This is a genomic window from Paenibacillus melissococcoides (assembly GCA_944800085.1).
In the GTDB taxonomy this organism is placed as follows: domain Bacteria; phylum Bacillota; class Bacilli; order Paenibacillales; family Paenibacillaceae; genus Paenibacillus_B; species Paenibacillus_B melissococcoides.
On sequence record CALYLO010000001.1, the window covers coordinates 20001 to 250686 of the forward strand.

Annotated in this window: 157 protein-coding genes, 20 tRNA genes, 2 rRNA genes, 19 pseudogenes and 2 riboswitches (2 of these 200 only partly in view); of the genes and pseudogenes, 160 read left to right on the forward strand and 38 right to left on the reverse strand. The window is 53.5% G+C overall.

Translation table 11 applies throughout. The features are described from left to right. The 33 genes from OCY70_RS00145 to OCY70_RS00300 all read left to right on the forward strand — a co-directional run. Window positions 1-1421, forward strand: a 23S ribosomal RNA gene (locus OCY70_RS00145) (it extends 1505 nt beyond the left edge of the window). Between the two features lie 62 nt (window positions 1422-1483). Continuing rightward, a 5S ribosomal RNA gene (gene rrf / locus OCY70_RS00150) occupies window positions 1484-1600 on the forward strand. A gap of 64 nt (window positions 1601-1664) precedes the next feature. Then, a tRNA-Asn gene (locus OCY70_RS00155) sits at window positions 1665-1740 on the forward strand. A 4-nt stretch (window positions 1741-1744) separates the two neighbouring features. Further along, window positions 1745-1820, forward strand: a tRNA-Thr gene (locus tag OCY70_RS00160). Window positions 1821-1858: 38 nt separating this feature from the next. Then, window positions 1859-1933 (forward strand) — tRNA-Glu (locus OCY70_RS00165). A gap of 6 nt (window positions 1934-1939) precedes the next feature. Beyond that, window positions 1940-2015 (forward strand) — tRNA-Val (locus OCY70_RS00170). 9 nt (window positions 2016-2024) lie between these two features. Beyond that, window positions 2025-2100 (forward strand) — tRNA-Thr (locus tag OCY70_RS00175). Window positions 2101-2122: 22 nt separating this feature from the next. After that, a tRNA-Gln gene (locus OCY70_RS00180) sits at window positions 2123-2197 on the forward strand. Window positions 2198-2204: 7 nt separating this feature from the next. Next, a tRNA-Lys gene (locus OCY70_RS00185) sits at window positions 2205-2280 on the forward strand. A 15-nt stretch (window positions 2281-2295) separates the two neighbouring features. Then, window positions 2296-2378, forward strand: a tRNA-Leu gene (locus tag OCY70_RS00190). An 84-nt stretch (window positions 2379-2462) separates the two neighbouring features. Then, window positions 2463-2930 carry a hypothetical protein gene (locus OCY70_RS00195; protein ID WP_213430442.1) on the forward strand — a complete coding sequence of 156 codons (468 nt, stop codon included), beginning with the start codon at window positions 2463-2465 and terminating at the stop codon, window positions 2928-2930. Window positions 2931-3128: 198 nt separating this feature from the next. Continuing rightward, window positions 3129-3263, forward strand: a complete 135-nt coding sequence (locus OCY70_RS35950) for a (2Fe-2S)-binding protein (RefSeq protein WP_373871517.1) — start codon at window positions 3129-3131, stop codon at window positions 3261-3263. 79 nt (window positions 3264-3342) lie between these two features. After that, window positions 3343-3417: transfer RNA gene (locus tag OCY70_RS00200), tRNA-Gly, on the forward strand. Between the two features lie 8 nt (window positions 3418-3425). Continuing rightward, window positions 3426-3502: transfer RNA gene (locus tag OCY70_RS00205), tRNA-Arg, on the forward strand. Window positions 3503-3523: 21 nt separating this feature from the next. Beyond that, window positions 3524-3600 (forward strand) — tRNA-Pro (locus OCY70_RS00210). An 8-nt stretch (window positions 3601-3608) separates the two neighbouring features. Continuing rightward, window positions 3609-3682: transfer RNA gene (locus OCY70_RS00215), tRNA-Gly, on the forward strand. A 755-nt stretch (window positions 3683-4437) separates the two neighbouring features. Then, a tRNA-Gly gene (locus OCY70_RS00220) sits at window positions 4438-4512 on the forward strand. A gap of 8 nt (window positions 4513-4520) precedes the next feature. After that, window positions 4521-4597 (forward strand) — tRNA-Arg (locus tag OCY70_RS00225). 23 nt (window positions 4598-4620) lie between these two features. Further along, window positions 4621-4697 (forward strand) — tRNA-Pro (locus OCY70_RS00230). A gap of 7 nt (window positions 4698-4704) precedes the next feature. Next, a tRNA-Gly gene (locus tag OCY70_RS00235) sits at window positions 4705-4778 on the forward strand. Window positions 4779-5006: 228 nt separating this feature from the next. Further along, window positions 5007-5081 (forward strand) — tRNA-Gly (locus OCY70_RS00240). 8 nt (window positions 5082-5089) lie between these two features. Then, window positions 5090-5166 (forward strand) — tRNA-Arg (locus tag OCY70_RS00245). 24 nt (window positions 5167-5190) lie between these two features. Continuing rightward, window positions 5191-5267, forward strand: a tRNA-Pro gene (locus OCY70_RS00250). A 7-nt stretch (window positions 5268-5274) separates the two neighbouring features. Beyond that, a tRNA-Gly gene (locus OCY70_RS00255) sits at window positions 5275-5348 on the forward strand. Window positions 5349-5721: 373 nt separating this feature from the next. Continuing rightward, window positions 5722-8514: a phosphoenolpyruvate carboxylase gene (ppc, locus tag OCY70_RS00260; RefSeq protein ID WP_213430444.1), complete on the forward strand. Its 2793-nt coding sequence runs from the start codon at window positions 5722-5724 to the stop codon at window positions 8512-8514. A gap of 371 nt (window positions 8515-8885) precedes the next feature. Then, window positions 8886-9452, forward strand: a complete 567-nt coding sequence (gene sigW, locus OCY70_RS00265) for an RNA polymerase sigma factor SigW (protein ID WP_168182598.1) — start codon at window positions 8886-8888, stop codon at window positions 9450-9452. A gap of 150 nt (window positions 9453-9602) precedes the next feature. Beyond that, the gene (locus OCY70_RS00270) at window positions 9603-10220 is read left to right on the forward strand and encodes a zf-HC2 domain-containing protein (RefSeq protein ID WP_213430445.1); all 618 of its coding nucleotides are present in this window, start codon (window positions 9603-9605) and stop codon (window positions 10218-10220) included. 171 nt (window positions 10221-10391) lie between these two features. Next, the gene (gene cdaA, locus OCY70_RS00275; RefSeq protein WP_213430446.1) at window positions 10392-11216 is read left to right on the forward strand and encodes a diadenylate cyclase CdaA; all 825 of its coding nucleotides are present in this window, start codon (window positions 10392-10394) and stop codon (window positions 11214-11216) included. Further along, complete coding sequence (locus OCY70_RS00280; protein ID WP_213430447.1) at window positions 11209-12633, forward strand: CdaR family protein; 1425 nt, start codon at window positions 11209-11211, stop codon at window positions 12631-12633. Before cdaA ends, OCY70_RS00280 begins: the two co-directional genes overlap by 8 nt. A 117-nt stretch (window positions 12634-12750) precedes the next feature. Next, entirely contained in the window at window positions 12751-14103 is a 1353-nt protein-coding gene (glmM, locus tag OCY70_RS00285) for a phosphoglucosamine mutase (RefSeq protein ID WP_213430448.1), read from the forward strand. 420 nt (window positions 14104-14523) lie between these two features. Then, window positions 14524-14676 carry a hypothetical protein gene (locus OCY70_RS00290; protein ID WP_261944481.1) on the forward strand — a complete coding sequence of 51 codons (153 nt, stop codon included), beginning with the start codon at window positions 14524-14526 and terminating at the stop codon, window positions 14674-14676. Window positions 14677-14902: 226 nt separating this feature from the next. Continuing rightward, window positions 14903-16738, forward strand: coding sequence for a glutamine--fructose-6-phosphate transaminase (isomerizing) (gene glmS, locus OCY70_RS00295; protein ID WP_213430449.1), 1836 nt, complete (start codon window positions 14903-14905; stop codon window positions 16736-16738). A 184-nt stretch (window positions 16739-16922) separates the two neighbouring features. Continuing rightward, a complete protein-coding gene (locus OCY70_RS00300) occupies window positions 16923-17276 on the forward strand; it encodes a helix-turn-helix domain-containing protein (RefSeq protein WP_213430450.1) in 354 nt (117 codons plus the stop codon). A gap of 278 nt (window positions 17277-17554) precedes the next feature. Here the strand turns inward: OCY70_RS00300 and OCY70_RS00305 are convergent, their stop codons facing one another. Then, a complete protein-coding gene (locus OCY70_RS00305) occupies window positions 17555-19066 on the reverse strand; it encodes an IS5 family transposase (RefSeq protein ID WP_261944482.1) in 1512 nt (503 codons plus the stop codon). A gap of 520 nt (window positions 19067-19586) precedes the next feature. On the opposite strand from OCY70_RS00305, the gene OCY70_RS00310 reads away from it, so the two are divergent. From OCY70_RS00310 to OCY70_RS00370, 13 genes and pseudogenes are all read left to right on the forward strand, one after another. Then, window positions 19587-20039 carry a Wadjet anti-phage system protein JetD domain-containing protein gene (locus OCY70_RS00310; protein ID WP_213428302.1) on the forward strand — a complete coding sequence of 151 codons (453 nt, stop codon included), beginning with the start codon at window positions 19587-19589 and terminating at the stop codon, window positions 20037-20039. After that, window positions 20036-20464: a group II intron maturase-specific domain-containing protein gene (locus OCY70_RS00315; protein WP_249725093.1), complete on the forward strand. Its 429-nt coding sequence runs from the start codon at window positions 20036-20038 to the stop codon at window positions 20462-20464. The genes OCY70_RS00310 and OCY70_RS00315 overlap by 4 nt, the downstream gene beginning before the upstream one ends. Window positions 20465-20969: 505 nt before the next feature. Then, window positions 20970-22253, forward strand: coding sequence for a diaminobutyrate--2-oxoglutarate transaminase (ectB, locus tag OCY70_RS00320; protein ID WP_213428303.1), 1284 nt, complete (start codon window positions 20970-20972; stop codon window positions 22251-22253). A 691-nt stretch (window positions 22254-22944) separates the two neighbouring features. Further along, on the forward strand, window positions 22945-37977 hold the full coding sequence (locus OCY70_RS00325; RefSeq protein WP_213428304.1) for a non-ribosomal peptide synthetase: 15033 nt from the start codon (window positions 22945-22947) through the stop codon (window positions 37975-37977). A gap of 154 nt (window positions 37978-38131) precedes the next feature. Next, the gene (locus OCY70_RS00330; RefSeq protein ID WP_261944483.1) at window positions 38132-41440 is read left to right on the forward strand and encodes a non-ribosomal peptide synthetase; all 3309 of its coding nucleotides are present in this window, start codon (window positions 38132-38134) and stop codon (window positions 41438-41440) included. Further along, a complete protein-coding gene (locus OCY70_RS00335) occupies window positions 41430-43256 on the forward strand; it encodes an ABC transporter ATP-binding protein (protein ID WP_213428306.1) in 1827 nt (608 codons plus the stop codon). The genes OCY70_RS00330 and OCY70_RS00335 overlap by 11 nt, the downstream gene beginning before the upstream one ends. Beyond that, window positions 43253-44986, forward strand: coding sequence for an ABC transporter ATP-binding protein (locus OCY70_RS00340; protein WP_213428307.1), 1734 nt, complete (start codon window positions 43253-43255; stop codon window positions 44984-44986). The genes OCY70_RS00335 and OCY70_RS00340 overlap by 4 nt, the downstream gene beginning before the upstream one ends. 39 nt (window positions 44987-45025) lie before the next feature. Continuing rightward, window positions 45026-63901 carry a non-ribosomal peptide synthase/polyketide synthase gene (locus OCY70_RS00345; protein WP_261944484.1) on the forward strand — a complete coding sequence of 6292 codons (18876 nt, stop codon included), beginning with the start codon at window positions 45026-45028 and terminating at the stop codon, window positions 63899-63901. A 487-nt stretch (window positions 63902-64388) separates the two neighbouring features. Beyond that, a complete protein-coding gene (locus tag OCY70_RS00350; protein WP_213428309.1) occupies window positions 64389-64742 on the forward strand; it encodes a hypothetical protein in 354 nt (117 codons plus the stop codon). Between the two features lie 80 nt (window positions 64743-64822). Continuing rightward, window positions 64823-65185: pseudogene (locus OCY70_RS00355) on the forward strand (transposase); the annotation flags it as partial. A 752-nt stretch (window positions 65186-65937) separates the two neighbouring features. Continuing rightward, complete coding sequence (locus OCY70_RS00360) at window positions 65938-66159, forward strand: hypothetical protein (RefSeq protein ID WP_213428311.1); 222 nt, start codon at window positions 65938-65940, stop codon at window positions 66157-66159. Window positions 66160-66741: 582 nt separating this feature from the next. Then, entirely contained in the window at window positions 66742-67014 is a 273-nt protein-coding gene (locus tag OCY70_RS00365) for a hypothetical protein (protein WP_213428313.1), read from the forward strand. Window positions 67015-67368: 354 nt separating this feature from the next. After that, a protein-coding gene (locus OCY70_RS00370) for an IS5 family transposase (protein ID WP_390905201.1) occupies window positions 67369-68894 on the forward strand; the annotation gives its coding sequence in 2 pieces (ribosomal slippage) (window positions 67369-68680 and window positions 68680-68894; 1527 coding nt in all). A gap of 37 nt (window positions 68895-68931) precedes the next feature. On the opposite strand, the gene OCY70_RS00375 is transcribed toward OCY70_RS00370, so the two are convergent. Further along, entirely contained in the window at window positions 68932-70491 is a 1560-nt protein-coding gene (locus OCY70_RS00375; RefSeq protein WP_261944485.1) for an IS1182 family transposase, read from the reverse strand. Window positions 70492-70726: 235 nt separating this feature from the next. On the opposite strand from OCY70_RS00375, the gene OCY70_RS00380 reads away from it, so the two are divergent. Then, entirely contained in the window at window positions 70727-70855 is a 129-nt protein-coding gene (locus tag OCY70_RS00380) for a hypothetical protein (protein WP_261944486.1), read from the forward strand. A gap of 20 nt (window positions 70856-70875) precedes the next feature. Here the strand turns inward: OCY70_RS00380 and OCY70_RS00385 are convergent, their stop codons facing one another. Continuing rightward, window positions 70876-72048: an MBL fold metallo-hydrolase gene (locus tag OCY70_RS00385; protein WP_249725630.1), complete on the reverse strand. Its 1173-nt coding sequence runs from the start codon at window positions 72046-72048 to the stop codon at window positions 70876-70878. A 74-nt stretch (window positions 72049-72122) separates the two neighbouring features. After that, the gene (locus tag OCY70_RS35955) at window positions 72123-72416 is read right to left on the reverse strand and encodes an Rrf2 family transcriptional regulator (RefSeq protein ID WP_213431122.1); all 294 of its coding nucleotides are present in this window, start codon (window positions 72414-72416) and stop codon (window positions 72123-72125) included. 288 nt (window positions 72417-72704) lie between these two features. Between OCY70_RS35955 and OCY70_RS00395 the strand changes: the two genes are divergently transcribed. From OCY70_RS00395 to OCY70_RS00415, 5 genes are all read left to right on the forward strand, one after another. Further along, window positions 72705-73376 carry a response regulator transcription factor gene (locus OCY70_RS00395; protein ID WP_213431121.1) on the forward strand — a complete coding sequence of 224 codons (672 nt, stop codon included), beginning with the start codon at window positions 72705-72707 and terminating at the stop codon, window positions 73374-73376. Then, the gene (locus OCY70_RS00400) at window positions 73339-74802 is read left to right on the forward strand and encodes a sensor histidine kinase (protein WP_213431120.1); all 1464 of its coding nucleotides are present in this window, start codon (window positions 73339-73341) and stop codon (window positions 74800-74802) included. Before OCY70_RS00395 ends, OCY70_RS00400 begins: the two co-directional genes overlap by 38 nt. Before the next feature lie 140 nt (window positions 74803-74942). Next, window positions 74943-76376: an ABC transporter permease gene (locus OCY70_RS00405; RefSeq protein ID WP_213431119.1), complete on the forward strand. Its 1434-nt coding sequence runs from the start codon at window positions 74943-74945 to the stop codon at window positions 76374-76376. Window positions 76377-76385: 9 nt separating this feature from the next. Beyond that, window positions 76386-77060 carry an ABC transporter ATP-binding protein gene (locus OCY70_RS00410; RefSeq protein ID WP_213431118.1) on the forward strand — a complete coding sequence of 225 codons (675 nt, stop codon included), beginning with the start codon at window positions 76386-76388 and terminating at the stop codon, window positions 77058-77060. A gap of 50 nt (window positions 77061-77110) precedes the next feature. Then, window positions 77111-77473, forward strand: a complete 363-nt coding sequence (locus OCY70_RS00415) for a hypothetical protein (RefSeq protein ID WP_213431117.1) — start codon at window positions 77111-77113, stop codon at window positions 77471-77473. 56 nt (window positions 77474-77529) lie between these two features. On the opposite strand, the gene OCY70_RS00420 is transcribed toward OCY70_RS00415, so the two are convergent. Beyond that, entirely contained in the window at window positions 77530-77868 is a 339-nt protein-coding gene (locus OCY70_RS00420; RefSeq protein ID WP_213431116.1) for a helix-turn-helix domain-containing protein, read from the reverse strand. Between the two features lie 346 nt (window positions 77869-78214). On the opposite strand from OCY70_RS00420, the gene OCY70_RS00425 reads away from it, so the two are divergent. The 14 genes and pseudogenes from OCY70_RS00425 to OCY70_RS00480 all read left to right on the forward strand — a co-directional run bounded on the left by OCY70_RS00425 (window position 78215) and on the right by OCY70_RS00480 (window position 87138). Continuing rightward, window positions 78215-78406: an aspartyl-phosphate phosphatase Spo0E family protein gene (locus tag OCY70_RS00425; protein ID WP_213431115.1), complete on the forward strand. Its 192-nt coding sequence runs from the start codon at window positions 78215-78217 to the stop codon at window positions 78404-78406. A gap of 47 nt (window positions 78407-78453) precedes the next feature. Then, window positions 78454-78873: pseudogene (locus tag OCY70_RS35675) on the forward strand (reverse transcriptase domain-containing protein); the annotation flags it as partial. 96 nt (window positions 78874-78969) lie between these two features. Beyond that, a complete protein-coding gene (locus OCY70_RS35680) occupies window positions 78970-79248 on the forward strand; it encodes a group II intron maturase-specific domain-containing protein (protein WP_261948752.1) in 279 nt (92 codons plus the stop codon). Between the two features lie 370 nt (window positions 79249-79618). Continuing rightward, entirely contained in the window at window positions 79619-80248 is a 630-nt protein-coding gene (locus OCY70_RS00435) for a hypothetical protein (RefSeq protein ID WP_213431208.1), read from the forward strand. A gap of 66 nt (window positions 80249-80314) precedes the next feature. Further along, window positions 80315-80605 (forward strand): annotated as a pseudogene (locus tag OCY70_RS35960) (hypothetical protein); the annotation flags it as partial. Then, complete coding sequence (locus OCY70_RS00440; RefSeq protein WP_213431209.1) at window positions 80530-81273, forward strand: hypothetical protein; 744 nt, start codon at window positions 80530-80532, stop codon at window positions 81271-81273. The pseudogene OCY70_RS35960 and the gene OCY70_RS00440, both read left to right, overlap by 76 nt. A 234-nt stretch (window positions 81274-81507) precedes the next feature. Then, window positions 81508-81936 (forward strand): zinc-binding dehydrogenase, encoded by a 429-nt coding sequence (locus OCY70_RS00445; protein ID WP_261944487.1) that lies wholly within the window; start codon window positions 81508-81510, stop codon window positions 81934-81936. Window positions 81937-81951: 15 nt separating this feature from the next. Then, a complete protein-coding gene (locus tag OCY70_RS00450; protein ID WP_249725652.1) occupies window positions 81952-82107 on the forward strand; it encodes a hypothetical protein in 156 nt (51 codons plus the stop codon). Window positions 82108-82160: 53 nt separating this feature from the next. Continuing rightward, window positions 82161-82508, forward strand: a complete 348-nt coding sequence (locus OCY70_RS00455; protein ID WP_249725653.1) for a hypothetical protein — start codon at window positions 82161-82163, stop codon at window positions 82506-82508. 73 nt (window positions 82509-82581) lie between these two features. After that, on the forward strand, window positions 82582-83052 hold the full coding sequence (locus OCY70_RS00460) for a MurR/RpiR family transcriptional regulator (RefSeq protein WP_249725654.1): 471 nt from the start codon (window positions 82582-82584) through the stop codon (window positions 83050-83052). Between the two features lie 180 nt (window positions 83053-83232). Beyond that, complete coding sequence (locus OCY70_RS00465; RefSeq protein WP_213431210.1) at window positions 83233-84000, forward strand: hypothetical protein; 768 nt, start codon at window positions 83233-83235, stop codon at window positions 83998-84000. 94 nt (window positions 84001-84094) lie between these two features. Further along, complete coding sequence (locus OCY70_RS00470; protein ID WP_213431211.1) at window positions 84095-84379, forward strand: hypothetical protein; 285 nt, start codon at window positions 84095-84097, stop codon at window positions 84377-84379. A 9-nt stretch (window positions 84380-84388) separates the two neighbouring features. Beyond that, window positions 84389-85159, forward strand: a complete 771-nt coding sequence (locus tag OCY70_RS00475; protein ID WP_213431212.1) for a DUF4855 domain-containing protein — start codon at window positions 84389-84391, stop codon at window positions 85157-85159. A gap of 788 nt (window positions 85160-85947) precedes the next feature. Then, complete coding sequence (locus OCY70_RS00480) at window positions 85948-87138, forward strand: IS4 family transposase (RefSeq protein WP_261944488.1); 1191 nt, start codon at window positions 85948-85950, stop codon at window positions 87136-87138. Window positions 87139-87416: 278 nt separating this feature from the next. On the opposite strand, the gene OCY70_RS00485 is transcribed toward OCY70_RS00480, so the two are convergent. After that, window positions 87417-88004: a hypothetical protein gene (locus OCY70_RS00485; RefSeq protein ID WP_213431033.1), complete on the reverse strand. Its 588-nt coding sequence runs from the start codon at window positions 88002-88004 to the stop codon at window positions 87417-87419. Between the two features lie 356 nt (window positions 88005-88360). On the opposite strand from OCY70_RS00485, the gene OCY70_RS00490 reads away from it, so the two are divergent. Beyond that, entirely contained in the window at window positions 88361-89236 is an 876-nt protein-coding gene (locus tag OCY70_RS00490) for a radical SAM/SPASM domain-containing protein (RefSeq protein WP_213431032.1), read from the forward strand. Window positions 89237-89309: 73 nt separating this feature from the next. Here OCY70_RS00490 and OCY70_RS00495 read toward each other — a convergent pair whose 3' ends face one another. Continuing rightward, on the reverse strand, window positions 89310-89684 hold the full coding sequence (locus tag OCY70_RS00495) for a hypothetical protein (RefSeq protein WP_213431031.1): 375 nt from the start codon (window positions 89682-89684) through the stop codon (window positions 89310-89312). A gap of 288 nt (window positions 89685-89972) precedes the next feature. Here OCY70_RS00495 and OCY70_RS00500 point away from each other — a divergent pair. From OCY70_RS00500 to OCY70_RS00515, 4 genes and pseudogenes are all read left to right on the forward strand, one after another. Beyond that, a pseudogene (locus OCY70_RS00500) lies at window positions 89973-91054 on the forward strand (TerB N-terminal domain-containing protein). Further along, entirely contained in the window at window positions 91018-91806 is a 789-nt protein-coding gene (locus OCY70_RS00505; RefSeq protein WP_261944642.1) for a tellurite resistance TerB C-terminal domain-containing protein, read from the forward strand. Before OCY70_RS00500 ends, OCY70_RS00505 begins: the two are co-directional and overlap by 37 nt. A 6-nt stretch (window positions 91807-91812) precedes the next feature. After that, window positions 91813-93132 (forward strand): annotated as a pseudogene (locus OCY70_RS00510) (ATP-binding protein). After that, window positions 93129-93842, forward strand: a pseudogene (locus OCY70_RS00515) (DEAD/DEAH box helicase); the annotation flags it as partial. The pseudogenes OCY70_RS00510 and OCY70_RS00515, both read left to right, overlap by 4 nt. Here OCY70_RS00515 and OCY70_RS35965 read toward each other — a convergent pair. Next, a pseudogene (locus OCY70_RS35965) lies at window positions 93832-94740 on the reverse strand (ATP phosphoribosyltransferase regulatory subunit); the annotation flags it as partial. The pseudogenes OCY70_RS00515 and OCY70_RS35965 overlap by 11 nt on opposite strands. A 252-nt stretch (window positions 94741-94992) precedes the next feature. Next, entirely contained in the window at window positions 94993-95829 is an 837-nt protein-coding gene (locus tag OCY70_RS00530; RefSeq protein ID WP_213431028.1) for a hypothetical protein, read from the reverse strand. 584 nt (window positions 95830-96413) lie between these two features. Between OCY70_RS00530 and OCY70_RS00535 the strand changes: the two are divergent. Then, a pseudogene (locus OCY70_RS00535) lies at window positions 96414-97772 on the forward strand (IS1182 family transposase). A gap of 458 nt (window positions 97773-98230) precedes the next feature. On the opposite strand, the pseudogene OCY70_RS00540 reads toward OCY70_RS00535, so the two are convergent. Then, window positions 98231-98458, reverse strand: a pseudogene (locus OCY70_RS00540) (VOC family protein); the annotation flags it as partial. Between the two features lie 605 nt (window positions 98459-99063). On the opposite strand from OCY70_RS00540, the pseudogene OCY70_RS00545 reads away from it, so the two are divergent. The 5 genes and pseudogenes from OCY70_RS00545 to mtnA all read left to right on the forward strand — a co-directional run bounded on the left by OCY70_RS00545 (window position 99064) and on the right by mtnA (window position 105145). Further along, a pseudogene (locus tag OCY70_RS00545) lies at window positions 99064-100182 on the forward strand (sugar ABC transporter substrate-binding protein). Between the two features lie 90 nt (window positions 100183-100272). Continuing rightward, on the forward strand, window positions 100273-101787 hold the full coding sequence (locus tag OCY70_RS00550; protein ID WP_213431093.1) for a sugar ABC transporter ATP-binding protein: 1515 nt from the start codon (window positions 100273-100275) through the stop codon (window positions 101785-101787). Window position 101788: 1 nt separating this feature from the next. Continuing rightward, window positions 101789-102793, forward strand: a complete 1005-nt coding sequence (locus OCY70_RS00555) for an ABC transporter permease (RefSeq protein ID WP_213431092.1) — start codon at window positions 101789-101791, stop codon at window positions 102791-102793. Window positions 102794-102814: 21 nt separating this feature from the next. Continuing rightward, the gene (gene mtnK, locus OCY70_RS00560; protein ID WP_213431091.1) at window positions 102815-104041 is read left to right on the forward strand and encodes an S-methyl-5-thioribose kinase; all 1227 of its coding nucleotides are present in this window, start codon (window positions 102815-102817) and stop codon (window positions 104039-104041) included. A 30-nt stretch (window positions 104042-104071) separates the two neighbouring features. Beyond that, window positions 104072-105145, forward strand: coding sequence for an S-methyl-5-thioribose-1-phosphate isomerase (gene mtnA, locus OCY70_RS00565; RefSeq protein ID WP_261944489.1), 1074 nt, complete (start codon window positions 104072-104074; stop codon window positions 105143-105145). A gap of 368 nt (window positions 105146-105513) precedes the next feature. Here mtnA and OCY70_RS00570 read toward each other — a convergent pair whose 3' ends face one another. The 3 genes from OCY70_RS00570 to OCY70_RS00580 all read right to left on the reverse strand — a co-directional run bounded on the left by OCY70_RS00570 (window position 105514) and on the right by OCY70_RS00580 (window position 108859). After that, entirely contained in the window at window positions 105514-105963 is a 450-nt protein-coding gene (locus tag OCY70_RS00570; protein ID WP_213431090.1) for a hypothetical protein, read from the reverse strand. Window positions 105964-106191: 228 nt separating this feature from the next. Then, window positions 106192-107397, reverse strand: a complete 1206-nt coding sequence (locus OCY70_RS00575) for an IS4 family transposase (protein ID WP_261944490.1) — start codon at window positions 107395-107397, stop codon at window positions 106192-106194. Window positions 107398-108097: 700 nt separating this feature from the next. Continuing rightward, entirely contained in the window at window positions 108098-108859 is a 762-nt protein-coding gene (locus OCY70_RS00580) for a DeoR/GlpR family DNA-binding transcription regulator (RefSeq protein ID WP_213430199.1), read from the reverse strand. 378 nt (window positions 108860-109237) lie between these two features. Here OCY70_RS00580 and OCY70_RS00585 point away from each other — a divergent pair, with 378 nt between their 5' ends. The 14 genes from OCY70_RS00585 (at window position 109238) to OCY70_RS00650 (ending at window position 117810) form a co-directional block, all read left to right on the forward strand. After that, complete coding sequence (locus tag OCY70_RS00585) at window positions 109238-110008, forward strand: class II aldolase/adducin family protein (protein WP_213430203.1); 771 nt, start codon at window positions 109238-109240, stop codon at window positions 110006-110008. A gap of 14 nt (window positions 110009-110022) precedes the next feature. Beyond that, the gene (locus OCY70_RS00590; protein WP_261944491.1) at window positions 110023-111564 is read left to right on the forward strand and encodes an aldehyde dehydrogenase family protein; all 1542 of its coding nucleotides are present in this window, start codon (window positions 110023-110025) and stop codon (window positions 111562-111564) included. A gap of 51 nt (window positions 111565-111615) precedes the next feature. Next, window positions 111616-111942: a BMC domain-containing protein gene (locus tag OCY70_RS00595; protein ID WP_213430197.1), complete on the forward strand. Its 327-nt coding sequence runs from the start codon at window positions 111616-111618 to the stop codon at window positions 111940-111942. A gap of 76 nt (window positions 111943-112018) precedes the next feature. Continuing rightward, on the forward strand, window positions 112019-112324 hold the full coding sequence (locus tag OCY70_RS00600) for a BMC domain-containing protein (RefSeq protein WP_213430196.1): 306 nt from the start codon (window positions 112019-112021) through the stop codon (window positions 112322-112324). Beyond that, a complete protein-coding gene (locus tag OCY70_RS00605) occupies window positions 112321-112923 on the forward strand; it encodes a BMC domain-containing protein (protein ID WP_213430195.1) in 603 nt (200 codons plus the stop codon). Before OCY70_RS00600 ends, OCY70_RS00605 begins: the two co-directional genes overlap by 4 nt. After that, the gene (locus OCY70_RS00610; protein ID WP_087440595.1) at window positions 112871-113146 is read left to right on the forward strand and encodes a BMC domain-containing protein; all 276 of its coding nucleotides are present in this window, start codon (window positions 112871-112873) and stop codon (window positions 113144-113146) included. The genes OCY70_RS00605 and OCY70_RS00610 overlap by 53 nt, the downstream gene beginning before the upstream one ends. A gap of 58 nt (window positions 113147-113204) precedes the next feature. Continuing rightward, window positions 113205-113480: a BMC domain-containing protein gene (locus tag OCY70_RS00615; protein ID WP_087440596.1), complete on the forward strand. Its 276-nt coding sequence runs from the start codon at window positions 113205-113207 to the stop codon at window positions 113478-113480. Window positions 113481-113511: 31 nt separating this feature from the next. After that, entirely contained in the window at window positions 113512-113736 is a 225-nt protein-coding gene (locus OCY70_RS00620; RefSeq protein ID WP_213430194.1) for a hypothetical protein, read from the forward strand. Further along, window positions 113720-114385, forward strand: coding sequence for a phosphate propanoyltransferase (gene pduL / locus OCY70_RS00625; RefSeq protein WP_213430193.1), 666 nt, complete (start codon window positions 113720-113722; stop codon window positions 114383-114385). Before OCY70_RS00620 ends, pduL begins: the two co-directional genes overlap by 17 nt. Further along, window positions 114382-114681, forward strand: coding sequence for a EutN/CcmL family microcompartment protein (locus OCY70_RS00630; protein WP_249725475.1), 300 nt, complete (start codon window positions 114382-114384; stop codon window positions 114679-114681). The genes pduL and OCY70_RS00630 overlap by 4 nt, the downstream gene beginning before the upstream one ends. Before the next feature lie 12 nt (window positions 114682-114693). Then, window positions 114694-114879: a hypothetical protein gene (locus tag OCY70_RS00635; protein WP_213430192.1), complete on the forward strand. Its 186-nt coding sequence runs from the start codon at window positions 114694-114696 to the stop codon at window positions 114877-114879. 4 nt (window positions 114880-114883) lie between these two features. Further along, a complete protein-coding gene (locus OCY70_RS00640) occupies window positions 114884-116215 on the forward strand; it encodes a CoA-disulfide reductase (RefSeq protein ID WP_213430191.1) in 1332 nt (443 codons plus the stop codon). A 12-nt stretch (window positions 116216-116227) separates the two neighbouring features. After that, on the forward strand, window positions 116228-117064 hold the full coding sequence (locus OCY70_RS00645; RefSeq protein WP_213430190.1) for a CoA transferase subunit A: 837 nt from the start codon (window positions 116228-116230) through the stop codon (window positions 117062-117064). Next, window positions 117061-117810 (forward strand): CoA-transferase subunit beta, encoded by a 750-nt coding sequence (locus OCY70_RS00650; protein ID WP_249725474.1) that lies wholly within the window; start codon window positions 117061-117063, stop codon window positions 117808-117810. Before OCY70_RS00645 ends, OCY70_RS00650 begins: the two co-directional genes overlap by 4 nt. 99 nt (window positions 117811-117909) lie before the next feature. Here the strand turns inward: OCY70_RS00650 and OCY70_RS00655 are convergent, their stop codons facing one another. Further along, window positions 117910-118632 carry a glycosyltransferase family 2 protein gene (locus OCY70_RS00655; protein WP_213430189.1) on the reverse strand — a complete coding sequence of 241 codons (723 nt, stop codon included), beginning with the start codon at window positions 118630-118632 and terminating at the stop codon, window positions 117910-117912. Between the two features lie 491 nt (window positions 118633-119123). Here OCY70_RS00655 and OCY70_RS00660 point away from each other — a divergent pair, with 491 nt between their 5' ends. From OCY70_RS00660 to OCY70_RS00675, 4 genes are all read left to right on the forward strand, one after another. After that, complete coding sequence (locus tag OCY70_RS00660) at window positions 119124-120473, forward strand: glycosyltransferase (RefSeq protein WP_213430188.1); 1350 nt, start codon at window positions 119124-119126, stop codon at window positions 120471-120473. 18 nt (window positions 120474-120491) lie between these two features. After that, a complete protein-coding gene (locus OCY70_RS00665) occupies window positions 120492-121592 on the forward strand; it encodes an acyltransferase (protein ID WP_213430187.1) in 1101 nt (366 codons plus the stop codon). Between the two features lie 4 nt (window positions 121593-121596). After that, window positions 121597-122733, forward strand: coding sequence for a glycoside hydrolase family 18 protein (locus tag OCY70_RS00670; RefSeq protein ID WP_213430186.1), 1137 nt, complete (start codon window positions 121597-121599; stop codon window positions 122731-122733). A gap of 144 nt (window positions 122734-122877) precedes the next feature. Then, on the forward strand, window positions 122878-123372 hold the full coding sequence (locus OCY70_RS00675) for a restriction endonuclease (protein WP_249725473.1): 495 nt from the start codon (window positions 122878-122880) through the stop codon (window positions 123370-123372). A 35-nt stretch (window positions 123373-123407) separates the two neighbouring features. Here OCY70_RS00675 and OCY70_RS00680 read toward each other — a convergent pair whose 3' ends face one another. Then, window positions 123408-123623 carry a helix-turn-helix domain-containing protein gene (locus tag OCY70_RS00680; RefSeq protein ID WP_213430185.1) on the reverse strand — a complete coding sequence of 72 codons (216 nt, stop codon included), beginning with the start codon at window positions 123621-123623 and terminating at the stop codon, window positions 123408-123410. A gap of 120 nt (window positions 123624-123743) precedes the next feature. Here OCY70_RS00680 and OCY70_RS00685 point away from each other — a divergent pair, with 120 nt between their 5' ends. Both OCY70_RS00685 and OCY70_RS00690 read left to right on the forward strand, forming a co-directional pair. Then, a complete protein-coding gene (locus OCY70_RS00685; RefSeq protein WP_213430184.1) occupies window positions 123744-124037 on the forward strand; it encodes a hypothetical protein in 294 nt (97 codons plus the stop codon). Between the two features lie 831 nt (window positions 124038-124868). Next, window positions 124869-126779 (forward strand): annotated as a pseudogene (locus tag OCY70_RS00690) (DrmE family protein). Between the two features lie 101 nt (window positions 126780-126880). On the opposite strand, the gene OCY70_RS35685 reads toward OCY70_RS00690, so the two are convergent. The 3 genes from OCY70_RS35685 to OCY70_RS00700 all read right to left on the reverse strand — a co-directional run bounded on the left by OCY70_RS35685 (window position 126881) and on the right by OCY70_RS00700 (window position 130788). Continuing rightward, window positions 126881-127498: an HNH endonuclease signature motif containing protein gene (locus OCY70_RS35685; RefSeq protein WP_315973907.1), complete on the reverse strand. Its 618-nt coding sequence runs from the start codon at window positions 127496-127498 to the stop codon at window positions 126881-126883. A gap of 136 nt (window positions 127499-127634) precedes the next feature. Continuing rightward, entirely contained in the window at window positions 127635-128390 is a 756-nt protein-coding gene (locus tag OCY70_RS35690; protein ID WP_315973908.1) for a reverse transcriptase domain-containing protein, read from the reverse strand. Window positions 128391-129270: 880 nt separating this feature from the next. Then, the gene (locus tag OCY70_RS00700; protein ID WP_261944492.1) at window positions 129271-130788 is read right to left on the reverse strand and encodes an IS5 family transposase; all 1518 of its coding nucleotides are present in this window, start codon (window positions 130786-130788) and stop codon (window positions 129271-129273) included. A 101-nt stretch (window positions 130789-130889) separates the two neighbouring features. On the opposite strand from OCY70_RS00700, the gene OCY70_RS00705 reads away from it, so the two are divergent. The 13 genes from OCY70_RS00705 to OCY70_RS00765 all read left to right on the forward strand — a co-directional run bounded on the left by OCY70_RS00705 (window position 130890) and on the right by OCY70_RS00765 (window position 152340). Next, window positions 130890-131549, forward strand: a complete 660-nt coding sequence (locus OCY70_RS00705) for a DrmE family protein (RefSeq protein WP_213430990.1) — start codon at window positions 130890-130892, stop codon at window positions 131547-131549. Beyond that, window positions 131537-133297 carry a nuclease-related domain-containing DEAD/DEAH box helicase gene (locus OCY70_RS00710; protein ID WP_213430991.1) on the forward strand — a complete coding sequence of 587 codons (1761 nt, stop codon included), beginning with the start codon at window positions 131537-131539 and terminating at the stop codon, window positions 133295-133297. Before OCY70_RS00705 ends, OCY70_RS00710 begins: the two co-directional genes overlap by 13 nt. Continuing rightward, window positions 133294-136722 carry a helicase-related protein gene (locus OCY70_RS00715; protein WP_261944493.1) on the forward strand — a complete coding sequence of 1143 codons (3429 nt, stop codon included), beginning with the start codon at window positions 133294-133296 and terminating at the stop codon, window positions 136720-136722. The genes OCY70_RS00710 and OCY70_RS00715 overlap by 4 nt, the downstream gene beginning before the upstream one ends. A 2-nt stretch (window positions 136723-136724) precedes the next feature. Then, the gene (drmB, locus tag OCY70_RS00720) at window positions 136725-138578 is read left to right on the forward strand and encodes a DUF1998 domain-containing protein (RefSeq protein ID WP_213430993.1); all 1854 of its coding nucleotides are present in this window, start codon (window positions 136725-136727) and stop codon (window positions 138576-138578) included. A 79-nt stretch (window positions 138579-138657) separates the two neighbouring features. Then, window positions 138658-140595 (forward strand): hypothetical protein, encoded by a 1938-nt coding sequence (locus OCY70_RS00725; protein ID WP_213430994.1) that lies wholly within the window; start codon window positions 138658-138660, stop codon window positions 140593-140595. A 123-nt stretch (window positions 140596-140718) separates the two neighbouring features. After that, the gene (locus OCY70_RS00730; RefSeq protein ID WP_261944494.1) at window positions 140719-142200 is read left to right on the forward strand and encodes an IS5 family transposase; all 1482 of its coding nucleotides are present in this window, start codon (window positions 140719-140721) and stop codon (window positions 142198-142200) included. 235 nt (window positions 142201-142435) lie between these two features. Continuing rightward, window positions 142436-143686: a DNA cytosine methyltransferase gene (locus OCY70_RS00735; RefSeq protein WP_213429066.1), complete on the forward strand. Its 1251-nt coding sequence runs from the start codon at window positions 142436-142438 to the stop codon at window positions 143684-143686. A gap of 233 nt (window positions 143687-143919) precedes the next feature. Next, window positions 143920-145578 (forward strand): extracellular solute-binding protein, encoded by a 1659-nt coding sequence (locus OCY70_RS00740; RefSeq protein WP_213429065.1) that lies wholly within the window; start codon window positions 143920-143922, stop codon window positions 145576-145578. Between the two features lie 134 nt (window positions 145579-145712). Then, a complete protein-coding gene (locus OCY70_RS00745) occupies window positions 145713-146618 on the forward strand; it encodes an ABC transporter permease (protein ID WP_213429064.1) in 906 nt (301 codons plus the stop codon). A 21-nt stretch (window positions 146619-146639) separates the two neighbouring features. Further along, entirely contained in the window at window positions 146640-147518 is an 879-nt protein-coding gene (locus tag OCY70_RS00750; protein WP_213429063.1) for a carbohydrate ABC transporter permease, read from the forward strand. Between the two features lie 39 nt (window positions 147519-147557). Then, the gene (locus OCY70_RS00755; protein ID WP_261944495.1) at window positions 147558-149291 is read left to right on the forward strand and encodes a sensor histidine kinase; all 1734 of its coding nucleotides are present in this window, start codon (window positions 147558-147560) and stop codon (window positions 149289-149291) included. A gap of 14 nt (window positions 149292-149305) precedes the next feature. Further along, on the forward strand, window positions 149306-150973 hold the full coding sequence (locus OCY70_RS00760; protein WP_213429061.1) for a response regulator: 1668 nt from the start codon (window positions 149306-149308) through the stop codon (window positions 150971-150973). An 83-nt stretch (window positions 150974-151056) separates the two neighbouring features. Then, window positions 151057-152340: a Gfo/Idh/MocA family protein gene (locus OCY70_RS00765; protein ID WP_213429060.1), complete on the forward strand. Its 1284-nt coding sequence runs from the start codon at window positions 151057-151059 to the stop codon at window positions 152338-152340. Window positions 152341-152753: 413 nt separating this feature from the next. On the opposite strand, the gene OCY70_RS00770 is transcribed toward OCY70_RS00765, so the two are convergent. Continuing rightward, window positions 152754-153053 (reverse strand): hypothetical protein, encoded by a 300-nt coding sequence (locus OCY70_RS00770; protein ID WP_213429059.1) that lies wholly within the window; start codon window positions 153051-153053, stop codon window positions 152754-152756. Between the two features lie 59 nt (window positions 153054-153112). Further along, window positions 153113-153328 carry a hypothetical protein gene (locus OCY70_RS00775; protein ID WP_213429058.1) on the reverse strand — a complete coding sequence of 72 codons (216 nt, stop codon included), beginning with the start codon at window positions 153326-153328 and terminating at the stop codon, window positions 153113-153115. A 519-nt stretch (window positions 153329-153847) separates the two neighbouring features. Here OCY70_RS00775 and OCY70_RS00780 point away from each other — a divergent pair. The 13 genes from OCY70_RS00780 to OCY70_RS00840 all read left to right on the forward strand — a co-directional run bounded on the left by OCY70_RS00780 (window position 153848) and on the right by OCY70_RS00840 (window position 168873). Then, window positions 153848-160360 (forward strand): S8 family serine peptidase, encoded by a 6513-nt coding sequence (locus OCY70_RS00780; RefSeq protein WP_261944496.1) that lies wholly within the window; start codon window positions 153848-153850, stop codon window positions 160358-160360. A gap of 267 nt (window positions 160361-160627) precedes the next feature. Beyond that, window positions 160628-160891, forward strand: coding sequence for a phosphopantetheine-binding protein (locus tag OCY70_RS00785; protein WP_213429056.1), 264 nt, complete (start codon window positions 160628-160630; stop codon window positions 160889-160891). Further along, the gene (locus tag OCY70_RS00790; protein ID WP_213429055.1) at window positions 160884-162434 is read left to right on the forward strand and encodes a peptide ligase PGM1-related protein; all 1551 of its coding nucleotides are present in this window, start codon (window positions 160884-160886) and stop codon (window positions 162432-162434) included. Before OCY70_RS00785 ends, OCY70_RS00790 begins: the two co-directional genes overlap by 8 nt. Before the next feature lie 82 nt (window positions 162435-162516). Next, entirely contained in the window at window positions 162517-163611 is a 1095-nt protein-coding gene (locus tag OCY70_RS00795) for a hypothetical protein (protein WP_213429054.1), read from the forward strand. Then, window positions 163608-164792 carry a radical SAM protein gene (locus OCY70_RS00800; RefSeq protein WP_213429053.1) on the forward strand — a complete coding sequence of 395 codons (1185 nt, stop codon included), beginning with the start codon at window positions 163608-163610 and terminating at the stop codon, window positions 164790-164792. The genes OCY70_RS00795 and OCY70_RS00800 overlap by 4 nt, the downstream gene beginning before the upstream one ends. A 56-nt stretch (window positions 164793-164848) precedes the next feature. Beyond that, window positions 164849-165541, forward strand: coding sequence for an AAA family ATPase (locus tag OCY70_RS00805; RefSeq protein ID WP_213429052.1), 693 nt, complete (start codon window positions 164849-164851; stop codon window positions 165539-165541). Continuing rightward, on the forward strand, window positions 165504-166589 hold the full coding sequence (locus tag OCY70_RS00810; protein ID WP_213429051.1) for an ABC transporter permease: 1086 nt from the start codon (window positions 165504-165506) through the stop codon (window positions 166587-166589). The genes OCY70_RS00805 and OCY70_RS00810 overlap by 38 nt, the downstream gene beginning before the upstream one ends. Before the next feature lie 7 nt (window positions 166590-166596). Continuing rightward, window positions 166597-166809, forward strand: a complete 213-nt coding sequence (locus tag OCY70_RS00815; RefSeq protein ID WP_249725283.1) for a hypothetical protein — start codon at window positions 166597-166599, stop codon at window positions 166807-166809. Between the two features lie 43 nt (window positions 166810-166852). After that, complete coding sequence (locus OCY70_RS00820) at window positions 166853-167065, forward strand: ABC-2 family transporter protein (protein ID WP_249725281.1); 213 nt, start codon at window positions 166853-166855, stop codon at window positions 167063-167065. Next, window positions 167065-167952, forward strand: a complete 888-nt coding sequence (locus OCY70_RS00825; RefSeq protein WP_261944497.1) for a hypothetical protein — start codon at window positions 167065-167067, stop codon at window positions 167950-167952. The genes OCY70_RS00820 and OCY70_RS00825 overlap by 1 nt, the downstream gene beginning before the upstream one ends. Next, window positions 167910-168119, forward strand: a complete 210-nt coding sequence (locus tag OCY70_RS00830; RefSeq protein WP_213429049.1) for a hypothetical protein — start codon at window positions 167910-167912, stop codon at window positions 168117-168119. The genes OCY70_RS00825 and OCY70_RS00830 overlap by 43 nt, the downstream gene beginning before the upstream one ends. Before the next feature lie 72 nt (window positions 168120-168191). Continuing rightward, window positions 168192-168482 carry a sigma factor gene (locus tag OCY70_RS00835; protein ID WP_249725280.1) on the forward strand — a complete coding sequence of 97 codons (291 nt, stop codon included), beginning with the start codon at window positions 168192-168194 and terminating at the stop codon, window positions 168480-168482. 235 nt (window positions 168483-168717) lie between these two features. Next, window positions 168718-168873, forward strand: coding sequence for a hypothetical protein (locus OCY70_RS00840; RefSeq protein ID WP_261944498.1), 156 nt, complete (start codon window positions 168718-168720; stop codon window positions 168871-168873). 118 nt (window positions 168874-168991) lie between these two features. Here OCY70_RS00840 and OCY70_RS00845 read toward each other — a convergent pair whose 3' ends face one another. Continuing rightward, on the reverse strand, window positions 168992-169378 hold the full coding sequence (locus OCY70_RS00845; protein ID WP_213429047.1) for a helix-turn-helix domain-containing protein: 387 nt from the start codon (window positions 169376-169378) through the stop codon (window positions 168992-168994). A gap of 169 nt (window positions 169379-169547) precedes the next feature. Between OCY70_RS00845 and OCY70_RS00850 the strand changes: the two genes are divergently transcribed. Continuing rightward, the gene (locus OCY70_RS00850; protein ID WP_213429046.1) at window positions 169548-169856 is read left to right on the forward strand and encodes a hypothetical protein; all 309 of its coding nucleotides are present in this window, start codon (window positions 169548-169550) and stop codon (window positions 169854-169856) included. A 162-nt stretch (window positions 169857-170018) separates the two neighbouring features. Here the strand turns inward: OCY70_RS00850 and OCY70_RS00855 are convergent, their stop codons facing one another. Continuing rightward, the gene (locus tag OCY70_RS00855; protein ID WP_213429045.1) at window positions 170019-171224 is read right to left on the reverse strand and encodes an MFS transporter; all 1206 of its coding nucleotides are present in this window, start codon (window positions 171222-171224) and stop codon (window positions 170019-170021) included. Window positions 171225-171515: 291 nt separating this feature from the next. On the opposite strand from OCY70_RS00855, the gene OCY70_RS00860 reads away from it, so the two are divergent. The 5 genes and pseudogenes from OCY70_RS00860 to OCY70_RS00880 all read left to right on the forward strand — a co-directional run bounded on the left by OCY70_RS00860 (window position 171516) and on the right by OCY70_RS00880 (window position 175359). Continuing rightward, entirely contained in the window at window positions 171516-171956 is a 441-nt protein-coding gene (locus tag OCY70_RS00860; RefSeq protein WP_213429044.1) for an OsmC family protein, read from the forward strand. 62 nt (window positions 171957-172018) lie between these two features. After that, window positions 172019-172336, forward strand: a pseudogene (locus OCY70_RS00865) (DUF1349 domain-containing protein); the annotation flags it as partial. A 99-nt stretch (window positions 172337-172435) separates the two neighbouring features. Then, a pseudogene (locus tag OCY70_RS00870) lies at window positions 172436-172977 on the forward strand (TROVE domain-containing protein); the annotation flags it as partial. 29 nt (window positions 172978-173006) lie between these two features. Next, window positions 173007-173803: pseudogene (locus OCY70_RS00875) on the forward strand (nucleotidyltransferase domain-containing protein). A gap of 329 nt (window positions 173804-174132) precedes the next feature. After that, window positions 174133-175359 (forward strand): RtcB family protein, encoded by a 1227-nt coding sequence (locus tag OCY70_RS00880; RefSeq protein ID WP_213429043.1) that lies wholly within the window; start codon window positions 174133-174135, stop codon window positions 175357-175359. A gap of 474 nt (window positions 175360-175833) precedes the next feature. Here the strand turns inward: OCY70_RS00880 and OCY70_RS00885 are convergent, their stop codons facing one another. After that, complete coding sequence (locus OCY70_RS00885) at window positions 175834-176385, reverse strand: hypothetical protein (protein ID WP_249725278.1); 552 nt, start codon at window positions 176383-176385, stop codon at window positions 175834-175836. Window positions 176386-176474: 89 nt separating this feature from the next. After that, the gene (locus OCY70_RS00890; RefSeq protein ID WP_213429042.1) at window positions 176475-176939 is read right to left on the reverse strand and encodes a hypothetical protein; all 465 of its coding nucleotides are present in this window, start codon (window positions 176937-176939) and stop codon (window positions 176475-176477) included. 460 nt (window positions 176940-177399) lie between these two features. Here OCY70_RS00890 and OCY70_RS00895 point away from each other — a divergent pair, with 460 nt between their 5' ends. Beyond that, entirely contained in the window at window positions 177400-177963 is a 564-nt protein-coding gene (locus OCY70_RS00895; RefSeq protein WP_213429041.1) for an RNA polymerase sigma factor, read from the forward strand. 300 nt (window positions 177964-178263) lie between these two features. Here OCY70_RS00895 and OCY70_RS00900 read toward each other — a convergent pair whose 3' ends face one another. Next, window positions 178264-179313, reverse strand: coding sequence for a lytic polysaccharide monooxygenase (locus OCY70_RS00900; protein WP_213429040.1), 1050 nt, complete (start codon window positions 179311-179313; stop codon window positions 178264-178266). 407 nt (window positions 179314-179720) lie between these two features. Between OCY70_RS00900 and OCY70_RS00905 the strand changes: the two genes are divergently transcribed. The 3 genes and pseudogenes from OCY70_RS00905 to OCY70_RS00915 all read left to right on the forward strand — a co-directional run bounded on the left by OCY70_RS00905 (window position 179721) and on the right by OCY70_RS00915 (window position 182712). Then, the gene (locus OCY70_RS00905; protein WP_261944499.1) at window positions 179721-180965 is read left to right on the forward strand and encodes an IS110 family transposase; all 1245 of its coding nucleotides are present in this window, start codon (window positions 179721-179723) and stop codon (window positions 180963-180965) included. Window positions 180966-181824: 859 nt separating this feature from the next. Next, window positions 181825-182432 (forward strand): annotated as a pseudogene (locus OCY70_RS00910) (arylamine N-acetyltransferase family protein). A gap of 106 nt (window positions 182433-182538) precedes the next feature. Next, the gene (locus tag OCY70_RS00915) at window positions 182539-182712 is read left to right on the forward strand and encodes a hypothetical protein (RefSeq protein ID WP_213430922.1); all 174 of its coding nucleotides are present in this window, start codon (window positions 182539-182541) and stop codon (window positions 182710-182712) included. Window positions 182713-182929: 217 nt separating this feature from the next. Here OCY70_RS00915 and OCY70_RS00920 read toward each other — a convergent pair whose 3' ends face one another. The 3 genes from OCY70_RS00920 to OCY70_RS00930 form a co-directional block, all read right to left on the reverse strand. Next, window positions 182930-183763: a 1,4-dihydroxy-6-naphthoate synthase gene (locus OCY70_RS00920; RefSeq protein WP_213430921.1), complete on the reverse strand. Its 834-nt coding sequence runs from the start codon at window positions 183761-183763 to the stop codon at window positions 182930-182932. Window positions 183764-183765: 2 nt separating this feature from the next. Continuing rightward, the gene (locus OCY70_RS00925; RefSeq protein ID WP_249725599.1) at window positions 183766-184470 is read right to left on the reverse strand and encodes a futalosine hydrolase; all 705 of its coding nucleotides are present in this window, start codon (window positions 184468-184470) and stop codon (window positions 183766-183768) included. 189 nt (window positions 184471-184659) lie between these two features. Further along, window positions 184660-184992: a hypothetical protein gene (locus tag OCY70_RS00930; RefSeq protein ID WP_213430920.1), complete on the reverse strand. Its 333-nt coding sequence runs from the start codon at window positions 184990-184992 to the stop codon at window positions 184660-184662. Between the two features lie 364 nt (window positions 184993-185356). On the opposite strand from OCY70_RS00930, the gene OCY70_RS00935 reads away from it, so the two are divergent. The 3 genes and pseudogenes from OCY70_RS00935 to OCY70_RS36510 form a co-directional block, all read left to right on the forward strand. Next, complete coding sequence (locus tag OCY70_RS00935; RefSeq protein ID WP_213430919.1) at window positions 185357-186121, forward strand: acyl-[acyl-carrier-protein] thioesterase; 765 nt, start codon at window positions 185357-185359, stop codon at window positions 186119-186121. Between the two features lie 170 nt (window positions 186122-186291). After that, entirely contained in the window at window positions 186292-186885 is a 594-nt protein-coding gene (locus tag OCY70_RS00940) for a copper amine oxidase N-terminal domain-containing protein (RefSeq protein WP_249725598.1), read from the forward strand. A 23-nt stretch (window positions 186886-186908) separates the two neighbouring features. Then, window positions 186909-187305: pseudogene (locus OCY70_RS36510) on the forward strand (phosphodiester glycosidase family protein); the annotation flags it as partial. Between the two features lie 98 nt (window positions 187306-187403). On the opposite strand, the gene OCY70_RS00955 reads toward OCY70_RS36510, so the two are convergent. The 3 genes from OCY70_RS00955 to OCY70_RS00965 form a co-directional block, all read right to left on the reverse strand. Further along, window positions 187404-187697: a hypothetical protein gene (locus OCY70_RS00955; protein WP_213430918.1), complete on the reverse strand. Its 294-nt coding sequence runs from the start codon at window positions 187695-187697 to the stop codon at window positions 187404-187406. Then, window positions 187694-188500: a hypothetical protein gene (locus OCY70_RS00960; RefSeq protein WP_213430917.1), complete on the reverse strand. Its 807-nt coding sequence runs from the start codon at window positions 188498-188500 to the stop codon at window positions 187694-187696. Before OCY70_RS00960 ends, OCY70_RS00955 begins: the two co-directional genes overlap by 4 nt. Before the next feature lie 188 nt (window positions 188501-188688). After that, the gene (locus OCY70_RS00965; RefSeq protein WP_213430916.1) at window positions 188689-189525 is read right to left on the reverse strand and encodes a helix-turn-helix transcriptional regulator; all 837 of its coding nucleotides are present in this window, start codon (window positions 189523-189525) and stop codon (window positions 188689-188691) included. A 127-nt stretch (window positions 189526-189652) separates the two neighbouring features. Here OCY70_RS00965 and fabF point away from each other — a divergent pair, with 127 nt between their 5' ends. From fabF to OCY70_RS01000, 7 genes and pseudogenes are all read left to right on the forward strand, one after another. Further along, the gene (gene fabF / locus OCY70_RS00970) at window positions 189653-190894 is read left to right on the forward strand and encodes a beta-ketoacyl-ACP synthase II (protein ID WP_213430915.1); all 1242 of its coding nucleotides are present in this window, start codon (window positions 189653-189655) and stop codon (window positions 190892-190894) included. Between the two features lie 52 nt (window positions 190895-190946). After that, window positions 190947-191441, forward strand: a pseudogene (locus OCY70_RS00975) (ATP-binding cassette domain-containing protein); the annotation flags it as partial. Window positions 191442-191592: 151 nt separating this feature from the next. Next, window positions 191593-191705: riboswitch (TPP riboswitch) on the forward strand. Window positions 191706-192299: 594 nt separating this feature from the next. Next, window positions 192300-193592: a group II intron reverse transcriptase/maturase gene (gene ltrA / locus OCY70_RS00980; protein WP_261944500.1), complete on the forward strand. Its 1293-nt coding sequence runs from the start codon at window positions 192300-192302 to the stop codon at window positions 193590-193592. A gap of 128 nt (window positions 193593-193720) precedes the next feature. Then, on the forward strand, window positions 193721-194317 hold the full coding sequence (locus tag OCY70_RS00985) for an ECF transporter S component (protein ID WP_261944501.1): 597 nt from the start codon (window positions 193721-193723) through the stop codon (window positions 194315-194317). Window positions 194318-194380: 63 nt separating this feature from the next. After that, complete coding sequence (locus OCY70_RS00990) at window positions 194381-195922, forward strand: ABC transporter ATP-binding protein (protein ID WP_261944502.1); 1542 nt, start codon at window positions 194381-194383, stop codon at window positions 195920-195922. Continuing rightward, window positions 195919-196710 (forward strand): energy-coupling factor transporter transmembrane component T family protein, encoded by a 792-nt coding sequence (locus OCY70_RS00995; protein ID WP_213428055.1) that lies wholly within the window; start codon window positions 195919-195921, stop codon window positions 196708-196710. Before OCY70_RS00990 ends, OCY70_RS00995 begins: the two co-directional genes overlap by 4 nt. Before the next feature lie 182 nt (window positions 196711-196892). Next, the gene (locus tag OCY70_RS01000) at window positions 196893-197171 is read left to right on the forward strand and encodes a hypothetical protein (protein WP_213428054.1); all 279 of its coding nucleotides are present in this window, start codon (window positions 196893-196895) and stop codon (window positions 197169-197171) included. 440 nt (window positions 197172-197611) lie between these two features. Here the strand turns inward: OCY70_RS01000 and OCY70_RS01005 are convergent. After that, a pseudogene (locus tag OCY70_RS01005) lies at window positions 197612-198384 on the reverse strand (HAD-IIB family hydrolase). Between the two features lie 501 nt (window positions 198385-198885). Here OCY70_RS01005 and OCY70_RS01010 point away from each other — a divergent pair. After that, window positions 198886-200775 (forward strand): sensor histidine kinase, encoded by a 1890-nt coding sequence (locus OCY70_RS01010; protein ID WP_213428053.1) that lies wholly within the window; start codon window positions 198886-198888, stop codon window positions 200773-200775. Window positions 200776-200824: 49 nt separating this feature from the next. On the opposite strand, the gene OCY70_RS01015 is transcribed toward OCY70_RS01010, so the two are convergent. Both OCY70_RS01015 and OCY70_RS01020 read right to left on the reverse strand, forming a co-directional pair. Beyond that, window positions 200825-201067, reverse strand: a complete 243-nt coding sequence (locus OCY70_RS01015; protein ID WP_213428052.1) for an NHLP leader peptide family RiPP precursor — start codon at window positions 201065-201067, stop codon at window positions 200825-200827. Window positions 201068-201144: 77 nt separating this feature from the next. Further along, window positions 201145-202080 carry a methionine synthase I gene (locus tag OCY70_RS01020; RefSeq protein ID WP_213428051.1) on the reverse strand — a complete coding sequence of 312 codons (936 nt, stop codon included), beginning with the start codon at window positions 202078-202080 and terminating at the stop codon, window positions 201145-201147. A gap of 256 nt (window positions 202081-202336) precedes the next feature. Here OCY70_RS01020 and OCY70_RS01025 point away from each other — a divergent pair, with 256 nt between their 5' ends. Then, window positions 202337-204265: a sensor histidine kinase gene (locus OCY70_RS01025; protein ID WP_249725007.1), complete on the forward strand. Its 1929-nt coding sequence runs from the start codon at window positions 202337-202339 to the stop codon at window positions 204263-204265. Then, window positions 204225-204599, forward strand: a pseudogene (locus tag OCY70_RS01030) (Rpn family recombination-promoting nuclease/putative transposase); the annotation flags it as partial. The gene OCY70_RS01025 and the pseudogene OCY70_RS01030, both read left to right, overlap by 41 nt. 87 nt (window positions 204600-204686) lie before the next feature. On the opposite strand, the gene OCY70_RS01035 reads toward OCY70_RS01030, so the two are convergent. Then, window positions 204687-205388, reverse strand: coding sequence for an AIM24 family protein (locus OCY70_RS01035; RefSeq protein ID WP_213428050.1), 702 nt, complete (start codon window positions 205386-205388; stop codon window positions 204687-204689). A gap of 12 nt (window positions 205389-205400) precedes the next feature. Then, a complete protein-coding gene (locus tag OCY70_RS01040; protein WP_213428049.1) occupies window positions 205401-205817 on the reverse strand; it encodes a hypothetical protein in 417 nt (138 codons plus the stop codon). A 252-nt stretch (window positions 205818-206069) separates the two neighbouring features. Here OCY70_RS01040 and OCY70_RS01045 point away from each other — a divergent pair, with 252 nt between their 5' ends. Both OCY70_RS01045 and OCY70_RS01050 read left to right on the forward strand, forming a co-directional pair. After that, window positions 206070-207050 (forward strand): LacI family DNA-binding transcriptional regulator, encoded by a 981-nt coding sequence (locus OCY70_RS01045; protein ID WP_213428060.1) that lies wholly within the window; start codon window positions 206070-206072, stop codon window positions 207048-207050. A gap of 198 nt (window positions 207051-207248) precedes the next feature. Then, window positions 207249-208466: an acyltransferase gene (locus tag OCY70_RS01050; RefSeq protein ID WP_261944506.1), complete on the forward strand. Its 1218-nt coding sequence runs from the start codon at window positions 207249-207251 to the stop codon at window positions 208464-208466. A gap of 19 nt (window positions 208467-208485) precedes the next feature. Here the strand turns inward: OCY70_RS01050 and OCY70_RS01055 are convergent, their stop codons facing one another. After that, on the reverse strand, window positions 208486-208926 hold the full coding sequence (locus tag OCY70_RS01055) for an arylsulfatase regulator (RefSeq protein WP_213428047.1): 441 nt from the start codon (window positions 208924-208926) through the stop codon (window positions 208486-208488). A 139-nt stretch (window positions 208927-209065) separates the two neighbouring features. Between OCY70_RS01055 and OCY70_RS01060 the strand changes: the two genes are divergently transcribed. The 3 genes from OCY70_RS01060 (at window position 209066) to OCY70_RS01070 (ending at window position 211024) form a co-directional block, all read left to right on the forward strand. Continuing rightward, entirely contained in the window at window positions 209066-209431 is a 366-nt protein-coding gene (locus tag OCY70_RS01060; RefSeq protein WP_197254762.1) for a helix-turn-helix domain-containing protein, read from the forward strand. 250 nt (window positions 209432-209681) lie between these two features. Then, the gene (locus OCY70_RS01065) at window positions 209682-209993 is read left to right on the forward strand and encodes a hypothetical protein (protein ID WP_213428046.1); all 312 of its coding nucleotides are present in this window, start codon (window positions 209682-209684) and stop codon (window positions 209991-209993) included. 347 nt (window positions 209994-210340) lie between these two features. Then, on the forward strand, window positions 210341-211024 hold the full coding sequence (locus tag OCY70_RS01070; protein WP_213428045.1) for a hypothetical protein: 684 nt from the start codon (window positions 210341-210343) through the stop codon (window positions 211022-211024). Window positions 211025-211550: 526 nt separating this feature from the next. Here OCY70_RS01070 and OCY70_RS01075 read toward each other — a convergent pair. Next, a complete protein-coding gene (locus OCY70_RS01075) occupies window positions 211551-212021 on the reverse strand; it encodes a helix-turn-helix domain-containing protein (RefSeq protein WP_213428044.1) in 471 nt (156 codons plus the stop codon). Between the two features lie 144 nt (window positions 212022-212165). Continuing rightward, window positions 212166-212255, forward strand: a riboswitch (cyclic di-GMP riboswitch). Window positions 212256-212343: 88 nt separating this feature from the next. Here OCY70_RS01075 and OCY70_RS01080 point away from each other — a divergent pair. From OCY70_RS01080 to OCY70_RS01120, 9 genes are all read left to right on the forward strand, one after another. Beyond that, window positions 212344-213057, forward strand: a complete 714-nt coding sequence (locus tag OCY70_RS01080; protein WP_213428043.1) for a 4'-phosphopantetheinyl transferase family protein — start codon at window positions 212344-212346, stop codon at window positions 213055-213057. 6 nt (window positions 213058-213063) lie between these two features. Beyond that, window positions 213064-219819: a non-ribosomal peptide synthetase gene (locus tag OCY70_RS01085; protein ID WP_213428042.1), complete on the forward strand. Its 6756-nt coding sequence runs from the start codon at window positions 213064-213066 to the stop codon at window positions 219817-219819. Between the two features lie 406 nt (window positions 219820-220225). Next, window positions 220226-220588, forward strand: a complete 363-nt coding sequence (locus tag OCY70_RS01090; protein ID WP_213428041.1) for a protein kinase — start codon at window positions 220226-220228, stop codon at window positions 220586-220588. Window positions 220589-220717: 129 nt separating this feature from the next. Further along, window positions 220718-222376, forward strand: a complete 1659-nt coding sequence (locus tag OCY70_RS01095) for a methyl-accepting chemotaxis protein (protein WP_213428040.1) — start codon at window positions 220718-220720, stop codon at window positions 222374-222376. Between the two features lie 340 nt (window positions 222377-222716). Beyond that, window positions 222717-224462, forward strand: coding sequence for an ABC transporter ATP-binding protein (locus OCY70_RS01100; RefSeq protein ID WP_213428039.1), 1746 nt, complete (start codon window positions 222717-222719; stop codon window positions 224460-224462). Continuing rightward, window positions 224455-226278 carry an ABC transporter ATP-binding protein gene (locus OCY70_RS01105; RefSeq protein ID WP_213428038.1) on the forward strand — a complete coding sequence of 608 codons (1824 nt, stop codon included), beginning with the start codon at window positions 224455-224457 and terminating at the stop codon, window positions 226276-226278. Before OCY70_RS01100 ends, OCY70_RS01105 begins: the two co-directional genes overlap by 8 nt. Window positions 226279-226800: 522 nt before the next feature. Beyond that, a complete protein-coding gene (locus OCY70_RS01110) occupies window positions 226801-227865 on the forward strand; it encodes a DUF4198 domain-containing protein (protein WP_213428037.1) in 1065 nt (354 codons plus the stop codon). A gap of 88 nt (window positions 227866-227953) precedes the next feature. Continuing rightward, window positions 227954-229945, forward strand: coding sequence for a copper resistance protein CopC (locus OCY70_RS01115; RefSeq protein WP_213428036.1), 1992 nt, complete (start codon window positions 227954-227956; stop codon window positions 229943-229945). Window positions 229946-230140: 195 nt separating this feature from the next. Continuing rightward, window positions 230141-230686, forward strand: partial view of a catalase gene (locus OCY70_RS01120; RefSeq protein WP_213428035.1) — the 5' portion only. Its footprint extends 927 nt past the window's final position; the window shows 546 of its 1473 coding nt (coding positions 1-546); the start codon lies at window positions 230141-230143; the stop codon falls past the right edge of the window.

Genomic DNA, 230686 nt, shown 5'->3' on the forward strand with positions numbered 1-230686 from the left:
ATGCTCGTCCAAGCAGTGAGGCTGGTCAGTAGGCAAATCCGCTGACCGTAAGGCTGGGCTGTGACGGGGAGGGAAAATGACAGTACCGAAGGTCTTGATTTCATGCTGCCAAGAAAAGCCTCTAGCCAGGTGAAGGTGCCCGTACCGCAAACCGACACAGGTAGGCGAGAAGAGAATTCTAAGGCGCGCGGAAGAACTCTCGTTAAGGAACTCGGCAAAATGACCCCGTAACTTTGGGAGAAGGGGTGCCCCGGTAGGGTGAATAGCCCGAGGGGGCCGCAGTGAATAGGCCCGAGCGACTGTTTAGCAAAAACACAGGTCTGTGCGAAGCCGTAAGGCGAAGTATACGGGCTGACGCCTGCCCGGTGCTGGAAGGTTAAGGGGAGTGGTTAGCCGTAAGGCGAAGCTATGAACCGAAGCCCCAGTAAACGGCGGCCGTAACTATAACGGTCCTAAGGTAGCGAAATTCCTTGTCAGGTAAATTCTGACCCGCACGAATGGCGTAACGACTTGGGCGCTGTCTCAACGAGAGATCCGGTGAAATTTTAATACCTGTGAAGATGCAGGTTACCCGCGACAAGACGGAAAGACCCCATGGAGCTTTACTGCAGCTTGATATTGGACTTTGGTACGGTCTGTACAGGATAGGTGGGAGCCTGGGAAGCCGGAGCGCCAGCTTCGGTGGAGGCGCCGTTGGGATACCACCCTGATCGTATCGGAGTTCTAACCTGGGACCGTGAAGCCGGTTCGGGGACAGTGTCAGGCGGGCAGTTTGACTGGGGCGGTCGCCTCCTAAAGAGTAACGGAGGCGCCCCAAGGTTCCCTCAGAATGGTTGGAAATCATTCGAAGAGTGCAAAGGCAGAAGGGAGCTTGACTGCGAGACCTACAAGTCGAGCAGGGACGAAAGTCGGGCTTAGTGATCCGGTGGTACCGCATGGAAGGGCCATCGCTCAACGGATAAAAGCTACCCTGGGGATAACAGGCTTATCTCCCCCAAGAGTCCACATCGACGGGGAGGTTTGGCACCTCGATGTCGGCTCATCGCATCCTGGGGCTGAAGTAGGTCCCAAGGGTTGGGCTGTTCGCCCATTAAAGCGGTACGCGAGCTGGGTTCAGAACGTCGTGAGACAGTTCGGTCCCTATCTGTCGCGGGCGTAGGAAATTTGAGAGGAGCTGTCCTTAGTACGAGAGGACCGGGATGGACGTACCGCTGGTGTACCAGTTGTCTCGCCAGAGGCATAGCTGGGTAGCCAAGTACGGAAGGGATAAGCGCTGAAAGCATCTAAGCGTGAAGCCCCCCTCAAGATGAGATTTCCCGCATTGGTAAGACCCCTTGAAGACGACGAGGTAGATAGGTTGGAGGTGGAAGTGCAGCAATGCATGGAGCTGACCAATACTAATCGGTCGAGGGCTTATCCTAACTAAGATGATTTGATGATTTTTACTTTCGCATTCAGTTTTTAAGGTACAATACCTTATCTGTTTGGTGGCGATGGCGGAGGGGTTCCACGCGTACCCATCCCGAACACGACCGTTAAGCCCTCCAGCGCCGATGGTACTTGGACCGCAGGGTCCTGGGAGAGTAGGACGCTGCCAAGCAGACAGAGATGCGAGCGTGGATTTGTGCTGCAAGTCCACGCAGCGCGGAACTGTTCCTTACTGTTCCCTGATAGCTCAGTCGGTAGAGCACTCGGCTGTTAACCGAGTTGTCACAGGTTCGAGTCCTGTTCGGGGAGCCATCTTGCTCTCATAGCTCAGTAGGTAGAGTGCATCCATGGTAAGGATGAGGTCACCGGTTCGATCCCGGTTGAGAGCTCCAGTACTCTTTTTTTACAAATTATAGATAAGCTATCCTGAGGCCCGTTGGTCAAGCGGTTAAGACACCGCCCTTTCACGGCGGTAACACGGGTTCGAATCCCGTACGGGTCACCACTTTGTGGACGCTTAGCTCAGCTGGGAGAGCATCTGCCTTACAAGCAGAGGGTCGGCGGTTCGATCCCGTCAGCGTCCACCATTCATGTAAGCCGGTGTAGCTCAGTTGGTAGAGCGGCTGACTTGTAATCAGTAGGTCGTGGGTTTGACTCCTATCGCCGGCACCATGACACTACATTTGAACATCGTTGGGGATTAGCCAAGCGGTAAGGCAACGGACTTTGACTCCGTCATGCATAGGTTCGAATCCTATATCCCCAGCCATTTATGAGAGCCATTAGCTCAGTTGGTAGAGCACCTGACTTTTAATCAGGGTGTCGAAGGTTCGAGTCCTTCATGGCTCACCAGTAATTTATAGGAATGCGCGTGTGGCGGAATTGGCAGACGCACTAGACTTAGGATCTAGCGGGCAACCGTGGGGGTTCAAGTCCCTCCACGCGCACCAGTATCATGGAACCCTTGTCGGACAAGGGTTTTTTGCTGTTTAAGGAGAAAAGCCGGTCAAGATGGAATGTCAGGAGGGGAATGGATGTCTCGAGAACTGTGGCCATGCTGGGATACGTTCCGTATTCGCGCTCTCCCTGACTGGGAGCGTGCTGCTGACTCTGGACGAATCGCTTTATCGAAGGAGGAGCTGCTCACCGAAGCAGGAATCCGCCGTCTGTTGCCGGAGGCGAAGCGCCTGTACCGATGTTCGGACGACAAGGTGGCTGCTTCGCTCTTTATAAAGCGGTATGCGCATCCCTTAGCCGGGGGAGGAATGCATGCTTTCTCCAGATTGGGACGGCTGCTGAATCCCGACAAATGGTCCTTTGCCCTTATACTCGACGCATCTGGAGATATCCATATCATAGGAGAGCCAGAGCTTGAGCCCGATATGGGGGAAGGCAGACAGCTTGCCCGGGATCGGCAGATACAGCTTTTGTTCAAGGAACATATTAACCGATTATTTCACCTGATGAACCAGGTATGCGGCCTTTTAATAAAAGTGCTCTGAACCAATGTTGCGAACGTGCTTGAGTATTATTACGATCTTTGGGCTGCAGAGGCGCAGACAACGACGCAGGAGCGGCTTTTGCAGGAAGATAGGAATTGGGTATTGCACGAGGCTGCAGGCGCCTTGTACGGCCAATACGAGGCCAATCCGTTGGCATTCAGCTACACGGTTATCCCGCATCCTGCACAGAAGGGCAATATGTTAAGGATTCGCGAAGTCTGCTGCCTTAAGTTCCGAAGCGACCAAGGGGTTCATTGCACGACCTGTCCGCATGTTACAGAGCAGGAGCGGGCCGATATTTGCAAAATTGTATCTCTAAACAAAAAAATATAAATTTCATATTGCATTTATAATTGTTTTATGATATATTATTACTTGTCGCTTCTGATAAAACTTGATGAAGAGATAAGCTGCGGACATAGCTCAGTGGTAGAGTATCGCCTTGCCAAGGCGAGGGTCGCGGGTTCGAATCCCGTTGTCCGCTCCAGAATATATGCGCCCTTAGCTCAGCCGGATAGAGCGTTTGACTACGAATCAAAAGGTCGGGAGTTCGAATCTCTCAGGGCGCGCCACTTCAACAAATGGATACGCATCGGGACGTAGCTCAGCTTGGTAGAGCACCTGGTTTGGGACCAGGGGGTCGCATGTTCAAATCGTGTCGTCCCGACCATTTATTTTGCGGGTGTAGTTCAATGGTAGAACTCCAGCCTTCCAAGCTGGTAGCGTGGGTTCGATTCCCATCACCCGCTCCATAGTGACATCGATTAACCGCCGTAGGGCGGTTTTGTTTGCGTTTAAGGGCAGGTTGAACTGCTTAAGTAGCGGCTATGAATCCGTTTCGAGCCAAGGATGCTCCCTAAGCGAAGCAAAGCTGCAATTTTACAGTATTTATTTGGCTGCAGGCAGCTACTTAGGAGGGTTCCTGCAAATGTGCAGGATTTCACCCCGGTTAACCGCCATTATGAGCGAAATAACCCGAAAATGATGCAGGTTTGCAGGAATTTCTTTTGCGGAAAAGGCGGGCGCCGGGAATACTGTAATGTTGCAGGAAATGCTAAGCAGTGGAACGTAATGAGAGGTCCTCATATATGCGAACATGAGAGCAGCACCGGCAGCGGACGGCCTTAGGCAATTCGTTATGTCGCGGGAGCCAGGCGCAGTTGTTTGACCATCGTGACAAAACCCGAACAGAGGCATCATCGGATTCTGGAGGCGTATCCCGTCCTGAGGCGTCATCGTACCCTGAGGCATAGTCCCAACATGGAGCTCGATTCAGGTTTTATGTTGTCCACGCTCTGCGATGCTATTCGGGAGTTCGTGACTTCTTTAGCAGTATGGTGAACTCTAGCTCCAGAATATATTCCTTCTCCGCTTGTTAGTTTCTGCCATTAATACGTCCGTACGATCTGCACTCAATAATTGGCATCAACTTCTTGTTGATACCCTCTAAGAAATGTGTTATTATATTTACGTTGTGCAATAATATACAACATACAATGTACATCATGCGGACATAGCTCAGTGGTAGAGTATCGCCTTGCCAAGGCGAGGGTCGCGGGTTCGAATCCCGTTGTCCGCTCCAGAATATATGCGCCCTTAGCTCAGCCGGATAGAGCGTTTGACTACGAATCAAAAGGTCGGGAGTTCGAATCTCTCAGGGCGCGCCATTTCAACAATCGGATACATACATCGGGACGTAGCTCAGCTTGGTAGAGCACCTGGTTTGGGACCAGGGGGTCGCATGTTCAAATCGTGTCGTCCCGACCATTTCTTTGCGGGTGTAGTTCAATGGTAGAACTCCAGCCTTCCAAGCTGGTAGCGTGGGTTCGATTCCCATCACCCGCTCCAATAGCTTCTTGATGTGGGAAGTAACCCCAGGGTTCGACCGTTCGTGCATGCATCGGAGCGATGCGAATCAGGACGCGCGTCAACATGAACCGCCAGGCCTGCCGCAGGCAGACCGAATCGGAGCATGTTGAGTATTCCCATCACCCGCTCCATCATCTGCATTCTTGCGGGAAGCGATGTTGAAATTCAACGCAAGTTGTGGTATAATAATTAATGTTGAAAATTAATGCGGACATAGCTCAGTGGTAGAGTATCGCCTTGCCAAGGCGAGGGTCGCGGGTTCGAATCCCGTTGTCCGCTCCAGAATAAATGCGCCCTTAGCTCAGCCGGATAGAGCGTTTGACTACGAATCAAAAGGTCGGGAGTTCGAATCTCTCAGGGCGCGCCATTTCAAACAAACGGATACGTACATCGGGACGTAGCTCAGCTTGGTAGAGCACCTGGTTTGGGACCAGGGGGTCGCATGTTCAAATCGTGTCGTCCCGACCATTTCTTTGCGGGTGTAGTTCAATGGTAGAACTCCAGCCTTCCAAGCTGGTAGCGTGGGTTCGATTCCCATCACCCGCTCCAATAGCTTCTTGATGTGGGAAGCGAACCCCAGGGTTCGACCGTCCGTGCATGCATCGGAGCGATGCGAATCAGGACGCGCGTCAACATGAACCGCCAGGCCTGCCGCAGGCAGTCCGAATCGGAGCATGTTGAGTATTCCCTTCACCCGATCCATTTATAATCTCAAGACAGTACATATTTCGCACCGAACGGACCTTCGATGAGAAGGTCCTTTTTTTATTTCCAACTCCGAACTTCCGAACTAATGAGAAGATGCACATAGGTAACGTCCGATTTTTTCATAATAAAGTAAAGATTTTCGAGTTATTTTGTAGTATGATGTTAGGAAAGCCAAAATCCGTTGGAACAGGATTGGAGAGATAGGGGGAGACGAATGACAGACCTTACGTTAACCGCGAGCAAAGCGAACTCCAACAACTTGTTGCGGAGGGACGTTCGTTTTCTGGGTAATATCCTCGGTGAAGTGCTTGTCCATCAGGCCGGGAACGAGCTGCTTGACATTGTGGAGAAGATTCGGGAAATAAGCAAATCGTTGCGAGCTGTATTTCTGCCAGAATTATACGAAGAGTTCAAACAACTGATCAATACGTTGAACCCAGATATCCGGCATCAAGTGATACGTGCTTTTGCGATTTATTTTCAATTGGTGAATATCGCGGAACAGAATCACCGCATCCGGCGCAAGCGCGATTATGAACGTTCCGCCGGCGAGACGGTCCAGCCGGGCTCGATCGAGAGCGTCATTCTGGAATTGAAGGAGCGCAATTGTCCGGAAGAGGAATTGCGCGAGATTCTGGAGAGCATCTCGCTGGAGCTTGTCATGACCGCCCATCCGACCGAGGCGATGCGCCGCGCGATTCTCGATATTCATAAGCGGATTGCGGAAGACATGATGCTGCTTGACAATCCTACGCTGACGTATCGGGAGCGCGAGCAGCTGCGCGACAAGCTATTGAATGAAGTGATTACGCTGTGGCAGACGGATGAACTCCGGGATCGGAAGCCGACGGTATTGGATGAAGTCCGCAATGGACTGTATTACTTCAATGAGACGTTATTCGATGTTCTGCCTGAGGTATATCAGGAACTGGAACGTTGCCTTGACAAATATTATCCGACGCAGAGCTGGCATGTGCCGACTTATCTGCGGTTCGGTTCCTGGATCGGAGGAGACCGGGACGGCAATCCGTCCGTCACCGCGGAAGTAACGTGGAAGACGCTGCAGATGCACCGGAAGCTTGCGATTCGCAAATACGAAGAACGGCTGAAGGAATTGTTCCGCAGTCTGAGCTTCAGCACCAGCATTGTACAAGTATCCGATGAGCTGCTGCAATCGATTGCGGCCGATCGCGAGAATGTCCCGTTGAAGCGGGCCGAATTTTGGAATAATGAAAAAGAACCGTATCGCATCAAGTTAATCTATATGTTCGAGCGATTGAACAATATGATGGACGAGTCTACGCGAGACACTTCTGCGCGTTACCGCGATCCTGTGGAATTCGTAGAGGATCTGCGCATTATTGATCGCAGTCTTCGCCACCATTATGCGGATTATGTAGCCGATACGCTTGTCACGAAGCTGATTCGCCAAGTCGAATTGTTCGGCTTCTATATGGCCGCGCTTGATATTCGCCAGCACAGCAAAGAGCATGAGAGCGCCATGACCGAGATTTTGGCCAACATGAAGATTGTCGATAATTACGGCGCGCTCAGCGAGGAAGAAAAAATCGATTTGCTTCATAAGCTATTGCAGGACCCAAGACCATTGGTGTCGTCTTATATAGAGTACAGCGAGTCGACCCGGGAATGTCTGGACGTCTACCGTACGATCCAGCGCGCCCAGAAGGAGTTCGGCGAGAAATGCATCACCAGCTACTTGATTAGCATGGCGGAAGCGGCCAGCGATGTGCTGGAGGTCATGCTGCTTGCGAAGGAAGTCGGCCTGTTCCGTCAGGAAGCGAACGGCAAGGTTCACTGCACGCTTCAAGCCGTTCCGCTGTTCGAGACGATTGACGACCTCCATGCAGCGCCAGGCATCATGAAGCGGTTGTTCGACCTTCCGATTTACCGGAGCGCCGTCAGCGCGATGAACGAGGTCCAGGAGATTATGCTGGGGTACTCCGACAGCAACAAGGACGGAGGCGTATTTACGGCGAACTGGGAGCTGCGGATGGCGCTCAAGGAATTGACAGCAATGGCTCAAAACTATAATGTTAAAATTAAGTTCTTCCATGGACGGGGCGGAGCGCTCGGCCGCGGGGGAATGCCGCTGAACCGGAGCATTCTTGCCCAGCCGCCGCACACGATCGGGGGCGGCATCAAGATTACGGAGCAGGGCGAGGTTCTGTCCTCCCGTTATGCGATGCAGGGCATTGCCTACCGCAGTCTGGAGCAAGCGACCTCTGCGCTCATTCAAGCCGCTATGCTGGCACGGACAGACCATACGGATTTATACGAATCCAAGTGGAAAGAGCTGATGGAGAGCATTTCCCAGACGTCGTTGGAGAAATATCAGGATTTGATTTTCCGGGATCCGGATTTCCTGACTTACTTCAAGGAATCGACGCCGCTGCCTGAAGTCGGCGAGCTGAACATCGGTTCCCGGCCTTCGAAACGGAAGAACAGCGACCGGTTTGAGGATTTGCGTGCCATACCATGGGTGTTTGCGTGGACGCAGAGCCGATATCTGCTGCCGGCGTGGTACGCGGCAGGAACAGGCCTGCAGAGCTTCTATCAGGGCAAGGAAGAGAATCTGGCCGTGATGCGCGACATGTACCGCCATTATTCCTTCTTCCAGTCCATGATCGACAGTCTGCAGATGGCCTTGGCCAAGGCCGACTTGGTCATCGCCAAGGAGTATTCCGGCATGGTGAAGGATGACGCCGTGCGGGAACGCATCTTTAGCCTGATTGAAGAAGAGTACAAATTAACGTCGGATTTGATTCTGAAGATTACGGGACAGCAGGAGATTCTCGACAATGTCCCGGTCATTCAGGAATCGATCCGGCTCCGCAATCCGTATGTGGATCCGCTCAGCTATATGCAGGTTGGTCTCGTATCCGAATTGCGTGAACTGCGTGAAGCGGGCAATGACAATCCGATTCTGCTTCGTGAGGTGCTATTGACCATCAATGGCATTGCGGCAGGACTTCGGAATACAGGTTGATGGCTGACAAGTAGGAATTCACCGTATATAGGATTCGTCGATTCGACCAGCATAGGAAGCAAGCGGCGATGCAGTCGAGTCTTGAGTATTCAAGACTCGACTTTTCCTGTGTAGACGCAGGACAGGTTCAACGGGAGAGAAGGAATCGTGTGCCGGGGGGACGGGCCTTGAAGCGTGGAAGAGGGCATAATGCCTGTGAGCCACGCATAGATTCGACGGCCATCGTGCAGCGTGATAAGTGGACGGATGGACAGAGTACAGGGGACGGTGCTCCATAGGTTCGGATTCCTGCTTGCGATGTCCGGCATTGTCATTGTACCGCAATGATTGTAGACATCGGCATTAACGGGCAGTGAGGATGGAGGGAGACCGTGAATACATTGGAGAAACGGCTCGCGAGATTGGCCCGCAAAGGAGACACACGGGCTTTCGCCGAGATTGTCGAATTATATAAAGATAAGATCTATCACCTGGCCTACCGCATGCTGAATAACCGGCATGAGGCGGAGGACGTGGTGCAGGATACCTTTTTGCGCGTATACCGCAATCTGGACCGCTACGACGAGAATCAAAAGTTCTCGACGTGGATCTACCGTATCGGGACGAACTTGTGTATCGATCGGCTTCGCAAGCGGAAGCCGAATTACTCTCTCGACGCCGAGATGACGGAGCAAGAGGGCGTGGACGGATATGCCATGATTCCAAGCGACGACCGGACGCCGGAATCGTATCTGATTGTCAGCGAGACGCAGCGGATGGTGCAGGAAGCGATTAATAGCCTTCCGTCCAAATATAAATCGGTCATGGTGCTCCGGTATTTGCAGGATATGTCACTGCAGGAGATCAGCGATGTGCTGGATATGCCGGTCACGACCATCAAAACGCGCGTGCATCGGGGCAGGGAATTTTTGCGCAAAAAGCTGGAACGGAAATTATAGGAATAAATAACAGATTATTTGTTTGAAACTATTCGATTGCTGCAGCGTAACGTATAGGAGACCGGCAAATGTCCGACTTCTCTTCCGGCCGGATAGAGACTTTCGCATTTGCAGGTTATTTTATGAGACTTCAAGAAAGGACTGGCTCAAATGGATTGCAAAGAAGCCGTCTCATTGATGCATGATCTTCTGGATGACGATTTGGACCGAGAATGTGCGGTGGAACTGAAAATGCATATGCTTGGGTGCCCGGCTTGCCATGAGCGATTCCGTGAGTTGGAGCAGACGGATCGTCTGCTGTACGGGTTCAATCATCGTTTGCAGCCCGTATCCGAGGATCTCACCGACCGCATAATGAGTATCATTCCGAAGCCGAATCAGCGCAGCGCTTTTTCGGTATGGGTGAAGCGGCATCCCGCAATTACGGTGGCGGCCGTCTTTGTTTTGGTGATGATGACCAGTTGGCTCAGTATGTGGAATTCAGATAAACAGCTCGTCGTGAAAGGCTCGAATTTGAATGGCGTTGTCATTGAGAACAACGTCGTCATTGTGCCTCCAGACAAGGAGGTTGCCGGGGATCTGACGATTCGCAATGGCGCAGCCGAAGTGTACGGCAAGGTGAAGGGAGACGTCACCGTCATCGACGGGAAGCTGTTCCAGGCATCCACCGCGAATATTTCGGGCTCGGTTCACCAGATCGACGAAGCCATCAGCTGGATATGGTACCAAATTACTAGTTTGTTCGGTACAAGGCCGGACACCCCTTGAGGGGCAACGCCCGGCCTCTAGACCGATATTAAGCTCTCCTGCGATGTCTGTAGGAGAGTTTTTTTGGTTCAGACAGGAGTTTTGCGTCATGGCGGAGAAAAGTATATAGTTAAGTTCATGAGAGAACGCTGTAGATGAATGATTTTATCAGGGAATGTTGGGGGTACCAGCATGAATTATTTTGCGGACATGACGTGGCCGAACATGCTCAAGGATGTTATTGATATTTTGGTCGTAAGCTATATTATATACCAATTGCTTGTCCTTATCCGTGGCACTCGCGCCATCCAGCTTTTGAAGGGGATTTTTGTCCTCGTCATCATCTGGGCGGTTAGTACATGGTTCAATCTATATACGCTGAAATGGTTAATGAATCAGATGTTCACCTTCGGGGTGCTGGCGCTGGTCATCATTTTCCAGCCGGAGATGCGGCGCGCGCTGGAGCAGCTGGGCCGAGGGAAAATTTTGGGGCGCCGCACCGCCGTCGACGAGGACGAAACGGCTCGCATTATCGGGGAACTGATTAAGGCCGTAAATTATATGTCACGGCGGAAGATCGGGGCGCTCATCGTCTTTGAGCGCACAACGGGGCTCAATGAATATACCGAGTCGGGCATCGCTATGGAGTCGAGGCTTAGCTCCGAGCTGCTGATTAATATTTTCGTTCCGAATACGCCGCTGCATGACGGCGCGGTCATCGTGCGCGGCACCCAGATCGCCGCAGCGGCCTGTTATTTGCCATTATCGGAAAATCCGTTCATCAGCAAAGAACTCGGGACGAGACACCGCGCGGCGATTGGAATCAGTGAAGTGAGCGATGCCATCTCGGTGATCGTATCGGAAGAGACGGGGCAGGTGTCTCTGGCGATGAACGGGCAAGTGGTCCGGGACATCAAGGAAGAGTCGCTCATCTCGAAGCTGTTCGAGGAACTGAAGCCGCCTGCCAAAAAGGAACGCCGCTTGTTCTGGAAACGAAAAGGTGAGCATCATGGATAAATGGTTAATGAACAACACATCCGCCAAGATTATCGCGCTCCTCATCGGGGTGCTCCTGTTCATCGTCGTACACAAGGATGATCCGGCGAGTGTCTCGGTTCCTCCGCTTATGGAGACGCGATGGATTGACAATGTCCAGGTGCGGACCGTCGGCCTGGATACGAAGCAGGAGGTAATCAAGTCGATTGCGCCGGATTCGGTGCGGATTCAAGTGCGCGGGAAGCGAACGACGATCGCGGCTGCGCTGCCGGAAAACTATAAGGTGATTTTGGACTTGACGGGCTATGGACCGGGCAAGCACGTCGTTCAGCTGCAGCATGATTTCCCTCCGGGCATCGAGCTGCAGGAGATGCAGCCGTCGAGCGTTACGGTCGAGCTGGAGGATGTGCAGACGAAGGAATTCGAGGTTCAGGTTCGCACCGAGGGAGCCGCTGCCCAAGGATATAAGCCGGGCACGCCGATTATCTCCCCGTCGAACCGGGTTCATGTGACGCTGCCGGCGTCGCGGATGACGGAGGTGGCCGCTGTCTCTGCCGCCGTCAATATCGAAGGGGCTAACGAGTCGGTCATCGCCAAGCGCGTGAAGCTAACGGCCTATAATGAACGCGGGCAGGAAATTGAGGATGCGGTCATTACCCCATCGGTCGTCGAGATTGAAGTTCCGATCACGAAGCCGTTCAAGACCGTTCCGCTTCAATTGGATCTGGTCGGACAGCTTCCGGACGGGCTGGCCGTCTCTTCGCTGGTGCCAAGCGTCAACCAGATTACGCTGTATGGTCCTCAGGAAGTATTGAACAAGATTGAATTTTTCGACGGGGTTCAAGTGAATCTGAAGCAAATCGACCAGGCCGGACAATATAAGCTGAACGTAACATTGACGCCGCCGCCGAACATTGAGAAAATAGAACCGAGTGAGATCACGGTGGATGTCGTCGTATCCGCCGTGAAGCAAAAGGTGATTACCGGTGTTCCGATTACGCTCACCGGGGAGAATGACCGACTGGAGACATCGATTGTGGAACCGGCTACCCGCAAGCTCGATGTCGCCGTCGTCGGTGCGCCGAACCTGATCGATGACATGACCGCCGGCGATGTTCAGCTTATCGCGAACGTGAATGATTTGCCGGCAGGCACGCATACGATCAACGTTCAGGTGAATCTGCCCCGCTTCGTAAGGCGAGCGGAACAGACTCCGCTCACGGTAACTGTCGAGATTCGGGATAAGGGGGAGCCCGCCACGACAGATCCCGTTCCGGATGGCGGCGGCGAGCCGGATAACGGAACGCACGGCGGTACGGAAGGGAATCGCCCGGATACAGAACCAACCGAGCCGAACGGCTCGAGCCATGAGGAAGATCAGACGCCGGAAGAACAGACTTCTACCGATTCCGGCGATGACACGCTCACTCAGGAATGAACGCATATAATCAGCAGGTGAACCTATATAACAAGTAATCGAGGAGCTGCCAACCCCATCCGTCCCGCCTGGCGCGGGCGGATGTAGGCGGCAGAATGAAGGAGAGCAGGATTTTTTATGGGGAAATATTTCGGTACAGACGGCGTCCGCGGTATTGCCAATACGGAGCTTACTGCGGAGCTTGCTTATAAAATCGGCCGCTGCGGCGGTTATGTATTAACAGGGAAGGCTGCTACCAAGCCTAAGGTGGTTATCGGCATGGACACCCGGGTATCGGGACGCATGCTGGAGGCCTCGCTGACCGCCGGTCTGCTGTCCATTGGCGCGGACGTGGTCCAGCTCGGCGTCGTGACGACGCCGGCTGTCGCTTATCTGACCCGCGATCTGGGAGCGGATGCAGGCGTCATGATCTCCGCTTCCCATAATCCGGTGGAGGATAATGGAATCAAGTTCTTCGGCCGTGACGGCTTCAAGCTGCTGGATGAGACCGAGCTGGAGATCGAGCGCCTGATGGATGCGGAGAACGATAAGCTTCCTCGTCCGATTGGCCGCGATCTGGGAACGGTCACCACTGACACCGAAGCGAAGTGGCGTTATGTCGAATATTTGAAATCAACGGTGAAGCATCGGTTCGACGGTCTGAAAATCGTGCTGGACTGCGCGAATGGAGCGGCGTATGAATTGGCTCCCCGCCTGTTCCGCGATCTGGGCGCCGAGGTTATTGCGATCGGCGCCGAGCCGAATGGCCTCAATATCAATGCCGAATGCGGATCGACTCATCCGGAGCATTTGAAGCGGGAGGTCGTGAAGCAAGGAGCGGATCTCGGATTGGCCTTCGACGGAGATGCCGATCGGCTGATTGCCATTGATGGAGCGGGCGAAGAAGTGGACGGCGACTTCGTGCTGCTCATCTGCGGCGAGGCGATGAAGAAGGAAGGCCGCTTGAAGCAGGATACGATCGTGACGACCGTCATGAGCAATATCGGCTTCTTTAAGGCCGCAGACCGCCTTGGGCTCAACACGGCGAAAACGGCGGTCGGGGATCGCTACGTGATGGAAGAGATGTGCCGCGGGGACTATAACCTGGGCGGAGAGCAATCCGGCCACGTTATCTTCCTGGATTACAATACGACAGGCGACGGCATGCTGACCGGCATTCAATTGGTCGACACGCTGAAGGGCAGCGGCAAGAAGCTGGATGAAGCGCGGCAAGTGATGCGCAAGTTCCCGCAGGTGCTCGTGAACGTGCGGGTTGAGGATAAGAGCAAGTACAAAGACAATCCGGCTATCGAAGAAGCGATTGCTTCGGTGGAGCGGGAATTGGGGGACAACGGCCGCGTGCTGGTGCGTCCGTCGGGGACGGAATCACTCATTCGCGTCATGGCCGAAGGCCCGGAAGTGGACGTTGTCGAAGGATATGTCAAGCAGATTGCAGACGTCATCTCTCAGGAATTGAGCGTATTGAACTAGGGGAGCAAGCCGTCTGTCCGTGTCGCCGGATGGGCGGCTTTTGTCCTAACTTGCCGGGAGGCCGGTTGCCAACTGGATGCAACATGAATATAATTAAGAGCAGATTCCGCTGTGGCAGGATGGAAGGACAGCTTGCCGGGCTTCACGACATCACAGCAGTAGCCGGCTGACGCACGGAGTCGACAAGCATGCGCGGAATACAAAGGTAGATTGTGTTCCAGCCGGTAAGGCTCTGGAGAGCGCTCGCGCGATTCGAAGAGCTTGCCGAACGGGAAGCATGCACAGTATCATTTGCACGGTATACGATTCAATAAGGAAAGCGAGGGCAGCAGCATTTCGCAGGGAACTGCATCATAAGCGCCAGCACTTGGCACCAGCGTTCGGATGCTGGACAAGTGGACGAGGTGGAGGTGTTCGGAATTGTTCGGCGGGGACCTCCCGGTGCGCCAACGGCACCGCAAGAGCATGACGGAAAGCGGCAAGGCGACTTGCCGGACAACGCCTGCTTACGTTGACAGGATGATTATCGAATATACGGGAACGAAAAAATATACGAAATGGGCTGGCTCATGAATGGACGCGCACATCGGATTCGGAAGATCCTTCCGGACATGCTGCTGTGCATCGCTCATTCCTTGCACAACTGAATATCACGGCCTTCGGCTCTCCCTTGGCAGGAGGGAGTTCCTGGACGAGGGAGCCGGCCCTGAATGCCATGCATCGATGCATCGTTGCAGGCAGCATGGCTTCCGTGTGCGGCGTCCTTCGCGTACGCCGGCATAACGGAGGTTGGATTAGGATGTGTGGTATTGTCGGATATATCGGTGCAAGAAATTCTCAAGCTGTATTGTTGGATGGATTGAGCAAGCTGGAGTACCGGGGCTATGATTCGGCCGGCATTGCGGTATTTACCCCGGATGGCCTTCAGGTCAGCAAGGCCCAAGGCCGCCTGGCGGTGCTCGCTTCCCGGCTGGAAGCGAAGCCGCTGGAGGGGAACGTCGGCATCGGGCATACGCGTTGGGCGACGCACGGGAAGCCTTCGGATGAGAATTCTCATCCGCATACGGATGCTTCGCGGAAGTTCTCCGTCGTCCATAACGGGATCGTGGAGAACTATATGGAATTGAAGGAAGAGCTGATCGCGGAAGGCGTTCAGTTCGTGTCCGATACGGATACGGAAGTGATCTCCCACCTGATCGCCCGGGAGTACGATGGCGACATCGTCAAGGCGGTCCAGCGGGCGACTTCCCATATGCGCGGCGCCTTCGCGTTGGCTGTGCTGACGGAATACGAGCCGGATAAGCTGGTCGCGGTACGCTTTGCCAGCCCGCTTGTCATCGGCATCGGTAATGGCGAGAACTTTATCGGGTCGGATATACCGGCAATTTTACAGTATACGCGTCGAGTCTATATTTTGAATGACGGAGAGATGGCGGTCCTCACCCGGGACGCTGTCGAATTGATGACACTGGAAGGGAATTTTATTTCTCGGGAAATGATTGTTGTCGATTGGGACGCGGTCACTGCAGAAAAAGGCGGATATGACCATTTCATGCTCAAAGAAATTCATGAGCAGCCCAAGGCGTATCGGGATACGATGCGCGGAAGAATTACAGAGAACCGCAGCGGGATCAAGCTGCCGGAACTGAACGTGCTCAGCGCGGAGAAGCTGCGGAGCATTCGCAATATTCACATTGTCGCTTGCGGCACCGCTTATCATGCGGGACTGGTCGGACGGACGCTCATCGAGCAGTGCACAGGCATTCCGGTCGAGACGGATGTCGCGTCGGAGTACCGGTACCGCTCGCCGATTATTACCCCGGAGACGTTGGTCATCGTGGTAAGCCAGTCGGGAGAGACGGCCGATACGCTCGCCGCTCTGCGCGAAGCGAAGCGCTGCGGCGCCGCGGTGCTGGCCATTACGAACGCGGTCGGCAGCTCGGTCGCCCGCGAAGCGGATGACACGATTATTACGTGGGCCGGTCCGGAGATCGCGGTCGCTTCGACGAAGGCGTATACGTCGCAGCTGATTGCCTTCATGCTGTTCAGCTTGTACGCTGCCCAGACGCTGGGCACGAAGGACCAAGCCTGGATCCGCGAGCAGCTTGCCGCGATGCAGGCCTTGCCTGAGCAGGTCGAGCGGATCCTGCAGCAGGCTGGCGAGCTGAAGCGGGTGGCCGAGGAGATGGCCCGCCATGAGCATTTGTTCTTCATCGGACGCGGTCTCGATTATGCCGTCGCGCTCGAAGGCTCGCTCAAGCTAAAGGAGATCTCGTACATTCATTCCGAGGCCTATGCGGCCGGGGAATTGAAGCACGGTACGCTGGCCCTGATTGAAGAAGGCGTGCCTGTCATCGCGCTGGCGACCCAGTCTGCGCTCCTGGAGAAGACGGTGAGCAACATCAAGGAAGTGAAGGCGCGCGGCGGAGTCGTCTTCGCGGTCACCGACGAAGCGAACGCTCCGGCGCTGCAGAAGGCGGTCGACGGCACCTTTGTCGTCCCGGCTACGCTGCCTCTGCTCACGCCGGCCCTCGCGGTCGTGCCGCTGCAGCTTATCGCGTATTATGCGAGCCTGGCCCGCGGCAATGATGTTGACAAGCCGCGGAATCTGGCGAAGAGCGTGACGGTGGAGTAAGTTAGGTTGTTATTTGCACTGTAACTGTCCCAGTATAAAAAAGTCGTGAACCAGTAAAAGATGTCGTGAACCAAATGCAAGATGAATGATTTTCAGCATCTAAAAGGGAGCCCGAGGGATTGATTCGTGGCTCCTTTTTAAAATGCTAAAAAACATTATACATACTTCATAATTGGTGGTGAAAATGTTGAATGACATTGGCCATAAAATAAAATGTATCCGTAAAGAAAACAATTTAAACCAAGTTCAATTTGCAAAAAGCATAGGAATTTCTCAAGGGAACCTGAGTGAAATTGAGCTGGGAAATAGTAATCCATCTGCGGAAACATTAATATCTATTCGAACACAATATAATGTGAACTTAAATTGGCTATTAACCGGTGTGGCTGCAGAAGATGGGACGACATATGAAGATGAATTCGAGCGAAGGTTGATTGAAGTTTATAGAAATCTTGATGATTATGATAAGAACGAAATAATTGAGTTTATACGAGTAAAAATAAAATTGAAATCAATAAAGTTGTTCAATGGAAAGTAAGGTATTTCCTTATTGCTCAGTTTAAGATAAGGATCAAATGGAAGATAATGAAGAGGACGCAGCCAAGCGAAGAAGCGGGAGTTTCCTTTTTATTGATATAGTGGGCAGATTTGCCTAGTAAAATATATGAAAAATCAACGTCACAGTACCTCTAGCTTCTTCTAATGTTCACAGGCCGAAAGCTGTTTAAAATGATTGGTTTTCTCCGCAACTACTATCAGGTTCTAAATTGTGTAACAACGCACCATCATTATCTTGAAAAGCACGAATAACCATTACTAACTTAGGGCTTGCTGAACATATTGCCTTTTAGGCCACAGAGGCTGACGGCACAGATTCAGCAGCAGTCTGAAAATCGGCAAAAAGAGAACGCGCAGCTTGCGTTCGAGATTCATAACAAGCAGTTGCAGAGCAATGACCGTTTCGCTTGTCTCTCGAAGGCGTGCTCGAATACGCCCCAGTCCGTAGGAGCGTTTGCCTTCTCCGAATTTTCCTTCGATCGCGTTACGCGTTGAAGCATCCTGTCTGGCCTGGTTCCGATCGGGTTCCGCTTCTTTCTTCGGACGTCCTAAGTTTGGACCACTCAGACGAATGCCGTGCTCCTTACAATAGCGAAGGTTCTCCCGGTTTCGGTAGATTTGGTCGGCTAGAATGGCTTCCGGATAACACCCATATCGCTGGACGAACGACTCCACGGAAGCTTTCAGTGTCATGCTTTCGTTGAAGTTATCCCAGGACAGCTTCTCCATCCGAGCGTAACCATCCACCAGACTGATCGCCAGCTTTGCTCCAAACTCGACGGGAGCATTCACTTTCCCGCGGACAATCGGCCGTACATGCGGTTGGGAAAGACTGACGATTCGATCTTCCACCGAGTGTGTCCGTTTGTCGTACATCTCTTGCTGTTGACGATACAGCTCGGAAATGACGAGCAATTGCCGATACTGCTGCGAACCCAGTTGATTCAAGCTGCTTTTCGCTGCCAGCATTTCGATGATGCGAAGATTACGCGAAACATAACGAAGCTGTTTGCCAACCGCTTTCCGGATGGCTTTGGCACCCGTTCGCCGTTTCTTGGCGATCTCGAGGTAGCGTTTGCGGGCGGTTTGACGATACGTTCTCGGTTTCTTGGCCTTCCCGACGAAAGGCTCGTGCAGAACATCGATGATCGCTTCGAGTTTTTCCCGCGCCTCGTTCAATAATTTCAAATCGGTCGGATACGAGATGTCGGCCGGTGCGCAGGTCGCGTCGAGCATCAAGGTGCCTTTGTTGCATGGTTTCTCTTTGCTTTTGCCGTCTTCATTAACGGATGTTCCATCAGAGCCATGGCCGCTGCCTGGAGGATCTTGAGGATCGCTCTTGTTTTGTTCCTGCTTCTTTCGCTCTGCGTCCTCTTCCAAAATCCAATCGTTGATTCGTTCAATGACATCCGCACCCAATCGCTTGCGGAAATGGGTCAACAGCGAGTGATGGAACGGAGGCTTATCTTGGAACGCCGGCAGCCCAAGGAAGTACTGGTAGTACGGATTTTCGGCGATCTGCTGGACCGTCTCTCGATCATCGAGCTGCATACGTTCCTGAATGTACAGCGCTCCCAAAGCCATACGAACAGACAAAGGGATCTGACCGCGCATTGATTTCTTGAACGACTTCGCGTAGAGTTCTTCTGCCCGCCACCACGGGATGATAGCGGCCAGTTGCACCCAACGGTTCTCCTTATTTAATTTACCGCCAAACGGCAAGTAGAAATCTTCGAACAACTGAAGCTGGCTTTCGGTTCTACGATACATGTCGGCTCACTCCACGTGCACGATTTTTTGCAAGAAATTCGCATTCTCCTTGCATTTTATTTCGAGTTAGAGTCCAGAAATCCTTGTAAAACCTTTGAAAAATGATTGTTCAGCAAGCCCTAACTTAAAAGGGAGATGTCCCTTCAAATCGCCCCTAGTAACCTACGTTTTACTAAACGAGCATGTAAACGTCAACGTTTGCGCTCTCACGAATACCTCTTGCATTTTCCTACTAATCTAAAATATACATTCTCTAGCCACTTATTATCGAAATTCGGTGTAAGCAAAATAAGGTACTTAAGCAACTTTTTCTTGTTAGTCCGTAGTATGTACATAGTTAGAACGTTTGTTTGAGAGCAAGCTAGTTTCAAGATTTTTTGGTATGATAAGGTTAAGAGATACTATTTATCCTGAACTTTAAGTGGGTGTACAAATTTGCGAGATGCTCTTGAATCAATTATTACTAAGTACCGCCAACAATTTACGATTCGTCAACTTGAAAACGATATAATGTCCCATTTTGGAAGTATCGAACAATATGAAAAGGCGGGTAGATACCCAGCATTTTATCGTGCCGTTAGGAGCTTCAGAAGGATGGCGAGATCCTTCCGATCCGTTCTACCACATTGAACGCAGTTTGCCGTATGTGGAGGAAATATCTATCCCGACCACGATTTATTACGTAGGTGATTTGGATCCCCACGGCATCTCTATATACTTGCGCCTGCGGGAGAAGTACCCGCAGTATCCGATGATGCCCGCAGAAACACTTTACCGTGCAATGATTCGGAATCACATCCAAACTACAGATGCCCATGGGGAGTTTCGGAAAGAATACCTCGAACGTTTTCTTTCCGAGTTGAGTACGGACTGGGCAAACGAACAGAAGATTCGTGGGCTATGGGAAGAGAAACGGCGCATTCCTCAGGAAGCGGTGTCTTACGCAACAATTGTGAAGGAGCAAGAAATATGACGCCTATATACGATGAAATCTTCGACCGATACCACGAACGGAAACGGATGCTCAACCCTAAGGTGAAAAAGCAACCGATGATGAACATCTATGCTTTTCACAAGGACAAATCGATCCAGTCGTTTAAGGACACCATTCGAGCCCGAACGCACAGACGAATTCCGCCCACCGTCTTTGAACTCATTGACTCCATCAACCCTGTTATACGGGGATGGGGCAACTACTTCCGTAAAGCCCACGTAAGAAAGCTCTTCAATCGAATCCAACGCTGGATTATTCGGCGAATATGGAGTCACCGTTTTAAACGCTGGCGCAACATGGGATGGAAAAAGTTGCATGAATCCGTCTTCTACTCCAAGTACAAATTGGTAAACCTCCTGTCGTTATTACCAGACTTGAACCTACGGACGGCACCCGGAGGGTGACATGAAGGAAAGCGGATTGCGGGAAAACTGCATAATCCGTTTGAACGAGCGGACGGAGCGCAAGGATTCGGAGCACCGGCAGAGAATGTATACAGGTAATATCCCCCAAATTGGCCGCCCCCCTGAATGTCGACACGCGTCGAATTCCTCGATTGATGGCAAATCATTCCCAGCGTTTCTTCTTTATTCGCTCTTTTTAGGCAAAATATTTACACCTTATGTTGGAAAGACCAAATTTAACTAAAGCTTTACTGTACATTATTAGAAATATTGATATAATTATACTTGGCTCACCTTTCCTATTATGCTAGAACATAGAATTGTAGGGTCTTTATACCTATTCAAGCTGTGCGCGAGAGACCAGTCCACTGGCTACCCAGAAAGCCGGCATGCGGGGACCGACAATTGTGGAAAATGACAGCCGAGAATATGTTGCTCCATGACGTCAGAAGGTTCAGAAAGGATGAAGCCAACCTTATCCCAATTCCGATGGAGGATGAAGCGCGTGAGCATTTTTGAAAAGCTGGAATCCAACGTAAGATCTTACTGCAGAAGCTTTCCGGTGGTATTCGACCTGGCCAAGGGGGACCTGTTATATTCTGAGGACGGAAGAGCATATATTGATTTTTTTGCAGGTGCTGGGGCACTGAATTACGGTCATAACAACGATTATATCAAGGACCGGGTTCTCGATTACTTGACCTCCGACCGGATTATGCACGGTCTGGATATGTATACAATGGCCAAGCGCGAATTCATCCAGAGCTTCTCGGAGCGGATCCTGGAGCCGAAGAAGCTGAATTACAAGCTTCAATTCTGCGGTCCGACGGGGACGAACGCGGTGGAAGCGGCCCTGAAGCTCGCACGCAAGGCGAAGAAGAGAACCGGGATATTCGCATTCATGGGCGGCTTCCACGGCATGTCGCTCGGCAGCCTGTCGGCGACAAGCTCCAAGTCCATGAGGGAAGGGGCGGGGCTTCCTCTGGGCGGAGTTACGTTCATGCCGCACCCGAGTGGGGCTTTCGCAGAAATGGATACGCTCGGCTATATCGAGAATATCCTGACTGATTCGCACTCCGGAATCGACAAGCCGGCCGCCATCCTGCTTGAAACGGTACAAGCCGAAGGCGGAATTCACGTCGTCGACGCGCAGTGGCTGCGAGGGCTGCAGCAGCTTTGCCGCAGGCACGATATCCTGCTCATTACCGACGAGATTCAAGTCGGCTGCGGCCGGACAGGCGAATTCTTCTCCTTCGAACGTGCGGGGATCGAGCCGGATCTCATTACCCTGTCGAAGTCGATCAGCGGGTACGTCCTGCCAATGTCCCTCCTGCTGCTGAAGCCTGAACTGGATCTCTGGACGCCGGGCGAGCACAACGGCACCTTCCGCGGCAACCAGCTCGCTTTTGTGGCCGCCAAGGCCGCTCTCGAGTTCCGGGACAGAGCCGCCCTGGAAGCCGAGGTGAAGCAGAAGGAAGAGTTTGTGCGCTCGTTCCTTGACAAAGAAATCAAGCCTCTGCATCCGTCGATCGCGATCCGCGGACTCGGCCTGATCTGGGGCATTGACGTCTCGGGCTTCACGGATGAAGCCGGGGCGAAGCGGATGACGGAGATCAGCTTCGAGAACGGGCTCATCATTGAAAGAGCCGGCAGAGGAGACCGCGTGCTGAAGATCATGCCTCCGCTGACCGTCTCGATGGAGCATCTTGCCGCCGGCTGCGACATTATCAAGTCCAGTATACAGCAGGTGATCTCTCAGGAGACCCAGGATTTGCTGGTAACGACCTAAGCTCGGCCAAGCCGGTGACCGCCCCGGCAAGAGGCACGGAAGTGCCTTCCGGGGGCCGTGTGGCCCTGATGTTAAGATAACGTTTTTACCCCATTGGAAGATTTTCTCCCAATGCTGCCTGCGGTACCGTCAGTCAGCATGGAATTCACCGCTAATCCAAGGGATGTCCAGTTCATGCCATACGGAGCATTCTTTGAGCCTCATGCAGCGCCATCGTCACATCTAATCGTCAGGAAAAGCTCACTACCCCGCAGCCGGATCTTTACTTATCCACACCAGGGCTGCGGGGGAATACACAAATCGTACATAGAGTGTATCAATACCCCTTAAACATAGGCTTCGACAAAGGCAGCTCCGGTGCCGAATCCGGAGGTACGGCCGACTTCCTGCTGGCCGGCCGGAACCCTACAGCAAGCCTTACATCGATGGAAGGAACATCCCTTGTCCATCCCCAAATCCAATTCCGAACCCAATATTAAACCAAAGCCCGTCTTCGGGCGGCTCGTCCGCAGCAAGCATATGAAGCAGAGGAGCCGGAAGTAGCCGCATCTCTTGCGTAGAACGATGCTCTTTGTTGTCTTTCACGCATGGGAGCCGAGTGGGACACCTGCTAGGCAGAGGATTGCCGCATGCGATCAACTGGGCAAGCGAAGCGGTGACCTGGCGCGAAAGCCCTTGATATTGTAGTCACATGTTTGAAAAGGCGGGGAGCAAGGCTGTAGCGTTGCTGCGGCATATGCTCCGCCGGATTGCTTTTACCGATGTAGAGAGGGGGACGATCCAGGTGGCTTTTGAAAAAGAAACGTTGTTTTGGAACGAAAAATTCGGTAGCGACAATTATACCTTGACGCGGCTGCCTTACAGCAAAGCTCCAAGCTCCCAGGCGCCCATTATGACAACCGTCGGCGGTTCGCTTTCGGAGAAAGCGGCGCAGCGCGTCCTTCAAATGAGCAAGGGCGCTCCGCTGGCCGCTTTTATGATTTTGCTTGCCGGTGTTCAGTCACTCTTGCATAAATATACAGGCGCTTCTGACATTCTGGTCGGTATGCCGGTTGTACGGAAACCGACGGAGACGCGCCGATCCGTTAATCATACGGTCATTTTGAAAAACTTGCTTTCGGCGGGTGCGACTTTTAAAACGCTTCTGAGCGACCTGAGGACTTCCTTGCCGGAAACGATTCAGCATCAACATATTCCGTTCTTGAAAATGACGGAGAAGCTGGACCTGCAATATGCAGACGGGATACCCGTCATCCATACGCTAGTATCCCTTAAGGAGCTGCATCTGGACGAAATTGGGCAAAACGTGGTCACGGATTGTTCCTTTGAATTCAGCTTAACCGGCGGGACGATACAGCTAGCGCTGTCATATAACGAGCACTTATATGACTCCAAGTTCATGACTCGGGTCGTCGGCCATCTGAATCGCCTGCTGGCCGTGGGGCTTCACGAGTTGGAGCTGGACATCGTGCGGGTGGACATGCTGTCGGAGGACGAGAAATTTCAATTGCTGCAAAGCTTTAACGATACCGAGAAGGACTATCCCCGTGATCGGACGATTCATCAGCTCGTGGAGGAGCAGGTGAAGCGGGTGCCCGAAGCAACGGCGGTTGTCTTTGAGGGGCGGCGGCTTTCGTACGCGGAGCTGAACGAACGGGCGAACCGGCTGGCGCGGACGCTGCGATCGGTCGGCGTGCTGCCCAATCAACTGGTAGGCTTGATGGCCAGGAGATCGCTGGAGACGGTCGTTGGCATTCTGGCGGTTCTGAAAGCTGGCGGTGCCTACGTGCCGATCGACCCGGAATACCCGGAAGAACGCATCCGCTACATTCTGGAGAACTCGAACGCGCAGTTGCTGCTGACTCAAAGGGAGCTGCAGCAGCAGGTGCCGTTCGAAGGGACCGTGTTGACGCTGGATGACGAGCAGGCCTACAGCGACGATGGAACGAACCTGGAGCCGGCCAGCGGTCCGAATGATCTGGCTTATGTCATCTATACGTCAGGTACGACGGGCAAACCCAAAGGGGTCATGCTGGAGCATCGCGGTTTGGTCAGCTTGAAGCTGATGTTCGCGGACAGGCTGGGCATCACGGAGCATGACCGGATCGTTCAATTCGCCAGCCTGTCGTTCGACGCGTCCTGCTGGGAAGTGTTCAACGCGCTCTATTTTGGCGCGGCTTTGTACATCCCGATGGCCGAGACGATTCTCGACAACCGCCTGTTCGAGAGTTATATGAACGAGCATGCGATTACGGCGGCGATTTTGCCTCCGACGTACAGCGCTTATTTGAACCCGGACCGCCTTCCCAGCTTAACGAAGCTCGTAACGGGAGGCTCGGCGGTATCGGCCGAATTCGTGCAGCAGTGGAAACCGAAGGTCCACTATTTCAATGCTTACGGCCCTACCGAAGCTTCGATTGTTACGACGCTTTGGGATGCGGATGAGGAGCAGCCGGAGCGCAGAGTCATTCCGATCGGGCGCCCGCTGGCCAATCACCGGATTTTTATTTTGGATGCCCACCTGCAGCTTGTGCCTCCGGGAGTGGACGGCGAGCTGTGCGTGGCAGGCGTGGGGCTTGCGAGAGGTTACCTGAACCATCCGGAGCTGACGGCAGAGAAGTTCGTGGAACATCCGTTTGCGCCGGGAGAACGCCTTTACCGGACGGGAGATCTCGCCCGCTGGCTGCCGGACGGAAATATTGAGTACTTGGGCCGCATCGACCATCAGGTGAAAATCCGTGGATTTCGGATCGAGATCGGCGAGATTGAAGAGCAGCTTCTGAAGATCGAATCCGTGCAGGAGACGATGGTAATCGCGCGGGAAGGCAAAAGCGGGCAAGAATTGTGCGCTTACCTGGTCGCGGGCCGCCCGCTTACGCTCGGCGAGCTGAGAAGCGCGCTGGCGCAAAAATTGCCGAATTACATGATTCCGGCGCATTTTGTTCAGCTTCCGCGGATGCCGCTCACGCCGAACGACAAAATCGACCGCAAGGCTTTGCCCGCCCCAGAAGGAAACGCGCTGACCGGCGGCGCGTACGTAGCTCCCCGCAATGAAGCCGAGCGGACGCTTGCCGATGTGTGGCAGGCGGTATTGAACGCCGATCGCGTTGGGGTAACGGATCATTTCTTCGAGCTGGGCGGAGACTCGATCAAGTCCATTCAAGTATCTTCGCGGCTTCATCAAGCCGGGTACAAGCTGGAAATCCGGGATTTGTTCAAATATCCGACTATTTCACAGCTCAGCCTGCATGTGAAACCGATCGGACATACCATCGATCAAGGCGAAGTAACGGGTGAAACGGCGCTGACACCGATTCAGCATTGGTTTTTCGAGAGCTCCTTTGCGGACCCGCATCATTTCAACCAGTCGGTGATGCTGTACCGGAAGGAACGCTTCGACGAAGAGACGGTGCGTCAGGTGCTGCAAAAGCTGGCCGAGCATCATGACGCCTTGCGGATGGTGTTCCGCAAAACGGAACAAGGGTTTAGCCTACGGAACCGCGCGATTCAGGAAGGCGGGCTGTTCACGCTGGACGTGTTCGACTTCAAGGGGGCGGAGAATACCGCACAGGCTGTGGAAGCGAAGGCAACGGATATTCAAGCGGGCATCGATCTGGAGAAAGGGCCCCTCGTGAAGGCGGGACTGTTCCGGTGCGCGGACGGCGATCATTTACTGCTCGCGGTTCATCATGCCGTGGTGGACGGCGTGTCTTGGCGCATTTTGATGGAGGATTTCGCTCTGGGTTACGAGCAGGCCGGCAAAAGCGAGGAAATTCGTTTCCCGGCGAAAACGGATGCGTACCGCACTTGGTCCGAGCAGCTGGCCGCTTACGCGCAAAGCCCGGAGATGGCAAAGGAACGGGCTTATTGGCAGGCCGTGGAACAAATTGCGGTTCCGGCCTTGCCGAAGGATCTGGAGGCGGACGTTACGACGCAGCAGGACAGCGAATCGCTGTTCGTCCGTTTGACTCCCGAAGAAACGGAGCTGCTGCTGAAGCGGGTTCACCGGGCCTACAACACCGAAATGAACGATATTTTGGTAACGGCGCTCGGCATAGCCGTTCGCAAGTGGACGGGACACGAACGGGTGCGGATCAATCTCGAAGGACACGGACGCGAATCGATCGGAACGGATATCGACATCACGCGCACAGTCGGCTGGTTTACGACCAAGTTTCCGGTCGTCCTGGAGCCGGGAACCAACCGGGATTTGGCCTATCAGATTAAACACGTCAAGGAAAGCTTGCGCCGCATTCCGAATAAGGGGCTTGGGTACGGTGTATGCCGCTATCTCTCCAAATCGGAGGATGGCTTTGTTTGGGGCGCAGAGCCGGAAATTAATTTTAACTACCTCGGCCAGTTCGACGATGATGTCAATCAGGACGAGCTCGGCATATCTTCTTATTCCAACGGAAACCCGGCCAGCGACCGGCAGGCCCGCAGCTTTGTGCTGGATATCAACGGCATGGTGCTGGACGGCGCTCTATCGCTCGATCTCAGCTACAGCCGGAAGCAGTATCGCAAGGAAACGATGGAAGCCTTCGCTCAGCGGCTTGAGCAAAGTCTCCGAGAGCTCATTACCCACTGCGCAGGCAAAGAACACACCGAATTGACGCCGAGCGATGTGCAATTTAAAGGCTTGACCATCGCGGAATTGGAGCAAATCGGCCAGCGCTCGGGCCATGTCGGGGAAATCGAAAATATTTACTCGCTTACGCCGATGCAGAAGGGCATGTGGTTCCACAGCGCGCTTGACCGGCAAACGGCCGCTTACTTCGAGCAGACGCGGTTTACGATGCGGGGAGCGCTTGACGTCCAGCTTTTCGAGAGGAGCTGGATGGAGCTTGCGAAACGTCATCTGGTGCTGCGGGCGAATTTTGTGAAAGGACCGGCGGGCGAGCCGCTGCAAATCATATACCGCGACAAGCCGGTCGGCTTTGAATATGAAGAGCTGCTTCACTTGCAGTCGGACGAGAAACAAGCGTATTTGGATAAAAAGGCCGAGGATGACAAGCTTCGCGGCTTCGACATGGAACATGACGCGCTCGTTCGGGTTACGATCCTGCGCACCGAAGAGCAGAGCTATCATGTGCTGTGGAGTTTCCAGCATATTTTGATGGACGGCTGGTGCCTGCCGCAACTGACGCAGGAGCTGTTTGAGACGTACTCGGCCTTGGCATCCGGCAAGCAGCCAGCGGGAGATAAGGGATCGGATTATGGCGCCTATATCGAATGGTTGGAGAAACAGGACAATCAGGCGGCATCCGGCTATTGGACGGCGTTCCTGGCAGGTTATGAAGGGCAAACCGTACTCCCGGGACAAAAGGAACCGGCGCCGAACGGCAGATTTACGGCTGATCACGTCACCGCCGAGCTGGGCAATGACTTGAGCGAGCGGATGGACCGGGTGGCGAAAGAGCGTCTGGTTACGGTCAATACGCTGCTGCAAGCCGCTTGGGGCGTGATGCTCCAAAAATATAACGGAACAAACGATGCCGTATTCGGCAGCGTCGTGGCCGGAAGACCGGCGGAAATCCCGGGCATTGAGTCCATGATCGGGCTGTTCATCAATACGGTGCCGGTCCGCGTCACGAGCGAAGGGGACACCGTGTTCGTCGACCTGATGGCGAAGCTCCAAGAGCGGGCGCTGGAGTCCGGGCGTTATGATTACTATCCGCTGTATGAAATTCAAGCCCGCAGCGTGCAAAAGCAAAACCTGATCAACCATATCATCGCTTTCGAGAACTATCCGGTGGACGAGCAGATGGAGCAGGCGGGCGACCAGCAGCACGGCGACCTGACGATCACTGACTTTCAGATGGAGGAGCAGACGAACTATAACTTCAACGTGACCGTGGTGCCGGGAGCCGAGATCGAAATTCGGTTCGACTTTAACGCCGAAGTGTTCGATAAAGACAGCATCGAACGGCTCAAGGGGCATCTCGTCCATCTGCTGGAGCAGGTGACGGATAACCCGGAAATTACCGTGGGTGAGCTGGAACTTGTGACGGAGGCGGAAAAGGCCGACCTTCTCGGACGTTTTAACGACACCACCACGGAATTTCCCCGCGGGAAGACGCTCATTCAATTGTTCGAAGAGCAGGCGGAGCTTTACCCGGACAACGTGGCCGCCGTCATGAACGAGCGGCAGCTGACCTACCGCGAGCTGAACGAGCGATCCAACCGCCTTGCGCGGAAGCTGCGGGAGACGGGAGTAGAAGCGGACCAACTGGTAGCGATTCTGGCCGAACGCTCGCTCGATATGGTCGTCGGCATTCTGGCGATTCTCAAAGCGGGCGGAGCCTACGTGCCTGTCGATCCCGACTACCCGGAGGAGCGCATCCAGTTCATGATTGAGGATTCGGGCGCGCCGTTATTGCTGATTCAAAAGCATCTGCACGAGAAGACCGACTTCGCAGGAACGCGCCTCGAATTGGATGATTTCGTTTGGGGCGACAGAGGGGCGGACTCCGAAGGTGCGCTGGACGCTTTGAACCTGGAGCCGATTTCCGGGCCGGGCAACCTGGCTTATGTCATCTACACGTCGGGAACGACCGGCAGACCGAAGGGAACGCTGATCGAGCATAAGAACGTCGTGCGCCTTTTGTTCAACGACAAGAACCTGTTCGACTTCGGGCCGTCCGACACGTGGACGCTGTTCCACTCGTTCTGCTTCGATTTCTCCGTCTGGGAAATGTACGGAGCGCTGCTGTATGGAGGCAAGCTGGTCATCGTACCGCCGCTCACGGCGAAAAATCCGGCCGATTTCCTGGCGCTGCTGGGCCGCGAACAGGTCACGATTTTGAATCAGACGCCAACGTACTTCTACCAGCTGCTGCGTGAGGTCTTGGCGGACCATCCGTACGATCTGCGGATTCGCAACGTCATCTTCGGGGGCGAAGCGCTCAGTCCGCTGCTGCTCAAGGGCTTCAAGACGAAGTACCCGGAGACGAAGCTGATCAATATGTACGGCATTACCGAGACGACGGTTCACGTGACGTATAAGGAAATTACGTGGGTCGAGATTGAGGCGGCGAAGAGCAATATCGGCAAGCCGATCCCGACGCAGAGCGTGTACATCCTTGATGAAAATCGCCGCCCTGTGCCGATCGGCGTAGCGGGCGAAATGTACGTGGCCGGGGAAGGCCTGGCGAGAGGATACCTGAACCGTCCGGATCTGACGGCGGAGAAGTTCGTCGATTCCCCGTTTGCGGAGGGGGAGAAGCTGTACCGCTCTGGCGACTTGGCGGCTTGGCTGCCGGACGGCAACATCGAATACCTGGGCCGGATCGACCACCAGGTGAAAATCCGCGGGTACCGGATCGAGCTGGACGAAATCGAGACGCAGCTTCTGAACGTCGAGGGCGTGGAAGAAGCGGTGGTGCTCGCCCGTCAGGACGGCGGGGGCGAGAAGGCGCTTGTCGCCTACTTTGTGGCGGACCGGACGCTGACGGTCAGCGAAATGAGAACCTCGCTGGCCCAGGGAATTCCGGGGTACATGATCCCGTCGTACTTCGTGCAGCTGGAGCGCATGCCGCTGACGACCAACGGCAAAGTGGACCGCAAAGCGCTGCCGGAGCCGCAAGGCGGCATACAAACGGGCGTCGAATACGTAGCGCCGCGTAACTGGACGGAGTCCCAGCTTGTGAAGATCTGGGAGGAAGTGCTGGGCTACTCCGGCATTGGAGTCCTGGACAATTTCTTCGAGCTCGGAGGCCACTCCTTGCGGGCGACGAACCTTGTCAGCAAGATTCAGAAGGAAATGAACGTCGAACTTCCGCTGCGCGACGTATTCTGCTACTCGACGATCGAAGAGATGGCCCTCGCCATCTCCCGGATCGGAGAGCAGTCGTTCTCGTCGATTCCCCTGGCAGGCGCAAGAGCATATTATCCGCTTTCCTCAGCTCAGAAGCGGCTGTTTATCCTGAATCAGCTGGAAGGAGCCGATCAGAGCTACAACATGCCGGGCGTGCTGCTGCTGGAAGGATCGATTGACCGGAGCCTGCTGGAGAAGGCTTTCCGCGGACTGATCGCACGGCATGAAACGCTGCGAACCGGCTTTGAGATCGTACAAGGCGAAGCAGTACAGCGCATTTACGAGAGCGTCGATTTTGCCGTCGAGTACCGTCATGCGAACGAGGAAGAAGCGCCTGAAGTCGTGCAGGACTTCATCCGGCCTTTCGACTTGGCGAAGCCTCCGCTGCTGCGGGCGGAGCTCGTAGAGCTGGCAGCCGAACGTTATTTGCTGATGTTCGACATGCACCATATCGTCTCCGACGGGGTTTCAATGGACGTGTTAGTCGAGGAACTCGTTCTCCTGTACGGCGGTGAGTCGTTAGAGCCTTTGCGCATTCAATACAAGGACTATGCGGTATGGCAACAGTCGGACGAACAAAAAGCGCAGTTGAAACGCGAGGAAGCTTACTGGCTGGACCATTACCGGGGCGAACTGCCGGTTCTGGAAATGCCGACGGACTATAAGCGTCCTGCCGTGCAGAGCTTTGAGGGACAAACGCTGACGTCCTTCGTGAACGAGGCAACGAACGAAGGTTTGAAGCAGCTGGCCGCTCAAAGAGGAGCGACGCTGTACATGGTGCTGCTTGCGGCATATACCGTGCTTTTGCATAAATATACAGGTCAGGACGATTTGATCGTCGGAACGTCGATTGCGGGCAGAACACATGGAGACACGCAGCCTTTGATCGGAATGTTTGTCAATACGTTGGCGCTCCGCAATTATCCAGCTTCGGAGAAGACCTTCCTGTCGTATCTGGAAGAAGTGAAGGAAACGACCTTAGGCGCTTACGAGCATCAGAATTATCCGTTCGAAGAGCTCATCGATAAAGTGCAGGTCAGCCGGGATTTGAGCCGTAACCCGCTGTTTGACACGATGTTCTCCCTGCAAAACCTGGAGGATAAAGAGTTTGAGCTGGAAGGGCTGCAATTGTCCCCGTACCCTAGCGAATACGGTATGGCCAAGTTCGACCTGAGTGTGGATGTTACGGAAGAAAACGGCGGCCTGGAGTGCAGCTTTGAATTCGCAACGGCTCTTTATAAAGAAAGCACGATCCGGCGGCTGTCGACTCATTTTGGTCATTTGCTTGCGGCGATCGTAAGCCGTCCGGATGCGAAGATTGCCGAGCTGAATTTGCTGACGGCAGAGGAAAAAGAGCAAATTCTCGGCGCGTTCCACCCGGCGCAGCCGGAAGCGGCTCCTGCGGCCGTGTTCCACCGGCTGTTCGAGGAACAGGCGGAGCGCACGCCGGAAGCGGAGGCCGTCGTGTACGAGAACGACCGGCTGACGTATGCGGAGCTGAACGAGCGGGCGAACCGCTTGGCGGCCACGCTGCGCGCAAGCGGCATCGGCCGGGAGTCGATCGTCGGCATTCTCGCCGAGCGTTCGGTGGACTTGCTGGTGGCCGTGCTGGCCGTCTGGAAAGCGGGCGGGGCGTATGTGCCGCTCGACCCGGATTATCCGGCGGACCGCGTGCGGTTCATGCTTGAAGACAGCGGAGCGAAGGTGCTGCTGACGCAAACGCCGCTGCAAGAGCGTGCCGAAGCCTGGCTTGGCGAAGAGGAGCTGGCGCTGGCAGCGGTGCTGTACCTGGACGACGAAGCGTCGTACAGCGAGGAGCGGGCGAATGCGGCGATTGGCTCCGGCATTGTTTCCGGCAAGCTGACGGATGCTGTGGACGACGGCGATGAGAGCCATCAGCATGTCGGCACCGACAGCTTCCATGAAGCCCGTCCGGAGGATCTGGCGTACGTGATCTATACGTCGGGAACGACGGGCAAGCCGAAGGGCGTGATGATCGAGCACCGCAGCCTGGTGAACACGGCGGCGGGCTACCGGCGGGAATACCGGTTGGATCAGTTCCCGGTGCGCCTGCTGCAGCTCGCCAGCTTCTCGTTCGACGTGTTCGTGGGAGATATCGCCCGGACGCTGTACAACGGAGGCACGATGGTGATTGTGCCGAAGGACGACCGGATCGATCCGTCTCGTCTGCACTACTGGATGGAGCGGGAGCGGGTCACCATCTTCGAATCGACGCCGGCGCTGATCGTGCCGTTCCTGGAGTACGTGCACGAGCAGGGGCTGGATATGAGCTGGATGGAGCTGTTGATCACGAGCTCGGACAGCTGCAGCGTGGCGGATTACCGGACCTTGCAGGAACGCTTCGGCTCGTTGTTCCGGATCATCAACGCATACGGCGTGACGGAAGCGGCAATCGACTCCAGCTTCTACGACGAGGAGCTGACGAAGCTGCCGCAGACAGGCCATGTGCCGATCGGCAAAGCGTGGCTGAATGCGAAATTCTACATCTTGGACGCGCATTTGAATCCGGTGCCGGTCGGGGTGCTGGGCGAGCTGGTGATCGGCGGAGTCGGCGTGGCGCGCGGGTACTTGAACCGTCCGGAGCTGACGGAAGAGAAGTTCATAGACAGTCCGTTCGCCGCGGGCGAGCGGCTGTACCGCACGGGCGACTTGGCGCGGTGGATGGAGGACGGGAACGTGGACTTCATCGGCCGGATCGACAACCAGGCGAAAATCCGGGGGTACCGGATTGAGACGGGCGAGATCGAGTCGCAGCTGCTGCGGGTGGAAGGCGTGCGCGAAGCGGTGGTGCTGGTTCGAAGTGACGCGAACGGGCAGAAGGCGCTATGCGCGTATTACACGCTGGATACCGGAGCGGAACTGGCAGTGAACGATCTGCGCGGCGCGCTGGCGCAGGAGCTGCCGGGCTACATGATCCCGTCGTACTTCGTGGAGCTGGAGCGCCTGCCTCTGACGCCGAACGGAAAGATTGACCGGAAGGCGCTGCCAGCGCCGGAAGGGGAAGCGGGAAGCGGAACGGAGTACGTCGCACCGCGCAATGAGCTGGAAACGAAGCTGGCGGCGATTTGGCAGGAGGTGCTGGAGCTTGCGAAGGAGATTGGCGTTCACGACAACTTCTTCGACATCGGCGGCCACTCCCTGCGGGCGACGACGCTGGTCAGCAAGGTGCACAAGGAACTGAGCGTGGATCTGCCGCTGCGCGACGTGTTCCGCCATTCCACGATCGAGAGCATGGCGGCCGCCATTTCCCGGCTGGATGAGCAGACATTCGTTGCCATTCCGGTGGCGGATGACCGGGAGGTGTACCCGCAATCTTTTGCTCAAAAACGTCTCTTTATCCTGAATCAACTGGAAGACGCGGAGCTTAGCTACAACATGCCGGAGGCGATGCTGCTGGAGGGGGCTTTGGACCGGGCAAGGTTCGAAGAAGCGTTCCGTAAGCTCATGGCGCGGCATGAAATGCTGCGCACCGGGTTCGAAATGGTGGATGGCGAAGCATCGCAGCGGGTTTACCAGGACTTGAATTTTGCCGTGGAGTTCTATCGAGTAGATGAGCAAGAGGCCGAAGAGACGGTTCGCCGTTTTGTCCGTCCGTTTGACTTGGCGAAGCCTCCGCTGCTGAGGGTAGGCCTTGTCGAGCTGGCTCCGGAACGCCATATTCTAATGTACGACATGCATCATATTATTTCCGACGGTGTCTCCATGGAAATCTTTGTTGAAGAATTCGTCCGCTTGTACGGCGGCGAGCAATTGGAGCCTCTGCGCATTCAGTACAAAGACTACGCCGTTTGGCAGCATTCGCAGGAGCAGAAGGAACGGCTTCAGCGTCAGGAGGCGTACTGGCTGAACATGTTCCAAGGCGAGCTTCCGGTGCTGGAAATGCCAACCGACTATCCGCGTCCGGCCGTGCAGAGCTACGAAGGCCAAACGCTGGAGTTTTTCTTCGACGCTTCGAAAACTGACGGCCTAAGGCAACTGGCCTCGGAAACGGGCACGACGCTGTTTATGGTGTTGCTTGCGGCATATAATGTCCTTCTGCATAAATATTCAGGTCAGGAAGATGTGATCGTTGGTACGCCGATTGCCGGAAGGAATCATGGAGATGTGCAGCCGTTAATCGGGATGTTCTTAAACACGCTGGCGATCCGCAGTTATCCGGCTTCGGAGAAGACATTCCTGTCATACCTGAACGAAGTCAAAGAAACGACCCTCCACGCCTTCGAGCATCAAAACTATCCGTTCGAAGAATTGGTGGAAAAGGTGCAAGTCACCCGTGATTTAAGCCGCAATCCGCTCTTCGACACGCTGTTTACGATGCAGAATACGGAGAATGAGGAATTTGAGCTGGAAGGGCTTCGCCTGATTCCTTATCCGAGCGCACTGGATACCGCAAAGTTTGATATCAGCTTGGATGTGGGCGAGGAGAACGGCGGCTTGGATTACAGCTTCGAATATGCGACGGCTCTCTACAAAAGGGAGACGATTGAACGGCTGGCGAAGCATTACGAGCAGCTGCTCGTGACGATCATAAGCCGTCCAGATGCGAAGATCGCCGAGCTGAACTTGTTGACGGCAGAGGAAAAAGAACAAATTCTCGGCACGTTCAACCCCGCGCAGCCGGAAGCGGCTCCTGCGGCCGCGTTCTACCGGCTGTTCGAGGAACAGGCGGAGCGCACGCCGGAAGTGGAGGCCGTCGTGTACGAGAACGACCGGCTGACGTATGCGGAGCTGAACGAGCGGGCGAACCGCTTGGCGGCCACGCTGCGCGCAAGCGGCATCGGCCGGGAGTCGATCGTCGGCATTCTCGCCGAGCGTTCGGTGGACTTGCTGGTGGCCGTGCTGGCCGTCTGGAAAGCGGGCGGGGCGTATGTGCCGCTCGACCCGGATTATCCGGCGGACCGCGTGCGGTTCATGCTTGAAGACAGCGGAGCGAAGGTACTGCTGACGCAAACGCCGCTGCAAGAGCGTGCCGAAGCCTGGCTTGGCGAAGAGGAGCTGGCGCTGGCAGCGGTGCTGTACCTGGACGACGAAGCGTCGTACAGCGAGGAGCGGGCGAATGCGGCGATTGGCTCCGGCATTGTTTCCGGCAAGCTGACGGATGCTGTGGACGACGGCGATGAGAGCCATCAGCATGTCGGCACCGACAGCTTCCATGAAGCCCGTCCGGAGGATCTGGCGTACGTGATCTATACGTCGGGAACGACGGGCAAGCCGAAGGGCGTGATGATCGAGCACCGCAGCCTGGTGAACACGGCGGCGGGCTACCGGCGGGAATACCGGTTGGATCAGTTCCCGGTGCGCCTGCTGCAGCTCGCCAGCTTCTCGTTCGACGTGTTCGTGGGAGATATCGCCCGGACGCTGTACAACGGAGGCACGATGGTGATTGTGCCGAAGGACGATCGGATCGATCCGTCTCGTCTGCACTACTGGATGGAGCGGGAGCGGGTCACCATCTTCGAATCGACGCCGGCGCTGATCGTACCGTTCCTGGAGTACGTGCACGAGAAGGGGCTGGATATGAGCGGGATGGAGCTGTTGATCACAAGCTCGGACAGCTGCAGCGTGGCGGATTACCGAACCTTGCAGGAACGCTTCGGCTCGTTGTTCCGGATCATCAACGCCTACGGCGTGACGGAAGCGGCGATCGACTCCAGCTTCTACGACGAGGAGCTGACGAAGCTGCCGCAGACAGGCCATGTGCCGATCGGCAAAGCGTGGCTGAATGCGAAATTCTACATCTTGGACGCGCATCTGAACCCGGTGCCGGTCGGGGTGCTGGGCGAGCTGGTTATCGGCGGAGTCGGCGTGGCGCGCGGGTACTTGAACCGTCCGGAGCTGACGGAAGAGAAGTTCGTAGACAGCCCGTTCGCCGCGGGCGAGCGGCTGTACCGCACGGGCGACTTGGCGCGGTGGATGGAGGACGGGAACGTGGACTTCATCGGCCGGATCGACAACCAGGCGAAAATCCGGGGGTACCGGATTGAGACGGGCGAGATCGAGTCGCAGCTGCTGCGGGTGGAAGGCGTGCGCGAAGCGGTGGTGCTGGTTCGAAGTGACGCGAACGGGCAGAAGGCGCTATGCGCGTATTACACGCTGGATACCGGAGCGGAACTGGCAGTGAACGATCTGCGCGGCGCGCTGGCGCAGGAGCTGCCGGGCTACATGATCCCGTCGTACTTCGTGGAGCTGGAGCGCCTGCCTCTGACGCCGAACGGAAAGATTGACCGGAAGGCGCTGCCAGCGCCGGAAGGAGAAGCGGGAAGCGGAACGGAGTACGTCGCACCGCGCAATGAGCTGGAAACGAAGCTGGCGGCGATTTGGCAGGAGGTGCTGGGGCTTGCGAAGGAGATTGGCGTTCACGACAACTTCTTCGACATCGGCGGCCACTCCCTGCGGGCGACGGCGCTGGCGGGCAAGGTATTTAAGGAGTTAAACGTCAACCTGCCGCTGCGCGACGTATTCCGTCACTCGACGATTGCGGCGATGGCCGAGGCGATCGCCCGGATGGAACGGCGGGAGCATGAGGTCATTCCTCAAGCGGAGGAGAGAGAGTACTACCCTCTGTCCTCTGCACAAAAACGGCTGTTCATTCAGCACACGCTGGATGGAGCGGATCAGCTTTACAACATGCCGGAGTTGGTGCAGGTGGAAGGCGAGTTTGATTTAGACCGGTTGGAAGCCGCCTTGCGGAAATTGATAACACGGCACGAATCGCTGCGCACCGGTTTTGAAATCGTGAAGGGCGAAGCGGTTCAGCGGATTTACCCGCAGGTGGATTTTGCTATCGAGCATCATGAAGCGGATAAAGCGGATGCGGCTCAAATCGAGCAGATCGTTCGCAGCTTTGTTCGTCCGTTTGATCTCGGCAAGCCGCCGCTGTTGCGAGCCGGGATCATCGGGCTGGAGCCGAACCTGCATATTCTCCTTTTCGACATGCACCATATCGTGTCCGACGGCGTATCGATGGAGATTGTGATCGATGAGTTATCGAGTTTCTACGCCGGGGAAGAACTGCCGCCACTGCGCATTCAATACAAGGATTATGCCGTTTGGCAGCAGTCGAAGGCCCACCGAGATCGGATCGGGCGGCAGGAAGCGTACTGGCTGCAAACCTTCGAAGGCGAGCTGCCGACGGCGGACCTGCCGATGGATTACGAACGGTCTGCGGTTCGCAGCTACGAAGGCGCGCATCTGGAGTTCGACGTTGAAGCTTCTCTCTCTGCGCGGGTGCGCGAATTGGCGGCCGAGCGTGAAAGCACGTTGTTCATGGTGCTGCTTGCGGCTTATACCGTGCTGCTGTCCAAGTACAGCGGGCAGGAGGACTTGGTCGTGGGCACCCCGGTGGCGGGAAGAACAAACGACGATTTGGAACCGGTCATCGGGATGTTTGTCAATACGCTGGCGATCCGCAATCGTCCGTCGGGCGACAAAACGTTCTTGTCCTACCTGGAAGAAGTGAAGGAAACGGCTTTGGGCGCTTTCGAGAACCAGGATTATCCATTCGAGGAACTCGTGGAGCGTTTGAATGTGAAGCGGGAGCCGGGCCGCTTCCCGCTGTTCGATGCCGTTTTCGACTTGCAAAATATTGAAGAACGAGACGCCGAACTGGAAGGGGTCAGCCTGAAGACTTACGAGCTTGACCATTTGGAAGAAGCGAAGTTCGATCTGACGCTGTTTATGTATGAAAACAACGGGGCGCTGAGCGGGGGCTTCTTCTACGCCGCCAAGCTGTTCAAAGAAGCGATGATCCGCACCTTGACTGAGGATTACCTGCGGGTACTGTCTCAAATTGTGGAAAATCCGCAACTCGAGCTAAGCCGGATTGAATGTCACAAACCGTCGGCAGGCGCAAAGAGTGCCGTCGATACGATCGAATTCGCGTTTTAATCTTACAAGCGCGCCTCCGCCGTCAAGCGAAAGCGGCGCGCATCCCAAGGAAGACGGCGAACAACGTCCAAGCCCGTAAACGCGCAGGCCGAAAGCAAGCTTTTTCGGACCTGCGCCTGGGCAAGGGGTTACTTCATTTTTAGGGGAGGTACGAATGAAATCTTTATTTGAAAAGGAAGAACGGTACTGGAGCGGCAAGTTTGACGCCGATGACAGCCTGAGCTTCCTTCCCTACAGTCAATCCTCCAAATTATCCGCCGACGGGGAAGCTTCGGCCGAGCCGGGCTTGCTTCACCGTACTCTGCCGAGCGAACTCTCGGAGAGAATCATTCGCCTCGCCAACGGTTCGGATTTGGCTTTGTACATGATTGTTTTGGCAGGAGTAAAAAGCCTGCTGTTCAAATATACCGGACAGGACCAAGTGCTGGTCGGCATGCCTTCTTATAGCGCAGACCCCGACGGGACTCCGCCGCCGCATGACATCTTGGTGATCAAGACGTCCGTAAGCCGCCAGACTACGCTGAAAACGCTCCTCGGGGGCATCAAAGCTTCCATCGGCGAGGCGCTGGAGCATCAGCATCTGCCTTTTCGAAAAATGGTGGAGCCGCTCCATCTGGACTATACGGGGGACGGCCTCCCGGTCGTCAACACCGTCGCATCTTTCGCCCCGATTCATCCGGTACCGCTGGGTAACCGGGTGGCGGCCGATACGGTTTTTCAATTTGACCGCCAAAACCACTCCATCAAGCTGGAAATAAGCTTTGACGGGCAGCGGTACGAGCGGGCATTTGTGGAACAGGCGGCCGACCATCTTGTTCGGCTGCTGTCCGTGCTTTTATTTCAGCCGGATCTGGAGCTTGGACAAGCCGATGTGCTGTCCCCAGACGAGAGGGAGACGCTGCTGAAGCGATTTAATGACACCGAAACCGGGTTCGAGCAGGGGAAAACGATTCACGGCTTGTTCGAAGAGCAGGCGGAGCTTTACCCGGACCACGTGGCCGCCGTCATGAATGAGCGGCAGCTGACCTACCGCGAGCTGAACGAGCGATCCAACCGCCTTGCACGGAAGCTGCGGGAGACGGGAGCAGAAGCGGACCAACTGGTAGCGATTCTGGCCGAACGCTCCCTTGATATGGTCGTCGGCATTCTGGCGATTCTCAAAGCGGGCGGAGCCTACGTGCCTGTCGATCCCGACTACCCGGAGGAGCGCATCCGCTTCATGATTGAGGATTCGGGCGCGCCGTTATTGCTGATTCAAAAGCATCTGCACGAGAAGACCGACTTCGCAGGAACGCGCCTCGAATTGGATGATTTTGTTTGGGGCGACAGAGGGGCGGACTCCGAAGGTGCGCTGGACACTTTGAACCTGGAGCCGATTTCCGGGCCGGGCAACCTGGCTTATGTCATCTACACGTCGGGAACGACCGGCAGGCCGAAAGGAACGCTGATCGAGCATAAGAACGTCGTGCGCCTCCTGTTCAACGACAAGAACCTGTTCGACTTCGGGCCGTCCGACACGTGGACGCTGTTTCACTCGTTCTGCTTCGATTTCTCCGTCTGGGAAATGTACGGAGCGCTGCTGTACGGAGGCAAGCTGGTCATCGTACCGCCGCTCACGGCGAAAAATCCGGCCGATTTCTTGGCGCTGTTAGGCCGCGAACAGGTTACGATTTTGAATCAGACGCCAACGTACTTCTACCAGCTGCTGCGTAAGGTCTTGGCGGACCATCCGTACGATCTGCGGATTCGCAACGTCATCTTCGGGGGCGAAGCGCTGAGTCCGCTGCTGCTCAAGGGCTTCAAGACGAAGTACCCGGAGACGAAGCTGATCAATATGTACGGCATTACCGAGACGACGGTTCACGTGACGTATAAGGAAATTACGTGGGTCGAAATGGAGGCGGCGAAGAGCAATATCGGCAAGCCGATCCCGACGCTGAGGGTGTACATCCTTGATGAAAACCGCCGCCCAGTGCCGATCGGCGTAGCGGGCGAAATGTACGTGGCCGGGGAAGGCCTGGCGAGAGGATACCTGAACCGTCCGGATCTGACGGCGGAGAAGTTCGTCGATTCCCCGTTTGCGGAGGGGGAGAAGCTGTACCGCTCGGGCGACTTGGCGGCTTGGCTGCCGGACGGCAACATCGAATACCTGGGCCGGATCGACCATCAGGTGAAAATCCGCGGGTACCGGATCGAGCTGGACGAAATCGAGACGCAGCTGCTGAAGATCGCCGCCGTGCAAGAAGCCAAGGTGCTCGACCGCGACGATGCGAACGGTCAAAAGCAGCTTGTCGCTTACTACGTCGCGGAAACGAGGCTGGCGGCGAATGAACTCAAGGAGGAGCTCGCCAAGCAGCTTCCGGGGTATATGATTCCTTCGCACCTTGTGCAGCTTTCGCGGATGCCGCTGACCCCCAACGGGAAAATCGACCGCAAAGCGCTGCCCGCGCCGGAGGAAGCCGCGGCCGGAGGAGCGGAATATGTCGCGCCGAGAACGTTGCTCGAAATGAAGATCGCCCGCGTCTGGCAGGATACGCTTGGCGTTCCGCAGGTCGGCGTAAAGGATAACTTTTTTGAGTTGGGTGGCAATTCGTTAAGTCTGATGAGGCTCGTTCAAGCCGTTTACGATGAAACGGGCATCGAGATACCGCTGAACCGCCAATTCCATCATGTAACCGTTGAAGCCATGGCTTTCGGAGAGGGGGATCTGGGCCTGGATAAAGGGGGAGACTCCTTCATTAAGCTGAATAAAGCAGGAGATCTGAGCGTGTTCTGCTTCCCTCCGGGCAGCGGCTTCGGCATCGGTTACCGGGAGCTCGCGAGCAGGCTCGACGGCCGGTTCGTTCTCTACGGCATTGATTTTATCGACGATGCCGCCGATTACGAGGCCATGCTGAACCGTTATGTGGACGAGATTGTCTGCATCCAGCCGGAAGGACCTTACGTGCTGCTCGGCTACTGCTTTGGAGGCAATCTCACGTTCGAGGTAGCCAGAACGATGGAGAAAAGAGGGTATTCCGTAACGGACGTGCTCATGGTGGATTCGTGGATTAAGGACACGCTGACGCCTCCCGAAACGTCGGAGAAAGAGCTTGAAGAAACGCTTGCCGATTTCGACGAAGAAGAGAAGGAATTAATGAGCAATCCGCTCGTGCGGGAGCGGGTTCATCGGAAGGTCAAAGCGACCTTGACGTACGAAGCGCAGCTTATTAATTCCGGCACGATCCCGGCCCGGATTTACGAGCTGATTGCGAAAGACAGCGAAGCGTTCCGCCTGGAGCACCAATTGCCGTCCTGGCGGGGGGCAACGACGCAAGCTTACGCCGATTACCGGCTGGAGGGCGCACACGAGGAATTGCTGGAACTCGCGCGCGTGGACGAAACGGCCGTTGTCATCCGGGACATCTTAGAGCAAGTCAAGCGGCAGATCGAAGCGGAGGCCGGGGTACTGCATGGAAGCTGACCGGCAGCAGTCTGTTCAAGAACAAGGCACAGCGGCGCCTTCCAAGCGCCAAACCGCTTACGCCACCTGGAAAGCGTTCCGCTGGCTGATGTCCTATGTAAGCCGTCACAAAGCCTGGATGATCGTCGGTACCTTGTCCGCAATTGCAGCCGCCGTTATTGAGATATGGACGGGAAGTTTGATCGAGCAGCTGACCACCCAGGCCGAGAAGGGAGCGGGGCCAATCGTTCTGCAAATCGTGTACACGGTCTTTGCGGTCATCTTGATCGGTGTGCCGGCGAAGTATTTCATGAGCTTCGGCGTGGAGCGAAGCAGCGCCTCTGCGGTGCAGGATATCCGCAACCATGTCATGCGTCATATCGGCAAACTCCCGGTCTCCTATTTGGAAAAGCAGCACTCCGGCGACGTGTTGTCGCGGATCAACAACGACCTGCAGCTCATCCAGCAGTTTATGATTCGGGACCTTGCCCAGTGGTTTTATCATCCGCTATTGTTCATTGGCTGTTTCGCTTATTTGATCTACCTCCAATGGGAGCTGATGCTGTACAGCCTGCTGTTATTTCCTGTAGCGCTGCTGGTTTCCCAATGGATCGGCAAGCAGTTGGAGCGGTTGACGGAGGAAGCCCAGGCGAACATGGGCCGAATGAACGTCAACCTCCAGGATACGCTTGGGGGTATGCCTATTGTAAAAAGCTACCTGCTATCCGGCATGTTATCTCGCTCCTACCAAGTGCTGCTGCAATTGACGGCCCAAAAAAAGCTGGCCGTGAAAAAGCGGGAAGCCTGGGTCAATCCGTTGCTTTCCACGCTGATGATCAGCCCGATCATTTTCGCCGTCAGTTACGGAAGCTATTTGATCTACCAAGGGCAGCTAGGCGCGGGGGAGCTGGTCGCCTTCCTGTACTTGCTGAATCTGTGTCTGGAGCCGCTGGAGCATATTCCCGAGCTCATCACACGGACGTTCGAAATGGCCGGTGCCCTCAGAAGGGTCTCCGAAATCGTCGAGCAGCCGACCGAAACGGAAAATGGCCATTCGCTTCCGAAAGCGAGCGCCGCCCCCATCGAGTTTCAGAAGGTAACCTTCGGGTATGAGGAGAGCTCCCCGATCCTGCGGAATGTTAGCTTTTCGGTGCCGGAAGGGAAGACGATCGCGCTTGTCGGAGCGAGCGGCGGAGGGAAGAGCACGGTGTTTAAGCTTGTATACGGCTTTTATCCGCTTCCGGAGGACCAGGGTGAGATCCGCGTGTTCGGCAGCCTGATCCACGGTGCTGATCCGGAGCAGCTTCGGTCGCATTTTTCCGTGGTAACCCAGGATTCATATTTGTTTAGCGGCACGATCGCCGAAAATATCGGCTACGGGCGGGAAGAAGCGTCGATGGACGAGATTATCGAAGCCGCCAAAGCCGCTCAGGCGCATTCCTTCATTATGCAGCTTGCGGACGGCTACCAGACGTACGTCGGAGAGCGCGGAGGCTTTTTGTCCGGCGGGCAGCGCCAGCGCATTGCAATGGCCCGGGCTTTTCTGAAGGATGCTCCCGTTCTGCTGCTGGACGAGCCAACGTCGGCTCTTGATCCGGAGTCGGAAAGCGCGGTTCAGGAAGCGCTCAACGTATTGATGAAGAATAGAACGACCATGGTTATTGCCCACCGGCTTTCTACTGTTCAAAACGCCGACGAAATTTGGGTCATGGAACAGGGGAATATTGTTGAAAAGGGCACTCATGAACAATTGCTGGAGAGGAAGGGACTGTACGCCCAGTCGTACTACCAGGAATTTACCGATTCTGCCGAACGCAGGGAGGTGGCGTACACATGAAAAAGGGCGGATGGCTCTCGCAAGTGAAAGAACTCGGCTACTTGCTGACCTTTATGAACCGCAAGCGCAAAACCCAGTACGCCATTGGCCTGGCCGTGACGGCGCTCACCCAGACATTGTTCCTGATCGCCTTCAGTTTGGTCGTACATAACTTGGTTGATTTCGCCGTGTCTCGAGATACGTCCCTGATGGTGGAAGCCTTTATTATTTTGGGTGCGGCGCTGTTCCTGGAAAATGTGATTTCTCCCGGGTTCATTTACTTATACCAGCGCAGTGTCGAGCTGACTGTGCTGAATATCCGCGAACGTCTTTACGACAAGCTGTGCCGGGTGCGGCCGAGATTTCTGGAACAGACGCACCATGGGGACTTGCTGTCGCGGGTGAACAACGACGTAACGACCGTTGAGTTTACATTTTCGCAGGCTTACTTCGTTTTGCTGCTTCAAATTGTTTTTTGCATCGGCTCCATTGTCTTCATGGTGTTGATCGATTGGCGGTTTGCCGGCGTATCCTTCGTCATTCTGCTGCTGTCCTCCGTGGTCAGCCTGAAATTTGCGCGGGATATTCGAGCCTTGTCCGAACAAGGCTTGCAAACGCTCGGTAAAATGACCGAAAAATTCAAAGATTTTATGGGCGGCATTCAAATTGTGAAGCTGTTCCGCATCCGTACGATTTACAACCAGTACGAAGCGTTGAACGAACAAATGACGCAGACGCTTCGGCAAACTGCGCAGAAGAATGGCATGCAGGCTGCGGTGAACCATTTTATCAGCTACGTCACGTTCTGCGGCATCATCGTCATCGGCAGTCTTCTTTATGCCTACGGACTGATGGGAATGGGAAGCGTCGCCGCCCTGGCGGTTCTGCAAGTGAATCTGACGCACGCCTTGTTGAACTTGGGGATGGTTCTGTCGATGACCCAAAATTCGCTCGCGGGCGCTCACCGGATTCAAGAGGTACTTAGAGAGGAAGAGGAGCCGGAGCGTTTGGGATCTCCTCACAGCGAGCTCATGTCAGAGGCTGCGGTGGAGTTTCGCGATGTGGAATTTTCCTATCAGGCAGATAAAAAGGTGCTTGTCGACATGTCCATGCAGGTGTTTCCCGGCCAGGTCGCCGCTATCGTGGGGGCCAGCGGCAGCGGCAAAAGTACGCTGATCAAGCTGCTGCTCGGCTTTTATCCTGTGGACAGCGGAGAAATCCTGCTCCAAGGCAAACCGTTCGGCCATTACACGCTGGACGAAATCCGCAGGCAGATTGCATACGTTCCGCAGGAGCCGTTCTTATTTACCGGCACGATTGAGGAAAACATCCGCTACGGCAACCCGGATGCAACGGATGAAGAAGTGATTGAAGCGGCCAAAGCGGCGTATGCTCACCATTTCATTCATGAACTTCCGGAACAGTATAAAACGCCGGTGGGAGAGAGAGGAGCGTCGTTGTCGGGCGGACAAAGGCAACGAATTGCGATTGCCCGGGCGATTCTCAAAAACGCCCCGATTCTGCTGCTGGACGAAGCGACTTCCGCGCTGGATAACGAATCCCAGCATTGGGTGCAGCAGGCCTTGAACGTTTTGATGAAGGGGCGCACCACCATTCTGATCGCGCACCGTCTCAGCACCGTGGAACTTGCGGATTTGATTACCGTCATGAATCAAGGCACGGTCGTCGAGCGGGGCCGCCATCAGGATCTGCTGGCGCTCGGGGGTTATTACGCCCGGCTGTACGGTTAGCCTATCTACAAACAATCTCTAAAACGGGAGTGTGTCGATGTGAGAGAGAATACCAACGAGCAATATGGATTAACGCAAGCCCAGCGCCGAATATGGTTCATGGAAATTATGAATCCGGGAACGTCCATCACGATGCTTTCCGCAACCTACCAAATTATGGGCGAGATCGACACACAGCTTCTGGAGCAAGCGGCGGCAGAGATCGTCAAAACCTATGACGCTTTCCGAATCCGCATTAGCGGGGATTTGCAAAATCCAACGCAGTGGTTCGAAGATCCGGAGAATGTCCAAGCCAGGATAAGCCGCCTCGAATTAAGCACAACCGAACAATTCTATGCTTGGGTGAAAGAAGTAAGCGAAAAACCGGCCAGCGTGTTTGACGAATACCTCCACCAATTTACGATTATCCATTTCGCGAACGGCCAGGTATGGCTCAATTTGACGATAAATCATATTATCGCCGACGGTTTGTCCGTCACTGCCTTGCTGCATGCGGTGATGGAAAAATACCTGGAACTGCGCAAAGGCATCTCCAGCAGTTACCAGGCCCCTTCCTATCTGGATTATATTTCCGCGGAGCGTGAATATGAGCAATCGCAGCGTTATCAAAAAGGCAAGGAATACTGGCTGAAGAAGTACAGCACTTTGCCTGAAACGACCGGCATTAAATCGTATCCGCCATTCGCGATCGGCAGCGAAGCCAATAAACGGGCCATCACTTTGGACGGTTCCTGGTATGAACGCATTCTGGCCTTCAGCGAACAATATCAGGTCAGCTTATATACGTTATTTTTGTCCGCTATGTATGCCTTATTGTACAAGCTGACCGACAGCACCGATATTCCGGTCGGCACGGTTTTCGCCAATCGCACCAGCAAAAAGGAAAAAGAAACGATCGGCATGTTCGTCAGCACCGTGGCCACGCGGATTCGTCTGAATCCAGACGGGCACGTGCTTTCCTTGATCCAAACGGTTTCCAAGGAAAATACGGCGGATCTGCGGTATCAGAAATACCCTTATAACCAATTGATTCAGGATTTACGCGAACAACACGGCCGCAACGATCTTTCGGGGCTGTTCCGCACGTCTCTGGAATATCTGCCTTTGAAAATCGTGGAGTACGAAGAAATCAAGGTGCGTCTGGAGGCTCACTTCGCTAGGCACGAGATGGACGATTTGCTGCTGCGCTTCGACCATATGCTGAGTGAAGGCCATGTCATTCTCCATGCTTCCTATCGTACCGGCCTGTTCGAGACGGCCGAGATTGATCGGATTATGGAACAGTATGTAACTGTTCTGGACCAGTTTCTTCAGACTCCCGAACTGCCAGTACGCGAGATTTCTCTGCTGAGCGATGAGGAGAGACACCGCATTCTCAACGTGTTTAACCCGCCTGTGGCAGGGCTGAGCGAGGGAGAAGCGTTTCATCGGTATGTTGAAAAGTTGGCCCGGGAAATTCCGGATCATCCGGCAGTCGTCTACATGGACAAACAGCTGACCTACGGTGAATTGAACGAACGCGCTGAGCGGCTGGCTTCTCTCCTTCGTGAACAGGGCGTGGGAAGAGAGACGATTACGGGGATCTGGGCGGAGCGTTCGGTGGAACTGCTGGTCGGGGCGCTCGCCGTTTGGAAAGCCGGCGGAGCCTATGTACCGCTGGACCCCGATTATCCGGCGGAGCGGATTGAATACATGCTCAGCGATAGCGAAGCATCGGTGTTGCTTACGCAGCGTCATCTGTTGGAGCGGGCCGGAGGTTGGTTGGCCGATGACCGGCTGAAGCTTCAAGCTGTCTATGCCATGGACGATGAACAGATTTATAAGGGGGATGCCTTAGCCGTGGAATTTGAATCTGCCGGCAGCGCCCCGCAAGACTTGGCTTATGTGATTTACACCTCGGGTACGACGGGACGCCCGAAAGGCGTCATGATCGAGCACGGTAGTCTCGTGAATACGGCGGATGCGTACCGTCGCGAGTACCGGTTGGATCAGTTCCCGGTGCGGCTGCTGCAGCTGGCCAGCTTCTCGTTTGACGTGTTCGTCGGAGACATCGCGCGGACGCTGTATAACGGAGGCACGATGGTGATTGTGCCGAAGGACGACCGGATTGATCCGAACCGCTTATACGGCTGGATTCGGGAGCAAGACATTACGGTATTCGAATCGACGCCTGCGCTCATCCTGCCGTTCATGCAGCATCTTTATGAAGAAGGGCTGGACGTCAGCTCCATGCAGTTGCTGATTACCAGCTCGGATGCTTGCAGTGTCACCGATTACCGATTGCTGCAGGAAAGATTCGGCGGACAATTTCGCATCATCAACAGCTATGGCGTTACCGAAGCGGCCATTGACAGCAGCTTTTACGATGAGCCGCTGGACAAGCTGCCGCCGTCGGGTCATGTGCCGATCGGCAAAGCTTGGCTGAACGCCCGGTTTTACATTGTCGATGCCGCGTTAAAGCCGGTTCCTGTAGGGGTTCCGGGCGAGCTTGTCATCGGCGGCGCCGGGGTGGCGCGCGGGTACTGGAACCGTCCGGACCTAACCGCCGAGAAGTTTGCGGACAGCCCGTTTGTGCCGGGTGAACGTCTGTACCGGACAGGCGATTTGGCCCGCTGGCTGGAAGACGGCAACGTCGACTTCATCGGCCGGATCGACTATCAGGTGAAAATTCGCGGGTTCCGGATCGAACTCGGCGAAATTGAAACGGCCCTGCTGGGTTTTCCGGGCGTCAAGCAGGCTGTGGTGACCGACCGTATGGACGAGCAGGGGCAAAAGTATTTGTGCGGCTACGTGGCGGCGGATGCTTCCTTGCAGCTGAGCGATCTGCTGTCCCAATTGAAGCAAGAGCTGCCGGCGCATATGGTCCCGGCCCGGCTGGTGTCTCTTGATAAGCTTCCGCTCACGCCGAACGGCAAAATTGACCGTAAAGCGCTGCCTGAACCGACCGGAGAGATAGAAGCAGGACGTGAGCATGTGGCTCCTCGCACAACGCTGGAAACAAGACTTGCTCTCATTTGGCAGCAGGTGCTGGGGATTGCGCGAGTTGGAGTCCAAGACGATTTCTTTGACTTGGGTGGTCATTCCTTGCGGGCTTCCACGCTGGTTTCCAAGATTCGGAAAGAACTGCAAGTCGAGGTTCCGCTGCGGGACGTTTTCCGCTACACCACGATTGAACAGCTGGCCCAAAGAATTGGCGGTTTAAGGAAGCAGGAGGCGTATGAGATTACAAAGGCGGCTGAGGCCGAGTACTATCCGGTTTCATCCGAGCAAAAGCGTCTGTACGTCCTGCGCCAGCTTGACGGGGCCGAGCGCAGCTACAATATGTCGGCGGCGCTTCTTCTCGAAGGCAAGCTGGACCGCATGCGCGCCGAGCACGCGTTCCGGGCGCTGATTCAGCGCCATGAGACGCTGCGTACCGGGATCGAGCAGGTTCAAGGCGAGCTTGTACAGCGCATCTATGACGAGGTGGAGTTTGCTGTGGATTATTTCCATGCAAGCGAGCGGGAAGCGGAACAAGTGGTGGAAGCTTACTATCGCCCGTTTGATCTGACCAAGCCGCCGCTTCTCCGCATCGGCCTGATCGAAGTCGCCGAGGATCGCCACATTCTGCTGTTCGATATGCACCATATCGTCTCGGACGGCATTTCGACAGCGCTGCTCTTCGACGAGTTCAGCCGCCTGTATCGGGGCGAGGAGCTGGCTCCGCTGCGCATTCAATACAAAGATTATGCCGTTTGGCAGCATTCCGAAGCCTACGGGCAGATGCTCCAGCCGCAGAAGGAGTACTGGCTGGAACAGCTGTCGGGCGAGCTGCCGGTCTTGGAGCTGCCGACGGACTTCCCGCGGCCTGCGGTGCAAAGCTTTGACGGACGGACCGTGAAGTTTTATATCGGGAAAGAGAGGACGGAGAAGCTGAAAGAGCTGGCGGCACGGACGGGGACGACCCTGTACATGGTGCTGCTGTCGGCTTACTCCATCCTTATGCATAAATATTCGGGTCAGGAAGATCTGATCGTGGGAACGCCGATTGCCGGAAGAACGCAGGATGAAGTGCAGCCGATCGTAGGGATGTTTATCAACACGCTGGCCATTCGCAGCCGTCCAGAGCGTTCCAAACCTTACCTTTCGTACCTGGAAGAAATCAAGGACATCACGCTCGGGGCTTTCGAACACCAAAATTATTTGTTCGAAGACTTGGTGGAAAGTCTTTACATTCCGCGCGCGACCGGCCGGAATCCGCTCTTTGATACGTTCTTCTCCCTGCAAAATACGGAGAACGAGCAAATTGTCATCGAGGGGCTGGAGCAATCGTTTTATCTGCTGGAGAACCGAACATCCAAGTTCGAGCTGCTCATGGATATTTCGGAATTGGACGGTCAGCTCGAATGCCGGTTGGAGTACGCTACGGCTTTGTATAAACAGGAGACCGCGGAGCGGTTCGCCAGACATTATGACAAACTGCTCGAAACCATCGCAGCAGCGCCGGACGGGGATATTGCCTCGCTGGAAATGCTCACGGAGGAGGAAATCCGCTTGCTGGTGCGCGGTTTCAACGATTCGGAGGCGGACTACCCGCGGCAGCAGACGATTCACGGCTTGTTCGAAGAGCAGGCGGAGCTTTACCCGGACAACGTGGCCTCCGTCATGAACGAGCGGCAGATGACCTACCGCGAGCTGAACGAGCGATCCAACCGCCTTGCGCGGAAGCTGCGGGAGACGGGAGCAGAAGCGGACCAACTGGTAGCGATTCTGGCCGAACGCTCGCTCGATATGGTCGTCGGCATTCTGGCGATTCTCAAAGCGGGCGGAGCATATGTGCCTGTCGATCCCGACTACCCGGAGGAGCGCATCCGCTTCATGATCGAGGATTCGGGCGCGCCGTTATTGCTGATTCAAAAGCATCTGCACGAGAAGACCGACTTCGCAGGAACGCGCCTCGAACTGGATGATTTCGTTTGGGGCGACAGAGGGGCGGACTCCGAAGGTGCGCTGGACGCTTTGAACCTGGAGCCGATTTCCGGGCCGGGCAACCTGGCTTATGTCATCTACACGTCGGGAACGACCGGCAGACCGAAGGGAACGCTGATCGAGCATAAGAACGTCGTGCGCCTTTTGTTCAACGACAAGAACCTGTTCGACTTCGGGCCGTCCGACACGTGGACGCTGTTCCACTCGTTCTGCTTCGATTTCTCCGTCTGGGAAATGTACGGAGCGCTGCTGTATGGAGGCAAGCTGGTCATCGTACCGCCGCTCACGGCGAAAAATCCGGCCGATTTCCTGGCGCTGCTGGGCCGCGAACAGGTCACGATTTTGAACCAGACGCCAACGTACTTCTACCAACTGCTGCGTGAGGTCTTGGCGGACCATCCGTACGATCTGCGGATTCGCAATGTCATCTTCGGGGGCGAAGCGCTCAGTCCGCTGCTGCTCAAGGGCTTCAAGACGAAGTACCCGGAGACGAAGCTGATCAATATGTACGGCATTACCGAGACGACGGTTCACGTGACGTATAAGGAAATTACGTGGGTCGAGATTGAGGCGGCGAAGAGCAATATCGGCAAGCCGATTCCGACGCTGAGCGTGTACATCCTGGATGAAAATCGCCGCCCTGTGCCGATCGGCGTAGCAGGTGAAATGTACGTGGCCGGGGAAGGCCTGGCGAGAGGATACCTGAACCGTCCGGATCTGACGGCGGAGAAGTTCGTCGATTCCCCGTTTGCGGAGGGGGAGAAGCTGTACCGCTCGGGCGACTTGGCGGCTTGGCTGCCGGACGGCAACATCGAATACCTGGGCCGGATCGACCACCAGGTGAAAATCCGCGGGTACCGGATCGAGCTGGACGAAATCGAGACGCAGCTTCTGAACGTCGAGGGCGTGGAAGAAGCGGTGGTGCTCGCCTGTCAGGACGGCGGGGGCGAGAAGGCGCTTGTCGCCTACTTTGTGGCGGACCGGACGCTGACGGTCAGTGAAATGAGAACCTTGCTGGCCCAGGGAATGCCGGGGTACATGATCCCGTCGTACTTCGTGCAGCTGGAGCGCATGCCGCTGACGTCCAACGGCAAAGTGGACCGCAAAGCGCTGCCGGAGCCGCAAGGCGGCTTGCAAACGGGCGTCGAATACGTAGCGCCGCGTAACCGGACGGAGTCCCAGCTTGTGAAGATCTGGGGGGAAGTGCTGGGTTACTCCGGCATTGGAGTCCTGGACAATTTCTTTGAGCTCGGAGGCCACTCCTTGCGGGCGACGAACCTTGTCAGCAAGATTCGGAAGGAAATGAACGTCGAACTTCCGCTGCGCGATGTGTTCCGCTATACGACGGTAGAGTCGATGGCCGGGGTTATTGCCAGCTTGGAAGAAACGCAGCACAGCTCGATTCCGAAAGCGGAAGAGAAAGCGTACTATCCGGTTTCCTCCGCACAAAAAAGGCTGTACGTCCTGCACCAGCTGGATGACTCGGAGCTGAATTACAACCTCCCAAGCGCCTTGCAATTGGAGGGGGCTTTGAACGAGGCCAAATTGGAAAAGGCGCTGACTACTTTGGTGGCCCGGCACGATATGCTGCGCACCGGTTTTGAAATTGTGAATGGGGAGCCGGTTCAGCGTATTCATCCGTTCGCAGCTTTTAAGGTCCAGAAGCTTCAAGCAAGCGAAGATCAGGTTGCGGCCATTCTTGAAGGCTTCATTCAGCCTTTTGACTTGACCCAGCCGCCTTTGCTGCGCGCCCTGCTGATCGAACTGGAGAAAGAGAAATTCCTGCTCGCGCTGGATATTCATCATATTGGTTCGGACGGCCTTTCCATGGACGTGCTGCTGCGCGAATTCGTGCGGCTTTACAATGGAGAAGAATTGCCGGAGCTGCGGATTCAATACAAGGATTACGCCGTTTGGCAGCAATCCGAGGAGCAGCGCCAGCGCATCAGACGGCAGGAGGAATACTGGCGCGGGGTATTCAGCTCCGAGCTTCCGGTTCTTGAGCTGCCTCTCGACTTCTCCCGCCCGGCCGTCCAGCAGTTTGACGGTCAGACGCTCACGTTTACGCTGGATGCGGAGAAAAGCGAAGCTCTCAAACGGCTTGCCGGCGATTCGGGGGCGACGCTGTACATGCTTTTGCTGGCTGCGTACTCCGTATTGCTTCATAAATACGCGGGACAGGAAGATATCGTGGTCGGCACTCCGATTGCCGCCCGTTCTCACGCCGACCTGCAGCCGATTATCGGCATGTTCGTCAATACACTGGCCCTACGCTTGAATCCGGCGGCGGAGCGGACGTTCCTGGATTACTTGCAGGAAGTGAAGGAAACGACGCTTGGAGCCTATGAGCACCAGGACTATCCGTTCGAGGAGCTGGTGGAAGCTCTTCAGGTGAGACGGGATTTAAGCCGGAATCCGCTGTTTGACACCATGTTTTCTTTGCAAAAGCACGAAAGCTTGGATTTATCCCTGGAAGGCTTGCAATGGTCGCTGTTCGACATCGAGGAAAAGACGGCAAAGTTTGATCTTAGCTTAGATATCGTGGAAGCCGATAACGAGCTGGTTTGCAAGATCGAGTATGCTACCTCGTTGTTTAGACAGGAAACGATGGTACGGCTGGCGGCTCATTACGAGCAGCTTTTGGCGTCGATCCTGGCTCAGCCGGGTGCGCGTATTGCGGATTTGGATATTTTGACGGACAGCGAAAAGCATGATTTGCTGGTCGGGTTTGACGTGTCGTCTTCGGTTCTTGCGAAGCAACCCGCCGCAGAGGGTACAGGCTTGGAAGCGGATGAGTCGTGGAGAGAGAGAACGTTCCACGAGCTGTTCGAGGAGCAGGCGGAGCGCACTCCGGGAGCGCTGGCGGTTGTCTATGAAGACAGCAAGCTGACGTATGCGGAGCTGAACGCCAAAGCGAATCGTCTGGCGTATGCGCTGCGGGCGCGCGGGGTGAAGCCGGAGCAGGTGGTCGGCATTCTGGCCGGCCGTTCGGCGGAGCTGTTGATCGGGGTGCTCGCCGTATGGAAAGCGGGCGGCGCTTATGTGCCGCTCGACCCGGACTATCCGGCGGAACGGATCGAGTATATGCTCGCGGACAGCGGAGCGTCGGTGCTGCTCACGCAGACCCGCCTGCTGGAGCAGGTGGATGCTTGGCGCAGCGACGGAGCTCTAGTGCTGCAAACGGTGCTTGCGCTTGACGATGCCGCGACGTACAGCCTCGGAACGGCGGAAGCGGCTGCTGCCGAAACGCCCGCTACGGCAGAAGCCGAGAAGAACGTACAAGCGACTGATCTCGCATCGAATCCGGCGAATGTGAACAAGCCGCACGATTTGGCTTACGTCATCTACACCTCCGGTACGACGGGCCGTCCGAAGGGCGTGGCGGTGGAACACCGCAGCCTGGTGAACACGGCGGCGGGCTACCGGCGGGAATACCGGTTGGATCAGTTCCCGGTGCGGCTGCTGCAGCTCGCCAGCTTCTCATTCGACGTGTTCGTCGGCGACATTGCGCGGACGCTGTACAACGGCGGCACCATGGTCATCGTGCCGAAGGACGACCGGATTGATCCAACCCGACTCTACGGCTGGATTCGCGACTATGCCGTGACGGTGTTCGAATCGACTCCGGCGCTGATCGTGCCGTTCATGGAGCATGTGTATGCCGAGGGTCTGGATCTCAGCTCGATGCAGTTGCTGATCACAAGCTCGGATGCGTGCAGCGTAGCGGATTACCGCACCTTGCAGGAGCGCTTCGGCTCGCAGTTCCGTATTATTAACAGCTACGGCGTAACGGAAGCGGCGATTGACTCCAGCTTCTATGACGAGCCGCTGGAGAAGCTGCCGAAGACGGGCAGCGTGCCGATCGGGAAAGCGTGGCTGAACGCCAAGTTCTACATCGTGGATGCGAATCTGAAGCCGGTAGCGGTCGGGGTGTTGGGCGAGCTGATTATCGGCGGAGCGGGTGTGGCCCGCGGTTACTTGAACCGTCCGGATTTGACGGCGGAGAAATTCGTAGACAGCCCGTTCGCCGCTGGGGAGCGGCTGTACCGTACGGGCGACCTGGCGCGCTGGATGCCGGACGGCAACGTGGACTTCATCGGCCGGATCGACAATCAGGTGAAAATTCACGGCTATCGGATCGAGCTTGGAGAAATTGAAGCGGCCATGCAAAATGTTGCCGGCGTGCGTCAAGCGCTTGTCATCGATCGGACGGACGAGCGGGGGCAGAAATATTTGTGCGGGTATGTCGTAGCGGATTCCAGCTTCGATCTGGAAGGGCTTGTGGCCCATCTGGACGCCGCGCTGCCTTCCCATATGGTGCCTTCGCGCATCATGCGCCTGGATCAAATGCCGCTTACGCCGAACGGGAAGATCGACCGTAAAGCGCTGCCTGTGCCGGAAGGAAGCATTCGTGCCGAGGCTGCATACACGGCGCCTCGTACTCCTGCCGAGCAAGCACTTGCGTCGGTCTGGCAGTCGGTGCTGGGCGTGGATCAGGTCGGCACGATGGACAATTTCTTTGCGCTCGGCGGCGATTCGATCAAGGCCTTGCAGGTATCGTCCCGTCTTTTGCAAACGGGGTACAAGCTGGTCATGAAAGATTTGTTCCATTACCCGACGATTTCCGCCCTTAGTTTGCAGCTGCAAACGGCGGAGAGAACGGCAAGCCAGGCCGAAGTGACGGGAGAGGTCATCTTGACCCCGATTCAGCGCTGGTTCTTTGAACAAAATCCGGCCGACGTGCATCACAGCAACCAGGCGTTCACGCAGTTCTCCAAGCAAGGCTTTGACGAAGAAGCTTTACGCCAAGCGGTGCGTCAGCTTGTCGTGCATCACGATGCTCTCCGTACGGTTTACCGCCAAACCGAGAACGGCTATACCGCCTGGAACCGCGGCGCCGGGGAGAACGAAGCGCTGTTCGATCTGGAAGTGGTCGATTGCAAGGGAGCCCGCGACGTGAAAGAAGCGGTAGAGGCAAAGGCAAATGACATTCAAGCGAGCATCGATCTGGAAAACGGCCCGCTGGTGAAGCTTGGCTTGTTCCGCTGCGACGACGGCGACCACCTGCTCATCGCGATCCATCACTTGGTCGTAGACGGCGTATCCTGGCGGATTCTGCTTGAGGATTTTGCTGCCGGCTATGAGCAGGCGCTGCAAGGGCAGCCGATCCGTCTGCCGCTCAAAACGGATTCATTCCAAACGTGGGCGAAACAGCTCGCTGATTATGCGAACGGTCCGGCGATGGAAAGCGAGAGAGAGTATTGGCAGCATATCGAGCAATTGAGCTATGAGCCGCTTCCAAAAGATTTTGAACAAGGCAGATCCAAGCTGAAGGACAGCGGTCTCGTGACCGTTCGCTGGACAGCGGAGGAAACCGAACAGCTGCTGAAGCAGGCACACCGTGCTTACTGTACGGAAATGAACGATTTGCTGCTTGCCGCGCTTGGCCTCGCGGTACAAGCTTGGAGCGGCCGGGGACGCGTGCTGGTGAATCTTGAAGGCCACGGCCGGGAAGATATTTTGCCGGATGTGGACATTACGCGCACGGTAGGCTGGTTTACAAGCCAATTCCCTGTCGTTCTGGAGCCGGGTCACGCCCAGGCGCTCGGTCATCAGGTGAAACAGGTTAAAGAAAGCTTGCGCCGCATTCCGAGCAAAGGAATCGGCTACGGCATCCTGCGTTATTTGTCGGTGCCGCGTCACGGCGAGCGCTTCGCTTTGGAGCCGGAGATCAGCTTTAACTATTTGGGTCAGTTCGACCAGGATTACGAAAGCAGCGGCTCGCAGCCGTCTCCGTTCAGCCCGGGCTCCGATTCAAGCCCGAATGCAGTGATGGATTTTGTCCTCGATATCAACGGTATGGTCTCGGAAGGAGTGCTGGAACTCACGATCCGTTATGGGGAAATCCAGTATAAACGGGAAACGGTAGAGCGCCTGGGCACCCTGCTTCAATCGAGCTTGCGCGAAGTCATCAGCCATTGCGTATCGAAAGAGCGGCCGGAGCTTACGCCTAGCGACGTTCTGCTTCAAGATGTGACGGTGGAGGAACTGGAGCGGCTGGCTGAACATACGGCGGCGCTCGGCGAACTGGAGAATGTTTACACCCTGACTCCGCTGCAAAAAGGGATGTTGTTCCACAGCCTGCTGGATGCCGGTTCGGAAGCTTACTTCGAACAGGTGACCTTCGATCTGTACGGAAGCCTGAATGTCGAAGCCTTCACCCAAGGATTGGATACGCTGGTGCAGCGGAATGAGGCGCTGCGGACCAACTTTATTACCGGCTGGAGAGACGAGCCGATTCAAGTGGTATTCCGCGAGCGGAAGTGTGAAGTGTACTTCGAGGATATTCGCTCGGTAAGTGATGAAGACCCGGCGAAGACGATAGCCGATTTCGTCAGCGCGGATAAAGCGAACAAGTTCGATTTGGCCCGAGGCTCTCTTATGCGCGTGACAGTTTTGCGCACGGGCGACGAGTCCTATCATGTGATCTGGAGTCATCATCATATTTTGATGGACGGCTGGTGCATGTCCTTCATGATCAAGGAAGTGTTCGACACCTACTTCGCGTATCAGGAGAAGCGGACGCCGGAGCTTCCTCCGGTTACCTCGTACTCCCGATATATCGAATGGCTAGAAGCTCAAGATGCCGCGAAAGCTTCGCGTTACTGGTCCGAGTATTTGGCGGGTTACGATCAGCAGACCAGGCTGCCCCAGGAGAAAACGCAGCTGAAGCAGGGCTCTTTTGAAGCGGCTGAAATCGATGTGGAACTCAGCAAGGAACTGACCGGGCAAATCGAGCGGGTTGCGCGTCAGCAGCAGGTGACGCTCAATACGTTCATGCAGACCGTATGGGGACTGGTTCTACAGATATACAACAACAGCGAGGATGTCGTATTCGGCTCCGTTGTATCCGGGCGTCCGGCGGAAATTCCGGGCATCGAAAGCATGATCGGCCTGTTTATTAATACGATCCCGGTCCGTATTCAAGGCAAAGCTGAGGAGACGGTAGCCGATATCTTGAGAAAAACCCAGGATCAAGCGCTGGCATCGGGAGCTTACGAAACGTTCCCGCTGTTCGAAATTCAGTCGCTGAGCGAGCAAAAGCGCGACTTGATCAATCATATTATGGTCTTTGAAAATTATCCGATGGAAGAACAGATTGAGCAGGTGGTCGGCGGAGACAAAGAAGCGCTGAAAATCGCTAATATCCAGTCGCCGGAGCAAACGAACTACGACCTGGACATTACCGTCATTCCGGAAGAGCATATTATGCTGCGGTTTACGTACAATGCGCTGACGTACAGAGAGGAAGACATCAGGCAGATCCACGGTCACTTTGCCCGGGCACTGGAGAAGGTTGCGGCTAACCCGAACATCCGCGTGAATCAGTTGGAGCTTTTGACACCAGCGGAAAAAGACCAAATTCTCGGCGCGTTTAACCCGGCGCAGCCGGAAGCGGCTCCTGCGGCCGCGTTCCACCGGCTGTTCGAGGAACAGGCGAAACGCACGCCGGAAGCGGAGGCCGTTGTGTACGAAAACGACCGGCTGACGTATGCGGAGCTGAACGAGCGGGCGAACCGCTTGGCGGCCACGCTGCGCGCAAGCGGCATCGGCCGGGAGACGATCGTCGGCATTCTCGCCGAGCGTTCGGTGGACTTGCTGGTGGCCGTGCTGGCCGTCTGGAAAGCGGGCGGGGCGTATGTGCCGCTCGACCCGGATTATCCGGCGGACCGCGTGCGGTTCATGCTTGAAGATAGCGGAGCGAAGGTACTGCTGACGCAAACGCCGCTGCGAGAGCGTGCCGAAGCCTGGCTCGGCGAAGAGGAGCTGGCGCTGGCGGCGGTGCTGTATCTCGACGACGAAGCGTCGTACAGCGAGGAGCGGGCGAATGCGCCGATTGGCTCCGGCATGGTCTCCGGCAAGCTGACGGATGCTGTGGACGACGGCGATGAGAGCCATCAGCATGTCGGCACCGACAGCTTCCATGAAGCCCGTCCGGAGGATCTGGCGTACGTGATCTATACGTCGGGAACGACGGGCAAGCCGAAGGGCGTGATGATCGAGCACCGCAGCCTGGTGAACACGGCGGCGGGCTACCGGCGGGAATACCGGTTGGATCAGTTCCCGGTGCGCCTGCTGCAGCTCGCCAGCTTCTCGTTCGACGTGTTCGTGGGAGATATCGCGCGGACGCTGTACAACGGAGGCACGATGGTGATTGTGCCGAAGGACGATCGGATCGATCCGTCTCGTCTCCACCACTGGATGGAGCGGGAGCGGGTCACCATCTTCGAATCGACGCCGGCGCTGATCGTGCCGTTCCTGGAGTACGTGCACGAGCAGCGGCTGGATATGAGCGGGATGGAGCTGTTGATCACGAGTTCGGACAGCTGCAGCGTGGCGGATTACCGGACCTTGCACGAGCGCTTCGGCTCGTTGTTCCGGATCATCAACGCATACGGAGTGACGGAAGCGGCGATCGACTCCAGCTTCTACGACGAGGAGCTGGCGAAGCTGCCGCAGACAGGCCATGTGCCGATCGGCAAAGCGTGGCTGAATGCGAAATTCTACATCGTGGATGCGCATCTGAACCCGGTGCCGGTCGGGGTGCTGGGCGAGCTGGTGATCGGCGGAGTCGGCGTGGCGCGCGGGTACTTGAACCGTCCGGAGCTGACGGAAGAGAAGTTCGTAGACAGTCCGTTCGCCGCGGGCGAGCGGCTGTACCGCACGGGCGACTTGGCGCGGTGGATGGAGGACGGGAACGTGGACTTCATCGGCCGGATCGACAACCAGGCGAAAATCCGGGGGTACCGGATCGAGACGGGTGAAGTCGAAGCGAAGCTGCTGAGTGTAGGTGGCGTGAAGGAAGCGGTCGTCGTCGTCAGGGAAGATCAAGAAGGTCAGAAAGCTTTGTGCGCTTATTATACAGCAGAAGAAGGCTTGACGGCGGCGGACCTGAAGCGGGCGATTGCCAGCGAGCTGCCGGGGTACATGATCCCGTCGTACTTCGTGGAGCTGGAGCGCCTGCCTCTGACGCCGAACGGAAAGATCGACCGGAAGGCGCTGCCGGCACCGGAAGGGGGAGCAGGCGGAGGCCGCGAATACGTGGCGCCGCGCACCGAACTGGAGGCGAAGCTGGCCGCCATTTGGCAGGAGGTGCTTGTTCGGGAGAAGACGGTAGGCGTAACGGACAACTTCTTCGACCTCGGCGGACACTCCCTGCGGGCGACGACGCTTGTCAGCAAAATGCATAAGGAGCTAGGCGTTGAATTCCCGCTTCGCGACGTATTCCGCTACTCGACGGTTGAGGAAATGGCCGCGGCTATGGAGCGGCTGGAGATCGGCTCGTTCACGGCTATTCCGGCTGCGGAACCTAGCGAGTATTATCCGCTGTCTTCCGCTCAGAAACGTCTCTATATCTTGAACCAGCTGGAAGGAGGCGAGCTGAGCTACAACATACCGGGAGCAATGCTGCTCGAAGGGGAGCTCGACCGGCAGCGGTTTGAAGAAGCGTTCCGCGGGCTCGTAGCTCGTCATGAAACGCTGCGTACCGGCTTTGAGATGGTAAAAGGCGAAGCGGTTCAGCGGATTTACGAAGAAGCTGCCTTCCAGGTGGAATATGTGCAGATTAGCGGGGAGCAGGCGGAAGAAACGGTGCGCCAATTCGTTCGTCCGTTTGATCTGGCGAAGCCGCCACTTCTGCGGGTAGGCCTTGCCGAACTGGCGCCGGACCGGCACATTCTGATGTTCGATACGCATCATATCGTATCTGACGGCGTTTCGATGGACGTACTGATCGAAGAGTTCGTCCGCTTGTACAGCGGGGAGCCGTTGGAGCCGCTCCGCATCCAGTACAAAGATTATGCGGTATGGCAGCAATCGGACGAGCAGAAAGCTCAGCTTGCCAAGCAGGAAGCCTACTGGCTCGACATGTTCCGCGGAGAGCTGTCGGTTTTGGAATTGCCGACGGACTATCCGCGCCCGGCTATGCAGAGCTACGAGGGCCGCACGCTGCAATTGTTTATGCATAAGGAGAAAAGCGAGGGTCTGAAACGGCTTGCAGCCGAGAACGGCGCAACGCTTTACATGGTTCTGCTTGCGGCGTATAACGTGCTTCTGCATAAATATTCAGGCCAGGAAGACGTGGTGGTCGGTACACCGATTGCGGGAAGAAATCACAGCGACGTTCAGCAGCTGATCGGGATGTTCGTTAATTCCCTGGCTATCCGCAGTTATCCGGCTGCCGGTAAGACGTTCCTTGACTACTTAAAGGAAATCAAGGAGACGACGCTGGGCGCTTTTGAACATCAAAATTATCCGTTTGAGGAACTGGTGGATAAGGTGAATGTGGCTCGCGATTTAAGCCGCAATCCGCTGTTCGATACGATGTTTGCTTTGCAGAATACAGAGAATTTGGAAATCGAGCTTCCTGGACTGCATTTGTCAACGTATACCAGCGAGGAGATTGTTTCTAAATTCGATCTCAGCTTGGACGTCACGGAGATCGAGGAAGGCTTGGAATATTTGTTTGAATACGCCACTGCTCTTTATAAAACCGAAACGGTGGAGAAATTGGCCGCTCACTACTTGCAGCTGCTTGAATCCATTCTCCGCAACCCGTCGGCGACTATTGCCGAGCTGGGCATTTTGACACCGGCGGAAAAAGAGCAAATTCTCGGCGCGTTTAACCCGGCGCAGCCGGAAGCGGCTCCTGCGGCGGCGTTCCACCGGCTGTTCGAGGAACAGGCGGAACGCACGCCGGAAGCGGCGGCCGTCGTGTACGAGAACGACCGGCTGACGTATGCGGAGCTGAACGAGCGGGCGAACCGCTTGGCGGCCACGCTGCGCGCAAGCGGCATCGGCCGGGAGTCAATCGTCGGCATTCTCGCCGAGCGTTCGGTGGACTTGCTGGTGGCCGTGCTGGCCGTCTGGAAAGCGGGCGGGGCGTATGTGCCGCTCGATCCCGATTATCCGGCAGACCGCGTGCGGTTCATGCTCGAAGATAGCGGAGTGAAGGTGCTGCTGACGCAAACGCCGCTGCAAGAGCGTGCCGAAGCCTGGCTCGGCGAAGAGGAGCTGGCGCTGGCAGCGGTGCTGTACCTAGACGACGAAGCGTCGTACAGCGAGGAGCGGGCGAATGCGGCGATTGGCTCCGGCATTGTTTCCGGCAAGCTGACGGATGCTGTGGACGACGGCGATGAGAGCCATCAGCATGTCGGCACCGACAGCTTCCATGAAGCCCGTCCGGAGGATCTGGCGTACGTGATCTATACGTCGGGAACGACGGGCAAGCCGAAGGGCGTGATGATTGAGCACCGCAGCCTGGTGAACACGGCGGCGGGCTACCGGCGGGAATACCGGTTGGATCAGTTCCCGGTGCGCCTGCTGCAGCTCGCAAGCTTCTCGTTCGACGTGTTCGTGGGAGATATCGCGCGGACGTTGTACAACGGAGGCACGATGGTGATTGTGCCGAAGGACGACCGGATCGATCCGTCTCGTCTCCACCACTGGATGGAGCGGGAGCGGGTCACCATCTTCGAATCGACGCCGGCGCTGATCGTGCCGTTCCTGGAGTACGTGCACGAGCAGGGGCTGGATATGAGCGGGATGGAGCTGTTGATCACGAGCTCGGACAGCTGCAGCGTGGCGGATTACCGGACCTTGCAGGAACGCTTCGGCTCGTTGTTCCGGATCATCAACGCCTACGGCGTGACGGAAGCGGCGATCGACTCCAGCTTCTACGACGAGGAGCTGACGAAGCTGCCGCAGACAGGCCATGTGCCGATCGGCAAAGCGTGGCTGAATGCGAAATTCTACATCGTGGACGCGCATCTGAACCCGGTGCCGATCGGGGTGCTGGGCGAGCTGGTTATCGGCGGAGTCGGCGTGGCGCGCGGGTACTTGAACCGTCCGGAGCTGACGGAAGAGAAGTTCATAGACAGTCCGTTCGCCGCGGGCGAGCGGCTGTACCGCACGGGCGACTTGGCGCGGTGGATGGAGGACGGGAACGTGGACTTCATCGGCCGGATCGACAACCAGGCGAAAATCCGGGGCTACCGGATTGAGACGGGCGAAGTCGAAGCGAAGATGCTGAGTGTAGGTGGCGTGAAGGAAGCGGTCGTTGTCGTCAGGGAAGATCAAGAAGGTCAGAAAGCTTTGTGCGCTTATTATACAGCGGAAGAAGGCTTGACGGCGGCGGACCTGAAGCGGGCGATTGCCAGCGAGCTGCCGGGGTACATGATCCCGTCGTACTTCGTGGAGCTGGAGCGCCTGCCTCTGACACCGAACGGAAAGATCGATCGGAAGGCGCTGCCTGCGCCGGAAGGGGGAGCAAGCGCAGGCCGCGAATACGTGGCGCCGCGCACCGAACTGGAGGCGAAGCTGGCCGCCATTTGGCAGGATGTGCTTGTTCGGGAGAAGGCGGTAGGCGTAACGGACAACTTCTTCGACCTCGGCGGGCACTCCCTGCGGGCGACGACGCTGGTCAGCAAGGTGCACAAGGAGCTGAGCGTGGACCTGCCGCTGCGCGATGTGTTCCGGCACTCGACCATCGAAGCGATGGCCGAAGCGATCAGCCAATTGGAGCGGCAAGAACACCTCTCCATTCCGGTTCTGGATAAGAGGGATTACTATCCGCTTTCCTCCGTGCAAAAACGGCTGTACATCCAGCAGCAGATGGAAGGCGCCGAGCTTAGCTACAACATGTCCGGCATGACGGTTCTCGTCGGGCGCTTGGAACGAAATCAATTCGAGGCGGCGCTCAAAGGATTGATCGCTCGTCACGAAATTTTGCGAACCGGCTTCGAAATGGTCGACGGTGAACCGGTACAACGGATTTATCCGGACTTGAAGTTTGCCGTCGAGTATACGAAAGCGACGGAAAGTGAAACGAAGAGCATCGCAGACGGCTTTGTGCGCGTCTTTGATTTGGAGCGGCCGCCGCTGCTGCGTGTGGGCTTAGTCGAATGGGAAGCGGAGCGGCATCTGCTCATGCTGGACATTCATCATATCGTCACGGATGGCATGTCGATGGGCATCTTCGTCGAAGAGCTGCTGCGCCTGTATAACGGCGAGACGCTGGAACCGCTTCGGATTCATTACAAGGAATTCGCCGCTTGGCAGCAGTCCGAACCTGTAAAAGAGCGGCTGAAACGTCAGGAAGCCTACTGGCTGGACATGCTGGAAGGCGAACTCCCGACGCTTGAACTGCCTACGGACTTTATCAGACCTGCCGCTCGCAGCTTTGAGGGAGATGTGCTGCCTTTCAGCATCGACAAGCAGATGACCGACAGCTTGCAGCGCATCGCCGATGAGAACGGTGCCACCCTTTATATGGTGTTATCGGCGGTCTATTCGATCCTGCTCAGCAAGTACTCGGGACAAGAAGACTTCATTGTAGGCACGCCGGTTTCGGGCCGCACACATGCCGACCTGGAGCCGCTCATCGGAATGTTTGTCAACACTTTGGCGATTCGCCATTATCCGTCCGGGGAGAAGACGTTCCTCGCCTACTTGAACGAAGTTAAAGAAACGATGCTGGGGGCCTACGACCACCAGGATTATCCGTTCGAGGAGCTAGTGAAAAAGCTGCAGGCGCCGCGAGATCAAAGCCGCAATCCTGTATTCGATGTTATGTTTGCTCTGGAAACGAAGGAAGATAACGTTCACAGCTTCGGAGATATCAAGATCGAATCATATCCGGAAACCCATACGGTTTCCCAATTTGATCTTACCTTGGTCATTTCGTTGCTGGATGAGGGAATGAACGGGCAGTTTGAATATGCGACCAAGTTGTTTACGCGCAATCTGATCGATAATTTCGCTCAGGACCTGCTCGTGATCATCACCCAAATTTGCGAACAGCCTTCGGTGCTGTTGAAGGATATTTCCCTGAACGGGCAATCCGAACAGGAGCAAGATGTGCTAGAGGCCATTGATATTATTTTCTAATCCCTTACCCGGCTTGGGTGTATGCCGTATTTCTCTCGGCACGCATCCTGCCGGGTGTTTTTTTCCAAATGAAAGGGAAAAATCCACCACAGGAATCTGACGTCAAGTGCCGCTGAGTAACGATTTCAATTTATTAGAAAATCAACAAAACACAATCTTAGTTTACCTTTGGTATACTAAGAATCAAACCATTTAAACAGAGATAATTCCACCATAAAATCCGAATACCCGAAAAACGAAAAGAAGTAATTGCCGATCGTTGCAGACGAGTTTAATCTTTTGACTATGACACCAGAAGAACAACAAAAGGCACACGAAGACTACAGGAAGAAATACAGATATCTAAAACGTGCGCCGCGGCTACTCGTTTACTACTACCTCATAGGGGAAAAGTTCCGAAATACAATGGCCGAAATAGGCCGCAGGAAGGGCTGAGAGAGAGAGCCGACGACGTTCTGAGTAAGGAATTTCAACAGGAATGCTAGGCTTGGAATCGATCTCACCGGCAAAATTATGCCGCAAGCATAATCAGGTGGATCCGGACCTGCTCCAGCAGGTTTTCGAGCGGCTGGCTATGCAGATTTTGTCTAGGCATGGCTGTTCGATAGCAGACCGCAAAGCACTCCGGATTATCGACTCTACCACCGTTGCTCTTTGCTTGCGGAGGTACAAGTGGGCCGACTTTCGCAAGACCAAGGCAGGTATAAAGCTTCACCTCCGCCTTGCTTTTGCAGATACTCATGAGGTCCTGCCAGAGAAGGCAACCATTACGACAGCCAAGAAAATGACCGGACACAGATGGATGACCTTATCGAAGATGCCGGAATCACCTATGTGTTGACCGCGGTTACGTGGACTACAAATCATTCGATCGTTATTGCTCGGACGGGATATACTTCGTGACTCGCTCGCTTAAAGGAGAACACGGTGATCGAACCGCTCCAATCGCTTGAAATTTCAGAGGACAGCAAGGTCACCTTGGATGAATGGGTGCTGGTAGGTTCCACGCAAAAGCGGATGAAGCACAAGCTTCGCATGATGGCAACAACCGATTCACAGGGCAATTTTCTCATTCTGCTCACCAACCGTTTCGATCTGTCTTGCGATGAAATCAGTGAGATGTACCGCAGGCGCAGGGCCATTGAGACCTTCTTCAAATGGATGAAGCAGCACCTGAAGATTAAGCATTTCTATGGAACAAGCAAACAGGCCGTGCACAACCAGGTTTGGCGACACTCATCGCTTTTTGCCTGCTTATGCTGGCCAAACTGGACGCGAACGTAGAGCACTCCCTCCTGCAAATCCAGCGGTGGCTGAAGGCTCTGATTTGGAAGCCCTATGCACAGTGGATCGGGCGTATGAAGCGAAAACCGAGCCGCAAGTCGGCAGGACGAAAGCGGTTAGAACCCACGTAACCGAGCCGGCCCGAAGGGCGTTGTCTGACGCAAAAGCCAAGTAAATATACATAAATTTTCAAATGGACAGTGCTACCTTTAGTGGCTGCTCGACCTTTTGGTTCTCATGGTAGATGCTAATTATCTGAATTGTCTGTCAATGTTTTATGCAACGCTAGTGAGAATATCTAAGGCATTGAAATAACTGCTGGATAAAACTACCACCCAAATCTGCTTGGTAGTTTTTTATTTTGTAAAAGGGGTCGAATAAACTGAATTGAGATTTTTAAGACTCTCTTTATATCCTGCATTTCCTGCATAAATCCCATTTAGATTTATCGTAAAATGATGCTGTTTTTTCAAGGCTTGTCCATCGAGATATTTTTTGTGCCAGTTTTTTGTTTTCAGATCATTATCTCACTCACGGTTAATTGAATGAACAATAGGCTAACCTCATTAGGTTTTTTAATATCGTATGATGGCACGAAGACTGTGCGGCTCCCGTGACACTAGATACCTTGGAAGCGTTAGAACAACAAATAAAAGTAATAAAGCACGATAATGGAATTTATAAAGTTAGAACGATTACAGACGAAGAGGATATAATACCTGTACCTGCAATTGGTAAACTGGTTTATAACATTGAAGAGGAAGAATCAACAATTAGAAGACGTTAACGGAACTGAACTCGATTACGAAGAATATGATGAAGGGGGTGATTACGTTGTTCCATTACCTACTAATATTAAACCAATAATAGATAGTTTGAATTCACTAGATGACAGAAGAGTTCAAACTATTATAAATTCTTTAGCCTTGGCAACAAAAGAGAATTTTGAAAATTGGCTTCAGAACTTAAAATGAGTGAGTTTGAATATTTAATTAATCCTTCAAATAGTTATCCTTATAAAAGGTATATAATCAGGAAAATTATTCCTAATTGTTGCGTATCACATCTTTCGTTACTTATAAATACACTTGTCTCAAATATCTCGAACGAGAGCCAATTGTCAGTTTATTATGACAAAAAAATTTAAGGAAGATCAGAAGGAAGAGTTTATCGGTTTAATGGTGGATATAATTGATTCACTTATGGACTATGTTCACAAGGGTCAACTTAATGGGAAAAAGAATTTAGCGAAACCAAACTTAGATAAATTGAGCTACCTTTTAACTTTTTGCGGAAAATCAATCTATAAATCTGCTGAATTAGAGTACAAAGATGTCCAAACCGAAGTATGTTTAGTTCCAGGGTATTAAGAGATAAAAAGGAAACGTGAAGCTCTTGGAGAAGACTTTTGGTATTATACCGAAACGTTTTTCAGTATTAGAATCAGGAGGCTGGAATAGTAATCTACCTTCCATAAGTTCACTATTTAAAGAATTAAGTAAAATCAACTATCACTCGAACAAAAAAAGAGAATTAATAAACTAGCTAGAGATATAATGGCTTCATTGAAAGAAGTGAATAATGAGTTAGTAAGAGATTTGACAGAAGAATTTAACAAAATAAAAATGGATAATAACCTAACTTTAGCTCAAAAAGAGCATCTGAAGACAGCACTTCTTGAACTCTCGCGGACTACAGGGCGGTTAGTTCAAATATATGGACAATGGACTAAAGATGGGCAGATTATTAGAGATAATTCTTTGAAAAAGAAAATTGATCATTTAAGCACGTTATATGCGACATTCAGTATATTGAGGAAATGGTTATGAAAATTATATTATCGTAATAGTACAAGTTTCCAACTTTCTTTTCATGGTAATTTGTGGTGGTTCCAGACTTTTTATTTTTCGTGTTTATCACGTGCCGCAGCACAGTAAAATCAACAAAATTAGTTCACAACTTTTTTATCACCTGACATGCACTGCAGCCGAACAATAAACTTTGTAACTGATTAATGATATATGTAACCAGGTATTATATTAGATGAGGCCGTCCCATAAGTAGGGCTTGCTGAACAATCATTTTTCTAAGGTTTTACAAGGATTTCTGGACTCTAACTCGAAATAAAATGCAAGGAAAATGCGAATTTCTTGCAAAAAATCGTGCACGTGGAGTGAGCCGACATGTATCGTAGAACCGAAAGCCAGCTTCAGTTGTTCGAAGATTTCTACTTGCCGTTTGGCGGTAAATTAAATAAGGAGAACCGTTGGGTTCAACTGGCCGCTATCATCCCGTGGTGGCGGGCAGTTGAACTCTACGCGAAGTCGTTCAAGAAATCAATGCGCGGCCAGATCCCCTTGTCTGTTCGTATGGCTTTGGGAGCGCTGTACATTCAGGAACGTATGCAGCTCGATGATCGAGAGACGGTCCAGCAGATCGCCGAAAATCCGTACTACCAGTACTTCCTTGGGCTGCCGGCGTTCCAAGATAAGCCTCCGTTCCATCACTCGCTGTTGACCCATTTCCGCAAGCGATTGGGTGCGGATGTCATTGAACGAATCAACGATTGGATTTTGGAAGAGGACGCAGAGCGAAAGAAGCAGGAACAAAACAAGAGCGATCCTCAAGATCCTCCAGGCAGCGGCCATGGCTCTGATGGAACATCCGTTAATGAAGACGGCAAAAGCAAAGAGAAACCATGCAACAAAGGCACCTTGATGCTCGACGCGACCTGCGCACCGGCCGACATCTCGTATCCGACCGATTTGAAATTATTGAACGAGGCGCGGGAAAAACTCGAAGCGATCATCGATGTTCTGCACGAGCCTTTCGTCGGGAAGGCCAAGAAACCGAGAACGTATCGTCAAACCGCCCGCAAACGCTACCTCGAGATCGCCAAGAAACGGCGAACGGGTGCCAAATCCATCCGGAAAGCGGTTGGCAAACAGCTTCGTTATGTTTCGCGTAATCTTCGCATCATCGAAATGCTGGCAGCGAAAAGCAGCTTGAATCAACTGGGTTCGCAGCAGTATCGGCAATTGCTCGTCATTTCCGAGCTGTATCGTCAACAGCAAGAGATGTACGACAAACGGACACACTCGGTGGAAGATCGAATCGTCAGTCTTTCCCAACCGCATGTACGGCCGATTGTCCGCGGGAAAGTGGATGCTCCCGTCGAGTTTGGGGCAAAGCTGGCGATCAGTCTGGTGGACGGTTACGCTCGAATGGAGAAGCTGTCCTGGGATAACTTCAACGAAAGCATGACACTGAAAGCTTCCGTGGAGTCGTTCGTCCAGCGATATGGGTGTTATCCGGAAGCCATTCTAGCCGACCAAATCTACCGAAATCGGGAGAACCTTCGCTATTGTAAGGAGCATGGAATCCGTTTGAGTGGTCCAAACTTAGGGCGTCCGAAGAAAGAAGCGGAACCCGATCGGAACCAGGCCAGACAGGATGCTTCAATGCGTAACGCAATCGAAGGAAAATTCGGAGAAGCAAACGCTCCTACGGACTGGGGCGTATTCGAGCACGCCTTCGAGAGACAAGCGAAACGGTTATTGCTCTGCAACTGCTTGTTATGAATCTCGAACGCAAGCTGCGCGTTCTCTTTTTGCCGATTTTCAGACTGCTGCTGAATCTGTGCCGTCAGCCTCTGTGGCCTAAAAGGCAATATGTTCAGCAAGCCCTAAGTAGTTTTTACTACCTGTAGGATGGCCACAAAATTCGAAAAAAGGTCGAGTTAGGGGTTACAATGATTCCCCTACTCGACCTTTTTGCTTCATCACTGCCCACTTGAGCAAATTGTGGGCAAGGGAAAGCCACCCGACCTCGAGGCTTACTTTCGACAGGCCTCGAAGCAAGAAGCGTCTGAATCCTCTGTTGTTTTTCATTTGCCCAAAGACACTTTCCGGTTCTATCATTCGTCGAACCGACAGGGCATATCCTTCTTCACTTCGCAGCTTCTCCCGCACTTGTTGCTTATAGCGGAGATACTTCATGCTTACTCGGATTTCCCGGTTCCCTTTTGCCTTTGTGCAGGCTGCTTTGAGGGGACAATTCGAGCAATCCTGGCTTTGGTAATGTCTAAGTTGAATTTCATATCCACTCTCGGTTTTTTGTTTACTCTCATACCGGAAAACGAGGCTTTGCCCACCGGGGCATGTCCATGTATCCGTCTGTTCATTGTATTCCCAATTATCTATCTTGCTGACATCTTGTTTCCATTTCTTAGATTTTTCTTGATGATACGTGTTGTATTTCACGATACCATCTACGTTTTCTTCCTCCAAATCAGCGTAGTTCTCTTCGCTTCCATAACCTGCGTCTGCGATAACCGTTCCAGGAAGTTTGCCCAGCGCGTTCTTCACTTTCTCTAAATGAGGTTTCATGCAACGGGTATCCGTAGGCCGCTGATGCAAACTGTATCCGACCACAAACTGATTTTCGGTGCCAATTTGTACATTATAACCAGGCTTGAGCTGTCCATTTTTCATGTGGTCTTCTTTCATTCTCATAAAGGTAGCGTCCGGATCGGTTTTACTGTAGCTGTTCCGTTCGCCGAGCACTTCCTGATGATGTTCATATTTTTGCAAGCGAGGCAGGAGATCTTTACGCAACAGCCGAACTGCTTTTTTAAGTGGCTTGTTTTTGGGCTGCTTTTGCAGCTTTTGCTCTAGTTGCTCTACGGCTTTCTCCAACTTCTCGCTCGTGACCTCGCTCGATTCCCCAAGCTCTCGCAAATCTTGCCCTTGCAGCTCCTGCTCTTCCTGACGCTCCGCTTCTTCAATGCTTGCAAACAACGTCTTTACTTTGTCTTGCAATTTGGCTTTGTGCTTTACCACGGCTTTTCCCCAGACAAAGGTATACTTATTGGCATTGGCTTCGATTTTCGTCCCGTCTAAAAAGTAATGTTCCAGCTTAACGTAATTTTCCTCGACAAGGAAACCAAGAATTGACGTGAAAATCTGTTCGAGCACATCCTTCATCCGCTCGGACCGAAAGCGGTTGATGGTGCGAAAATCCGGGCGTTGTCTGGCTGCAAGCCACATGAATGGAATATTCTCACGCACCGCTTTGGCAATTTGACGAGAAGAATAGATACGCTGGGTATAAGCGTAGATAATGATTTTGGTGAGCATTTTAGGATGGTAGCTATGACGTCCGCCGCCTGGATAAGCGGAGGCAAAGATTTGATCATCCAGACGATCCACTGCTTGATTGATCATACGAACAAGGTGATTTGCAGGGATATCTTCTTCCAAGTCCATTGGCAGGCACAGTTGGTTCATGTTATATTGAATATACAAAGAAATCGTTCCTTTCGTATATGGTTGGTGGTACTTCCATTTTACTAAAGAACGATTTCTTTTTGTTTTACATTTTTGAGAAAAGGGGTGTCCCGAGTCATTTTCAATGACTTTTGGGACACCCCCATCTTTTTTCTATCGGGGAACCTTGGAAAATCATCATTCACTGCTGATTTAAAAAAAAATTGTACTGTTTATAAAGCCGTACCGCTACCGCTACAATGGAGATAACCTGATGGTGGAACGCTCCAAAGGCGGCGTGACGACCCGCTATTACTATGACGACCGAGCAAAGATCGTAGCGGAAGAAAAGGTCGAAGCAGGTGAAGTGTCACCATTACGGGTTAACGATCTTCGCCCCTAACGCGCGGCGTCAGCGTTATATCATGGCCAGGAACGCTCACCCTTGATCACTTGGGCGCCCAATTCCAGATCACTTGTGTTCTTTAAGTCCGGATGGGCCTTCTGCATCGCTGCAATCAGCTCTTCGGAATTCTTGGCCTGCTTTGCCGCAGCTTCAAATTCTGCGATGTAGTCACGGGTAAAGACGACGCTGGATGTATCTTCGGAGCTCTTGCCCAGGTAATGGCCCGGGATAACCCGTTCCGGCTTCAGGGCAAGAATCCGCTCCAGAATCTCCCGCCAGTGGTCACGGCTCTCCGGGGTCTGGTTGTCTGCCATCCAGACATGCAGGTTCTCGTAAATCGGCACACCGCCAAGGATGGTCTTTTTCGACGGAACCCACAGGACGGTATGAGACGGATCCGAACCGTCGAGACCGATCACCTGCACGGTTTCGCCATCGACCGTCAGTTTATCCCCGTCAAGAACATCAGGGACGATCAGCGCGGTTGGGGCGTTTTCTTTCAGGATCGGACTCCAGAAATCGCTTTTGAGCTGGATGGTTGCCTTGATCCCTTCCACAGTGGCCGGGGTGGCTACGATCTTTACGTCAGGAAATGCCTCGCGGATCGCTGACAGGCCGAAGTAGAAATCCGGATCCTGGTGGCTGATATAAACCGTAGTCAGCTTCTTTCCGGTGTCACGGATCATCTTGACCAGTTGCTCGGCGTGGTTCTTTTCGATCTGTGCATCGACGAGCAGTACCTCGTTCGGTCCTTCGATCAGGCTTGAGGTGACGGAGAAGAGGCCGCTTTCTCCAGGGTTGAATGGCGTGATCTTGAGGTCCGCCGGCGGGGTCGGAGTTCCTTCGCTCGCGCTATTCGTCGTACTCGCCTCGCCGGAGCATGCGCTCAGCAATAACGTGATACAAAGCAACAAAATAATTCCCATCGATGATTTCTTACTAAACATTGTCAAATCTCCTTCTTCCTTATATTGATAAAAATTATGGAAACAGTAACGTAACGCTGCCAGCACAAGCCGCTCGCTCAGAATTCGCTCCCGGCATTGTCCAACAGATTCAACGACTGCGATTCCTTCCAAGCCGTGCCCGATTTCCTTCGTTTTACCGCTAAGATTTTCGTTAATCGCAATCGCTTGATCCCGGCTCATGCCATATTTGGCTACCTTCATGTCATGCACATCGTAATCCACGTCTCTCCTTTCAATGGATTTCGAGATTTGGTGTTGTAACCAACTTTATTACAACCATTCCAAAAAAAATGGGTTCACTTTTTCATGTTGATATGCTCGGTAAGTTCGGAATGTAACTCATGCATCGTTATGTCAGACAGGAGCGCTTCAAATGGCATTTTGGCCCGGCCCGTCTTACGATCAGTCCAGAACGATTCTCGAACGCCCGCCAATTCAGCATTCTTTATCTGCCCGAGTATTTTCCGAATGATAACCGGATTCGTTCCGACGCTACCAGCAATCCATTCCAACGTGCAGTGCGCATCCTTGGCTGGAATAAGCAATGAAAGAGTGTGAACCGTTTTGGAAAATCTGCTGCTTAGTTTCATTACTGACACCCTCTTGGTGTAACCATTATAGTTACAACATATAGGGAGTGTCAAGGGGGCTTTTGAAATTATTCTAAAGTTCCGTTTCTTCGTTGCATTTAATTATAGTGTACTTAGGCTGTACAGTAACAGTTGCAAATCCTATTTTTCTTGTCCCCGATCAATCTCTTGCTACTTTTCTTGATGGTACCTTTTGTCGCCGTCTTGGAAAATGATTCAAGGTAATGATGTTACATCCTAGTTAGATGAAAGTTAGATTATCATGTTATAGTGGTGGCGGGTGAGATTATGGAGATTAGAATCTTGGTTGTCGAGGATGATGAGCATATCAGAACGATGGTCCAAAAATTTTTGCAAAACGCGGGTTATCGGATCGATACGTGTTCGGATGGCGATGACGCGCTGGAGCAATTTTATAACACACAGTACCACCTCATCATACTGGACATTATGCTGCCTGGCACGAACGGACAGGAGCTTTTGAAAGAGCTTCGTAGAGTAAACGATACCCCGGTATTGATGATGACCGCTTTGAGCGATGATCGGAATCAACTGACCGCTTTTACTAATGAAGTGGATGATTATGTCACCAAGCCGTTCTCTATGCCGATTCTTGTCAAACGTGTGGAAGCTCTTCTACGACGCAGCGGGGCCATCAAAAAAGAAATTACAGCGGGAAAGCTGACATTATTCCCCGAAACCTACGGAGTGGAATACAGCGGCGAAAAAATTCAGCTGTCGCCAAAGGAATTCGAGATATTGATGTTACTTGCACAAAACAGACATAAAATTGTGTCACATGAAATGTTGCTGATTAAGATTTGGGGATATGATTTTGACGGCAACGAGGGGATTATTCACGCAAGCATCAAAAAGCTGAGGGATAAATTGCCTAAAAGTATCATCAAAACCGTAAAGGGGATTGGCTATTGTTTGGAGGTCGAGGATCATACAGCGTAGATTTTTTGGAATTTATGGAAAAGTATTTTTCTATACCGCGTTGATATTGCTTTTTGTTCTCTTTTTTATGTTCGTCTTTTTCTTCGACCAAGTCAAATCGGTCATCGAGTCAACGCAGCGGCAGCAAATATCAGAGGTATTTCAACCTCTTCTCAATCATCTGCATGGAAAATCTGATGATGAAATTATGAAAATGGCTAAAAACTTTCACGAAAAAAACACCTCCTTTGAATTTTGCTTGGAGGCTTCTGATGGACAAATTTTATATCAAACTGAAAATTTTAGCATGATACAAAATGATATCGAGTTACCGCCAGCAAGCAATGTAATCGTCAAAGGAAATGTATTTACGGAGCGTAAATTTCATTTTATAACCGGCGATTCCAGCGAGCGGTTTCAATTCCTGGTGAAAGCTTCGGGGGGCGTTACCTTATATGTTACGGGTACGATATCTGGAACGAAAGTATATAGCGAATTTATAGAAAAAATGGTTTTCGCTTTTGTATTGATTTTCATGGCAAGTCTCCTTGCCGCCGCCCTATTTGCCAGGCAAATCGCAAAGCCTATTGAAAAAATCGCGAAAGACACCAAGAAAATGTCAGATTTGGAGCCCGTGTCTGCTCCAGCTTCCCGCAAAGATGAGATTGGTCAGCTTGCCGGAGATGTCTACAAAATGTATAGAACCCTGCAAGTCACGATTCAGCAATTGGAGATCGAAATTGAACGGGAAAAAGAAATGGAAGAAAATCAGCGATATTTTTTCTCTGCGGCTTCGCATGAGTTAAAGACGCCCATCGCCGCCACCAGTGCATTGCTGGAGGGGATGCTGGAACATGTGATTGCGCCCGCGGAATATCCAAAATATTTACGCGAATGTTTGAAAATGATGAATGAACAAAATAAACTTGTCTCGGAGATCTTAGAAATTGTAACGTTGAGCAATGACATGACCGTACAGGAACAAGAGCGAATCAATCTTAACGAATTTATGACAGGTATTCTTTCTTCCTACCGAACATTAGCGGATGTAAGAGAGCAGCGCATCGATGTGGACATTCCAGAGAACCTATGCTGCACATTGGATCCACAACTGTTCCGCAAGGCTTTGTCCAACATTGTCATGAACGCGGTTCAAAATACGCCGGAAGGCGGAGAAATCCATATCTATGCGCAGGAAATGAAAAAAAGCGTTCGTCTTTGTGTCTTCAACAATGGCGTGAGGATTCAAGAGAAAATGCTGCCTAAGCTTTTTGAGCCTTTTTACCGTGAGGATAAAGCCAGAAGCCGGAGTCAGGGGCGCAGCGGCCTGGGCCTTACCATTGTAAAAAAAGCTCTCGATTTCATGGGAATCCCGTTTGCGCTTGAGAACGTGGATAATGGCGTTTTATTTCGAATGGATCTACCATACGGACGGAATGATGTGTAACCGATTAACCGGCAGATGAACCTGCCGGTTATTTTTTATGTTGTCATCAAAAGTTAGATTAAAGTTAGATTGGGACGGTATTCTGTTCTCCGATGAGAAACCGGGGCTCGTCGCAAAACGATTTTCATGGAGGAGAGAACATGTATATTTTCAAAAATGCGCTTCACAATGTGATGCAAAATAGAGGAAGAAACATTCTGATCGGCGCAATCATTTTGGTCGTTATCGTTACCACCGTGATTACGATTATGATCCGTAACACCGCAAATGGCATCATAGACGACTATAAGGGGCGTTTTGGAGCGGAAGTGCGTCTTGAACCTAACATGCAGAAAATACGAGATGAGGCAATGGCAAACAGCAAAGATGGACGGGTCATGATAACCATTCCGACGATCCCTGCTGACCAATATATTGCTTTCGGTGAATCGGAGTATCTGCAAAACAGCATATATACAGCCAGAACAGGTGTAAATAGCGAAAACATCACCGCGATTGACGCGGAGCTTGGCCCGGGAAGCGGCCTGATGAGGATGGGCGGCGGTCCGGGTATGTCCGAGAGTGAACCAATGCAGTTCATGCTCAGTCTTTTCGGAAATAAATTTTCTGAATTTGAGGATGGAATGCGGGAGCTTGCGGAAGGGAGAATGCCGGAAGAACGTAACGAGGGTATCATTAGCACGGATTTAGCGGAGAAAAACGGGATTCAAATTGGGGATAAGCTGTCGTTATATAGTGAATTGAACAATATGAAGGAGGGGAAACGCGCGGATACATCATATGAATTGACCGTGGTGGGAACCTACTATGACGCGACGGACGAATACTCGGAAGGCTCAATGAAAAACGCTTTTACCAACCGCCGCAATGAAATACTGACAACCTATGAGACGGTCGTGCAGGAATTACAACCAGAGATGTCGGGTATCAAGATTGAAGCGACATATTATCTGAAAGAACCCGGCATGCTGGATGCGTTCGCTGAGGAAGTATATGACAAGGGGTTAGAGAAAACCTTTGATGTTACCACGGATGAGGCTTCCTACAATAAAATCATCGGTCCCGTGGAAGGACTCAAAGGCGTTGCCGTGACGTTTATGGTTGTGGTTTTAATTCTCGGTGGCATCATTATCGCGCTTCTTTCCTCCATCTCTATCCGAGAGCGGAAATATGAAATCGGCGTCCTGCGGGCGATGGGAATGAAAAAAATGAAGGTCGCTCTTGGATTGTGGTCTGAAATATTAATAATAACCTGCTTCTGTTTGGCGGTTGGACTTGGCGTGGGCAGCTTGTCAGCGCAACCTATTACCAACACCTTGCTTGCCAATCAAATTGAAATGGCAGAAGAGGCGGCGAATCAGCAACCAAGCGGAGGCAATATGATGATGGCTCCGCAGAGCTCCTTTCCAAGCGCAGACGTGGAGCCGCTCAGCAGCCTGGATCTTTCCCTAAATATGGTATCGGCTCTTCAAATTATAGGAATCGCGTTGCTGCTCGTATCTTTCGCCAGTCTAATATCTATCAGCCGAATTACAAAATACGAACCGATCAAAATTCTTATGGAAAGGAATTAAGTGATAAATATGAGTGTATTGTCGTTAAAAAACGTATCCTACAAATATGATGGCGCGAAAAAAAATGTTCTTAAAGAGGTAAGCACGGAATTCGAGGCAGGAAAGGTGTATACGATTATTGGCAAGTCGGGTTCTGGCAAGTCCACCCTGCTGTCGCTGATGGCAGGTCTTGACACTTGTAAAGAAGGGGCCATTTATTATCGGGGCGATGATCTGAAAAAAATTGACCGTGACGATTACAGGGCAAAGAGCATCGGCGTTATCTTTCAGGCTTATAACCTGCTTACAAACGCCACGGCGGTTCAAAATATTGTGCTTTCCATGAACATCAGCAAGAGCCCTGAAAAGGATAAGAAGGCATTTGCCTATGAGATTCTTGAAAAAGTTGGAATTGATCGTGAAACAGCCGACAGGCCAGTACTGAAATTATCGGGCGGCGAACAGCAGCGCGTTGGTATCGCACGGGCGCTGTCGCATCATCCAGACATTATCATCGCCGACGAGCCGACTGGAAATTTGGACAAAGATACGGAAGTTGAAATCTTAAAGATTTTCACTTCGCTTGCTCATGATGAAGGCAAATGCGTCATTATCGTTACCCACTCCAAAAAGGTTACCTCTATTGCTGATGAGGTTTGGGGGATACATGCGGGAAGACTGTTTTTAGTTGGAGAAACTGACTAAGTCGTGGCCGTGAGGAAACATAAAAAATCTAGCGAAAAGAGAAGGAAAACATGAGAAAAAAGAAGATTCCCATTTTGAGTATGGTTCTATATGCTCTTGCCGGGTTGCTAATGCTATATACGGCTTGGTCAGCGTCCCACAGTTTTGGTTATATTTCCGAAATGATAGCAATTAATCAGTTGGTGGCCAGCGAAAATAGATATGAAATTGTGAACTTCTTTATGACAAACTGTGCGCAATATATGCTGTTTGCCGTTATTCTTTTTACATTAGGGTGGATGTTGCACATCAATTCGTCTATTCATGCAGGAACTCTTAACATGGGGAGCCAAGCCGCTTCTTCCGGAGGAATACGCAAGAATGAAACCGACGAAGATGATTTTGAAACGTGGTTTCAGAACAATGATAGATGAGGCTTCACGAGCAAGGTAGTTCCACCGAAAAAGGCGTGCCCTGCTGGGCACGCCTCTTAACTGTTTTCCTCATCCAGTATTGCTCGAATAACGTTATATATCATTTTTTGCTTACCTTCGCTTTGTTGAAGCATGAGTGTAACGCTATCCCAGACCCACTGTTTCTGGTACAAGAACCCTTCATGATCGTTCTCGAGTAAAGCAAAAATACTAATATCAAGAGCATCGGCAATTTTAATCAGTGTCTGTATCCGTACATTTTTTTCGCCGCGTTCAAGTTGTCCGATGTAGGAACCTGTTGAGCCTATAGCCTCTGCTAAATCTTCTTGTGTCCATTTTTTAGCCAATCGATATAAGCGGATTTTTGCACCTATTAGCTCCAATACATTAGTCATTTCTACACCTCATATTCAGTGTAGATGATGAAGTATGATTATATGGAGTTCTTATAAAGACAATTCTCATCTTCGTATTGTCGTTTTCAAAATAATTATGTATAATTTTCCATGAGCCTCCATTATCTGATGTTATTTTCGATAAAATGAACTGATGAAATATTTATTCAAAATGGATTAACTGCTTGATGTGAAAGTATTCACTCATGTTTAGACTATATGAGTTTATGAAAGGGGAGAAGAAACAATATATGGCATTAGGACATCACAACCTAGGACGAGAAGTATCTGTTCGCAGCTTAGAATGGGATATGGAGGGTGGATAACCGAAAGGTGAGACGACGAAATGAATTATTCATGCGATTTGAAGGGGAGAATAGAAATATTACGTTCCGAACTACATAAGCTGGTTGAGATGTACGGTACTACGGATCCTGTTGTACTGGATAAGTCGATTGAACTCGATCGAATGTTAAATAAATTTCAAAGTTCTAATTTCAAAGATGGTGAAGATAATATTACGCTTATGCGGGGATAAAACACAGTTTTACACAGAGACTTTATTAAGGCGTATACTGGGTCGTCGACATCGATATCACCGGATATTTTGACAATATCCCGCACGAGAAACTGATGCGACTGGTGGAACAGAGAATTAGTGATCGACGAGTGTTACAACTCATCCGCAAGTGGCTCAAGGCAGGATTCGTGAAAGATGATCAGTTTCATGAAACCGACCTCGGGAGCCCGCAAGGCGGAGTCATAAGTCCGCTCTTGGCAAATATCTACTTGAACTATCTGGATACCATCTGGGAGAAGAAGTTTGCGGAAGCAGGAACACTGGTGCGTTATGCCGATGATCTGGTCATCCTGTGCAAAACCAAAGAACAAGCTCTGAGGGCGATTGATGTCCTCAAAGCGGTATTTGGAAAGCTGGAACTTGAAATGAACAAGACGAAGTCCAAACTTGTTAACCTCTGGGGAGACAAAGAAGGCTTCGACTTTCTGGGGATGCATCACCGGAAAATACCGAGGATGATGAAAAGGAACAAGGAAGTTCATGTTCTTCGCAGTTACCCGTCAAAGAAGGCGATGAAGAACATGAAGCAAAAGGTAAAGGAAGCAACAGAACCGCGCAATCGTCTATTCTGGACGATGAACCGGATGGTAGATGAACTCAACCCGAAGATACAGGGATGGAGGAACTACTATGGTATAGACTCCTTTGCTGACCAGTACCTGAACAAAATCGATTGGTACATCCGTAAGCGTCTCACCCTGTTCTGGAACAAGAAACGTAGCCGTCGTAACAAACACAGCAATTCCCGGCAAGCAGCCATTGCTGCACAACTTGCGGGATTAAAGAAACTCGCCAGCTAAGGGAAGTACCGTAATGCCGGAGGAAGAAGAGCATCGGAAAGCCGTATGAGGGAAAACCTCACGTACGGTTTGATGAAGGGGGAACTGAAAAAGTAAAGAAGAGGGTTTTCGCCCTCCAATGAAATTTCAGTTCTCTACTCTACAGGACCGGGATTCTGCCTGATTTTTGCCTGATCCTCTTTCAGCTCATGACAGGAATCCTGCAATCGTACAGCAATTTTTTGCTTTAGATCGAATATTAGGGAGTATTCCTGCAAATAAGCATCATTTCCCTCGAAAAGTCCTCCTTCCAAACCGAAGTAGGCGAAATTGCTGCGTTATTGCAGGCTTCACTTTGGGGAAAAGCGGCTTCCCCGGAAAAACTGCATTTATGCAGTTTTCGACGGGCGAGCAGCCGCCTTCCAACCCCATCCCGAGCGATCCGGGAGTGGAGAAAAATTCGTCTTTAAATCGGCGAATTGAAGATTTGTTCTCATGTATCGAGTATGATGTGATCAAGGATATGGCGGAACGAATCAAGGGGGATGATATGAAAATTGCCCGTATGGACGTGTTTCCTCCTCGCCTGCCGATGAGCCAGTCGTTCACGATATCCAATGGGGCCGTCGGTGAAGCCGGCCTCGGGGCGCCTCATGTCTATGTACGAATGACCGTGGACGACGGCGTCAGCGGCTGGGGGGAGGCCAGACCGAGCCTGCGTTGGAGCTACGAAACTTTGCAAACGGTTACAAGCACGATCGATCGCTATCTCCGTCCGGCGCTGATCGGCCTGGAGGCCAGGGACTGGAAGACGATCCACCGGGTGATGAACCGGAAGATTCGGCCGGGTCCGGGCAGCGGCCAGCCGATTGCAAAGGCGGCCATCGATATGGCGCTGCATGATCTAATCGGCGCGGCCGAGCAGCGCAATCTGGCGGAGCTGTGGTACTCGGCCCCGAATCCGGAGCTGAAGCTGTCGTATCTCATCAGCACGGCCAGCCCGGAGGAAGCGGACCGCTAGGCGGCATACGCCGCAGCGAATGGCTACGAAGCGGTCGATGTCAAGCTTGGGCTTGACCCGAAGCGCGACCTCGCGATTGTGGAGGCCGTGAAGAGCGAAGCGCCGGACCTGTTCTTCCGGGCCGATGCGAATCAGGCCTATAATCTGCCGCAGGCCGTCAAGCTGGCGAAGGATGTGCACCGCCGCCAGCTTCCCAGCGGGGGCTATTCCCAGCCTTATTACGTCAAGCAGGGGAGGAGCCGCCCATCGATATCGCCGAGGTCGGCGCGGCGGCGGACAGCTTGTATTATGTATACCGGACGACCGGGAGCCCGGAGGCGAAGCAGAGTCTGGTGCGTTCGGCCGAGTATCTGCTGACGCAGGTGGCGAAGCAGAATCCGGGCGTGGTGCTCAAGCGGCCGGGCGAGGATTTCGATGTCCTGAACGGCGACAGGTATGCGGCGCATACGTTCGGCCGGGCCTATGAGCTGACCGGCCAGGCGGTCTTCCTGCAGAAGGTGGAGGACGTGTTCGTCCATCTGATGAACCGCTTCGGCCGCCATGCCCCCGGCTGGTGGCCGTATATTGAGCGCTGGGACGGATCGGTCGTGATGGGGAACAGCGTGCTGTACCAGGCGACGATCGTCGGCCTGGGCGCGACCGTGGCGCCGCTGCTGCCGGAAGAGCGGCGCGCGGCCTGGAGCCGCGTATCCGCGGAAGCGGTGGATACGATGATAGAGGCGATCCGGCAGCCGCCGGCGGAAGAGACGGAAGCGCCGTGGTGGACGCGCGATTGGACGCTCGGCTGGGAGCTGTACATGGCGCTCTGGCGCTGCGGGACCCGCCCGGAGATTCGCGAGATCGGGCGGAAGCGCTTCGCGGAAGTCGCGGACGATGTCAGCGCTCGGGGCATGGCCCTGTTCCGGCCGAACATCCGGCACGAGGAGCCGGATCGGACGCCGGTGACGACCACCTTCCGCAAGGCGGCCGGGTTCGCCGGCACGATGGCGGCATTGGCATTCGAAGCCGCGGCAGAGGACCCCTGACAGGAGGATGAGGAATTCCGGCGGTGACAGACACCGGATGACGGCAAGGCAGATCAAGTATTCGAGGAGGCGTAACATTCCGATGAGACAAATCGTAGTAAGGCAGCGGCAAGCCGTGCTGGAGAAGGCAGAAGCGCCGGTCTTGTCCGATTCTCATCCGGCCCGGGTGCTGGTGAAGGTCAGATATTCTTCGATCAGCCCCGGCACGGGCGGCAGTTCGGCGAATCGGTCTGGGTGGTCGGCCTGGGACTGTTCGGCCAGCTTATCGCGCAATTCAGCCATCAGGCGAATTACCGCGTGTTCGCGACCGATATGAACCCCGCCCGCATCGCGGCCGTGCAGGCGAGCGGGGTGGATGCGGCCTATCTCGCCAACGATGAAGCGCTGGACGACTACGCGGAGCGGTTCACCGCCGGCTTCGGCTTGGACAGCATCGCGCTCGTCGCCCATTCCTCCAGCCCGCGCATCATCGCGGCGACGATGGAGAAGCTGGCCTTCCGCAGCACCTGCGCGGTCGTGGGCAATGTCCCGATCGAGTTTCCGCGCGAGCTGTTTTTCCAGAAGGAAGCGGATTTCGTCATCGCCCGCGCCGCCGGTCCCGGCCGCTATGACCGGCAGTACGAGGATCAGGGCATCGATTATCCTTACGCCTATGTGCGTTGAACGGAAGGGCGGAACATGGCGGAATTCGTCCGTCAGTTGGAGGCGGGCCGCATCCGCCTGAACCCGCTAATTACGCATGAATATGCCATCGATGATGCGCCGGCAGCCTATGAGGCGCTTCATGCGGATATGAGCGGCGCGCTGGGAGTATTGCTCCGGTATGACTCGTAGCGCGCCGGCTGTCCGGGCCTGGCGCCTTGGCGAGGGGAGCCCGGATAAGCGGTATGACGAAGGAAAGAGGTGACCGCGATGAGGCGATCCCAGGTGGCCGGGATCAATCAATCGTCCATTCTCCGATTACAAGCATCTATCCGTCGCTGACGAAGTCCGAGAAAAAGGTGGCGGGTATCGTACTGAAGGATCCGGAGACGGCCGTTTTTTACACGATTACCGATCTGTCCAAGCATGCGGAGGTCGGAGACACATCCGTCATCCGCTCTGCCGGAAGCTCGGGTATTCGGGCTATCAGGAATTCAAGCTGTCGCTCGCGCAGAACTTGGGGACCGTGGAAGAGCAGATATCGGGCGACCTCGAGCCAGGGGATGATCTGGAGACGATCGTCAAGAAGCTAAATGCGCTGAATCAGCAGCGGATTCAGAATACGACGGCGCTCATGGACGGAGCGAGTCTGCAAAAGGCGATCGAGTGGATCGGCGGCGCGTCAAAGCTGTGCTTCTTCGGCGCGGGTCCTCGGGCATTACCGCGATGGACGCCAAGTACAAATTCATGCGGCTTGGCTTCCAGGTCGTGGCGGAAGCGGATGCCCATATCATCGCCATGAATGCGGCTCTTGCCGGCGAAGGCGATGTCGTAATCGCCATCTCGACGTCGGGCAGCACGAAGGAGCTTGTCGATTCGGTCGCGATTGCCAAGCAGAAGGGCGCGCGCATCATTTGCCTGGCCAGTCACGCCCTCTCGCCGGTGACGCGCTACGCGGATGCCGTGCTGCTGACGATGGCGAAGGAGGGCCCGCTGCAGGGCGGCTCTTTCTCAGGCAAGCTGGCGCAGATTCACGTGCTCGATATTTTATCGACGGCCCTCGCGCTGTTGGACAAGGAGCGGAGCTACCGGTTCCTGGAGATGACGGCCAAGTCGGTGCTTGGCAAGCTGTATTAGACGGCCCGGGCGCAGGGACGGCTTGTTCGTATGCGTCGCCCCTGGCACAATGGACCTATCATAACATCGGAGGATGAAGTTCGCCTCTCGCTGCCGTTCATTTTACAGGTATGCTCCCGGGAACTACATTATCATCTGACGGAGGCGCATCATAAGGTGGATGGATGAGAAGGAAGTATGGTGGGGATCGCTGGAAATACGCATCGGCATAATCGGACCGGAAGCGATGATGGGGCTATGGAGCATTGTCTCAAAGGCTTCCCGTCCTTCGACCCGGTCAGGCGAAGCTATCGCCAGGAAGAAGAGGCGCCTGGTCTGGCGCGGGAGCTGGCGGATAAGGTGGATGTGCTGCTGTTCACCGGGCCTGTCTCATATCAGTTGGCCAAAAACCAGCATCAACTCGACATTCCCTCGCTGTTCGTTCCGCTTACGGGATCGGGCTTATATGCCGTCTTGTTCCGCCTGGAGCGTAAGCTGGATGTATCGGCCATCACGGTCGATACGCTGAGCCGGCAGATGCTCGTGTCCACCTTCCGCGAGCTGGGCCATATGCGGACCGCTTACGAAGGGGAGCCGCTTCCGTCCTGGAAGGAGCTGGTCGAATTCCACCGCGGGCATTACGAGGCCGGCCGTTCGTGCTGCGCCATCACGGCGATCCGCAGCGTGGCGCTGCAGTTGGCCCGGGAGGGGATTCCGTGCGAGTGGATCGTGCCGACGGAGCAGGACATTATCGTGCCTCATCGCTCATATGACCCGCTTCGGCAAGGTCGATTACTACGCCCAGGAGCTGGCGACGGTGCTGGGGGTCACGGTCCGCAGCGTGCACCGCTTCCTGCTGGCGCTGATGGATGCGGGGCTGGTCGATATTGTCGGAGAAGAGAAGGGCGCTTCCCGGGGCGGCCGCGTCAGAAAGACCGCATCAGCTTTTTGAGCCGGTTGATTCGGTAATGGCCGGAGATCAAAAGAGAAAGGGGGGGATTGGCGAAAAGGCAACGATTACGCGACAGGAAGGAATGGATTCGATGAAAAGATCAATAATCGCATGGCTTGCGGCGGTCGTTCTTCTCGGCTCCATCTGCCCGACGCGCTGTTCGGCAAGACGGAGTCGTCGCACCCGGACGATACGGAGCGCCAACTGACGGATGGACAATTCGGGGGCACCGTATTCTCCAACAGCGCCTTCGTCGGAAGGCTATGGAAGGGCAGCCGCATCATTACGATCGATCTGGAGACGCCGTCTACCGTAGAGGAAATTTATATTCATGTGCTGCAGGACAATGCCAATGGCATTTTTCCCGTCCAAGGTTCCGTTCGCGCTCTCGAATGACGGCATGAAATGGCAGCATCTGAAGGAGGGGGCAAGCCGGCTGCCGACGACGGAGCCAGGTCCAATCCGGCAGAAAATCGGCATCGACGGCATTCATGCGGTTGCCATACGATTTCATACCCGCGCGTGGATCAGAGCGACTTCGGAGATGTCGACGGGGATGGCGTCAGCGAGAACATGAACGTGAAGGAAATTGGCGAGGAGCAGGCGCTTGTCAATCGGCAGAAGGCGGTCAAATGGTACGTCGACGAAGTATACCGCCGTTGGACAGCGGCCGGCTACGAGCATTTGGAGCTTCCCGCCTTCTATTGGTACAGCGAATTCGTATCCCGGCAGACAACCGTGAATGAGGACGCCCTTATCCGATGGACCTCGGAGTATGTGCACGGCAAAGGGGCGAAGCTGCAATGGATTCCCTATTATTTTGCGCGCGGCTGGAGCGATTGGAAGGCCAATGGCTTCGACACGGCGCTGATGCAGCCGAACTATACGTTCCACAATACGAAGGAAGAGCGGCTGGACGCGATTGCGCAGGCTGCCTACGACCATGGCATGGGCGTCGAGATCGGGATGGCGGACGCGGTGCTGACCAATGAAGCGGTGCGCGAGAAGTACTATGCCTATCTCAACAAAGGGGTGGAGCACGGGTATATGAATTCATTCAAGGCTTTCTATCAGCAGGTCAAAACGCTCAAGCAGGCCGCTGAATCGAATGATCCGGCCGCGCGGGAGGTCTATGACAAGACCTATCAATATTTGAAAGGAGCCTATGCTCCTTAAGCGCCGTGCCTTAGGCTCCGGATGCCGCGGGCTGCGAAGCAGCCGTCTTCCTCTCTGAGAGAAGGCGGTTTTTTGCGATTCTTGCTTCCCTATTCTATGAAAACAGGCGGTTGGCATGAACCACCTATCTATGACCGCGCGGCACCGAATGCCATATTTTATATCAAGCGGGGCATGGTGATAGAGCTTCTGATATATAGCCGCCATGAACCGCAGAAATCAATGCTGTCGCATCCGATGAACGTATTTCGGGATATTCCGATTACTCCTTCTCGCTGCCCGATGATGAACTGGTGAAGATGGCCAGCCAGGGAGGGTGAAGGGAGTATCCGGGAGCCGCTTCACCGGTACAAGCATGGCGCCCGGCGAACCGCAGATCAGGAACCGGCTCCGCGGTCGCTGGCGCCTTGCGTCCATAGGAAGCGGAATGGGCGCCTCGAGGGCATTCCGGTCTCCGCTCTCCCGATTTTTCCGCGCGCATCATGCGAGGCACGCGGTTTTTGGCATGCCTGTTCGAAATTAGGGCTGATTGTCCAGCAATCTACCTATTACCAAATCGAAAATACAAGCATATTTTATAGCATCAGCCGAATTGATGACCCCATAATGATATATTTCGCCTTTCATTCCACTAGCGTTGCATCAATCTTTTTACGAAAATTTCTACCCCATAAGTCTCTATATTTGTAACTTATTGAACTATATTCGTGGACAAAAATAAAGAAATCTCCTATTGTTGAGTTACCCAAAGCGTTATCCATAAAAACGCCTCAACAAAGGAGATTTCTATGGATAACGTACCGAATCAAAACGTCATTTGTCAATGCCTAAAATGGTTACATGTTCATTCTACTCGACACGAGTCATTGGATTACCGGGCCCAAAAGTTGTTTGTCGGCGCTTCGACACTCTTATTTGTAGAGGCACAGCTTCAGCAACGAGACTCATACAAAGTCATGTCAGAGCATGTAGCCGCTAATCCTGAATTTCAAGAACTGCTTGGACTCAAGAGCATAAGCGCTTCCCAACTATCGCGGAAGCTGAAACGGCTGCCTATGGAGTATCTTCAGACGCTCTTTTTCTCGCTCATTGATCGAATCAAGCAACTTACAAAAGGGAAACGCGGCATTACGCCTGGTATTGGGAAACTCAAGCTAATCGATTCATCGGGAATTACACTACCTCCCATTCTCGCGAAATGGTCCTATTGTTCCAAAAGTAGCCATGGCGTGAAGATGCACACCTCCTTGGTCGTTGCGGACTCCAAAACGATGTATCCAGACAAGATCGTCGCTTCAACCAAAGATGTAGCCGATCATGAAGTCGTGTTGGAATTTACAGTGGATAAAGATGCGACCTACGTGATGGACCGAGGATACCAGGTGTACGACCATTTTCAGAAATGGGTAGAGGATAAGATTAAATTTGTTTGCCGCGTCAAGCAAAAGAGCCGGTTAACGATCATCAGAAAAAGAGACCTCCCCAAAAGGCAGAATGGGTTTATCCTTGATGCTGATGTGACGATGCCGGAGCTGCCAGCGGTTCTGCGTTTGATTGAGTTTAACGATGACCAAGGGCGTACCTATCGAATTGTAACGAATCGATTTGACTTATCCGCACATCAAATTGCCGAGATTTATCGAAATCGCTGGCATATTGAGTTGTTTTTTAAATGGGTCAAGCAGCATATTCGATTGGTAAAACCCCACGGTTATACGGCCGAAGCGATTTGGAACCAAATGTATATTGCTTTAATCGCGTATGCTCTCTGTTTGCTGATTAAATTAACACTGGACTGTAAAAAGTCGACATGGGACCTCCTCCAGTTGATTCGCATCTATGCGGAAAAACCATGGGAAAATTTGATCGCTGCACTCAACCGCAAGCCGACTCGAACATCTAGAGGTCGACCAAAGCGAAATGGGATACGTCCGAAAAAGGCAACAAAGTCGATGAAACCGAGACTGATTGTGACGTAATGACAAACGAAAACGATTTTTACATATAATGGATAACGCGTAGGGTCTGTTTCCAGCTCGACTTTTTTAGACTTAGCGCGGACATCGCAAATGTAAATATATATCATATATTGATGTTAATTGAAATTAGATTATGAACTAACCGCTCGATGCAACGCTAGTGCTTTCATTCCCGCTATGCGCTTATCCTATCAGCTCTCTTTATTTTTGGTGTCACGGGTCATGATTGCTTCATCGTCTTCGGCGGAAATAGGAAAGGGAAAGGATGAAGGATGTTGCTAATAAGCGGTTATCAGAAAGTAATAAACGCCATTCGGGAGCTTGATCTGGCTGAATTCCAAGTTAAGTATGCCTGCGGACAAAAGCTGAAATTCGATTTGACCAAAAAGTATGACGTCATTAGTCAGGACTTGTTCATGCAATGGTTGAACAATATCGAATGGGGCCGGGTCGTGAAAGTAAAATGGAAAACGTGCAGCGGAGAAAAGGAATCGATGTATATGCCGGGCTGTGGCGGCAAGTCTCGCCGCCATAAGAGCAAGCGTCACCACCATGACGGCTGCAAATGCGGGAAATGCAAACCAAAGCCGCATCACCATGACGGCTGCAAATGCGGGAAATGCAAACCAAAGCCGCATCACCATGACGGCTGCAAATGCGAGAAATGCAAACCAAAGCCGCATCACCACGATGGATGCAAATGCGAGAAATGCAAACCAAAGCCGCATCATCACGACAAGTGCAAGTGCGAGAAATGCAAGCCGCATCATCCGCACCACCACGAATGCGATCCATGCAGACCCGATCCTTGCTGCTGCAACTCTGACCCGTGCTGCTGCAAGCCCCGGTTCATATGGTGCGACCATGATCCTTATACACGCTTCCAGCCGAAGCCGCAAATACCGTATAAGCATTTCCCGTCCGGCGGCTGTTAAGCCGGATTCAACTCGCCGCGGCCAAGAGCCCCCCGCTGCGGCGCTTCCCCTTATTCGTCCTTATGAAAGAGAGAGTTCTAGACGTGCGCTTCGATGGAGGCGCACTCTTTTCCGTTCTTCCATCTCTACCATTTTCACAGGCTCGGTCTGTCAGCGGACATATCCGATCTATCTCGCCGTCACTGCTCGTACTCATCTTTTGGGCTGAAATCCATCTATTTTGGCGCCGAACCGCTATAATGAGAGAGACAACCAACCAATAGCGACAAAGAATGGAGAACCTGGACTTGAGGACATTTAAAAAAGTATATATCGAGGTTACCAGCATCTGTAATCTGGCCTGCAGCTTCTGTCCGCAGACGGAACGGAAAGCGCAGTTCATCCAGCTTGACGCGTTCCGTCATATTCTTGACGAGATTCAGCCGCATACGCGCCATATCTACCTTCATGTCAAAGGCGAGCCGCTGCTCCATCCGCGCATTGATGAACTGCTGAATGCCAGCCACGAGAAAGGGTTCAAGGTCAATATCACGACCAACGGCACGCTGATCCGGAAGAACCGGCACAAGCTGCTCGGCAAGGCGGCGCTTCGGCAGATGAACTTCTCGCTCCACAGCTTCGACGGGCATGAAGGATCGGAGAATCGGGAGAAGTACTTGTCCGATATTTTATCGTTCGTGCGGGAGGCGTCCGAGCATCAGGTGATCGTTTCCTTCCGGCTATGGAATCTGAATCCGGAGCATGCGACAACGACGCAGAAGCGGCGGAACCGGGAGACCTTGGAGATGCTGGAGAAGGAATTTCATCTGGATTACCGGATTGAAGAAAAGGTGGTGCCCGGGGGAGGCATCCGAATCGGGGACCGCATTTATGTGAACCAGGATTATGAATTCCAATGGCCGAGCCTGCATGCGCCGGAAGATGACGGCAAGGGCTTCTGCCATGCGCTGCGCAGCCAGGCTGCGGTGCTGGTCGACGGAACGGTCGTCCCGTGCTGTCTGGACGGCGAAGGCGTCATTCGCTTGGGCAATGTGTACCAGGCGCCGTTTGCCGAGATCGTGGAGGGCGATCGCGCGAGCCGGCTGTATGACGGATTTTCGCGAAGAGAAGCCGTTGAGGAATTATGCCGGAAATGCGGGTACCGGAAAAGATTCGGAACTTAAGTCAACGTATCGATAACAGTAAACAGGACGCCTGCCGGCGTCCCAATCACTCTTGATTCCAGACTATCTGGGATTATTGCCGAATAATGACAATATCCCGCGGCGGATTACCTGTCCGTTGAATCGTTCTGATATCGGCATCGGTCAATCTGCGCCCGACGAGGATGAAGGAAGAAGTCACATTGTTGAAGTTGAACCGGCCCAGATTCGCTACATTCTGGCTTCCCCGGAACACGCGAAAAGAACCCTGGAAGTTAATCCGCGAGAACAACACTAAGGTCACTTCACTTGCATTGACCACATTGCGAAGCCGGAAGCTGGAAAGGACATTGTTGAACCGGAACGCCCCCAAATCCCGAACCGCTACTCCTCCGCGACGGAACACAATCCGTCTTCCTGTAAAGTTAGTACCGCTGAAAATAGCAAGCCTGACATCCCGATTGGCCATTCTCGAATCACTCCTTCTTCTAAAGTACTAACAATATATGATGGAGTGCTAGAAACGGCTTAGACGATTGATGCCGGGGAAGCGCTTGTTTTTGCTTGTCCTTGCCAGGCGAACAAAATTCCCGTGGATGGATGATATAATAGGTATAGTTTAATGGTGTTCCGAAAGGCGACAGATACGCTCATATGAACCTAATTCATGATGAGAAGCGAGGACAGACCTATGATGAACCGCAACCGTGAGATCCATTTTGCAGAGCTGGAGCTGGATGGCGGCGAGGAGGCCGTAATGGCGATTCCGCCCAGAGCGGACAAGGATAAGCCGGCTCCCCGGAATCGCATCACGGATCAGGAGGCGCCGCTGAACCTGGGGCTCAGCTCTTTTACAATAACAAAAGAGAAGCGATTCGTTGAACAAGCCCGCCAGTGGGAATGGCGTGTTGAGCCGCCGGCTCCCTTTGTTCCGTTCATGTGCTACTGGCCGGAGTATAAGGATATGTCGGAAGGGCAGACGCGATGGTACTTTTATTGGCGGAATGAAGTTCGGGAAGGGCGATACCCGCCCACCGGCCTGTCTATCTGTTTCTTGTCATCTACGAACTGATTAACGGAATTGGTTGGAAGGAGCCTGTGCAGGGCTACCGGCTGATGAAGGAGATCTGGATCGGTTACCGGGAAGCGTTCCCGAAGCTGGATGATTACTTGCCCGATTGGCTTATCGACTTCATCCTTGTCCACCGTCTTGACGTCTCTGTCCGCGATGTCACGGCGATTGCTCCATGCAGTGTGTCCGGCGATGCGCTCGAATGGGAGCTGATGGAGCGGTTCCGGAGCGAACCGACGGATCTCCCGCTTGAAGCGGCGGCCCTGCTGTCGGATTATAATGTCTTGCGAAGCAAGTTTTACGCCAATGGCGGACAGGCCGTGCTGAACACATATATCCCCAAAGTATTCGCGGTTGTAGATGGATATCTAAGCAAAAAATATGGCTCGCGCCTGATTGAGCGGCTCGATCCCGGCGAACCGGCAAGAAGGGACCGTTATTTGTTCCGCAGCGCTGTCTACGACTCCACGCTCTATGGCAGAAGTGCGGCCATCGAGTTTGTTCCGATCAGCTCCCACGCCCCGCTGCGCGCCTTCGTAACCCAACTCATCCGGTTAACCGAGAATACGCTGCGCGGCCTGTGCGGGTACAAGGGCAGATTGCGCGGCATTGCCGTCGAAGCGGAGATCGCCGCTCTCGTTCAGCGGTATTTGGACGGGAGGTTGGGCGGGCCTCCTCTGCGGAACGGGCCGAGCCTGCCGTTCGCATTAATACGGATAAGCTGGCCCGGCTGCAGGCCGAGTCGGACGAGGTGCGCGATCTGCTAACGGTGACGAAGGACGTTGGCGGACCGGAAGGCGGGAGCCGAATCGGGGGCGGTAAGCGGAACGAAGCATCCGAGGAGGGGAGAGCCGGGCGGGGCAGCGAACCGGAGGGCAGCCGTACAGCGGATGCGCCGGAAGGGCGGCGTGCCCAACCTGATGAGGTTCAGACGCTGCTGCGCCGGCTGACGAATGAGCAGCTTCGGCTGCTGACTGCGCTGCTGGCCCATGGCGGGGAGCTGGACGGACAAGCGCTGGCGAAGCAGGCTCCCTCAATCATGATCGATCTGGCCATGGATGAGATGAACGAAGCGGCATTGGAAGCGCTCGGCAATCTGGTGCTCGTGGAGGAAGCCGGAATGATCCGAATTGCAGAGGAGTATCGGGAGGATCTGGCGGTTTTTTGCGGTTGCGAACATTCCGCTGCGGCTGCGCCTGCCTCACGAGATGCGGAGGGCAGGGCGGATGAGCCTGACGGGAGCGCGAACGGACCTGCCGGGCAGCGCGGCGGCGTGGACGAGGAATGGATTCAATTCGATCGTATGCTGGCACCGGTGCATCGCCTGGCACTGCGGGCGATGCTGGCGGGAGAGGAGCATCGTTCGCTGCTGAAGCTTGCCGAGGCGCACGGAACGATGGCCGAGCTGCTTATCGATGAGATCAATGCCGCCTCCATGGATACTATCGGGGACCTGATCATTGACGGGGATGAGATTGCAGATGACTATCTCCCTATGATTGAGAAATTGGCGAGGTGAAGAACCATGACAGACAAGAAAATCCCGAAGCGCGTCACGACGGCGCTTATCAATTCCTTGACCGCCGGTGTCGTGCCGCGCATTGGACTGGAGCATATCGCCGTCGGCCGCAAGCCGGAGATTGAAGCCATTCTTCGCGACCTGGACAATGTGGCCGAGGGAGGAGCGGCGTTCAAGCTCGTGACGGGATGATACGGAAGCGGGAAGAGCTTCCTGCTGCAGATGATTCGCAACTATGCGATGGACCGCAACTTCGTCGTTGCCGACGGGGATCTGTCGCCGGAACGGAGACTGGTTGGCACGAAGGGGCAGGGGCTGGCGACGTACCGCGAGCTGATGATGAAGCTGTCGACGCGCGCCCGGCCGGACGGAGGGGCGCTGGAGACGATCCTGCAGCGGTGGATTGCTTCGATTCAACAGCAGGCGATGACCGAGCTTGGCATGGGGCCGAACGACGGCGCCTTGATTATGGAGGTGGAGCAGCGCATCGCAGCCGTCACGAATGAAATGCGGAATATGGTGCACGGGTTCGACTTCGCCAAGGTGCTATCGTCGTATTGGACCGGTTATAAGAGGATGGATGACGAGCTGAAGCAAGCTTCGCTGCGCTGGCTTCGCGGGGAGTTCGCGACGAAGACCGAGGCGAAGCAGGCTTTGGGCGTCGGGGTAATTATTGATGATGACAACTGGTACGATTACATGAAGCTGTGGTCGGAATTCGCCGCGCGGATTGGATATCAGGGATTGCTGCTTTTTATCGATGAAGGGGTTAACCTGTACAAAATTACGAATAGCATCTCCCGGCACAGCAATTACGAGAAGCTGCTGACGATGTTCAACGATACGATGCAGGGCAAGGCGGAGCACCTCGGCATCTTCATCGGCGGCACGCCGCAATTCGTGAAGGATGAACGCAGGGGGCTGTTCAGCTACGAAGCTCTGCGCTCGCGCCTCGTAAGCGGCAGATACGCGGCAGAGGGGCTCCGCAACTACACGGGCCCTCTGATTCAGCTCGACATGCTGTCTCATAAGGAGATTCTGCTTCTGCTGCAGCGTCTGCGCCATATCCATGCCCTTCATTATGGAGTGGAGCCGCTGCTGACGGACGACCAATTAATCGCATTTATGGAGCAAGCCGTCGGCAGGCTCGGAGCGGATGGGCTTCTGACCCCGAGGGAGATTATTCGTGATTTCATGGATCTGATGCACACGCTGCAGCAGCATCCGGAGACCAAGTTCGACGATCTGATCGGGAACCGGAGCGTCAAGCCCGCGGATTCCCATCCGGATGAAGTCGGCGACTTCCTGGCGGAGTTCGAGCTATGAGCGGGATTCATCCCTTTCACCGGTTGGCGCCGTTCATGCAAGAGTATATTTATAAAAAGCGCTGGGAGACGCTGAAGGAGGCCCAAGTCGGGGCTTGCCGCGTGCTGTTCGATTCGCCGAACCATCTGCTGATCGCATCCGGGACGGCATCGGGCAAGACCGAAGCCGCCTTCTTCCCGGCCCTGACAGAACTGCACGAGCGCCCTTCCGCATCGGTCGGCATTCTGTACATCGGCCCGCTGAAGGCGCTTATCAACGACCAGTTCGAGCGTCTGAACGATATGCTGCGCGAAGCCGGCATTCCGGTGCGGCATTGGCATGGGGACGTGTCCCAAGCGGAGAAGGCGAAGCTGCTGAAAAGACCGTCCGGCGTATTGCAGATTACGCCGGAATCGCTGGAAGGCTTGTTAATGAACAAGCCGAATGCGATACCCGCCCTGTTCCGCGACCTGCGTTATGTCGTGATTGATGAGGTGCATGCCTTCATGGGGGCCGATCGCGGCATTCAAGTGCTGAGCCAGCTTGCCCGGGTCGAACGGATGGCAGGCTGCCGGCCGAGACGGATTGGCCTGTCGGCGACATTGGGCGATTACGATGCCGCCTGTGAATGGCTGGGCGCCGGTTCGCCGCATGCCGTCGAAGTCGTGGCGCCCCGCGCGGGCCGCAAGCTGAGATTGAATGTCGAGCATTTCTCCTTCCCTGCCGCCCGGTGAACTGGCCGATGATCGCGTCGTATCTTCCGCCGCCGAGGCTCGAGGCGAAGGTGCCCGACGCATCGAAAATTTCATATACGGTGCCGGTATAGAAGGACAGCCCGCGGGACAGGAACGGGTCGAAGGCGCAGCTTGCCGCGAGCCCGGTCCCGTCGATTAGAAGCTGCAGGGCGCGCACCTCGGATATGCCCTCCGGCAACTGGAGGCCGCAAGCCGCGGCGAGGTAGTCGACCGAGGTCTCTTCTCTCTCCAACAAGACCAAGATCGCCTCGGTTACCGTCGGCTCCAAGCCTTTGCCAAGCAGTTCGTCCTTGCCCCCTTCTTTTCCGAATTTGGCAATCTTGTCGAGCGTCAGCATGACCGACGACGCCTCCCCGGCCGGTACGCCAATCGATTCCAGCAGTTCTCCGAGGAACCGACGGTTATTCCATCACATCACCGGGATGTTCAGACGGCGGAACGCATCGACGGCAAGCTGCATCAGCTCGGCCTCGGCTTCCGGCCCGGCAAATGCCGACGATATCGGCATCGCATTGCAGAAATTCCCGCAGCCTTCCCCGTTTCACCGGCCCGTCGCGGAACACTTTGCCGATCTCATACCGTTTGTACGGCAGCTCAGCCCGGGATTCATGGCGATGACCTTGGCGAACGGAATCGTCAGATCATAGCGCAGCCCTAACTGCCGCTTCCCTTGATCGCTCAACCGGTACATTTCCTTCACGATTTCTTCCCCGCCGGCATATTTCGATGTCAGCACATCAAGCTCATGCAAGATCGTGCTCTCCATTGCCTCGAAGCGGTAGAGCTCGAACAGGTTCCGCAGCACGTCCTGCACTTGCTGGCGCGCCGCTTGCTCCGGACCGAAAAAATCATGGGTACCTTTTACGTTTTGCATCGTATCCATCCTCCCTTGTTCACATGGAAAATAAAAAACGCGCCGGACCTCTTGGTCCCGCGAGCGGGATAGATGCCGCAGGGAGGCCAACGCGAACAGCGCTAGCCCTCCCTGATAGGTTCAGGGGTGCTAACGCTTCTTGTGATGATGGTTGGGTCTGCTTGATTCGGTTCATGAGCAGGCTCCTCCATCGCATGTAGGATTATCGAGTATTAGCGAATGGGGTGGGAAAAAGCAACTCCTCCGCCGGTGTCACGAAGCAGAATAAGACTGGAGCTGGGTCCTCGCCTTCTGAATGATGTCTCCGATCTTTTGCTCCAACTGGAAGACTTGGCGAGTGCGTTCATTCCGCTGGCGGGAGGAGGCTGTCATCGAGATGAGCGCCTTCAGGCTGGCATTGGCATCGCCCTTCCTCGCGGCTTGCGTCAGCGTGCTCCGGGTCGCAGAGAGGCGGCTTTTGCAGGTGCTGGCGGCACTCTTCGCTTTCTTGATCTGGACCTTGACCGTATCGATGGCGGAGAGCGTCTGGCGCACGCGCTTGGCGGCGTCGGTGCGAGCTTGCCTGGCCGACTTCAGCGCGGCTTGGCGGCGGCGGATATCCTCCCGCGCGGTCTGGACGAGCGGCTTCATGCCGGTATGCTGCAGGCGAAGCGCCGCGTTCAACTGCTTGTTCTTCCATATCTTCGCGGCCGAGATCTGTTTGTTCAAGGCGCTGTAGGCGTCGAACAGCGGCTGATACTTCTTCTTCGCCTCTTGCACTTGCGAATCGAGGCGCTTCAGCTTCTCCTCGTGCAGCCGCTTGAGCTGCTGCCTGATCCCGGCCAGCGCCTCCGCATTGTCGTAGTGCAGGCGCTTCGTCTTCTCCTGCCATTCCCGCTCCGCCGTCTCGAACTGACTCAGCTCCTGGTAGAGCTGAGTCAGCTTGTCCGCCTGCGACCGGTCCGCTGCCGCCACCATCTTGTCGAAGGCGGCCTTGGCTGTGGCGGACAGCTCCGCCGATGCCGCGTGGAGCGCCGCCGGGCCGGCCAGCAGGCATGCGAGTGCGAGTAGGAGCGTTGCCATGATCGCGCCCGATTGTTTCTTCATCATGATCATTTCATCCTCTCTTTATCGTTTCTTAAAATATCCGGAATTGCCTTCCATATCCCACGCGCAAGAAAGGGAAAAGCAAAAAAGCACCTGCAAGAAGGGCTATCAAGCCCATTCTTGCGGGTGCTTCCATCGCAAGTTCCGTTATTTGTCATTCAAGTTAATGATATGAAAGAATGCGAGATTTGTCAAGGCGAATTGATAATGATCGCGCCTTTCCTCGCAAAAGCTTGTATAGAGCGGTTTGAGCAAGTTTATAGTTAATCATTGCGAAAAGCGGAGTTTGTCGAGATAGAGGGGCCCGGTTTTTAGCAAAATCCTGCACCCGAGCAGGATTTTTTTGATTTTGCTGGCCGATACGGCAGTATTCCTGCAAAACTACATCAATTCGCCCTTATCTCCTCCGGTTTGAGCCGAAAGAACTTAAATTCCTGCACATTTGCAGCATTCCTTCTGCCAAGTAGGGGTGCCGGTCGAAATCCTGCAGAATTCAGAGTGTTGAGAAAGTCTATGTTAATTACCCATTCACCGCGTTAATTTGGTATAATGTTCTTATCATAATCCATGGAAAGCGTGGTGTTTGTATGCTTTACACGAATGATCCCAACCCACAACTGGACTATGAACTGGTTTGTCTTGAGCATATGGTTGCCCCTGATCACTTGCTTCGTCATATCGATAAACATATTGATTTTACCTTTATTTTGGACCTTGTGCGTCCTTACTACAGCGAGTCGAACGGCCGACCATCTGTGGATCCCATTGTGTTCTTTAAAATGCTGCTGATCGGCTACTTGTATAACATTCGCTCAGAGCGAGAACTGGAGCGAGTCGTCAACGATTCCCTGGCTTTTCGGTGGTTCTTACGGCTCGGGCTTTCCGGCAAAGCGCCTGACCATTCGATCTTTAGCTGGAACCGGAAAAATCGGTTTAAGGATACTACCGTCTTCCAAGATATCTTCGATAATATCGTTCAGCAGGCGATTCAGCACAACATGGTGGGAGGGCGGCTGCTCTTTACCGACTCCACGCATATCAAGGCAAATGCCAATAACGGACGGTACGAGAAACGAGAAGTCACTTGTACGCCTTATGAATATCTCCAAGAGCTGGAGCAAGCCGTGAATGAGGATCGGGTCGCTTTTGGAAAAAAGCCACTGCCTCCCAAAGAGGAGGCCTAAACCAAGGAACAAAAAGTTAGCTTAACAGATCCGGATAGCGGAAACCTGAATCGGGATGGAAAACCGGAAGGGTTTCATTATTTAGATCACCGCACCGTAGATCATAAATACAACGTGATTACGGACTGCTACGTTACGCCTGGAAATGTGAATGATTCGGTTGTTTATGTGGATCGTCTACTACATCAAATAGAGAAGTTTGGCTGGGAAAAGTCGCTGGAGGCCGTTGCACTCGACTCTGGTTACATGACGGCCTATGTTTGTTACCGTACGAACAAATTAAACATCACGGCAGTTATTCCAGAGCGTTCGACCCGTGAACACGGTGTATTTCCCAAAGAGAAATTTCATTATGATGCAGAAAAGAATGTTTTTATCTGTCCAAACCAGCAAGAACTCACGTACCGCACCACAACACGAAAAGGATTCAGAGATTATAAATCCGATCCCAAACAATGCGCTGCCTGTCCATTATTGAGCAAGTGTAACGAGAACAAAAATAAACAACGCACCATACAACGGCATATCTGGGAAGAACACAAAGAGAAAGTAGTTCAAAACTTCCAGAGTGAGAGCGGAAAAGCCGTTTATGCCCTACGCGCCCAAACCATTGAGCGAAGTTTCGCGGATGCCAAAGTGCTCCATGGACTTCGCTATTGCCGGTTTCGGGGAAGAGACAAGGTGCAGGAGCAAGTGCTGATGACAGCCACTGCACAGAACATAAAAAAGATAGCCACACATCTCGCCAGAAGGGTGGGGTAAAGCAAAGACCCCATCCCCCCTCCATTCTCTCTCACCAAACACCACTTTTTCCCAGCAAAATGATATTACATTGATATTACTTCGTAAAAAACAGGGGTTTTCCAACAGCCTGAAAAGCGCAGCTTTTTTGGCCGTTCGGACTAGAATGATGCCGTTTTGTGGAAAATTGATGTACTTTAGCAGGAATTCCTGCTTCGATCCCGCATTTTATGGTGAAATTCCTGCTCCTGCGCAGGAATTTTATCCCCCCAAGACGGCGGGCCCCACATCAGACGTGTCACGTTGCGAAGGATAAACGGAGGAATAGAACGGCATGACTGCGGCATGCCGTTCTTCGGCGTTCCGGGCTTCCGCTACGAATGCAATCGGGCCCGGCTCGGTTTACGGGCGTCAGGCAAGCTGGCCGCTGAAGCCCACCCGCAGCCCGGCGCAGCGGTGCTTGCCCGCCGGGCGGGGTTTTATTTGCCGACGACGAGGACGAAGACGTTACTGTCCGGCGCCTCCAGGACGGCCGCATGGCTCGTTTCCGTCGGAATAGGCTTGCGAATCCAGTTAATCTCGGTTTTGGCGGACAGTGCTTCATAAGTTTCGGGCACGTCTTCCACATTGAATTCAATGTCGGCCATCTGGAGATCGGGATGACTTTGCAGGACGAGCTCGGAGCTCTTTTCGTCCGGGAAAAGAAGCTGACAACGCATGAGCAATGGTTCCTGCCGCCTGTGCGGGAGCATCATGTGCCGCTGCGAGTGGACCCGCTTGGGTGTAAGGAAATGCGAGGCCGATCCTTGGCTAGATAAGACCATCACGCGGCACGAGGACGGGACGGGCATGATCGACCCCCGCATTGGACGGGGCGAAATCAATACTATGCGGAGCGGATATTCGGCTTGGGCACGGACGCCTTCGTGAAGGAGCCTGCCGAGTTGGTGGACTTCATGATGGACAAGCTGGAGCGGATTCGCAGCCGGTACGGTACCGCTGAGGCTTAGTGCATCAAGCAATGGACGAATATGGGTGAATTCCCGTCTTCGTCTTTTTTGTATGGGTTTCGTTTGAGTTCAGCCAAATTGTTGGTTTAAAGTAAATGAAGCCAAAAATTTCAGCGTGACCTTTACAAGTGATAAGTAACAAACAAAAAAACAATGTAATAATCAACACAAAACAATATAAAACAATAAATTTTCATTGCGATATAGGTATGAAGGTGGTAGTATGTAAGACAACAACAGGTTTTATGGCTTTTTGCATAGGACTTGAAGGGTTTTTGATTACCTTAAAAGGGGTGCAGGAGATGAAGTTCAAAGTGATGAGCCGATTTGTCGCCGCAGTAATGGCCGTCTCGCTTGTATTGGCAGGCTGTTCGGCCGGGGGAGATTCCGCCCAAAGCAAGCCGAATGTGGACAAGAGCAAAATCGAAAATCTTCCTCAGCCTATTGCCAGCAAAGACGTGAAAGTGATGGTTATCCGCAAAATCGGAGGCGACGATCATACGGCGCAATTTCTGGCAGGCGCCAAGCAAGAGGGCGAATCGATGGGATTTACGGTGGACACGTACTCCGCGAACGGCGACACGGCCAAATTTCATGACGCGATAGCCTAGGCCCTGGAAAAGAACTATGACGGGGTTATTATCTCGCATGGGGATGATGCGGCTACGGTGGATGATGTCAAGAAATTGACGGAGAAGGGGATTCCGGTCGTCACATTCGACTCCAATCCGGACTTGGCCCAAATTGACGGCGTAACGTTGACCTCGCAGGACGACAAGCAGCTGGCCCATTTGGCGTTGGACAGCATGAATAAGCAGTTAAATGGAAGCGGTAACATCGTTTATTTATGGGTGGACGGATTCCCGCCGATGGTAATCCGCAACGGCGTATACCAAGACTTTTTGAAGGCGAATGCCGGCATTAAGGAGATCGAGCGCTTCGGCGTCGCGGCATCCGATACGTCGGTACAGACGCAGAATGCCGTATCGGCGATGCTGACCAAGCATGGCAAAGGCAAGATTGACGCCATCTTCGCCACATGGGACGCGTTCGCCATCGGCGCGGCGCGGGCCGTGAAGGAAGCCGGCCGGGACGAGATCAAAATTTACGGCATTGACGTGTCGAACGCCGATTTGCAGCTGATGCAGGAAGAGAACAGCCCATGGGTCGCCACGGCCGCCGTCGATCCGAAGGTGATCGGCGCCGTCAATATGCGCCTGGTCGCGAAGAAGATCGCAGGCGAAGACACGCCGCAAACCTTCGACCTCAAGCCGACAATGATTACGCAAGAGCAATTGAATTCCTCCGGGGAAAAAGTGAATATGGAGAGCCTCAGCAAGATCATCCCGGATTGGGGCGTAAGCACGGACTTTGAGGAGGACTGGATGCAAGGGCTTAAGAAAGCGTATTCATCCAAATAAGAAGGGGACGGAGGGAAGCGCGGTAGGGCCTCCGCGGCCAACGCCGGATGGACGGCGCTTGCCTCCCGATTCCGTACAGGAGGTGGAGAGATGATTGGACAGCAAGCGATTCGCCTGGATATGAAGCGGATTTCCATCGAGTTCCCCGGGGTGAAGGCGCTGGACAACGTGGATTTTACAACCGAGACCGGAACCTCCCATGCTCTGATCGGCGCGAACGGGGCGGGCAAGTCGACGTTGATGAAGGTGTTGTCGGGAGCCTACAACCATTACACGGGCGATATTTCTATCGGCGGCCAAGCGGTGCAGATTCGTTCGCCGAAGGATGCGAAGGACTTGGGCATCCAGATTGTGTATCAGGAAGTGGATACGGCGCTGATCCCTTATTTGACGGTCGGCGAGAACATCATGCTGGATGATACGGTCAACGACATGGGGAAAAAGCAGTGGATCAACTGGAAGCGGATACACAGCGGCGCGAAGGCGACTCTCGAGCGGATGAATGTGAAGGTGCCGACGAAGAAGCTGGTCAGCGAGCTGACGCTGGCCGAGAAGCAGATGGTTCTGATCGCGCGGGCGATAACGAAGGAATGCCGCTTTCTCATTTTGGACGAGCCGACCGCGCCGCTCAGCCATGCGGAGACGGAAGAGCTGTTCCGCATCGTGCGGGATTTGAAAAAGAACAATGTCGGGGTCATCTTCATCTCGCACCGTCTGCCGGAGCTGTTCGACATCTGCGACGACATTACGGTGATGCGGGACGGGCAATTCGTCGTCAAGAAGCGGATTGCGGACACGAATCCGAACGAAATTGTGGAGCGGATGCTCGGCAAAAAAATGGACGACCAATTTCCGAAGCTTGCGATCGAACTCGGAGACACCAATTTTGAAGTAAAGGGCCTGACGGATGGCGACAAGCTGAAAAATATCGATTTCTATGTGCGAAAAGGGGAAATCATCGGCCTCGCCGGACTGGTAGGCGCCGGCAAAACGGAGCTGTGCAAGGCCCTGTTCGGCGCGTCCCGCATTGCGGCGGGCGAGCGTGTGCTGCAGAAGCGGAAGCTTTCCATTCGAAATTGCAATGAGGCCATGAAGCAGGGAATCGCCCTCGTGCCGGAGGAGCGGCGCAAGGAAGGCATTCTCGTGCTCGAATCGGTGGTCAATAATCTGTCGGTTGCCAACCTGGCGAGGTTCTGCGCGTACAAGACGTTCCTGCGCTTCGGCAGGGAGAAGCAGGAGGCGCAGAGACTGATTCAGGATCTGGGCATCAAGACGCCGAACGAGCTGGCGAAGGTGAAAAACCTGTCGGGCGGCAATCAACAAAAAGTGGCGATCGGGAAATGGCTGACGACCGAGGCGGAAGTATACATTTTCGATGAACCGACCAAAGGCGTCGACGTCGGAGCGAAAAAGGACATCTTCAAGCTCATTTCACAGCTTGCGCAGCAGGGGAAGAGCATCATCTACGCCTCCTGCGAGCTGTCGGAGATTATCGGCATCACGGACCGCGTCTACGTGCTCTATGATGGCGAGATCGTGAAGGAGCTCCAGACGAGCGTAACCAATGAAGAAGAATTATTGTTCTACTCGACGGGAGGAAAGTAGCATGAGTTTGAGCACAGGGACAGGGCAGCAGCGTCAAGTGAAGGCGGCCAAATTCGATTTCTTTGATTTTCTATATAAATATGGAACGATTGTAACGATTCTCATCCTGATTGTCGTGTTCGGAATCATGTCCGATAGCTTCCTGATGCCTACGAATATCATCAACATCTTGCGCTCGATATCCATTGTTACTGTCATTGCGATCGGGATTACGATTTCGCTCTCGGTGGGCGGCTTCGACCTGTCGGTCGGTTCCGTGGCGTCTCTGGCCAACGCCGTCGTCATCTCCATGTTCGTCTGGCATTCGCAGAATGCGTTCGTCGGCATCATTACGGCGATCGCGGTTTGTCTAATCGCAGGCGTGCTGAACGCCTTCATGATCGTCAAAATGAAAATTCAAGACATGCTCATGACGCTGGCGATGATGTTTATCATCCAGGGGGTGGCCCTGACGTATACCCGGGGGGCGACCGTATCACAGAACATGGTCATGCCGGACGGCACGTTCGCCACGGGCCAGATCAGCGCCTTCTTCTCGAAAATCGGCCAGGTGCCGTGGATTATCATCATTATGCTTGTCGTCGTGGTCCTCGTCCATATTTTCCTGAACTATACGAAGCACGGCCGGTACATGTATGTCATCGGCGGCAATAGGGAGGCGGCCAAGCTGTCGGGCATTCCCGTCAATACATATCGCGTGCTCGCCTATGTGTTGTCCGCCGGATTTGCGGCCATCGGCGGCATTATGCTGGCATCCCGCGTCATGACGGCGGAAGTCAATGCGGGCGCTCCCTATCTCATGGACGCGGTGGCGGCGGCCTACATCGGATTCTCCGTCGCGGGCGCCGGCAGACCGAACGCGTTCGGCACCTTCGTCGGCGCGGTGCTCATCGGCATTTTGCAGAACGGTCTGGTCATGATGTCGGTTCCTTACTACGCGATGGACATCGTGAAAGGAACGGTGCTCGCTTTTGCTCTGGCTTTAACCTATTACAAACAGAAATAACGGGTGCAGGAGGAGATCGAAATGAGCGAATTCAAGACGTATTTCACGATGACCGAAAGCGATGTCATTCAATACGCCCTCGGCCAGCTTGATTACTTCGATCGGGATGCCGGGCTGTCCTGCAAGGAAATCGGCGACGGCAATCTCAACTATGTGTTCCGGGTCGCGGACGAGAAGACGGGGCGCTCGCTCATCATCAAGCAGGCGGGGCCGGTCGCCCGCATCTCGGATGAGTTCAAGGTGTCGCCGGACCGGAACCGGATCGAGAGCGATATTTTGCGCATCGAGCATGAACTGGCTCCGGGGCTGGTGCCGCAAGTATACAAGTATGATCCGGTCATGAACTGCTGCGTCATGGAGGACTTGTCCGATCATGAGATCCTTCGCGCCGCCCTGCTGAAGCATAAGCAGTTCCCGCTGTTCGCCGAGCATATCTCGACCTTCATGGTCAATACGCTGCTGCTGACATCGGATGTCGTCATGAATCATAAAGAAAAGAAGGAGCGGGTGAAGGAGTTCATCAACCCGGATCTGTGCGAGATAACCGAGGATCTCGTCTATACCGAGCCGTTTTGCGATTGCCCGCGCAATGATGTGTTCCCGCCGCTGATCCCGTTCGTGAAGGAATACTTGTGGGAGGACGAAGCGCTGCTCCTGGAGACGGCGAAGCTGAAGTTCGAATTCATGACCAATGCCCAGTCGCTGATTCACGGCGATCTGCATACGGGCTCCATCTTCGTGAAGCCGGATTCGACCAAGGTGATCGACCCGGAATTCGCCTTCTACGGCCCGGCCGGCTACGATGTGGGCAATGTCGTCGCCAACTTGATTTTCGCCTATGTCCATGCGGACAGCGTCATGGAGGACGGCGCGGAGAAGGAGCGGCAAAAAGAGTGGCTCCTGTCAACGATTCAAGATATGATTGATTTGTTCAAAGCGAAATTTTTGGCGGCGTGGAAGGAATTCGCGACGGATCCATGCGCTTCTTACAAAGGCTTCGATCAGTATTATCTGGAGACGATTTTGCGGGATGCGGCAGGAGTTGCCGGGCTGGAGCTGTGCCGGCGGACGCTCGGCCTCGCACATGTCAAGGATATGACGTCGATTGCGGACGCGAACGCGCGGGCACGGGCGGAGAAGATGTGCATCGTCATGGGCAAGCGGTTCATTATGGAGCGCCGTCTGATGAAGAACGGGACGGATTTCATGAAGGTCATTACCGCCGCTGGCGAAGTGTACAGCAGATAAGGAGGTCATGGGACGATGGGAGACAACGGCATGACAGCGACAATGATTCAATCGGTAACGTTGGATGACGCGAACGATACGCTGGTCATTCTGGACCAGACGGTGCTGCCGAACGAGAAGGTATTTCTCAAGCTGAAGGAATTGAAGGATATTTGGGACGCGATCTACCATCTGAAGGTGCGCGGCGCGCCGGCGATCGGCATTGCGGCGGGATACGGCCTGTATCTGGGCGTCAAGGCTTCGGTAGCCGCGACGAAGGAAGCGCTGGCCGAGGATTTCAAGCGGGTCAAGGAGTATCTGGCTTCCTCCCGTCCGACGGCGGTCAACCTGTTCTGGGCGCTCGATCGGATGGAGGCGCGCTTCCGGCGGGAGCAGGGCGGAAGCATCGCCGAGATCAAGGAAGCGCTGCGGCAGGAGGCGGAAGCGATCCGGGCCGAGGACGAGCAAGTCTGCGAGCAGATCGGCCGCCATGCCTTGTCGCTGCTTGAGCCGGGCTGGGGCATCCTGACGCACTGCAACGCGGGGGCGATTGCGACGGCCAAATACGGCACGGCGCTGGCGGCCATCTATTTGGGAGAGGAGCAGGGATACGGCTTCAAGGTGTATGCCGACGAGACGAGACCGCTGCTGCAGGGCGCGCGGCTGACGGCCTGGGAGCTGCAGGAAGCGGGCATCGATGTCACGCTCATCTGCGACAACATGTCCTCCATCGTGATGAAGGAAGGCAAGATTCAAGCCGTCCTGGTCGGCTGCGACCGCGTGGCTGCCAACGGGGATACCGCCAATAAGATCGGCACGTTGGCGGTGGCGATTCTGGCGAAGCATTACGGCATTCCGTTTTATGTGTGCGCGCCGTTGTCCACGGTCGATCTGCAGTGCGCGACAGGCGACGACATTCATATCGAGCTGCGTCCGGATGAAGAGATTACGAGCAAGTGGTATGAAAAGCCGATGGCGCCGGCAGGGGTCAACGTCTATAACCCGTGCTTCGATGTGACGGATCACGAGCATATTACGGCGATCATTACGCAGCACGGCATATCTTATCCGCCGTTCGCCGACAGTCTGCCCGCCATGTTCGCGAAGCAAGCATCGGGCACTTAAACCGAAGATATGAAAAAGCCAGGCTCTGATGAGTCTGGCTCAGATTGAAGACAAACTCCCGCGAAAGACTGGAACCGCGGGAGTTCTTTGCGTTTTTTTATCCATATTGCAAATACGACAGAGAAAGTAGAGATGGACCGGTCTTTCATGCCCAGCAAATAATCCGGATTCGGAGAGCGCCCCAGGAACTCATCGCTCTAGTTGTTTGCTCCACCGAAGCTGTAACGTCTCTCGCATCCCCGTTCATCAGCTCCACCGAAGCAGTAACAACTCTCGCATCGCCGCTCATCTGCTCCACTGAAGCTGTAAATCTCTCGCATCCCCGTTCATCAGCTCCACCGAAGCAGTAACAACTCTCGCATCGCCGCTCATCTGCTCCACTGAAGCTGTAAATCTCTCGCATCCCCGTTCATCAGCTCCACCGAAGCAGTAACAACTCTCGCATCCCCGCTCATCAGCTCCACCGAAGCAGTAACAACTCTCGCATCCCCGTTCATCAGCTCCACCGAAGCTGTAACAACTCTCGCATCCCCGTTCATCAGCTCCACTGAAGCAGATGTAACAACTCTCGTACCCCCGCTCATCAGCTCCATCGAAGCTGTAACGTTCTCGCATCCCCGTTCATCAGCTCCACCGAGCTGTAAATCTCTCGCATCCCCGTTCATCAGCTCCATCGAAGCTGTAACAACTCTCGCATCCCCGCTCATCAGCTCCATCGAAGCTGTAACGTTCTCGCATCCCCGTTCATCAGCTCCATCAATACTGCAAAAATGCAGCAATTTCATTTGCACGAGGTTGCGAAAATAGGATTGCTGCAAAAATACAGCAATTCTCCTACGGCAGGGCGTAGATAGCATTCAAAGTGGCGAAATGACACTAGCGTTGCATAGAACCTGACATGAAGAAGACTTTAAACTCCAGATACGGAACTAATAATCATTATTTATATATATTTACAGTTTCTTTTTTCCTAGCAAAGCCAAAAGTCGATCTCCTACTAAACCATAGGAACATGTTACCATCAAATGTTAATATGCCATTATTACCTATTTAATCACCACTTTAACGGTCTTACATTGCTTTGGGTGTTTTCGTGGTCGACCACCCTTTCGTTTCTTCCGCCTGCCCTTCGAGTGCTTGGTTGGTTTGCGGTGCAGTGCCATCAAAAATTGATCCCACGTTTTATTCATATAGACCCGAAGCAGCTTTAGAAATGACCATAGCGTTTGAGTGGTGTCAGCCTCCTTCCGGACCAACATGACTAAACCATATGCGATGAAGGCTAAAAAAATCTGGTTCCATACTGCCTCTGGATGGAAACTGTACAAATGGACTAAGCTCATATGTTGCTTCATCCATTTAAAGAATAATTCAATCATCCAGCGGCGCCGATAAATCTCGCAGATTTGGGCTGCGGACTTATCCCAGACATTCGTAAGCACACGGTACTGGCGGTTCTTCTCATCGGTATACTCCACTAACCGGAGCTGGGCTTCTATCACATGGCCTTCTTCATCCTTGTAGCTCACGATCACGTCAGCATCACGCACCACAGGCGTCGTTTCATCGATCTCGTGCTCGCAGATGATCGCCGTCTTGTTGCTTTTCTTAATGCGTGCCACGAAGCGTAGATTATCATCCAGCCACTGCTTATAGTGACCATATGTGATGTACCCGCGATCCAAAACATGAATGGCATCTTTATCGATCACCAGATCCAAAGCCACTTCGCTGTCAGCAACGCCTCGTGTGGAACAAACAATGTTTTCGGGATAGACGGTATCCGGGTCGCAAACAGCAAGTTTGGTGTGGATCTTTACCCCGTTGCTGTGTTTGGAGCAGTAGGCCCATTTTCCAGCGACATCAGGGAGTGTAAGTACCGTTGAATCGACAATGCTCAGTTTCCCGATGCCGGGGATACCCTGCTTCGGATAAAGTTGTTGCAAACGTTGTGTCACTTGAATCCATAGCTGCTGCAACACCGGTAAAGGCAACGCTCTGAGTGTACGTACGAGTTGGGAAGCGCTAATGGATTTCAAGTGGATCGCCTGCTGCAGCTGTTCGTTCGCACGCAACGCGTTGCAGATATCTTCGAGGTCCGTGCGTTTATTCAATTGAGCATCAATGAGTAGTTTGATCGCTCTCACGAGTGTAAACTTTCGTCGATAATTGAAGATTGGGAATTCGTCGTCCGAGAGCTGAATCAAATTTAGGCATTTACAAATGACGGTCTGATCTGGTATATTACCCATGGTCTTTTCTCCTTTTGGTGAGGGAATGGGTAACATGCCTATCCTTCAACATTAGGAGATTTTTTTATGAGTTACCAGATATAATCGATCAATAAATTGAAGAAAAAGTAATTAATGAGAAATATATTTTTCATGTCAGGTTTGGTGCAAGGCTAGTGGCGAAATGATGTAGTTTTGCAGGATTTTCTCGGAATTTAGCCTCTTGAGGCTAAAAATGCTGCGCCTGTGCAGCAATTTCATGCGGGGTTCAGCTTGCTGCACACCGGATCAGATTGTTGCATGCGGGGAACCGCTTGCCCTAACCTGTCCTGCCTTCCCCGGCCCCGCCCTCTTCCCAAGAAAAAGAAACTGTCGACAGGGGGATGTCGACAGTCTGAGCCAGGCTCTGATGAGTCTGGCTTTTTTGTGCTGCTTCTCTTTGTACTTCTCTTTGTAAGTCTCTTTGTACTTCTCTTTGTAAGTCTCTTTGTACTTCTATTTGTAATTCTCTTTGTAAGTCTCTTTGTAAGTCTCTTTGTACTTCTATTTGTAATTCTCTTTGTAATTCACTCGTTGTACTTCTCTTTGTATTTCTAGTTCTGCTTCTCCCCGTCATTGGTTCTTGGCATTAATTCATGGCATTGATTCTTGAGTTGGCTTCTGTTGGATTCAGCGGCATCGCCGCCTGAGCTGCCTCATGCACCTTTATTCAGCGAGGTTTTCATACGCATTCATGCAGCGAGATATTGCGCGAATCGAGAAACTCGTGCCAATCCTCTCCCAGCGTCTTGTCGGTGATGAGCGTATGGATACGATCAAGCGGACAAATGCTGGCGAAGGAGGTGCGGTCGAACTTCGTGAAGTCCGCGACGAGATAGACCTTGTTCGCGCGCTCGACCGCGAGCCGGCGCACCTCCGCCTGCTGCTCATTCGCATCGGTGATGCCGTGCTGCATGCTGACGGAGCGGCAAGAGATGAAGGCCAGGTCGAAGAAATAGCTGTTCATGTTCAGCTCGGCGTTCCGTCCGAGCGCGGACATGGAGCTGGAAGAGATGCCTCCGCCAATCATGACGAGATGGACGTTGCTGTTATCGATCAGGGCGTTGGCGATTTTGAGCGAATTGGTGACGACCGTGATGCGCTTATTCTCCAACTGCTGCGCAATATAAAGCGACGTCGTCGACGCATCCAAAAAGATGGAGTCGCCGTTGGCGATAAATTCCGCGCACCGTTCGGCCATGCGCTTCTTGCCGTCGACGTGGATATGCTCCCGCAGGTTGACATTCACGTCATTCTGCACCCCGTCCGGAACATAGGCTCCCCCGTATGTACGTATTAGAACGCCCTCGTCCTCCAGATGCTTCAAGTCGCGGCGGATCGTTTCTTCCGTCACGTTGAACAGGGAGGTGAGCGCGGCGACGGTCACGCTCTTCTGCTCCATAATGATTTCTTTGATTTTGGCTTTTCTGGCTACTGGTAACATGTATCTATTCGCTCCTGAAAACAGACATTTTATTGTTTTCCATTAAGTATAACATACTTTTCTCCTGATAAAAGTACTGCGTTTTATGGTTTGGTTATCGTTTGTGTGCCGATAAGGACCTGGTTCAATCTGAGTATAGAATAAAAAGTAGAAGAATGATGAATTTTGCACGCAGAAAACAAACATAAAACAATAAGAGTCAAAATAAAACATTGACAAACAACGTATGAAGTAGGAAAATGAATCACATAAAGGACGTGTTCGAAAGCGGACTTTTTGAACAACCTCACTCAGGCATGTGCATTATGGGAATCTACAGGAGGTGACATCGTGGTAACCCAAGCAACACCCTACTATTCTGATTTTGAAGCGAAAAAAATGATTTGTGAAATCGGCCGAAGAATGTACCTCAAAAATTTCGTGGCTGCCAACGACGGGAATATTACGATAAAAACCGGTCCCAACACGATCTGGGCCACGCCGACAGGAGTAAGCAAAGGGTTCATGACCCCGGACATGCTCGTCAAGCTGGATTTGGACGGGAAGGTGCTGGCCGGCAACCGGAAGCCGTCTTCCGAGATTAAGATGCATTTGCGGGTCTATGCGGAGAATCCGGACGTGCGCGCGGTCACGCACGCGCATCCGCCGGTGGCGACCTCGTTCGCGATTGCCGGCATCGATCTCGATCAGGCCGTATCTCCGGAGGCGGTTGTCATTCTGGGAACCGTCCCGGTCGCGCCGTATGCGACGCCGGGGACGCAGCAGGTGCCGGACTCGATCGCTCCGTTCTGCAAGGATTACAATGCGGTGCTGCTGGCCAATCACGGCGCGTTGACCTGGGGCAAGGACATCATCGAAGCCTATTACCGCCTGGAGTCGCTGGAGCATTACGCGCTGATGCTGATGTACTCCGGCAAAATCATCGAGCAAGCGAATGAATTGAACTGCAGTCAAGTGTCCGACCTCATCGAGATTCGCAAGAAGATGGGCATTCAGAGCGGAGGGACGCCAACCTGCAAGCCGGAGGGGGCAGTGAAGCCGAGCCCGAGCCGCGGGGAAGCGCACCCCATGAGCGAAGCCGACAAGGAAGAAATCATCAGTCAGATTGTCGCCAGAGTCACGGAACAAGTGCTTCAGAAGCTTCAATAGAAGGGGTGAACGAAGTGGGCATCAAGCTATCGGAATCGGATATCCAGAGCATTATTCAAGGCGTGTTGAAAAATATCGAGCAGAGCTTGCCGGGAGGCCGGGCCGGGCAGAGGGCAGCCAAGCACGCGGCCGTCGGGCATGCGGAGGCCGGGCAGGCGCGGCCGGAAGCGCAGGAGTCGGGCGGTTCGCCTGAGGAGAAGGAGAAGGGAGGCGAATGGGGCGTCTTCGCCGAGGCGGAAGCAGCCATTGATGCGGCTTCCGAGGCGCAGGCGGCCTATGTCCGGCAGTTCAATCTGCAGGATCGGGAGCGGTTCATCGCCGCCATCCGCCGCGCGGCGCTCGAGCAGAAGGACGTATTGGCGAGCATGACCTGGAAGGAGACGAAGCTCGGCCGCTATGAAGATAAAATCGCCAAGCTGGAGCTGACCGCGACCAAGACGCCCGGTACTGAAGACTTGATTTCGAAAGCGTTTACAGGAGATGACGGACTTACGCTGGTGAAGGAAGGCCCGTTCGGCGTCATCGGCGCCGTAACGCCGGTGACGAACCCGGTCGAGACGGTGATCAACAACGCGATCGGGATGCTGGCGGCAGGGAATGCGGTCGTCTTCAATGTGCATCCGTCCTCCAAGGCCTGCTGCGCCTACGCGGTCCAAATGATCAACCGGACGGTGCAAGAGGCGGGCGGGCCGGCAAACCTGGTCACGATGGTGAAGGAACCGACCAAGGACACGCTGGACGCGATTGCGCAATCGCCGAAGGTGCACCTGCTCGTAGGAACAGGAGGACCCGGATTGGTGAGAGCGCTGCTGCGCTCGGGCAAGAAAGCGATCGGCGCGGGCGCGGGCAATCCTCCCGTCGTTGTGGATGACACCGCCGACATCGAGCGGGCCGCCAAAGAAATTATCGCGGGCGCTTCCTTCGAGAACAACATTCTCTGCATTGCGGAGAAGGAGGTGTTCGTCGTGGACAAGGTGGCGGACGATCTGCTGTTCCACATGCTGAATCACGGCGCATACCGGCTGGACGACCGCGAGCTGGAACAGGTGATGAGCTTTGCGCTGGAAGCGAACGAGAGCGGGACCGCCAGAGGCTGCTCGCTCGATGCGAAGCGCGAATACCACACTGCGAAGGAGTGGATTGGGAAGGATGCGGCTTTGTTTTTGGAGAAGATCGGAGTCGTTCCCGGCAAGGAGGTCAAGCTGCTTATCTGCGAGGTCGACTTCGGGCATCCGTTCGTGCAGTTGGAGCAGATGATGCCGATACTGCCTATCGTGCGCGTGAGCGATCTGGAGGAGGCGATTCGCCTGGCCGTCCTGGCGGAGCACGGCAATCGGCATACGGCATTGATGCATTCCACGAATGTGGTGAATCTCGCCGCCTTCGAGCGCGCGATCGGCACGACGATCTTCGTCAAGAACGCCTCGTCGCTCGCGGGTGTCGGTTCAGGCGGAGAAGGCTTCACGACGATGACGATCGCCGGGCCGACGGGCGAAGGCTTGACATCGGCCCGCACGTTCACGCGGAAGATGCGAAGCGTTCTTGCGGAGCGCTGAACCTGAACACCTCAATTCGGGAACAATCCCGGGCAAGAGAGGGAGATGACGATGGCAGACGGCAAAGCATTGGGATTCGTGGAGGTTCAAGGCTACAGCGTGGCCCTGGCGGTGATGGACAAAGCCTGCAAGACGGCTGACGTGCATATTCTAGGAATTGACGCGAATAACCCGCCGGAGAACATGGAGACGTCGATCCCGCTGATGGTTCAGGTGAAATTCAGCGGCACGGTCAGCCATGTGCAGACAGCGCTCGGGGCGGCACGGGAAGAGGCCTTGACGTACTTGCGCGAGGATCAAGTGATTACGAAATGCATTACGTCAGGCAGCCCTGGCATCGCCTCCTTGCTGAAGCAGGGCAAAGTAGCGGTGAGATAGACGGGAAGCCGGCGTCCATGTCCGGCCATGGACAGGAACAGGCTCGGGCTTCCCGGCATGAAGGGGAGGGGGCGGCATGAAGCGCGAAGGGAAGCAATCTCTTGGCATGATAGAAACGATAGGCATCACCCCGGCTATCCGCGCGGCGGACATGATGATGAAATGCGCTTATATTACCGTATTGAGCATGGAAAAATCGGGAGCGGGCATCGTGACGGTGCTCATTCAGGGCAAGCTGGATTCCGTTCAGGCCGCACTCGAGATCGGCGCGCTGGAAGCGCAGAATACGGGGGAGCTTGTCGCCGTCCATGTCATCAACAATCCGGATGACGGGCTCGCCGAGCTGCTGCCGCGCACTGAAACGGAGGGAAGCCGACAATGACATACGATGCGATTGGCGTAATCGAGGCCCGCTATTTCGCGACGGCGCTGGAGATGACCGATGCGATGAGCAAGGCGGCCCAGGTGGAATGGCTCGCCAGCGAGAAGGCCTTGGGCGGCAGGCTGGTGACGATCATCATCGGCGGCGATGTCGCCAACGTGAAGGCGGCGGTGGAAGCGGCCAAGGCGGTCTGCGCTGGCAAAGCGGTCAATCCGCTCGCTCATGCGGCGGTCATCCTGAATCCTCATGCGGAGATCATGAAGTTCGTTATGTCTGCGAAGGCGGGGAAAGAAGAGTGTGCCGGGTCTGCGGGAGCGGCGGTTGCTGCGGCATGGGACGCAGCCAAGGCAGCAGCGGAAACGGCCTTAGACGCAGGCAAGGCATCATCTTCGGAGCAGGCCGTCAGCGAACCGAAGGCAAAGCCGGATCCGGCTGCCGATGCGGAGGCCAGGCCGGCTGCACGAGCCGGAACGAAGACCCCGTCAACGCGGAAAGCTTCCCGGCCGGCCGCGGTGGAGAAGAATAAGATGAAGGAGGAGCAACGAGATGAACCAAGCATTGGCGATTGTGGAGACGAGAGGCTTGACGGCGGCGATTGAAGCGGCGGATGCGATGCTGAAGGCGGCGAATGTGGAGATTGCGGGCACGGAGAAAATCGGTTCCGGACTCGTGTCGGTTATGGTTCAAGGCGATGTCGGCGCAGTCAAGGCCGCTGCGGAGGTCGGAGCCGAGGCGGCGCAGCGCGTGGGCGAATTGGTAGCCGTTCATGTCATCCCGCGTCCGCATGGCGATGTGGCGAAGCTGATTGCCGCAGGGAAGTAAGACGGGCAAGGCCGGAGTCATTGAACTTCATTTTCATATCCACAAGGAGGCTATCCAAATGAACGAATCATTGGGAATTATCGAGACGAGAGGCTTGACGGCGGCGATCGAGGCGGCGGATGCGATGCTGAAGGCGGCGAATGTGGAGATTGTGGGCACGGAGAAAATCGGTTCCGGACTGGTGACGGTCATCGTACGCGGCGATGTCGGCGCGGTCAAGGCCGCGACCGAGGTTGGCGCGGAAGCCGTGCAGCGGTTGGGCGAGCTGGTGGCGGCGCATGTGATTCCTCGTCCGCACAGCGATGTGCTGAAAATTCTCCCTTCCCTGAAATAAGCGGGATAACGGTCATTGGGACAATCCATTCATGCTGCAAGAAGAAGGCTGGGCAGGAAGGAAGCCTCAGGAATGGGGCGAGACAAGCGGCTTGGCGGCGGCAATCGAACCCGGCCGATGCGATGCGGGAAGCCGGAGCGGAAGCGCGCAGAGCGCAGGAGAATTCGCGGTTGAGCAGTCATCCCGCGTCTGCCGAGAGCCTGCATCCTGCCTGGCAAGCCATCATGGCGGTGATAAATATGACGGAACAGGTTAATAAGGAACTGACGGATTATATTACGCAGTTGGTGATGGAAGAACTGGAACGCTGCGGCTTGGCTCCTGCCCGTGAGCCGCTCCGCTTCGTGCCTGTCGGCGTCTCTGCGCGTCATGTGCATCTGTCGCAAGCGGATATGGAGCTGCTGTTCGGCCCGGGCAAGACGCTGACCAAGTTCAAGGATATTTCTCAGCCCGGCCAATTCGCGGCGAACGAGAAAGTCACGGTTGTCGGCCCGAAGGGAACGATGGAGAACGTCCGCATTCTCGGGCCGTTCCGCAAGCATACGCAGGTGGAGATTGCGGCCAGCGAGGCGCGCAAGCTGGGCCTTCAACCGCCCGTTCGCGAGTCGGGCCGGATCCAAGGCTCACCGGGCGTGCAGCTCGTCGGTCCGCACGGCGCCGTGACGCTGGCGCAAGGGTGCATCATCGCCGAGCGCCATATTCATATGACGCCTGCCGATGCCCGTGCGTATGGCGTGCGGCATGGGCAGAAGGTGCAGGTGAAGGTGCCGGGCGACAAAGGCGGCACCATGGATCGCGTATCGATCAAGGTGCGGGAGGATTACGCGCTGGAAATGCACATCGATACGGATGATTCCAATGCCTTCGGCATCAAGCAGGGAGACGCGTTGGAAATATTGCGGTGAAAGCGAGGCTTATGGCGATGAAGATGGGCAAAGTGGTGGGCAATATGATTTCCTCCCGCAAATATGACGGGCTTCAGGGCTACAAGCTTCTCCTCATTGAATTATGCTATACCGAGCCGAAGGCGTATATCGTCGCGGCCGACACCATCGGAGCCGGTCTCGATCAACTCGTGCTGGTGGCAGAAGGCAGCAATATTCAGCAGGCGCTCACGAAGCCGGCGCCGATCGACGCGCTTGTCGTCGGCATTATCGACAGCGAACCCGCGCTTCCCGCCGCTGCCCCGCCTTCCGAGTGAGGAGGAATTCCGATGAATGAACCGAAGGTACTGGCGGATCGGCAATCCGGCGGCCCATCGCCCGGCGTTCAAGGTGAACGCGGAAGGCGGGCGCTTGCGAACTATATCGGATTGGCGTTCCAAGGGGGGAGAAGCGCGGATGAGGCGCTGCAGCGGGCCGAAACGCGCATTATCGCCATGCAGCAAGGAGGAGGCTGATCCTATGAAAATCATCATTATCGGCGGAGTCGCGGCAGGCATGTCCGCCGCATCCAAGGTGAAGCGGACCTCTCCGGAGGCGGAGGTCGTCGTATACGAGAAGGGGAGCTTTCTCTCTTACGGCGCCTGCGGCTTGCCATATTATGTGTCGGGCGCGAACGACGATTACCGGAACATGATCGCGCGCACCCGCGAGCAGTTCGAGCAAGCGGGCATTCAGACCCGCCTGCGGCATGAAGTCCTGAAGATTGTTCCCGAATCGAAGCGGATTATGGTGAAGGATCTGGACAAGAACAAGGTGTTCCTCGACCATTACGACAAGCTGATGATCGCGACCGGGACCGTTCCGATCGTGCCGCCTCTGCCGGGCAAGGACGTGCCGGGGGTGCATCTGCTGAAGACGCTGGAAGACGGCATCGCGCTGAAGGAGAAGGTCGCTTCGCCCGACGTGCGGGACGTGGTCATCGTAGGCGGCGGCTATATCGGCATCGAGGTGGCCGAGGCGATGGTCGAGCTCGGCAAGCGCGTCCGGGTCGTCGAGCTGGGCGATCGCATCCTGAAGACATTCGACCCGGAGATTACCGGAATCGCTTCCCGGGAATTGGCGGACAAAGGCGTCAGCCTGAACACCGGGGAGCGGGTCGAGGCGATTGACGGAACGGAGCGGGTGACCGGCATACGGACGGACAAGGGCGTCTATCCGGCGGATATGGTCATCTTGTCGGCGGGAGTCAAGCCGGCGACCGGCTTCGTGAAGGGGACGGGAATAAGATTGGCCCGCAACGGCGCCATTATTATCGATCGCGAGATGAGAACAAGCGTGGAGGACATCTATGCGGCGGGGGACTGCGCCGAAGTATACAGCCGCGTCATGGAGGAGAACACGTATATTCCCCTCGGCACGACGGCCAACAAGTGCGGGCGGCTTGCAGGCTTGAATCTGCTGGGCAAGCATGAGAAATTCATCGGCACGCTGGGCAGCGCCGCGATCAAAGTGCTGGGCCTTGAGCTCGGCCGCACCGGCCTGTCGGAAGAGGACGCGAAGCGGCTGGCCATCGATTATGGAACGGTATGGGTCAGCGCCGCCGATCATCCGAAGTATTATCCCGACCCGACGCCGATTCATTTGAAGCTCATCTATGAGAAAAAATCCGGCGTTCTGCTGGGCGCGCAGGGCATCGGGGAGAAAGGGGTCGTGCTCCGCATCGACATTTTGGCGGTCGCGATTCATAACCGCATGACGGCGGCGGAGATGGGCATGGTCGATCTCTGTTACGCGCCGCCGTTCGCCGGCGTCTGGGATGCCGTTCATATCGCATGCAATGCTATCAAATAGGTGGTGGACCGAATGAGTCGAAAAATAATTTCCCTCCAGGAAGCTGCCGCGCTGGTGCGCGACGGCGACATCCTCGCTCTCGGCGGCAATGTGCTCCACCGCGCGCCGATGGCGATGGTGCGGGAGCTGGTGAGACAGCGGAAGCGCCGGCTGCGGCTGGTGAAGACGGCGGGGGCGCATGATATCGATCTGCTGTGCGCGGCAGGCTGCGTGAATTCGGTCGATGCGGGCTTCGTCAGCTACGAGACCGAATACGGACTCGCGATGCATTACCGCACAGCGGTGGAGCGAGGCGAGGTGCAGGGGCATGAGCATGCGTGCTATACGGTCATTTGCGCCTTGCGGGCGGCGGCCGCGGGCGCTCCGTTCATGCCGGTGGCCGGCTTGAAGGCGGGGGATCTGATCGCCGCCAACGATTATTTCGAGGTCATCCCGAATCCGTTCGGAGATGAGCCTGTCACGGTGGTCCGCTCGATCGTGCCTGACGTGGCCGTGCTGCATGTGCAGGAGTGCGACGAGGACGGCAACGCCGTCATTCTCGGCCCGAAGTTCGAGGATGCGCTCATGAGCCGCGCCGCCAAGCGGGTCATCCTGACGGCCGAGAAGATCGTGCCGAAGAGCAAGATGCGAATGCGCCCCGACAGCGTCGATATTCCTCACTTCCTCGTCGAGGCCGTCGTTCACGCTCCGCGCGGCGCGGCGCCATGCTCCTGCGATAAGAGCTATGAGCCGGACTTCAAAATGCTGGAGCGGTTCGTGAAGATGAAGACGGCGGCAGAGATTGAGGCGTATGTGCAGGCTTATGACAGCAAGGATCGAAGCGGGATGAAGGCAGGTGGCCAGTGGTGAATCAGTCGAATCAAACGCAAGCGGCTTCCCAACAAGGACGGGTCAGCGACATCATGGTCTGTGCGATGGCCCGCATGCTGCAGGACGGGGAGACGGTATTTCACGGGGTGTCATCGCAGATGCCGATGGTCGCCATGATGCTGGCCCGGCAGCTTCATGCGCCCAATCTGGTCCATCTGAACATTCCGGGGGGCGTCAACCCTTCCTCCATTAAGAAGGCATCGTACTCGTCCGCAGGGGCGGATTTGCTGGCCAGCGCGGAAGCGTATTTTCCGCTGGATCAGGTCTTCGACCTGTCGATGCGCGGCGGGCTGGATGTCGCTTTTCTCGGCGGCGTGCAGTTCGATGGGCGGGGCAATGTGAACGCCTCCGTCATCGGGGATTACCATAAGCCGAAGGTCCGCTTGCCTGGCGGAGCCGGGAGCGCCGTGCTTATCCCGACCGCGAAGAAGGCGATTATATGGCGGACGAAGCATGATCGGCGCACCTTCGTCGACAAGGTCGGCTTCGTGACGACACGGGGCAATGTATGGCGGATCGTCACCCCGCTATGCGTGTTCGCGATGAAGGACGGGATGCTGATGCTCGACAGCATTCATCCGACCTCCTCCCTGGAGGAAGTCGTGCAGAACACCGGTTTCGAGGTCAAATACGATGAGCTTCGCTTCACTCCGCTGCCGACAGCCAGAGAACTAAGCGTATTGAAGCAGATCGATCCGTTCGATTACCGCTCAAGCGAATTTTGAGCTTCCTGTGTCGTAACTCGCAATTTTCCATGATGAAAACAACCCGCAAGCCAGGCTTTTCCTAAAGGAGAGGCCGGAATTGCGGGTTATTTGCGCCGGTCAGACCGTATGATGATCCCCCGGTTCTCCTCCGATATCGCTCAAATAGTCCGGGACCGGGTTCACCGGATATTGGCCGAAGGGCAGGATATAGGTTTCTTGCCCCAGCGGTCCGCCCCACTTCCGTTGATAGTAGCTATGGTACAGCGGAAATGTCACCTGGTGGAGCAGCGTCAAATAGGGATCGGACTTCACCGTTGAGGCCCCGTCATTATGATGGGTCACGCCCAGGCCGGTATGGGCGATCTCGTACCCGGAGAGGAGCACCCTGCGGTACCAGTCCTGATCCGAGAAATACATCGGCAGCGCCGTGTCCCACGGTCCCGCGGCCTTCACGGCCTCCATCCGGAATGCCGCCAGCGTATCGAGATTGGTAAACGCGATGCCCCATTTGTGTCCTTTTTGAAGCCAACGGTTCAAAATAGCCAAAAAGGCTTCCGGTGTCCCCTCATGCGCTTCCGCGTCGCTGTGCATATATAATACGGCATCGCACTTCTGTTCCGCCCCCCAATATTGCAGCAAGTTCTGCGACTGGCTGTGCGACAAGGGAACGGGCGGGACATAGACCGTAACCCTGGAAGACAAGCCGGGAGCGCAGCGCAGCTCCTGCCCCGGCGAATTGTCAATGACGACCGTGTGCGGCCAATAGCGCCGAATGCTGCCTATCGCCCGGTACAGCAAGTCCAACCGATTGACATAGAAAATGCCGACAATAAACCTCACGTATCTCCCTCCTTGCTGTGCTTGCCGGTTCAGCCGAGCTTTTCTACATACAATGCAGCCGCGAACCAATCCGCTTGTGGCTTTGAGAAGGAATAGGAGCCGAATAGGAAAATAGGCTTGTTCCGTGTCGCTTCCGATTCAAGAAATTTATCCCTTCGAAAGAGAAATTTATCCCATCAATTATAATAAGGGACAAAAATATTTAACATTTACATTAATATTACATTTAGAGGTAAAATGACCCAAAATAAAGTCTGAATTTGAAAAGCCGCAATGTATTCGTTTTCTTGGTTCTTCATGCGGTTTTACTTTTGCATGCCAATTAGGATAGGTTGATTAGTAGAAATGGCGTAATCTGTAAACTAAGGAGGCGAGAGGAGATGTTCCCGTTTTTTGAGATCGGGGTCAAGGAAGCCTTGGCCCTGACCTCAAAAAACGAGTCTTGTACCCAGAAATCAGCTGAAGGTTAGAGAGAAAAAGGAGTGGGTGCCATGCATTACGTTTTTTATGGAACAGCTGTTACGTTTCTGGTGTTTCAACTTCTGTATACGATCATTCCGTTGCTGTGCAGCAAGGTGAAAAAGCTGAATCCCGATCTTGATGAAAAGTCGATTTCGGTGCTCGTGCCCGCCTATAACGAGGAGCTTACGATCAAGAATTGCATTGATGCCATGACGGGCCTGCATTATGAGAATTATGAAATCATCGTCATCAACGACGGTTCCAAGGACGCCACCTTCGCCAGGCTGGACGAGCTGCTCGAATTGGAGCCGGATGACCGGGAAGCGGACCATAAGCTGTCCTATAAACCGCTCAAGGGATTTTACCGTTCCCGGCGGTATCCTCAGATCTTTGTTATCGACAAGCTGAACGGCGGCAAGGCGGACTCGCTCAATGCGGGCATCGATTGCGCCGCTTCGGAGATCGTGATTACGTTGGATGCGGACAGTATGCTGGAAGCGAACGCGTTGAAATACGTCAATCAATACTTTCATCAAGACGATGTGATTGCGCTGGGCGGCACGGTCAAGATTGTCCAGGGCGCAGAGAAGCAGAACGGCGTCATCGTGGAGAGGTTCCGGGGCAGAGGCCTTATTAAGAGCCAAATCATCAATTATATTCACGGCTTCTACGTCCGCAAATTGACGCAATCCGTCTTTAATTCCATTGTGGTCATCTCCGGCGCATTCGGCGCTTTTTACAAAGATATATTAATTCAGGTGAACGGATTCCGCAGCACGGTGGGGGAAGACATCGACATTACGTTGAAAATTCATGAGTATATGAAGGCGAAGCAGTTGAAGAAAAAGCTGGTGTATGCGCCGGAAGCGGTCTGCTACACCGAATGTCCGGAGAACCTGCCCAACTTCTACAAGCAGCGCATTCGCTGGCAAAAAGCATTTGTCGACTGCATCTTAATCTACTGGTCGAAGCTGTCGCACCAATTTTCCTCTGGCGTAAGCCTGTTTTTTGCGATCGACGGCTTTATGCTGGGCACCTTCTCGGCGTTTACCACGCTATTTTATGTGGCCCAGGCTCTCATCGCAGGCGGAAATATCATTCATGCGCTTATTTTTCTGCTGATTAGCCTGGTGTTCAATGCGGCCCAGATCATTATCTCCTTGTACTTATGCAAAAAATTTGGCAGCACTTATTCTTTCAAGGACTATGTGAAAATGTTCCTGTTCAGTCAATACGAATTGCTTACTTACCGGAATTTGCTGCTCTACATTAATATTGCCGGGACATTCAAATATTTTGACAATGATGAAGGCTGGGGCTTCGTCGAGCGCAAAGGCGTCGCCGCGATTAGCCAGAACATCGCTGCCGGATCAAATTAATGGAATGGGGGAGCATGCATGAGCAGCGTTTTTCACAATAAACGGATTTTATATGTGGATATCTTGCGAATTCTGTCTATTATCGCCGTCATTATTTTGCATTTTACCGCGGAATTGTTGACCAGCTCGAATGATTTCAACACCTCCTCATGGTGGATTAGCAATTTGTTTAATTCGATCTCGCGCTTTGCCGTTCCGGTGTTCTTCATGATTAGCGGGGCGATGATTCTGAGAACCGAGATCCCTTCTTATCCGGAGTTTTATAAAAAGAGGGTCGTGCCCTTGCTCATTCCGCTTGTGAGCTGGTCGCTCATTTATGGCTTGTACAATCAGTACTATATTTTAAAAAGCAAGATGAGCGCCTACGAGTTCGTGCTCGACTTCGGCTACCGGCTGCTGACGGACAGATCCTATGTGCATTTGTGGTTCCTGTATGCGATTATCGCGATTTACATGACGGTTCCCCTTATCAGCAAATTAATCAGAGCATGCAGTGAACGGGATCTCCGTTATTACCTGCTGCTGTGGTTTATTGTCAGTATCGCGTATCGCTTTTTCTACGATGCCGTCTTTCGCGCTACGGATCGGTATATCGACATTCCGATGATGAACATCCCCTTTTTCATGGGGTTTCTGGGCTATTTTATTTTGGGATATTATCTCTTTCATTACGATCTGCCGCCGCGGGCGAAAAATATCGTGTTCAATCTCGGCATCGTCTCCTTCTTCCTGACACCGGTCGGGACGTATTTCGTCTCGCAGCGGAACGGCATGCTGGATGAGATGTTCTACGGCAACTATTCCATCACCACCTTCTTCATGGCGGCCGGCATGTTTATTTACTTCAAGGAAAAGGAAGAGCGGCTGAGCGAAAAAGCGAATCATAAAATCCAGAAATTAATCAGTTCGGTTTCCAAGGCGAGCTTCAGCATCTATTTAATCCATCTGCTCATCGAAATGCTGGTGTCCGGCCGCACGGAAGTGCAGGCGTCGGTGCTGGAGGCGACGATCAGTCTGCTCGTCAATATAGCAGCCATATTCAGTATCAGCTATATCACCGTCAAGGTGCTTAATCTCAATAAAGTGGTTACCTACGTATTATTCGGCGGAAGAGGGTAGAGCGATGAAAGTAAACCTGTGGACGAAGTGCTTTATCGTCGTGCTGCTGGCCGGCATGGGCCTGTACTTCTATCAAATCTCGAGCGCGGACGATCGCAAAGTCACCGCGGTCTATGTGGAAGCGTGGAAAGATTACAAGAATATCAAGCTGTCGGAAAAAAATGTGGACATTGCGTTTATCGCCTTTGCCAAGATCGATGGCACGAATATTTATTTTCATGAAGACGGGGCGACCAATGATCAGATCAAAGAAAACATTAAAAAGCTGAAACAGCATAATCCGAAGACCAAAATGGTTCTGGCGGTGGGCGGCTATGGCGCGGATGGCTTCTCTGACGCTTCCCTGGACGGCAACCGCTATCTGTTCACCGAGAGCATTATCAATATGGTGAAGGAGCTGGAATTGGACGGCGTCGATATCGACTGGGAATATCCGGCGTTCCACGCTTGGAATACGCAGAAGGCGCGCCCCGAGGATACGCAAAATTTTACGAGTCTCATGAAGGAATTGCGGGAGAAGCTGTACCGGCTGCCGCACCCCAAGAACAAAAAGTATCTGCTCACCTTCGCTTCGGGCACCCAGGACTGGTATTTCCAAAATGTCGAGGTCAAACAAGTCGAAAAATACGTCGATTACATCAACGTCATGACCTACGACTTCACCGGCAGATGGTCGGACACGACCGGGTACAACTCCAATCTGTATCCGGATCGCGAGAAGAAAGCCAAGCACAGCATCGATCAAGTCATCACGATGTACCTGGACCATGAGATTGACAGCAAGAAGCTGCTGCTCGGCGTCCCTGCCTATTCCTACGGCTGGAAGGACGTCAAGAGCAAGACGGACGGCGCCTTCACTCCCGGCAAGCCGATCGATATCGACAAAACGGATCTCAGCTACAAAACGATCGAGAAATCCTACTTGAACAAAAACGGCTATAAGCGCTACTACGACGATCAGGCCAAGACAGCCTACCTCTATAACGGCAACACCTTCATCAGCTATGAGGACAAGGAGGCCCTGGCGGAAAAGGCGAAATACATCAAAGCCAAAGAACTGGGCGGTGCGATGGTCTGGGAATATTCGCAGGACGCGGAGGACGGGATTGTGAAGTTTTTGGGGGAGAATTTGAATAGGTGATGGGGTTATGTAGTTGGTAATTCGCTAAAAATCGCTGTTGTTGCGGGGAGCATTACCATCGGTATAATCTTGGCTATTCTCCTCGTTCAAAGTGAGCGGAAGAGGAAAAGGTTAAAGCTGTCGGGAATAGAAGATATCGATCGGATGGATGGGATACAATTTGAACATTATCTCGACCTTTTGTTCCAATCTCAAGGGTATTCAGTCAAAGTAACAAGAGCAGCCGGGGATTATGGCGCCGATCTCGTTCTCGAAACAGACGGTAAAGCCATTGTTGTTCAAGCGAAGCGTCATAATAAAAATGTAGGTATAGAGGCGGTACAACAAGTACATAGCTCTATGAATTATTATGGAGCTTCCGAGGCATGGGTTATTTCGAATAGAGAGTATACTGATGCGGCAATGACGCTGGCCCGGAGCAATGGCGTACGCCTTATTGACCGCCAGGCCCTTATTGATATGATTCTTGCAATGAATCCCGAGGCTGTGCCACAACCACAACAGATCATAATGGATACAGTTCAAAATAATAATATTTGTATTAGGTGTGGGAGCTTGTTGGTCGTACGCAAAGGGCCACGCGGGAAATTTTATGGATGCAGCAGCTTCCCCAAGTGCAGAAATACAAAACCAATGTAAGGAAGCACGAATCGTATTCAGAGATCCACGAAAAGTTAAAAAGAACGGAGATCAATAATCTCCCGAATATCGTCGATGCCCAGCGCGTCGGCGATTTTTTCGATATGTGCGAAATTGATGTTTGCGCGTTTGCCATTCGACAGTTCACTTAACGCAGCATGGCGGACATCTGCTAAGCGGGACAATTCCCGCAGAGAAATTCCGTGTTTTGTGGTTAGCTCAGCAATTTTTACTACCACTTTTTTGCCCATTTTTGGTTCCCCCAAACTTACATGATTTGACTATACGCATCAACGTACCATATAATAAGTTTTGACCTGGTACGCATATGCGTATAACAAAGAGGGACAAGAAATAATGGAGGAAATATCATGCCAGACTGGGTTAAGGAAGCGCTTTGTCAGCGTCTTGAACTGCTTACAGGGAACGCCGAGATGTTACATGATGTCCTTCACCTAAAGAACAAATTACATCAGTTAGAGAATCTATTCATAGACCAATTGGATAATGCGGGAGAGAAAAAATTACATCGTGAATTGTTAGCTTTACACGAGCAGATCGCATCTCTTCAAAAGAGCTGGCTTTATGCTAAGGGGGTTCAAGACGGGGTGAAGATGATGATTTTTCACCAAAGATCAGAGCAGGACTTACACGCGGATGAATAACAGAGCAAAGTCATAATCAATGTGCTCAATGGTCACTAGACTGTTGAGCTTTTTATTTTGCATCATAAATCGACATCGAAAGAGGAACTTCTACCAAAATCTCGAAACATATTATATAAGTCTTCAGATATAGTCTTACGTTCCTAAATCAAAATGATAAATCAATCAAATATATAACTATATATACTTTGAAAGAGTAGATGGATATCCTATGAGTTTGGTCTGATGACATTACCTATTTACTTGTAAATTCCACTCGTGATATCAATTTACCTTAGCAAAGGATAAATTGCTGTGAAATCACGCGCTCTAACAAATGTTCACAACTAAGATTTTCTCAGATCTTTGGTGAAGAATTATTTATCATATTATCGTTACTGGTACCTAAGGATTTTTAATGTTAAGGTAAATGTTAACAGTCACCATCTTGTAAAGGGTGCGGTGCCTTACAACTGATGAAAGATGTTTGTGGGAATATTCAGTTCTAAAATTGCTATTTGCTATAGTGATTTCTTAGAAACCCTTTGAAATCTATCATCCACAGTTAACATAAGAGCTTGTTCTTTGAGAAATGAGCACGATGGTTCCCATCCGTGAAAGTGGGCGTGTCTATATTTGAAAAAGCTTCCGATATGTTTGTCAATTTTGTAATAATATTCAACATTAATAAAGAGGTATTTTTGGTATTTTGTCGAAAATCAATAGACAATAAGACTCATTTATTAGTGCAGATCAGTAGTGATTTATATTACCCCAAAGGAGGGACCTATGGTCATATCGGTACTGGAGAATACCGCACAGGAGTCCAACGATCTCCTAAAAGATATTTTCATGTCAACTGAGAATAATACGACTGAGTTTGCTCTTCACCCGTTGGTTAAATTGAGTGCGAGCTTCTCATTTGATTCAATAATGGAAAAAGCAAATAATCGGCTAGCAGTTGTGTTCCCGAGAAGATTTCAAAGCCCGGTTTTGATTACTGTATTGTGTGGGCTTGAACTCCTGAAGGAAAAGCATGAGTTTGTTTCGCTAGAGAGGATTTCATTTCCCAAAGAACAAAAAATTTTGTTGAATGGGTGCCTTGTAGAGTATATCGGAAAAAACATTTCTACTGACCAAATTATTGTTAAATGCAGAGACGGGATATCTAAGATTCCTTTCAGAGTGGTTAGAGCTCTGGGAATTATCCGGAGTGAAAGACAGCTGGATAAAATGGAAGATCTATCATACGAATGTTTTTCTGTAGAAAACTCGAATGTTCTTAATTCTTTACTCAATATTAAAAAGAAAAATATAGTTAAACCAATTCAAAATGTAATGCTTATCTCAAAGATCGGTGAAACGGAAAAAAAGATTGATAAACTCTTGATAAACCGGATTAAAGCAATTGAGTTATTCCACTGGGGAAAAATAACTACAGATGGGGAAATTTCTGTAATTGGATCTAATCAGTCAGAATCTGATCCTGTAGCAGTAATAGCATCGGATTTTTAGAGGGCATCTTACTATTTGGAAAATCACCCTGGCAAAACTGGAGCAGTTATTATTGATGGATTGTCCAGCTGTATCAATAATCTGCAGATTCTACATGATGACATATTGGAGAATAATATTCCCGTGGTTGTTATACTCGACCAATCTGAAATTGACATGGTTGAGCATCTTGAAGTTCGTGGATTTAGAATCTGGCAGTGGAACAAAGAAAACAAAAATTTATCTAACACCACATCTATTGTTGAAAAACATTCAGTTTTCTACCAGATTGATAAAGCGATGAGTAACTTTACTAAACTTGAAGTAACCGTTAAGGAATGTGAGTTTCCATTAGTTAAGCAAGTCATGGAACATATTTGGCAAATCGAAAAGATCATTGACAAAAACAATGAGCAAATAAATAGCTTGCTAAATAAAATTATTTTTATTGTACTTGAATTATCTCGATTGATTAGAGTTCCGACGGAGACAAAGATGGCTGAGCTTGAAGACAAACTCAGAATTCTCAATCAACAACTAAAACACGCTAGGCTGTGGATTCCTATAGAACAAGAAAAACTCTTTTCTACTGCTTTGGAATTGTTACTTAGTATTAATGTAAACAAATTTAATAAGAAGAGGCATAAAATTGCGTTATTAAAAGATCGGTTTAATACTTCGGATGAATGGGATAGTATAGCGCTGGTGGTGCATAAAAAGAACGAAGTTGAAGATTGTCGTGATTTCTGGGGGGGGATAGTTAATCAGAAAAATAGGGCGAATATCAGTTTTTATACATTTAAGGAAATTATCGAGTCAGATTTATCTTATTCACCAACTGAAATTATTGTATGTGGCTGGCTAGGTTATGAGAAAATGACTAAAATCATTAACTCATGTTACAGTTCCAAAATTACTCTTTTGCTCTATTCTTATGAAATGGAATGGTATAGATTTGCAAAACGGAAATGGAGTAAATATAAAAATTATAATGTACGCTATAGTGATTTTCCGCAAGTAAGTATTAAAGAAACAAGGGATAAATTGGTGGAACCTGAAGTCACTACCACAGTTCCGAAGGCTGTTAATGAATTTGAAGATTTTGAATTGAGGATGAATCAGCTTACATATTCCCAGTACATAGTTCCATCTGGAGACAAGACGGAGGCAGTACAAGCTAGAATGATTCGTTATGCGGGATCATGGTTTTCATTTTGCACTGCGTCTCATGGTCTACATGTTGTTACGGATTTAATTAGGGCTTGCTGAATAGGTATAGGTAAGGCTTTGAATAGCTCGCCACCTTTTCCCCACCTCCACACCGTGCATGCGACTTTCACCGCACACGGCGTTCCATCTTGCTACTTGAATTAAACAACAGTGCCCAAGTTACTCATTTTGCGGTATTGGTTTACCTTTTTAATCATGCTGCCTGTTAGGCCAAGCATGTTTATGAGTTTCATAATCGTTTCCTGGTTTGTGGCATGAATAAGTGTATGGACATCTTGATGAAGGATCCTCAGGTTATTGTAGCTGTCATCTCCACCAAGGTAAGTTGGAAGATAATGATGACAGTGCACATCGTCTGCATAAAGGAATATACCTGTGATCTCGCATTTTCCCATGACCATACTGTACCTACTAATCCGATTATCCAAGTATTCTGCACTGCGTTGAGGATTGTCTGATTTCATTAATATAATGATTTCTGATTGTACAAATCCAACCAGTTTTCTAGTAATCCTCTTCCGCCCCTCGACAGTAAATGGAGTTATCTCTTGACTGAAGTTCAGATTGTTAGAGGTAGTTACATCTACTATCGGGTATAAGTAGACTCCATCCACCTTGAACGTGCGATAACTGGTTGAGTAAAACTTCCTATATGTCGGAGGTGGATTATCAGGATGTTCGTATTTACCAGCCCGTTTCAAACGATTATAAGTGAACTTTTTCAGGTCATAGGCAAGTCGTGAGAACTCAATGAACACATGCGTTGCTTTCCTAAAGTAATTGTGAATCCCGAGAACAAAACTATTGAATTTGTGCACATTACCGGCTGAGGGTGATTGTTGAATATGTTGAATAAGTTTCTTATATTGTATCTTAATCTGTTGTTTTTTCTTCTCAATCACACCGGTATGTGCGAATTTTTGATTTCTCAGGGGAAATGTCCAACTTAAGGCGATCTTTCAAATAAAGTTTTACGGCATGGAACCATTTTTGGGCCGTTTTCCAATCACGACAGAGGATTTTGAAGTCATCGGCGTATCTGACGATGAATCCTTCTTTAAGCTTTGACTTCTTAAGAGCATTATATTTATTCCTCTTCGTATATGCATGTTTTGTTTGGAAATTCTCCCATTGTCCAGCTACCCAAGTATCAAGATCGTGCAGTGCAATGTTAGAAAGTAAAGGGGATAAAATTCCTCCTTGTGGGGTTCCTTTTACAGGAGTACCTTCACCTTCTATTACAGCTTTTAGCATTCGACTGATAATCCGTAAAACCTTACGATCGTGTATTCCAAGATTCCATATCTGCTTTAGCAAGGTTGAATGATTAATGTTATCGAAGAATCCTTTGATATCGATGTCTACGATAAAGTGAAGTCCCCCGTTATTAATCAAAAATTGAACTCTAGCCAATGCATTATGGGTGGAGCGCAATGGTCTGAACCCATAACTATGTTTATAAAAGTGCGCCTCGGCGATTGGTTCAAGTACTTGCTTAAAGCACTGCTGTATTAGCCGATCTAGAATGCATGGAATTCCCAGTGGTCTCTTTCTCCCATTAGGTTTTGGAATAAAGACCCGTCTAACCTTTTTAGGTTGGTAATTCTTAAGTTTTGTTTTAACAAGGTTCACAAGATCGCTGTCTGTCATTGTTTTAAGATTCTCGATTGTTTTGCCATCTGTTCCTGCTGTTTTAGATCCCTTATTTGACTTGATTGTACGGTAAGCAAGAAGGATATTTTCTCTTGATGTGATTAGTTCATAGAGACGTTTGAATGTTTTTCCTTGCTTGGCCTGCTCGTGTAAGTCTGTAAAGGTATCTGTTAGATTATAGTAATCCCAATAACGCAGAGCCTGTATTGTGGCAACCCCCTTGCAGAGATTGTCCCCACATTCATACCCGACCGATACAGTTCACTTTTGGAAAGTTGTTGTCAAGTAACAAGACTCAGGGCTGTTCCTCCACTTCTATTACGGAAGTTTCATTGGTCGTGCCCCTACTCTCACAAGGGTAAATGCATTTCGGTGTAACCTTATAGCAACCGTCTTGGACGGCAGTCCATTGTTGCAACGTCCCTTGCTTTCCTTGTTCCTTCTATCCTAGCTATGCATACTGCCCTTAGGTGACTCCTTTGAACCTGCAAGCTTGATACCGCCATTGTTCGGTATAGCGTATTTCCTAACATGTAATTGTACTTTACGCCACTTGCCCCAACATTCATTGGTCAACATGTTTCCATGAGGTAGGCATTTAGATTCTTACATTCGGAGTTTCGTCAGTTCCCCTTTGAACATTCTCACCATAGGCAATTTTTCAGCCGTCCGGCATATCAGTAAGCATACCTTCCTTGATTGGTGGCTCCAGCTTCCTTCTGCCGACTTCACCTAGCTTCATACCTCATGCCCTGCCGAACAAGACGCATGTAGGAGTCTCAACGGAACAGTTTTGGAAAACATGGATTCCTCATTCCTGTTCTCGGATAGAAAGTTAGACTTTTCTTTATAAAGTCCTTGCTTTTCCTGAAGTTATTCAGTTATAGCAAAACAAGTCGCACACATATTGCCTTTTAGGCCACAGAGGCTGACGGCACAGATTCAGCAGCAGTCTGAAAATCGGCAAAAAGAGAACGCGCAGCTTGCGTTCGAGATTCATAACAAGCAGTTGCAGAGCAATGACCGTTTCGCTTGTCTCTCGAAGGCGTGCTCGAATACGCCCCAGTCCGTAGGAGCGTTTGCCTTCTCCGAATTTTCCTTCGATCGCGTTACGCGTTGAAGCATCCTGTCTGGCCTGGTTCCGATCGGGTTCCGCTTCTTTCTTCGGACGTCCTAAGTTTGGACCACTCAGACGAATGCCGTGCTCCTTACAATAGCGAAGGTTCTCCCGGTTTCGGTAGATTTGGTCGGCTAGAATGGCTTCCGGATAACACCCATATCGCTGGACGAACGACTCCACGGAAGCTTTCAGTGTCATGCTTTCGTTGAAGTTATCCCAGGACAGCTTCTCCATCCGAGCGTAACCATCCACCAGACTGATCGCCAGCTTTGCTCCAAACTCGACGGGAGCATTCACTTTCCCGCGGACAATCGGCCGTACATGCGGTTGGGAAAGACTGACGATTCGATCTTCCACCGAGTGTGTCCGTTTGTCGTACATCTCTTGCTGTTGACGATACAGCTCGGAAATGACGAGCAATTGCCGATACTGCTGCGAACCCAGTTGATTCAAGCTGCTTTTCGCTGCCAGCATTTCGATGATGCGAAGATTACGCGAAACATAACGAAGCTGTTTGCCAACCGCTTTCCGGATGGCTTTGGCACCCGTTCGCCGTTTCTTGGCGATCTCGAGGTAGCGTTTGCGGGCGGTTTGACGATACGTTCTCGGTTTCTTGGCCTTCCCGACGAAAGGCTCGTGCAGAACATCGATGATCGCTTCGAGTTTTTCCCGCGCCTCGTTCAATAATTTCAAATCGGTCGGATACGAGATGTCGGCCGGTGCGCAGGTCGCGTCGAGCATCAAGGTGCCTTTGTTGCATGGTTTCTCTTTGCTTTTGCCGTCTTCATTAACGGATGTTCCATCAGAGCCATGGCCGCTGCCTGGAGGATCTTGAGGATCGCTCTTGTTTTGTTCCTGCTTCTTTCGCTCTGCGTCCTCTTCCAAAATCCAATCGTTGATTCGTTCAATGACATCCGCACCCAATCGCTTGCGGAAATGGGTCAACAGCGAGTGATGGAACGGAGGCTTATCTTGGAACGCCGGCAGCCCAAGGAAGTACTGGTAGTACGGATTTTCGGCGATCTGCTGGACCGTCTCTCGATCATCGAGCTGCATACGTTCCTGAATGTACAGCGCTCCCAAAGCCATACGAACAGACAAAGGGATCTGACCGCGCATTGATTTCTTGAACGACTTCGCGTAGAGTTCTTCTGCCCGCCACCACGGGATGATAGCGGCCAGTTGCACCCAACGGTTCTCCTTATTTAATTTACCGCCAAACGGCAAGTAGAAATCTTCGAACAACTGAAGCTGGCTTTCGGTTCTACGATACATGTCGGCTCACTCCACGTGCACGATTTTTTGCAAGAAATTCGCATTCTCCTTGCATTTTATTTCGAGTTAGAGTCCAGAAATCCTTGTAAAACCTTTGAAAAATGATTGTTCAGCAAGCCCTAATTAGAAAAAACTTAGAGCAGCGTGAGATTCCAAAGAAAACGATTGATGATTTAAGCGAAGGTGAGCTCGTACTTTTCAGGGATTCTGATAATGATATTATCCGGGAAATTGCGGATGTAGCGTTAAAGAAGAACGGACTTTTCTTCCACCGGAAAAGGGCCTCCATTTGGCGGGATGCCCTGTTAAAAAAATATGAGGAGTTAGATCTTGATATAAGTAAGCTTTATCGACATCTGCACATGCACGGATGTAAGCGCCATAAAGCTACTATTCGGAATTGGTTGTTCAATGAAAGTATTATTGGTCCGGGAAATAACTCTGATCTTGCGGTTATTGCAAGAGCGACTGAGGATGGACATTTCACGTCAAATCTCCAATTTATTGAAGAGTCCATATCGCAGTTAAGGAGTGCACACTTACAGGCGGCAACTTATTTGCAGAAAAGTATGCTGAATGAGGTGAAAGATAGAATAGACAAGAATAGTCTGACCACAGAAAAAAATATTGAATTTACTTTAGAAGGACTTGGTCAAGTATTTATTCTTGAAGTGGAAGAAATAAGCAGAGAGTGGCTGAATATCGGTATTAGTTGGACGAATAGGCTTCTTAAACAGGAGGAAACCATATGGCGAGGATGATTCCCCCTTATATATCTAATGATGTAAAAAGTAACGGAGAACGGCAAGTTTTTGATTTGTTTAAACAAGATCCTAAGACACGTGATTGGACGATTCTTCATTCGTTGGCTCTGACACAGCATGCAAAAAGATTGTATGGAGAAATTGACTTCTTGGTACTTGCTCCACGAGTCGGGGTTTTCTGCCTTGAAGTAAAGTCAGGAAGTGTTACGAGGAGAAATGGTATATGGAATTTTACCAATAGATATGGACAAACATCTCAAAAGACCAGAGGGCCTTTTGAGCAGGCCCAAGAAGGAATGTTCAGCTTACTTTCTGCGATTAAAAAAAAGTTTGGTTCAACGAGTCGTCTGGGAAAACTTTTATACGGATACGGGGTAATGTTTCCGCATATTCGTTTTCAGGCGGAGGGGGCGGATCAAGAGAATTGGCTGATATATGACCGAGATTCTAGGCGGTTACCCATCAGCGAATTTATACAACAATTATCAACAAAAACGGCAAAAAAGATGCAAGGGCAAGCTTGGTTTGATCCAGTGCAGTCACTTCCTACAATGAAGGATATTAATCAACTTGTTAACTTTCTAAGAGGGGACTTTGAAAGAGTAATTACCCCCGTTCAGCTACTTGAAGACATTGAAGTACAGATTACAAAATATACTGAGGAACAATTTCATTGTCTCGATCAATTACAAGACAATCCACGCTGTCTGTTTCTTGGAGCAGCTGGGACAGGAAAGACAATGATTGCAATGGAATCGGTTCGCAGAAGCCTTTTTGAAAAGAAGAGGGTATTACTTATTTGTTTCAATACCTTGCTTGGAGAGTGGTTATCTGAACAACTTGCGGGTTCCGACAATGATAATTTGTTGAAAGTAACATCATTTCATCGATTCATGGAGAAAATAGCTGTTTCCTCGCCTGAATATGAGCTGAACAGTAAAAATAAAACGGAAGAGTATTTTAAGTATGATCTTCCTTTAATGGTTTTAGAGATGATTGACAGAGGTGTAGTCGAGCCATTTGATAAAATTGTAATTGATGAAGGCCAGGATCTCATCAGATCGGAATATCTCGATATTTTTGATGGGTTGCTAAAAGGTGGGCTGTCAGGTGGAGAATGGGAAATATATTGTGATTTTGAAAGACAGGCAATTTATTCTGAGTTTTCAGCCGATGAAATGAAGCAGATAATTGACTCTAGAGCATCTGCTGTTAAGTTTCGATTAACAGTAAATTGCAGAAATACCAAGATGATTGGAGAGCAAACTTCAATTCTTTCTGGATTTGATAAACCACCGTTTTTACCCGGCAACATAGATGGTCTGCCTGTGGAGTATTTTTTCTGCAATGATGCTTATGAAGAAACAACAAAGGTGGAAGGTATTCTCAGACAGCTGAAATTGAAAAAAATTCCGGATCGTCATATTACTATTTTATCTCCATATAAGTTTCAAAACTCCTGTATTTCTGTGATAAATAAATCAGCCTTCGATATATTAGATCTTACAAATCTCCAAGGAAGGAAAAGTTCTCGGGAGTCTATTACCTTTTCAACCATACAGGGGTTTAAAGGTCTAGAAAATCATTATATCATTCTTACTGGCATTAGCCGCCTGAATGATGATGAGTTTAGATCTCTTTTATATGTGGGAATGTCACGTGCTAAATCGGGATTGTATATGATGTTGGATAAAAGAACAGAGTCGGATTATAGAAGATTGATCCAAAGGAGTATTGCAATATGAGAGATACTATAATCGATTTTTTGAGAAAAGAGCTTATTGGCCCTGATCCTGTTGCACAACATATTCAGGCAAACGGTGAAGAGATTCTGATAGGTGAGCCGCCGCGATTAAGGTATGGGGCCGGGATACTTTTTCCAATGGAAAGTACACATGATCAAAGGGATGCAAACGATCTGAAAGAAGAGCAAATTCTAAATGATTTGACAGTCACTTTGGATAGTAGTGACCAACGGGATATTGAGATTGAAGGAGAACAAACAAACGTTAGCGGTTTGGATGAAAGCCAAGATTCTACTGATGATACAATAAACCTTGCGAATTCCAGAATGCCTTCTGCAATGGGGTATAGTTGTTTTTTGCGATTTCCGGAAAATGGGCTACTTATTGATGTGTCAGCAGGTAGATACAAGCAAGGAGATTATACAGTTCAGGATAATGAAGGAAATTCATATGTAAAAAAAGCATACTACAGGGAATCACTGAATATGTCGGTTCATATTACACATCAGGAACTGTCTAACGGGCAGGTTGAAATTCCGTTATTGAAAGAGGGAATCCCGACAGGATTAAATTTATATATAAAAAATCGTACTTCCAAGCATAACTGGATCGAAGATGTAGAACTTTTTACCTTTACATTAATTAATAGGCTACCTTCAAACGGTCGTATAGAAAATGAAAGTTGCTTCTTCCAGTGTGAGTTTTCAGTCAGAAGTAAAGATGGAACAGCATGTTTTCTGCCCTATCCTGAAAGAAGTTCGGTCTCTTATGCAGATGATGAAAAATCCATGCGTTTATTATATAGAAATCATAAAACATATGCAGTAGGTCACGGATGTGCTCCTTCGTGGAAGGAGTTGGAAGATACGACTTTGAAACGGGCATATTTCATCAAAGCTGAGACTATGCCTGTATATGAACTAAAACCGATCGTCCCGTTGTCCATTTCTGATGTTGACCTGAGCATGTATTCTATGAGTGATTACACCCAATCTGGATCTGTTACCGAAGCATTAAGTACCCTTTGTGATAGATACAGTCAATGGATTAATGAGCAGAAAGAAATTGCTGAAAGAGAACTAAACAACGAATTGAAGGAGATTGCTGAGGGACACATTGAAGTTTGTAAGAGATGTCTTGACCGCATGCGTAATGGCATTAAGTTGATTGAACAAAATACTAATGTAAAGAAAGCATTTATGCTAATGAACCGAGCAATGCTTATGCAACAGTTAAGGTACGGATTGAGACTTCGGGAATGGAAAGATGGCGGAAATGGTACAGCTTTTCTGGAAACGATTACTTATCCTGATCTTCACAACCGTGAGACTTGGCCGGACTGGCCAGAACCAAAGTATGGGAACTGGAGACCATTTCAAATTGCCTTTATTTTAATGAATTTAAAGTCAATATTCACCCCAGAGGATGACGAGAGAAATATAGTAGATATTATCTGGTTTCCAACCGGGGGCGGAAAAACTGAAGCTTACCTTGGCTTGACAGCTTTTACTATATTTTTGAAACGATTGAAGAACAAAGACGATAACGGAACAACGGTTTTAATGCGATATACCTTAAGATTGTTGACTGCGCAACAATATCAAAGAGCGGCATCCTTAATTTGTGCATGTGAAATGATCCGTAAAGAGAATGAGACTGAATTGGGCGATAGCAGGATAACTATTGGATTGTGGGTTGGGGAAAGTTTGACACCAAACAAACGGGCAGAAGCTATAAAAGCTTTCAATCAGTTAAATAATAGTAATCGAAAAGAGGAAGAAAACCCTTTTGTCATTTTGAAATGCCCATGGTGTGGTGCACAAATGGGGCCTATAAAGACAGGGAAAATCACTGTGATCAGAGGATACAAAAAAAAACCATCACCGTCAACCGTGAAGTTTCAATGCCATAATCATGAATGTGATTTTTCTAAAAACAACTTTGAGCTGCCACTGCAAATAATAGATGAGGATATTTATGACGCTCCGCCAACTTTACTTATTGGTACTGTTGACAAGTTTGCAATGCTTCCGTGGAAGCCGGAGGCGAGGACATTATTCGGATATAGGGACAAGGTGTCAGGAGGAAGGGTATCTCCACCAGAACTGATTATACAGGACGAATTACATCTGATTTCTGGTCCATTAGGATCTATGGTCGGGCTTTATGAAACATTTATATCCGAACTTTTTAGAAACCCAGAAACTGGGATTCGCGCAAAAATTATTGCTTCAACAGCAACTATCAGTAGGGCAAGAGAGCAGGCACATGCTCTTTATAATTGTGGAAAAGACAATGTATTTCAGTTTCCGCCGCAGTGTATAGATGCAGGAGAATCATTTTTTGCCTGTGAAGATAAAGAATCTGCGGGTAGAATTTACGTAGGGGTACATGCGACTGCTTTACCGTCACACGCAACCACACAAATCAGAGTTATTTCATCATTGCTGCAGGGAGTACGGTCAGCACCCGTATCAGATGAAAAAGAACGAAACCCATACTGGAGCATCGTCAATTATTTTAACAGTCTGAGGGAACTCGGTCATGCAGCCACCCTGATTAGAGCAGATATTCGTGAATATCTGAATGCTGTTTGGGATCGTAAAGGAATAAGGAAAAATGGAGAGCAAGACCCGAGACGTTTTATAAATCGGGCTATTGAATTGACCAGCAGGATACCTAACAATGAGATTCCACAGTCTTTGCAGGCTCTTGAGATTAATTATCCTACTGCTGAGAGACATCCGTATCCGGTTGACATTTGTCTTGCAACAAATATGATATCCGTTGGATTGGATGTTCCAAGGCTTGGCTTAATGACTGTTATCGGACAACCTAAAACAACTTCTGAATATATTCAGGCAACAAGCCGGGTGGGACGTTCAAAAAATGCTCCTGGACTTGTGTTCGTAATTTACAATACGACAAAACCCAGAGACCGTTCTCATTTTGAACATTTTTACTCTTTTCATTCAACAATATACAGCCAGGTAGAACCAACAAGTGTGACTCCATTCTCAGCACCTGTTCGGGAAAGAGCTCTACATGCTCTTCTGATTGGATTTGTAAGATATTTCGGGGATAGTAGAAATATAAAATATCCTCAGCCTTTTCCGGATGATGATTTGTTGGATAGAATAAGAAATATTATCGTTGAGCGTGTATCGAACATTGACGTGGATGAATTAATCCACACAGAAAAGTTACTAAATGAAAGAATTGACGAGTGGTCAAGATATTTGCCACCGAAGTATGGAGACTTTGCTCCGCCAACGTCAGAGTTACCGTTAATGTATCCTGCAGGAACTACGCCGCTCGAGGACTGGGATGAAAAATCATGGCCGACTCCAACGTCAATGAGAAATGTGGACTCAAACTGTGAGGTTCAGGTTATCAAAGAGTATCTACACAATGGGGGAAATTGATTATGCAAAAAAGAACGATCCGGCGAACGCAGCTCATTTCACCATGGGGAGTCGGGCAAATGGTTAATTTCCCCAGAGACGAATCACTAATGGTTTGCGGACTTGATGCTTGGGAGAGAGTATACAAAAGCGCCAATGATGGGTTTGATGAATTTATTATCAGAGAGGAACGACTGGAAAAACGGCTTGGGGTGAGCCATTTCAGACTTCCGCCAGAATACAGGCAACCAGGAGCAGGGGTTAAAAACCCAAATCTGAAAATTCCCTGTGTCAGATTTCCAAGATGGCACTATTGTCCTAGATGCGGATCCATGGAAAAGTTGTCTTTGTTTGGTTCTCAGCAAAAGTGCAAAGGGCCTACATATGCGGACGGTATGTCGTGTCACAGTTTGTCAGAAAGGAAACGTCCATATTTGATACCAGTTCGTTTCATAACGATCTGTGAATTAGGCCATATTGAGGATTTTCCATTCATGGAGTGGGTTCATACAGAAAGAGAACACGATTCGTATTGTAGGCTCAGACTTCGCGCAGGAAGAAGTAATAGCAGCTTGTCAGGTATTATGATTCATTGCAGTTGCACAGCAAAGCGTTCTTTGTTTGGTGCTTTTAATGAAGGCTCCCTTTCGAAAATTAAAGTATGTGGTGGTCAACGACCGTGGTTGGGTGAAGGAGAAAAGGAATCCAAAGAATGTGGAGGAGATCTCCGAGTCGTCCAAAAAGGCGCATCTAATGTTTATTTTCCTGATATTAAAAGTTCAATTTATTTGCCACAATGGGAGCAATCAGTGGATAGAAAACTTATAGAAATTCTAGAACGACATTGGGATTACTTAACTAATCATCGTGTGGACGGGCATTTGAATAGGGATTTATTTGAGTTTCTAGCTGCTCAACAAAAAGTGGATTATCTAAAATTGATAACCGCGGCAGAAAAAAAGCTGAAAAAGAATTCCGTAACTACTTTTAAAATAGAAGTTTCAGATTCTGAGGAGATCTATCGTAAGTTAGAATACGATGCTATATTGTCCGGAGCGGGAGGTGATAATCAGGATTTTTCAGTATCGAATAGAAACAGTAGCGAGTATGGGAAAATTATAAATAAGTACTTTAGAAGTATATCTCTTCTTCACAAACTAAGGGAAACCAGAGCCATGGTGGGGTTTTCGAGATGGAAACCGGAAGACGGGAGACCATTGACAGAAAAAAGAGAAGCGCTGAGGCTAAAGGAGGATATTGATTGGCTTCCAGCGGTTGTGGTGAGAGGAGAAGGAATCTTTTTTGAGTTTGATTCATTATTGCTGAATTCTTGGTTGGAAAAGAAAAACGTTCAGGTAAGGGCTCAAAAGCTAGCTAGTAATTATAGTGCTGCCCGGAGGAAAAATGGTTGGGATGAGGAAGTGATTACCCCTAAATTTATCCTCCTTCACACGTTTGCACATATTCTTATCAATCAGTTTAGTTTTGAGTGTGGATATGGCAGTTCTGCGTTACGTGAACGTATTTATTGTGATACTGAATATCCTGAAAATCCGATGCACGGGGTGCTAATCTATACAGCTTCCGGGGATTCTGAAGGTTCACTCGGAGGGTTGGTGCGACAGGGGCTGCCTGGAAACCTCGAAAACATAGTTGTTTCTGCTTTGCATAATGCTAAATGGTGTTCCTCTGATCCCGTATGCATGGAAAGTCTTGGGCAAGGACCTGATTCCTGCAATTTAGCGGCATGCCATAGTTGTGCCCTATTGCCCGAGACATCTTGTGAGGAGTCAAACAAAAAACTGGATAGAGCTTTATTGACTGGAACACATCAAGATGTTGGTATTGGTTATTTTTCGGGATTCGAGGAGCTTTAAGACTAGAGAACAATCAGTTCTGTTAGAAGCTTTATTATTAATGCTCGGTACTAAAAAGATTGGAGCGTAAGCTGTATATATGAGAATTGTAGACCCAAGTGCGAAAAAGAAATTAACCTCTCAGTTAAAGAAAGCTCGGGAAAACAGCCCTGAGGAACTAGTGAGGTTTATAAAAACTAAATACTTGGAAGAGGGTATTCATTTTCACCGACTTTTTATGCATTCAGGTTTTATTTATGGAATGGAGACGCATGAAATTAACTCTATTATTAATGAACTAAAAAGAGAACAAGTGAATATTAGGGAGGATTTACTATTCCTTGAATATTTATTGCGTAGGAAAGGTTACTATGATACTGAAATAAGGAAGCTAATAAAGACTAACAATAGAAGAATATCGTTGGAAAAACTTTTTGAATATTTGAGCGTAGTACATCAAACCAATTTATTGGACGGAAAAACTTGGGATGGAGTTTCTTATCCTTCGGATATTCTTCAATCACAATTTGAGCATATACTAGATTGCTTTTCTGAAATTATTGAGGTAATAAAAAAATATAACATTCCCTCATCAGAACCAAAACTCGATAAACTTGATATGGAGATTTGCCGAAAACTGTATAAGTTAATTGTACAGAAAGGCGCCATTAAGGAACATATATATTCCATAATGACTGAAACGTATCATGTCAGACGAGTACAAAACTATAAATACAATGATACTGTTATTGATTTTGTTTTTATTAAAACTCATAGCTTACCTTTTTGGAAACGTTTTGAGTTATACAGGGATTTGAACTTTTCACAGTTTATTAATCAGCTCAATAAAACAGAGGAGTTTGAGATAATTGAGAAAAGTGAGTTTATCAAATCATTTTCACAGGAAAAAGTGGTTATAGACGGATCTAAAGGTATTGACTTCTTTGTCTGTAAAAGTATCTATAGCGCTTCAAAATTGCTTAACCCAATATATGGGGAATTACATAACACAACATTTATGTACAATGATAAAGAGTATATTATTAATGATTTACTCGAACTGTACATGGGACTATTGAAAATTTCGTTTCAACAGTCTCTTAAATTGGAGAATGCAGAGAAAAATATATTACTAAAGTGTGGAGAGAAAAGTTTGCAAAGAAGAATGGGGATATCCCCCAAAATGCGTGATTTATTGTCATTATTTAGCACTGACTTGGACAATGAACAGGAATCGGCATTCCAAGTCAGTTATAAACCATTAATAAGAAAGGGAAATGTTTATTATATTATACCTTCATTTTTCGAACATGTTTCAATTGAAAAGTGTCTAGATAGAATTTTATCAAACGATGTTAAATTAAATACCATCCAGTCGAATGAAAAGGGCTACTTCTTTGAGAAACAAGTCGCAGATTTTTTTCATCAGAAAAAAATAAAATTTTCCAAAGTTTCAAGAGCTGAAGGTGACGGTATACCTGAAATTGACGGATTATTTGTTTTGGAAGATCATGTTTTTTTATTTGAAGCAAAAGCTACTGTTAAACCTGAGACAATTATTGAAGCTTATAATAACTTGCAAGGGAAAGTAAGGGAGGGGTTTGAACAGATAAAGGAGCGAATGGAAGCATTAAAGGATGCCAAAAAGAGGAGTTTAATAGAAGAAAATACAGGAATTAACATAGAAAATAAGAAAATTTCACCGTTTATTCTCATGAATCACTTCTACTTTAATGGTTATCAGGGGCTTTTGTATGACAGAAATGGGATAGCTACTCACGTGCCCATCATAGATTTCTTTACGCTAAAGAATATACTAACTTATAAAAAGATTCCTATGTGGAAATATACCGAAAAAAATTGTTATAAACACGTTTCAGTTGAGTATAAGACAGCAGATGATCTCTATCATTATATGCTCAATCAAATGAATGGTTTATTAAAAGAGGAAGAACCGGAGTTTCAAATAACTGACGATTATATTGTCTCTCAAATATGGAAGCCTAGTAAAATTTGTTCTGATAAGTATGAATATTAAATAGGGCTTGCTGAACAATCATTTTTCAAAGGTTTTACAAGGATTTCTGGACTCTAACTCGAAATAAAATGCAAGGAGAATGCGAATTTCTTGCAAAAAATCGTGCACGTGGAGTGAGCCGACATGTATCGTAGAACCGAAAGCCAGCTTCAGTTGTTCGAAGATTTCTACTTGCCGTTTGGCGGTAAATTAAATAAGGAGAACCGTTGGGTTCAACTGGCCGCTATCATCCCGTGGTGGCGGGCAGAAGAACTCTACGCGAAGTCGTTCAAGAAATCAATGCGCGGTCAGATCCCTTTGTCTGTTCGTATGGCTTTGGGAGCGCTGTACATTCAGGAACGTATGCAGCTCGATGATCGAGAGACGGTCCAGCAGATCGCCGAAAATCCGTACTACCAGTACTTCCTTGGGCTGCCGGCGTTCCAAGATAAGCCTCCGTTCCATCACTCGCTGTTGACCCATTTCCGCAAGCGATTGGGTGCGGATGTCATTGAACGAATCAACGATTGGATTTTGGAAGAGGACGCAGAGCGAAAGAAGCAGGAACAAAACAAGAGCGATCCTCAAGATCCTCCAGGCAGCGGCCATGGCTCTGATGGAACATCCGTTAATGAAGACGGCAAAAGCAAAGAGAAACCATGCAACAAAGGCACCTTGATGCTCGACGCGACCTGCGCACCGGCCGACATCTCGTATCCGACCGATTTGAAATTATTGAACGAGGCGCGGGAAAAACTCGAAGCGATCATCGATGTTCTGCACGAGCCTTTCGTCGGGAAGGCCAAGAAACCGAGAACGTATCGTCAAACCGCCCGCAAACGCTACCTCGAGATCGCCAAGAAACGGCGAACGGGTGCCAAAGCCATCCGGAAAGCGGTTGGCAAACAGCTTCGTTATGTTTCGCGTAATCTTCGCATCATCGAAATGCTGGCAGCGAAAAGCAGCTTGAATCAACTGGGTTCGCAGCAGTATCGGCAATTGCTCGTCATTTCCGAGCTGTATCGTCAACAGCAAGAGATGTACGACAAACGGACACACTCGGTGGAAGATCGAATCGTCAGTCTTTCCCAACCGCATGTACGGCCGATTGTCCGCGGGAAAGTGAATGCTCCCGTCGAGTTTGGAGCAAAGCTGGCGATCAGTCTGGTGGACGGTTACGCTCGAATGGAGAAGCTGTCCTGGGATAACTTCAACGAAAGCATGACACTGAAAGCTTCCGTGGAGTCGTTCGTCCAGCGATATGGGTGTTATCCGGAAGCCATTCTAGCCGACCAAATCTACCGAAATCGGGAGAACCTTCGCTATTGTAAGGAGCACGGCATCCGTTTGAGTGGTCCAAACTTAGGGCGTCCGAAGAAAGAAGCGGAACCCGATCGGAACCAGGCCAGACAGGATGCTTCAATGCGTAACGCAATCGAAGGAAAATTCGGAGAAGGCAAACGCTCCTACGGACTGGGGCGTATTCGAGCACGCCTTCGAGAGACAAGCGAAACGGTCATTGCCCTGCAACTGCTTGTTATGAATCTCGAACGCAAGCTGCGCGTTCTCTTTTTGCCGATTTTCAGACTGCTGCTGAATCTGTGCCGTCAGCCTCTGTGGGCCTAAAAGGCAATATGTTCAGCAAGCCCTAAATAAGTACTGATTCTAGTGAGATAATAATTGGAATTCCAAATAATCTGTAAAGCAAGTGACCTACTAGCTCTCAGTTTGATTGGATATAATGTTGGATTTGTCCAATTCTTTGTTGGGGAAATTTGTAGTAAGGTTGTCATGCTTTACTGTATAATTATATAGTCAAAGTTAGCTTACATATCTCCATGTTCCAATGGGAGGGGTAATATTGAATTACATAGATCTGTTCGCTGGAGCAGGAGGGCTCTCTGAGGGATTTATCCGGAATGGATTTTTGCCACTGGCTCATGTTGAGTCTAATCAGCACGCGTCCCAAACCTTGAGAACCAGAACGGCGTATCATTTTCTTGAAAAAAATATGTTAAAAAATATATATTCTCAATATATTTCAGGGAGATGTTCAATTAATGATTTGTTTTCCAATATTCCAAGTGAATTACTTGACTCTGTTATAAATGTAGAAATTTCAGATTCCACTATTGACTCTATATTTTTTGAAATTGAAACAATGATGTATAAAAAAGGTGTTGCTAATGTTGATGTGATTGTTGGCGGACCACCTTGCCAAGCCTATTCATTAGTGGGACGAGCGAGGGATCCGTATAAAAAAGAACATGATCCACGGAACTATTTATATAAACAATATGTAAAATTTTTAAAGAAGTTTGACCCCAAATTATTTGTTTTTGAGAACGTTCCTGGGATTTTAACAGCTGCAAAGGGAAAGTTATTCGAAGATGTAAAAAACTACATGAATGAGGCTGGTTACGAAATAGAAGCCCAAGTCTTGGATGCTTCTTCATTTGGTGTTTTACAGCAAAGAAAACGAGTTATTTTGATTGGGTGGAGAAAAGGGCTCGCTCTCCACTACCCTGTTTTTAACATAATCAATCATACATATAAAGTAAGAGATGTTTTATCTGACTTACCAAGTTTAGAACCGGGGCAAAGGCTGGATGTTGGTAATTATATAACAAAACCTACAAACTATCTTGAAAAATATAGAATTCGAACCGAAGAAGATATTCTTACTCAGCACATTTGCCGAATCCATAATCAGAGAGACAGAGAAATATACAAAATAGCGATTGAGCTCTGGGATACTGAGAAAAAACGTTTAAGATATGATGAACTTCCAGAAAAATTGCGAACACATAAAAATCTTACTTCTTTTCTAGATCGTTTTAAAGTAGTAAGTGCGGATCAGGCATATACTCATACTGTTGTCGCTCACATTGCAAAAGATGGACATTACTATATTCATCCAGATATTAATCAAATTCGTTCAATTTCAGTTAGAGAAGCAGCCAGGATACAATCTTTTCCAGATAACTTCTTTTTTGAAGGTCCACGGACTGCGAAATTTATTCAAATAGGTAATGCGGTTCCTCCTGTCATGGCAGAATCTATAGCTTCTGGTATAAAAAAAATGCTACAAAAATTGGAGGTTACAGTTTAAACTATGTCTTTTTGATATCGGGGAAAAGTAAAAGAAATATACAATTGAGGTTCCTATAATGCTTGGATTCTCAAGTCACACCTCACCGTTCCTACCGGAACGGTTTTTTCGCGCTCCGCAACAGTTGTATACGGAAGTAAACACCGGTATATAGCCCGCGGCTGAAAGCGCTACCTATAATGGAGATAGAAAGAAGACAAATCACAATGCCATTCAAAATGGGAGGGTCAGACGTGAAGAGAGTGCGGAAATTCGGATTGATTCTTACGCTCATCTTGAGTCTCGTGGTAACGGCCTGCAGCAGCCAGCCGGCGGAATCGGAGCAGCCGGCAGACAAGCCGGCGGATACGCCTGCAGGTTCGGAAGATACCGTTTTGGAAATATCGACGGTGCGTGCGCAAGACCCGTATTTGAAGTTTGACGAAGGGGAAAATTTCGACAAGAACGCCGTGTATGATGCATACGAGAAAGACGTTGGCGTCCGCATTAAGAACCAGTGGGTTGTGGATGGCGTCGTGAACGGCCCTCAATTCCAGGAGAAGCTGAAGATGGCGATCGCCACCAATGATATTCCTGATTTCTTCCCGGCGACTCCGGCACAGGTGCAGCAGTTGATCGAGGCGGATATGATTCAAGACTTGACCAGCGTGTACGATCAATATGCGACTGACGAGACGAAGGAGTTCATGCTGAAGGACGGCGGCCTGCAGATGAAGTCGGGCACGTTCGACGGCAAGCTGATGGCCATCCCGCAGACGGGCAACCCGTTTGCGCCGCAGCTCCTGTGGGTGCGTTCCGATTGGCTGAAGAAGCTGAACCTGCCGGAGCCGAAGACGATGCAGGATCTGATGACGATTATGGAAGCCTTCGCGACGAAGGAGCCGGGCGGCACGGGGAAAGCCTACGGCCTGGCGCTGAACAAAAAGTTTGATGAAGGCGCGCTCGGGCTGGTCGGCTTCCTGAATGGATATCATGCTTATTTCAATCAATGGATTGAAGACGGCCAAGGCGGCTTGGTGAACAGTGACATTCAGCCGGAGATGAAGGAAGCGCTGCGCGCGCTTCAGGAGATGTTCAAGAAAGGCCTGATCGACCCGGAATTCGTGGTCAAGGATATGCAGAAAGCGTCCGAACTGATTTTCAGCGAGAAAATTGGCGTGCTGTACGGCGCGGAGTGGACGCCGGCCCATCTGGCCCAGGCTGCCGTGAAGGACGGCAAGGTGGTCCAGGAATGGTGCGTCTACCGTCTGCCTTCCATTGACGGCACGGAAGCGTCCACGCAGATCGAGCTGGGAACGGAGAGCTACTATGTCGTATCCAAGAACGCCAAGCATCCGGAAGCGCTGATCAAGCTGCTGAACCAATGGATCGCGGTTGACAATCATCCGACGCCAGAGCAGAAGGTGTATGAATACGGCAAGGATCTGAAGGAAGAAGGCAATAACTACTGGCTGCTTAACCCTGTGATGGCATTCAACCTGATGAGCGATAACGGGGAAGTGCTGCCGAAGGCGATTGAGACGAAGGATGAGAGCCTGCCGAAGACGAAGGACCAAAAAACGCGCTTTGAACGGGCGATGAAATACGTGAATGGCGAAGATATCAGCATGTGGTGGGAATACCTTATCTCCGGACCGAACGGGGCGGTATCGAACATCCCTTACTTGAAGGAGCACAATCTGTTCCATCAGAACAAGTTCTGGGGCGCGCCGACACCGACGATGGTGGAGAAGCGGGAGATTTTGAACCGCAAACGCGATGAAATCTTCATGAAGATTATTATGAACCAGGTCTCTATCGATGAATTCGACAAGTTTGTCGCTGACTGGAAGAAGCTGGGCGGAGATGAGATTACGAAGGAAGTCAACGAATGGTATGCAAAAAATAAGTAATCGGTAGTGACCGGCAGTCGTGAACTAAGAACTTCAATTCAGTATGACCAAGTGACCAAGCTAACGTGCTGTGCGGGGAATCGGAATGCTTCGATTCCCCCCTTTTTCTAATTACTCCAAGCAGGTGATGCATAATGAATCAATGGTCTCGTATGTGGAAGCGAGAATGGCCGCTGCATATCATGCTCCTTCCCGGGCTCATCTTCGTCATCATATTCAGCTACATTCCGATGGCCGGCATATTGATGGCATTTCAAAAGTATATCCCGACCAAGGGGCTGTTCGGCTCTCCGTTCGTCGGGTGGAAGAACTTCCAGTTCCTTCTCGAGTATCCGGACATCGGACGGATCGTATTCAACACCTTGTACATTGCAACGATGAAAATTATCGCGGGTCTTGTCGTCCCGATTACGATCGCGATATTGCTGAATGAGCTGCGCAAGGAATGGGTCAAGCGGGCATTCCAGACAATGGTCTATCTCCCCCACTTCTTATCGTGGGTGCTCCTGAGCGGCATTGTCATTGACGTCCTGTCTCCATCTACAGGCATATTGAATCAAGTGCTGGGGCTGTTCGGCGTGAAGCCGACCTTTTTCCTCGGAGACAATAGCTGGTTCCCTTACGTCATGGTCATTACGGATGTGTGGAAGGAGTTCGGCTTCGGCACCATCATCTACCTGGCCGCGCTCACCAACATTAATCCGGCGCTGTATGAAGCCGCGGAGATTGACGGCGCGGGCCGCTGGAAGCAGACCTTGTACGTCACCTTGCCGGGGATGATGCCGATTATCGTGCTGATGCTGACGCTCAATATCGGCAACGTGCTCAATGCGGGCTTCGATCAGATCTTCAACCTGTACAGTCCGCAGGTCTATGAGAGCGGGGATATCATCGATACCTTTGTCTATCGGATGGGTATCGAGCAGGCGCAGTACGGATTCGCCACGGCGGTCGGATTGCTGAAATCGGTCGTTTCGTTTATTTTGATTTCCGTATCCTATGTCATGGCCTACCGCTTCGCCAATTATCGCATTTTCTAGCAAAGGAGAACGGTCATACTTATGAAAAAGTCATTCGGCAGACGACTGTTTCTGGGCTGCAACTTCGTATTTCTGGCGGTGCTGTCGCTTCTGTGTCTCATGCCTATCATTCATATCCTCGCGATTTCATTCAGCTCGGGCAATGCGGCCTCCGCGGGCAAAGTGCTGCTCTGGCCGGTCGAGTTCACGCCGGCGGCGTATCATAACGTATTCGGCAAGCCGGAATATTTGTGCGCCTTCTGGATTACGATTCAGCGTGTCGTATTGGGCACCTCGCTCAGCATTTTTTTGACGATTTTAACGGCCTATCCGTTATCGAAGGAAACAAGTCAATTCCGGATGCGTACCCTTTATGTATGGGTATTCGTCTTTACGATTCTGTTCAACGGCGGCTTGATTCCGTGGTATATGACGGTCAAGGCGGTCGGGCTCATCGATACGATCTGGGCCTTGGTGCTGCCGGGCGCGATTCAAGTATTCAACATCATTTTGCTGCTTAATTTCTACCGCAATCTGCCGAAGGAATTGGAGGAGTCGTCGAAGATTGACGGGGCGGGCCATTTTACGACCTTGTGGAAAATTTATGCGCCGCTCTCTCTGCCGGCGCTCGCCACGACGGGCCTGTTCACCATCGTCTGGCATTGGAATAGCTGGTTCGACGGAATGATCCTGATGAACCATCCGGACAAATATCCGCTGCAGACCTTTTTGCAGTCGATTATTATCAAGATGGATCTTCGCTTCCTGAAGTCCCAGGACATCGAGCTGATGCAGAAGCTGTCCGACCGGACGAGCAAAGCCGCGCAAATCTTTGTCGCCGCTTTTCCTATCCTGGCGATCTATCCGTTCCTGCAGCGGTTCTTCATTAAAGGAATTGTGATGGGGAGTGTCAAAGAATAATAGTTCAACCCGAACAACTCACTCCTGGGGGAACGCGTCATGAAGCTATTATTCCGATTGAAGGATTCCTCGATTTTTATGAAAATGATGGGCGTGTTCCTGATTGTGCTGCTCCCCCTCATGATGATTACGTGGTTCATCAATGAGCGGGGAGCGGACAGCATTCAGACGGAAATCTCGCATTCGACCTTGAAAACGACCAGCTTCTACCTCGATTCGCTGGATAAGGAGGTTCAGCGCATCGTGCAGTATTTGCCGAACTATGTGATGGACAATGATCTGATGGAACTGGCGGCGCTCGGCACCGATCTGACGTATTATGAGCGCGCGCACAGCATCACGCTCATTCAGAAGCGGCTCGACCTGATGAAGAACTCGAGCCCGTTCATTCGCGAAGCGAAGGCGTATGTGCCCAAGCTCGGGCGCACGCTGCTCAGCGTGCAGTACGAGACGGGGATGAGCCAGGAGGAATATGCCGCAATGCAGCATAGCGGGCCGTTCTACGACGACCCGTTCATCTACTGGAACGATCGCCTTTTTCTGACGATGCAGTATCCAACCAATACGTTCAAGGATCCGCTCTATGTCGTTGGCGTAGAACTGTCTACGCGCAAGATCATGGAAGCATTGGAACAAATTACCGGTTCATTGGGCGGCGAGAGCATGCTGATGAACATGGAGCGGGGCTGGGTGATTCGCAGCAATGATCACTCCAAGCTTGAGGAGCTGGCGCTTACCGAGTTCGTACGCGAGAAGCAGCTTGCGGGAAGGAAGCAAGGCTATGAGATGGTCGATTTCGGAAGCGAACGCTATCTTACCGTATTCAAGTACTCGGACGTATGGAAATCCTATTCCGTCACCTGCATCCCGGAATCCGCCGTCCTGGGGCCGATTCAGACGTATAAACAGTGGTTCTTGTGGGCGTGCGGTCTTGCGGTTGTCGTGGGAACGTTTTTTTCGTATTCGCTGATGAAGCTGATGTACCGCCCGTTGATGAGATTGATTCATGGCTTCAAGCGGGTGCAGAAGCTGGAGCTGGTGCCGGTTCCGATAGAACGCAGACGCGACGAATTCGGTTATCTGTACCAGGCCTTCAACGATACCGTTCATTCGCTCAAGACGCTGATCGAGCAAAATTATGAACAGCAGATACGCAACCAGCGATCCGAGCTAAAGCGGCTGCAATCGCAGATTAATCCGCATTTTCTGTACAATTGCTTCTTCGTGCTGTGCCGGCTCATCAAGTCCGAGCATAAGGAGAAGGCCTATCAATTCTGTCTCTACATCGGCGAATATTTTCAATTTATTACCCGGGACGATGAGGATGTCATTCCGCTGGAGATGGAAGTAAAGCATTCGCGGACTTACGTGGAGATGCAGACAATCTGTTGCGGCGATCGCATCCGGGTCCGCTTCGATGTCGAGACGCCGCCGCTGCGGGTTCCCCGGCTGGTGCTGCAGCCGATTATCGAGAATGCCTACAAGCATGGCCTCGGCGGCATGGCGGGACCGGGCGAGCTGCGGGTGCACAGCGAGGTGCGGGCCGACGGGATTGCCATTTGCGTGGAAGACAACAGCAACAATCTGGATGATGACAGACTGGAGCAATTGCGCGCCCGGTTAGCGCATTCGGCTGACCGCATGGAGGAGACGACGGGGCTTATCAACGTGCACCGGCGGATACAGCTTCACTATGGCGCGGAATACGGGCTGGAAGTGTCGCGCTCTGCGCTTGGCGGACTCAAAGTACTTATACATCTTGGCGTAGAATAAAGGAGGAATCGGCAATGCGTCGACTGCTCATCGTAGACGATCTGCCCATCATTGTTGACGGGCTGCTGGACTTGTTCCAGACCACGAAGCATCTGGAGCTGGAAGTTATGAAAGCGTATTCAGGCGAAGAGGCGCTTCAGATCATGCGCAGCCATCGGGTGGATATCGTCATATCCGACATCAAAATGCCGGGACTGGAAGGCATCGAGCTGCTGCAGATCATTCAGACGGATTGGCCGTCCTGCAAAGTCATTTTCCTTACGGGCTACAATGATTTCCATTATATCCGGAGCGCCATGGCGTATGGCGGCTTCGATTATATATTGAAGGTCGAGAGCGACGACAAAATCATCAGCTCGGTCGAGCGCGCGATGGCGAAGCTGGACGAAGAAGGGGATCAGCTCCGGATGCTGGAGCGGGCCAATGAACGGGCGCGCCAGGCGCTGCCGCTGCTGCAGAAGGAGTATATATGGGAGCTGCTGCAGGGCAAGCAGGAGGCAGCGGCCGAGCGGGCGCTCCACCTGCGGGAGCTGGGCATTCCGCTGCAGGCGGAACGGCCGATACTTCTGCTGCTGGGGCGGGTGGACACGTGGAAGGAATCGTTCACGCCGCTGGACAAGGCGCTGCTGCTGTACGCCGTGCAGAACATTGCCGAAGAGTACGCGGCGCCGCAGATGCAATGCTACTCCTGCGTCTGCGATAATTCCCGCATCGTATGGCTGCTGCAGCCCCGGGAGACAGGTCCCTCCGAGGCTGGGGCGTGGCAGAAGGGGTATTCGCATATCAGCGCCATGCTGGAGAACATTCAGCAGACATGCCAGCGCTTGCTGCGCGTATCGGTCTCCTTCGCCCTGAGCAGCGAGCCGACGAATTGGGCCATGATCTCGGAACGCTTCCATATGCTGAAATATTGCTTCGTCTACGGGCTGGGCCTGTCTCCCGCCGTGACTGTCACGGACTCGGATCTGCTCAAGCTGCAGGAAGGCGAAGAAGAGGCGAGCGACTACTGCCACCATACCCGGCTGCAGCTGCTCCTGCAATGTCTGGAGAACAATCACCGGGAAGAGTTCAATAATCTGTATCTTCACCTGACCACGGTCTGGACGGATGACTCGCATGCCTACGGCCGCAAAATGGAGCTGTATCATTCCCTCGCCTCCATTTTCCTGTCGTGCATGGATCAGAACGAGCCGTTCCGCCAGGAGGTGCACGCGAAGCTGGACGCGACGCTTCTGTACCAGAAGGATGAAGCCGTGTCCTGGCCGGACGTGAAGCAGTATTTCTGGAATCTGGGCGACTGCTTCTTCACGCGCCAGGCTGCCCAAGGAGGGCAGGTGCCCGCCGATCTGGTCAAGAAGGTGCACCGCTTTATCGAGGAGCATCTGTCTCATGATATTTCGCTTATCGCTATCGCGGATCATGTCGGGCTCAATCCGTCTTACTTCTCGCGCCTGTATAAGCAGTTGACGGGAATCGGCTTGTCCGACTACATCAACGAATACCGCAATTTGAAGGCGAAGGAATGGCTGTTGAACAGCCCGAGGAAGGTCAATGAGATCGCGGCGGCGCTGGGCTACAATTCAGCGTTGGCGTTTATCCGCTTTTTCAAGAAGCAGAATCAGGCGACTCCGCAGGAATATCGGCTTCAGCGGCAGGCCAGGGAAGTCAAGAAGAGTATATGAATGTATGGAAAAGTCTCTTTCGGCTCCTCGTCCGGTGACGTACGATCAGGGCACAGCAATCACCATGACGAGGAGGAACCCTTGTGAAGACAGTAACTGCCGTATTGCTTGGAGCCGGCAGCAGGGGATGTTATATCTATGGTCCCTATGCGGAGAAGCATCCGGATGAATTGAAAATCGTGGCGGTCGCGGAGCCGAATGAGGAGCGGCGGCAGCGCATAGCGGAGATTCACGGCATTGCGCCGGAGTATGTATATCATTCATGGGAGCAGGCCTTCGAGAAGGGACGCATCGCGGATGTCATGATTATTAGCACGCTGGATCGGCTGCACTATGTGCAAGCGATGAAGGCGCTTGAATTGGGCTATCATATCCTGCTGGAGAAGCCGATGTCGCCCGTGGCCGAAGAGTGCATCCGCATCGAGCAGGCCGCCCTCGCTCACCGCCGGGTGCTGACGGTCAGCCATGTGCTGCGGTATTCGCCGTTCTGGTCCGGCATCAAGCGCTGCATCGAGGCGGGAGAGGTCGGCACGATCGCGACGATCCAGCATTCGGAATATGTCGGGTACCGCCATATGACGCACAGCTACGTGCGGGGCAATTGGCGGAACTCAGACGAATCGAGTCCGATGGTTCTCGCCAAATCATGCCATGATCTCGACATTATTTCCTGGCTCATGGATGAGCCGTGCGTCAGCGTCAGCTCCTACGGATCGCTGCTGCATTTCCGGGAGGAGCATGCCCCGGCAGGCTCCGCCGCCCGCTGCACAGACGGCTGCCAAGTGGAACGCAGCTGTCCTTTCTCGGCGCTTAAGCTGTACAACCAGCCGCCGGAGCACCCATGGGCGCGCTATATTACATCTGATCTGTCGCCCGAAGGCATCATGACCGCATTGAAGGAAGGACCGTTCGGACGCTGCGTCTACCGCTGCGATAACAATGTGGCCGATCACCAGATCGTCAACATGGAATTCGCGAACGGGGCCAATGCCAACTTCACGCTGTCGGCCTTCGCGGAGCAAGAAATCCGGAGCGTTCGCATCATGGGCACGAAGGGCGAGATTATCGGCAATATGGAGGATGGAACGTATACGCTGAAGCGATTCGCGACCGGCGAGCGGGTGGAGTTCCATTGCGGCGTCTCCGGCGAGGGCCATGGCGGCGGGGACGAGCGGATGGTCGCCGATTTCCTGCATCTGGTGCGCGAGCATCAGGAGGAAGCGGCGGCGTCGGCCTTGACCTCGGCGACAGCTTCCTTGCAGAGCCACTTAATCGCCTTTGCCGCGGAGGAATTCCGTCTCCAGGGAGGCATGCCCGTCAAGCTGGCGGATATGATCAACCGGGTAATGGTGGAAGCCCGCGTGTAGATATACGACGGGCTTCAGCCCAAGGGCGGCTTCTATGATGAAAAACATAGGCAGATAGATAGAAAGCCGGGGTCCGAGGCCCGGCTTCTGCATGTATATGTTGCTTCGGGATGTCTTCTACTCCCTCAGCAGTTAAATCCTGCGTAAATGCAGCAATTTACGATATTATATCTACTGTTTGATGGTTTTCCTGCAAAAGTACATCATTTTTAGTAATTTCTGCTTTCGATCTAGTGTATAGGCTGAAAATGGTGCAGTTTTGCAGGAATTCCTGTAGCGGGGTAAACGTCATAGAGGAAAACTGCATTTTTACAGTTTTTCCGGCAAGTTGAGCTGTGAGAAGCAGGGGCAGGACTGTCTCGCTCAGCTACAGGGACAGCCCCAGTTCCCGGGGCAAAAATGAAATCCCGATTCTATTTTGTCTCGGCTTGCAGCGTTCGCACGAACAAGAGAAGATTCCGTCCCGTCTCATCGTCCAACCTGGACGGATTCTTTTTCAACAGAGCTTGAAGCTCGGACAAGGCCGGGCTATCTGGCGTTGTACGTTGAACCGTCTGCCCAGGAGAGAAGGCCGATGCCGTTTTTGCCGCTGTTATCCCCTCTTGTTCCTCCTTCAGGTACGTCCCGATCCAATGCTTGTTGTCCGGGATGCGGTGGACGAACTTCATCAATATGCCGAACCAGTCGCCGTCGTTGACAATAGCTTCATTCATCTCTGATGTCCATCCGGATCAAATCGCTTCATCAGATCGCCAATGTTGATTTTTAATCGTCAGGCCCTCCGGAGATCGCCAATGTTGATATAATCGTCAGGCGCTCCGGCCGGCTTGGCGGGCATAGGCACCGGCTCCGCAGGGTGGTGCACAATCGCATCCTCCGCCAGCTTCCGTCCGGCCGGACTGATCTCAACCGTATCATAATTCGCGCCAACAGGACTTCCCGCTTCCAACTGTATAGCGCGTCCGGTGTGTCCCTCTGGCTTGCTCATGTTGTACAGGTTCGGGGGAAGCAGCGGGCCGTTGTTGATTTTTATCGCTTCGTCTCCTTCTCCTTAAAGATTAAGTAGGGTTGTATACTATCGAGTTGCTAGATTCAGGATGTTATTTACTATATCGGCCAATCATTGAAAATGTTTGACAGAAAGGCGGGCAACTAACAGCGAGGCCTGCATCGCAGGGTCGCAGGAACAAGGGAACGAGGCCGAAAAGCACCGAGGGACTGGCTGATTTTGCGAGCAGGCAAGTCAGAATATTAGGACATATTTTGACACGGGCACATGCCGAATGAAGCTCCCTTCCTTGCAGATTGGTGACGATCGAAGCGCTATTTTGACGTTTTGGCTCGGGAATACTTTCTTCCAAAATAGAAAGAACGCGAATGTGAGAGTGGGAACCATAAATGGGTTACAAAAATATATTTACAAAATATTTCAATTTGTGTACAATTCTATTAACTTCTTGGGCTTGTTCATCAGGGGAATAGAATACGAGACAAGGAGGAATGTAATGTGAAAGGCAAAGCTTGGCTTCGGCGATGGCTGATTCTCGTCATCGCGCTCATTATGGGCATGACTTCCGTGCCGGGAGTGCATGCGCACGCGGGAGAGCAGACCGATAATTCGGTCAGGATGGCGGAATCCAACAGGATCCGGCTGCCTCCCGCCGTTGTAGATGGAGAAGTATTTGGCGAGTTCGGACAGGAAGGGACAGGGACTTATATTGTGAAGCTGCGGGAGCAGAGCGATGTGGAGGCCGCGGCGAAGCTGGCCAAATCTTACTCCGCCTTGAGCGGGGAGACGTCCGCGAAGCGCAAGCTGACCGTGCGAAGCTTTGTCTTGAACGACTTGAAGGAGACGGCCGAGCGGACTCAGGCCGGGATCAGCGATGAACTGGAAGCGGGCCTAAAGAATGGCTCGGTGCAGGATTACCGCTCCTTCTATATCGTGAATGCCATCGCGGTGACGAGCACGCGGGAGGTGATGGAGCGGCTGGCAGCCCATCCTGCGGTAGAGCGCATAACCCCGAACCACAAATACATGCTGGAGGTGCTCGACGAGGGGCAAGCCGCAGCGGACACCGAGCCGTCCAGGGCGGATCGCGCGGGGGAATCGGCCCGGCATAGGACGGGAGGAGCCGCGGCAGCCGTCGAGCTGCCTTGGAATTTGCGCAACTTGAATGTGGGTCAAGCGTGGGACAAAGGCTTTGACGGCATGGGCGTCGTCGTCGCCAACATGGATTCGGGCGTCGATCTGAATCATCCGGCGCTGAATCGGAAGTGGAGAGGCTATAATGCCCAAGGGCAGGTCGATCGGCCAGAGCTGAACTGGTATGACGCCACGCCGGAAAAGAAGAAGCTGCCTTTTGACGGCAACACCCACGGAACGCATGTGATGGGCACAATGGTCGGATCGGAGCCCGATGGCACCAACCCGATCGGGGTCGCGCCGCAGGCGAAATGGATCGCCGCGCGCATCTTCAACTCGGCTGGCGAGGCGACGGACGCGGGCATTTTGGCGGCAGGCGAATGGATATTGGCGCCGACGGACGAATCGGGCCGCGCCTATCCCGAGCTGGCTCCGGACATTGTCAACAATTCCTGGGGAAGCGTGCAGGCCGGGAAGAACGAGTTTTTTCAGGATATTGTCCGGTCATGGCGCTCTGCCGGCATCGTGCCTGTATTCGCGGCAGGCAATACGAGGCCGCCTTATAATTACGGCGGGCCGGGGTCTATCACTCCGCCCGGGAACTATCCGGAATCCTTCGCGGTCGGAGCGGTCAACAGCAGCAACCGGCTGGCTGATTTCTCGCTTCAGGGCCCGTCTCCTTACGGGCAGATGAAGCCGGAAGTGTCGGCGCCTGGCGTTAGCATCCGTTCCTCCGTCCCGGGCGGCTCTTACGCTCTCATGAGCGGGACATCGATGGCCGCTCCGCATGTGGCCGGAGTTGCCGCGCTGCTGCTGCAGGCCAACCATTCGCTGACGGTGGATCAAGTCGAGAAGATTTTGAAGGACACGGCCATCCCGTTGACGGACAATACGTTCCCGCAGAGTCCGAACAATGGCTATGGATCGGGCATCGTGAATGCCTTGAATGCCGTCTCCGCCCAGCAAGCGGGTCTGGGCGAGCTTGAAGGGGCGGTAACGGTGGATGGAGAGGATGCCGAAGAACCGGTCATCGAGCATCATCCCCTGACGCTCGTGTTCAACGCGCTGGATCAGGAAGTATCTGCCCGAATAACGGACGACACAAGCGTCACCCGGGCGGAACTGGAAGTGAAGAGGAAGGGGGAACAGGCTGGAACTGCAATATCTATGGTCCGGATGTCGGGGGATTACCGGGATGGAATCTATGAGGGCATCATCCCGTCATCGATGCTGGACACTGCTGGAATCGAATACCGGATTCGGGCAGTGGATTTCGGAGGCAACGAGGAGGTATCCGCCTGGTGGCCCGTAGAAGTATCGGAGGGAGTCAAGCTCGGATATGCGCAGGACTTCGAGACGGACATCGAAGGCTACGGCTTCGGCGGGGAACCGGGCATCTGGGAATGGGGCGTGCCGACGAGCGGGCCGGGCAAGGCAAGCTCGGGAAGCAAAGTGATGGCGACCCGGCTTGACGGCAATTACCCCATCGGGGTGGAAGAGACCTACTTTGTCATGCCGCTTATCGATCTGCGGGACAGCGAGCATACGATTCTGAGCTTCAAGCATTGGCATAAGCTCGGAAGCTGGTATTCTATTCTGCTGGACAAGGCAGAGGTTTTTATCGGGCGGGAGTCGAAGCAATTCGAATTCGAGCTCGCGAAGCAATTTGACGGGAAAAGCGGCGATTGGAAAACAGACTACATCGATTTGTCTCCGTACAAAGGAGATCGGATTTTCGTTCTTTTTAATCTCCGGGGAGCCTACGGAAGCGATGAAGGTTGGTATGTCGACGATATCGAGCTTATCGGACCGACTGACTTCAAGCCAGACGCTCCCAAGGTGAAGGCGCGGAGCAACGCTCCGGGCAAGGTCATCCTCGAATGGGAGCAGGAGCCGCAAGGCGAAGTGAAGGAGTACGTCATCTACCGTTCGCCGGAGCCAGGCGGATCGTACGAGGAGATTGGCGTGAGCACAGGGCGCAACTTCGCCGACCACCCTTTGCCGCAGCAGGGAACATACTTTTATCTCGCCAAGGCGAGGACATACAGCCATGTGCTTAGCGAAGCTTCGAATGAAGTGAGCTGGACATTTACCGGCGGCGAGCTTATTTACGGCGAAGATTTCGAAGGCGGGGACAGGGGTTGGACGCGTGAAGGCGAGCCGAACGAGTGGGAGCATGGGGTTCCCGATCCGAAGTTTGGACCGCCGAAGGCCGTCTCCGGCAAGAACGTCATCGGCACGAACTTCGCTGGATATGTCTCGAAAAATACGAATCAAAGCATCATTTCCCCGGAAATTGATTTGACGGGAGCAAAGCATGCGTCGCTCTACTTTCAGCAGTGGTATGATCTGGAGGACGGCGATAAGGGCTACGTCGAGATTAGCGAGGATGGCGGCGCTGCGTGGCAAAGTGTGGCGGCCTATCCGAAGCCAACCTATAATACGAACCATCCCAAAAGGTTTTGGTATATGGATGAGATCGACATCGGCAAATACGCCGGCAAGAAGGTGAACATCCGCTTCCGGCTGAAGACCCGAGAAGCCTCTCTGGCGAACGGTTGGTATTTGGATGATATTCAGGTGCGGGATACGCTGCCAGTCAAGACATTCATTCCAGCCGGGACCGGGGTCAAGCCTGCTGAAGAAGCGGGGAAGGGAGCGGCGGACCAGGAAGAACGAGTGACTTCGAGGGAAGATGCGGCGGTGAAAGAGCCAGCGGCCCCGAGCTTATCGGCGTGGAGAAGCATGAAGCAGGAGACAGCCTCCCTTCAGATGGCAGACGGGGAGGGAAAACTCTCTTCCGGCCTTCCTGCCGCGGCGACGGTTACGATCGTCGAGACGGACCGTTCGACGAAGACCGATTCCGGGACGGGCCGCTATCGGCTGACGCACCCTCCGGGGACGTATACGATGCGGGTGGAAGCGTATGGCTATCACACGGCCGAACAGACGGTGACGATAAATGATCGGGAGCGGACCGAGGCGAATATTCATTTGCAACCGATCTCAAGCTCCACAATTAGCGGCGTCATTACCGACAAGGCGACAGGACAGCCGATTGCCGGGGCGGCGGTACGGGTGAGGGAAGATGCGCATGTGCCAACCGCCGTTACGGATGAACAGGGGAACTATAAGTTAGAAGTCTACGCAGGAGATTACACGCTGCTCGTCTCCGCGCGCGGGTATTTGCCTTTTGAACAGCAGATCCGTGCGGAAGGGACTGTCACGAACCCGATTGCGCTGAAATCTTTCCGCGGGACGGACGACGAGCTGGCTTACGATCGGGGGAAGGGGGATAATGCGGTAGCTTTTTATAGTTCAGGCAATGGGTATGCGGTGCGCATGACAAGCGACGGCCCGGCTCAAGTGACCGGGGCGCGGATGTTCTTCTGGGATCATGGATGGCCGGTTCCGGGCGGAACGGCCTTCCGATATGCGCTGTATGACGCATCGGGACCCGACGGGCAGCCGGGCGAGCTGCTCTCCGGCCCGCACGCGGGAACGGCCCGCCTGGACGGGGAATGGACCGAGCTTTCTTTTCCGAATGGTCCGTTCGTTGACGGGGATTTCTATATCGTCTATATCCAGGACGGCTCTTATCCCGACGTGCCGGGACTCGCCGTCGATGAAGAGGGCGTCAATCACGGCCGGTCCTGGAGGCTGGAGGATGGAACCTGGTCACGGGCGGCAGCCTTGCAAGGGAACTATATGATCCGCGCGCGCATTACGCACCCTGATCCTGCCCAACCGGCAGTGAAGATTACGGTGGAGCCGCGTGAGATCAGCTTGTACGAAGGACAACAGCTTCAATTGCATGTCAAGGCGGAGGATGAAGCCGGGAACGAGCGCGATGTCACCGCATTGTCCGCCTATGCGGCAGACGGTGAACAGGTCATTGAAGTGAGTGCCGAAGGCTTGCTCACGGCGCGGTCGGCAGGCGAAGCGGCGGTGAAGGTAACGTATGAGGGTCTGGAAGATAGCGTTCGGGTCACCGTGACCCCGGTTCCGGACATCCCGGAGGGCGAGATTCGTTCGATTGCCGCCCATCCGCCGGAGCTGGCATTGACGGAAGGCGAGACTTCGCAATTGACCGTCACGGCAGCGGTCTATTCCGAGGGCAAGGAAGTGACGGTCCCGCTGGTGAAGGGCCTGGTGTTCCGTTCGCAGGATGCCGGCATTGCCGCGGTCGATGACGCGGGACGGGTCACCGGCATTCAAGCGGGCGAGACGGAGGTGACCGTAAGCTATGAAGAGCTGGAGGCGGTTGTGCCAGTCACGGTAAATAAGTCCGATGTGCCTCCGACGGAGGAAGTGCGCTCGATCCATGTGCAACCTGAGGAGCTGACATTGAAGGCGGGGGAAACGGCCCGGTTGACCGTGACGGCGGCCGTCTATGCCGCAGGAGAAGTGAAGCGCGTCCCGATTACGGAAGGTTTGTCGTTCACTTCCTCCAACCCTCAAGTCGTCCGGGCGGAAGCGGACGGCCGCATTGCCGCCCTGAGAGAAGGGGAGGCCCGCATCCAAATTGCCTATGGAACGCTGAAGACAGAGGCGCTCGTGAAGGTGAAGGGAGCGGACATCGTGACGCCGCCAACAACCCGCCCGGATCCGCCATCATCTGCTTCGGGCTCGGGAGCCGGTTCAAGTTCAAGCTCGAGCCCGGCTTCGCCAACCGGGACCCCGATTCGGGTGGATGGCCAATTGATAGGGATGCTGTATGCGACCGATGGCCAGGGCGGCACGCAGGCGCGCGTGCGGATTGCTTCCGACTGGCTGGAGAAGGAGCTGGACAAGGAGGAAGCTGGCGCTCCGGTCGCGCTCGATCTATCCTCGTTGTCATGGAAGGAGTACAGAGCAGTTGGGTTGGAGATAATCGCCTCTTCGGCCGAGCGTCTGGCCAAGTCCGGTAAGGCGCTTCGTCTGAAGGGCTTCCGCTTCGCTTTGACCGTGCCGGCAGAAGCGATCCCGGATTTCATTGACCGGGATGGACTGAAGCTGACTCTCTCCGTTCAGGAAGGCTCCGGCGTGGACGGCGCCCGCCAGGCTCTGGTCTCGGGCGATACCGCCGCGCTCGTGTCGGACATCATCGGCATGAAAACCCCGGTGCGGACACAGCAGGCACAGGAGCAAAAACCGGCAGTTGAAAAGCAACAGGGAGCGGGCGGACAGGCGGGCGAGCCGGGCAACGGCTCGAAGAGTACGGCTTGGAACCAGCCCCTGCTGTTGGAATTGGAACTGGACGAGCAACTCGTCCGGCGTCCGCAAGCGGCCGGCATTTACGGACGCAAGGAAGCGGAACCGTGGGCCTATGCCGGGCTGCCGAAGCAGATCGCCAATGGGCCGGGCAAGAACGGCAACCATGTCCTGACTGTGCCGGTACGGCAGCCGGGCGAATATGCGGGACTGGAATACGCGAAGACATTTACAGATATCGCGCAGCATTGGGGCTGCGCCAAGATTGAAGCGCTGGCTTCCCATCATATCGCGTCAGGCCGGAATGAACACCGGTTCGCGCCGAATGATCCGGTGACGCGGGCCGAATTCATGGCCTTGCTGGACCGCATCACGGGCAAGGAGCCCGATTGGAAGCGGCGGTCCGGCGAGCCGGGGGCCCATGAAGCGCTGCGGCGCGAGGAGATGATCGTCCTGCTCGTGACGGCGCTCGATCCGGAGCTGCCGCAAGGGCCGGCCGAGGAATTGGACGAGACGGCGCTGGAGCAGGTGTCGCCGGAAGCGCGCGCTGCCGTAGCGTATGCCTACCAGTCCGGATTGGTCAAAGGCATGGGCGCGGACGGGTTCGCAGGGGATGCTCTGACGACCCGGGCGCAGGTGGCGGTCCTCCTGTACCGCGTATTACAGCAAATGGGACATATGTAGACAGCAGATAACAGAGCCGTCCTGCAAGGGAGCAGCAGCCTTGCGGGACGGTTTTTTGGGGATGAAGCGCGAAGGCAGGGGATGGCTGCGGCAAGAAAAAATGCGGGCAACCGCAGGGTGCGAGTCTGTGGGAGGCAGCGGGAATATCAATGAAAAAAGATGAAAGTGAAAGCGATATCATTTAAATCGAGTGAAATATTCCTTGTTTTGACTTCATATGTTGGTTAAGGATGTTCGATCCGACTTACAGAGAACGGGAGTGGTGGTATGCACGCAATCGACACATTGGCTCGCCTCGTCAGTGAGGCGAAGGAGGATCCGGCCTGGGAGCTGCGGCTGACGCCGGAGACGAATCTGATTGACGATGTCGGGCTCGATTCGCTTCAGCTCATTCATTTTATGCTGAAGGTGGAGGAGCGGTTGAAGGTGCGGATCGATTTCGAACGGTTCGAGTACGAGCATTTGCAGAGCGTGCGGGCGTTCTTGGGCTTCCTCGGGAAGCTGGACACCGAGGCGGAGCGGGATGCGTAATCCGGCCCCGGAGGCTGTAAGGCCGCTGCTGAAGCCGGTCTATGACGGGCCTCGGATCGTACTCGGAACATTCGATGCCGAAGCGTATTGGCGTCCCGATCATCTGGCGAAGCTGCCTGCGATTCAAGCGGCTCAGGGGCGAACGGTCGCCGGATGTATGGACGAGCTGCTGTTCCCGTTCTGCGGCGAGGACGGCGTGCTGATCACCCGGCAGCCCATGAATGCGGTCCATGCGGCTTATTTGCGGGACATTGGCTTCCGCTTCCGGGCGGTATCGGCAGGCGGGGGCGGGGCTAGCGGAACCGGAACTCGCGGAACTCGCGAACCGGGCAGAACTAGCGAAAGTGGCAGAACGTGCGAACAAGGCGGAACTGGTCAGCATGGCGGAACGAGCGAACGCGGCGGCACTGACGGAACAGGGGGAGACGATGTCTTCCGGGCCATCGCAAGCCAGCCGGATCAGGCGCAGTGGCGCCGCCGCCTGCAGGAATTGCCCTGGGCTGTCTATGCGGTCATCCCGTCCGCCGCCGAGCTGGCCCGGCGTTATGGTGTCGCGGCTCGGCTTCCCGCCGCAGACATCGCGGCCCGGGTCAATTCCAAGGCATATTCGCATCGGCTCGCGGCCCGCTTGGGCTGGAATCCGCCGGGGCATCTGGCGGAGGATGCCGACGAGGCGATGCGCATCGGGACGGAGCTGCTGCGGCAGGCCGGGAAGCTCGTGCTGAAGGATCCGTACGGCGTATCGGGCAGCGGCAATCTTGCCGTCGATTCCGCGCCGCTGCTGGAACGGCTGATCGGCTATATCCGGGACCGGCAGCGGGCGGGCAAGCGGGTGCAGCTTCTGTTGGAGCCGTGGCTGAAGAAAGAGCTTGATTTCTCCTGCCATCTGCAGATTAAGCCGGACGGGGCCGTCTCGCTCCTTGGCGTGCAGCAGATGGCGAACCGCGGGCATAATTACGGCGGATCGCACGCGGCCGAACCCGAATTGGCCGAGCGGCTGAACGCTTCCGGGTACTTCGCGGCAATGGAGCAATTGGCGGCATGCCTGTATGAGGAGGGCTACTTCGGCCCGGCATGCGTTGATTCGATGCTGCTCGCCGACGGCCGCGTTCATCCCGTCGTCGAGATCAACGCGCGGCATTCAATGGGGCTGCTCAATTACAGCCTCGACACGCATTGGGAACGATGCGGACAGCGAAGCTTCCTGTCCTGCCTCCAGCTTGGGCTGCCGGACGCGTGGAAGGCCTCGGCCGGGACGATCAGAGAAATGGAGCGGGCTGAACGGGAGGCGGACGCTTGGAACGAGCAGGCGGAACGGTTCGCCGAACTGCTGGCCCGGCTTGATCGAACCGGCCTGCTGTTCACGCCGGAACGGCGGGAAGGCGTCGTACCGCTGTCCGCCAATACGCTGTTCGCGCCGGGCAGCGGACGGGCGTCCGGACGCTGGTATGTGTCGCTGGCCGCCGGCAGCCGGCAAGAGAGTGAGCGAATAAGCCGGCGGCTCCGCGAGGCGCTGGCGGCGTACGGCTTCCGCATCTATTGAGAACGGAACGAATGAGAACGGACGAAGGTGAATGAACCGCCATGTGCGGCCAAGTATGAATGGAAAAAAGAAGGTGTCATCTATGCAATCCGCTTCACCTGTTACTATCCTGACCTCAAGCAATTCGCTTGGCGCGTACGTGCCTGGCATCCGCCTGCTGGAGCGGCTGCGGAAGCGCGGCGTTCCGGCGGAATTCGAGGTGCTGGAACGCCTGTTCACGGAAGAGACGCGGCAGCAGCTTGTCCGGGCGAAGCAGGCGTTCCATGCCAGCTTCGCCACGGCCCTGATGGGCACGCGCTTGGTTCGCGGCATCGGCCCGTCGCTTGCGGACGGGGCGGTGGATGCCCTGCTCGATCGCTGGGAAGCCGAAGGACGCCGCATCTTTCTGTCGGTGACGGGCTTCTGGGCTCCTATTCTGGAGCAATACGAACGGCGCATTCACCCCGAGACGATCCGGGCGGAATTTCTCCGGCTCGACGCGATCGACACGCCATCCTACCGCGTCTATCGCGAGACCTATCCCCGCTTCCGCCATCACTGGCTGTTCCGGCTGGAGGGAGAGCAGCCGCAGCTGCATTACCGGCTCGCGATGTCCGATGAGCCGATCCTGCCCAATGCCGAGCGGGACGAGCGGATCGCGGTCCATGGCGGCGGATGGGGCATCGGCACCTACCGCGGCGTGATCCCCGCGCTTCAGGAGCGGTACGGGCTCGATCTCGTCGCTTATGATCCCGACGAGCTGAGGGCGGCGCGGCCTGGCGATCGCGTCTATCTCACCGACCCGGCGTGGCACCCGTGGTCGGAGGAGCCGGCGCGGCGCGAGCAGCCGCCTTATCCGCCGATGGCGGAATGGAAGGCGGGGGAAGCGCCGATCTATGAGCGGGGCCAGGACGGCCCGCGCTTATATGGCGCCATCCGCCGCAGCTTGGCCATCGTCAGCAAGCCCGGCGGCGGCACGCTCGTCGATTCGCTGTCCGCGGCGACGCCGCTCGTCTATCTGGAGCCGTTCGGCGATCATGAGCGGGCCAACGCGCTGCTGTGGGAACGGCTCGGCTTCGGCATATCCTACAACCGCTGGGCGGCGTCCGGATTTGCGCGCAGCGCGCTGGAGCCGCTTCATCACAATCTGCTAAGACATGCGCTATCACTATCTGATTACGGAGGGATGTACCCATGACCCAACCGAAGACAAGCGCCACCTTGACCCCGGCGGAATTCCGCTCGATGAAGCAGACGCTGAACAACCGGAGCGCGGCCAGCCGCGGACGGAAGCTGGATCGCTCCTTCGCCTTCGATCTGCCGGGCGATATCGGCATCAAGCTGAACAACGGCTGCAATCTGCGCTGCAAACATTGCTTTGAATGGAATCCCGACGGCTACCATCATGAGTTCGAGCGCCAGGAGGCCCGGAGGGAGATCGATTTTGCCCTGATCGAGCGCATCTTCGAGGAGACGCGGCCCTTCCGGTCCCGCATGTACTTATGGGGTGGCGAGCCCTTGATATATTCCAAGTTCGACGAGCTGTGCGAGCTGCTGGCCTCCGATCCGCGCATCTCGACCATCTGCACGAATGCGGTGCTTGTCGAGCCCAAGCTGGAGTCGCTGCTGAAGCTGCCGGAAGGGGTGACGCTTCTCGCCAGCCTGGAAGGCTTCGAGGCGGAGAACGATGCGATACGCGGACGCGGCACCTTCCGCAAGGTCATGTCCGCGATCGAGCTCCTGCTGGAGCGGAAGCGCGCAGGCGAATTCCGCGGGGATGTGTCGGTCAGCCTGACCATCAACGACGCCATGGTCACGCGGCTGTACGATTTCATGGAATTTTTCGAGGAGGTCGGCGTCAATTCCGTCTACTTCGTCTTCCCTTGGTATATTCCGGAGGAAGTCGCCGAGCGGATGGATACGTACTTCGCCGAGCATTTCGGCTGGCTTGAGGCGGCCCGGCGGGACGCGGAGGCGGGCAAAAAGAGCTGGCACTCCTTCACCTACCATCTGTCGCCGGACAATATCGAGCCGCTGCTCGCGGAGATGGAGAAGCTGCGTTCGCGCGTATGGAAGAACCGCATTCGCTTCCAGCCAGCGCTGGAGCCGGACGAGGTGCGCAGCTTCGTGCTGGGCACGGACCGGCCGGGCATGGGGCGGACCGAGTGCCTGGCCTTGTCGACCCGCATGGATGTGCTGCCGAACGGGAAGATGAACCCATGCAAGTTTTTCCCCGAATTCACGGCAGCCGATCTGCGGGACGGCAGCCTGAAGGACGTCTTTCACGGCGACGGCTACCAGAAACACCGCGAGGCGCTCGCTTGCGGCTTGACGCCGGTCTGCTCGAAATGCGTGCTGCTGTACAACAACGGCGCCTAATCCCCGGCCCCGGGCCGGGAACAGGAGCGGGGCGGACAAGGAAGGAGAGAGCTGCCATGAGCGCCATCACGGTGCGGGGATTGAGCAAGACCTTCGCTTATTACCGCAAGCAGAGCGGCCTCCGGCATTCGCTGCGCCATCTGTTCCGCCGCGAGGAGCTGTACCGCCATGCCGTCGACGGCATCAGGATGAAGATGGAGATTATCGCCGCGCTCATTCACCGGCCGCAGCTCTTGTTCCTCGATGAACCGACGCTGGGCCTGGACTTCGCCGCCCAGCAGAATGTGCGGCAATTCCTGCGGGCTTATCAGGAAGAGAAGCGGGCGACGATTCTGCTGACGAGCCACTACATGCGCGATATCGAGCAGGTATGCGGCCGGGCGCTCGTCATTCACGGCGGGAAAATCGCCTATGACGGGGAGTTGGCGCGAATAAGCGCGTCCTTCGGCCGCCGCAAGCGGATGAAGGTGCGGTTCGCTGCCGACATTCCCCCGGCCGAGCTGCGAGCGCTTGTGCAGATGCTGGCGGAGGTCCGCGCCCATCACGGCGTGACGGCCGAGCTTGAGGTGGCGGCGGATGAAGTGAAGCCGCTGGCGCGTCTGCTGCTTGACCATGATCTGGTCGAGGACTGGACGGTGGAGGAGATCCCGGTCGAGGAAGCGATCGAGAGGCTGTACGCAGCCAAGTCGGAAGGTGAAGGAGTGCGAGCGGATGGATACGAGGCGCCCCGGCACGCGACGGAAGGATAGCGGCGAACCGCGATTGCGGGATGGCAGCGGCCCTGATGACCACCCGAGCGACCGACCGGATGATCAGCCGGATGATCAGGCGGATGACCAACCGGATAACCAACCGGTAGAGAAGCCGCGCAACCGGCCGCACGGCAGGGCCGGATTCGATAACGGCGGCCTGCCTGCGGACGGAACCGGGACGGCGGACGGCAAGGCGCCCGCAGCCGGGCCGGGCAGCTCCAGGGGCGGCCGCTTCCGGATCGCTGCCGGCAAGTATGGCGCCGCGTTCAAGATCGGGCTGCAGGCCTCAATGGAATACAGGCTTCAATTCCTGATCGGGCTTGTCAGCCTGGTCTTCCCTATCGGCATCCAGTCGCTGATCTGGACGGCCGTGTACCGCTCGTCCGCCGACGGGGTGTTGTACGGGTACGATTACAGCCAGATGATTCTGTACACGATGCTGTCGGGCATCGTAACGAAGCTCGTCATGACCCAACTGAAGCACACGAGCGCGGAAGACATTAAGAGCGGCGGACTGAACGCGTATCTGGTCCGTCCGATCAGCTATTTCGGCTATCGGCTCTCCGCCTATGCCGGGAGCCGGGTCATCCCGGACACCGTGCTGCTCGGCCTCGTGGCCGCCGTGCTGCTCGCCGCCGTCCGCTACGGCCATGCGCCGCTGCCGCCTGTCCGCCTCGCCCTGTTCGCGGCAGCCCTCCTGCTGGCCGCGGCCGTGCAATTCCTGCTATCCTACGCGATCTGCGCGCTAGCCTTCCGGCTGGCGGAGATTTCGTACTTTTTCGTTATCACCGGACTTATCGTGCAGATCGTTAGCGGCGGCATCGTGCCGCTCGAGGTGTTCGGCGAGACGGTGAACGGATGGTTCAGCCTGCTGCCGTTCAAATATACGATTTATTTCCCGGTCAATGTGCTGACCGGCCGGATTCCCGCAAGCGAAGCGCTCGGCGGCATTGCCATCCAATGCGTCTGGATCATGCTGCTGGCCGGGACTGCTCACATCGCATGGCGGCTTGGCCTGAAGCGGTATGTCGGGTTGGGAGGATGAGGCGGCGATGGGTGGAGAGAGACGGGCGCGCTTCCGGGACGCATGGCGCACGGGAGTGGAGTATTTGCGGCTGTATGGCGTTTTTATCCGCAACTGCCTGGCAGCCAGCATGGAGTACCGCTTTAATTTCTGGATGGGCATTGCGGTCGAAATCGCTTTTTTATGCGCGAAGGCGCTGTACATTTTGATTGTGTATCAGACGAATCTGCATATTGGCTAGCTGACGCCGGATCATATCCTGCTGTTCATTGGCACCTACACGTATGCCGCTCGATATTTTCCCGCCGTGGCTGAAGCGCATTGGCGTCTACGTAATCCCGGTATTCCTCATCAGCAATTATGCGCCCAAGTTCGTCATGAACGAGCTGAGCGCCGGGGATGTCGCCTGGGCGGCTGCGGCGCCGCTTCTCCTTCTGCTGCTGGCCAGATGGTGCTGGAAGCGGGCGGTAAGGGGGTACAGCAGCGCGGGGAGCTAATGAGAGTCCGGCGCTGCGGCATGATTCATCATGACAAGATGATGAAGGAAGGGAGTGTTGCTGTATTGGATGTACGAGAGAGACAGCGGTTCGAGACCGGCTTCTTCGATTGCCGGGCCATTCAGTTATCCCTGGCGCTGCAGGAGTGGGGAATGCCGGTCGAGGCGCTCTATTATAACGCGTGGGAGAGCACGAAGGAGATTTACGAGCATTTGTATGTGAAAAAGTCGAAGCCATGGTTGTACCATTCCCCTTGTCTGGAGCCATCCGAGCTGGAGCTGATCGGCATTCCTTACGAACAGGTGCCTTACGCGGATGAAGAGGAGATTGCCCCGCTGCTTCAGCGCCTCGATTACGGGGCTTGCGCGGCCTTCCTCTGGATTTCCTGCGGAGAAGCGCTTTATGCGAATCCGGGAACGTTCGGCGACCCGGAAGCGGCGCATTCGATATGGGTATGCGGGTGGTCGCCGGCTCCTGGCGGTTCGGGCCGCTATGCGATTCGCGATACGTATCCCGATTACGAAGGGGATATATCGGAAGAGGACCTTCGGCGGATGTGGAAGGTTCCGGCGTACAGGGCCGTTTTTCTGCTCCGCAAGCCGAAAGCGAAGGCGAGACCGGACTGGTGCAGGATTCGGGAGAGGTATGCGGATCGCATGGCGGGGCAGCAGGGGGATTATACCTACTATGAGATCGTCCGCGCCAATGCGGCGGCGGCGGCACGGGTCCGTTCGGGAGTCTGGCCGGGCTGTATGACTGCCATGCGCATGCCTTCAAATTCATTGCGGGCTCCCGCTATGCCTTCTCCTGCTTCGTGGAAGCGGCGGAGGGGGACCGGAGCCTGGTGCAACTGCTGCGCGGCATTGCGCGCAAGGCGGATATGCTGAAAAACTTCTTCCTCATGGCCATCCACGGCGGAAGCGCTAATGCGGCAATCATCGCGCAGTTATGCAGTGAGATTCAGGAGCTGGAGGAACTGGCGTGGCGCCATATCGCATCGCCAAGCCGCGTGGCGCACAATATCGCGCCGCAAGTAACGAATTCCCTAGCGTGACCGCGGGGAGGAGGCCAGGCCCGGAAGTGGAGTTATCCTGAACAGGATGGCTTGCTTTCGGGCTTTTTGTGCATGAATGTGCTAACGGTAGACAAGGTGAGGTTGACTCAGCAGGGAGACTGCGAAGCATTCATTCGGCTCGTAACGGGAATGGAGCGTACCCTGTATCGCTTGGCGCGCTCCGTATTGAGGCGGGATGAGGATTGCGCGGATGTCATTCAAGAAGCGATCTACAAGGCATATCGCGCGATTCATACGTTGAGAGAACCTGCATACTTCCAAACCTGGTTGTGTCTAAGAGCGCACGGCATCCGCCAAGGGGAAAAAGAACTGCATTCTCCAAGCCGCCGTCTTTCCGGTTGATTTTGCCGCTTATCGGTTCAGGGTACAAGCCGCCAGTCACGAGCAGGATTTTACAGAAGATTGCATTTTATAACACGCCATGTAATAGGAATATGTGAAAATCAGGGCATATCACTAGAAAATAAAATGTGGGGGCAAGAAAATACAGCCGTAGGCTCCGAAGAGGAGGTAAAGAAAGAAATTCGCCAAGCCCGAGTATTCGCAGGCAGAAGCCATCAAAACGATGAAACCGCTCATGAAGAACATCTTCGGCATCGATCTGACGGGCTATCAAGTGAAGGTTGACATGAATCGGTATATATTCTCGAAAAAGGGCGGCTTGACCGTTACGGCGATAGTCAATGAAAAAGGAAAGATTTACGGGGTGGACCAAGCCGGTCCAAGGAAGTAAAGACAGGGGCGGCATGAAAAGAGCATCGAGGCAACCCGATAGATATCCATCAGAGAGCGCAAGCCGCCCTCCGATTTTTTTGCGTTACGGCTCCGGAAAGCGGCCGGGGCGGAGAAAATTAACGCTTTTTATTTTCTTTTGCAGCTTGGGCATCTATCGTTTCAAGAAAGTCTTTTGCGGTCCGAACGACATATTTGACCTCGTCAATCGATCTTTCCATCAGCGCAATTTTATGGAGATCAAGAAGCATTTGCTTCTCTTGGATGCCATCCTTGCCATGGAGCTTCTGAAAATTAAACAATTCAGCCGGTCCAATATCGAGTGCATGCATAAGCGATTCCAATGTTTTCAAGGTTACGTTGACTTTTCCGGATTCGATATCCGAAATGCGTGACTTGCTCATTCCTTCTTTGCCGGTTCTTTCCGCAACCTGCTCCTGACTTAGTCCCTTTGCGGATCGAATCATTCTTAGCTGTTCGCCAACAAGTTTTAGTAAATCTGACATGATAGTCACCTCAGTTAGAGGTTAGTAAAACATAGAAGAAAAAGAGATATCACTATAACATAACAAAGTTAAAAATGTTATACTATAATAGAACGTTCGTAGAGATTCCAAATCAAAAAGAGGAATGAGGCAAAGCTGATAGTTCAGAAATCGATGTGGAGGATGTAATATGTCCGATTGGGTAAAAGAAACCTTGCATCAACGCCTGGAATATCTAAAAGAGCAAGTGGAACTGCTGCCGGAGATCGCAACATTGCAGAATAAACGGAAAGCATTAGAACGCGCATTGCAGCTCGAATTCGAACAACGGGGAAGCGGCCTGCACATGGAATGGCTGGATGCGCACGCGGAACTCGCCTTAGTGAAGATAGGCTGGTTCTATGCCAAGGGGGTTCAGGACGGGTTGAAAATGCTCATTTTTTTGCAAAACTCGGAAGAAGAGCTGGAGAAGACGATGACGACAATAATGAAATCCTAATTTTGCAACGGAAAAGGGCAATCCCTTCCCCGTCTGTTGATCCAGAAGGGAACAAGGAAGCCAAAAGGCCGAGTCAGGGTACGTTACCCGGAACTCGGCCTTTTGCGTCGTTCATTCCAGTTTACTGACTGAAGCCTATTCTTTCTTCACAGGCTTCCCAAGCTACATTCTCTGCTCCGCCGATGCGGAGCTCCGCTTCGCGTTGCGCTGCGACCAAGATGCGAGCCCCATCGTGGAGAGGAGCAGGATACCGGTCACCCAGAAGACGGCATGAATGGAGAACACGCCGCTGATCGCGCCCCCGACCAGCGGGCCGAGCATGCCGCCGAGCTGGTTCGCCGTCTGATTCAGGCTGAAGGCGCGGCCCCGGAATTCGCTGTCCGTCGCGCGGACGACGAGGCCGTTCAAGGCCGGAAATACGGCGCAGAAGAAGATGCCGTACGCGAACCGGATGAACGAGAACCACCAAATGTTGTGGAACGGAATCTGGGCGAGCGTCCCGATGCCGCCGGCGAGCAGGCCAATCAGCAGGACGCGCTGGAATCCGACCCGGTCGGCCATCTTGCCCCAGCGCGGCGCGAAGATGATGCTCGCCACCCCGACGAGCGAGAAGACGAAGCCTGCCGCGAGCGAGGCGTTCTTGTCTGAGATGCCGAGCTCGACAATGTACAGCGGCAGCACCGGCTCGATTGTCATGACCGAGAACTGCGTGCAGAGCGACAGAACAAGCACGACTAGCAGCGGCTTATTGTGGGCTGCGAGGCTGAACGTGTGCACGATCGAGACGCGATCCTTGCTCGGCACGAACGATTCTTCCTTGACCCAGAAAATAATGAGCAGTGTCGCCAGGAAGCAGAGCACTCCCGCGCTGCCGAACGCAATCCGGTTGTCGAAGATTCTTGCCAGCACGCCGCCCAGCATCGGCCCCATGATGCTGCCCGTCGCCGTCGCCGTGGACATCATCGACAGCGCATACCCGACCTTGCGCTCCGGCGTATTCGTACCGACCAGCGCGATCGAACCTGGAATGAATCCCGACAGCAGCCCCTGCAGCAGCCGCAGAATGAGCAGCTGAACGGGACTGGTGACGAAGGCCGTCAGCAGATAGATGACGCAGAGCGCCAGCCCGGCCCGGATAATCATCGGCTTCCGTCCGTATTTGTCCCCGATGGCTCCCCAGAACGGAGAAGAGATCGCTCCGGCGAGGAAGGCGCTGCTGAACAGAATCCCGGACCACAGCTCCAAATGTTCCTTGACGCCGATCTGAATCAGGAAGAGCGGCAGAAAAGGAACGACCATGGAGAAGCTGGAAGAGACGATGAATGCTCCGAACCAAAGTATCCACAGATTTTTCTTCCATGTTTCCATTAGATCTTCACTCCCGATATTCCTTTTTCCACGTACGTTTCGATTGGAGTGTCATTCTAACGGCACTCGATATGTCAGACCGAACACATTATCCGCTTCCTATTATACCGCAAGCAGTCAATCTTTTTCTTCTCCGGCGCTGCCGGCGAATGGAGCTTGACTTTGTGGATCGCTGATGCATCAAGGGAAATCGACAGAAAAAATATTTTTTCGCCTACAGCCGTCCGTTTGTAATTTGGATTTTTTAACTGTGTTATAATGAAAGTTAAAATGTGGGAGAGAGGTTATCCTATGCCAGTGGAGACGTTTAAAGCGACCGCGCACCTGCAGGATGGGATGGTGGTAAGGGCAAAATCGAGAAACTTCGAGATCATGATCGATGAACCGAAATCGTTGGGCGGCACCGACACGGCCATGAATCCGGTGGAGGTCGTGCTCTGCGCCCTGGGTGCCTGCCAGTCCATCGTCGCCAGAGCCTATGCGCGCAAGTTCAAGATCGATCTTGAGGAATTCTGGGTGGAAGTAGAAGGGGATCTGGATACGGATGGCTTTATGAACAAGTCGGATGTGCGCCGCGGGTATTCGGAAATCCGTTACAATATTCATATCAACAGCAATGCCTCCTACGAGCAGGCGAAGGAATTCGTAGAGTTCATTGAACGCACTTGCCCGGTCGGCGACACGATCAACAACCCGGTGCGTCTCGTCCTGCAAGACATCGTGTTAGAATAGAAAAGTCCGAGCCTCCTTACTTATTGGGCAACCTCTAATAGGAGGCTTATTTCATTTGTGTTACCGATTTTTGGCAAAAAACGCATTATGGATTTCAAGCGGATAACGGCCATTTTCTCTATGCCGAAGCGACAGGGAACTTCAGACTGACGACGAGAGTTCATTCCTTTCCTGTTCATCGCTATGACCAGGCTGGCGTGATGGTCCGGTATTCGCCCAATACATGGATGAAGTCATCGGTAGAGTATATTCCGGACAGCCCAAATAAGCTCGGTGCCGTGGTGACGAATCACGGCTATTCCGATTGGTCGACGCAAGAGGCGGACGATGGAGACGCGCCGCTCTATTTTCGGATATCAAGAATCGGCAGTGATTTCTACGCCTTCGCGGAGGTGTTCTTGCGGGTCGTGCTGATCCCGTCGGATCTGTCCGACTTCCTCACCATCCTGCAGGGCTTGGGACGCGGGGAGGGCGGACCCGCGATTTTCCTTGACATCTCGGGCTCCATGAGCGGGGAATATTTGCGCATCGGCTCGGTCTTCGCGCTGGCGCTGTACAAGCAAACGCAAGGCAGCTCGCTGTTCTGGCTGTTCGACACGAGAGTCACGGATGCCAAGCCTTCGCGGAAGGACTGCATCCTGAGCCGGCAGAGCGCATTCGTCCCCGCGGAGGGACCGACACCGGCGCGCCGGTGCGCGAACTGCTTCGCCAGCAGAAAAAGGCCGATCGGATCATCATGATTACCGATGAGCAGCAAAATAGCGGCAGCCCGTTCTATGGGGCGTTGACGGAATACCGGGCGAAGGTGAACCGGAACGTGAAGGCGTTCATCGTGGATATCGCGCCGTACCGTTCGGCCATGGCGCCGCCGCAGGATAAGGATACGCATTATATCTACGGGTGGAGCGATCAGGTGCTGGCCTATATCACCCGGACCGTGCAAGGCTACGCGCCGCTGGTCGAGCGGGTAGAAGCGCTGCCGCTGGGGGAAGAGACCGGAAGCGGGATGCCGCCGGCATAACCCATTTTGAGAAAAGAGGAGGGACTTCCATGTCCACACTATCCACGATTCATCAGACAATCAAACAGGAGCTGCGGCAGATCGAACGTCACGAGGGCGTGCGCATCCTCTATGCCTGCGAATCGGCAGCCGGGCGTGGGGGTTCCCGTCGCAGGACAGTGATTATGATGTCCGCTTCATCTATGTGCCGCCCGTGGACTGGTACTTGTCGATCCGGGACCGCAGAGACGTCATCGAGCGCCCGATTAGCGATCAGCTCGACGTGAACGGCTGGGATCTGCGCAAGGCGCTGCAGTTGTTCCGCAAGTCGAACCCGCCGCTGCTGGAATGGCTGGAGTCGCCGATTGTGTACGAAGAGACGCATTCCGTGACGGAGCGCATCCGCAGCCTGTCTTCGGATACATTTTCACCGAAATCATGCATGTATCACTATCTTCATATGGCCAAAGGCAATTACCGCGAATATTTGCAGGGCAGCCAGGTCAAAATCAAAAAATATTTTTACGTGCTGCGCCCGATACTGGCATGCGGCTGGATCGAGAAGCATAACGCCATGCCTCCGGTGGAGTTAGACGCTTTGGTTCGGGAACTTGTTCCCGAAGGAAGCGAGCTGCGCCGCAATATAGAACGGCTGCTGGAGCGGAAGCGCTCGGGGGAGGAATTGGACGTGGGATGCCGAATTCCTTCTATAAATGCGTATCTCGAAGATCGCATCGAGCATTACGAGCGCACGGCGGTTTACCTGATATCGCCGGCTGGACAGCGGCATCAGGATCTGGAGCTCGATGAGCTGTTCCGTTCCGCGCTGCAGGAAGTATGGGCATAGCTGCGCAGCGGGGTCATTTGATTCCAATATGATCTTGATGAACTATTCCTTTTACACATTGAAGGACAATCCGGGCAATGTATATCCGTAATGAGAAGCTGTTTTTTCAAGTGATGTCAGCGCTAGTGAACAGAGGAATGTGTATACGAAAAGAGGATTTTAAAGGCTTGACTTTGGGGATCGACTTGGATGCGAAAGAGGAAGAGGAGTCCTCTCTATATAACATCATATACAGAATATAGTTTTTCTGAATCGAGTTCCCCTTGCCCCCCGGAGAAAAAGACAGACCAATATCAACCACGAATGATGCAGAGTAAGGAGAGTTGACAATGGCATATATAACAACGGACGGCGTGCGCGTATGGGGCCAGCCGGAGGAGAGCGCGGTCGCCCAAGCGAAAACATGCGCGCGCCACGGGCGCGTCGTCCAGGCGCTGTTGATGGCCGACCATCATAAAGGCTACAGCCAGCCGATTGGGGGCGTCATCGTGTATGATGGGCAAATCTCGCCTTCCGGCGTCGGCTATGACATCGCCTGCGGCAACAAGGCGGTGCGGACGAATCTGTACGCCGCCGATATCCAGCCGCGCATCGGTGCGATCATGGATGAGATTGCGAGCAAAATATCGTTCGGCGTCGGACGCAACAATAAAGAGCCGGTGGATCACGAGCTGTTCGACGACCCGGACTGGGCCGTCTATCAGGCGCTTGGCCGCCGCGAGCACGACACGCTGAAGGCGCTGGCACGCAGCCAATTGGGCACGGTGGGCAGCGGCAATCATTACGTTGACCTGTTCGTGGAGCCGGAGAGCGGGAGGCTGTGGATCGGAAATCATTTTGGCAGCCGCGGCTTCGGCCATAAGACGGCGAGCGGGTTCCTGAATCTGGCGGCCGGGCGGGAATTTCTCGGCAAGGCGCCAGGCGAGAGCATGGATCAGCCGCCGGTGCTGCTGGAACTGGACAGCGAGCTCGGCGACATGTACTGCCGCGCCATGAAGCTGGCCGGGCGGTACGCCTACGCCGGCCGGGACTACGTCATCGGCCAAGTATTGTCCATCCTCGGGGCGGAGGCGGACTTCGAAGTGCATAATCACCATAACTTCGCATGGCGAGAACGGCATAACGGGCGGGATACTATCGTCGTCCGCAAGGGGGCCACGCCTTCGGCGCCCGGTCAGCTTGGCTTCATCGGCGGAAGCATGGGCGACATTTCCGTCATCGTGCGCGGCAAAGATTCGGAGGAGAATCGGGATGCTTACTACAGCACGGTGCATGGCGCCGGCCGGATGATGAGCCGCACCCAGGCCGCCGGCCGCATGAACTGGAAGACCCGCACCCGGACGGGCGGACAGATCACGCAGGAGCAGATGCAAGAGGCGGTCCGGAGCTTCGGCGTCGAGCTGCGCGGCGCAGGCACCGACGAGAGCCCATTCGTCTACCGCAAGCTGCAGGACGTGCTCGACGCACACCGGAACACGCTCGACGTGCTGCATGTGCTCAAGCCAATCGGCGTCTGCATGGCCGGAGCGAACGAGTTCGATCCATACAAAGACTAGGCATGTAAGGCGCACCACTGAGACAACATGCTGCGGCAAATCATGAGATCGTTGACTTTTCCTTTGTTTATGAGAACTCAAGCACAGGCACGGGTATGGGGAGCGTCATCTTCGGGGCTTGTTGGCATGGAGTTGTAAGGTGCGATCGCGATCTTCACCGTAAAATTAAAGAGAATATTGAAACTGATGAAGTAAACAAACCAACCACGAAGACTTGAATAGACAGCGAAAAGACGACCGTAATTAGATATAACGGTCGTCTTTACAACGATGGTACTTTGGTGGGAAGCCAGTATTTTGCTTATAACAAATCGTATATGACCAGGAAAGCTACTTCTAAGACGAGCAGATAAATCATATATCTGCCATATTTAAGTGAATCGTCATCAACGTTTGTGCGATACTTTATTGACCATAAAAATAAACCTGCTACCGTAATTAAAAATATTAGTTTTGCAATTACTATAGCTGACACTATAACTTACCACGACACTGCCACCCATAGAGTGCAGCTTCTGCCGCAATACCAACTGCATTTACTTTAAACCCCGCTTTAACTAGTGTTTTCGTAATTAATCGGGCAGCTAGGTCATATTCCTTATTCTTAATATAGGTAAAAATAGCACCCGTTAAAAACTGTCGGGCGATGGTACCATAACTGTCAACGAATTTATTAACTACACATTTTCCAAAATCCGCAACACCCATTGGTTGAATGTCCGCAGCACCAGAATAATAGTTGATTTTTATAAATTCGGATATCTCTAGGGCCGATGACTCTCCTGCATTAAGTCTATCTTGAAACAGCTTCTCGTTTTTCACTACATACCCCTGTTCTGTTAGTTCGCCAACTTCTTCAAAATAAAATCTCAATTCTTCTTGAATTTTGTTTATTTCTCTCATTTCTTCAGCGGAGTACATGGATTCAGATGCCTGGGCGACATAAGGTGAAGAAAAGCCCATGACCATGACAACGACTAACAACAAAACCATCGACCGATAAAGTACACCCTTCTTCAATACCACAGTTAAAATTCCCTCCTCTTTTAATTAAAGCAGGTTCTATACTCATTGAGTATGATCAGGCAACGATAAGGGATTTTCTTTACCTAAGTTTAGTCTGTATACACACGCAGTCTGGCAAGATCCGCTTGTTCATTAGTACTTACTTTCACCACGTATCTTTCATTAGGATAACGTACTTTCATGTATACGACTTCACCCTCTCTAACGTTCGCAAACCATCTTTCATCATCACCATATTCATTTGAAATGCTAATGTTGATCTTGGGCATTTTACTTGTCAAGGATACTGCTTTAACATTCACATAATTATGAGGGGAAACCGTAAAGCTTGCTACGACCGCACCTTGATTACCATCTACGTTTTTTGGGACAGCCAGACTTATTTCTCTATCATAAGACATTGTAGTGATCTGATCAGTTGAGGATGTGCCGGACCCCATGTGAACGGAATCCTTTTCACGGGCCGACACAGAGCCGTTATCCGCTGCAAACACAGGAGTAGCCATTAACATGACAATAATAAGCATTAAAGAAAACAGTTTGTTTACTTTCATGAGACTTATTCCTCCCATTTTTTTGGCTAAAGCGACAACATCAAAAAGCAAATCGGCCTTCAACTAATAAAGGCAACTCACCTCCCGTAAGCCGCTCTTATCTTTTCGGGGGGATTCTTGGCTGTCCACTTCGGCATTAGATACCCTACTTAGATACGCATCAGATGCAAGCGAGCGAATCTACGATTATAACGATTTATCTCCCGCAAACTTGACGAAATAAATGATGCGGGACGAAAAGATTTTTTTGACTCTTATCTGTCCGCGCTTTCGCGGCTATCTTGAGCGCCAATCCAGTTTTCCCTTGACGTCCTGAGAGTTTAAACAAAGCATAATTCCTAAAAATGGAGTATAATATAATCGTGACTGAACATAACAAAATATGTTAGTAAAAAGAAGCTTAATACTTTCAAAATAATCATTCATACATAAAGAAAATCATGGTGTTGGAGGTATAAACATGGAGCAGTGGCTCACGTTTTTACGTCGCAATTTCCATCACCTAGACAATTCATCTCAAGAATTGATTTATCATTCGTTTCGTGAACTGATCTATCGCGACATATACTTTCTGTTCAGGGATCATGCATTAGCCGAAGATGTTGTACAAGAATCCTTCCTAAAAATAGTTGAGCAAGCGCCAAAACTGAGAAATACGATAAATATGAAAGCTTGGATAAAGAAAGTGGCCCGGAATACCGCTTATGATTATTTAAAAAAAAATAAAAAATATCGTTATGTTTCGGACTTGCAACTCGTTAAGGAAAGTGAATTCTTTTCCCCATCCATACAAGTTACGATACCCGATCAGGTGGAAGAACAAGTTCGTGATGAAATGCTTCATGAAGCTCTCAACCAGTTGAATATAAAATACCGGAATGTGTTATTTTTATTTTACGTGGAAGAAAAATCATACCGGGAAATTGCAGAAGAATTACAAGTATCGGAACAAGCTCTCGGCCAAACATTAACAAGAGCGCGCAAGAAATTATTACATTACTTTTCAAGAAAATGGGTTGAATAAAACGAAAACATTTTCAGCAGGAAGGGCTGCACTTATAAGAACGCAATGGCAGTAGCCAACATGATGCCTGACTCGACGGGATAATGATGCAAAGAGCCGCAACGTGTAAGGGGATTACTACAATTAATATGGGTGCCAAGCTGCCAAGGGGGCGACCGGGGGCAGCGAGATTATATGATGCAAGTTCGTGTCCGCAATGTGTTAAGGGCGGGCATTCTATATGTAGTGATATAGCAGGACAGGCTAACGGGCGTATTCGCACCGTTAGCCTGTGTCATAAGGGGGCTTATCAGGTTTGGCTTAGAGTTTTTTCCATACTTCCGCTTGTCCTGGCTCTTCGCCGGATGTCCACCAGCGCGCCTCGTAGACAGCGCCATTATGCGTTACCCGGTCGCCTCCAACGTAGATCTTGCTGGCGTCCCAAGCCGGATATTGCGAACCGCTGTCGCCCAACGTTTTGACGGTCAGGGCCGCAGAGGGCTGCGATTTGTTTCCTGCCGTATCGACGGCTCTTATTGTGTATGTGTAGGAAGTATTTTCCGTTAATCCCGTATCGGTGTACGAGGTCTGTGCCGTCGTTCCGACCAGCGTGCCGTTGCGGTATACTTCGTACTGCTGGATTCCATTCGGGCTTGAAGAAGGGCTCCACGTCAAGGAGATGCTCGTCTCCGTCTGCGAAGGCGAAGCTACGCTTGCAGGAACGGATGGCGTCACGCCGCCGGAACCATTGTTCAAGTTGACGTCAATGACTTGATAGAACGCATTGCCGGTATCGGCAATTTCCCAGACACCGAGGATGATATGATAGCCGCTGCGATCGGTCGGAACGCTGCATTGATGCGATACGGAATTGTTAGGCTTTTGCCCGCCGTCATTATAGTAGCAGAACGGGTCCGGCTCAAGCTGGGCCCGAGTCAATGGCTGATTCGGATTCCAGTCTTTTTTCGTAATATAGTATTTCCACTCTTTCGTGGCATGCGGCGCGGTCAGATACCAAGTGAAGGTGTTGTTGCCGCCGTTCATATTGACTTTATTCCAGCGGGTAGACGATTGCGCATCCAACTCCGGGAACACGCCGCCGCCAGCGATATGGTCATCTTCCGGACCGCCGATCGGGAAGTTGCCCTTCGCTTCGATGCTTTGCGGCTCGTACTCTACGAGTCCGCAATTGGTGTTCTCCCCGAGCTTGCATTGATAGGCGCGGCTGGGCGGGGATTCGATATAGCCATGGGCGGACGCCTGCTCAGCGAATACCATCATGCAGAAGAAGGCGGCCAATACAGCGCCGAGAGCGACAAACAGCGGGGAAACTTTGGATGCTAGCGGATTCCATACTCGCAATTGATTCATAACAATACCTCCTCGTATAGTATTTCCTGAAGGCAGTTTTGAGTCTTTTTCCAGTCCTTTATAGAAACATAGAATGCCTTCAAAATTTCCAGCTTGCACATTGAAAATTAATATGGGGACTGGACTTTCCGGAATGTCTCTGGACAATGGAACTTAGGGTTCCATTCGGGGAAATTCGTCTCCCTCCTGTAGTCCAATCTACTTTTTAAGTCTGTTTCTCCGGTACTCGCTTGCACTTCTTACCCGCTGGCTGTTCCCTTCGGCAACTCATGCCCGACTGTAGCAGCGTCGGGGCAGCTCGTGAACCGAAGCGTGTTCTCATATGCGAGGGTGATTGATCGGCGAGTGCGCCGGAGACAGTCCGGAGAGTCCGTTCCCTGAATCCCTTATAGAAAGGAGGAATTCTCTTGAAGCTTTTTGTCGGTATTGACGTCAGTTCCGAAGAACTGGAAGCCTGTTTGATGAAATCGGATGGCGACACCCTGGAGACCTTCAAGACCACCAACAATCTGCACGGCGCTTCTTACTTGCGGGATCGCATCATTTCTGCTGCGGTCAAGACAGCCTGCTCTGAGGTTCATATCGGGCTTGAAGCCACATCCGTCTACAGTTGGCATCCAGCCATGTACTTGCATGAGGATGAGGCCCTTCAACAATTGAATGCCAAGGTGTTCACCATTAATCCGAAGCTGATTAACAAATTCAAAGACGCTTATGCCGACCTGGACAAAACCGATCGCATCGATGCCTGGATCATTGCAGACCGCCTGCGTTTTGGCAGACTCACGACGACTATCGTGATGCAGGAACAGTACATCGCCTTGCAGCGGCTCACTCGCATGCGATTCCATCTCGTACACAACCTTACCCGCGAGAAGCAATACTTTTTGCAAAATCTGTTCTACAAGTGCAATGCTTTTCGCGCGGAGGTGGACAGTTCCGTGTTCGGCCATGCCATCATGGAAATGCTCTCGGAAAAGTATAGTCTGGATGAGATGGCGAATATGGATGTCGCCCGTTTGGCTGACTATCTCAAGGACAAGGGGAGAAATCGTTTCCCCGATCCCGAACACGTCGCCCGCTGTATTCAAAAGGCGGCTCGGGCCTCGTACCGTCTCTCGAAGGTTGTCGAGGATTCCATTGATTTGGTGCTGGGCACCTCAATTCAGTCGATCCGGAGCATCCAGAGTCAGCTTAAAGAGCTCGACAAGGCGATTGAGCGCATTTTAGACGGCATTTCCAGCAGCCAGTGCCTCCGTTCCATTCCGGGCATTGATCGGGTCTATGCCGCAGGCATCCTGGCCGAGATCGGCGACATCGACCGCTTCACGGATCAAGCCGCCTTGGCCAAGTATGCGGGTCTGACGTGGCGCAAGCACCAATCCGGCTCCTTCGAGGCGGAAGATACAAAGCGCATTCGTTCCGGCAACCGATTCCTTCGCTACTACCTTGTTGAAGCTGCCAACTCGGTAAAAAACCGCGACCCGGAATTCGGGGAGTACTACCGGAAGAAATTCAATGAAGTCCCTAAGCATCAACACAAACGTGCCCTCGTCTTAACGGCAAGAAAACTTGTGCGTCTGGTCGATGTGCTGCTACGCAACGACCAACTCTATACGCCCAGAAGGAAGGTGAAGCCGACAGAGCAATAATGCCTTGGCTCATGAATTTTCTTCTCTAATTCCCAGTTAAATTATGGTATTTTACTTAATTTTCGACTGGGTCTAGTTTGGTGATGCCTTTTTTGGGATTGATCCTGCTGCACGCCAAGGAAATTTTCCAATTCTCATCAATCAGGGACTTGACATCATACCGCTGGACTAAAAGTTGAATTTGGACAAGCTCTACACAACGCCGGACCGTTGCTATTGAAGAGATGACCACCTCCTTTATAGAATGTAAACGTTTTAAATTAAAGTTATCTCGTTTTAACTTTTCCGTAAAAAAGAAAAGCAATCGGTAAAAATGACGAAATCGTGTCATTTACAGCAAGAAAGCAGAAGTCAGGTCATGGATTGGAAGCTGGAATTGTCCGCTGATCGTTATTGTTGATTGATTATCAGGTTGGACTGGAGCTGTCACGTGTTGGCGGCATCTTTCACATAGTCAGGGTATGCTCGCAAGGTGCCGAAAATGAAGTCGGATTTACAAATGAAGGCTGCGTGTCGCCGCGTTAACTCCCCAGCATTTGACAGGAGGGTCGAGAAGCGGGACATTCGTTGGTTTTATATTACAAAATTTTAACCAAATTGGCTATAACTAATTTTCATTATTTTGGAATAAAGTCAAATTGCATCCTTTGGTTGGAGAAATATCCGAGGACGACTTTCCATCTTATCGTGAATATGAAGAGGGATATCTATCCTTCCTTCACTTTATGTCAGCGTTGTGATGATGGCTTAGATTCCAGTAAGATAGTATTATCTAGTCGTTCGGCGAAAGCTTCCGGACCATCTTGTTGGGAGATGCGGATGTTGCTATGATGGGAGGAAACATAGAGGTAAGGAGACGATGAAGTTGGAGAGACGCGAGCATTTGAAGTCTGATGTATACGCTTACTTGAAGCGGATAGGCTATGACGGCCCGCTTGATGGAAGCGCCGCTGTGCTGGCCGATCTGCAGGAATGTCATCTGCATGCCGTGCCTTACGAAAACTTTGATATTTTGAACCGCGTGTCGTTGTCGCTGGATATTCCTGATCTTATAGATAAAATGATAATACGCCGCCGGGGCGGTTACTGCTTCGAGCTCAATGCCCTGTTCGGATGGCTGCTTCGGGAGCTTGGCTATCCGGTCACCGATTTGATGGCCCGCTTCTGGCGGGATGAACCGAATCTTCCGCCCAAGCGCCGCCACCAGGTTCTGCAAGTTAAGGCCGGAAGCGAGACGTACCTGTGCGATGTCGGGGTAGGCGGAATTCGTTCTGGTGCGAGTATGCGCCGGAGTCCATTTTTACCCAGCAAGCGATGGCTGCTATCCGTACTCGCGAAGGTCGAAATACGCTCGCCGGAGATGAATTCCGCATCTTCACGGCCGATGGCGTCCACACCTTTGTCCCGGAGACGAAGGAGCAATATGATGAAGCATTGAAAACCTATTTCGGCATCGAGCTCGGTTAAGCCTGAGGCCGCACGGCAAAAAGGGGCTGTCCAATAAATCAATGAAAAATGAGGAAGGGCAAGACGGGATAGCTGCGAATTGCGGAGGTGGGGGAGACGGTGAGATGTGACGAATGTGGAGGTGGGAGAGACAGCGGCGGGACGAGCGGCGGAAGAGGGGGAGGCAGCGAATCCTGCATATGTGCAGGAATTTACGCGATTTCATCAGCGATCTGATGCCATTCCTGCAAAAATGCATCATTTTCGCCGATTTTTTCTTTCAATCCATTGGTATAGCTGAAGTTCCTGCGGTTTTGCAGGAATTCCTTTAACGGAGGAAACTTCACAAGGGAAAACTGTAATTTCGCAGTTTTTTTGGCAAGTCGATTTGTAAGAAGCAAGCGGGGGTGTCTCACTGTAGCAAAAAACTACTTATGGGACAGCCCCTTTTTACTCTCTTCGATTCATCGGGTTCCGTTCCGTCCCGCAGGCAGAGCTGCTTGGCGGTGAACGGAAGGCTACAATCGCAGCAGGGCCGGATCAAAGGCTGGTACAAGCCCTTCGTCTGCCGCTCTTCTCAGAAGAGCATCCACGGCTGCGTATCCGTCCTCGCCCAGGTTTGCGGTGAACTCGTTCACATAGAGATTGATATGCGCCTGCGCCACCTGCGGATCCATTTCCTGCGCGTGGTGGAGCACGTAGGACTGGGACGCCTTCGGATGCGCCCAGGCATACTCCACGGACGCGCGCGCCCATTTGGCAATCTTGCCTGCATCAAGGGTCCGGCGGGCAATGATCGCCCCGAGGGGGATTGGCAGGCCGGTATCCGCTTCCCACCAGCTCCCCATATCGGCCAGCAAGGTCAGCCCGTAAGACGGGTAGGTGAAGCGCGCTTCATGGATGACGAGTCCGGCGTCGATATGGCCGTCGCGCACCGCCGGCATAATCTGATGGAACGGCATGACAACGATCTCCCCTACGCCGCCGGGCACATGCTTCGCCGCCCACAAGCGGAACAGCAGATAGGCCGTCGAGCGCTCGCTCGGCACGGCCACGCGCCGGCCGCTGAGCGCCGCCGGATCGCTTCCGGCTTCCTTCGTCAGCACGAGCGGGCCGCAGCCTCGGCCGAGCGCGCCGCCGCAAGGGAGCAGCGCGTACTCGGACAGCACCCAGGGAAGCGCCGCATACGAGATTTTAAGGACCTCCGGACCCTGAGCGCTGGCGGCCAGACCGTTCGTAATATCGATGTCCGCATAGGTGACATCCAACTCCGGCGCTCCGGGAACAAGCCCGTGCACCCAGGCATGGAATACAAACGTATCGTTCGGACAAGGGGAAAAGGCAATTTTCATGATTACAGCACCTCCGGTAAGACTGAACAAGCGGCTTCCAATGCTTTCAGCGCCTCTGGGATGCGCCATGCCGCCCGGTTGCGCGGGCCGACCGCGTTCGAGATCGACCGGATCTCGAATGCCGGCAGGCCGAACTGGCGGGCGGCCACAGCGACGCCGTATCCTTCCATCGCTTCGGCGGCGGCCCCGGGCACACGCTGCGCGAGCATGGCAGCCGTCTCGGCCGTGCCTGTCACCGTGGACAGGGTCAGCACGGGTCCGGCGCATGCCTGCAGCGGAATGGCCTGCAGCGCTTGACAGATACGCTCGGCCGTATCGGCATCGACCGGTATATAGACCGAGCCGAAGCCAAGCTCGTCCACGCTGCAGAAGCCGTCTGGCGTCTCCGCCCCCAGGTCGGCCGCGATGATCGAGCTGGCCACCACGACGGAGCCGACATCGGCCCGCTCCGCGAAGCCGCCCGCAATGCCGGCGCACACGGCAGCGCCATAATCAGCGGCAGCCAGCTCCCGTGCGGTGCTCGCTGCCGCTGCGGCCGTACCGACGCCGCCGACGATTACGTTGAAGCGGGCGTCTCCGTCCAACCCGCGCAGGACGGCATCCCGCTCGGCGGGCACGGACGTTACAATGAGGATGCGATGTCCCGTTCCCGCTATCTTGCTGCGGAGAGGGGAGGCATCCACCTTATCGTTATGATGTGAACTCATATGAACTGACTCTCCTTGAATGTAGTTCCAGCCGGAACATTGTCCTACCTTCACGTTATCCGCTTCACGCCCGGAAGTAAAGGGAGTCCGGACAGGATTTTAGACGTAGGGCAACCTTCTACCTAGGAATGTGTTTATAGTAACATATGAAGGCAACAATGTGCATCGCATAAAAAAACGCCCCGAAACCTACTGGTTTCGAAGGCGGTTGATTTCTAATTCATGTTGAGCCGTTTTATGATAGGTGTACTCTATATCTTTGGTCAAGGAATCGATTTTATGGGAAATGAGATGGAGCATGGCGTGGATATCGCTAGGTTGTGACAGTTCCATCTGTGACCGGGAAGTCTTGACTTGTTTAACTTCACTCTCAATCGCCTCCAGCCGTAAGTCCATGTTGTCAAGGCGGTAGTCGACTTTATCGAGGCGTTGTTCAACCTGATCAAAACGTGTGTCCATCTTGTCTAGACGCTGCTCAACATTCTCGAGGCGCTGCTCGACCTGATCGAACCGCTGGTCCATTATGTCGAGGCGCTGCTCGACTTGATCGAACCTTCCGGATATATCTTCTCGGTCGCGCAGCAGGATCCTTCTGAGTTAAGGGGATAGCCTGTCGAACCTTGTTTTTTCCTGACCGGAGGGGAGAACAGTGCTAAGGTGGCGCTAAGGGTTGCTCAGACGGGAGAATGACGCAAAGGATTGCTCGATGGGAGAATGGCCCAAAGGGCAAAGGCTTGATCAAAGGATATCGCAGACATTGCAGACACTGCAGGCCCGTCCCGAGTCATGCATTTCCCTAGTGCCATCTGATTGAGGTACAATAAAGCTGTTCCAACCACTCGCGAAAGGCGAGGAAGGCTCAAGGCAGACAAGGAGATGTTCGGACATGGGAGTACAGTGGCGCGAGAAGCATTACATCCATTCGGACAATTGTGATTATAAGAAGCGGTGCAAGCTGTCGACGCTGCTCGAATGGATGCAGCGGGCGGGCGATGCGCAGCTCGGGCACTACGGGGTATCGCTGGACGAGATGATCCGGCAGGGCATGGCCTGGATGCTGGTTACGATCGATCTGGAGTGGAAAAGGCTTCCCGTCTACGGCGAGACGATCGAGATTGTGACATGGAACCGGGGGGCGACCGGCGTACAGTGGCAGCGCGATTTCCGCATTTACGGCCCGGATGGCGTGGACTGGGTAGCGCAGGCCCGGACTTCATGGGTGCTGGTCGATCTGAACAAGCGCCGCATTCTTCGCGCATCGGCCTGTCCTTACGACCTGCCGGTGCATCCCGATGATTGCGTAGGCGGCATGCCGCGCAAGGTCGAGGTTCCGGCCGGCCTGAACCAGGAGCATGCTTATGAGATGACGGTGCGGCTAAGCAGCATCGACATGAACGGGCATCTGAACAATGCGCGTTTTGGCGATATTTGCCTTGATGCGATGCAGCCGGATGAACTGGAACGGGGGCTGTCCCGGTTCCGCATCACGTATCACCGGGAAGCCGTCTTGAACGACAAGATTACGGTCATCCGCTCCGCATGGCAGGATGGTCATTGCTTCATCAGCGGGTTATCCGATGAAGGCACGGCGTATTTCGATGCGTTGATTGCAGCGGATCGGGACGAAATGCAGAGGAATGAAGTGGAATAGACAGCAACGGACAGGAGCGAAATTGGCTCCTGTTTTCTTTTTTATCCAGGAAAGAAGACATCGGTCAAAGAGACTGGTTAATCGACTCGAGCAGGCAGGACGGGGAAACCGATGCCGGAACCCCGGTACTCTGCCGGGATATTCATCAGAAGAGAATGGGAGCAGAGAGAATGAAGAAGACAGCAATCATGGCAGCGCTAGGCGCAGCCTTCCTCGCGGCGGTCTTGGGCCAGGATAGCGAGACTCAGGCCGCGGGGCGCAGCGTCGGGTATATGGATACGGCGGCGAACCGCACCTTCGTGCCGATCCGATACTTAAGCGAGCAGATGAAGTATCAAGTGAAATGGGACAAGGCTGCCCAGCGCATCGATGTGCCCGCGAATGAGGACACGTTGTCCTTGACGGTCGGGAGCAAGAAGGCCCAGGTAAATAACGCGGTGAAGCAGATGGATGCGGCGCCTTTTGTCGAGGGAGGGACGACCTATGTTCCGATTCGCTTCGTCGGAGAAGCGATGAAGCTACAGATGAAGTGGGACAAGGCGGCCTCCGCGCTCGTGTTCGCTACGGACAAGGGGACACAGAAGCTGCTGGTCGTCTCCATGGAGCGCTTGAACCAAGCCGCTGCTCCCATGGAGAGCAGAAAACATTCACCGTCGGCAAGAAGCGCATTTCCGCTTCGATCGTGGAGGTCGATCTGCTTCATCCGAAGATCCGGCTCGATGTGGCGGTGGCCGGAGGCAAGATTGGCTCCGTGGACAGCCTGAAGCATATGGCGGATACGAGCAAGGCGGCGGTGGCGATGAACGGGACGTTTTTCGATGCGTATACGAAGACGAGCTACAAGCCGCCGTACGGACATATCGTGAAAAAGGGCGAGTTGGTGCATCCAAGTCTGGCCGACCGCCGAACCGTGCTCGTGTTCACGAAGGACAATGAGGTGGAATTCGTGAAGGGCAAGGAGTTCCCGCAGCGCTGTCGGCATAACGTCGGACCATAAGCTGATTCTGCTGACGACTTCCGGGGCCACGATTCCGGACCTGGCTCAGATGATGAAGCAGGCCGGCGCGCAGCAGGCGATGAATCTGGATGGCGGGGCATCAAGCGGGCTGTATTACAAAGGCAAATATATCACCTCTCCTGGCCGGGAGATCAGCAACGCGCTGCTCGTCCATTACGGCTACTGATAGATAAGCGGGAGGCATGAACGCGTTGGCGGCTTCCTGCCGCGGGTTCGCGACGGACAAGGCCCACGCCGGCAAGCGAGCGTGGGTCTTGCTGTATGCTAGGACGCGGTCGTCACGAATATGCTGAGCGGCGTATTCGATTCACCGGCGGTCATGAGGGAGAAGGTGAAGGTGGACAGGCCTTCCGGCGCCTCATATTCGGCAATCCGGCATGCATCCTTGTTCGTCGGCAGCGCCGGAATGCGGAACACCTCCCCGCCGATCCGGACGGCGCCGGCATATTTTCCCCCGCGGGGATTGACCCAAATGTGGACCTTGGCCGGCGTACCCGTATCGTTCCGGATCGGAAGGCTCACCGTGTAAATCGCGCCGAATTGGGCGATATTGTTCACCGCTCCGCTGCCGCTGAGCGGATCGCTGCTGCCGGCCGTGAACAGCAGGTCTGGGGCGGGCTTCCCCCGAATTGGCGCGATTTCGCCAAGGCGCGATAATTATGCGTCGTCCCGCCGACCTCGTATTCCGGCATAAGCGCCAACGTCTCCGAGAACGGCCAACTGCCGCGCGGATGCGGCTGCCCGGCGGCAGACAGCGGCTCCGATACGATCGTTCTCAGATCGGCAGCGGCGCTGCGGCTGCCCGCGGTCCGCACGACATAATGAAGCGGCCCCTCCCCTGAGCTCCGGAAGACAGTGAATTCATAAATGAAACCGATAAGATGGCCATGCGGCACCTCCCGGGCTTCGATCAGACCGACCTCCTGCGCCAACGGCCTGCAATCGGCCGCAGCATGGTCTTCCATCGTCCCGGCCAAGCAGGACGCGGCCAGACATTGGCCCGCTTCGACCAGTATGTTGGCGGACGCGTCCACGATCCGCACTTCCCGCTTGATATCCCGAATCTGGATTGCGTTCGCTGCGGATTGATTCTCCAGGGTCAGGCCCAACCGCAGCGGCCGGCCGGTCTGATTGATATGCCAGCCCATCACCCGGTGCTTCACCTGATCCTCGCCGCTCTGGACCACATCATGCCAGAGCGTCCCGCCCGCCTCGGGGAAGCTGGCCGCATCGAGCACCTCCGGATTGTCGCTGAGCATCAATCTGCGGCGGCTGCCTGGCGCCGCGGCGGCAACTTCTTGGAATGGATAAGCCGCCTCCATCTTGCTTGCGGATAATTCAGGCTGCTTGCATCTCATCATTCGTGTTCGCCTCCATCTTCGTGATTGGCGAAGAGCGCGAATGGGAACCGGATGTACCGGCGGCTTTTCCCGCCTTCCAGCGACCCGATTCCGTTAGGAATTCGCGCCTTCACTTTATTAGGCAATTCGGAACCATGATGTACAACCTGGGTGCGCAAAATTTTTTCACTCTCGCTGGCGGGGCCGAATCAGCGGTCCATCAGCTTCACCAGCTTGAATTCGGTTGAGGATTCGGGCGCCGGCGTGTAGATGCTGCAGCGCAGATCGGCGTCGCCCTGCACCTGCAGGGAAGTCAGATGGAACAGCATTTTCCCCGCCCGGGCATGTCTGAACTCAATGACGACCTCCGGGGCGGTGCTTACCTGGCTCTGGTTCCATAACCGCTGGAAGTCCGGGTGAACCTCCTTCATCTCCTCCAGGAAGCGATCATACCATTCATCCTCTACGTACTGGCCGTAATACGCGCGGAATATCGACAGGAATCCTTTGACGAAATGCTCCCAGTTGACCGCCAGGCTCTGGAATTCCTTGCGCGTGAACAGCAGGCGGATCATATTCCGCTCTTCCGGCGGGATGACAGTGAAATCGAGGAAGACATGAGACGCCGCCTCGTTCCACCCGACGATATGGCAGCGCCGATCCGACACGATCGTCGGACAATGCCGCAGCTCCTGCAGAATCCGCTGCAGGGCGGGACTGATCTGCGGTTCTTCCTCTTCCCGCACGGCGGGGCCGGCCCCTCCCTCCAAGGCGAGCGCATACAAATATTTGCGCTCGTCCACGGTCAGCTTCAAGGCGGCCGCGACACTGTCCAGCACCGAAGCCGACACCTGAATATCCCGTCCTTGTTCAAGCCAGGTATACCATGTCGTGCTCACGCCCGCCAATTGGGCGACCTCCTCGCGGCGAAGCCCGGGCGTCCGGCGCCGGGTTCCTGCCGGAAGCCCTGCCGATTGGGGAAGGATCTGCGCCCGCTTGGCGCGCAGGAACTCGGACAGCATCTGCAATCGGGTCGGTGAATTCATCGATGGCACCTCACACTCTATAATCTGGTACTAATTATACTAGGATAAACAACAACTTGTAATAGGATAACCGCTATGACAAAATAAATCCGACACGACAACCAGTACGGTGAAGGAGGACGTGGATATGGAGAGAGTCGTCATTACAGGGATGGGAGCCATCACGCCGCTTGGCCAGGATACGGATACCCTATGGCAGGGGCTGATTCGCGGGCAGTCGGGAATCTCCGCCATCGATGCGTTCGATGCTTCCTCCTGCAAGGTCCGCATCGCGGGCCAGGTGCGGGACTTCGATGCGGAAGCCCGCTTCGGGCGCAAGGAAGCGCGGCGGCTGGACCGCTTCACCCAGTTCGCCCTGGCGGCGGCCGAGGAAGCTTACCGCCAAGCGGAACTCGACCGCTGGAGCGGGCTGGACGGCGAGCGGATGGGCGTCTATGTCGGATCGGGCATCGGCGGCATCCGGACGATGCTGCAGCAGGAGGCGCTCCTGCGCGAACGGGGGCCGGATCGGGTCAGCCCGACGCTTGTTCCGATGATGATCGCGAATATGGCCGCAGCCCAGATCAGCATCCGGTATGGCGCGCTCGGGCCGTCGATGGCCCCCGTGACGGCATGCTCGATCGGGAACACGGCGATCGGGGAGGCGTTCCGCCTGATTCGGGCGGGCGGCGCGGATGTCGTCATCGCCGGCGGAACTGAGGCGGCCCTTACGGATTTGGCGTTGGCCAGCTTCGGCAACGCGACGGCATTGTCGGCCTGTAATGACGAGCCGGAACGGGCGAGCCGCCCCTTCGATCGGGGGCGGGACGGATTCGTGATGGCGGAAGGCGCCGGCATCGTTATCCTGGAGTCGCTGACGCATGCGCTGCGCAGAGGGGCGCCGATCTTCGCGGAGGTCATCGGCTATGGAGCGAGCTCCGACGCGTATCATATGGTGGCGAGCCATCCGGAGGGGCGCGGGGCGAGTCAGGCGATGAGAGCGGCGCTGCGGGAAGCGGGAATCGCGCCGGAGGAGGTGGGCGTCATCAGCGCCCATGCGACCAGCACCGAGGTCGGCGACCTGTCGGAGACGCGCGCGATTCACGATGTATTCGGCGAGGATGCGTTCCGCATTCCGGTCACCGCCAACAAATCGATGCTCGGCCATATGCTGGGCGCGGCGGGCGGCGTCGAAGCGATTGCGCTCGTGAAGACGCTGCGGCAAGGCATCGTGCCGCCGACGATCAATCTGGAGGAGCCGGATCCGGCTTGCGACCTCGATTATGTTCCCCATACGGCCCGCCGGATCGAGGCCCGGATCGGCATCTCGAATTCCTTCGGCTTCGGCGGGCATAATGCCGTCATCGCCTTGCAAGCTTACGAGGCGTAGCGGCGGGCGGCCGATCGGGACGGATCGGCCGAGCGTCGGGGTGTGAAGCGGCCGGCAGATCGGAATCGTGCAGCAGGATGTGTTCCTGTTCGCGGGCACGCTGCGCGAGAACATTGCCTGCGGGAAGCTCGGCGCGAGCGAGGACGAGATTATGGAGGCCGCGCCGGGCGCGGCTGGAGGGTTCATCCGTTCGCAGCCGCTTGGGCTGGACACGGTCGTGGGCGAACGGGGCGTGAAGCTGTCCGGCGGGCAGAAGCAGCGGCTGGCCATCGCCCGCATGTTCCTCAAGAATCCGCCGATTCTGATTCTCGACGAGGCGACGTCGGCGCTGGACACCGAGACCGAAGCGGCCATCCAGCAGTCGCTGGCTGAACTGGCGGCCGGGCGGACGACGCTGATCATCGCCCATCGCCTGGCTACGATCAAGCATGCGGACCGCATCATCGTCGTCAATGAAGACGGCATCGCCGAGCAGGGGCGGCATGACGAGCTGCTGGCGCTGGGCGGCAGCTACAGCCGGCTGCATCAGGCCCAGTTCGGGGCATAACGCTATTCTTGGCCGGCATGATAGGCACGGGTTATGGTGACTCCACCGATGGGATAGCGGCGAAGATTCGGGGACCGCTTCTTCTTCGCCTCTCGGCCATCCGCCATTGCCAACCAATCGGGAATGCGGTATTATAGGGGCGATTACATATTCATACAAGTTCGGGTGCTTGAGGAGTCAGGCTGAGATAGTAGCCAGTATACCGCTACGGACCGTTAATCTGATCTGGATAATGCCAGCGTAGAGAACCAGTGTATTTGTCGTGCGATCATGCCTGCAGGATGATCATCGGCTTACTCTACCGTCTGGGTTCCAGACGGTTTTTTTGTATGGCGTGCCCAGCGAAGCACGCATCATCTAGCCGGTGAAAGTCCGGTCACGGGAGGAGCCAAGTCCCCGTGTAGCTAGGATACCTGCGTACGGAGAAATCTGTACGTAGAAGCGTATCGACGAAAGTACCTGTCGGAGACAGGGCGAGCAACAGGCCAGGCCGTAACATGAAGTGAATCCTGCCGCGTCGTCAAAAAGGCCTCGCAAGAGGGAAAAGAGGAAGCCGAGTCCCGCGCATATGGACGAAGGCCAAGGAAGCTGGTTAGAACTTGGAGCGGCAGCGAAGAATCCTCCGGCGTATGGGGAGCGGCATGGTCTGAAAGAGGATGCAGTGAACTGGGGAGACCCTCCCCTGCACGAAAAAAAATTTTTTTTCGTAGCGAGATGCTCTATAAGCCTGAGAGCGAAGTGAGTCATCTGCAGGAAGGGAGTCCGAGGGGCTCATACTACCAGGGAACGCAGGACAGCACAACCTGCGGGAGGGAAGGGGCCCTGCTTTGTTCAAGCTTTTGGAGGAGGTACGAGTGAGTGAATGCCAAGCGGCTAACGACACCGAAAGAAAAAGTTCAACAACTCCGAGAAAAGCTAGGTCATGCTGCCAAGACGAGCAAGAGTAGAAGATTCCATGCGTTGTACGACAAGGTATGCCGGTTGGATGTACTGTGGGAAGCATGGCGATGTGTACGAGCGAACAAGGGAGCGGCAGGCGTAGATGGCGAGACGCTGGCAGATATCGAGAAGAAGGGTGAATGCCAGTTTATCGAGGAGTGCCGGGAACGTCTGGTGCAGAAATGCTATCGACCACAACCGGTAAGACGCCACTACATCCCAAAGAAAGACGGACGAAAACGACCACTGGGCATCCCGACCATACAAGATCGCGTCGTACAGATGGCAGTAAAGCTGATGACAGAACCGATCTTCGAAGTCGATTTTCAGGACTGTTCGTTTGGCTTTCGTCCGAAGCGCGGTGCGAAACAAGCGCTGGATCGAATACGAAAAGCATGTAACCGCAAAGGTAACTGGGTAGTCGACGTCGATATCCAAGGGTACTTCGACAACATCAACCAAGAGAAGCTGATGAAGCTGGTGGAAATGCGCATCAGCGACAGGCGTATGCTCAAGCTAATCCGCATGTGGCTCGAAGCCGGGGTGATGGAAGAAGGCAAGGTGAGAAGAAGCGACTTGGGCACGCCGCAAGGCGGAGTGATCTCCCCCCTGCTAGCTAACATCTATCTGAACTATTTCGACCGAATGTGGGGAAAGCACGGTAAAGAAGTTGGAGAACTAACGCGGTATGCGGACGATTTTGTCGTGGTGTGCAAGACAAGGAAGGATGCGCTCCATGCGTATAAAGTAGTTCGTACGATTATGGAGCGCCTAGAACTGACCCTGCACCCAGAGAAAACGCGGATAGTAGGGCTCTGGACGGGGGAAGAAGGATTTGACTTCCTCGGCATGCACCACCGAAAGACGAAAGCGGAAACAGGACAAAACCAAGTATATTACACGACCCGGCAATGGCTCTGCAGGAAGGCAGAGAAACACATACGGGAAGTGGTAAAGGAACGTCTAGCACCGCCGAGCATGCGGCATGTCTCATTCGAGGAACAGGTCAAATGGCTCAATCCGAAAATCCAAGGGTGGAAGAATTACTACACAACACCATTTAGCACGAAATGGATGACTAAGTTAGACTGGTATATCCGGCAACGTCTGACGAAATGGTATGCAAAGAAACGCCAGCGTAAATGCTGGCGTGGTTCCGGATACGAAGTGAAGATGCTGTGTCAAATGCATGGATTAAAGACACTATTGTGAGTTGCATGCACATGAATGACGAACATCGGAAAGCCGTATGAGGGAAAACCTCACGTACGGTTTGATGAGGAGGGGCTGAATATCTCAGCCCTTTACTCTAGAACCATGGGATAAGGGAGAGGGTAGCAATGCAAGAACAGGCAAATGACAAGAAAGGTTTGCGATTCCATGACATTCTCATTACCGTCATGATCGGGGTCGTCTTCGGCGTTATCTTCAAGCTGTGGGACAGCGTGTACAGCATCGTGAAGCCGCTGTTCCCGCAGGCGGGGCAATTGACTTACGGCATGTGGTTCATGGCCGGGCCGTTCGCCTACTTGCTCATCCGCAAGCCGGGCGTCGCGCTCATTGCCAGTCTGGCCGCAGCCAATCTGTCGGCCCTGCTCGGGTCGGCATGGGGGCTGGAGACGATCGTGTACGGATTCGTCCAAGGCTTGGCGGCCGAGCTCGTATTTGCCCTGGCGCGTTACCGCCGGGGAGGATTAGCGATCGCCGGAACGGCCGGAATCATGTCGGCGGCCGGATCGTTCCTCGTCGATCTCGGTTACGGCTACGCCGATTACGAGACATGGGTGCTTGTGCTGAAATACGGGCTGCGCATCATCAGCGCCTTCACGTTCGCCGGCATCTTCGCTTACTTCCTGATGCGCGCGCTGGAGGCGACCGGGGTGACCAAGTCGATTCGGCCGGTCGCGAAGGAAGAATACGCGGCACTGGATCGGTAAGCGCGCAGGACACAGGCTGGCGGGCAGGCGCCAGGCCGGCATCAATGGCACAACAACGATGGGGTGTTGGGATTGACACAAGCACGGGCGGCCTCAACCGCGGCCGCGATTACGAATCTGAGATTGAAATTCCCGGGAGAGGCGTCCTTGCTGTTCAAGGACCTCTCCTTCTCCATTGCTGCGGGGGAGAAGGTGCTGCTGCTCGGACCGAGCGGCTGCGGCAAATCAACGCTGCTGCAGGTGCTGAGCGGCATTATGCCTGACTCGGTGGAAGTGCCGCTCAAATATGAGCGGAGGCAGCTCCCGGATAGCTGGGGCTTCGTGTTCCAGGACCCGGATACCCAGTTCTGCATGCCGTATGTCGATGAGGAATTGGCATTCGTACTGGAGAATCTGTCGGTTCCGCGGAAGCAGATGGAGCCGCGCATGATAAGCATTTTGGAGCGGGTCGGGTTACGGCTGGATGATCTGCATACGCCGATTGCGGCGCTGTCGCAAGGCATGAAGCAGCGGCTCGCGCTCGCCTCCGTCCTGCTGCTGGAGCCGGAGGTGCTGTTCCTGGACGAACCTTCGGCTCTGCTCGATCCGGAGGGGACGAAGCAGATCTGGGTTACGGTGAAGGAGATCGCCGGCTCGCATACGCTGCTCATCGTGGAGCACAAGCTGGATCTGGTGGCCGATATCGTCGATCGGGTCGTGCTGTTCGACGACGAGGGCCGCATTATGGCAGATGGCGAGCCGGGCGCTATTTTTACGATGCATAAGGAGAAGCTGATCGAATACGGCATCTGGTATCCGGATGTGTGGCGGGATCACGTGAAATCGGAGGCGTACCACGCGATCGCGAGCGCCAAGCGGCGGCAGCGCCAGGCCGAAGCGGCTGCCGCTCTTCGGGCGGAGCCGATCATCGCCTTGCGCGGGTTCTGCGGGTACCGGGGAGAAGCCGAGGCGATCGCCGTCGAGGCGGCCGATGTCTATCCTGGCGAATGGATTGCCGTCACGGGCCCGAACGGGGCGGGCAAGAGCACGCTGCTGCTGTCCCTGATGCGGCTGCTTCGCGCCGGCGGCTCCTATGTAATCGGTGGACGCCCCGTCCCGGAGCCGAAGAAGCGCGGCTGGTTCCGGCAGGCCCGGCCGGAGCCGCCGGAGGAGCTGGCCTTCGTCTTCCAGAACCCGGAGATGCAGTTCCTGGCCGATTCCGTCTACGAGGAGCTGGCTTACGGCTTGCGGCTGGCGGAAGGGTCTGACGCGGAGATCGAGCGGCAGGTGACGGCTTTGATGGCGGCCTTCGATCTGGATATGGGAGCGGACCGGCATCCGTATCATCTCTCGCTCGGGCAGAAGCGCCGCCTCAGCGTCGCCACCGCCGTCGTGCGGGAGCATCCGGTGCTGCTGCTTGACGAGCCGACCTTCGGCCAAGACGCGAGGAACACGTTCGCGATCCTCGATAAGCTGGAGAGTCTCCGGGCGGCGGGGACGGCCATCGTGATGGTCACGCACGATCTGAATATCGTCCGCCACTATGCCGATCGCGTGTGGCAGGTCGAACGGGGCAGTCTTACGGTGCTGGACACGATCGGGGAACGGGAGGCGCAGATTACATGAATCTGCTGGTACCGGAAACCGAGACCTGGCTGCATCGCGTCAACCCGGCCTATAAGCTGTTCGTCTTCGTGCTGCTGCTTCTTGTCACCTTGTTGAACAGGCAATTCGACTTCGCCTTGAATCAGTTGATGGCCTATACGCTGCTGCTGTTCCTATTCAGCGGCCATTCCCGGAAGAAGGTGCTGCTGATTACGCTGCCGTTCCTGTTCTTGTTCATCTCTTCCGCTTCGACGATGATCCTGTTCGGCAAAGGCGAGCATATCTGGTGGACGTGGGGGCTGATTCGCATCTCCGAGGAGAGCTTCTACCGCGGTCTGATGCTGGGCTGCAAGACGCTGAGCTTCGGCATGCTGGGACTGGCCTTCGCCTTGACGACGAAGCCGATTCAGCTCTTCTACGCCTTGATGCAGCAGTTCCGGCTTCCCGCCAAGTACGCCTACAGCTTCATCGCCTCGATTCGGATGCTTCCCGCGGTCTGGGACGACATCCGTACGCGATCCGATGCGCTGACCGTGCGGGGCGTGCGCTATGCCAAGGGAATCAAGGGCATGTACGAGCGGCTGCGGAACTACGCGCTGCCGCTGCTGGCGCAGAGCATCCGCCGGGCCCAGCGCGTCGCCGTTGCCATGGAAGCGAAGCGGTTCCAGATGGGAAAAGCGCGCACATATTACTATGCGACGCGGTATACCCGTTCCGACATCGGCTTCACGCTCGCGATGCTCGGACTGGTGGTGGCAGCGTATTATATGGCGGTCCGGCTGCCGCTTGTCGGGTGGGGGCCGGGCTGAGAGCGGGCCTCCCGCTCGCTGCCCATGCGGCTGCCGGCTATCCTGGGAGATCTGACTGCTGGCGTTCCAGCCGGAGGGATGGATTGTTTTAAATCACGATGAGAGTTGAGATGCCACCGGCTTCGGGGGGAATCATCTTGGGAAAGGACAGATTGACAAGCTCTTGCTAAAGGGAGATGATCATGACTATTAAAGAAGTAGTACAGTCCATTGTTATCCACGGCTTTTTAGGTTATTTGTGGGTTCTTTTTATCACTCATGTCGTAAACGTTGCGAATTCAATGGAATATATGATAGCAGGTTCTCTTCTCATCCTGGCAGGGGCACTTTTGTTTTGGTGGATCGTTAACCGGATTACGCCCTTTCACAGTTATAAATTTACTCACCCTGCCAAAATCGCAGGAATTATCTCCTTTGTCTTGGTTACCTTGCTGCAGGTGTTTGGGTTCAACATGGTATAATCCGGCGGGGGAATCTTGGGCGCGGTCGAACCGCATGAAAAAAGGGGGTGTCCCAAAAGTAGTATTTTCACTACAGTGAGACAGCCCCCCCTGATTCTCAAAGCTCGACTCGCCGATAACTGCAAAACTGCAGCTTTGCTTTATGGCGTATACTCCGTTACAGGGAATCCTGCAAAACGGCATCAATTTCTGACTATCCAATCGATAAAAGATAAAAATCGATGAACATCATGTACTTTTGCAGGAATTTCATCAAATAGCAGCTTAAAGAGCAGAGATTGATGCATCCACGCAGCATTTCACTGCTTCATCCATCTTCCACCGGTTTGCGCCGCCGTTTTTCCTCATCCACATTCTCTTTTAACTCGTCATTTCCATCATTTTGCAGTGCCTGTGAGACACCCCCTTTGGCAGTCTTGTTGACAATATGGCATCCCGGTTCAGCTCGTTGCCATCAATGGATGCCGTGCCGCGAGCTCCTGAATCTTGGCGATAATCCGCGGTTCATCGTCTCCCTGGAGCGGAATGTCTTCCGTCGCATAGGCGGCCAGCTCCGGATGATGGCCCATCATGACCGCATGCCCGGCCGTCCGGAACATCGGGATATCGTTCGCGTCGTTGCCGAAGGCGATGAAGCCGCCTTCCTTGACGCCGAGGCGCTGGAGCGCGTTCCATGAATATTCGGCGGACTGAGATCGATGACGTCCTCGTGGCGGTGACGATGGACGACGACCCCGAGACGGGACAGCTTCTCGGCCAGCCCTTCCATATCGCGAGCAGATAGTATCAGAATTTTCACGATCGTCTTCAGCTCTTCGAGGGCAATGCAGCGCGCCAGCCGGGACGGGTCCAGATTGTTCCGAATCGGATGGTCGTCCGGACCGGTGTAAGCATAGTCCCAGTCGCTGTCGATGAGGTAGGCGGCTTCATGCTCGGCGATAAGCGCAAGCAGCGCCGAAGCCTGCTCTGCCGTGAAGGCTTCGGTGTGCACGACCCGGCCGTTCTTGGCGATCATGGAGCCGTTCCCCCCGATAAGCGAACCGCCATGGAGAGATTCAGGCAGCACAGGCAGCATATCCCGAATCGGGCGGGCGGAGGCGAAAATCACTTCATGGCCCTTTTGGCCCAAGTCCTCCAGACATTGCACAATCGGGTCCGTCAGCGGCTTCCCGCGGAAGCATATGGTACCATCCAAATCAAACACGAATTGCAACAGAATCCCCTCATTTCCACAGATGTATATCTAATATTGATGATAGATGTAACATAACGTTTTCTTGAATTTCCCGCTCTCATCCAGTAGCATAATCATTATCGCAGAAAAGAGAGCTTCTCTCAATTTATCGGCGACATGATGTGACGCGATTCGATCAATTACAACATTTTCTTCCTATTCGATAACTCCACATGATAAAACCCGCAGCGTTCCAATCCATCTAGCGTTGCTTCCATACGTAGATACGGCCGTTCCCCTCTGCATCTATCAGCGGCAAAGGGGGGGAGAATTTTCCTAGTCTGTTTCAATTAGTTCCCTTATCTTATATAACGGTGCATGGAGAAGAATCCCTAATTATACGGACAGACCGTAGAACGTTCGTTATTTGAATATAAGTAAATATTTGAAAATTTAAAGAAGGAATTGGCTCTCTTTTTGTAGAATTATTGCGAAATGGGGCAAATTGGCGAAACCAAGAGAAACGTGTAGGGGTGTGCGATGAGTGTGCGAAGATACATAGACGTCTTCTTCTTATTCCTGTTGCTGTTCGGGTGGCTTATGGACCCTGCTATCGGTAGAGCGGAGCCTGAACCGCAGAGCATCAAGCTGCACGAATGGGAAGTGATGTGGGAGACGAGTCCTAGGACGTGGGAGGACATCGCGTCCGCCCGGGAAGGCTGGGAGAAGGTCGATAGCAGGAAATCGATTCCGAAGCTGCCGGAGGGCGTGAACTCGGCATGGTTTCGGATTCGGTTGCCGGAGCTGGATCAAGATCAACCGGCGCTTTATATTGGGAAGTTGTACGCGAATACACTAGATGTATGGGGACATGATGGCAGAAGGCTATTCCATGATTCAAGGGATTACTTTCACGATATTTATCATGTCTTTGTCCCACTGGATCCAGAATACAGTACGATATTTATTCATACAACTGCTAACAAGGGAAGAGTCGGGATTCAAGTGCCAGTCATTGTAGGTGAATACCAGCCGCTTCAAGTGAAATATGTTAAGGAAGGGCTTACGGAGATAGTTATAGGAAGCAGCCTGATACTTATTGCTTTCATTATGTTTATATGTGCAATTTTTCTGCGTGGAATCGAGCTCCCAAGCTGGCTATCCTTAACACTTGTTATCTTTTCCCTAGGCATAGTGACGATAACATACTCAAAGTTCACCTATTCGTTTTTCAGAGAGTGGGGGCATTTGAGCGTTAGATTTTTTGATCTAGCAATGATGGTATTGTTTCCTAGCTTGACCTATTTCTTTATGAAATTTTTGGGAAGCGGTCCTTATAAAATCATTCTTAGATTTTTTATATTCCAAGTTTTTTATTCGGTTATCTGGTTCCTTTTATTTTTGTATTTTTTCGAAATCAAGAAGGATGATTCCGACCAGATTTATACTTTGTTTTCAATACACATATTTAGTATTTATATGATTATCCTGTTTATCTTATTGTTAATCTTCTCAATTAGCCATGCCATTCGCAAGAACAAGGATGCAATCTTGTTTACACTTGGTTTCAGCTTGTTCTCTATTATGGCTGTGGGTGAAGTTAGTTGGTACACTTTTGTATCGAGGGAATATGAACTACATTTATGGAAGTGGGGGGTTGTCTGTTTTGTTGTGTGTCTCATTCATATACTGGGACGAAGAATTGCAGAAAATCACCGACGTGTAATTTTCTATGCGAAGGAACTGGAATTATTCAATGGCAAATTACAGCAGTCAGAGAAGATGGAAATATTAAGCGAGTTGGCCGCATCCGTTGCGCATGAAGTTAGGAATCCGCTGCAGGTGACAAGGGGATTTCTCCAGCTGCTTGGCGGCAAGATGGGAACGAAGGAACAGAAATATCTCAACCTCGCCCTGACCGAGCTTGATCGTGCTTCTGAAATTATTACGGATTTCTTAACGTTCGCGAAGCCGGAGTTGGACGAAATTCATATCCTCGATGTAGCTGATGAACTGAAGCATATCGAGGGCATCTTGATGCCGATGGCGACAATGCATGGGGGCGCGATCGAATTGGATGCTAATCCGAATCTCCGGATTCAGGGGAACTCGTCCAAGTTCAAGCAAGCCTTTATTAATATGATTAAAAACAGCATTGAGGCGTTCACCGAAAAAGGACTGATTCTGGTCAAGGCATTCGAGCGGGAAGGGCAGGTTATTATCCGAATTGAGGATAATGGGATCGGCATGGATGAGGAGGAACTGAAGCGGCTAGGCGAGCCGTACTTCTCGAATAAGACGAAGGGGACCGGGCTTGGGTTGATGGTTACTTTCCGCATTATTGAAGTAATGCAGGGGAAAATGGATATCAAGAGCGAGAAGGGCGTTGGTACCGTCATTACCGTCTCTTTTCCTTCTGTTTCAAGATAAATATAAAAGAAGAGGGCTCTCAGGAGCACCTCTTCTTTTTAGTTATCAGTTACCAAATTCCCTTTCTCGCTGTTGAAGCAGTTTTCATAACCTCCGCTGGATTCGGCGGGATGACCAGCACGTATTGATCAGATGTCTCTTCTACCGTAGTCAATTGAATATGGTCAGGAATAGAAATACCTAATAATTCCTTGATAGCGGCCTTCGGATCGGCAAGCAGCTTCTCTTTGAACGTGGCGTCTTCCCATGCTCTTTGCACGATTTGGTTCATATGCATTTGATTAATAGACATATAACTTATCCCTCCATAGTTGTAGATTCACAAGATTATAGGTAGATTACCATTGAAAGATTCCGACCCACCAGTTCCTATTTTGCAAGATTAGACAATATATATGAAAATCCGCCTGCCATCAGCTTATTTCTTTCCTCATATATGTTCTCCGCTTCTTGCCTAAGACTGTCGGCCATCGCTTGATGGAAGGCGAGCAAGTTCGGAGAGGCGACAGGCAGCCGCTGAAGCCGAGCATGGTTCTCTGCCGCGATAGCAGCATAGCCCTGCAAGGCGTCGGACACGGTAATGGCCTGGCGCACCTCGTCGGGCGTCAGCGGAGCGCCTAGGGGCCGGTTCGTCATGGAGCGGATCCAGGACAATAGGCAATTATAGCTCCCTTCCCGCAAATCCTTCTCCCAGTCCTCTGCGTCATCGGACATTTGCAGCGTGACGAGCACAGTCTCTACCGCGGCCGTGATGGCTGGCAGCAAATGATCCGTTCCGCCAAGATAAGCGGCTCCTACGGCGGACAGCTTGACGGGGGACGCTTTGTGCGCGACTCTAATCCGCTCGTTGAGGAAGAAGTCATGCTCCAGTTCCATGCTGACAGCCTCGGCCCATTCGGCGCTGCAGCGGCTGAAGGCATACCAGAACGGCGAGAAGGCAGGGAATAGTTCACGGTAAACCTTTTCATATTCGATGTAACACAGATGTCCGAGCGCCAATGTCTTATGCCAACTTCCTTGCCGAGGGCTGTCCATGACATCATCCAGCAAGCAATAGTGCAGCATCATGAAGACCCCCGCCATTCCCAAACGGCGGGAATCGCATCGCTTTGCCCCGGTTGCCTCCTGCAGCCAGAACGGGAGCAAATAGCAGATATAGTTAGTTGACTCAGTAAGCAGCGGGTTGGACTTTTCCAAATAATGAAGGCCCATCTCCTGCAACGGTGCCGGGAACGATGAGATAAGGCGCGCCGCCTCTGCAAATATCGCCTCCAAATCCTCCTTGTAATCGTCGAACCATTCCATATTACCGTCCTCCTGGGTCGAAATCGGGTCTACTCCTGGATCCGCTGCGACAAAAAATCCTGCATTCTTAGTACCCCTATTATAGAAGCCATCAATCATCGGAGCAACAACATAAGAAACAGAATGTCGAAAAACAAAAGCAGTGCAAGGGATTCGTGGCGGATAGAGAAGGAAATTAGCGATAACTGTCGAAATAGTGCCAGTGTAGGATGGGGTTCACCATCTCATTACAAATTGGAACGGACAGAGGTGCCTCATGAGAACAATTTTTAAATATTCAACGGTGTCGTTCATACTTCTCATGGCGGCCTTTCTTCTGTGCCCTTCTCTTCTGTGGGCAGAAGCGGAGCAGGGAGAACTGGGGGTGACGCAATGGCAGGTGCTCTGGGAGACATCGGCCCGGGAATGGAAGGACATTTCCTCTACGGATGAGGGCTGGATAGATGTCGATATTCGCGAAGGAGAACCCGGCAAGCCCGAAGGGGCCCGATCGGCCTGGTTCCGCTTCAGGCTGCCGCCGCTGCAGTGGGACAAGCCCGGGCTCTGGATTGAACAGGTTTATGCCTGCGAAGTAGAGGCATTTTCGGAAGAAGGGCGAAGCCTGTTCCGTTCTTCGCGGCTGTTCTCCTTCGACATGAATCCGGTGCTTATTGGCCTGGATCCCAGCGAAGAGGAGCAGGTGCTTTATTTTCATGTCCAGACCCCTTCCGGACAGTTGGGCATTCATGACACGATCAGAATCGGAGACTATCAAGAGCTGCTTCCCGAGTATGTCAAGCAAGGGCTCGTCAATGTCGTCATGGGGAGCGCCCTGATACTTATTGCGGTTGTCATGCTGATTTGCACACTGTTTCTCCGGAACATATTTTTCTCAAGCTGGCTGTCACTCTGCGTGCTCATTCTATGCGCAGGGGTGATGATCTTTACGTACTCATCGTTTACCTATACGTATTTTTTCTATACCGAGGTATGGTCGCTCGTTATTTATGATTTTGCGATGCTGGTCTTTTTCCCGCTGCTTACCTATTATTTCGAATTGATGTTCGGCCCGGGCCCGTATTGGATTATCCGCAGGCTCCGGCAGCTCCAGACCGCGTATTCCATTCTGTCTCTGGCCGTTCTGTTCCTTAATATTTTGGCGGATAACCGCTTTTATGATATGTACTATTTCCTGTCGATTCGCGTGCTCGGCTTCCTGATACTGATTCAGTTCGTCGTGCTGATCTCGGCGTCCATCCGTTACGCCTTCCACAAAGATAAAGACGCCATTCTGTTCTGCGTCGGATTTGTCGCCTTTGCGTTGATTACCGGATGCGAATTAATCTGGTTCCTGCTTCATCCCGGCTATTATTATATGGTGTACTGGAAGTGGGGGATCCTGCTGTTCGTCGTGGCCCTTATCATTATTTTGGGCCGCAAAATCGCGCGTAATCACGAGCAGGTCGTTCAATACTCGAAGGAGCTGGAGCTGTACAATCACCGGCTACAGCGTTCGGAAAAGATGGAGATCATTAGCGAGCTGGCCGCTTCCGTCGCCCATGAAGTGCGGAATCCGCTGCAGGTGACTCGGGGCTTCCTCCAACTGCTGGAGAAGCAGTCCGGTCCGAAGGAGAAGGAATACTATCATTTGGCGCTGACCGAACTGGATCGGGCATCCGGCATTATTACCGATTTCCTCACCTTTGCGAAGCCCGAGCTCAATGAGCTCGCCCTGCTGAATGTGCGGGAGGAATTGGAGCATGTCCAAGGGGTCCTCCTGCCGCTGGCCAATATGCAGGGGGCGGAGATTACGATCGACGTGCCGCCCGATCTCACGATTGAAGGGAACTCGTCCAAGTTCAAGCAGGCATTTATCAATCTGGTCAAGAACAGCATTGAGGCTCTGCACAGCAACGGATGGATCCGGATTGCCGCTCATAAGCAGGACGGGCAGGTTATCATCCGGATTCGGGACAACGGGGTAGGAATGAACAGGAAGGAGCTGGCGCGGCTGGGCGAGCCCTATTACTCCAACAAGACGAAGGGTACCGGACTGGGGCTGATGGTGACCTTCCGCATCATCGAAGTGATGCAGGGCAAGCTGGAGTTCCACAGCGAGAAAGGCGTCGGAACCGAGGTTACCGTTACTTTTCCGGCTGTGGAGTGTGACAATCAATATTTTGAACTATTCGTGCCTGCCGAATGAACGATACCATAATGTATTTCATTTGCGCGAAGATCATTCGCTTATTCCGCTTATTGATGATCTTGAAATCCATGTCATGGAACTGCCCAAGCTGAATCAATACGAGGTTCCAGTGAAGGGCGGTTTAGTGAATTGGTTATTGTTTTTGAAAGGTGTAGACAAAGCGAAATGGGAGGTGTTGACAATGAACGAACCAATGCTGAAAAAAGCGATGACCACCTTGGAATTTTTGAGTCAGGATGAACAGACGCGGATGGAATACGAAGCCCGTCAGAAGTATCTGCTTGACGAAGCATCCCGAGTCGCAGGGGCTAAGGCGGAAGGAAGAGCCGAAGATCAATTGCGGTTTGATCATCGGCTCTTTACGATCTTGTACGCTCATTCCCTCCGAGACGGTACCTCGATAATACGGCTCCCCGCTCTATTTGATAAATACGCCCCCGAACGGGATGACCTCGCGCAGAATGCGCTTGAACAGTCCTTCATCGTTCATCTCGTTCACGAGCGATTGATTCTGCCTTCCGGCCTGGATAAGAACGGAGCCCCTGCCGGTCATCTTCCAATGATAATTCATATGTTGGCTGGCGAGATGATTGCCGTATACGCATAATTCCAGCTTCGCGTTCTCGGGGTAGGCGATAACGCTGCCTGCGTCCACGTAGAGGGGCTGGTCCGGGTGGAGCTCGGTATCGCAAGCCGTGCCCTGGGTCAGGATGCCGATCTGCCCTTCGCCGGAGAACTTCACCTTGACGACATCCTGCGTGATGAGCATGTTCTTCATGCTCAAGATGCGGGTCTGCATCGTAATCCCTTCCGTATAGAACAACAGATGACGCACGTCATAGAGCAGGTCGCTCTCCCCGGTCAACGGAACGGGCTTCATGCTGAATCCGGGGGGCAGCGCGGTCAGAAATTCGCAGGGTCCGGTGAAGCGGGCCTGGATAAGCTTCTTCTTGCGGTACATGCCCTTGGCGGTCATCAGCCGGTCGGAGCGCCCGCCGGGAGCGCCGCGATAGGCGATAATCTGCTGCGGATGGAGCACGTTCACCTGCTCTCCCTCTTGAACCCGGAAGGTGACGGCTTGTCCGTTCGTATGGTTCTCGTGTTCAAATATGATGTCCATCCGGAACTCCTCCTATCTTGCGCGAACTCGCATCCAGATACGCAGGCCGCGCAGCAGCATGAAATACCCAATCAGAAGGCCGGCCGCCGTGATTAGCAGCGCCCTCATCTTGCGGTAGCTCGCCTGGCGTTCCTCTTCGAGCTGCTTCAACTCGGCAACCATGCGGGTGAGCTCCTGATTCTGCTCGATTAATTTTTGGTTTTCCTGCCGGTATATCTCCATATTTTGATGAGCTTGCTCTAATTGGTCGACGGTCTGGCGGTAATTCTCCTTCAACGCATTGACTTCTGCGGGCAGTTCGGAAATATCCTTGATCGTGCTCCACCACCCGGCATGCGCCGCAGGCTGGCCGGAGAGAAGCAAGAAGCAGAACATGGATGCGATAAGTGCACTGCGGCGGAGCGGCCGCGTTATGTATGGCTTGTTCATTCCCGATGCCCCCCTTATATGCAAAGAATGGCTTCATACCAAGAAATACGAAAATAATGTCGAATCGTTTCCTATTTTGGTCAATCTGAAGGATAAAAGCAAGTATTTATTGCAGGTTGCCGCAGGAGGAATATTGACTCTTGGTAATGGACTCCGATACACTGAGGAGATACAAATGATGATAAGAGGAACGGGATAGATACGATGGATAGATTCACTAAGCCCCCGTCGGCAGGAGGAGCGCGCAGCACCATGCCTCCGTTGGTCAGCATGCCTCCGGAAGCGCCAGCCAACGTGCGCAGAGCCGGGGGAGAATATCAGGAACAACCGGTTCAGGCTGTCCGGAGACAAGCCTCCCGGAACTCGGGGACGATCGGACTGTTCATTATCCAGGACGCCAGTCATAACAGGATCTATGAGGATGATTTGTTCTACGGCGCGATCGTAGGCGCCATTATCAGCCAGTGCGCGGAACGGGGCTATCAGACGCTGGTCACCATACTGGACGTGTCGGACGTAACCCCGCTGCTTCGCTTATACGAGCAGAAGAGCATCGATGCGGGACTCCTCATTAGCTGGTCCGATGTGCAGGGCATCGTCGATCAAGTCAGCCGGGCCGGGTTCGTGATCGGGGTGATCAATCAGAACAACGTCACGCAGTCCACGACCGTGCTGCCGGCTCCCTATTTGGACAACCGGGGGAGCGCCTATGAGGCGACCCGCTATTTGCTTGAGCTGGGCCATCGTGACGTGGCTATTATTACCGGTCCGACCGGACAGCCCTGCTCGTCCGAACGGCTGGCCGGATTTCTCGACGCGGCACTCGGTCAAGGTCTGGAAGTGCCGGATTCACGCATATGGTGCGGAGACTTCACCGAGCAGGCCGGGGCGGCCGCCGCGATTCAATGGCTGGAGGCAGACAATCTCCCCGCTGCGGTGTTCTGCTCTAATGATCTGATGGCGTACGGGCTGCTGAAGGTGCTGAGGCAGCATCAGGTAGCGGTTCCTGACCGCCTGTCCGTCGTTGGCTTCGACGACCTGATTATCTCGCGATACACTTGTCCGCCGCTGACAACGATGTCCATCCCGCGGACCGAAATGGCCGCCTACGTGACCAATCGGCTCATCCATCAGTTGGAAAATCCGGAAGAAGCCTATCCGCTGCCGGTCTTCCGCGCGAAGCTCACGGTGCGGGAGTCGTGCCGGGCCGTTCGCGTTCCGGATTTCGCGTAGCCGCGCCCCTTTCAATGAACAGGCTGCTCCGTTCGCGGAGCGGCCTGCTTGCGATCGGGCGGAACGGCGGGGGAGGAACTCTGCACAAAGTTTTTTGTCATTCTGTACACATTCCGTGTTTTTTTAGCTTATTTTCAGGTTAATGAGATACAATGGGGGTTCACATCACCTTGTTGACGGAGGGGAGAGGAACTGGCCATGGCAATCGATCATTCTCACGCCGGACCGAGGAAGGAACGGATTGACGAAATCACGATCTTGCGCGCGTTCGCATTTTTCGCCATTGTGCTCCAGCACTGTATTGGAGAGTATATTTACCGGCCGGAGATTCCGGCGGAACAAGCGATTTTCCTTGGAATGATCTATCATTTTACCCGGTATGGAACATTAACGTTTGTTTTTTTGTCGGCTGTTATTCTGTTCTATAATTACGATTACAACGTACCTTACGGGAACTTTTTGAAGCGCCGGGCGGCAGCCATACTGGCGCCGTTCGCCATCTGGACCGTTATTTACGGGATATATACGCTGCGCGGGCAACTGCTGGAGCCGGAAGGATGGAGGCTGCTGGCTGCACAATTCATTATCCCGACCTACGGCTATCAGCTCTGGTTCGTGCTGATGATCTTCCAGTTGTATCTTCTCTTCCCGTGGCTTGATCGGGGTGCCCGCGCTATCGGGCGGAGGATTCGCTCCCATGCCGCCGGGCAGGGGCAGATCGTGCGGCGCGTTGTCCTGCTGTTGTGGGCATTGGCCGCAGCCTATGCGGGCCTGATGTACTGGTCCTACAGCGTGGCTCCGGCCTGGGATGCGCCAGCCTGGCTGCAGCCGCTGCTCGGGCATCGAACGATGCTGCTGCCGTTCTATTTCTTCTATATCGCGCTGGGCATTGTCTGCGCATGGCATGTGCAGCACTGGCGCGATGTGATGCGCCGAAGCGTGCCCTGGAGCCTGCTCCTGTTCATTATCTTCTACACCTATGCCGGATATCGGCTGCTGCAGGCCGGGGTAGCGCCCATTAACTTGAATATTTCCACCTATCTCAAGCCGTCGGTCTTCCTGCTTATCCTCGCGCAAATGCCGCTGATGTATGCTCTTGCGCTATATGTCTGCCGGCGGAAGGGAAGAGCTTACCGCATTTTGCACAAAATCGGCACGTATTCCTTCGGCGGCTATCTGGTGCACGCGCTTGTCCTCGGACAGATTGCCCGCTTTACCCGCGAGATCCCGCTTGCAGGCATGCATGCAGCAATGACATTGATTACGTGGGCCGCCGTCGCCGCGTTGTCGATTGGGATTACGATGCTGCTGGATCGGCTGCCGTTCGGCATCTGGCTGACTGGACCGATGGGCCGGCGTCAGGCAGCTTCAGCGAAGCCGCTGAGCAGCAATCCGGCGGTGCTCCCTTATCTATAGGAGAACAGCAAGACCGCAACTATGACTTGCGGTCTTGCTGTTCTGTCAAGAAATGCACATAATCAGCCCCTGTCTGCAGGAAGAAGGCATACGCGTCCAGCGGATGAGCGTCGGAGGCGAAAGAGATGCAGATGCTATAGTTGCTTTTGGTTTTGACTTCGTTATACGTAAAGGCGATCAGGCGAAGCAGTACGGCTGGATTCATCACGGATGGCTGAAGGGCGGCAAAGATGTCGGGGTAGTCATGCTGAAGCATCCTTGAACGTTCGTGGCTCAGCGGCTGAAGGTAACTGTAAGGGGCGCTGTCCACGATAACAAATCCGTACAGACTTTCTTCGCGCTGCAGAATGACGATATGTTCCTTGTTGAGCATGTACAGTCCTTTGAATTGGTACCAGAGATGCTCGTTTCGTTCGTTGCATAGTACGACATCTTGAACGTTGTGGATTTTGACATTCACCTCATCACCTCACAAAAAACATAAATAACTTCATATAGAACATAATAACATTTATAAATTTTAAAAACAATAAAAGCATGAATATGGGTATTTTGCTTCCCGGAAGTTTTTTATAAGCTTAACTTGTGAGGTGACGGGCATGTCGGATTTGAAAATATTTTTAGGCGCACGGATTCGCGAGCTTCGCAAACAGAGAGGCTATACTCAGGCAGAGCTTGGAGAGCAGTGCGGAATGAAGGCTTCGTATATTGGCGGCGCTGAACGCGGCAGCTTAAATATTTCGCTTGATTCACTGGAACGGATCATTCGTGCTCTGGATGTCAGCATCGAACAGTTTTTCTCGTTCGACATGGCAAGCGTAGATGCGGAGCGTCTGGGCATCGCCGGCACCCTTGAACTGCACGTGAAGCTGTTGAAGGGCCGGGAAGCAGAAGATGTGAAGCTGGTCCACCGGATTGCGAAGGATATGCTGGAGACGTTCGACCGGAGAATGAACGATAACTAGTGCAGGGACGAGGATTGAGAGCGGGGGAGCGCGCCATTGGCGAAGCTTCCCTTTTTTTATTGAAGCGCCCAATGAGGGCGTTTCATCGAGACGGCTTTCATTTTTCAAGCTCGCTCAAAGAAAACAAGCTAAACAATATTGCACTATTTAGCCTTTTTATACATGTTGCAGCCAGCATGAGGGATATGTAAGATATAACCAGATATATGTTTCTATCCATAAAATCCAATATTTGATAAGGAGGAAGAATATGATCGTTGAGGTACGCTTCGGATACGAGCGAACGCCGGGGACGCTGTATCTGGATTGCAGGGATGACGTTGCCCTTCAGATCAAAAAATTGCAGAACGAGTTCGACAGATGGTGCATGAATTTAAGCGACGATCACCCGATTAAAGAGTATCGTGAAGAACTAGTAGACGGCAAAGTGATCAATTCTTATTATGTAATTTGTATCGGAAATGAGGATTTCCCGAACTGGATTAATGAGAAATATGGGGAAGAGGTCGTCAAGATAGTCAAGCAGCCGGAAGAGGATCCCCCGATCATTTTGTATTTTTAAATCAATTGCCTTATTCCAACGGCCCGGCTGTTTTGCCGGGCAACCCACACTTAAAACCTTTATAAGTAACAATTGTTCTAAAGCAACGAACTATGTTCCCGTACTCCCCCTCATATTAACCCCTGGACGGTGCCACTTGCTGAATATTAGTACTCCAACGAAAAGAAATACATGTTCCATACATAGTTGTTTCTCGTTTTTTATTTCCATCTGGCTTTCTAGTAATAAGTCAAAAAAAAGAAATTTTGGATAAATCATTATGTAAAACTTGAATTTTACAAAATATATTCATATAATACCTTTAGAAGGGTGCCTTTTCTAGAATTTTGTAATTATGGGAGGTTATCATGAAAAAACAAAAATTATTAAATCTAGTCGCAACAATGCTAGCTGCTGTAATGATTCTAGTATTTCCTGCATCTTCTTTTGCCGATAATGCATATGCTGACAAAAATCATGCTCAACTAAAGCTTCAATTTGGCAACAGTAAGTTCAAAAAAGAAGTGCAGCCAACAGTGGTACCGGTAATAGCGGGTGGAATTGCATTAGGGGAGTATTTGGCAGGATTTCTAGCCGCTGCTGTTGTTGCAGCTCTTTTAACCTATGAGGGAGCCGGTCTAGTCACCAAAGTGTATAGTGATGTTATTAAAAATAATAGCAAGACTAAGAGAAATTATTTTGTTGCGTCTATTGATTACAACAATGCGGGTGAGATTAGAATTACTGAGGCTCTAACTTGGGATCAAGCTCAGAAGTATTATAAAGCTGGTGGTGATCTTTGGACACCTTTTGAACAAGACGCTTTAAATTTGGCAAAAAAAGTTTCTTCAAATGGTTTAGTAGTAAGGGAAAACAATTGGAAAAATGGTTCAAAAAAACTAAAGTATTTTGATCACTATCATGACGAGCCACGAAAATATAAACACATATGGTTTGGTAAAGATTTTAAATGGGGAACACAAGATTGGGAGCCTTGGTCACTGCCGATCGAAGCTTCCATGCAGTTGGAAAACCTGCCGCTTGCTAATTAATTTCAACATGGCTGCTTGCAACAGGGAAGGCTAACCATCAATTAAGATAAACAAATGGTTACACTGAAGTTAATATTGTTCCCCCTGCATGTAGACAGCAATGAACGGAAATCATTTCTTGGGTTATTACGACTAAAGCCAGGGGGAATATACTTGATTGATAAAAATTTTAAATTAATTCTGATTCATAGAGGAGTTTACATTTAGAAGCCCTAACCACGGTTATGCAATCCCCCAGAACTATACCGTAACGCCGTAACGTTACCCCTAAAACATCCCGCAGCCACGCTGTCTTCGCAGAATCATTTCCTCTCTCTTATCTATACTTGATCTTCTGAATGAGACTTATTTATCATTATTGCAAATGGGTGTATAATTCTATTTACCTATTACGTTTTCTTCTCTTTTTCCTCAAAAAGTGACATATATTGAGTTGCAATGTCGAATTTTGCTCCTTATTATTAAGGGGTGGCGTTAATCAATCGACATATAATTGCCGATATTCTGAATAGAGCCTGAGAAGGACCTATTCGGTACGATAGGGCACATAGCCGGATGATGTGTACTTAAGACCTAATCTGCGCAGCATATCCCGGACGCCCGTCCGCGTCATATGCACCTGGAAATGCTTCTCCAGCAAATCCTGGATGTCACGCATCGACCAGCCCGTCGATGAGCCGCTAGAAGGCATGCGGCTGCTGATGATGCCGATCAGTTCTTCTTCCTGCTGAGGGGTCAGTATTCTCGGCTTCCCGGGAGAAGCAACGTTGGTTAGCAGTTGGTCGATGCCGCCATCGTTGAAGATTTTTACATAGGTCGATACCGTCTGGCGGTGAAGGCCCAACTGCTGCGCGACATCCTTGGCAGTGTGTCCGGACATGACTAGACGGACGGCCTCCACCTTGATCCGCTGCTTCGGATCTTGGATGGTGGACGTCAAGCGGTTCAAGGAATAGACATTCCATCCATGACGGTTCGTAATCAACAGTTTTCGCATTATCGGCTCACGCTCGTATCTATACTTTTATTCGTAGTATGGGTATGGAAGCATGACGCTATTATGGGTATGGAAGCATGACGCTATACAGAGAGAGCTACTGCCGCGGAGAGAGAAGCAACCGTACCGTTTACATACAACAAAACTTGATAAAGGCAAACTTGTCGAAAGGCAAGGACGCAAAGCCTCGGGCCTAACTCTCCTTCATGGAGCTATGGCGGCCGGGTTGCCATGTTGAATAGGAGACCATTCACGTTCTTTATGGTGATGAGGCTATTGCTGGAAGTAGCCTTTTTTCTATGTATAGAGGATGTTGAAGCCTATGAAGATTGCTGCTCTCCGCTGGGACCGCCATACCGATGATCGCCTCGTTCACCGTCTTGTTCCGTTCCTGTCTGCCGAACAGCAGGAAAGATACGCGAGACTGAGCCGGCGTGCGGATCGTCATCTCATGGTTATTGCCGAAGTTCTCGTCCGAAGCCAGATCTGCCGTCTGACCGGGAGGAGGAACGACGAGGTCGCATTCATCCGGAACCGGTTCGGCAAGCCGTACATGGCCTCAAGCAGCTCCATATTTTTCAATATATCGCATTCGGGTTGCTGGATCGTGACGGCGATTGATCGCTGCGATGTCGGCATTGATATCGAGCGGATCAGGCCAATGGAGCCTGAGGAGGGCCGCATTCTGTGCACGCCGCGGGAATACCGGATCGCTGCCGGCCTGGACGCGGATGCGCGGGCCCGCTTTCTTCATTGGTTGTGGACGGCCAAGCAGAGCTATCTCAAAGCCCGCGGAACCGGACAATACGGTCCGCTGGATGAACTGGAGATACTGCCGGACGGAGTTCACCCGTGGCGGCTGCCGTCCGTCTGGCATGCGCGGGGATATGTCTTTACCCGGATTGAGAGTCTGGATGCCGGGTATTGTGTGACGGCATGCGGTGTCGATTCCAAGATTGCGCCCATAGAGCATTGGACATTGGAACAATTATTGGATAGGTTCCAACCCTATTGTTCGTCAATGATAAGGAGCTGAATCAATTTGTCTGCCATTCCATTTACAACCGAACAGCTTACGGGCTATGACGCCCATACATTCGAGATTCCTTCCGCCATCGTGGATGGCCTGGAACAGCTGACACGCACCCGTTCGGTCACATTGGAGGCTGCAGTGGGCGTGGCATGGAGCGGTCTGGTGGCGCGCTACCATAACGCAGAGGAAGTCGTTCTTCATGTGATGGCCAGCCAGAGCCGGGACGGCGTGCCGGTATCGGTTCGTCCGGAGGAGACGCTGTGGAGCGCGGCGCAGGCGCTGTGCGGACAGTTGCAGTCCGGCGGTCAGGAACCGGGCGAGCCGGGCGCAGGCGGCGACATCACCACCTGCTGCTGGTTACAGGATGCCGAGGTGCCTGGCAAGACGAGAGCCGATATTTCGGCCGGAGATCTGCATGCACGGATTTTGGGCCGGGAAGAGGCTTTTCGCGCCCCCTATTTATTTACGATTTATTATCGGCCGGAGCGCTTCAGCCTGGATGCCGCCACACAGATGGGCCAACAGTTGAACCAGATGCTGAGCGAGGCGGCGCAAGCCCCGGACAAGCCGATCGGAGAGTGGGATCTCCTGACGAAGGAGGAGATCCGGCGTTACATCGAGCGGCATAACCGGACACAGTATCCTTATCCGAAGCACCGGACGGTGCCATCCCTGTTCGAGGAGCAGGCGGCCCGCATTCCTGACGAACCGGCCATCATCGAGGAAGGCCGCCAATTTACATACAAGGAATTGAACCAAGCCGCGAATCGGCTTGCTCATTATTTGCGTACGCAAGGGGTCGCTCGCGAGCAGGCGGTAGGCATACTCGCCGAGCGGACGGCGGAGATGGTCATCGGGATTCTCGCGATCACCAAGGCCGGGGGCGCGTACGTCCCTATCGATCCGGATCATCCGCAGGATCGGATTCAATATTTGCTGGAAGACAGCGGGGCCCGGCTCGTGCTGACGAGCGCCGGGCTGTCCGGACGCTTGCCGGCGGATGCGGTGCAGGTGCCGTTGGAGGAGACGGCTTGGGCCGATCAGCCGGAGCATAATCCGGAGCCGGTCGGAGGCGCGGAGGATTTAATTTACATTATCTACACGTCGGGATCGACCGGCAGACCGAAGGGGGTCATGGTGACCCATCGCAACGTGGTCCGTCTCGTCAAAAATACGAATTACGTGGAATTCCAGCCCGGAGATCGGATTTTGCAGACCGGGTCGCTCGTCTTTGATGCGTCCACCTTTGAAATCTGGGGCTCGCTCTTGAATGGAATCGGCCTTGTGCTGGTCGATAAGACGACAATATTGGACAGCCGTCAATTGGATGAAGCGCTGCGCCGCTTCGGCATCACCACGATGTTCCTGACGACGGCGTTGTTCCTGCAGTTGGTTGACCGCAATCCGGCCATCTTCAAGCCGGTGCGCCAGTTATTCGTCGGCGGCGAGCTGATGTCGCCGAAGCATTTCTATCGGGCGGCGCAGGAGTGCGCGCCGATTCGGCTGTCGAACATCTACGGCCCGACGGAAAATACGACCTTCTCGACTTGCTATGAGCTGAAGGAGGAGCGGGAAGGCCCGATTCCCATCGGCACGCCGATCGGGAACTCCACGATATATGTCGTCAATGCGCACGGCAAGCTGCAGCCGGCCGGGGCGACCGGGGAGCTGTGGGTCGGCGGAGACGGCGTCGCCCGCGGTTATTTGAACCGTGACGATCTGACGGAAAAAATGTTCATCGACAGCCCGTTCGTGCCGGGGGAACGAATCTACAAAACCGGGGATCTGGTTCGCTTATGCGAGGACGGGCAATTGGAGTTCGTCGGCCGCAAGGACCATCAGGTCAAAATTCGCGGCTACCGCATGGAGCTCGGCGAGATTGAAGCCCGCATTCACAGCCATAGCCAGGTGAAAGAGACACTGGTCACCGACTTCGAGGAAGCGCCGGGACAGAAGGCGTTGTGCGCCTACGTCGTCGCGGAAGGCGGTCTGGACGCGGCCGGACTGAGAGCGTATCTGTCCAAGCTGCTGCCGGAATATATGGTTCCCGGCTATTTCATGTTCCTGGAGCGGATGCCGTTGACGATCAACGGCAAAATTGACCGGGCCAAGCTGCCGCGGCCGGAGAGACAAGAGCGGGCGGCGGTCCACTATGCGGCCCCGACGAACGAGACGGAGCGCAAGCTGGCGGCGATCTGGGAGGAGCTGCTTGGCATCGAGCCGATCGGGATCGACGATCATTTCTTCGAGCTGGGCGGACACTCGCTCAAGGTCGCTCAATTGCAGGCGCGAATCTATGAGACGTTCCAGGTGAACATCTCCTTCAAGCTGCTGTTCGAGATGCCGTATATCGGCTCGCTCGCCTCGCTGATCGCCCAGCTGGAGCAGGGCGGCTTCGAAGCGATCGAGCCTGCGCCGGACAAGCCGCATTACCGGCTCGCCCCGGCCCAGCAGCGGATGTACGCCCTGCAGCAGCGGACGGATATCGGCATGGCGTACCATGTGCCGCTCCTGTACCGCCTGCCGGGAGACTGCGACCCGGAACGGCTGGAGCAGGCCCTGCGGAGGCTGGTGGAGCGCCATGAGGCCTTGCGCACGTCCTTCCATTGGGAGGACGGCGAAGTCGTACAGCGGGTGCATCCGGCCGTAAGCTTCGCCATGCAGCGGCTGGAGGCCGATGGCCGCATGGCAGAGGAGACGGCCGCCTCGTTCCTGCGCCCGTTCCGGATGGAGGAGGCGCCGCTGCTGCGGGCGGCCTGGATTCGGTTGTCGGAAGGCGAGGCGGCGCTGCTGCTCGACGTTCACCATATCGTCTTCGATGGCACGTCGCTGAGCCTGCTGGCCGAGGAACTGGCCGCCCTGTATGCGGGCCGGGCGCTTCCGGCGCAGACGCTGCATTACAAAGATTACGCCGAATGGCAGGCGGAGCGGGAAATGCGGGAGCAGGAAGCGGAAGAGGCATATTGGCTGCAGATGCTGGAAGGCGAGCTCCCGGTCCTGGAGCTGCCGACCGACTTCCCGCGGCCGCCGATGCAGACCTTCGCGGGGGATATCGTTCGCGCGGCGCTGCCGGCCGCCGATGCCGCCGCGCTGAAGAAGCTGGCTTCGGAACGGGGGACGACGCTCTACATGGCGCTGCTCGCCGTGTACAAGCTGTTGCTGGCCGCTTATGCGGACAAGGAGGATATTATCGTCGGCTGTGCCGTCGCGGCGCGGACGCATCCCGATCTGGAGCGGATGATGGGCATGTTCGTCAACACGCTGCCGATTCGCAGCTATCCGGAAGGGGGCAAATCCTTCGCGGACTATCTGGCCGAGCTGAAGGAGAGCTTGCTGGCGGCGTATGAATACCAGACCTATCCGCTGGACAAGCTGGTCGACCGGCTGTCCTACCCGCGGGATATGAGCCGCAACCCGCTGTTCGACACGGTCTTCGTCATGCAGAACATGGGCGATACGACGATCGAACTCGGCGGCGCGGCCTGCGAGGCCATTCCTTATCATAACGGCACCTCGAAATTCGACGTGACGCTGGAGGCCGTGGAGCGGGAAGATGCGGTCTTGCTGAACTTCGAGTACAATACAGCGCTCTTCCGCCGGGATACGATCGAGCGGCTGGCGGGGCACTTCCTGCAGCTCGTGCAGGAGGCGGTGCGGAAGCCGGAAGCCCTCATCGGCGAATTGGACATGATTACGGCACGGGAACGGGAACAGATCGTCGCCGAGTTCAACCGGACGGAAGCCGGCTATCCGCGCGAGGCGACGATTCACGGCCTGTTCGAGGAGCAGGTGCGGCGCACGCCGGAACGTACGGCGGTCACCGATCCGCAGCGCTCGCTTACCTATGCCGAGCTGAATGCGGAAGCGAACCGGCTGGCCCATGAACTGCGGCGCCGCGGCGTCCGCCGGGAGCAGGCGGTCGGCCTCTTGACCGAGCGGACGGCGGAAATGATCGTCGGCGTCCTGGCCATTATGAAAGCGGGCGGCGCGTATGTGCCGATCGATCCGGATTATCCGGCGGATCGCGTCGATTACTTGCTGGAGGACAGCGGCGCGAAGCTCGTGCTTGCGAGCGGCTCGCTGGCGGGGCAACTGCCGCCGCATATCGCCCGTGTCGGATTCGAAGCGGCCGCGCACGGATCAAGCGGCGAAGAAGAGCGGTCGCTCGATGCAGACCGCGTGAATGAGGCGGAGGATCTCGCCTATCTGATGTACACGTCGGGATCGACGGGCAAGCCGAAAGGGGTTATGGTGACCCACCGTAACGTCATCCGGCTCGTGCAGAATACGAACTTCGTCTGCTTCCGGGAGGACGACTGCATTCTCCAGACGGGCTCGCTGGTGTTCGACGCTTCGACGTTCGAGATCTGGGGAGCGCTGCTGAACGGCCTGCGCCTGGTGCTCGTCGACAAGATGACGATTCTGGATGAGACCGCCCTGGCCGAAGCGATTGAACGCCACGGGGTAACGATGATGTGGCTGACCTCGCCGCTGTTCACCCAGCTCGCGGAGAAGAATCCGGAGATGTTCCGTCCGGTGCGCACGCTGCTCGTCGGCGGCGATGTGCTGTCGCCGAAGCATATTTACCGGGTGCGCGAAGCGAGCGCGCCGATCACGATCATCAACGGGTACGGGCCGACGGAGAACACGACGTTCACGGCCTGCTACGAGATTGCCGACGAGCGTCCGGGCTCGATCCCGATCGGGAAGCCGATTGCCAATTCGACGGCTTATGTCGTCAATGCGTTCGGCAAGCTGCAGCCGATCGGCGTTCCGGGCGAGCTGTGGGCCGGCGGCGACGGCGTCGCCCGCGGCTACTTGAACCGGAGCGACTTGACGGCCGAGAAGTTCATCGACAGCCCGTTCCGGCCGGGGGAACGGATCTACAAGACCGGCGATCTGGTGCGCTGGCTGCCGGATGGCAATATCGAATTCCTCGGGCGCAAGGACCATCAGGTCAAAATTCGCGGCTTCCGCATGGAGCTGGGCGAGATTGAGGCGCAGATCCGGAGCCATCCGCAGGTGAAGGACGTGCTCGTGTCGGTTCGCGAGGAAGCGCCGGGGCAGAAGGCGCTCTGCGCCCATATCGTGGCGGAAGGCGGTCTGACGGCGGCCGATGTCCGCGCCTATGTGCTGACCAGCCTGCCGGATTATATGGCGCCGGCCTATTACGCCTTCCTGGAGCGGATGCCGCTGACGACGAACGGCAAGATCGACCGTTCGAAGCTGCCGGAGCCGGAGAAGCTCGAAGGAGCGTCCGGGAGCATGGTTGCGCCGGAGAACGAGATCGAGCAGAAGCTGGCCGACGCGTGGCAGGAGGTGCTCGGGCTGACGGCGGTCGGCGTCGAAGACAATTTCTTCGATATCGGCGGCCATTCCTTGAAGGCGATCACGCTGGTCGCCCGGCTGAAGCAGGAATTCATCGTCGATGTCGCCGACATCTTCGCGTATCCGACGATTCGGCAGCTCGCCCGCCACATTGAATACCGGCCGAACCATCTGCAGGAGAAGCTGGCGCGGATACGCGAACGGTACGCCGCGGCCCCGGACGGGGAAGCGCCGGCCGTAGCGGAAGCGCGCCGCCTCTACCGGAGCGGCATCGAAGGCCGGATTCCTCCGGCGGCGGAGCGCCGGACCGAGTACCGCCACGTGCTGCTGACGGGAGCGACCGGCTATCTGGGCGCTTATCTGCTGCACGAGATCATCTCGCGCACGGGCAGCGAGGTCAGCGTCATTGTAAGGGGACGGACGCCGGACGAGGCGCGCGGGCGCTTGGCGGACAAGCTGGCCTACTATTTCGGCCCAGAGTGGTTCCCGGCGCATGCCGCGCGCATCCATCTCGTGAACGGCGAGCTGTCGGGGGAACGATTCGGCCTCGAGACCGAGGACTACGAGCGGCTCGCCAGCGAGGCCGACTGCATCGTTCACGCGGCGGCGAACGTGAAGCACTACGGCCATTATGACGACTTCGTGCAGAGCAATGTGACGGCGACGGAACGGTTGATTGAATTGGCGCTGGAACGGACGCCGAAGGCGTTCCACCACGTATCGACGATGTCGGTCGGCATGGGCACTATCGAAGGCCTCGCCGAGGTGCTGTTCACGGAAGATGACGGCGATCTCGGCCAGCAGCATCATAACGTCTACGTGAAGACGAAGTTCGAAGCGGAGCTGCGCATTCAGGAAGCCCGCGCCCGCGGCCTCCAGGCGAGCATCTATCGGGTCGGCAATATCGTCTGCCATTCGGACACGGGCCATTTCCAGGAAAATATCGCGGACAACGCTTTTTACAATACGATCAAATCTTATCTTGGCTTAGGGGCGGTGCTGGCATCGGAGCCGGATACCGATCTGTCCTTCGTCAATCAGGTGAGCGCGGCCATCGTCACGCTGTTTGACAAACCGGCGCTGTACAACGGCACGTACCACGTGTACAACCCGCATTTGATCAGCTTGTCCGAGCTGCTGGCCGCCCACCCTGGCATCACGGTGAAGCCGCTGGCTGCCGGTCCGTTCTTCGAGGAGCTGTACGCCCGCTTCGAGCGGGAAGAGAACCGGGAGGCGGTCGAGAGCGTGCTGCTGCACAACGGCTGGATGGATGAAGCATCGAACGGGACCGTCTTCGTGCATACGGCGGAACGGACGGCGGCGTTGCTCGCGCGCTTGGGCTTCGCATGGACGAAGCCGGCCGAGGCGGAATTCCGGCGGCTGCTTGAGCATGCCGGGGCGGTGGGCTTCCTGCCGCAAGCATCAAGCCGGGAATAGCCGGTTACCTGTTCCGCCTAGTTCAGTCTCATACGGGCAAAGGCGGACGGTTACGAACCGTGCTGACTGCTACGGACTGATACGTATCTATACCGACTGATACAGACAGCTACGGACTGATACGTATCTATACAGACTGATACGAATCGGTACCAACTGATACGGACCGATACGGATCCGGACCAATACGGATGATGCGGACGGGGACGAGCGAATATGGAGTGATATGGTCTGCCCCGCTTTGCGATACGCTGGAACCCCGCGCTGCAGAGGCAGGGGTAGACCACGTCTGGGAGGGGATAAGAGAGCACAACATCGAGAGGCAGATTGACAGCAGGAATGCCGGGCGCATCCTGGAAGGGCATTTACGATTAACGACAACTACATTTGAGGAGGACTTAGAACTATGTTTAACGTAAAATACGACGCAGCAAAGAACCGCATTTATATCAAGCTTGAAGGCATGATGGGCATGGACGAGGCGAAGGAGTATGACAAAACGACTCGCCAATATGTTGACAAGGCGAACGAAGGATATACGTTCTGCATCGACATGGCGGACGCTCAACCGGCTCCGGCCGACGTAAATGAATATTTGGCTGGCCTGCGCGAATATATGGCCAAGAAGAAAATTCTCGGTTCGGCCATGATCGTCAGCTCGGCGCTCACCAAGCTGCAGCTGTCCCGGTTGATCAAGGAGCTCGGCGGCGACAACGGCGTATTCCAGAGCTACGAAGAAGCGGACAAATATCTCGACAGCTTTAAATAAGAGTGCGGACTACTGATGCGAAAAAGACTTGCCCGCGATGCGGGGAGTCTTTTTCCACATAGCGGCCTGTAACGAATCAAGTCTTGCATGACTTGTGTGCAACGAATACAACCCGAAGGTGAGAGGACAATGAACGCTCAAATCACATCCGTGGCCAAACGGCTGAAATTCATGGGCAACTGGTGGCATAAGTCGCTGTTGGCGCGAATCCTCGTTCCCATGACGCTCTTGACTTTGCTTATCATTGCAGCTACAAGCATGGTCAATGTCAATTTTTTGAAAGAAACGATAACGGACCTGATGATTAAAGATACGGAGCAAGACGTCTCCCATGTCATCAGCTTGATCGAACGCGGCGGCGACTTGAACCCGGATGAAATGCTTGAAAGCATCGCTCTCCGGGAACACAGCTTCGCGCTCATTGTCGACGGCAACGAGATTGCGGCGGTCGCAGGCGCCGCAGAGAAGACGAAGCTGGCCGATTATCCGCAGTTGAAGCCGCTGCTGGAATCGCCACAGGGAAGCATGTTTCTGGATAATCAACTGGAATATGGCGTATCCGGCCAAGCCGGGAAGTACCGCGTCATCATCGTGTCCAGCCTGCTCGATTTCAGCGACGGGATCGGATACTATCAGTTGATGCTGCTTGCGGTCGCGATCGCCTCCATCCTGGTGATTTGCGGAACGATATGGCTGCTTGTAAATCGGTTCATGGTGAAGCCGATCCATGAAGTGGCCGAGACGCTGGACCGGATTGGAAGCGGCGATTTGACGCAGCGCCTCTCCATGGATGTGAACCGGCAGGATATATGGGGAATGGTCGCCCGCGGGGTAGACAACATGACCTCGAATCTGCGGAATCTCGTCGAACAGGTCGTCGCGACAAGCGACAAGGTTACCGTCACCTCGGGAGACTTCGTCCACAGCGCGCAGGAGACGAGCAAAGCCTCCGAGCAGGTGACCCTCTCCTTGCAGGATATCTCGCAGGGCGTCGACGAGGAAGCGCGCATGCTGCGCAATATCGGCGGCACGATGGAGGACATTACGATGGCCATCGGCGAAGTCGAGCAGGTCGTCAAGTCGATGACGAGCGATTTCGCGAGCGCCAGCGAGCTGGTATCGAGCGGCAGCGTCATGGTCAAGGACACGGTGAGCCAGATGAACGAGCTGGCTGAAAACGTCGGCTCCAGCTCCGTCGTCATCACCGAATTGGAGCATCGTTCCGGCAAGGTCGGCGAGATTATCCAGATTATTACCGAGATTGCGGGACAGACGAACTTGCTTGCCCTGAACGCGGCGATTGAAGCGGCCCGGGCAGGAGAGCACGGTCTTGGCTTCGCGGTGGTCGCCAATGAGGTGCGCAAGCTGGCCGATCAATCAAATCAGGCTGCGCTGGAAATCCAGGAAATCATTTCTCTTGTTCAGGCCGATACGCTCCAGGCCGTCGAGTCGATGAGCAAGAGCACGAAGCTGGTCGAGTCGGGCATGGAGAGCGTAAACCAGACCGGGCAAGTGTTCGGTGCGATTGTCAAGACGATTCAGGAAGTGTCAAGCAATGTGGAAATGGTCGATGCGATCGTGCAGGAGGTCAATCTGAACGCGAAAGAAATTTTGGAGCGGGTTCAGGGCATTATCCAAATTTCCGAGGAATCGTCGGCCAATGTGCAGTCGATCGCGGCCGCGACCGAGGAGCAGAATGCGATTATGGAAGAATTGGCCCTCTCGTCCGAAGAGCTCAATCGCTTGTCGGGCAATCTGCGGGAAGCCTTGACGAAATTCACCGTATAATGCAAAAAGGATATGTGTATCATCGGCATCGGCCGTGTTCTCCTCAAGAGAGCACGGCCATTGCTGCATTCGAGGGGCCGGCGGAAGGCTTCAGCAAGCCGTAAGCAGGAACAAGGGGATGTTGGGGCAAAAATCAAGTGAACAATTCGTAAACAAATAGATTGAACGGTTATTCCAATTGTTTTATTATCTATATGTTGACATAATGGTCCTGAAAGGAGGCGAACATGCCGATGAGAGACAGGGATGGATCCGTTCCTCCCGCCTTCAAGGATTGCGGATTCGATCACGATCTCTGACGGCGCCGGACTCGATAACGGTACGGGATGTGAGAGAGAAGATGCAAGGAAAGTCATTGTTATTCGGTCATGTTCGGGCTCACTGGTTCTTTTATGTGACGGCGGTGCTGTTCATGGCGGCCGCCAACGTTATCAATTCGTTCTACCCCGCTCTGCTCGGCCAGTTCACCGATGAATTGCAGCAGAACGGGCTGACGCGGGCGACGGTCATTCATTACAGCCTCTGGCTCGCGGCGATAGGCGTCGGGTATGGCGTGCTCTTCGGCCTGGGACAGTACATGAATCACCGTCTCGGCCGGCTGTTCGAGTTCAATACGCGGCAGCGGCTGTTCGGGCAATTCACCCGGTTAAGCGAGCATTATTATTCCAAAAACGGGGTCGGCAAGCTGCTCAGCTACTTCATGAATGATGTGCGGGCCGTCCGGGAATCCATCGCCAACGGCGTCAATCAGATGACGAATGCCACGATTCTGCTCGTATCCGTCCTCGTGATGATGATGCTGAGCCATATACCGCTGCATCTGGTCTTCGTCTGCGTCCTGCCGCTGCTCTCCATTCCGCTGTTCGTCGTCTACTTCGGCCCCCGCATTCGCATGCGCTCCCGCGCCGTGCAGGATGCGCTTGCCGGGATGACGGAAGCCGCGGAAGAACAATTCGGCGGCATCAAAGTAACGAAAACGTTCGCGGTGGAGCATATCGCGCAAGCCCGCTTCGACGGGACGGTCGACCATATCCGCGACAATCAGCTTCGCCTCGTGCGGATGACGTCCTTGTTCCAGGCGCTCATCCCGTTCGCCGGCGCGCTGTCGCTGGCGTTAGCGATCACATACGGAGGGATGATGTCCATCCGCGGACAGTTGTCGCTTGGGAACTTCGTTACATTGACGCTTTACCTGCGCATGATCATGACGCCGCTGCAGCAGATTGGCAATGTCATCAATACGATGCTTCGTTCCCGCGCGTCGCTCGACCGGCTCAACCGGCTCATGGAAGAAGAGCCGGATATCCAGGAGGCGGAAGAGGCGGCAGCGCTGCGTCCGGGGGAGGCGGAGCTGGAGCTTCGCCATCTGTCCTTCGCTTACCCGGACAGCGGCACCCCCTCGCTGCAGGATATCAGCATCCGCGTCGCTCCGGGCAAGACGCTCGGCATCGTCGGCAAAACGGGAAGCGGCAAGACGACGCTCGTCAAGCTGCTGCTGCGGGTATACGATCCGCCGGAGGGAAGCGTCTTTATCGGCGGCGGCGATATCCGGCATCTGATGCTGGAGAGCCTGCGCACGCAGATTGCCTACGTCCCGCAGGACGGATTTTTGTTCAGTACGACGATTCGCGACAATATCGCTTTTTATAACCGCGAGATCGATGACGGGCCGGTTCAGGAAGCGTCGAAGCTGGCGGACATTTACCGCAATATCGAGGAATTTCCCGACAAATTCGGCACGAAGCTGGGCGAGCGGGGACTTACCTTGTCCGGCGGCCAGCGCCAGCGCACCAGTCTGGCCCGCGGGCTCATCAAGAACGCGCCGATCCTTATCCTGGATGACAGCGTCAGCGCCGTGGACGTCGTGACTGAGTCCACCATCTTGGCGAATCTGCGCCGCGCCCGCAAAGGCTTGACGACGCTGATCATCGCTCACCGCATCAGCGCGGTGCGCCATGCGGACGAGATCGTCGTCCTCGATGAGGGACGGATTGTGGAGCGCGGCACGCATGCCGAGCTGCTCCGCCAGGGCGGATACTATGCTTCGCTCTATGCGATTCAGGAGGAGGGGATGCTCGATGCGTGAAGCAGCCAGCGCGAAGCCGAATGCCGCGCAGGACATCTCGCGCGAGGATCGCATGCGCTCCTTCACCGCGATGCTGGCTTATGCCAAGCCGTACCGGCTCACCTTCCTCGCGGTGTTCGCCTGCACCTTCTTCGCCATCGGCGCGGATCTGCTGCAGCCGTATCTGGTCAAGGTGGCGATCGATGAGAACATGCTGACGGGCGCGCACGGGACAGATACGCTGCTGCTGCTCGGCGGCTGCTACTTCCTGCTGGCGGCGGTCAGCCTGGTCTTCTCCTACGTCCAGGCGAATCTGATGCAAAAGGTCGGGCAAGGCATCGTCGGCCAGCTTCGTAAAGATCTGTTCCGCCATATTTCGAAGCAGTCGATGTCCTTCTTCGACCGCAATCCGATCGGCAGTCTCGTGACGAACGTCTCCAGCGATACGGAGACCATTAACCAATTTTTCACGCAAGTGCTCTTGAGCCTGGTGCGCGACGGCTTGTCGCTATTGCTGGTCGTCGCCTTCATGTTCTCCCTGGATGCGCAGCTCGCGCTGTACTGCCTGCTGCTGTTCCCGGTCATCTTCGCTATCGCGGCCGCCTTCCGTTCGCTGCTGCGCTCGGCGTACCAGCGGGTGCGGGGGGAGCTGTCGCGGCTTATCGCTTTTCTGGCGGAGAACTTGGCGGGGATGAGCTTGATTCAAGCGTTCCATCAGGAAAAAGAGCAAACCGACCAGTTCACCCGCCGCAATCGCAGCTATTTGCGCGAAAATTTGCGGGAAGTGCGCACGAGCATTTTGTTCAACCGCTCGTTCGATATGCTCGGCAATCTGTCCGTTGCCTTCGTCGTCTGGCTGGGCGGCATGGCCGTCCTGGACAAAGCGCTGGAATTCGGGGTGCTCTATGCCTTTATCAATTATATTCGCCAATTTTTCCAGCCCATCAACCAGATTACCCAGCAATGGAACACGCTGCAGTCGACGACGGTGTCGATGGACCGTCTCTGGCGCATTTTCCGCGTCCAGCCGCAGGTAACCGACCCGGAACCCGGGCAGACGGTTGCGGTGAAGCCGGAGGAGGTTCTCGGCCAGGTGGACTTCAACCATATCCGCTTCGCCTATGTCGAGAACCGCGATGTGCTGCATGATCTCGACTTGCATATCGCTCCCGGGGAATTCATCGGGATTGTCGGCACGACGGGCGCGGGCAAAAGCTCGCTCGTCAGCCTGCTGGCGCGCTTCTATGATGTCCGCCAGGGCAGCGTCGAGATCGACGGCGTCGACATTCGCCGGCTGAAGCAGGAGACGCTGCACCGGATCGTCGGCCTGGTCCAGCAGGACCCGTATCTCTATTCCGGCACCATTGTCGACAATGTCCGCCTGTTCCAGGAGGATGTGCCGCGCGAGAGGGTCATCTGGGCCTGCCAGGCGGTCGGCGCGGACAGCATGATCAAGCGGCTCAAGCACGGCTATGACACGCGCCTCTCCGAACGGGGCAGCGGGCTGTCCGCCGGCGAACGCCAGCTGATCTCCTTCGCCCGGATTCTCGTGTTCGAGCCGCGCATCCTCATTCTCGACGAGGCGACGGCTCATCTGGATTCGCATACCGAGCGCCTCATCCAGCAGGCCTTGAATGTCGTCTCGAAGGGCAGGACGACGATTGTTATCGCCCATCGCCTCTCGACGATTCAACATGCCGACCGCATCATCGTCATGAGCGGCGGCCGCGTCATCGAGGAGGGCGATCACGAGGCGCTGCTGAAGCGGGGCGGCAGCTACGCCGAACTGGTGCGCCATTCCCGCACCGGCGGCACGGAGCTGCAGGCGTCGATGTAGCGCGCCGGCTTCTTCGCCAGGGTGGACAGACCTTGTCCCCCGTCTGCCCGAATCTGCTCGAAGTTGAATCGAAGCCTTTGCGAACCCGCATGGACGGCATCCATGCGGGTTTTTATATATCCCGGGCGGAGGCGGGCGGCTCGATTCCTGCATGGGTGCAGCTTTTTCCCCTTCAGAAGGGAGATGCGGCTGAAATTCCTGCACAGCTGCATCTTTTCGCCCCAAATCCCTGCTAACTCAGCCAAAACAGTGGAAATTGCTGCGCATTTGCAGGATTGCCTTTTTCCCGATCTGGCGTCAAGAAAAAAGCTGCAGAATTGCAGTATTGACCGAAGAATTAGCCGAAGAATTAGCCGACGCAGCCGGACGGCGGGGACAAGCCCCTGCTTCCGCCGAGCGAGGAATGTTCACGTGATTGCTACATTTTATAGCTAGATGGAGTCATGTCAGCCGTAAGCAACTCGGTTACACTGTGGAAGTGTGATCTAGATCACATTTCGTAACGGAAAGGTTGGGATATGTATGAACATGAAAACCGCCAGCATCCTGCTTGGGACGCTGCTGTCTGCCACGCTCGCCATCCCGGCGTTCGCGCATGACGGATGGTCGCAGACGAACAGTCCCGTCATCGGCGCGGGCGAGGTCGCCTATGTCGACATGATGCTCGGCAATCATTCCAATGAGCACCGCAGCTACCGCATCGCCGGCCAGTGGAGCACCGATTCCTCGAAAGTATACGTCATGAACCCGGCGGGCAAAAAGATCGACATTACCGATACGCGCTTCTATACGGGCGAAGCGGCGACAGAGACGGAGCCGGCGCTTAATAACTATTTTGTCTCTTCCTTCTCCTCTTCCCAGCCTGGAGCCTATATCGTCTCGGTCGAGGGAGACAGCATCTTCAAGGGAGCCGATGCGGCGAGCCGCACCTTGCGCAGCGCCAAATCGTTCGTCGCCGTCATGGACATCCCGACGATGAAGCGGGCCTCCTTGCTGACCGGCTTCCAGCGTCAAGTGAGCCCGGACCGCGCCGAGCTGGTGCCGTTGTTCAATCCGGCAGCGGCGCAAGCCGACACCTCCGCAGAAGTCCAATTGCTGCTGAAAGGCAAGCCGCTGGCCGACACCGAAGTATCGCTTATCCGCCGCAGCAATTCGGAGGCGGTGACCGTAAAGACGGATGCCAAGGGCATCGCCAAGTTCAAGCTGGGCGGCGCCGATTATTATTTGCTGCGCGCCAAGCCGGCTACCAATGAGAAGCGCGAGGGCGAGTATGATACCGTCAGTTATGAAGCGACGATGACCTTCATCGTCCAGAACGGCACCTACGAGCTGCCGGGCACCCCATCCGAAGCGAAGCCGCAGGTGTTCCTGAACGGCAAGGCGCAGCCGGATGACTCGTTCTCGTTCGCCAACGGCACGCTGATGGCGGATGCGGCCTGGGCGGAGGAAGCTTTTGGAAATAAGAGTAAGATCGCCGCATCTGCGGTCTCGCTGCGGGACGCGGCTTCCGAGGCGGGGGCCGTGCTGGAATATTTGCCGGCGGTCGGAGCGAACCGCGCCGCCGTCTATTTGTACCTGACGAAATAATACCAGCTTCCCCTGGGCGGGCCGCTGCATCAGGTGGAGGCCCGTCTGCCCGGGAATAGAAGCACGTCAGAAGTCAGGAGGAACGTTTATGGGAAAATGGAAGGGGAATTCGAGACAACCCGTCTATTGGCTGGGGATAGCCGCCTTGCTGTTCTCCCTTCTGCTTCATCCGCTGACCGCATCCGCTCATGCGAATCTGGCGTCATCGAAGCCGCTGGCGGATGCGGAGCTGGACACGGCGCCGTCGGAGATACGCATCACGTTCACCGAGGGCATCGATGCGAAGCTGAGCTCGCTCACATTGTGGGACGAGGATGGACGCGAGATAGGCGGCGCCGTAACCGGGGAAGGCGACGACACGCTGGTCAAGGCCCTTCCCGAGCTGAAAAACGGCGTTTATAAGGTGAAGTGGCAGGTGCTGTCGGTGGATACGCATGTCACCGAGGGCTCGTATCGGTTCGCGGTTGGGACGACGCTGGATAAGAGCGGGCCCGCGCCGACCAAGTCGCTGGATGACGACGAAGCGCCGCAAGCGAAGCCGGACAGCGGCTCCCCGGGAGAGGACGGGAAGCCCGCTTCCGTTAACCCCGGCGCTCCGGCAGAGGGGACGACGCCGCCGGACCGGAGCGGGCCGAAGCCTTCGGCGGGCCAGGCCGAGCGAGCGGAGCCTGCCGCAGCCAAGCCGGCCGGCGGCGAGGCGGACGCCGGAGCGTCCGGCGCAGACAAGGCGGGCACGCGTCAGCCGGCTGCCGATCAGGCGAAGGAGCCGAAGGCGCGGCCGACTGCGCCCGCTTCGTCCGGCTCCGGAAGCGGCGCCCCCCGGGAAGCGGCCGCATCGCCGGCCGGGGAGCCTGGCGGATCGGACCCGGCCAAGGGGCAGCAAGCTCCGTCGGTCCAGGCCCCAGCAGCCGAAGCAGCACCATCGGCCGGCCAAGAGAGCGGAAGCCGGGAAGGGGATGCCGCTTCCCCGAAGCCATCCGATCCACCTGGCTCGGAACGTGATCAGGGAAGCGCGGCGGACGGAGAAGAAGCCTCTGCACCCGGCGGTCAGGACGTCCGTTCAGCGGATGGGGCTGCGCCTGAGGCCGATCACGCCCATCGCCATCATGACCATACATCCGGCCATACGGCGCACAGTACAGGCATGACCGATCGGTGGAACACCGTGATCCGGATTGTCAATGTACTGACGACAGCCGCCTTATTTGCCCTCCTGTACCATCATTATGCGCTCGGAAGGGGAGGACCGCGGCTGGCGGACATGGCTGCACGGACGCATAAGGCGGCACAGGCTGTCGCGCTTGCGGCCGCATTCCTCTATGCGCTGACCTATGCGGCGCATATGCTGCTGCTTGCCGCGCAGTTGACGCCTGCCGGCTCCGGCGCCAGTTCTATGGCCTCCACGGCATGGACATTGGCCGTCTCGACGCGCGTCGGCTTGACGGACGGAGCGCGCATCCTGCTGGCCGCCGTATTATGCGGGACGCTGCTCATGGGGCGGCGGTCGCCTCATCGGCCGATGGCCGTCCTGCGGTGCCTGCTGCTGCTCGGCCTGGCGCTGACCTTCCCGCTGACCGGCCATGCCGTCTCGGGTTCCCCGCTGCAGGCGGCGGCCGCTGTCGTCTCGCATGCGCTGCATTTCGCGACGGCAGGCATCTGGTTCGGCGGACTGGCCGGGCTGTTGCTCGTCACCCGGAGCTTGCGCCGGAAGCCCGATGCGGATGCTTTCGCGGAAGCAGGCCGCCTATGGTCGGGCTTCTCTGCCGCCGCCCTGCCATTTACGGTCATCACGGTGGTGACCGGCTTAGTGCTGGCGGTGATGCATGTCGGCAGTTGGGAGGCGCTCTATGCGTCGCCGTACGGACAGACGCTTCTCGTCAAAAGCGCGCTCTATGCGGGCGTGCTCGTGATTGCCGCCTTCCACCGCTTCCTGTGGCTGCCCGCGTTCGTGAAGCAGGAAGGCGACCCGGAGCGGGTCCGGGTCTTTCTGCGCGGCGTCAGTCTGGAGGCGGCTTGCGGCGCGGTTATATTTATCATCGCCGGGATGTTATCCACCGGAATGCCGCCGGGCTTGGGATAAATGACACCCTTTTGACTTTGGAATCAACTTTCATCGTCAAAAGGGTGTTCTTTTATTCATTTCCAGAATATAATAGATATTAATTTAGAATTATTATTGATTAGCTGCATTGGATGTGATACATTAGTTGATGAAAATGATAATTATTATCACTTAATAGTGATTTAATTCGACTGGACTAACGGAGGGGATTTGATGAAGGAATCGAAGTTAATGACTACGAATCAGGGTGCGCCCGTTGCCAATAATCAGCAATCGAAAACCGCCGGGGCGCGCGGTCCCGTGCTGCTGGAAGACTATCATCTTATCGAGAAGCTGGCTCATTTCGATCGGGAACGCATTCCGGAGCGGGTCGTGCATGCGCGCGGAGCAGGCGCGTTCGGCGTGTTCAAGCCTTACCGGAGCATGGCGAAGCACACGCGGGCGGCGTTTCTGCAAGATCCCGATGTAGAGACTCCCGTCTTTGTCCGGTTCTCGACCGTGATTCACGGGGGGACCTCCCCGGAGACCGTGCGGGATCCGCGCGGATTTGCCGTCAAATTTTATACGACGGAAGGCAACTACGATCTGGTTGGCAATCATCTTCCGATTTTTTTCATCCGCGACGCCATCAAATTCCCGGACATGGTCCACTCGCTGAAGCCGGCCCCGCATACGAATGTGCAGACGCCGGACCATTATTGGGACTTCATGTCACTGTCTCCGGAGTCCACGAATATGATGACTTGGCTCTTCTCGGAC

Coding starts and splice junctions, on each gene's coding strand:
- OCY70_RS00810 (WP_213429051.1), top strand. CDS start 165,504: ATGGATACGAGGCGCCCCGGCACGCGACGGAAGGATAGCGGCGAACCG.
- OCY70_RS00730 (WP_261944494.1), top strand. CDS start 140,719: ATGTATCGTAGAACCGAAAGCCAGCTTCAGTTGTTCGAAGATTTCTAC.
- OCY70_RS00380 (WP_261944486.1), top strand. CDS start 70,727: ATGGTGGAACGCTCCAAAGGCGGCGTGACGACCCGCTATTACTATGAC.
- OCY70_RS01040 (WP_213428049.1), bottom strand. CDS start 205,817: ATGAACAAGCCATACATAACGCGGCCGCTCCGCCGCAGTGCACTTATC.
- OCY70_RS00855 (WP_213429045.1), bottom strand. CDS start 171,224: ATGGAAACATGGAAGAAAAATCTGTGGATACTTTGGTTCGGAGCATTC.
- OCY70_RS00850 (WP_213429046.1), top strand. CDS start 169,548: ATGTCCGATTGGGTAAAAGAAACCTTGCATCAACGCCTGGAATATCTA.
- OCY70_RS00585 (WP_213430203.1), top strand. CDS start 109,238: ATGATTTGTGAAATCGGCCGAAGAATGTACCTCAAAAATTTCGTGGCT.
- OCY70_RS00935 (WP_213430919.1), top strand. CDS start 185,357: ATGGGAGTACAGTGGCGCGAGAAGCATTACATCCATTCGGACAATTGT.
- OCY70_RS00900 (WP_213429040.1), bottom strand. CDS start 179,313: ATGAATCAATTGCGAGTATGGAATCCGCTAGCATCCAAAGTTTCCCCG.
- OCY70_RS00960 (WP_213430917.1), bottom strand. CDS start 188,500: ATGATGAGATGCAAGCAGCCTGAATTATCCGCAAGCAAGATGGAGGCG.
- OCY70_RS35690 (WP_315973908.1), bottom strand. CDS start 128,390: ATGACAGACAGCGATCTTGTGAACCTTGTTAAAACAAAACTTAAGAAT.
- OCY70_RS00665 (WP_213430187.1), top strand. CDS start 120,492: ATGAGCAGCGTTTTTCACAATAAACGGATTTTATATGTGGATATCTTG.
- OCY70_RS00330 (WP_261944483.1), top strand. CDS start 38,132: ATGAAATCTTTATTTGAAAAGGAAGAACGGTACTGGAGCGGCAAGTTT.
- OCY70_RS01105 (WP_213428038.1), top strand. CDS start 224,455: ATGCGTGAAGCAGCCAGCGCGAAGCCGAATGCCGCGCAGGACATCTCG.
- OCY70_RS00680 (WP_213430185.1), bottom strand. CDS start 123,623: ATGGGCAAAAAAGTGGTAGTAAAAATTGCTGAGCTAACCACAAAACAC.
- OCY70_RS00450 (WP_249725652.1), top strand. CDS start 81,952: ATGGCGGAATTCGTCCGTCAGTTGGAGGCGGGCCGCATCCGCCTGAAC.
- OCY70_RS01025 (WP_249725007.1), top strand. CDS start 202,337: ATGAGAACAATTTTTAAATATTCAACGGTGTCGTTCATACTTCTCATG.
- ppc (WP_213430444.1), top strand. CDS start 5,722: ATGACAGACCTTACGTTAACCGCGAGCAAAGCGAACTCCAACAACTTG.
- OCY70_RS00845 (WP_213429047.1), bottom strand. CDS start 169,378: ATGTCAGATTTACTAAAACTTGTTGGCGAACAGCTAAGAATGATTCGA.
- OCY70_RS00995 (WP_213428055.1), top strand. CDS start 195,919: ATGAATCTGCTGGTACCGGAAACCGAGACCTGGCTGCATCGCGTCAAC.
- OCY70_RS00805 (WP_213429052.1), top strand. CDS start 164,849: ATGAGCGCCATCACGGTGCGGGGATTGAGCAAGACCTTCGCTTATTAC.
- fabF (WP_213430915.1), top strand. CDS start 189,653: ATGGAGAGAGTCGTCATTACAGGGATGGGAGCCATCACGCCGCTTGGC.
- OCY70_RS00725 (WP_213430994.1), top strand. CDS start 138,658: ATGAGAATTGTAGACCCAAGTGCGAAAAAGAAATTAACCTCTCAGTTA.
- OCY70_RS01000 (WP_213428054.1), top strand. CDS start 196,893: ATGACTATTAAAGAAGTAGTACAGTCCATTGTTATCCACGGCTTTTTA.
- OCY70_RS00365 (WP_213428313.1), top strand. CDS start 66,742: ATGGCTTCATTGAAAGAAGTGAATAATGAGTTAGTAAGAGATTTGACA.
- OCY70_RS01070 (WP_213428045.1), top strand. CDS start 210,341: ATGAAAAAACAAAAATTATTAAATCTAGTCGCAACAATGCTAGCTGCT.
- OCY70_RS00750 (WP_213429063.1), top strand. CDS start 146,640: ATGAAAAAGTCATTCGGCAGACGACTGTTTCTGGGCTGCAACTTCGTA.
- OCY70_RS00635 (WP_213430192.1), top strand. CDS start 114,694: ATGAATGAACCGAAGGTACTGGCGGATCGGCAATCCGGCGGCCCATCG.
- OCY70_RS01115 (WP_213428036.1), top strand. CDS start 227,954: ATGGGAAAATGGAAGGGGAATTCGAGACAACCCGTCTATTGGCTGGGG.
- OCY70_RS00610 (WP_087440595.1), top strand. CDS start 112,871: ATGAACCAAGCATTGGCGATTGTGGAGACGAGAGGCTTGACGGCGGCG.
- OCY70_RS01090 (WP_213428041.1), top strand. CDS start 220,226: ATGTTTAACGTAAAATACGACGCAGCAAAGAACCGCATTTATATCAAG.
- OCY70_RS00480 (WP_261944488.1), top strand. CDS start 85,948: ATGGATAACGTACCGAATCAAAACGTCATTTGTCAATGCCTAAAATGG.
- OCY70_RS00785 (WP_213429056.1), top strand. CDS start 160,628: ATGCACGCAATCGACACATTGGCTCGCCTCGTCAGTGAGGCGAAGGAG.
- OCY70_RS00395 (WP_213431121.1), top strand. CDS start 72,705: ATGGAGATTAGAATCTTGGTTGTCGAGGATGATGAGCATATCAGAACG.
- OCY70_RS00745 (WP_213429064.1), top strand. CDS start 145,713: ATGAATCAATGGTCTCGTATGTGGAAGCGAGAATGGCCGCTGCATATC.
- glmM (WP_213430448.1), top strand. CDS start 12,751: ATGGGGAAATATTTCGGTACAGACGGCGTCCGCGGTATTGCCAATACG.
- OCY70_RS00820 (WP_249725281.1), top strand. CDS start 166,853: ATGCCGCTCGATATTTTCCCGCCGTGGCTGAAGCGCATTGGCGTCTAC.
- OCY70_RS01060 (WP_197254762.1), top strand. CDS start 209,066: ATGTCGGATTTGAAAATATTTTTAGGCGCACGGATTCGCGAGCTTCGC.
- OCY70_RS01010 (WP_213428053.1), top strand. CDS start 198,886: ATGAGTGTGCGAAGATACATAGACGTCTTCTTCTTATTCCTGTTGCTG.
- OCY70_RS00860 (WP_213429044.1), top strand. CDS start 171,516: ATGCCAGTGGAGACGTTTAAAGCGACCGCGCACCTGCAGGATGGGATG.
- mtnA (WP_261944489.1), top strand. CDS start 104,072: ATGACAGCGACAATGATTCAATCGGTAACGTTGGATGACGCGAACGAT.
- OCY70_RS01050 (WP_261944506.1), top strand. CDS start 207,249: ATGGCAATCGATCATTCTCACGCCGGACCGAGGAAGGAACGGATTGAC.
- OCY70_RS00530 (WP_213431028.1), bottom strand. CDS start 95,829: ATGATGAAGAAACAATCGGGCGCGATCATGGCAACGCTCCTACTCGCA.
- OCY70_RS35955 (WP_213431122.1), bottom strand. CDS start 72,416: ATGAAACTAAGCAGCAGATTTTCCAAAACGGTTCACACTCTTTCATTG.
- OCY70_RS00775 (WP_213429058.1), bottom strand. CDS start 153,328: ATGAGCAAGCCAGAGGGACACACCGGACGCGCTATACAGTTGGAAGCG.
- OCY70_RS00755 (WP_261944495.1), top strand. CDS start 147,558: ATGAAGCTATTATTCCGATTGAAGGATTCCTCGATTTTTATGAAAATG.
- OCY70_RS00615 (WP_087440596.1), top strand. CDS start 113,205: ATGAACGAATCATTGGGAATTATCGAGACGAGAGGCTTGACGGCGGCG.
- OCY70_RS00840 (WP_261944498.1), top strand. CDS start 168,718: ATGAAGAACATCTTCGGCATCGATCTGACGGGCTATCAAGTGAAGGTT.
- OCY70_RS01080 (WP_213428043.1), top strand. CDS start 212,344: ATGAAGATTGCTGCTCTCCGCTGGGACCGCCATACCGATGATCGCCTC.
- OCY70_RS00270 (WP_213430445.1), top strand. CDS start 9,603: ATGGATTGCAAAGAAGCCGTCTCATTGATGCATGATCTTCTGGATGAC.
- glmS (WP_213430449.1), top strand. CDS start 14,903: ATGTGTGGTATTGTCGGATATATCGGTGCAAGAAATTCTCAAGCTGTA.
- OCY70_RS00770 (WP_213429059.1), bottom strand. CDS start 153,053: ATGAATGAAGCTATTGTCAACGACGGCGACTGGTTCGGCATATTGATG.
- OCY70_RS00685 (WP_213430184.1), top strand. CDS start 123,744: ATGCCAGACTGGGTTAAGGAAGCGCTTTGTCAGCGTCTTGAACTGCTT.
- OCY70_RS00710 (WP_213430991.1), top strand. CDS start 131,537: ATGGCGAGGATGATTCCCCCTTATATATCTAATGATGTAAAAAGTAAC.
- OCY70_RS00790 (WP_213429055.1), top strand. CDS start 160,884: ATGCGTAATCCGGCCCCGGAGGCTGTAAGGCCGCTGCTGAAGCCGGTC.
- OCY70_RS00575 (WP_261944490.1), bottom strand. CDS start 107,397: ATGGGTAATATACCAGATCAGACCGTCATTTGTAAATGCCTAAATTTG.
- OCY70_RS00595 (WP_213430197.1), top strand. CDS start 111,616: ATGGCAGACGGCAAAGCATTGGGATTCGTGGAGGTTCAAGGCTACAGC.
- OCY70_RS00300 (WP_213430450.1), top strand. CDS start 16,923: ATGTTGAATGACATTGGCCATAAAATAAAATGTATCCGTAAAGAAAAC.
- OCY70_RS00815 (WP_249725283.1), top strand. CDS start 166,597: ATGGGTGGAGAGAGACGGGCGCGCTTCCGGGACGCATGGCGCACGGGA.
- OCY70_RS00325 (WP_213428304.1), top strand. CDS start 22,945: ATGTTTGAAAAGGCGGGGAGCAAGGCTGTAGCGTTGCTGCGGCATATG.
- OCY70_RS00470 (WP_213431211.1), top strand. CDS start 84,095: ATGGCTTGCGGCGGTCGTTCTTCTCGGCTCCATCTGCCCGACGCGCTG.
- OCY70_RS00895 (WP_213429041.1), top strand. CDS start 177,400: ATGGAGCAGTGGCTCACGTTTTTACGTCGCAATTTCCATCACCTAGAC.
- OCY70_RS00700 (WP_261944492.1), bottom strand. CDS start 130,788: ATGTATCGTAGAACCGAAAGCCAGCTTCAGTTGTTCGAAGATTTCTAC.
- mtnK (WP_213431091.1), top strand. CDS start 102,815: ATGAGCGAATTCAAGACGTATTTCACGATGACCGAAAGCGATGTCATT.
- OCY70_RS00965 (WP_213430916.1), bottom strand. CDS start 189,525: ATGAATTCACCGACCCGATTGCAGATGCTGTCCGAGTTCCTGCGCGCC.
- pduL (WP_213430193.1), top strand. CDS start 113,720: ATGACGGAACAGGTTAATAAGGAACTGACGGATTATATTACGCAGTTG.
- OCY70_RS00475 (WP_213431212.1), top strand. CDS start 84,389: ATGGCAGCATCTGAAGGAGGGGGCAAGCCGGCTGCCGACGACGGAGCC.
- OCY70_RS00315 (WP_249725093.1), top strand. CDS start 20,036: ATGACGCCTATATACGATGAAATCTTCGACCGATACCACGAACGGAAA.
- OCY70_RS00890 (WP_213429042.1), bottom strand. CDS start 176,939: ATGAAAGTAAACAAACTGTTTTCTTTAATGCTTATTATTGTCATGTTA.
- OCY70_RS00605 (WP_213430195.1), top strand. CDS start 112,321: ATGACATACGATGCGATTGGCGTAATCGAGGCCCGCTATTTCGCGACG.
- OCY70_RS00405 (WP_213431119.1), top strand. CDS start 74,943: ATGTATATTTTCAAAAATGCGCTTCACAATGTGATGCAAAATAGAGGA.
- OCY70_RS00705 (WP_213430990.1), top strand. CDS start 130,890: ATGATTGTTCAGCAAGCCCTAATTAGAAAAAACTTAGAGCAGCGTGAG.
- OCY70_RS00410 (WP_213431118.1), top strand. CDS start 76,386: ATGAGTGTATTGTCGTTAAAAAACGTATCCTACAAATATGATGGCGCG.
- OCY70_RS01075 (WP_213428044.1), bottom strand. CDS start 212,021: ATGCGAAAACTGTTGATTACGAACCGTCATGGATGGAATGTCTATTCC.
- OCY70_RS00660 (WP_213430188.1), top strand. CDS start 119,124: ATGCATTACGTTTTTTATGGAACAGCTGTTACGTTTCTGGTGTTTCAA.
- OCY70_RS00555 (WP_213431092.1), top strand. CDS start 101,789: ATGAGTTTGAGCACAGGGACAGGGCAGCAGCGTCAAGTGAAGGCGGCC.
- OCY70_RS00920 (WP_213430921.1), bottom strand. CDS start 183,763: ATGAAAATTGCCTTTTCCCCTTGTCCGAACGATACGTTTGTATTCCAT.
- OCY70_RS00305 (WP_261944482.1), bottom strand. CDS start 19,066: ATGTATCGTAGAACCGAAAGCCAGCTTCAGTTGTTCGAAGATTTCTAC.
- OCY70_RS01015 (WP_213428052.1), bottom strand. CDS start 201,067: ATGTCTATTAATCAAATGCATATGAACCAAATCGTGCAAAGAGCATGG.
- OCY70_RS00715 (WP_261944493.1), top strand. CDS start 133,294: ATGAGAGATACTATAATCGATTTTTTGAGAAAAGAGCTTATTGGCCCT.
- OCY70_RS35950 (WP_373871517.1), top strand. CDS start 3,129: ATGTTAAGGATTCGCGAAGTCTGCTGCCTTAAGTTCCGAAGCGACCAA.
- OCY70_RS00420 (WP_213431116.1), bottom strand. CDS start 77,868: ATGACTAATGTATTGGAGCTAATAGGTGCAAAAATCCGCTTATATCGA.
- OCY70_RS00425 (WP_213431115.1), top strand. CDS start 78,215: ATGAATTATTCATGCGATTTGAAGGGGAGAATAGAAATATTACGTTCC.
- OCY70_RS01035 (WP_213428050.1), bottom strand. CDS start 205,388: ATGGACATCATATTTGAACACGAGAACCATACGAACGGACAAGCCGTC.
- OCY70_RS01100 (WP_213428039.1), top strand. CDS start 222,717: ATGCAAGGAAAGTCATTGTTATTCGGTCATGTTCGGGCTCACTGGTTC.
- cdaA (WP_213430446.1), top strand. CDS start 10,392: ATGAATTATTTTGCGGACATGACGTGGCCGAACATGCTCAAGGATGTT.
- OCY70_RS00670 (WP_213430186.1), top strand. CDS start 121,597: ATGAAAGTAAACCTGTGGACGAAGTGCTTTATCGTCGTGCTGCTGGCC.
- OCY70_RS00435 (WP_213431208.1), top strand. CDS start 79,619: ATGCAGTTTTCGACGGGCGAGCAGCCGCCTTCCAACCCCATCCCGAGC.
- OCY70_RS00495 (WP_213431031.1), bottom strand. CDS start 89,684: ATGGCCAATCGGGATGTCAGGCTTGCTATTTTCAGCGGTACTAACTTT.
- OCY70_RS00415 (WP_213431117.1), top strand. CDS start 77,111: ATGAGAAAAAAGAAGATTCCCATTTTGAGTATGGTTCTATATGCTCTT.
- OCY70_RS00645 (WP_213430190.1), top strand. CDS start 116,228: ATGAGTCGAAAAATAATTTCCCTCCAGGAAGCTGCCGCGCTGGTGCGC.
- OCY70_RS00580 (WP_213430199.1), bottom strand. CDS start 108,859: ATGTTACCAGTAGCCAGAAAAGCCAAAATCAAAGAAATCATTATGGAG.
- OCY70_RS00925 (WP_249725599.1), bottom strand. CDS start 184,470: ATGAGTTCACATCATAACGATAAGGTGGATGCCTCCCCTCTCCGCAGC.
- OCY70_RS00760 (WP_213429061.1), top strand. CDS start 149,306: ATGCGTCGACTGCTCATCGTAGACGATCTGCCCATCATTGTTGACGGG.
- OCY70_RS00550 (WP_213431093.1), top strand. CDS start 100,273: ATGATTGGACAGCAAGCGATTCGCCTGGATATGAAGCGGATTTCCATC.
- OCY70_RS00795 (WP_213429054.1), top strand. CDS start 162,517: ATGCAATCCGCTTCACCTGTTACTATCCTGACCTCAAGCAATTCGCTT.
- OCY70_RS35680 (WP_261948752.1), top strand. CDS start 78,970: ATGAAGCAAAAGGTAAAGGAAGCAACAGAACCGCGCAATCGTCTATTC.
- OCY70_RS00835 (WP_249725280.1), top strand. CDS start 168,192: ATGAATGTGCTAACGGTAGACAAGGTGAGGTTGACTCAGCAGGGAGAC.
- OCY70_RS00600 (WP_213430196.1), top strand. CDS start 112,019: ATGAAGCGCGAAGGGAAGCAATCTCTTGGCATGATAGAAACGATAGGC.
- OCY70_RS00455 (WP_249725653.1), top strand. CDS start 82,161: ATGACGAAGGAAAGAGGTGACCGCGATGAGGCGATCCCAGGTGGCCGG.
- OCY70_RS00335 (WP_213428306.1), top strand. CDS start 41,430: ATGGAAGCTGACCGGCAGCAGTCTGTTCAAGAACAAGGCACAGCGGCG.
- OCY70_RS01020 (WP_213428051.1), bottom strand. CDS start 202,080: ATGGAATGGTTCGACGATTACAAGGAGGATTTGGAGGCGATATTTGCA.
- OCY70_RS01045 (WP_213428060.1), top strand. CDS start 206,070: ATGCCTCCGTTGGTCAGCATGCCTCCGGAAGCGCCAGCCAACGTGCGC.
- OCY70_RS00985 (WP_261944501.1), top strand. CDS start 193,721: ATGCAAGAACAGGCAAATGACAAGAAAGGTTTGCGATTCCATGACATT.
- OCY70_RS00620 (WP_213430194.1), top strand. CDS start 113,512: ATGCTGCAAGAAGAAGGCTGGGCAGGAAGGAAGCCTCAGGAATGGGGC.
- OCY70_RS00940 (WP_249725598.1), top strand. CDS start 186,292: ATGAAGAAGACAGCAATCATGGCAGCGCTAGGCGCAGCCTTCCTCGCG.
- OCY70_RS00195 (WP_213430442.1), top strand. CDS start 2,463: ATGTCTCGAGAACTGTGGCCATGCTGGGATACGTTCCGTATTCGCGCT.
- OCY70_RS01065 (WP_213428046.1), top strand. CDS start 209,682: ATGATCGTTGAGGTACGCTTCGGATACGAGCGAACGCCGGGGACGCTG.
- OCY70_RS00675 (WP_249725473.1), top strand. CDS start 122,878: ATGGATGGGATACAATTTGAACATTATCTCGACCTTTTGTTCCAATCT.
- OCY70_RS00485 (WP_213431033.1), bottom strand. CDS start 88,004: ATGGTCGCACCATATGAACCGGGGCTTGCAGCAGCACGGGTCAGAGTT.
- OCY70_RS00340 (WP_213428307.1), top strand. CDS start 43,253: ATGAAAAAGGGCGGATGGCTCTCGCAAGTGAAAGAACTCGGCTACTTG.
- drmB (WP_213430993.1), top strand. CDS start 136,725: ATGCAAAAAAGAACGATCCGGCGAACGCAGCTCATTTCACCATGGGGA.
- OCY70_RS00825 (WP_261944497.1), top strand. CDS start 167,065: ATGAGAGTCCGGCGCTGCGGCATGATTCATCATGACAAGATGATGAAG.
- OCY70_RS00930 (WP_213430920.1), bottom strand. CDS start 184,992: ATGGACCAGCGGTTCGATCAGGTCGAGCAGCGCCTCGAGAATGTTGAG.
- OCY70_RS00640 (WP_213430191.1), top strand. CDS start 114,884: ATGAAAATCATCATTATCGGCGGAGTCGCGGCAGGCATGTCCGCCGCA.
- OCY70_RS00280 (WP_213430447.1), top strand. CDS start 11,209: ATGGATAAATGGTTAATGAACAACACATCCGCCAAGATTATCGCGCTC.
- OCY70_RS00800 (WP_213429053.1), top strand. CDS start 163,608: ATGACCCAACCGAAGACAAGCGCCACCTTGACCCCGGCGGAATTCCGC.
- OCY70_RS00880 (WP_213429043.1), top strand. CDS start 174,133: ATGGCATATATAACAACGGACGGCGTGCGCGTATGGGGCCAGCCGGAG.
- OCY70_RS01095 (WP_213428040.1), top strand. CDS start 220,718: ATGAACGCTCAAATCACATCCGTGGCCAAACGGCTGAAATTCATGGGC.
- OCY70_RS01110 (WP_213428037.1), top strand. CDS start 226,801: ATGAACATGAAAACCGCCAGCATCCTGCTTGGGACGCTGCTGTCTGCC.